Origin of the sequence: Actinotalea sp. Marseille-Q4924 (assembly GCF_916618755.1) — a bacterium.
Lineage (GTDB): Bacteria > Actinomycetota > Actinomycetes > Actinomycetales > Cellulomonadaceae > Actinotalea.
In genome coordinates, this window is sequence record NZ_CAKAKB010000003.1 from 854,665 (window position 1) to 1,082,779 (window position 228,115).

The following is a 228,115-nucleotide window of genomic DNA, read 5'->3' on the forward strand; positions in this document are numbered from 1 at the left end:
TCGAGGACCTCCTCGTGCGCGCCGCGCTGCCGGGGGAGTGCGACGTCCTGGGTCCGCTGCCGGTCGCGCCGCCGCTGGAGGGGGAGTCCGCGACCGTGCTCCTCGAGCTGCCGACCGAGGTGGTCGTGCGCGCGCTCGTCCGGACGCCCTGGCCGCTCGCCCCCGACGTCGTCGCACGCCTGGCCGGTGCGCGGGCCGCCCGCAGCGCCCGTCGCGACCCCGGCCCGGTGCGCCTCCACGTCCAGCCGCAGGACGTCCTGTGACCTCCGACGCCTACGATCGTCGGATGCGTCTGCTGTTCGCCGGTACCCCCGAGGTGGCGCTGCCGTCCCTCGACGCACTGCTCGACTCCACCCACGAGGTGGTCGCGGTCCTCACCCGGCCTGACGCCCCCGCCGGCCGCGGACGACGCCTCACACCCAGCCCCGTGCGGGTGCGTGCCGAGGAGGCCGGCGTGCCGGTGCTCACGCCCTCGAGCCTGCGCGATCCCGAGGTGGTGGACCGGATCGCCGCCCTCGACGTGGACCTCGCGCCCGTCGTGGCCTACGGGGCGCTGCTGCCGCCCGCCGTCCTCGACGTCCCCCGGCACGGCTGGGTGAACCTCCACTTCTCGCTGCTGCCGGCGTGGCGCGGCGCCGCCCCGGTGCAGCACGCCGTCCTGCACGGCGACGAGGTGACCGGGGCCACGACCTTCCGGATCGAGGAGGGGCTGGACACCGGCCCCGTGTACGGCACGCTCACCGAGACCGTGCGCCCTCGGGACACGTCGGGCGACCTCCTGACGCGGCTCGCCGCGGCCGGCGCGACGCTGCTCCGCGCGACCGTCGACGGCATCGCCGACGGCTCGCTCCGCCCGCAGCCGCAGTCCACCGACGGCGTGAGCCACGCCCCGCGCCTCACCGTCGACGACGCCCGCGTCCGGTGGGAGCACCCGGCCCTGGCCGTCGACCGCCGGGTCCGTGGCTGCACGCCGGCCCCCGGCGCCTGGACGACGCTGCCCGACGGCGCCCGGCTCAAGCTGGGCCCGGTCCGTCCCCGCGACGACCTCGAGCCGCTCCCGCCGGGGGTGCTCCGGTCGACGCGGGCGGGCGTCGTCGTCGGCACCGGGACGCACCCGGTGGAGCTCGGGGAGGTCGCGCCCGCCGGCAAGCGGATGATGCCCGCCGCCGACTGGGCCCGCGGGGCCCGCCTGCCCGACGACGCGCGGCTCGGCGGGACGCCATGAGCGCCGGCGAGGGCGGGGACGGGCGGCCCCGCCGAGGCGCCCGCTCCGGCTCCGGCTCCGACTCGGACCGCTCGGCGTCCGGACGCGACCGCGCAGGCCGCCAGCGTGGCCCTGCGCGGTCGTCCGGACGGCCCGCACCCCGGACCGCCCAGGCACCGGCGCAGCGACGGCGCGGCGGCGACCCGGCGCGGACCGCCGCGTTCGACCTGCTGCGGCAGGTCGCGGACTCCGACGCCTACGCGAACCTCGTGCTCCCGCCGCTGCTGCGGGAGCGCCGCATCGTCGGGCGGGACGCCGCGTTCGCGACGGAGCTGACCTACGGCACGCTCCGCCTGCGGGGGCGGCACGACGCGGTCATCGCCGTCGCCGCCAGCAGGTCGCTGGAGAGCATCGACCCGCCCGTGCTGGACCTGCTGCGCCTCGGCGTCCACCAGCTGCTCGCGATGCGCGTCCCCGCGCACGCCGCGGTCTCCGAGACGGTGGGGCTCGCCCGGACCGCCGTCGGGACGGGCGCGTCGCAGTTCGTCAACGCGGTCCTGCGCAAGGTGGGCGCGTCGACGGCGGAGGAGTGGCTCGCGCGCCTCGCCGACGAGGCACCGGACGAGGTCGCCCGTCTCGCCGTCGTCCACAGCCACCCGGCGTGGGTGGTCCGTGCGATGCGCCAGGCGCTGGTCACGGACGGCCGCGACGTCGCCGAGCTCGCCGAGCTCCTCGCCGCCGACAACGCGGCGCCCGCGGTGACGCTCGTCGCGCGCCCGGGCCTGGCGGACCGCGCCGACGTGCTCGCGGGCACCCGGGACGCACGGCCCGGGCGCTGGGCCCCGACGGCGGTCGTCCTGCCCGGCGGGGACCCGGTGTCGGTCGCCGGCGTGCGCGAGGCGCGCGTGGGGGTGCAGGACGAGGGCAGCCAGCTCGTCGCGCTGGCCCTCGTCGCCGCGGAGCCCGTGCGGGACGGTGAGCGGTGGCTGGACCTGTGCGCCGGTCCGGGCGGGAAGACGGCGCTCCTCGGAGCCGTCGCGGCGCAGCACGGCGGGCACGTCGTCGCCACGGAGGTGCAGCCGCACCGCGCGGAGCTGGTGCGCCGCTCCACCTCGGCCGTCCCGCCCGGCACGGTCACCGTCCGGTCCGCGGACGGGCGCGACGTCGGCGCCGAGGAGCCGGGCGCCTACGACCGCGTCCTCGTCGACGCCCCGTGCACCGGCCTGGGGGCCCTGCGCCGGCGACCGGAGGCGCGGTGGCGCCGCAGCAGCGCGGACCTGCCGGACCTCGGACGACTGCAGCGGGAGCTGCTCGCGTCGGCGCTCGACGCCGTGCGCCCCGGTGGGCTCGTCGCCTACGTCACGTGCTCGCCGCACGTGGCCGAGACCCGCCTCGTCGTCGACGACGTCCTGCGGCGCCGGGACGACGTCGAGCAGCTGGACGCACGGGAGGCCGTGCGGGCCGTCGCCGGCGACATCCCCCTCGGCGAGGGACCGGCGGTCCAGCTGTGGCCCCACGTCCACGGGACGGATGCGATGCACCTCGCCCTGCTGCGCCGTCGGGCCTGACCGCGCGCCGGGACCGGCTCAGCCGTCCCGACCGGTGCCGCGTCCGGGCGCGGACATGTCCCCGGTCCCCGGCGTGCCCTCCGCCAGGCCGTAGCGCAGGAGGACCGCGCCCTTCGGACCGGCGACGGGTGGTTCCAGCAGCGTGAGGCTCGTGGGCACCTCGCCGCCGTCGAAGACCTTCTTCCCGACGCCGAGCACGATGGGGTGCACCCACAGGTCGAGGCGGTCGAAGAGCCGCTCGTGCAGCAGCGTCTGCACGAGGTTGAGGCTGCCGACGACCTTCACCTGCTCGTGCCGGTCGCGCAGCTCGCGCACCGCGGCCGGCAGGTCCGGGCCGAGCTGCGACGACCCCGCCCACGACAGGTCCGGCCGGCCCCGGGACGCCACGTACTTGGGCACGCGGTTGAAGAGGGTCGCGATCGAGGTGTCCTCGCCGCCCTCCTGGTGCGGCCAGTAGGCCGCGAAGATCTCGTACGTCCGCCGGCCGAGGAGGAGCGCGTCGGTGCCCTCGTACGCGGCGGCGACCTGCTCGCCGCTGACGTCGTCCAGCAGCGGCGCCTGCCACCCGCCGAACGGGAAGCGCACCGGGTCCTCGTCCGGGCCCCCGGGCGCCTGCCCGACGAGGTCGAGGGTGGTGAACAGCTCGATGTGGATCTGGCCCATGGTCGTCTCCCGTCGTGGTCGTCCCGTCACGAGGTAGACCGGTGGGGCCCCGTGAACTCATCGCTGCGTCAGACTGCTGCCATGGACGTCGCGATCTCCCCGAGCATCCTCTCCGCCGACTTCACGAACCTCGAGGCCGAGCTGCACCGCATCGCGGACGCGGACTTCGCCCACGTGGACGTCATGGACAACCACTTCGTGCCGAACCTCACGCTCGGCCTCCCGGTGGTCGAGCGGATCGTCCAGGTCTCCCCGGTGCCGATCGACGTCCACCTCATGATCGAGGACCCGGACCGCTGGGCACCCGGCTACGCCGAGGCGGGTGCCGCGTCGGTGACGTTCCACGCCGAGGCCGCCCGGGCTCCGGTCCGGCTGGCGCGCGAGCTGCGGCGCCTCGGCGCACGCGCCGGCGTCGCACTGCGGCCGGCCACGCCCGTCGAGCCGTACCTCGACCTGCTCGCCGAGGTCGACATGGTCCTGATCATGACGGTCGAGCCGGGGTTCGGCGGGCAGGCGTTCATCGACGGCACCCTGCCGAAGATCCGCCGGACCCGTGCCGCGATCGCCGCCTCCGGCCTGGACGTGTGGGTGCAGGTCGACGGTGGCGTCTCCACGGAGACGGTGGAGCGGGCCGCCGATGCGGGCGCCAACGTCTTCGTCGCCGGGTCGGCGGTGTACGGCAGCGACGACGCCGCCGCTCGCATCGCCGAGCTGCGCCGCCTGGCGTCCGCCGCCCACGGCCACTGAGGCGCGACCCGTCCGCCGTCGGCGGACACGCGGCCGGACGGCGTCGGGCCGTGGCAGAATTCGGCTCGAACACGTACGTGCTCCGGGGTCGGTGCAATTCCGAACCGGCGGTGACAGTCCGCGACCCGGCCCGTGCAGTCGCCCCAGGGTGACGGCGGGACGGTTGACCTGGTGGAACTCCAGGACCGACGGTGACAGTCCGGATGGGAGGAAGCACGTGGTGGTCGTGCACGGTCCTGGTGCGCCTCCTCGGGGGCGTCCGACCGGCCCTCCGCGGCCGGGCGCGGCAGTGCACGACCGCTGACGCGTCCTGCCGCGTCGTACCCCGGAGCACCTGAGGCTCGGGAGGTGCACGGTGGAGGACGCGGGCACGCGCGCCGCACTCGACGCCGCCATGCTGCGCGCGCTCGAGCTGGCGGGTCGCGGACCCGCCCACGGGCCGAACCCGCGCGTCGGGTGCGTGCTCCTGGACCGCCGGGGGACCGCCCTCGGTGAGGGCTGGCACGCCGGTGCCGGGAGCCCGCACGCGGAGGTCGCCGCACTGGAGGCGGCCCGCCGAGCCGGCGCGGACGTCCGCGGCGCCACGGCCGTCGTCACCCTCGAGCCGTGCAACCACACCGGACGCACCGGCCCGTGCACGGAGGCGCTCCTCGCCGCGGGCGTGACCACGGTCGTCCACGCGGTGGACGACCCCGACCCGGATGCCGCCGGGGGCGCCGACCGGCTCCGCGAGGCGGGCGTCGACGTCGTCGGCGGCCTGCGCCGCGGCGAGGGGGAGGAGCTCCTGCGGGTCTGGCTGCACGCCGTCCGCAGCGGCCGGCCGTGGGTCACCCTCAAGCTCGCCGCGACGCTCGACGGGCGCGTCGCCGCGGCGGACGGCACGAGCCGGTGGATCACCTCCGCCGCGTCACGGCGCCACGCCCACGCCCACCGCGCCCTCGTCGACGCGATCGCCGTGGGCACCGGGACGGCCCTCGCCGACGACCCGGCCCTCACGGTCCGCCCCGAGGAGGGCGAGCCGCCGGCCCACCAGCCGCTGCGCGTCGTCGTCGGCCGCAGGGACGTGCCCGAGGGCGCGCGCCTGCGGGAACCGGGCGGCGCCCTCGTCCAGGCCAGGTCGCACGACGTCGGGGAGGTCCTGGCCGTGCTCGCGGAGCGGCGCGTCCGTCACCTGCTCGTCGAGGGCGGCCCCACCCTGGCGGCCGCGTTCCTGCGCGCCGGCGCGGTCGACGAGCTCCACGCGTACGTCGCCCCCGTCCTCCTCGGCGCCGGCCCGACCGCCGTCGCGGACCTCGGCATCGCGTCCATCGGCGGGGCGTCCCGCTGGCGCACCGTCGAGACGGTCCGGCTCGACGACGACGTCCTCGTCGTCGCCCGCCCGTCGGGACCACGCGCCGGAACCACCACCAGCAGCACGACCAGCAGTCCGAGCACGGAGGAGACCTGATGTTCACCGGCATCGTGGAGGAGGTCGGCGAGGTGCTGGCCGTCGAGCACACCGGCGAGGACGCGCGGCTCCGGCTGCGTGGTCCCGTCGTCACCGCGGGTGTCCGCCCGGGCGACTCGATCGCGGTCTCCGGCGTCTGCCTGACGGTCACCGCGCTCGGGGACGACGGGACCTTCGCGGCCGACGTCATGCCGGAGACCTTGCGCCGCAGCACCCTGGGCGGCCTCGCGCCGGGGGACCGGGTGAACCTGGAGCGGGCGGTGCGCGCGGACGGCCGCCTCGACGGTCACCTGGTGCAGGGACACGTCGACGGTGTCGGCGAGCTCGTCAGCCGCACCCCGGGGCCGCGCTGGGACGACCTCGTCCTGCGGCTCCCCGCGGCGCTCGCCCGGTACGTCGCGGAGAAGGGGTCGATCGCCGTGTCGGGCGTCTCCCTCACGGTGACGCACGTCGGGGACGACACGTTCGGCGTCTCCCTCATCCCGACGACGCTCGCCGCCACCACCCTGGGCGGACTGCGCCCCGGTGACCGGGTCAACCTCGAGGTCGACGTGGTCGCGAAGTACGTGGAACGGCTGCTCGGCGCCCGGCCGGGCGCCTCGCCCCACGACGAGGAGGCATCGGCATGACGGCAGCAGCGATCCGGCTGGGCACGGTCGAGGAGGCGGTCGAGGCGCTGCGCGCCGGGCGGCCGGTGCTCGTGGCCGACAGCCCCGACCGCGAGAACGAGGCCGACGTCGTGCTCGCGGCCCAGTCCGCGACCACCGAGTGGGTCGCGTGGACCATCCGGCACTCCTCGGGCTACCTGTGCGCCCCGATGCCCGGCACGCGGGCGGACGCCCTGGACCTGCCGCTCATGGTGCCGTCGAGCCAGGATCCCCGCCGCACCGCGTACACGGTCACCGTGGACGCGGCGGCGGGCGTCACGACCGGCATCTCCGCCGCGGACCGCGCCCACACGCTGCGGGTCCTGGCGGACCCCGCGTCGGGACCGTCCAGCGTCATCCGGCCCGGCCACGTCCTGCCGCTGCGCGCGGTGCCGGGCGGCGTGCTGCACCGGGCCGGGCACACGGAGGCGGCCGTCGACCTCTGCCGGCTCGCGGGTCTGGAGCCGGTCGCGGGGATCGCGGAGCTCGTCCGCGACGACGGGGCGATGATGCGCCTCGACCAGGCCGCGGTGCTCGCGCAGGACGAGGGCCTCGTGCTCCTCACCATCGCCGACCTCGTCGACTGGCGCCGGCGTACCGGTGACCTCCCCACGGAGGAGGCGCCTGCCCCCGAGGCACGGGTGCAGCGCACGGGCAGCGCCCGACTGCCGACCCGCCACGGCGACTTCGCGGTGCACGGCTACCGCGACCTGCGCACGGGTGCCGGGCACGTCGCGCTCGTGCCCGAGGACGTCGAGCACCCCGCCGCGGTCCCGGTCGTCCGCGTCCACTCCGAGTGCCTGACGGGCGACGCGTTCGGCTCGCTGCGCTGCGACTGCGGGCCCCAGCTGGACGCGGCCCTGGAGCGCGCCGCCAAGGAGGGCGGCGCCGTCGTCTACCTGCGCGGGCACGAGGGGCGGGGCATCGGTCTGCTGGCCAAGATCGACGCGTACGCGCTGCAGGACGCCGGACGGGACACCGTCGAGGCGAACCTCGAGCTCGGCCACCCGGCCGACCGCCGCGAGTACGGCGCCGCGGCCGCGATGCTCACCGACCTGGGGCTGAGCAGGATCCGTCTGCTCACCAACAACCCCGCGAAGGTCACCGGGCTGGCCGCGTCGGGCGTGGACGTCGTCGAGGTGGTCCCGCACGAGGTCGGGCGGACCACCGAGAACGCCGCGTACCTGCACACCAAGGCGGTGGCGATGGGCCACCTGCTGACCCTGGAGGAGGACACCCCATGAGCGGAGCCGGAGCTCCCACCCTCGAGCTCGACGGCCGCGGGCTGCGCGTCGTCGTCGTCGCCGCGAGCTGGCACGACGTCGTCATGGACGGCCTCGTGGCCGGCGCGCAGCGCGCGCTCGAGCGCGCTCAGGTCACCGACGTCGCCCTGGTGCGGGTACCGGGCTCGTTCGAGCTGCCCGTGGCGGCGCTGCACGCCGCTCGGACGGGCGCGGACGCCGTCGTCGCCCTCGGCGTGGTGATCCGCGGCGGGACGCCGCACTTCGACTACGTGTGCCAGGCGGCGACCCAGGGGCTGACCGACGTCGCCCTGCAGACGGGCACGCCGGTCGGCTTCGGCGTCCTCACCTGCGACGATGAGGCCCAGGCGCTGGACCGCGCGGGCCTCGAGGGCTCCCGCGAGGACAAGGGTGCCGAGGCGGCGGAGGCCGCCGTCGCGACCGTCCTGGCGCTGCGCGGGCTCTGAGTGGGACCCCTCGAGTGGCTCTTCGGCGCGGAGCTGACGATCGCCGGCGCCCCGATCCTGTGGCGCGAGATCGTCGGCAACGCGTTCGGCCTGGCGTCGGCCGTCGGCGGCATGCGGCGGCGCCTGTGGGCGTGGCCTGTCGGCATCGTCGGCAACGTCCTGCTCTTCACGGTCTTCCTCGGCGGGGTCTTCGACACGCCCCAGGCCAAGGACCTGTACGGCCAGGCCGGGCGGCAGGTGTTCTTCGTCGCCGTCGCTGTGTACGGCTGGGTCCGGTGGCGCGAGACACAGCGGTCCGGCGGGCCCGGTGCTGCCGCCGTCGTGCCGCGCTGGGCGGGGGCGGCGGGCTGGCTGCAGCTGGGCGTGGGCGCCGTCGTCGGCACGGTCGTGTTCGCGCTGGTGTTCCAGGCGCTCGGCTCGTGGGGGCCGTGGGCGGACGCGTGGATCTTCACCGGCTCGCTGCTCGCGACGTACGGGATGGCGCGGGGCTGGACGGAGTTCTGGCTCGTCTGGATCGCCGTGGACGTCGTCGGCGTGCCGCTGCTGCTGCGGGCCGGCTACTACCCCTCGGCGGTCCTCTACGCCGTCTACGGCGTGGTCGTCGCCTACGGCTTCACGGTCTGGCTGCGTGCGCAGCGCCAGGAGGGCGTCCCGGCACCGGAGCGGGCCGCGGTGGCCGGCACCGGGACCGCCGTCCTGGTCGAGTGACGCCGCGGTGCGGCGGGCCGGTCTCCCGGGTGGGCTGCCCGTGCGCGGGACGCCGCTGCCCGGCTCCGCCACGGGGAACTAGGCTCTGACGACGTGAAGACCTTCGACACCCTGTTCGCCGAGCTGTCCGAGAAGGCCCGCACGCGACCCGAGGGATCCGGGACCGTCGCCCAGCTCGACGCCGGCGTCCACGCGATCGGCAAGAAGGTCGTCGAGGAGGCTGCCGAGGTGTGGATGGCCGCCGAGCACGAGGGCGACGACCGGACCGCGGAGGAGATCTCGCAGCTGCTCTACCACCTGCAGGTCCTCATGCTCGCCCGCGGCCTCACCCTCGAGGACGTCTACTCCCACCTGTGACCCGTCGGCGGCGCAGCCCCTCGGGCGACCGCCGCACCCGGTCCTGCTGCACCCTGAGCCGGACCACCCCGACCGACCGACCGCCTCGAACAGACCAGGACACCCGTGCTGCGCATCGCCGTCCCCAACAAGGGCTCGCTGTCCGAGCCGGCCTCCGCCATGCTGCGCGAGGCCGGGTACAAGCAGCGACGTGACACCCGCGAGCTCGTGCTCGCCGACCCGGCGAACGACGTCGAGTTCTTCTTCCTCAGGCCACGCGACATCGCCGTGTACGTCGGGGCAGGCACGGTCCACGCCGGGATCACCGGTCGCGACCTCCTGCTCGACTCCGGGTCCTCCGCCGTGGAGCACCTGCCGCTCGGCTTCGCGCGATCGACGTTCCGGTTCGCCGCACCGCCGGCCGAGGGCCTCACGGGCGTGGGGGACCTCGACGGGCGACGGATCGCCACGTCGTACCCGATCCTCGTGGCCCAGCACCTCGCCGACCACGGTGTCGGCACGCCGCCCATCGTGCGCCTCGACGGGGCGGTCGAGACGGCCATCCAGCTCGGCGTCGCGGACGTCATCGCCGACGTCGTGGAGACCGGCTCGACCCTCCGGGCAGCGGGCCTGGAGGTCTTCGGCGACCCGATCCTCCGCTCCGAGGCGGTCCTCGTGCGGGCGGACGGCACCAAGGCGCCGCCGCCGGGGCTCGACGTCCTGACGCGCCGTCTGCAGGGCGTGCTCGTCGCCCAGCAGTACGTGCTCATGGACTACGACGTGCCGATCGCACTGGTCGAGCAGGCGGTCGCGATCACGCCAGGGCTGGAGTCCCCGACGGTGTCCCCGCTGCACAACAGCGAGTGGTCCGCCGTGCGCGCCATGGTCCGCCAGGACGAGACGAACCGCGTCATGGACGCGCTGTACGACGTGGGCGCCCGCGCGATCCTCGTCACGCAGATCCACGCCTGCCGCCTGTAGCGATGAGCACGCACGGCGACCGCCACGGCGGCGACCCGTACCGGCCGTTCCGACCCCGCGCGGCGCGGTGGGTGTCCACGGTGGTCGCCGTCGTCTTCGCGGTGGTCATCATCGGGCTGTCGTTCGTCGTGCCGTCCTACGCCACGGTGACGGTCGCGTGGCTCGACCGGCTCGGCTTCGCGCTGGTCGCGGCCGGCGGCGCGTTGCTGCTGCTGCGGCACGCCGCGGTGCGCGCGGACCCGAGCCCTGAGGGGCTCAGGGTCAGGAACCTGACCAGCACGCGCACGGTCACGTGGGCGGAGATCGTCTCGGTCCGGTTCGGGCACGGGCACCCGTGGGTGCAGCTCGACCTCGCCGACGGCGAGACGCTCGCCGTCATGGGCATCCAGCGGGCCGACGGCGCTCGGGCCGTCGCGGAGGCGAAGCGGCTCGCGACGCTCGTGGCGCGGCACTCGGAGACGAGCCGGGACGACTGACCCGAGCCTCGAGCAGCCGACGCCGGGATCCTTCGTCGGGCGCACCCGCACCGGACACGTGCACCTGCAGGGCCCGGATCGCCGGCCGGGCGTCCCGTCGCCCGACGACGAGCCCCCCTGACGAGGCGGTCTCCACGAGCACGTGGTGGTAGCTCAGTCCGACCGAGCCGCACGCAGCTGCTCGGCGTGGACACCGGCCACCGCGGCGGCGAGGAACGACTCGGGGTCGGAGTCCAGGCCGCGGCCCATCGTGGACAGCCGCACCGGCGTCTCCTCGAGCGCGGCCATGAGCCCGCGCTCCGCGGGCACCTCGACCAGCCGGTGCCGCCCCCGGGGGGCGCAGAGCTCCACCGCCTGACGGTGCACCTGCTCCAGGACCGCGCTCCGCAGGCCCGGGACCGACTCGTGGGAGGGGACCGGCACCGGCACGTCGGCAGGGTGCAGGGCGACACGCCCGTAGGCCGTGCGCGAGTGGTGGGAGACACCCAGGTGGCGCTCCCGCGGGTCCGCGCCGGAGACGCGCAGACCGGCCACCGCTCGCCCACCGAGGGCGCCGATCGCGTTGACAGCCTCCCCGGCTGCGACGCCGGAGAAGCCCCATCGGGTGCCCGTCCCGAGGTTGCCGGGCCCCTGCGCCAGGACCACGAGATCCACGTCGAGGACGTGCCGGGCGGCGAGCAGCCCGGTGTGCACGGTCACCGCCTCGAGGTCCCCACCGAAGGCCTGGCCCACGGTCACGCACGCGTCCACCCAGCCGGCGTCGCGCAGGCCGGCGACGCTGCGCGAGAACCAGGCGGGCAGCGCACCGCCGTCGGTCATGAGGTAGGCGACCCGGGGGAGCGGCCGCCCGGCCGCGAGCGCGGCCCACCGGGCACCGGCGACGACGGCCGGCACGGCGGAGTGCAGGTCCGCGACGACGACGGGCAGCCCGTCGAGGTCGTCCGCGTCCTCGAGCACGGCGTGGTGCGGCGACTCCTGCTCGTCCACGCCGAGCACCATGGCCTGCAGGGCGGTGTACCGCGCCTTGACGAGGTGGCCGGGGCCCGGCGCCGGGTCGGCGGGGAGCCGGTCCGGCAGCGCGACGACGAACGCGTACCCCCCGGTCCCCAGCCCCCGCGCCTGCGCGCTGACGTTCAGCAGCACCCGGTCGCCCACGACCGGCGTCCCGACCAGCTCCGTGTACGCCAGAGCCCGGAGCTCCGGCGCGAGGGACGCCCGGTCGTGCCCGGTCGCGGGACCCGAGATGCCGGGTGCCGTGATCGCCACACGGAGCTCGACGGCCCCCGGCCACGCCGTCCCGAGGGACACCACGGTTCCCGAACGCCACGTGATCACGCGGTCACGCTACCGGCCCACTAGCGTGGACCCGATGCCCGACTCCATCCCCCAGGCGGAGCGCCTGCTCAACCTCGTCATCGCGCTGGTCAACACGACCGCCCCCATGACGAAGGAGCAGGTGCGCTCGTCCGTGGCCGGGTACGACGACGGCGCCAGCACCGAGGCGTTCGACCGGAAGTTCGAGCGCGACAAGGACATCCTGCGCGACCTCGGTGTGCCGGTCGTGACCGTCACGGCGGCGGCGCACGGCGACGAGGTCGGCTACCGGATCGACACCGACGCGTATGCACTGCCCGCGCTGCAGCTGTCCGCGGCGCAGCTCGGCGTCCTGACGCTCGCGGCGGAGTTCTGGAACGACCAGACCCTGCGCGGCGACGCGTCCCGCGCCCTGACGAAGCTGCGCGTCGTCGGGGACACGCCGGCCGAGGCCGACGCCGTCGCGGGCCTCGCGCCCCGCGTCCACCCGGCCGGGCCGGCCCTCGCGCCTCTGCTGGACGCCGCCCACGACCGCCAGGTCGTCGCCTTCACGTACCGGGCCGCGAGCACCGGGGAGGTGCTCACGCGCCACGTCGAGCCGTGGCGGCTCGTCGCGAGCCGCGGCGGCTGGTACCTCGTCGGACGGGACCGGGACAGGGACGCGCCCCGCGTCTTCCGCCTCAGCCGCATCACGGGCCGGGTCCGCGCGGTCGGTGAGCGCGATGCCTTCGCCATCCCGGCCGACGTCGACCCGCTCGCGCTCGTCACCAGCGTCCAGCGCGCCGATGCCCGGACCGCCTGGCTCGCCATCGCGCCCGACCGGGCGGGCGCCCTGCGCGCCCGGGCCGCCGCGGAACCCGACCAGGTACCGGAGGGTGTCGTCGCGCCGGAGGGCTCGGACGTCGTGGCCGTCCCGTACCAGCGCACCTCCGACCTCGCCGACGAGATCACCGGCTACACCGACGCCGTCGTCGTGCTCGCGCCCCGGACGCTGCGGGACGCGGTGGTGACGCGCCTGCGCGCCGCCGTCGTCATGGGCGACCGCGTCGGCGTCGGCGCGCCCGAGGCCGACCATGGCTGACCGGACACCGGAACGGCTCGTCCGGCTCCTCGGGATGGTGGCCTACCTCGACCACACGGACGGTGCGACCGTCGAGCAGCTCGCCGCCCGGTTCGGCGTGAGCGCGCGGCAGGTGCTCGACGACGTCGACCTCCTGTGGATGACCGGGACCCCGGGCTACTTCCCCGACGACCTCATCGACTTCGACGCGGCGTCGCTGGACTCCGGGCTCGTCCGGCTCACGCAGTCCCGCGGGATGGGACGGGCACTGCGCCTCGGGACCCGCGAGGCGGTCGTGCTCGTCGCGGCACTGCGCGCGCTGCGCGAGTCCGTCGGGCAGGCCCTCGACGAGGACGAGCGCGAGGTCCTCGCGAGCACCCTGGAGATCCTCTCGGACGCGACGGGTGAGGCCGCGTCGACGGTCGACGTCCACATCGCGCTCGAGGCCGACCCCGCCGTGCTGGCACATGCCCGTGCGGCCGTCCGCGGTGGCCGCCGGGCGCACCTGCGCTACGTCGACGCCGCGGACCGCACGAGCGAGCGCGACGTCGACCCGTGGCAGCTGGTGACCGGCGACGAACGGTCCTACCTCCAGGCGTGGTGCCACAGCGCGGGTGGCGAGCGCCTCTTCCGGCTCGACCGCATCCTCGCCCTGGAGGTGCTCGACGCGCCCGTCACGCACCGGCCCGAGCGGCCGCACGCACCCGCGACCTTCGAGGCCGAGGCGGGGCACGAACGCGTCACCGTGGAGCTCTCCGGTCGGGCACGGTGGGTCGCGGAGCAGCTGCCCGTGGAGGGCGTGACCGACCTCCCCGACGGCGGCTTCCGCGTCACCCTGCCGATCGCCTCCCGGGCCTGGTTGCGCCGCCTGCTCCTGCGCCTCGCCGACGACGTCCGCGTGGTCGAGCCCGCTGGTCCGGCCACCGAGGCCGCCGCCGCGGCCGGCCGTGCACTGGCCCGGTACGGCGATGTCGGCAGCGACGGCGACGGGCGGGCGGACCGCGGTGCCGACGGCGACCGCGACGTTACGCTGCCCGGGTGATGTGGTTCACGGTCTGGACGCTGCTCGTCCTCGGCACCCTCGCCGGTGCCTTCTTCCTCGGTCGCGACCTCTACCGCAAGGGCCGCCGGCTGCTCGCCGAGCTCGACCGGGCGTCGCAGGTGTTCGGCGAGGCGGCGCAGCGCGGTGAGAGCCGCGCCGACGAGCTCGTCCTCACGGCACCGGCGCCGGTGGACCTGACCGACCCCGAGCCGGCCCGCGCCCGTCGGGCCCTCGCCGCAGCGGCCACCGGACGCCGCCGCGCCGCGCGGCAGGTCCGCCACGACGCGGCCTACGCCCGCTGGCGGTCGTTCACCCACTGACGACCGTCGCGTGACCCTGTCGTCAGGTTGCGCGGCTACCATCGGAGGAGCCGACCCCCGTGGGGCCGTGGTGCCGTCGCCGAGAGGACCAGCATGAGACCGACCACCGTGCAGATCATCGTCCTGGTGCTGATCATCCTGCTGCTGTTCGGCGCCCGCCGCCTCCCCGAGCTGGCCCGCAGCGTCGGCCAGTCGCTGAAGATCTTCAAGAGCGAGGTCAAGGACCTCAACGACGACAACGACAAGCCGCGCGCCGTCGAGGGCCGACGGGACGACACCACGACGCAGGCCCCGACGGCCGACGGCGCGACCCCGGCCGTGAGCGAGTACCCCGCCCGGAACAGGTCGGGCGAGCAGCGCGCCGCCGACGGCGACCGCGGCCCGACCGCCTGACCTGTGGCCGCCCAACGCCGTCGGAGCAACCCCGACGGTCGGATGCCGCTGCGCGAGCACCTGCTCGAGCTGCGCCGCCGCGTGGTGCTCGCGACGATCGGCCTGCTCGTCGGCGCCGTCGTCGGCTGGTTCCTCTACGACCCCGTGATCGCCGTTCTGCAGGAACCCGTCCTGCGGCTGGAGCGTGAGGGCCTGGTCGCGCTGAACTTCGCCGGTGTGGCGACGTCGTTCGACCTCAAGGTCAAGGTGTCGCTGTTCCTCGGGGTCCTGCTGTCCAGCCCCTGGTGGATCCTCCAGCTCTGGTTGTTCGTCACGCCCGGCCTGACCCGCAGGGAGCGGCGGTCGGCCGTGGCGTTCCTCGCCGGCTCCGTCCCGCTCTTCCTCGCGGGCGCGTGGCTCGCGTGGCGGGTCCTGCCGAACGCGGTCCGTCTGCTGACCGAGTTCACGCCGGACGAGGCCACCAACCTCATCGACGCCCAGCTGTACCTGAGCTTCGTCATGCGGGTCGTCCTGGCGTTCGGGATCGCGTTCCTGCTGCCGGTCGTCATGGTGGGGCTGAACCTCGCCGGCCTCGTGCGCGGCTCCACCTGGCTCCACGGCTGGCGCTGGGCGGTCGTCCTGGTGATGACCTTCGCGGCCTTCGCGACGCCGACGCCCGACGTGGTCACGATGTTCGTCGTGGCGCTCCCGATGCTCGCCCTGTACCTCGTGGCCGTCGGGGTCTGCGTGCTGCACGACCGGCGCGACGACGCCCGCCGAGGCGCCCTGACGGCCGAGGCGGACACCACGCCGATCGACCGGTGAGCGCCCCGCTCCGGCTCGGCGTCGTCGTGAACCCCACCGCCGGCCTGGGCCGCGGCGGGCGGCGGGGTGCCGCCTTCCTCGAGGTCGCGCGACGGCGCGGTCACACCGTGCTGGACCTCTCGGGCCCGGACGCACCCACCGCGGTCCGCCGGGCACGCCAGGCGGTGGTGGACGGGCTCGACGCGCTCGTCGTCGTCGGCGGGGACGGGATGGTCCACCTCGGAGCGGGTGTCGTCGCCGGGACGGACCTTCCGCTGGGCGTCGTCCCGGCCGGCAGCGGCAACGACATCGCACGGGTCAACGGGTTGCCCACGCACGACCCCGCGGCGGCGCTCTCCGTCATGGAACGGGCCCTGGGTGACGGGGCTGACGGCGTGCGGGCCCTCGACGCCGTCTCGGTGGGCCCTCCAGGGTATGCCCAGCGCGACTGGTACCTCGGGGTCCTGTCCTGCGGGGTCGACGCGGCGGTGAACGCGCGGGCCAACACCCTGACCTGGCCCCGTGGCACGGCCCGGTACGTGCGTGCGCTCCTGACCGAGCTGCGGACGTTCCGGCCGTACGGCTACCGTCTGACGCTCGACGACGGCACGACGTGGGAGTCGACCGGCACGCTCGTCGCCGTCGCGAACGCGCCGCACTTCGGCGGGGGGATGCGGATCGCCCCGGACGCCCGGATGGACGACGGCCTCCTCGACGTGCTCGTCGCCGGCCCCCTGAGCCGCACCCAGCTCCTCACGGTCTTCCCGCGCGTCTTCTCCGGCGGGCACGTGGACCACCCCGCCTGCACCGTCCTGCGGAGCCGCAGCGTGCTCGTCGAGCCGAGCGCGCTGGGCCCCACCCCGCCGGTGGCGTACGCCGACGGCGAGCGGCTGGGTCCGCTGCCCCTGCTCGCCGAGGTGGTCCCTGGCGCCGTCCGCCTGCTCGTGTGAGGCGGCCGCCCGCGCGGACGCGCCTGCGCGCGAGCCACGGACGGGCACGTCTGCCTAGGCTGACGCCATGTCCAGCCCCGCCGAGCGGTACGCCGCCTCCCGCCAGCGGGCGGCGCAGCAGCGCACCCAGCTCGCCGCGTTCACGCGGCTCCTCGAGTTCGAGCTCGACGACTTCCAGCGCTCGGCGTGCCAGGCGCTCGAGGGCGGCCGCGGCGTGCTCGTCGCCGCCCCGACCGGCGCGGGCAAGACGGTCGTCGGCGAGTTCGCGGTGCACCTCGCCCTGGAGCAGGGCCGCAAGGCGTTCTACACGACACCCATCAAGGCGCTGAGCAACCAGAAGTACGGCGACCTCGTGCGTCGACACGGCGCCGAGAACGTCGGGCTGCTCACCGGGGACACGAGCGTCAACGGTGACGCGCCCGTCGTCGTCATGACCACCGAGGTCCTGCGGAACATGCTCTACGCCGGGTCGCCGGCGCTGGACGGGCTCGCCTTCGTCGTCATGGACGAGGTGCACTACCTCGCCGACCGGTTCCGCGGTCCCGTGTGGGAAGAGGTGATCATCCACCTGCCCGACGACGTCCAGCTGGTGTCCCTGTCCGCGACCGTCTCCAACGCCGAGGAGTTCGGCGACTGGCTCACGATGGTGCGGGGCGACACCGCCGTCGTCGTCAGCGAGGTCCGGCCCGTGCCGCTGTGGCAGCACGTCATGACGCGCGACGGCCTGTTCGACCTCTACGCGGGCCACGTCGACCCGACCGCGCCGGGGGTGGACCCGCCGATCAACCCCGACCTCGCCCAGGCCCTGCGGCGCCTGGAGCGCGCTGAGGGTCCGTACCGGGGGAGCGGCGCGGGCAACGGCGGTCCCCGGGGCCGCGGCGGACGACGGGGCCTCGTCACGGGTTCGCGGCGGCCGGCCCCGCGGTTCGCCGTCGTCGACGTCCTGGACCGGGAGGCGCTGCTGCCGGCGATCTTCTTCGTGTTCTCCCGTGCCGGGTGCGACGCCGCGGTCGAGCAGTGCCTGCGCTCGGGCCTGCGACTGACGACGGCGGAGCAGGAGGCCACGATCCGGGGCATCGTCGAGCAGCGGTGCGCCGCCGTGCCCGCCCAGGACCTGGCCGTCCTGGGCTACTGGGAGTGGAGCCAGGCGCTCGAGCGGGGCATCGCCTCCCACCACGCCGGGCTCCTGCCCCTGTTCAAGGAGACCGTCGAGGAGCTGTTCTCACGAGGACTGGTCAAGGTGGTCTTCGCGACGGAGACCCTCGCACTCGGCATCAACATGCCGGCACGGTCGGTCGTCCTCGACAAGCTCACGAAGTGGGACGGGTCGGCGCACCTCGACATCACGCCGGGGGAGTACACGCAGCTCACCGGTCGGGCGGGGCGACGCGGGATCGACGTGGAGGGGCACGCCGTCGTCGTCGACCACGGCGCGCTCGACCCGGTCGCGCTCGCCGGGCTGGCCTCGCGGCGCACGTACCCCCTCCGCTCCAGCTTCCGGCCCACGTACAACATGGCGGTCAACCTCGTCGCGCAGGTGGGTCGCGAGCGGGCCCGGGAGGTGCTGGAGACGTCGTTCGCCCAGTTCCAGGCCGACCGCGCCGTCGTCGGGCTGGCGCGGCAGGCCCAGGCGCACGCTGAGGCGCTCGACGGGTACGCCAAGGCGATGGAGTGCCACCTCGGCGACTTCGCCGAGTACTCCCGCATCCGGCGTCAGCTGACCGACCGCGAGGGGGACCTGTCCCGGGAGGCCGCCCGCGCGCGGCGCGCCGAGGCACGCGCGAGCCTGGAGCAGCTGCGCGTCGGGGACGTCGTGGAGATCCCCGGCGGGCGGCGCGCCGGCTACGCGGTGGTGCTCGACCCGGGCCGCGACGCCGGGCTGGACGGGCCCCGGCCCACGGTGCTCACCGCCGAGCGGCAGGTGCGGACGCTGACCGCGGCCGACCTCGACCGCGGCGTCCGGACGGTGAGCTCCGTGCGGGTGCCGAAGCAGTTCTCGCCCCGCAACGCCGCCCACAAGCGCGACCTCGCCTCCGCGCTGCGCAGCGCCCTGGCGGACCCGGCCCGGCTCGTGCGGCCGGACCGCTCCGCCGCCGGCGCCCGCGGGGACCGGTCGCCCGCCGCCGACGACGCCACGGTCGCGGGCCTGCGCCGTCGACTGCGCGCCCACCCGTGCCACGGCTGCTCCGAGCGCGAGGACCACGCCCGGTGGGCGGAGCGCTACCACCGGCTCAAGCGCGAGCACGACGCACTCGTGCGTCGCATCGACGGGCGTACGAGCTCGATCGCCCGCGTCTTCGACCGCATCTGCGACGTCCTCTCCGAGACCGGCTACCTGGAGGACGCCGACGACGACGGGCGGACGCGCCTGCGCGTCACCTCCTCGGGCCAGTGGCTCCGGCGCCTGTACGCGGAGAGCGACCTCCTCGTCGCCGAGTGCCTGCGGCGCGGCGTCTGGGACGGGCTGGACGCCCCGAGCCTCGCCGCCGTCGTCTCGACGGTCGTCTTCGAGGCGCGTCGCGAGGAGCGCGAGCACGTGCCGCAGGTCCCCGGCGGGCCGCAGGGCCGGCTCGGGCAGGCGCTCGACGAGACGGTGCGCGTCTGGTCGAGGCTGGAGGACCTGGAGCTCGCGCACCGCCTGCAGACGACGCGTCCCCTGGACACCGGCCTGGTGGAGCCCATCCACCGCTGGGCCTCAGGACGCAGCCTCGGCACCGTCCTGCAGTCGACGGAGCTGGCGGCCGGGGACTTCGTGCGCTGGTGCAAGCAGGTCATCGACCTGCTCGACCAGATCGGTCAGGCGGCACCGTCCTCGGCGACGCGCACCACGGCCCGCCGTGCCGTCGACCAGCTGCGTCGGGGCGTCGTGGCGTACAGCTCCGTCTGAGCGGCCGCCCGGGGGAGCAGGGGCGCGGGTGCGTTAGCGTCCCACGGTGACCTCCTCCAGCCCCCGCTCCGTGCTGTACCGCGGCGGCGTCGTCCACTCGGCCGCGGCCCCCTTCGCGGAGGCCGTGCTCGTCGCCGACGGTCGGGTCGCCTGGCTGGGCGGCGACGACAGCGCCCACACCGTGCAGGACGGGGCGGACGAGGTGGTCGACCTCGACGGCGCGCTGGTCGCCCCGGCGTTCGTCGACGCGCACGTCCACGTCCTGGAGACGGCACTCGCCCTCACCGGGGTGGACCTGTCCGTCGGGGCGGGCGTCGCGACGCTCGACGCGGCCCTCGACCGGGTGGCAGCGGCCGCACGAGCGCTCCCCGCGGGGGCCACGCTGCTCGGGCACGGGTGGGACGAGACGGCCTGGCCCGAGGGCCGACCCCCGACGCGTGCGGAGGTCGACCGCGCCACCGGCGGCCGGCCGGCGTACCTCGCACGCACGGACGTGCACTCCGCCGTGGTCGGCGGGGCGCTGTCCGAGCCGCTCACCACCCTCCGTGGCTGGCGCGAGGACGGCTGGGTGACCGACGACGCCCACCGCGCCGCCCGGGCCGCGACCCGGCGGCCGGGGGAGACCACCCGGGCCGCGCTGTACCGCACGGCGCTGCGCGCCGCGGCGGCGCAGGGCGTCGTCAGCGTGCACGAGCACAGCGCGCCGTCCTTCGACACCCGCGAGGGCCTCGCCGCCCTGCTGGCGATGACGGCCGACGCGGCGTCCGGACTGCCGCTCGTCGTCGGCTACCGCGCGGAGCTCCTGCGGGAGGTGGAGGCGGCCCGTGACCTGCTCGCGTCCGTCCCCGGCCTCACCGGCATCGGCGGGGACCTCACCGTGGACGGGTCGCTCGGCTCGTGGACCGCGGCGCTCCGCACGCCGTACGCCGACCGCCCGGCGACGAGCGGCGTCCTCGAGCTGGACGCCGACGACGTCGCCGCCCACCTCGTCGCCGCCTCGCTCGCCCGCGTGCAGGTGGCGTTCCACGCCATCGGCGACCGCGCCCTCGACGCCGTGCTCGACGGCGTGCGCGTCGCGCTCGCCGGACCCGACGCGCGCGACGTCCGCGGCTCGGGCGCCCGCGTCGAGCACGCCGAGATGGCCGACGACGACGCGGTGGCCGCCCTGGCCGCTCTCGGGCTGTCCGCGAGCGTGCAGCCGCTCTTCGACGCCCGGTGGGGCGGGACGGAGGGCATGTACGCCCAGCGCCTCGGAGCGGACCGCGCCGGCCGGCTCAACCGCTTCGCCGACCTCGCGGCGGCCGGTGTGCCCCTGGCACTGGGCTCGGACAGCCCGGTGACGCCGGTGGACCCCTGGGCGGCGGTCAGCGCCGCGGTGCACCACCGGACGTCCGGTCAGCGGATCACCGCCCGGGCCGCGTTCCGGGCGCACACGCGCGGCGGCTGGCGCCTGGCCCGCCTCGAGCACCTGGGCGCCGGCGAGATCCGGCTCGGCGCGCCGGCGCACCTCGCGATCTGGGACGCCCCGGCGCTCACGGTGCAGGCGCCCGACCCCGGCCGGGCGGCCTGGAGCACGGATGTCCGGGCGGGCAGCCCGCTGCTGCCGGAGCTGCCCGACCCGGCGCAGCTGGCTGCCGGTGAGGGCCGGCCCCGCTGCCTGCGCACCCTGCGCGACGGTGTCGTGCTGCACGACGTGCTGGACGCGCGCTGACCCCCGCGCGGGCCGACGCGGGCCGACGCGAGGCCGACGCGGGCCGACCCACAGCGCCGCGCGACACGCCGGAGGACACGCCGAGAGGCCGGTCGAGGACGGGCCGGACCGGACCCACCTGACCTGCCCGGACGGCGCTGACCTGGACGTTCGGCCCCTTGACGCGACGCGTGGAGCGGCTATGTTCGCGGGTGTTGTCCCATGGCGGAGCCGGTCCCAGAGACGGGCCCGAGGGGCATCGCGGACCCCGGCTGGGCCCGCGTGTTCAGTAGACAACGGACGGCGTGCGGGGGCGTGGAGACACCGCCCGTGCGCCGTCCGGTCCGAAGGACACGCGGGCCAGTCGGCCGGTCGCCGGACAGCGCGGTCCGGCCCGGCCCGACCGTCCCCGTCCCGCCCCCCGCCCGGACGGCCGCGTCCCTGGGCCGTCGCACCCCTTCCGCTTGGTTAGGCTCGACGCCGTGCCCATCCCCGAGCCGCGTCGCCTGACGTCCGTGGTCCTGGCGGCCCTGGGCGGGCTCGCGACGGACGCCGCGTTCCCCGGCCTGGGCTGGTGGCCCCTGGCCCTCGTGGGTGTCGCCCTGCTCTTCCTGGCGCTCGGCCGGGACAGCGCGCGCTGGAACACCCTGGTCGGCACGGTCTACGGGCTGTGCTTCTTCCTCCCGCACATCCTGTGGGCCGAGTACGCCGTCGGCGCAGTGCCCTGGGTCGCCCTCTCGGTCCTGGAGGCCGGTTTCGTCGGGCTCCTCGGCGCGGGGTGGTCGTGGGCACGGCGCGGCGCCGCGATCTGGTGGCGCGCCCGGTGGCAGGTCCCGGCGTTCGCGGTGCTGTGGGTCGGCATGGAGGAGCTGCGGTCGGTCTGGCCCTTCGGCGGCTTCCCCTGGGGACGGCTCGCGTTCTCCCAGGCGGACTCGCCGCTGGCCCGCTGGGCGTGGGCGGGCGGTGTGCCGCTCCTGTCGCTGCTCGTCGTCGGGGGCGGTGTCCTCGTGGCGCTCGCCGTCCTCGCCCTGCGCCGGCTGGACCTCGGCGCCGCCAGTGGTGCGCTCCTCCTCGTGGCCGTCGTCGTGGGGTCCGGCCTGCTCGTGCCGCTGGACACCCGCGACGAGGTCGGGCGGCTCGCGGTCGGTGCGGTGCAGGGCAACGTGCCCAACCGCGGGCTGGACTCCTTCTCCCAGCAGCGCGAGGTCCTGGAGAACCACGTGGCGGGGACGTACGCGCTGGCGCAGCAGGAGGGCGCGGGGGCGCTCGACGTGGTCCTCTGGCCGGAGAACGGCTCGGACATCGACCCCCGCGTCGACGCCGACGCCGCCGAGCTCGTGACCGGTGCCGCGCGCGCCGTCGGGGCACCGGTGCTCGTGGGCACCCTGGAGTACCCCGCCGACGGCGGCCGGTACAACGTCACGCTCCTGTGGGACCCCGAGACCGGCCCCGGACCCGTCTACGCCAAGCAGCGCCCGGCGCCGTTCGCCGAGTACATCCCCTTCCGCGACGTAGCGCGTCGGTTCTCGGACGCGGTCGACCGGGTCCGGACCGACATGCTGCCCGGCACCGAGCCCGCGGTCCTCGACGTGCCCGTCGAGCGGCTGGGTCGGGACGTGCGGCTCGGCGTCGGGATCTGCTTCGAGGTCGCCTACGACCGGATCATCCGCGAGTCGGTCCAGCGCGGGGCGGAGCTGCTGGTCATCCCGACGAACAACGCCACGTTCGGCCTCACCGACGAGTCCACCCAGCAGCTGGCGATGTCGCGGATCCGGGCCATCGAGCACGGCCGTGCGACGGTGCAGATCTCCACCGTCGGCGTGAGCGCCCTCATCACCCCCAACGGCCGCGTGCTGGACGAGACGGAGCTCTTCACCGCCGCCACGCTCACCGACGACCTCGCCCTGCGGACGACCCTGACGCCCGCGACGCGGTACGGGGACGTCCTCACGTGGACGCTGCGGGTCCTCGCCGTCGTCGTCGTCGCCTCGGGCGCAGCGGGGGCGATGCGGACGCGGCGCGAGCACGGTCGCACGCCGGATCGGCCGGCCCGGCCCGCGGCCCGGCGCGCCTCAGCGGCCCGGAGCGGAGCCCGGTGAGGCCGCGACGTGGTGCGATCCGTGGCGCGGCCCCCGTCCGCACGATCGCGGGCATGATCGCGCGGTGAGCGACCACACCCCCCCGGCGGCGGAGGTGCGCGGAGGCGTCCTCGTCGTCGTGCCCACCTACGACGAGGCCACGACGCTGCCGACGACGCTCGCCCGTCTGCGCGCCGCCGTGCCCGACGCGCACGTGCTCGTCGTCGACGACGGCAGTCCCGACGGCACCGGTGACGTGGCGGACCGTCTGGCGCACGGCGACGCCGCCGTGGACGTCCTCCACCGGCCCGGCAAGCAGGGACTGGGGTCTGCGTACGTGGCCGGCTTCCGGTGGGCGCTGGACCGCGGGGCCGCCGTGGTGGTGGAGATGGACGCGGACGGCTCGCACCAGCCGGAGGAGCTGCCGCGGCTGCTGGCGGCGCTCCACGGACCTGCCGGGCCGGGCCTGGTCATCGGCTCGCGCTGGGTCCCGGGCGGGCGCGTCGTCAACTGGCCGCGCCACCGGGAGGTGCTGTCCCGGGCGGGGAACACCTACACGCGGCTCGCCCTCGGCATGCCGGTGCGGGACGCGACGGCGGGCTTCCGGGCGTTCCGCGCCGACGTCCTCGCCGCTCTGCCGCTCGGCGAGGTGGCGTCGGAGGGCTACTGCTTCCAGGTGGACCTGGCCTGGCGCGTCGTCCGGGGCGGGGGAGTGGTCCAGGAGGTGCCGATCACCTTCGTCGAGCGCGCGGAGGGCCGCAGCAAGATGAGTCGCGCGATCGTGCGCGAGGCGCTCGTCCGCGTGACGCTGTGGGGCATCGAGCGGCACCTCCGTGCCGCCGCCCGAGCGGTGGTGGGCGCCGCCGGGGCCGTGGGTCACAGGGTCGGGCGGCGGACATGACGACGGCCGCCACCGTGACGGTGGCGGCCGGTCGACCGGGGTGGTGCCGGGCGTCAGGCGGAGCGGCGCAGCTTGCCGGCGCGCAGGAGCTCCAGACGCTCGGCGAGCAGGTCCTCGAGCTCGCCGACGGTGCGGCGCTCGAGCAACATGTCCCAGTGTGTGCGCTGCGGCTTGCCGGCCTTCGGCTCGGGCTTGCTCGCGTCGCGGAGCAGGGCCTCCTCGCCGCACCGGCACTCCCACACGACGGGGACGTCCGCCTCGGTGGAGAACGGCAGGACGATCTGGTGCCCGTTCGGGCAGTCGTAGTACGCCTGGAGGCGAGGAGCGAACTCGACGCCGTCCTCCGACTCCATGCTGTTCGCGCCGATGCGCATACCCCGCAGGGATCGGTCAGCCATGTGAGGCCTCCGTTCTGGCGGCTGAGACGGCGACGAGGGGGTCGCCGAGAAAGTGGGTGTCCTTCTGGCCCAACGCCCCGTCCGGGTGTTCTGTTCCGCCGCCCCGTGAACGTCTGGTGAACGCTCGCGGTGCGGGCGGACGACGCCGGGCGGGTCGCCTGCCCCGGGCCACGCGGCCCGCGGCAGGCTGGAGAGCCGTGCCGGGACCACGGTCCCGTGTCGGGGGGTCGGGCGCAACCGCTCGCCGCCCGGGCACGGCGCTGACGGCTCGGCGGGCTCTCAGGACCACGCCACCTCGCACCCGGCAGCCGGCGACCCGTCAGGAGTACCGGGGGAGGACGACGCCGTCCGTGAACATCACGCCGTCGGCGAACCGCGCCTCCACGCTGCCGCCGCCGAACTGCTCCGCGTGCAGGCGGGCGTACAGCCCCCCGTGCGCGACCAGCTCGTCGTGCGTGCCGCGCTCGACGACGCGGCCGTCGTCCACGACGAGGATGACGTCGGCGTGCCGGATGGTCGAGAGGCGGTGCGCGATGGCGATCGTCGTACGGCCGGCCATCACGGTGGTGAGCGCCTGCTGGACGAGCCGCTCGGACGCGGTGTCCAGCGCGGACGTCGCCTCGTCCAGGACGAGGACGCGGGGGTTCTTGAGCAGCACGCGGGCGATGGCGAGACGCTGCTTCTCCCCGCCCGAGAGGCGGTACCCGCGCTCGCCCACCGTCGTGGCGTACCCGTCGGCGAAGGCCATGACGCGGTCGTGGATGTTCGCGGCCCGCGCGGCCCGTTCCAGGTCCTCGTCGCTCGCGTCCGGACGCGCGTAGCGCAGGTTCTCGGCGATGCTCGCGTGGAACAGGTACGGGTCCTGCGTGACGACACCGACGACGTCCGCGAGGGAGCCCAGCGTGAGGTCGCGGACGTCCGTGCCGTCCACGCGGACGACGCCCCGGTCGACGTCGTACAGCCGTGGCACCAGATGCGTCAGGGTCGTCTTCCCCGCCCCCGACGGGCCGACGAGCGCGGCCACCTGGCCGGGCTCGATACGGAACGAGACCCCGCGCACGACCCACGGACCGCGCGGCGCAGGGCCGTCGTCGGCCGGTGCCTCGTCGGCCGGCCGCGGCCCTGCGACCGGGGCAGGGAGGGGGGCTGCTGCGCCCCGTCCACCGAGGGGAGCGGCTCCGTAGGCCATCAGGGCGCCGTGCCCACCCATGCCTCCGCCCATGCCCCCGCCCATTCCTCCGCCCATGCGGGACCCGCTCCCGCCCCGTGCCGGCACCGGGTCCGGCGTCGTCAGCCGCGGGGGCGCGGGGTAGGCGAACCAGACCTCGTCGAGCTCGACGCTGCCGCGCACCTCCTCCGGGTCGAGCACCGTGGCCCCCGGCCGGTCCTGGATCGCGGGGACGAGGTCCAGGTACTCGAAGATCCGGCGGAACAGCGCCAGCGACGTCTGGACCTCCAGCGCGACGCGCATGAGCGCGATGACCGGCATGAGAAGGCGGGCCTGGAGCGTGGAGAAGGCCACGAGCGTCCCCGCGGAGACCGGCGAGCCGCCGGAGATCATGAACCCCGCCGCGAGGTAGACGAGGGCCGGGGTGACGGCCAGGAACGCCGTGACGACACCGAAGAAGCCCTGCCCGGCCATCGCGAGGCGCACCTGGAGGTCGACCTGCCGCTCGTTCTCCTCGCGGTAGCGCGCGACCTCCGCGTCCGACCGGTTGAACACCTTGGCGAGCAGCACGCCGGAGACGCTCAACGCCTCCTCTGTGATGCTCGTCATGTCCGAGAGGGACTCCTGGGCACGGCGCGCCAGGACCTGCCGACGGGCGCCGACGCGCCGCTGCAGCGCGACGAACACCGGCAGGAGCGCCACCGCGACGAGGGTGAGCTGCCAGGACAGCAGCAGCATCGCGACCAGCGACGCGATGACCGTGACGGCGTTGGACAGGATCCCGGCGGCGGTCGTCGTGAGGACGGAGCGCACGCCGCCGACGTCGTTGGCCAGCCGGGACTGGATGGAGCCCGTCCGGGTGGCCGTGAAGAAGGCCAGCTCCATGCGCTCGAGGTGCTCGAACAGCCGGCCTCGGAGGTCGGCCATGGCGCGGTTGCCGATGGTCGTCGTCAGCCAGGTCTGGAGCACGCCCACGCCGGAGCTGAGCAGCGGCGCGAGCACCATGGCGCCGACGAGGAGCCCGAGGAGGCGCAGGTCGACCCCCGAGCCGTCGAGGGGGAAGAGGGCGCGGTCGAAGACGGCCTGCGTCAGGAACGGGATCGTGATGCCGAGCGCCGCACCGACGAGGATCGTCACCGCGACGAGCACGAGGCGGCTGCGGTGCGGGGCGAGGAGCGCGCCGATGCGACGCAGCAGCTCACCGTCCGTGGGCACGGTGGTCACCGGGCGCGTCATCGGGCTCCTCGGGTGGGGGACGGGCTCGTCCAGGGTGCCTCAGTCGTCGCGGCGGCGGGGCGGCGTCCGCTCAGGGCGTGACAGCGGGGCCCGACCGCGGCGCCGTCACGGCGTGGGGTGGAGGGCGTCGTACCGCCGGAAGCCCGGCTGCAGCACGGCGAAGAGGGCGACGCCGACGGCGCACGCGATCCCGCCGATGATCGCGGCGCGGGCCTCGTCGGTGAGCTCGGCGAGCGTGCCGAGCACGACGTCCCCGAGCCGTGGCCCGCCCGCCACGACGACGATGAAGATGCCCTGGAGGCGGCCCCGGAGGGCGTCGGGCGTGGCCGCCTGGAGGATCGTCGAGCGGAAGACGGCACTGATGGTGTCCGCAGTCCCCGCGAGCACCATGCACGCCGCCGCCGGCCACAGCGCCACGGTGGCGCCGCCGCCGGCCGTCGGGACGGGGGAGAGGGCCACCACCACGCCGAAGGCCACCACGGACGCCGCCCAGCCGAGCACCGCGACGACGACGGCGAGCCCCTGGCGCCGCACCCGGCCGAGCGGCCCCGACAGCACCCCGGCGAGGATCGAGCCGACGGCGATGCCGGCCGTCAGGACCCCGACCGTCCGCGCGCCGCCACCGATGAGCACCGCGCCGATCGCGGGGAACAGCACCCGCGGCATCGCGAGCACCATGGCGGCCAGGTCGACGACGAACGTGCCGCGCACGGTCGGGCGACCGCGCAGGAACCGCAGCCCCTCCAGGACGGACCGCAGGCCCGCCCGGCGGACGTCCCCCTCGGGCAGCAGCGGCGGCAGGGCACGCAGGCTGAGCAGTGCGACCCCGAGCAGGACGACCTCGACGACGTAGGCCCAGCCGTAGCCCGCCCAGCCGACGAGCACGCCTGCGAGCAGCGGACCGATCGTCATCGCCACGCCGAACGACAGGCTGGACAGCGCGTTCGCCGCCGGCAGGAGGTGCAGCCCCACGAGCCGCGGGACGACGGCGGTCCGCGCGGGGGAGTTGATCGCGAAGAGCCCGTTCTGCACCGCCACGAGCGCATAGAGGACGCGGACGTCCTGCAGGTCCGCGAACGCCTGCGCGGTGAGGGCGACGCCCACGAGGGTGAGGCCGCCCGCGGTGAGGAGGATGACGCGGCGCCGGTCGTACGCGTCGACGACGGCGCCGCCGTACAGGCCGAGCAGCACGAGCGGGACGAGGCCGAAGAGGCCGACCAGACCCACGCTCGCCGTCGAGCCGGTGATGTCGTACACCTGCAGACCGACGACGACGGTCGTCAGCGCGGTGCCGATGCCGGACAGCGAGGTGCCGAGCCACATCCGCCGGTAGGGGAGGCTCACCCGCAGCGGGGTGAGGTCCATGAGGAGCGCCGGCACGGGGACCATTGTGCGGTCCCGGCGGGGGCGTGCCCGCCGGGAGACGGTGGACGGGCACGTCGCCGGCTCGCGAGGATGCCTGCATGTCATCGACGACGACAGCCCACCCCGCCGACAGCCACGACCTCATCCGGGTCCACGGTGCCCGGGAGAACAACCTCAAGGACGTCGACGTCGAGATCCCCAAGCGACGGCTCACGGTCTTCACCGGCGTGTCCGGGTCGGGGAAGAGCTCCCTGGTCTTCGACACGATCGCGGCCGAGTCGCAGCGGATGATCAACGAGACGTACAGCGCCTTCCTCCAGGGCTTCATGCCGAACCTCGCCCGGCCCGACGTCGACGTCCTCGACGGCCTGACCACGGCGATCGTCGTCGACCAGGAGCGCATGGGCGCGAACGCGCGGTCGACCGTGGGCACCGCGACGGACGTCAACGCGCTCCTGCGCATCCTGTTCAGCCGCCTCGGCCGGCCGCACATCGGCGGCCCGCAGGCCTTCTCCTTCAACGTGGCGTCGATGACGGCGGTCGGCCAGGTCAAGGTCGACAAGGGCGACGCGACGACGCCCGAGAAGCGCGAGTTCTCCGTCACGGGCGGCATGTGCCCGCGGTGCGAGGGCATGGGCTCGGTCAGCGACATCGACCTCGCGCAGCTGTACGACCCGGCACGATCGCTCGCGGACGGTGCGATCACCGTCCCGGGGTACAGCGCCGACGGGTGGTACGGGCGGATCTTCGGCGCCGTCGTGCCGGCCGACGTGCCAATCGAGCAGTTCTCGAAGCGGCAGCTCCAGGAGTTCCTCCACGGCGCGCCGCGCAGGATCAAGGTCGAGGGCATCAACCTCACGTACGAGGGCCTCGTGCCGAAGATCCAGAAGTCGATGCTGTCCAAGGACGTCGACTCGCTCCAGCCGCACGTCCGGGCGTTCGTGGAGCGGGCCGTGACGTTCACGGCGTGCCCCGAGTGCGACGGCACGCGCCTCAGCGCGGCGGCGCGGTCCTCGACGATCGACGGCGTGAGCATCGCCGACGCGTGCGCCATGCAGATCACGGACCTCGCCGCCTGGGTGCGCGGCCTCGACGAGCCGTCCGTCGCCCCGCTGCTCGGCGGGCTGCGGCACCACCTCGACTCGTTCGTGGAGATCGGGCTCGGCTACCTGTCGCTGGACCGGCCCTCCGGGACCCTCTCCGGCGGCGAGGCGCAGCGCACCAAGATGATCCGCCACCTCGGCTCGGCCCTCACGGACGTCACCTACGTGTTCGACGAGCCGACCATCGGCCTGCACCCGCACGACATCCAGCGGATGAACGACCTGCTGCGGCGGCTGCGCGACAAGGGCAACACCGTGCTCGTCGTCGAGCACAAGCCCGAGGTCATCGCCGTCGCGGACCACGTCGTCGACCTCGGGCCGGGTGCCGGGACGGCCGGGGGAGAGGTGGTGTTCGAGGGCACCGTCGAGCGGCTGCGGGCCAGCGGCACGCTCACGGGCCGGCACCTGGACGACCGCGCCACCCTGAAGCCGGCGGTGCGGACGCCGTCGGGCCGGCTCGAGGTGCGGGGCGCGAGCGCGAACAACCTGCGGGACGTCGACGTCGACATCCCGCTCGGAGTGCTCGTCGCGGTGACGGGCGTGGCCGGGTCCGGGAAGAGCTCGCTCATCCACGGGTCGGTCTCGGGTCGCGACGGCGTGGTCACGGTCGACCAGGCGGCGATCCGGGGGTCGCGGCGGAGCAACCCCGCGACCTACACCGGGCTGCTCGAGCCCGTCCGCAAGGCGTTCGCGAAGGCCAACGGTGTGAAGCCGGCGCTGTTCAGCGCCAACTCCGAGGGTGCCTGCCCGGTGTGCAACGGCGCCGGGGTCATCTACACGGACCTCGGTGTCATGGCGACGGTCGCGACGACCTGCGAGGAGTGCGAGGGGCGCCGGTTCAGCGCGTCCGTCCTGGAGTACCGCCTGGGTGGCCGGGACATCAGCGAGGTGCTCGCGATGCCGGTGACCGAGGCCGAGACGTTCTTCGCCGACGGCGAGGCGCGCACCCCGGCCGCGCACGCGGTGCTCAGGCGCCTCGCCGACGTCGGCCTGGGGTACCTCACGCTCGGGCAGCCGCTGACGACGCTGTCCGGCGGTGAGCGCCAGCGGCTGAAGCTCGCGACCCACATGGCGGCCAAGGGTGGGGTGTACGTCCTCGACGAGCCGACGACCGGCCTGCACCTGGCGGACGTCGAGCAGCTGCTGGGCCTGCTGGACCGGCTCGTGGACTCGGGCACCAGCGTCGTCGTCATCGAGCACCACCAGGCGGTCATGGCGCACGCGGACTGGATCATCGACCTCGGACCGGGCGCCGGGCACGACGGCGGGCGCGTCGTCTTCGAGGGCACGCCGACGGACCTCGTGGCAGCGCGGTCGACGCTGACAGGGGAGCACCTCGCCGCCTACGTCGGCGCGTGAGAGGACTGTCGAACAGATGTTGCCCTGACGCTTGCGACGGATACGGCCGATGAGTCGAGCACCTTGGTGCATGCCCGCGCAGTGTCGGTGCGGTGGCACGGCGCGTCCGGGGTCAGCTGAGCAGCGCGACGCAGAGGTAGCCGAGCGGTACTGCGGTGGGAGCGAGCAGCACCGACACGCTCACGCCCAGCAGTCTTGTCGGTACGGGGCGGCGGGGCGTCGTATCAGTCGCAAGCGTTAGGGCGAACAGATGTTCGATTCTCGTCCGGGGCCCACCGACCTGGACGTGGTGGAAGCGCACGACGACGACGCTAGCCGTCACGGTTGGTGAGAGGGGTCAAGCCCAGAGCCCCGGTTCCGAACAGGCGCGATCGCGCACATCCCGGCCGCCGATAAGTGACATTATGTCAGGCCACTTTGGCGCTCAGGCCTCCGGCGACTCCCCGGCCCACCGCACGTCCACGCCTGTCGCGGCGTGTGGCGAGGGCACCCGTTCCCCCGTCGGACGGAGGCCGCACCGCGCGAGGAACGCCGCGACCCCGGCGTCGTCCGGAGCCCACGCCGTCACGCGGGACGCGCCGCACGCGGCGGCTCCTTCGGCGGCGGCCGCGACCAGGGCACGGCCTGCGCCGCGACGCCGGGCCTCGGGCGCCACCCAGAGCCCGGCCAGGTGCCGCTCCCCCGCCGGTGCGCCCGGCTCCTCGATCATGGACAGGAGCCCCACGTCCGCGCCGTCGTCAGCGACGACCGCCCACCACGTCGCCCCGCGGAGCCGGAGGCGCCAGTGGCTCTCGAGAAACCCGCCCTCCCGCGCGAGGGCCCAGCCGAAGACGTCCGGCTGCTCGACGACGCAGCGCAGGCGCAAGGACTGCAGCCGGCGCCAGTCGCCCTCGGTCAGCTCGTCCACGCGCATGCGACACAGCCTGCCAGGGGCCGGGTCCGGCGTGCGGGAGCCGCGGTCTGCCACGCTGGGCGCATGAGCGAACGCGACGACCTGTCCCCTGACGACCGCCGCACTCCGCACACCGACGCCTCGACGTCCGACGCCACCGAGACGGGTCCCGGCGAGGGCACGACCCCGGTGCACGAGCGCTGGTGGTGGACGGGCGCGTTCCGCGCCGTCCTCGGCGGCGTCGTCGTCGCGTACCAGTGGCCCATCCTGACCTCCGGCGAGGCCATCGTCTGGAACTGGGTGCTCGCCGGGGTCGGGGCCGCGATCGTCGTCTGGGGCGGCTGGCTGGTGCTCACGGCGTACCGCAGCCGCACCTGACGCGCGTCAGGAGACGACGAGCACCAGGTCGCCGCCCTCGAGCTGCTGCACCGCCCCGATCGCGAGCCGCTGGACGGTCCCGGCGACCGGCGTCGTGATGGAGGCCTCCATCTTCATCGCCTCGATCGTCGCGACGACCTGGCCGGCCTCGACGCGCTGACCCTCCTGCACCACCGGGCTCACCGCGCCGGCGAACGGCGCCGCGACGTGGCCGGGGACACCGGGATCGGCCTTCTCCGCCGTCTCCTGGTCGACCTCGACGGACCGGTCCCGCACCTGCATGGGCCGCAGCTGGCCGTTGAGCGTGAACATGACCGTCCGCATGCCCCGCTCGTCAGGCTCACCGACGGCCTCCATGCCCACGAGCAGCCGCACGCCGCGGTCCAGGGCGACCTCGACCTCGGTGGCCGACTCCATCCCGTAGAGGTAGCGGTGGGTGTCGAGCACGCTGACGTCGCCGTACGTCGCCCGCACCTGCTCGAAGTCCTTGGTGGGGCCGGGGAACAGCAGGTGGTTCAGCCGGTCCCGACGGGTCTTCGGGTCCGCGGCGAGGTCGGCACGGTCCTGGTCCGTGAGCCGCACCATCTCGCGTCGCGCGTTGCGACCCGCCAGCGCGCGGGACCGGAAGGGCTCCGGCCACCCGCCGGGCGGGTCGCCGAGCTCGCCGCGCAGGAACCCGACGACGGAGTCGGGGATGTCGTACTCCTGGGGCGCCTCGGCGAAGTGCGACGCGTCCGCGCCGCGGGCCACGAGGTGCAGTGCCAGGTCCCCGACCACCTTGCTCGACGGCGTGACCTTCACCAGCCGGCCGAGCAGGCGGTCTGCCGCGGCGTACATCTCCTCGATGCCCTCGAACCGGTCACCCAGCCCCAGGGCGATCGCCTGCTGGCGCAGGTTCGACAGCTGACCCCCGGGGATCTCGTGGTCGTACACGCGTCCGGTGGGGCCGGGCAGACCGGACTCGAACGGCGCGTAGAGCCGACGCACGGCCTCCCAGTAGGGCTCCAGGTCGCACACGGCGCGCAGGCTCAGGCCGGTGTCCCGATCGGTGTGCTCGAGGGCTGCGACGAGGGCCGAGAGGGGTGGCTGCGACGTCGTGCCCGCCATGGCGGCGCTCGCCGCGTCGACGGCGTCGACGCCCGCGTCGACCGCGGCGAGCAGCGTTGCGAGCTGACCCCCGGCCGTGTCGTGGGAGTGGAGGTGGACGGGAAGGTCGAACCGCTCGCGGAGGGCGGAGACCAGCGTCCGGGCGGCGGCGGGCCGCAGGAGGCCCGCCATGTCCTTGATGGCCAGGACGTGCGCGCCCGCCTCGACGATCCGGTCGGCGAGCCGCAGGTAGTAGTCGAGGGTGTAGAGGTCCTCCGCCGGGTCGGTGAGGTTCCCGGTGTAGCAGAGCGCCACCTCCGCCAGGCCGGTGCCGGTCTCCCGCACCGCCTGGATGGCCGGCGCCATCTGCGAGACGTCGTTGAGCGCGTCGAAGATGCGGAACACGTCGATGCCCGTGCTCGCCGCCTCCGCGACGAACGCCTGGGTCACCTCGGTCGGGTACGGGGTGTAGCCCACGGTGTTGCGCCCGCGCAGGAGCATCTGCAGGGCGACGTTGGGCAGCGCCTCCCGGAGCGCGGCGAGGCGCTCCCACGGGTCCTCACCGAGGAACCGCAGGGCGACGTCGTACGTCGCACCGCCCCACGCCTCGACGCTGAGCAGGCCGCTCGTCATCCGCGCGACGTGCGGCGCGACCGCGACGAGGTCGTACGTCCGGACGCGGGTGGCGAGCAGCGACTGGTGCGCGTCGCGGAACGTCGTGTCGGTGACGGCCACCGCGGTCTGCTCCCGCAGGGCGCGGGCGAAGCCCTCCGGCCCGAGCTCGAGGAGGCGCTGGCGGCTGCCGTCCGGCGGCGGCGACGCCAGGTCGATCCGCGGCAGCTTGGCGCTCGGGTCGAGTGCCGTGGGCGCCACCCCGTGCGGACGGTTCACGGTGACGTCGCCGAGGAAGGCGAGGAGCTTCGTGCCGCGGTCCGCGCTCGCCTTGGCGTCCAGCAGCTCCGGCCGCTCCTCGATGAACGACGTCGCGATGTTCCCTGCGAGGAACTCGGCGTCATCCAGCACCGCGCGGAGGAACGGGATGTTCGTCCGGACACCCCGGATCCGGAACTCGGCCAGCGCTCGACGCGCCCGCCGGACCGCCGTCGGGAAGTCCCGGCCGCGGCACGTGAGCTTGACCAGCATCGAGTCGAAGTGGCCGGAGATCTCGGCGCCGGCGGCGGCGCTCGCGCCGTCCAGGCGCACTCCCGCGCCGCCCGGCGACCGGTAGGCGATGATCCGGCCGGTGTCCGGCCGGAACCCGTTGGCCGGGTCCTCGGTCGTGATCCGGCTCTGCAGCGCGAACCCGTTGACGCGGATGGACTCCTGCGCGAGTCCCAGGTCGGCGAGCGTCTCCCCCGAGGCGATCCGCATCTGCGCCTGGACCAGGTCGACGTCGGTGACCTCCTCGGTCACCGTGTGCTCGACCTGGATGCGCGGGTTCATCTCGATGAAGACGTGCTGGCCCGCCCGCTCCCCCGCCGTGTCGACGAGGAACTCCACCGTCCCGGCGTTGACATAACCGATGCTGCGCGCGAACGCGACGGCGTCACGGCACAGCGCGTCGCGGATCGCCGGGTCGAGGTTGGGTGCCGGCGCGATCTCGATGACCTTCTGGTGACGGCGCTGCAGGGAGCAGTCACGCTCGAAGAGGTGGACGACCTCCCCCGTGGCGTCCGCCAGCACCTGGACCTCGATGTGCCGGGGACGCAGGACGGCCTGCTCGATGAAGACCGTCGGGTCGCCGAAGGCGCTCTCCGCCTCGCGCATCGCCGCCCGCAGCGAGTCCTCCAGCTGGGCGGGCTGGTCCACGCGCCGCATGCCGCGGCCGCCGCCACCGGCGACGGCCTTGACGAATACCGGGAACCCGATCGCGTCCGCCGCCGCGACGAGCTCGTCGACGTCTGCGGACGGCTCCGTCGAGGCCAGGACGGGGATGCCGGCCTCACGCGCCGCCTTGAGCGCTCGGACCTTGTTGCCCGCCAGCTCGAGCACGTCCGCCGGCGGACCGATGAAGGTGATCCCGGCCGCCTGGCACGCGCGCGCCAGGTCCGGGTTCTCCGAGAGGAAGCCGTAGCCGGGGTAGACGGCGTCGGCACCGGACTCCTGGGCGACCCGGACGATCTCCTGCACGTCCAGGTAGGCGCGGACAGGGTGACCCGGCTCGCCGATCGAGTACGCCTCGTCGGCCTTCAGCCGGTGCTCCGAGTTGCGGTCCTCGTACGGGAAGACGGCCACGGTCCGGGCACCGAGCTCGAACGCGGCACGGAAGCCCCGTACGGCGATCTCGGCACGGTTGGCCACGAGAACCTTCGAGAACACAGCTCACCTCACGTCCGTTACGGGGGTGGGAGCACCGTATCGGCTCCGCGACGTGAGACGCCCGACGTCCGCGGGGCGGACGTCGGGCGGGTGGTGGGTGCGGTCGGGGCTCAGCCCGCGGTGCGCGCCTGGCGTCGCAGCGCGAGCTCGTCCACTCCCGCGCCGGCCGGGGAGTCGTCGTCTGCCCGCTCGGTGGGCAGTGCGGCGAGGGAGCCCTCGACCTCGCGCCACACCCGGCCGACGGCGATGCCGAACACGCCCTGACCGCCCTGGACGAGGTCGATGACCTCGTCGGCGGAGGTGCACTCGTAGACGCTGGCGCCGTCGCTCATGAGCGTGATCTGGGCCAGGTCGTCGACGCCCCGCTCCCGCAGGTGCGCGACGGCGGTCCGGATCTGCTGCAGGGAGACCCCGGTGTCGAGCAGCCGCTTGACGACCTTGAGCACGAGGATGTCGCGGAAGCTGTAGAGCCGCTGGGTGCCGGAGCCGGAGGCGGGACGGATGCTCGGCTCCACGAGCCCGGTCCGGGCCCAGTAGTCGAGCTGGCGGTAGGTGATCCCGGCCGCGCGGCACGCCGTCGGGCCGCGGTACCCGGTGGTGGTGTCCAGGTCGGGAAGCTCGTCGCCGAAGAGCAGGCCCTGGGCACGCTGCGGGATGCCCGGCGACGAGCTCCCGATCGACTCTCCGGTGCCGCTCACGGCCACTCCCCTTCGTCATTCCCTGCGCGCTCCGCTCGCCCGGAGGGGCCGGAGTGATGTCCTCACGCTAGGACCGCGGAGGAGGGAGGTCAACGACCGACAGGGCCGGTCGACGATCGGCGTGTCGCGTGTGCGTGTCTCAGCCTGAGGTTGAACCTCAGACCCGGCGTCCCGGACGACGTCCGGCCTCAGGAAGGGCCTGGCGGGCCACCCTCCTCACCGCTGACGAAGTCGTCGGGACTCACGGTGTCCAGGAAGGCCCGGAACTCCTCGACCTCCTCCTCCTCCCCCCGCTCCTCGACCGGCAGGCCGGACTCCTCCAGGACCGCGGGTGCACAGAGCACCGGGCTGCCCGTCCGGACCGCGACGGCGATGGCGTCCGAGGCCCGGGCGTCGACCCGGCTCCCGTTGTCCAGCACGAGCGCCGCGTGGAACACCCCGTCCACGAGGGCGACCACCTCCGAGCGCACCAGGCCGACGCCGGCGGCATCCAGGGTCGCGGCGAGGAGGTCGTGGGTCATCGGACGCGGCGGAACCGCGCCGCTCTGGGCGGCGGCGATCGCGGTCCCCTCCGTGAGCCCGACGACGATGGGCAGGAGCCGCCGCCCCTCGATGTCGAGCAGCAGCACCACCACCTGGTCCAGGGGCGCCTGCCGGCGCACACCCAGGACCTCGAGCTCCACCAGGTCGTCGTCGCTCACGGCTCCACGCTACGTCCGATGGCCCGACGGCGGCACCCGCTCCGACGGGCCCTGCGCCGTCGACCGCTCCGTCCACGCGGACGGGGTCCGGGCCGGAGGCGTCAGGGCGCGAGGTCCGCCACGCCCGCGCGCACCATGGCGGTGTGCAGCCGGCCGCACAGCTCCCCGACCTCCGCGGCCACCGACGCGGCCCTCGCCGGGCCGCCCGTCCGCTGCGCACGCAGGGGCGCCACGATCTGGTCCACGACGGACACCTGCCGGTCGGCCGCCGCGCGGAAGGACCGCAGGTGCCGCACGTCCACGCCGTGCTCCTGCAGGGCGGCCGCAGCGAGGACGACGTCGCGCGCCCACGCGGGCAGGTGACCCGACGGTGCCACGTGGACCACGCCGGCCTCGACGAGCGCGGTCACGAGCGCGGGGTCGACGCCCGTCTCCTCGGCGAGGGCGTCGACGGTGAAGCGGACCCGGCCGCCCTGCCCCGTCCGCTCGCCGTCCCGGGTCGCCAGGCGGGGCACCACGGGCTCCGCGGACTCCCCCGCGTCGAGCGCGGCGAGCTGGTCCCCGATGACCTTGAGCGGCAGGTACCGGTCCCGCTGCTGACGCAGCACGTAGCGCAGGCGCTCGACGTCGGCCGGGCTGTACTGGCGATACCCGCCCGCGGTGCGCCTCGGCTCCACGAGCCCCTGCTCCTCGAGGAAGCGCAGCTTGGACGGCGTCACCGTGGGGAAGTCCGGCCGGAGGTCCGCCAGGACGTCCGAGATCCGCATCGACGGCTCGCGGGACAGGCCGGGCGGCCACGCCCGTTCGACCTGCTGCCCGTCACCGCCGAGCGGGGCGGGAGCGTGGGCCGTCCCCCCCGGCCGCGCGCTCTCCGCGTCGCGCTCCTGCCGGCCGACCCGGTGCGCCGCGGCGGCGCCCGAGCCGGACGTCACGACCGGGCGCCCTGGTCGCCGGACGCGCGCGCCGGGCTCGGGTGGAAGGTCATGCGGAACTTGCCAATCTGCACCTCGTCACCGGCCCGCAGCACCGCCTGCTCGATCCGCGTGCGGTTGACGTAGGTGCCGTTGAGCGAACCGACGTCGCGCACGACGAACCCGGCACCCTCCCGGACGAACTCCACGTGCTTGCGCGAGACGGTGACGTCGTCGAGGAAGATGTCGGCGTCCGGGCTGCGACCCGCGACGGTGCGGTCGGCGTCCAGGAGGAAGCGCGCCCCGGCGCTCGGGCCCCGCTGCATGACGAGGAGGGCGGACGTCGGCGGCAGGGCGGCCACGGCCGCCTTCTCCTCGCCGGACAGCCCCGCCGGCGAGACGTCCTGCTCGACCGGGACGATCACGCCCGGACCGAACGACATGGTCGTGTCCGCCGAGGCCCAGCGCGGGTCCTCCGGCTCACGTCCGCGCGGGTCCTGCGCGTCACCCTCGGTCATGGCTCCTCCTCGGCGTAGCGGTCGTGACCACTGCGACGGATGGTCCGCTCACCCGAGCGGACCGCTGACGGGACGCCCGGAGGACGACCGCGCACGCGCGACCTGCCTCCAGGGCCCGCCGGGGGCCGTCCGACGCGGGTCACGCCCACGTCCGGCGCGGTCCCGCGACGGTGCAGCCACAGCCTATGCGCAGGCCAGGCGACTCGGCAGCCCCGGGTCGCCCCGACCGACGGCGTCGCGGCACCGGATCACCCCTCCGGCGGCACGGGGGTCGCGAACCGCGGCGCGACGGGCTCACGCGTGGCCGACACCTCGACCTCGTCCATCTCCGTGACGGTCGTCGTGCCGCCGACCCCGCGCACCTGCGCCATGGCGCCGCCCGGGATCTGCAGGGCGCTCGCCATCGTGGACGGGTCGCCGATCGCGCGCCACCGGTACGGGGGCTCGATCGTCTGACCGTCCGCGAGCATGACGCCCTCCGGACCCTCGACGAAGTAGCTCGACGCGGTGAGCCGCACGTCGTTGACCTGGACGGCCTCGGCGCCGGCGTTGCGCAGCTCCTCCAGGACGTTGTACAGCGTCAGCGGAGGGATCTGACGCTCCGTGACCCCCAGCGTGATCTGCACACCCGGGCCTACCGCCGGGAGGCGACCGGCCAGGATCCCCTGCACGCGGGCACGCTCCTGGGCTGCCTCCCGGGCGGCCAGCTCCGTGTCGGTGCCCGTCACGAGCTCCGCGCGCTGGGACCGCAGCGCCGCCACCTCGCTCTGGAGCTCCTCGCCCCTCTGGGTGACCTCGTCCAGGATCCGCACGAGCTCGTCCTGGCGCAGCGAGGCGAGCCCGTCGTCCCGGTTCTGCTGGACCTGCACGACGAGCGCGAACCCGACGAGCGCCGCCAGGAGCGCGACCGCCGCCTGCGCCTTGGTGGCGCGGGGCGCCAGCGCCCGGCCCAGGGTGCGCCAGGACCCGCTCACGGTCGGCGCGACGTCGTCCGCGGGCGGGGGCACGGCGTGGTCCCGGGAGCTCTGCTCCCGGTCCGGGGGCGTCTGCCCCTGGTCCCTGCGGGGGTCGTCGGCGGTCATGCCCGGAACAGGTGCCGCCGGATGGCGGCGGCGTTGGAGAAGATCCGGATCCCGAGGACGACGACCACCGCCGTCGACAGCTGGGTGCCGACGCCGAGCTGGTCGCCGAGGAAGACGATGACGGCCGCGACGACGACGTTCGACAGGAAGGAGACGATGAAGACCCGGTCGTCGAAGGTGCCGTCCAGGAGCGCCCGGAGGCCACCGAAGAGCGCGTCGAGGGCGGCGACGACCGCGATCGGCAGGTAGGGCTGCAGCACGGCCGGGACCTCCGGCTCGAGCACCAGGCCCACGAGGGCACCCACGAGCAGCCCGAGGATCGCGATCATGAAGCCCCCTCCTGCGCCGGCGTCTCCGTCGACGATGTCACATCGACCGTGGTGGTCGCGTACCGCAGCCCGCGCGCGGAGCCCGCCGGCAGATCGAGCTCCTCGGCGGTGCTCACGGTGGCGGTGATGCCGTAGGTGCTCTCCAGCGACACGAGCGTCGCCGCCGCGGAGGACCGGGCGAACCGGGTCTGCATCGTCGCCGGGTCCCCCACCGCCTCCACGCGGTACGGCGCGGTCAGCGGGACGAAGTTCACCCAGATCGTCTCCCCCGCCGTCCGGACCGTCGTCAGGGACGTGAGCCGCTCGCCGTTGACGGCCATCGCCTCGGCACCTGCGGCCCAGAGCGCGTTGACGACCATCTTGAGGTCCACGTCCTGCACGCGGCTCTCCGGGTCCGCCGCGCCCTGCTCCAGCACGGCGCCGTCGTCCAGCTCGACGACCAGCCCCGGCCCGCCGACGGGGACGGCCCCCGCGAGCAGCTCCAGACGGCGCAGCTCGGCGACGAGCGTCGGGTCGGAGACACGGAGCAGCCGCTCCTGCAGCTCCGCGATCTCGTCGCTCAGCTGCCTGCTCGTCGTCTCCAGGTCGTCGCGCTCGGCCGTCCGGTCGGTGATCTCCTCGACCAGGAGCGCGCGCCCCTCGTCGACCGCGGCCGCGGGCGCCCGCAGCGACAGGATCGCCGTGACGGTCAGGAGGCCCAGGAGCCCGCTGAGCACCGCGGTCACCATCCGACGCCGGCCACCGTCCTTGTCGGAGCCGCCCCCTCCGGACGAGGGCCGCGACGGGCCGAGTCGCACCGGCCGGTACATGACGTCGTTGAGCAGGCCCATGGAGGCGTCGACCGCCCGGGCGGGCGGGACGCCGTCACCCCGCCCGGTGGCCCGTGACGGCCGGGGCTCACGGTGGCTCATGCGGTGACCGGTCCGCGCCGCAGCTCGCCCACCGCCTGCCGGACGTAGACGGCCCCGGCGAGCCAGTACAGGCCCATGCCCCACCACGCGAAGGCCCAGCCGACGACGCCAGCGGCGAGCCCGATGCCGTTGTCCCACCGGGCGAGCAGGAGGAGGGGGAACGCGTACAGGAGCGCGAACGTGCCGGCCTTCCCCACGAAGTGGACCGGCAGCGGGCCGACGTGGCGCGCCATGAGGATCGCGAGCACGACCGCGAGGATGAGGTCGCGACCGACGACCGCGACGAGCAGGCCCGGCGGGACGACGTCCCGTGCCGTGAGCGCCACGAGCGTCACGACGATGAAGAGCCGGTCCGCCGCGGGGTCCAGCAGCTCACCGAGGCGCGACTGCTGGCCGAGCCGTCGCGCCAGCATGCCGTCCAGCCAGTCCGACGCGCCGGAGATCGCCAGGACGGCGAGCGCCCAGCCGTCCTGCTCCTGCGCGAGGAGGACCGCGAACACGGGGACCAGCGCGAGCCGCAGGGCGCTGATGACGTTCGGCACGGTGAGGACCCTCGACCCGGCCGACGGCGTCTCCGCGCCGCCGGGTGCACCGAGGTCGGTCACCGTCGCCCCACCGTCCTGTCCGGACCCGCCCCCCGACCTGCACCGGCCGAGGCGCGGGTCGCCCACCGCCCGTTCCTGCAAGACCGTGCGCCGTGCGCCCGACCTGCGACGATCCTACGGGTGCGGTGGTGCGTGCCCGGGACCTTCGACGCCCGGCTCGCCGCGGGGAGTCGGGTCCCGCGCCGCACCGCCTGCCATGCTGGGGGGATGCTCGAGGTGCTCACGGCGACCGGTCTGGCGACCGCCGCAGGGCTCAACGCCGGGCTCCCGCTCCTGCTGCTGGGTGCCGCCGCCCGGTGGACACCGCTCGTCGACCTCCCCGTCGGCTGGACCTGGCTCTCCCAGGAGTGGGTGCTGGCAGTCCTGGCCGTGCTCGTCGTCCTCGACGTCGTCGCCGACAAGGTGCCGGGGCTGGACCACGTCAACGACCTCGTGCAGACCGTGGTGCGCCCCACCGCCGGCGGTCTGGCGTTCGGTGCCGGCGTGGGCTCGACCACCGTGGCCGTCGAGGACCCCACCGCGCTGTCCGATGCCGGGGTCTGGGTGCCGGTCGCCCTCGGGGTCGTCCTGGCCCTGGCCGTGCACGTGACCAAGTCGCTGTCACGGCCCCTCGTCAACGCCGCGACGCTGGGGGTCGGCGGCCCGGTCGTCAGCGCCGTGGAGGACGCGACCAGCCTCTCCCTCAGCCTCGCGGCGCTCCTCGTCCCCGTGCTCGTGGTGGTGCTCGTCGCCGTCGTCGTCGCCGTGGTGGTGCGCGTGACGCGCCGCCGCCGCCGACCCCCGCCGCGGGCTCGCGCGGCCCTCGACGAGCCCGCCCGCTGACGCGGCCGCCTTCCCGCCGACCCGACCGGGGCCGGCGTCCCGCACATGACGGAGGACTCGACGATGCGTCTCGGACACCACCTCGGCTACTGGTCGGCCGGGCCGCCGGCCGGCGCGGCGGACCTCGTGCTGGAGGCCGACCGGCTGGGTGTCGACTCGGTGTGGACCGCCGAGGCGTACGGCTCGGACGCCCTCACCCCGCTCGCCTGGTGGGGCAGCCGGACCGAGCGGGTGCGCCTGGGCACCGCCATCGCGCAGATGTCCGCGCGGACCCCGACGGCGACCGCCATGGCCGCCCTGACGCTGGACCACCTCAGCGGCGGTCGTTTCACCCTCGGGCTCGGCGTCTCCGGTCCGCAGGTCGTCGAGGGCTGGTACGGCCAGCCGTACGACAAGCCCCTGGCGCGCACCCGGGAGTACGTCGGCATCGTCCGTGACGTCCTGCGCCGCGAGCGCCCCGTCGCGGCCGACGGCGCGTTCTACCGCCTGCCGTACGACGGCGGCACCGGGTTGGGACGGCCGCTGCGCTCCACGGTGCACCCGCTGCGGCCGGGCCTCCCCATCCACCTCGCGGCCGAGGGGCCGAAGAACGTGGCGCTCGCCGCCGAGATCGCCGACGGCTGGCTGCCCCTGTTCTACGCGCCGAGCGTCGACGGGTTCTACCGGGCGGCGCTGGCCGAGGGCTTCGCGCGGCGGTCCGCGGACCTGAGCCCGGCGGACCGCTTCGAGGTGAGCGCGACCGTCCCCGTCGTGGTGGACGACGACGTCGAGCGCGCGGCCGACGCGGTCCGCCCCTTCGCAGCCCTCTACATCGGCGGCATGGGCGCCCGGACGGCGAACTTCCACCGGGACATGGTGGAGCGGCTCGGGTACGTGAAGGAGTGCGAGACGGTGGCTGCGCTGTACGCCGACGGGCGACGGGGCGAGGCCGCGGCGGCTGTCCCGACGTCCCTCGTGCAGGACATCGCGCTCGTCGGTCCCCCGGCGGCGATCCGCGACCGGCTCGCCGCCTGGCGCGGGACGGTCGTGACGTCGCTCCTCGTCCAGGGTGACGTGACCGCCCTGCGGACGCTGGCCGAGCTGCTCGCCTGACGCGGGTCAGACGAGGCGGCGCGTGGCCGAGCCGGTGAGCCGGAGCCAGCGGTAGCCGTACCCCTCGAGCGGGACCTCGGCCGAGCCGTCGGACGCGACCGCGACCTCGCCGTCGGCGAGGAGGTCGACGAGTCGGTGCCCCTCGCCCGTGTGGTCCGGAAGCCGCAGGGGCACGGCCACGGGGTCCGAGGAGAGGTTGTGCACCGTCACGACCGTCGCCTCGTCGACGGAGCTGCACAGGGCCAGGACGGACGGGTGCGGCTGCTCGAGGACGTGGAGGGGGGCCCAGCCCATCTCCGGGCACTCCCTGTACCGCCTGACCAGGAGGGACAGGAAGGAGAGCAGGGAGTCGGGGTCGCGCCGCTGCAGGCTCACGTTGACGAACTGCGGGCCGAAGCCGCCGTCGGGCGGCTGCGTCGGGAGCTTGCGCGCCGGCGCCGAGGAGAACCCGCCGTTCGGCGCGTCGGACCACTGCATGGGCGTGCGGACGGCGAGCCGCCCCGGCACGTCGAGGTTCTCCCCCATCCCGATCTCCTCGCCGTAGAAGAGCGTCGGTGTCCCGGGCAGGGCGAACATGAGCGAGTACACCAGCCGGATGCGGCGCGGGTCACCGCCCAGCATCGGGGGCAGCCGGCGCCGCAGGCCGCGTCCGAAGAGCTGCATGTCCTCCTCGGGCGCGAAGGCGGCGAACACCTCCTGCCGGTGCTCCTCGGACAGCTTGTCCAGCGTCAGCTCGTCGTGGTTGCGGACGAAGTTGGCCCACTGGCAGTCGCGAGGGATCTGCGGCCGGGAGCCCAGCGTCTCGGCGAGCGGCCTGGCGTCCTGGCGCGCCAGGGCCAGGTACATCGCCTGGTTGCCCACGAAGTCGAAGAGCATGGTCAGCTCCGTGCCGTGGCCGTCGCCGAAGAAGCGCACCGCGTCCTCGTACGGCAGGTTCACCTCCCCGAGGAGGATCGAGCTCCCGGAGCGCCGGCTGATGAACTGCCGCAGGGACGCGAGGTACGTGTGCGGGTCGCCGTAGCGGGACTCCTCGCCCTCGTCCATGCCGATGGTCTCGATGAGGAACGGCACCGCGTCCACGCGGAAGCCCGAGATGCCGAGCTCGAGCCAGAACCCGATCATCTTGGCGATCTCGTCGCGGACCCTCGGGTTCGCGACGTTGAGGTCGGGCTGGTGCCGGTAGAAGCGGTGCAGGTACCACTCACCGGTCTTCTCGTCGAGCTCCCAGATGCTGTCCTCCTGGTCCGGGAACACGACCTCGGCGGACGTGTCCGGCGGCTCGTCGGAACGCCACACGTAGAAGTCCCGGTACGGGTTGTCGGTGCTCTTGCGTGCCTCGACGAACCACGGGTGCCGGTCGGACGTGTGGTTGACGACGAGGTCCACGATGACACGCATGCCCCGGTCCTGGGCCGTCCGCACGAGCTCGACGACGTCACCCAGGGTCCCGAGCCGCCGGTCCACGCCGTAGTGGTCGGAGATGTCGTAGCCGTCGTCGAGGTTCGCCGTCGGGTAGAACGGCATGAGCCACAGGCACGTCACCCCCAGCTCGGCGAGGTGGTCGATGCGCTGGCTGAGGCCCTGGAAGTCGCCGATGCCGTCGCCGTCCCAGTCCATGAACTTCTCGACGTCCACGCAGTAGACGACGGCGTTCTTCCACCACAGGTCCGAGGTGTCGGTGATCTTCACGGGGCGCTCACCTCGTTCACCGGGCTGCGGCGGTCGCCCACGGCGTCCCGCAGCTGCGGGAGGACGTGCTCGCCGAAGGTGTCGATGAACGCGTCCTGCTCCGTCCCCACGTGGTGGAGGTAGACCTCGTCGAACCCGACCTCCGCCAGCTCGGTGAGCCAGTCGACGTGCTGCGAGAGGTCGGCGGAGATCTTGACCCCCTGGTGCACGTCCTGCGGGCGGACATGGGCCGCGGCCTGCTCGAACGCCTCGGGCGTGTCCAGGTCCCAGGGCAGCGGCGGGGAGAAGAGGTTGGTCCGCCACTGCTGGAAGGCGACGCGCTCGGCCTCCGCGGGGTCGGGGTCCCAGGAGAGGTGCACCTGCAGGACGACCGGGCCCCGGCCGCCGGCGTCGCGGTAGGCCGCCACCATCTCGCGCAGCGTGTCCAGGGGCTGGTTGATCGTCACGAGGCCGTCCGACCACGCGGCCATGCGGCGAGCGGTCGCCACCGTCACGGCCGGCGCGATGAGCGCGGGCACCGGGTCCGGGAGCGTCCACAGCCGGGCGCGGTCGACCGTGACGAGCCCGTCGTGGGTGACCGTCTCGCCGGCCAGCAGGCGCCGGATGACGTCGATGGACTCCTCGAGCCGCGCGTCGCGGAGCTCCTTGCGCGGCCAGGGCTCGCCGGTGATGTGCTCGTTCATGTTCTCGCCCGACCCCAGCGCGGCCCAGAACCGGCCCGGGAACATGGCGCCGAGGGTCCCGATCGCCTGGGCGATGATCGCCGGGTGGTACCGCTGCCCGGGGGCGTTCACGACCCCGAACCGCAGGCTCGTCGTCGCCAGCGCGGCGCCCAGCCAGGACCACGCGAAGCCCGAGTGCCCCTGGTCGGTGTTCCAGGGCGCGAAGTGGTCCGAGCACATGGCCGCGTCGAAGCCCGCCGCCTCGGCGCGCTGCACGGCCCGCAGCAAGGTGCCGGGGTGGATCTGCTCGTGGGAGGCGTGGAAGCCGAAGAGAGTCACCTGATCTTCCTACCGCTGACGCGTCGGCGGCGCCTGTCGAGCGCGGTGCGGCGCCGGGTGGGAGACTGCAGCGCTGTGGACACCCCTGACGAAGGCCGGCACCCCAGCACGCCCCCCGCTCGAGCGGGTTCCGCGCACCCCACGAGTCGCCCGCACTGGGCGGCACGGCTGGAGGACGCGGCGCTGAGCAGGCTCAACGCGGTGCTCCGACGGCGTGGCTGGGTGCCACGCGCGGAGCCCTACACCGGCTACGGCGCGACCGGCTGGGTCCGCGTCCTCGGCCGCGCCGTGCTGGCGGCCCCGGACACCACGGGCCGTGAGGTCTCCGAGCGTGACGCGGAGTCGGCGGGGCGTGCCGTGCGCGGCTGGCGCAGCTTCGTCAGTGCCCAGCTCGGCGGCGCCGTCGTGCGTGTCGAGGTCGGCGGGCGCACGCACGAGGTGACGGCCGACCGCGGCGGTTACCTGGACTCCGTCGTCGAGGCGGACCTGCCGCCCGGCTGGCACCAGGTGCGGCTGGAGCTCGGCGGGCAGTCGGTGGAAGCCCCCGTGCTCGTCGTCGACCCGGCCGCCGAGGTCGGGATGGTCAGCGACATCGACGACACGGTCATGGTCACGGCGCTCCCCCGGCCGCTCCTCGCGGCGTGGAACGCGTTCGTGCTGCACGAGAACGCCCGCGGCGTCGTCCCCGGCATGGCGGGCCTCTACCGCCGCTGGACGGCACGCCACCCGCAGGCGCCGGTGTTCTACCTGTCGACCGGTGCGTGGAACGTGGCCCCCGCGCTGCGCCGCTTCCTCCAGCGCCACGGCTATCCGGCCGGGCCGCTGCTGCTCACCGACTGGGGCCCGACGAACACCGGCTGGTTCCGCAGCGGCCAGGCGCACAAGGACGCGGCGCTGCGTCGCCTGCGCGAGGAGTTCCCCCACATGCAGTGGTTCCTCGTCGGCGACGACGGCCAGCACGACCCGGAGATCTACGGCCAGTTCGCGGCGGAGCACCCCGACGCCGTGGCCGCGGTCGCGATCCGGCAGCTCACCCCGACCGAGCAGGTGCTGGCCCACGGGACGACCGAGCCGCTGGACCGGGTCCGGCGCATGACGAGCGCCGCGACGACCGTGACCGGCCCGGACGGCAACGCCCTCGCCCTCGCGATGATCGACACCGGGCTGCTCGAGACCTGAGCCCGGCACCGGACCGCGGGGTCAGGACCGCTCGAGCTCCTCCCGCAGCGCCGCGACGAACGCGTCGACGTCGGCCTCGGTCGTGTCGAAGGCGCACATCCAGCGCACCTCACCGGTGGCGACGTCCCAGTCGTAGAAGCGGAACCGGGTGCGCAGGCGGTCCGCGACGCCGTCGGGCAGCACGGCGAACACGGCGTTCGCCTCCACCGGGCGCACCACGCGCACCCCAGGCAGTCCGGCGACCCCGTCACGCAGGCGCCGCGCCATCCCGTTGGCGTGCCGGGCGGACCGCAGCCACAGGTCGCCCTCCAGCAGCGTGACGAGCTGGGCGGAGATGAAGCGCATCTTCGAGGCGAGCTGCATGTTCATCTTGCGCAGGTACGGCAGGCCCGTGGCCGCGGCGGGGTCGAGGACGACCACCGCCTCCGCACCCATCAGCCCGTTCTTCGTCCCGCCGAAGGACACGACGTCGACGCCGGCGTCGGACGTGAACGCGCGCAGCGGCACGTCGAGGCTCGCGGCGGCGTTCGAGATGCGCGCACCGTCGAGGTGCAGGCGCATGCCGCGCGCGTGCGCGTGGTCCGCCAGCGCACGGACCTCCTCCGGCGTGTAGCAGGTGCCGAGCTCGGTGGTCTGCGTGATCGACACGACGAGCGGCTGCGCCCGGTGCTCGTCGCCCCAGCCCCACGCCTGCCGGTCGACCAGCTCGGGCGTCAGCCTGCCGTCCGGCGTCGCCACCGGCAGGAGCTTGATCCCGGCCACCCGCTCGGGTGCGCCGTTCTCGTCGGTGTGGATGTGTGCGGTCTCGGCGCAGACGACGGCCCCCCACGGCGGCAGGAGCGCCTGGAGGCTGAGCACGTTCGCCCCGGTGCCGTTGAACACCGGGAAGACCTCGACGTCGCCCCCGAAGTGGTGGGACATGACCTCGTGCAGTCGTGCCGTCCAGCGGTCCTCGCCGTAGGCGATCTCGTGCCCGACGTTCGCCCGCGCCAGCGCCTCGATCACCTCGGGGTGGACGCCGGCGTAGTTGTCCGAGGCGAAGCTGACGCGCCCGGCGGTGGGCGCGTCGTCGTCGCGCGCCGGGTCCTCGGCGGGTGCGGCGGGGCTGGGCGTCGAGCTCTCGTTCAGCGCTGTCACGGGCGGAATCCTCTCACCACGTGACAGGTCCCGACGCCCGGTGCGGGTCGGGCACGGGCGACGGCCGGCTCACGCGTCGGAGCCGGTGATCCCTGCCGTGGACGCGACGACGTCACCGATCCGCCGGGTGAGGGCCTCGTAGAACATCGAGAGCGGGAACTCGTCGGGCAGGACCGCGTCCGTCATCTCCTTGAGGGGACCGGTCAGGGGCAGCGCGTCGGTACCCTTCGCCCAGGTGGAGGCCGGGTGCGGGGTGACCGTGGACGACACGAGCTCGTAGGCAGCCAGCCAGTGCGCGATCTTCGGCCGGTCGATGGAGCGCCAGTACAGGTCCTCGATCAGTCGGCCGAGCTCGAGCACGACCTCCGGCACGCCGGACCAGTCGATCGAGAGGCGGTTGTCCGTCCAGTGCAGCACGTGGTGCTGGTGCAGCCACGCGAACAGCAGCTGCCCGCCCAGGCCGTCGTAGTTGCGCACGCGCGACCCGGTGATCGGGAAACGGAAGATCCGGTCGAAGAGCACCGCGTACTGCACGAGCCGCCCGTGCTGCAGTCCCTGGGCCTCCAGCGCGACGGCCTCGCGGAACGCCGTGAGGTCGCAGCGCAGCTCCTCCAGCGCGTAGAGGAAGTACGGCATCCGCTGCTTGATCATGAAGGGGTCGAAGGGCAGGTCCCCGCGCATGTGGGTCCGGTCGTGGATGAGGTCCCACATGACGAAGGTCTCCTCGCACAGCGCCTGGTCCGTCAGGAGACGGGCGGCGTCCGGCGGCAGCGCGAGGCCGGTCGTCTCGGCGGCGGCGCGCACGACCCGGCGGAAGCGGGCGGCCTCCCGGTCCGCGAAGATCCCGCCCCACGTGAAGGCGGGGACCTCGCGCATCGCGACGGTCTCCGGGAACAGCACCGCGGAGTTCGTGTCGTACCCGGCGGTGAAGTCGAGGAAGCGGATCGGCACGAACAGCGCGTTGGAGTAGTCGCCCGCCTCCAGCTCCGCGACGAAGTCGGGCCAGCGGACCTCGAGCAGCACGGCCTCGAGGTGCCGGTCGGGGCTGCCGTTCTGGGTGTACATCGGGAACACGACGAGGTGCTGGATCCCGTCGACGCGCTGCGCCGCCGGCTGGAACGCCACGAGGGAGTCGAGGAAGTCGGGGACGCCCATCCCGTCGTCCGCCCACCGGCGCAGGTCGACCTGGACCGCGGCGAGGTACGCGGCGTCGTGCGAGAACCGGGGGGCGAGCTCGCGCACCGCGTCCGCCACCTCGCGCGCCAGGTCGGCGGCACGCGCACGGTCCGCCGCCTCGGGCACCGACCCGTCCTTGGCCTGCAACGGCTGGAGGGCCGCGACGGCGGCCTTCAGCCGGTGCCACGCAGGGTGCGTCACCGTCTCCACCCCGCGCTCCGCGGCGGGGGCGACGGCAGCGGCCTGGGGCGCGACCCAGGTGACGAGGTTGTGCAGCAGCTCCTTGGCCCACGGGGCGTCGGGCAGGTCCGCGGCCACGACGGCGACGCGTCCCGGACCGCCGTCGGCGACGGCCCCGACGACGACGCCGCGCGCCGAGCGCAGCAGCGGCGCGGCGGCGGCGGAGAGCTCGAGCGTGGCCGCCACCGTCCCCTCGGCCTCGTCGACGCGAGCCAGGAGGTCCTCGGCCGTCGCCGCCAGGAGCCCGGCGCGGTCGCCGACGACGCCCGTCGGCTCCGGCTCGCACGGCCGGGGCCGGATGCCGATCCGGTCGAGACGAGCCACCACGCCGGCGTCCCACCCGGCCGCCCCGCCCACGACCACCAGCCCGGCGCCCTCGTCCAGCCGGAGCTGGTCCTCCGGGGTGAGCACGTCGTCCGCGGAGCGCACGAGCACGTCGGTGCGGGTGGCGAGCATCAGGGGTGGTCCTCTCGTCCGGCGGCCGACGTCGTCGTCGCCCGCTTCTCTGGGCTACTGCACGGTACGGCTCTGTCCAGATCGTGGTCAACGTCGTCGGAGTCGGGGTCCGTCAGCGCCGGTCCACAAGCAGAAGGCATTGTGCGCTGCGCAACAAGGGTCCGCGCGTCCGGCCGTGCCGGGTGATCGACGTCACCGGGCCTCGGGCGTCAGGCCCTACGCGGACGACCATGGGCGCCGTAGACTGGTTCGGCTCGCGTCGTGTGCCCGGCGCTCCGCCCCACGACCGAAACGGGACGCCCCATGCCCTCCCCCCACTCCCCCGACGCCCCCGAGCCGACCGCCGACGAGCGGTTGCCCGACCTCGTCGAGCTGGGCCTCCCGGAGGCCCTCCTCCAGGCCGTCCTCGACCTCGGCTTCGTGCGCCCGACCCCCATCCAGGCGGCGACGATCCCCGTCCTGCTGGCGGGCCGCGACGTCACCGGCGTCGCCCAGACGGGGACCGGGAAGACCGCCGCCTTCGGGCTGCCGCTGCTCGCGGCCGTCGAGCCGGCCACCCGCGCCGTCCAGGCACTGGTGCTCACCCCCACGCGCGAGCTCGCGCAGCAGGTCGCCGAGGCGATCACCACGTTCGCCCGCCGGACCCCCGGCGTGCGCGTCGTCGCCGTCTACGGCGGCGCCCCCTTCCTCCCGCAGCAGCGCGCGCTGGCAGCGGGCGCCCAGGTCGTCGTCGGCACCCCCGGGCGCGTCATGGACCACCTGGACCGCGGGACGCTCTCGCTGGACGCCATCCGGATGCTCGTCCTGGACGAGGCCGACGAGATGCTGCGGATGGGGTTCGCCGAGGACGTCGAGCGGATCTTCGGCGCGGCCCCGCAGCGCCGGCAGGTCGCCCTGTTCTCGGCCACCATGCCTCCCGGGATCGTCGCGGTGGCGTCGCAGCACCTCGTCGACCCCGTCCGCGTCGCGGTCGACCGGGAGTCCTCGACCGTGACGGCCGTCAAGCAGAGCTACGCGGTCGTGCCGTACCGCCACAAGATCGGCGCTCTGGCGAGGGTCCTCGCGACCGCGGACGCGGGTGCGGCGATCGTGTTCACCCGCACGCGCAGCGCCGCGGAGGAGGTCGGGCTCGCGCTCGTCGCCCGCGGGCTCTCCGCCGCCACCATCTCCGGGGACGTGGCGCAGAAGGACCGCGAGAAGATCATCGACCGTCTGCGCACCGGGGCCCTCGACACGCTCGTCGCCACCGACGTCGCGGCGCGTGGCCTCGACGTCGAACGCGTCGGGCTGGTCGTGAACTTCGACGTCCCGGGCGAGCCGGAGGCCTACGTGCACCGCATCGGTCGCACCGGGCGGGCCGGCCGGGAGGGTCGCGCCCTGACGTTCGTCACGCCCAAGGAGCGCCACAAGCTCCGCGCGATCGAGCGAACCACGCGGCAGCGGCTCGAGGAGGTCCCGCTCCCCACGCCCGCCGACGTCTCACGGCACCGCATCGTGAACCTCCTCGCCCGCACCCCGGAGCGGCACGAGGCGGGGCGCACGGAGCTCTACCGCAGCGCGCTGCAGGAGCACGTCGAGACCTCCGGCATGGACCTGCTGGACGTCGCGGCCGCCCTGGCGGCACTCGCCGTCGGTGACGACCGGTCCACGGTCGAGGAGGAGCCGGAGGTCATCGAGGAGGCGTTCGCGCCCGACGGCGGCACGCGGTACCGCCTCGCCGTCGGACACCGGCACGGCGTCCGGCCGGAGGCCGTCGTCGGCGCGCTGACCGGCGAGGGAGGCCTGACGGGACGGGACATCGGGAAGATCGACATCTTCTCCGGGTTCACGCTCGTCGAGATCACCGCGTCCCTGGGCGAGGAGACGCTCCGGCGCATCGCCGCAGCGCGCGTCGCGGGCCAGCCGCTGCGGATCCGCGTCGACGAGGGCCGACCCGGCCGGTCGGCGGCGGCCGCCACGTCGCACCCGGGCACCCACCACCACGAGCCGCGCACGCCGCGGCGCACCGGGGAGCGCAAGCACGTCGGACGCGGGGCGCCGAGCCGTGGGACCGAGCGCCCGGGCCGCGCACCGGACCGCGTGGGGCGACCGGACGAGCGTCCGCGCAAGCCACGCCACCGCGGCGTCTGAGCGGACGGCCACCGGCTCCCACCGCGATTCCGGCGTCGGCGGACGTCCGGGGTGCCCCGTCGTCAGACGCCCGACGGCGCCCCGCCGCGCTCGGCGAGCATCTCCTCCAGCAGGACCATCTCGGCCTCCTGGGCCGTGACGATCGAGGACGCCAGCCGGCGCACCGCCGGGGTCGACGCCTCCGTCGCCGCGTACTCGGCCATCTCCACGCCGCCCTGGTGGTGCGGGATCATCAGGGCCAGGAACAGCCTCTCCGCCTCCCGCCCCTCGGCCGCCTCGAGGAGCGCGAGCTGCTCGGCGCTCACGAGCCCTGGCATCTTCTCGGGCGGCCCACTGCCGTCCGGTCCGCTGCCGTGCCCGTCGTGCTCGCTCATCCACTGCATCGGTGGGCCCGCGGCCGTCTGCGCGAGGCCCCAGACCTGCAGCCACCCGGCCATCTGGCCCTGCTGGTTCTGCTGGGTCAGCAGGATGTCGAGCGCGAGCGACCGCACGGCCGGGTCGTCGGTCCGCTCCCGCACCAGGACGGACATCTGCACGGCCTGCCCGTGGTGGACCTGCATCTCGCGGGCGAAGCCGGCGTCGACGGAGGTCGCGGCGGGGGTGTCCGGGCGCAGGAGCACGCCGGCCACGAGGGCCCCGACGAGGAGCCCGACCACGCCTGCGAGGACCGCCGCGGCGGCGACGGGCAGGCGGCGACCCCCGGGTCGGTCGCCCGCCGGCACGGTGCCGCCGGTGTCGTCACGCCCAGGCCGGTCGGCCTCCGTCACGCCCCGACCCCGCCGAAGCAGGACGCTCCCGGCTCCGGGGTCTGCGGGCCCTGCAGGTACTTGACCAGGAACGGCTCGAGCCGCTCGTCGTCGACCGAGTCGACCTCGAGCTGCACGCCCCAGGCGCTCAGCGTCAGGGGGCTCGCCAGGTCCTCGAACGGGCTGACGAGGAGATAGGGGTTGGACGCGCTGAGCTCCCGCAGACGCTCCACCTGGGCCGGCTCCAGCGCGGGGTCGTAGGCGATCCACACGGCACCGTGCTCGAGCGAGTGCACGGCGTGCTCCTCGACCACCGGCGCGTCGTAGAAGCCGCAGTTCTGCCAGATCGGGTGATGGTCCCCACCCACGGGCGGCAGGAGCTCGTACTCGACGGCCTCCTCCGTGTGCAGGGTCGAGGCGATCTCGATCTCCTCCACGCCGTCGATGTCGGCCTGCGCGGCCGCGCGCACCTCGTTCTGGGCGCTCAGCTCCTGGAAGAAGAAGATCCCCACGGGGACGGCGAGCGCCAGGACGACCGCAGACACGACCCCGACGACGAGGAAGGTCCGGCGACGCTCGGCCCGCTGCTGCTCCGCCTGGACCTGCGCCAGTCGCTCGCGGCGCTCGTCCGCCGCCTCCCGCTTGCCTGCACCCACCGGGGCCTCCTCGTCCTGTCGTCGTCGGGAACCACACGTCGAAGCCCGCCCCTGCTCCACGGCGGAGGCAGGATACGTGGCGGGCGGACGCGGCGGCGCGGGCGTCCGAGCCCGTCGTCACCGCCGCCGGGTCCAACGCCGGAGGGCGTCCTGGCGTTCCCCCGCCCAGGCGCCGTCAGTCGTGGCTCGCCGGCTCCTCGGCGTCGCCCGCCGCGTGCCGCGCGACCACGAAGAGCAGGTCGGAGAGCCGGTTCAGGTAGCGCAGGACGAGGGGGCTCACCGCGTGGCCGGCCTCGTGCGCCCGGACGACGTTGCGCTCGGCGCGCCGCACGACCGTGCGGGCGTGGTCGATCGCGGCCGACGACGGCGTCGCGCCCGGGACGATGAACACCGGGCGCAGGGGACGCTCGGTCACGAGCGTGTCGATGAGGCCCTCGACCCGCTCGACCATCTCCTCCGTCACGCACGAGACGCCGGGCTTGAGCCGGTCCCGGTGAGCGGGGTTGGTCGCCAGGTCCGCAGCCGCCACGAACAGCTCGCGCTGCAGCTCCAGGAGGGCCGAGGAGAGCCGCTGGTCCTCGCACAGCGACCGGGCGACACCCATGACCGCCACCGCCTCGTCCACGTCGCCGTACGCGTCGACGAGCACGTCGGACTTCGGCACCCGGCTGCCCAGGAACAGCCCCGTGCTGCCGTCGTCGCCCGCCTTGGTGTAGATGCGCACCGCTGACCTCCTTCGGCGTCGTCCCGGTGACGACGCGCCGGGCGCATCCTCGCAGGCTCCCGGGGCGGTAGCGTGGGCGCGCCGGCCACTGGGCCGGCGCTCCATGCCCGCGAGCAGGGGAAGCCGGTCCGATGCCGGCGCTGACCCGCAACCGTAGGTCGGGACCCGTCCCGACGAGCCGGAACACCTGCCGCAGGCGAGAGGCTCCTACCGTCGAGGCATACGGGACGGAGCCCGGGTCGTCGCCGCGACCCCGGCCACCGTCGCGTGGCCCGGGCGGGCGCCGGTGCCGGGTCCGTCACGGACCGCTCAGAAAGAGGCACCCGTGCTCCCCACGTCACCCGCATCCCCGCTCGCCGCGCCGCCGGGCGGTCCCGTCCCCGCCCGTGGGCGCGTCGCCGCCCGTCGCCTCGGCGCGGTGGCGCTCGCCGCCGTCCTCGTGGCTCCCGGGGCGGCGCTCGTCGCCGTCCCCGCGGCGGCGGCAGCCGCCGCCCCTGAGGGCGCCTGCACCGACGCCCAGGGCGTCACCGTCGTCGTCGACTCGACGGACCTCGGCGGCGGGATCGAGGTCGGCTGCGCCCCGGAGGGCGGCGTCACCGGCACCGAGGCCCTGGTCGCGGCGGGGTTCAGCGAGTCCCGCGACCCGAGCGGGTTCATCTGCGCCGTGGACGGCCTGCCGGACCCCTGCCCCACGGAGTTCACCGGCGACTACTGGTCCTACTGGTTCGCGGAGCCGGGCTCGGGCTCCTGGGAGTCGTACCAGGAGGGCTCCGACACCGCGGTGACGGCTCCGGGCGCCGTCGAGGGCTGGCGGTACGGGGACGGCGGCGCGGGTCCCGACGTCGCCCTGCCGATCGCGGCGCCGGCGCCCGACGCGGAGTCGGACGCGGCTGCGGACGGCACCGAGGAGAGCGAGGACGCCGCGGCCGGAAGCGCCGACGGCACAGAGGAGGCGTCGGCGGACGCCGCCGGCCCCGCGCTGCCGCTCGTCGTGGGCCTCGGGCTGCTCGCCGCGCTGGCCGTCGCCGCCGTCGTCGTCGCGCGCCGCCGCTCGGCGCCCGCCGCGGTCGCGGGCGCCTCCGACGACGACGCCGACCTCACCACCGCGCGCCCGTCCTGACGGCGGCGACGATGCACCCCCTGGCGTGGTGGGCGTGGGCCCTCGGGCTCGTGGTCGCCGTCACGCGCACCACGAACCCCGTCGTCGTCGGCCTGCTCATGGCCGCCGCGACGCTCGTGGTGGTGGCGCGGCGGGAGGACGCCCCATGGGGGCGCGCCTTCCGCTGGTACCTCCTGCTGGGGGTGTGCATCGTCGTCGTCCGGGTGCTGTTCTACGTCGTCGTCGGCATCAAGACGCCCGGCGTGGTCCTGCTCGACCTGCCTCGCGTCCCGCTGCCCGAGTGGGCGGTCGCGGTGGAGCTCCTGGGGCCGGTCACCCTGACCGGGCTGCTGGTCGCCGTGTACGGGGGGCTGCGTCTCGCGGCGCTCGTCGTGTGCTTCGGCGCGGCCAACGCCCTCGCCAACCCGCGGCGGGCGCTGCGCAGCCTCCCGGCGGCCCTGCACCAGCTGAGCACCGCGGTGGTCATCGCGATGAGCGTCACGCCGCAGCTCGTGACCTCGGCCGCCCAGGTGCGCCGCGCGCAGCGTCTGCGCGGGAGCGCACCGCGGGGGCTGCGGTCGCTGCCCGCCGTCGCCCTGCCCGTCCTCACCGACGCCCTCGACCGGTCCGTGGCGCTGGCCGCGTCGATGGACTCCCGCGGCTACGCACGCGCCCTGCCCGGCACGTCGGACCGCCGCGTCGCCGCGCTGCTGCTCGGGGCGCTCGTCGCCGCGGTCCTCGGCACCTACGGACTGCTGGACGGGACGTCGCCGGCGTGGCTCGGGGTGCCGGTGCTGCTCGCCGGCGCGGCCGCCGCGGTGACCGGCGGTGCGCTGGCCGGGCGTCGCGTCCGCCGCACGCGCTACCGCCCCGACCGGTGGGACGCGCGCGCGTGGACCGTGGCGGGGTGCGGGGTCGTCGCCGGCGGGCTCCTCGTGGCCGTGACCGCCACGGACCCGGCCGCCCTCGACCCGTCGCTGAGCCCCCTCGGCTGGCCCGCCCTGCCGCCCGTCGCCCTCCTGGCCGTCCTGCTCGCCGCCGCGCCCGCGGTGCTGGCACCGGCACCGGCACGCCACGACGTCAGGCCTCCGGCTCCGTCCGGCGGCGCGCGCGTGGCCCGGGCGCCCGGCACCGGTCACGAGGTGGCCCGATGATCCGCTTCTCCGACGTCACGGTGACCTACCCCGGTGCGCGCGCTGCCGCCCTGCGCGACGTGGACCTGCACGTCGGCGAGGGCGAGCTGTGCCTCGTCGTCGGGCCCACCGGCTCGGGCAAGTCCACGCTGCTCAAGGCGGCGTGCGGCCTGGTCCCGCACTTCACCGGCGGCCTGCTCGCCGGGGCCGTGGCGGTGGCGGGGCGCGACACCCGGACCCACCCGCCCCGGGACCTCGCGGACGTGGTCGGGGTCGTCCTGCAGAACCCCGCGGACGGCTTCGTCACGGACAGCGTCGAGGAGGAGCTGGCCTACGGGATGGAGCAGCTCGGCCTGGCACCGACCGTCATGCGCAAGCGGGTCGAGGAGGTCGTGGACCTCATGGGCCTGGCGTCCCTGCGGCACCGACCCCTCGGCGACCTGTCCGGCGGGGAGCAGCAGCGCGTCGCGATCGGCGCGGTCCTGGCCGCGCACCCGCGCGTGCTGGTCCTCGACGAGCCGACGTCCGCGCTGGACCCGGCCGCGGCCGAGGAGGTGCTCTCCGCGCTGACCCGGCTCGTGCACGACCTCGGCCTGACGGTCCTGCTCGCCGAGCACCGCCTGGAGCGGGTCGTGCAGTACGCCGACCGGGTCGTGCTGCTCGGCCCCGACGGGACGGTGAGGGACGGGGAGCCGGCGCACCTGCTGCGGGACAGCCCCGTCGCCCCCCCGATCGTCGAGCTCGGTCGGCTGGCGGGGTGGTCCCCCCTGCCGCTGAGCGTGCGGGACGCCCGACGGCGCGCCGCACCCCTGCGGGACCGGCTCTCGGGGAGCCGCCACGCCCCGGCCGCCGGCCGGCACGCCGCCGCGACCGCCGCCGGCCCGGCGACTCCGGCACCGCTCCTCCTCGCCGCCGGCGTCCACGTGCGCCACGGCCGGGTGCACGCCGTGCGGGACGTCGACCTGCGCGTGCTTCCCGGCCAGACGCTCGCGCTCATGGGACGCAACGGGGCCGGGAAGTCCTCGCTGCTGTGGGCGTTGCACGGTGCCGGGCCCCGGAGCGGGGGGCGTGTGCTCGTCGGCGCCGACGGGCCGCGCGCCACCGACGGGTCGTCCACGCGGCACGCCGCCGACCCGGCGCGGCTGTCGCCCCGTGAGCTGCGCCATCGCATCGCGCTGGTCCCGCAGGACCCGCAGACGCTCCTCTACCTCCCGACGGTCGCCGCCGAGTGCGCCGCCGGTGACCGCCAGGCCGACGCCCCGGCAGGCACGACGGTCGCCCTGCTGGAGAGCCTCACCGGCCCCGTCCCGCCGGACACGCACCCCCGCGACCTCTCCGAGGGCCAGCGCCTCGGCCTCGTGCTGGCGGTGCAGCTGGCGGCGCGCCCCGCCGTGCTGCTCCTCGACGAGCCGACGCGGGGGCTGGACTACGCGGCCAAGCGACAGCTGCGCGACGCGCTCGCCGCCCACACCGCCGCCGGCGGTGCCGTCGTCCTGTCCAGCCACGACGTGGAGTTCGTCGCCGAGTGCGCGGACCGCGTCGCGGTGCTCGCCGACGGCGAGCTCGTGGCCGAGGGCTCCGCCCGCGAGGTGCTCGTGGCGTCGCCCACGTTCGCGCCGCAGGTGGCCCGCATCCTGCACCCGGCCGAGCTCCTCACCGTGCGGGACGTCGCCGCGGCGCTGGCGGCGACGGCGTGACCGGCCCCGACCGGCGCCCCGGGCGGCCGGCGGCGGCCCCGGCGACGACGCGGCGCGCCGCGCCGCCCCCGGAACGGAGGGTCCGCGCCGCCGGACCGGCCGACCCCCGCGTCGTCCCGGTCCCGGCCCGCACGGCCGCGGCCCTGGTGGCGGCCTCGGCCGCGGGCCTCCTGGCCTTCGCGTGGCCGTTGCTCGTGACCCCGGGGGCTCGCCTCGCCGACGGGACGCAGGCACCGCTCGTGCTGGCCCTCGTGGTCGTCGCCGTGCTCGCGGTCGTGCTCACGGCTCTCGCCGACGGCGGCCTGGACGCGAAGGGCGTCGCCGTCCTCGGGCTGCTCTCCGCCGTCGGGGCGGTCGTGCGGCCGTTGTCCGCCGGCACGGCCGGCGTCGAGCTCGTGTTCGTCGTCGTCGTGCTGGGCGCGCGCGTCCTGGGTCCGGGGTTCGGGTTCGCGCTGGGGTCGACGACGATCCTCACCTCCGCGCTGCTCACCGGCGGGGTCGGACCGTGGCTGCCCTTCCAGATGCTGGCGGCCTCGTGGGTCGGCCTGGGTGCGGGCCTGCTGCCGCGCGCGCTGCGCGGCCGGCTCGAGGTGCTCGTCGTCGCCGCGTACGGCGCCGTCGCGGCGCTCGCCTTCGGCCTCCTCATGAACCTGGCGTTCTGGCCGTTCCAGCTCGGTGGCGCGACCGCGCTGTCCTTCGTCGCGGGTGCGCCGGTCGCCGACAACCTGCAGCGCTTCCTGCTGTACACCGCCGCCACGTCCCTGGGGTGGGACGTGGGCCGGGCCGTCACCACGGTCGTCGGCGTCACGCTGCTGGGCCGTCCCCTGCTCGCCGCGCTGCGGCGGACGGCGGTGCGGGCGGCGTTCGCCGGCCCTCCCCCGCCCTGACGCTCCCGGCGGACACCTTGCGGGGGCACCCGGCCACACCGACACGCCGCCCGCGCGCGACACGCCGGACGAGTTTCCGGACCGTCCACCGCGTCGTGCACATGGGCCGTCGTCCGTCCACAGTCCCGACCTGCGGCGACACGCGGACCTGTGGACAACCACCACCACCTCTGGGGGTGAAAGGGAATGTCGGCACTACATCTTGTGGTTGCACCGGTGTAAGTTGCTGCTCACGCGAGGAGCTCACGCCACCGCCCACGAGGCCCGCCGTCCGGACACCACCCGCGTCCGCGGCCAGGACCCGTGGAGCAGCGACGGTCGGCACGCGGCAGCAGTCGGACAACGGATCAGCACCAGACCACGGTCGTCATACGACCTGGCTCCCGGGAGGAACACATGACAGAGACGTCGGAGAGCGCGGGCAGGTCCGCCGGGCGTGCCGCCAAGGGCCGCAAGCGGGGCCTGACCGTCGAGCGGGTCTTCACCACACCTGGTGCCCACCCCTACGACGAGGTCACCTGGGAGCGTCGGGACGTCGTCCAGACGAACTGGAGGTCGGGCGAGACGATCTTCGAGCAGAAGGGCGTCGAGTTCCCCGACTCGTGGACGATGAACGCCACGACGATCGTCACGACGAAGTACTTCCGTGGGGCTGCCGGCACGCCGCAGCGCGAGTGGAGCCTCAAGCAGCTCATCGACCGCGTCGTGCTCACCTACACGAAGGCCGGGCGCGACCACGGCTACTTCGCCACCGACGAGGACGCCACGGTCTTCGAGCACGAGCTCACGTGGATGCTCCTGCACCAGGTCTTCTCGTTCAACAGCCCCGTGTGGTTCAACGTCGGCACGCCGTCGCCGCAGCAGGTGAGCGCCTGCTTCATCCTGGCCGTCGACGACACCATGGAGTCGATCCTCAACTGGTACCGCGAGGAGGGGATGATCTTCAAGGGCGGCTCGGGCGCCGGCCTGAACCTCTCGCGCATCCGCTCCTCCAAGGAGCTGCTGTCCTCCGGCGGCACCGCGAGCGGGCCCATCTCGTTCATGCGCGGCGCCGACGCGTCGGCCGGCACCATCAAGTCCGGCGGCGCCACGCGCCGCGCGGCCAAGATGGTCGTCCTCGACGTGGACCACCCGGACATCGAGGAGTTCGTCGAGACGAAGGCGCGCGAGGAGGACAAGATCCGCGCGCTCCGCGACGCCGGCTTCGACATGGACCTCGGCGGCCGCGACATCGTCTCCGTGCAGTACCAGAACGCCAACAACTCCGTCCGCGTGAGCGACGAGTTCATGCAGGCCGTCGAGAACGGCACGTCATTCGGTCTGCGCGCCCGCGCGGACGGCTCGGTCATCGAGACGGTCGACGCCAAGCGCCTCTTCCGCAAGATCGCCGAGGCGGCCTGGGAGTGCGCGGACCCCGGTCTGCAGTACGACGGGACGATCAACGACTGGCACACGAGCCCGGAGTCGGGGCGCATCAACGCCTCCAACCCCTGCTCGGAGTACATGCACCTCGACAACTCCTCCTGCAACCTCGCGTCCCTGAACCTCCTGAAGTTCCTGCGCGAGGACGACACGTTCGACGTCGAGCGGTTCGAGAAGGCCGTCGAGCTCGTCATCACGGCGATGGACATCTCGATCTGCTTCGCCGACTTCCCGACGCAGGCGATCGGGGAGACGACGCGGGCGTTCCGCCAGCTCGGCATCGGCTACGCGAACCTCGGCGCCCTCCTCATGGCGACCGGGCACGGGTACGACTCCGACGGCGGCCGCGCGCTCGCCGCGTCGATCACCTCGCTCATGACGGGCACCGCCTACAAGCGGTCGGCCGAGCTCGCGGGCATCGTCGGGCCCTACGACGGCTACGCCCGCAACGCCGAGGCGCACCAGCGCGTCATGCGCAAGCACGCCGCGGCCAACGACGACGTCCGCGCCCTGCACAGCATGGACGCCGGCATCCACGCCGCGGCCACGCGCGTGTGGGCGGAGGGCAACCGCATCGGCACGACGAACGGCTGGCGCAACGCCCAGGCGTCCGTCCTGGCCCCCACGGGAACCATCGGCTTCATGATGGACTGCGACACGACGGGCGTGGAGCCGGACTTCTCGCTGGTGAAGTTCAAGAAGCTCGTCGGTGGTGGCTCGATGCAGATCGTCAACCAGACGATCCCGCGCGCGCTGCGTCGCATGGGCTACACCGAGGAGACCGTCGAGGCGATCGTCGAGTACATCGCCGAGCACGGGCACGTCGTCGACGCGCCCGGCCTCAAGCCCGAGCACTACGAGGTGTTCGACTGCGCGATGGGTGAGCGGGCGATCTCGCCCATGGGCCACGTCCGCATGATGGCCGCCGTGCAGCCCTTCATCTCCGGCGCCATCTCCAAGACGGTCAACCTGCCGGAGACGGCCACCGTCGACGAGATCGAGGAGATCCACTTCCAGGCCTGGAAGATGGGCATCAAGGCGCTCGCCATCTACCGCGACAACTGCAAGGTCGGCCAGCCGCTGTCCGACGCCAAGGCCAAGAAGGCCGACGCGCCGGTCCAGCAGGCCCCGGCGGTCGAGAGCGCGGCACCGGCGCGGGCGACGCGCAAGCGCCTCCCCCGCCAGCGGACGTCCGTCACCACCTCCTTCACGGTGGGCGGGGCCGACGGGTACCTCACCGCCGGTTCCTACCCCGGCGACGGCCTCGGTGAGCTCTTCCTCAAGCTCGGCAAGCAGGGCTCCACGCTGGCGGGCGTCATGGACGCGTTCTCCATCGCGGTGTCCGTGGCGCTGCAGTACGGCGTGCCGCTCGAGACCTACGTCCAGAAGTTCACCAACATGCGGTTCGAGCCGGCCGGCATGACGGACGACCCGGACGTCCGCATGGCGCAGTCGATCATCGACTACGTCTTCCGCCGTCTGGCGCTGGACTACCTGCCGTTCGAGACGCGGTCGTCCCTGGGCATCCACACCACCCAGGAGCGGGCGCGCCAGCTCGAGACCGGCGTGTACGAGCCGGTCGAGGGTGACGACGAGCTGGGCGACGCCCAGCTCGCTCCGACGCCGCAGGCCGCCCCCGCACCGGCGGCTCCGGTGACGCCTGCCGTCGCCTCGGACCCGGCGGTGGCCGCCGCCCCGGCGGCGCGACCGGCGGACGCCTCGGTGCACTCGTCGGCGGAGCTCTTCGAGCTCCAGCAGGGCCGCACGGCCGACGCGCCGCTGTGCATGAACTGCGGGATCAAGATGCGCCCCGCCGGCTCGTGCTACGTCTGCGAGGGCTGCGGCAGCACCAGCGGCTGCAGCTGAGCCGCCCGCCGGCGGTGCCGGCGAGCGCAGGAGGAAGGCCCGAGGGGCCCCGGTCGACGACCGGGGCCCCTCGGCGCGTGCGCCCGTCGGTGTCCTGTGGACATCTCGGGGGCGGCCGCGGCTCAGGTCACGAAAGGGTCACTTCTTGCCCTGACCAGCGATGACAGCGCCGTGACAAACGGCTCGCAGTGGCGCGCGCCACACCGCGCACCGGCTGAACCACTGCTGACACACCGCTGGCGCGCTTGATGTGTGGGAGTTGTGGATGCGGCTCACAGTTCCGTTCAGGTTCGGGTGAGGGTGACCGACAGGTAGACGAGGGCACCCCAGGTCGACCGCCCCGGTCCGGTCCCCCACCGGTCCGCCCCCGCCCGGACGACGCAAGGACACGACGTATGACCCAGCAGGACGGAGCGCTGCTCACGCGGCGCGCCCTCCGGATGCAGGCCGCCGACGCCGCGGTCCCCGAGCAGACGACGCTCACGCACCGGACCACCGACCCCGCGGCGACGGCTCCCCGCCCGACCCTCAGCCGCCGCGACCTCCGCCTCGCCGCCACCACGGCTCTGCGGACCGACGCGGTCGGCCCCTCGGTCTCTCTCGCGCCCCCCGCGGATGTCGCCACCACGCCGAGCGTGGCGGCCCGCCGCGCCGCGAGCGACGACGCCGGTGCCGTCACCGCGCAGGGCGTGGCGACGCGCCGTCCGTCGGACGACACGGTGGACGCCCCCGCTGCGTCGCTCACCCCGGCCCCCGCCGGCACCCCGCTGACACGCCGGGAGATCCGTCTTCGTGAGCGCGACCGCGCGCTGGAGGCGGAGCAGCCTGCCGGGCCCGACGCGGCCGAGGTGGCCGCCGCCTGCCGTCCCCCGTTCACCGCCTCCCTCGTCCTGGCGGTGGGCACGACCGACGGTGACGCCGGACCGCGGACCGCGCCGGCCGGCGCCGTAACCGCACCGACCGCACCGACCGCACCGACCGCACCGACCGCATCGACGGTGGACCGCCGCACCAGCTCGGCGTCCCGGCACCCGGCGCCGCCCGCCCAGCGCCCCGCAGGCCGACCGGCCCGCTCCACCGACACGCGCCGGCTCCTCGCGCACGTCGGCCGGCGCCCGGTCGCCGTCGTGGCCCTCTCGGCCGGCCTGCTCACCGCGGGCGTCACCCAGGTCCACGCCGAGCAGGGCGTCGTCGCCCAGGCGCAGGCCGCCCTGGAGCGCGCCGCCGTCGTCGCGGAGGTCGAGCGGCAGCAGCGCGTGGAGAGCGCGACGAGCGACCGCCTCACGGCGCAGGCCGCCACGTACGCCGCGGCGCAGCGCACGCAGGCGCTCACCGCCGCCGAGCAGGTCGTCGCCGCCGCGCACGGCGCCAAGGAGGTCGCCGCCCCGGTCGTGGAGGCCGAGAAGGTCGCCGCGCTGGAGGCCGCTGCCGCTGAGCTCGCCGCGATGGTCGAGGCCGCGCCGGTGCCGGCCCTCGAGGGCCTCGCCGCGCGGTCGCCGGAGGCCACGGATGCTGCGGCCGAGGGGGCGGACCCCGCGGCCGACGCCGCTGCCGACGCGCGGACCGACCAGACGTCGCGCTCCGTCGCGCCCGAGGGACGCCCTCCGTTGCCCGAGCAGGCCGACGCCGCCGCACCGGAGGCCGTCCCGGCTCCCGAGGCGGCCCCGGCCGCCGAGACTCCCGTCGGCGACGCCGCGGCGCCCGCCGCCGAGGCCGCGCCGACGGACGCAGCCCCCGCCGACCTCGCCGAGGCGCTGCCCGACCTCGACATCGAGGTCACCCGGCGCATCCGCGAGCAGGCCGAGCAGGTCGCCGCGCTGACCGCCGAGGTCCAGGGTCTCGCGGACACGAGGATCGCCGAGGCAGCCGCCGCGGCCGCCGCGGCCGAGGCCCAGCGGCTCGCGGCGGAGGCGGCCGCACAGGCCGCCGCCGCGGAGCTCGCCCGGAAGGTCGCGATCGCCGAGGACTCGCCCAACGGTGACATCCCGACGAGCGTCCTGTGCGGCGTCGACTTCTCCGCCGGCGTCCTCCTGCGGTGCGACGCCGCCGCGGCGCTGGAGGACCTCAACGCCGCCTACCGCGCGGAGTTCGGTCGCGACCTGGACGTGGTGAGCTCCTACCGCAGCTACTCGGCGCAGGTGGCCGTGAAGCGCACCCGCGGGGGCCTCGCGGCGCAGCCGGGCACGTCGAACCACGGCCGCGCCGTCGCCGTGGACTTCAGCGGATTCGGCGGCCTGGGCAACTTCAGCACCGCCAACTACCGCTGGATGCGCGCCAACGCCGAGGACTTCGGGTGGTTCCACCCGCGGATCATGCAGCCGGGGGGCGGCGGACCGCAGGAGCCGTGGCACTGGGAGTTCGGCGCCGACGACTGACGCTCAGCATTCCCGGAGGTCCCACCGGAACAGGCGGGCGGCCAGGACGCCGGCGACGACGCCCCACAGCAGCAGCACGGCCAGGTGGCCCCAGCCGACGGCGGGCTGCGGCGCCCAGGCCAGCTCGAGCGCGTCCTGCAGGTGCTTGAGCGGGAAGATCGCTCCGACGTCGCCCATCCACGCCGGGCCGCCGACGATGAACACGTCGGAGAAGAAGGCGAGCGGCAGCAGGACGACGAGCGCGACCGCGCCGACGGCCTTGGCCCCGGGGACGACCGCGGCCAGGAGGAAGCCGCACGCTCCCAGCACGAGCGTGCCGAGCAGGACCACGCCGGTCCCGATCAGCAGCCCGCCGGCCGAGGGTCGCAGGTCGTACGCCGCGGCACCGAGGACGAGCACCAGCGCCTCCACGAGCAGGACGACGCCGAGCGTGGCCACGGTCCGGCCGGCGAGGTGGTGCCACGGCTCGAGCGGCGCGGCGCGGAGCCGGGCCAGCACACCGGCGTCGCGCGCGACCGCGACCGCCTCGGGCAGGTTCATGAACGCCGCGACCGCGGCGCCCCACGCCACCATGCTGGCCGCCATGACCACGGTCGTGGGGAGCCCGCCGGGACCGTCCTGGCCGCCCGAGAGGGCGACGACGAACGCGTAGAGGCCGACGGGCATGACGACGGCGAAGAAGAGGGCGCCCGGGTCGCGCCACGTCGCGCGGGCGCCCGCAGCGGCCTGGTCCAGCACGAGGCGCGCACGGCGGGGGCGTCCGGGCGTGAGCACGTCGGCGACCACCGTGCTCCGCGGGCTGCGGGCGACCGGGTCGCGGCGGGTCGCCGCGGCGGACGGCACGGGGACGCGAGGACGGCGATCCGCCGTGCCCCGGTTGGTGCTGCGCCGCGTCCCAGCGCGACGGCCGGGCTCGTGCCTGAGCCCGGCCACGGCGGCCACCACGGCCAGGGCCGTCCAACCGACGACCACGGCGACGCCCGCCACGTCCCACCCGAGCTCGGGGTGGTAGGGGTTCATCTGGTCCTGCAACGCCGCCGTGAAGGGCTTGAGCGGCAGGAGGTCACCGAGCGTCTCGAGCCAGCCCGGCCAGGATCCCCCGAAGGTGAACAGGCCCGAGACGAACGTCAGCGCCACGGCGCTGCCGATGGAGGCGGCCTGCGCCGTCGCGACCGTCGGCGCCCACGCGGCGACGGCCATGCCCACCGCGGCGAAGCAGGCCATCCCGAGGACGAGCGTGAGCGCCGTCGCTGCGATGGTGGAGCCGACGACCTGCACGTCGTAGAGGACGACGCCGACGGCGAGCATGACGGCGACCGACACGACCGCGAAGACGACCGCCGCGCCGACCCGTGCCGCCAGGTACGCGGCCGGCGGCAGCGGGGTGGACCTCCAGCGGTGCAGGACCCGGGTGTGGCGGGCCTCCGCCACCGAGATCGCCACGGTCGGGAAGGACGCGTAGAGGACCCCCATCGCGGCGGCGGACGGCGTCACGAACTGCATGACGCGCACGCCGCCACCCTCGAGCACCGCGTTGCCCGCCAGGAAGCCCATGACGACGAGCCAGACCAGCGGGACGACGACGATGAACAGAGCGACGACCTTCTGCCGCCAGAGGTCGACCACCGCGTGGCGGAGGTGGTCGCCGACCATCCGGCGCACCGGGACGGGCCCGCCCCGGCTGACGGGCCGGTCCAGGGCCACGGCGGAGCTCACCGTGACCTCCGGGCACCGATGCGTGCGCGGACCCCCCGACGTGCCTCGTGCGGCCCGTCGGCGCCGTCGGCAGGGTGCGCCGGCCCGGCCGGCTCGGCCGGCGGGACCTCGGGCGCGCCCTCGAGCGGCTCGGCGCCGGCGGCGCCCACGAGTCCCAGGTACACGTCCTCGAGGGTCGGCCGGCGCACCGCCAGGGCGGGGATCTCCAGGCCGCGCTCGGCCGCCCAGCCGGTCAGCGCGTGCAGGGCCGACGTCGGGCGCATCGTCGTGAGCTGCCAGTCCAGCCCGTCCGGGACCAGCACACCGTCCAGCGCGGGCAGGGACGTGAGGTCCGCGGCCTCCGGCAGGCGGAAGCTGACGACGGCGTCCTGCCGTCGCGCGCCGAGCTCCGCCGGGCTGCCCAGGGCGACCAGGCGACCCCGCACGACGACGGCGACGCGGTCCGCCAGGTGCTCGGCCTCGTCCAGGTAGTGGGTGGTGAGCAGGACCGTCGTCCCCTGCTCCCGCAGGCCTTCCACGAGCTCCCAGGCGCGACGCCGGGCGGTGGGGTCGAAGCCGGTCGTCGGCTCGTCGAGGAACAGCAGCTCCGGGGCTCCGACCAGCCCCAGGGCCAGGTCCAGGCGTCGGCGCTGGCCGCCGCTGAGGGTCCGGACCCGCGCGTCGCGCTTGTCCGTCAGGCCCACCTGCTCCACGACGGCGTCGGTCGTGAGCCGTCGCGGGTACATGCGGCCGTGCAGCTCCACGAGCTCGGCGACGGTGAACTCCTCCTCGAACCCCGCCTCCTGGAGCACGACGCCCGTGCGCTCGCGCATGTCCCGCGCGCCGTCGGCCGGGTCGTGCCCGAGGACGCGCACCGTGCCGGAGCTCCGCCGGCGCGCGCCCTCGAGGATCTCCACGGTGGTCGTCTTCCCGGCACCGTTCGGGCCGAGGAGGGCGAACACCTCCCCCGCCTCCAGCGAGAAGGACACGTCGTCGACCGCCGTGAGCTCCTCGTAGCGCTTCGTCAGGTGCTCGACCTCGACGACGGACATGTCGACCCCCTCGCGCAGACCGACCGTCCGCACCGGGCGGCCTGGCGGCCCGGGGCCTCGGCGCAGCTCCACACCCGTGCGCCAGGCCGTACCGGGTCCGTCCCTTCGGACGCTAGGCAGCACCACGGGGTGCCGCGAGGGACGTACGGCCCGGACTCCTGCGGAGGAGGCGGCACGAGGTGCACAGTGTCGCCATGGCCATCGACTTCCGACCTCCCGTCGCGCCGCGCGTCCCGGCGACCGTCCCTTCCCTGCGGGTCGCCGTCGTCGGCACGGGCGGGTGGGGCGAGCAGCACGCCCGGGTCTTCGCCGACCGGACCGACACCGTGCTGTGCGCCGTCGTGGGCCGCGACGCGGGGCGCACGCGGGCACGGGCCGACGCCTACGGCACGACGCCGTACACGGACCTGGACACGATGCTCGAGGCGGAGCGCCCCGACCTGGTGACCGTGTGCCTGCCCAACGAGGAGCACTTCGGTCCCACGCTGCAGCTCGTCCGGCACGGTGTGCCGCTCCTCGTCGAGAAACCGCTCGTCTTCGACCTCGGCCAGGCGGACACCCTGCTGGCCGAGGCGGACCGCAGCGGGGCGTTCTTCGCGATCGACCTCAACCACCGCTACGCGGAACCGGTGCTGCGCGCCAAGCGCCTCCTCGACGCGGGCGACCTGGGCGACGTCGTGTTCGCCACCTGGCGGTTCGGGGGCGAACCGAACTTCGGCACGTCGCCCCACGCGAACCTCGTGGAGACCCAGGTGCACGGCTTCGACATGCTGGAGCACCTGTGCGGCCCCGTCGTGTCCGTCATGGCCCAGACGTACGACGGCGCCCGCGCCGGGGTGTTCACCACGATCGCGGTCGCCCTGGAGCTCGCGTCCGGCGCCGTCGGGACGTTCCTGGGCACGTACGACTCGTCCTACGCCTACCCGGACGCGCAGCGCGTGGAGATCAACGGCACGGCGGGCCGGCTCGTCATCGAGGACACGGTCCGCCGCCTCGTGCTCTCCCGCCCCGGCGACGAGACCGCCCAGGTGTGGCAGGCCGGCTACTTCGACGACGAGGCGCGCAGCTTCCACAACACCTTCGACCGGCACGTCGACGCCGTGCTCGCCGCCCTGCGCGCGGGCGAGGAGCCCCCGGTCCACGCACGGGCCGGACGGCGCGCGCTCGAGCTCGCCCACGCCGTGGTGCGCTCCGCGGAGCAGGGCGTCCGGGTCCGGACCGAGCCGCGGGAGCCCGTCGGCTGACGGACCGCTCAGCCGGGCATCTCGCCACGGCGGCGACCCGGGCGCACGATCAGCGCGCCGCCGCGCGCTGGTACTGGCGCACGGTCAGGGGGACGAACACCACCAGCAGCGCGATGCCCCACAGCAGCGTGTAGAGCACGGGGTTCTGCAACGGCCACGTCGTGGGGTCCGGCGTGCCCGGCAGCACGTTGCCGAACAGCTCCCGCGCCGCCTGGGTGACGCTCGACACCGGGTTCCACTCGGCGAACGTGCGCAGGACGCCGGGCAGGTTCTGCGACGGCACGAAGGTGTTCGCGATGAAGGTCAGGGGGAAGATGACGATGAACACCGCGTTGTTGAACACCTCGGGTGTCCGCACGAGCAGCCCGACGTACGCCATGAGCCAGCTGATGCAGTACGCGAAGAACAGCAGGAGCACGTAGCCGAGCAGCGCCTCCCCGAGGGAGGAGTTGATGCGCCAGCCGACCACGAGCCCCGTCAGCGACATGATCACGACCGTGAGGACGTTGTTGACGACGTCGGCCCCGGTCCGCCCGACGAGCACCGCGGACGGCGCCATGGGCAGCGAGCGGAACCGGTCGATGATCCCCTTCTTGAGGTCCTGCGCCATGCCGGAGCCGGTGATCGTGGCCCCGAAGATGACGGTCTGCGCGAAGATCCCGGCGATGAGGAACTCGCGGTAGAGCGCCGGGTCGAGCTCCGAGGCGCCCGGGAGGGCGATCGAGCCGCCGAACACGTAGGCGAACAGCAGCACGAACATGATCGGCGAGATGATCGAGCCGACGAGCAGGTCCGGGACCCGCTTGATCGTGATGAGGTTGCGGCGCGTGACGGTCCAGCCGTCGGAGAGCGCCTGGACGAGCGGGCTCATGCGCCGGCCTCCTGCGGTGCGGACTCGGCCTCGTGGCCGGTCAGGGTGAGGAACACGTCGTCGAGGGTCGGCCGGCGGATCCCGGCGTCGAGGACCTCCACCCCGGCGTCGCCGAGGGCGCGCAGCACGGCCACGAGGGCACCCGTCCCTCCGGTGACCGGCGCGGTCAGCGTGCGGGTGTGCTCCTCGACGGCGATCTCGCCGGAGACGAGCGGGGACAGCACCGCGCGGGCCGCGGGCACCTCGTCGGTGCGGCTCACGGTCACGGCCACCCGCTCCCCACCGACCTGCGACTTGAGCTCGTCGGCCGTCCCCTGCGCGATGACCTTCCCGTGGTCGATGACCGCGATCCGGTCGGCGAGCTGGTCCGCCTCCTCGAGGTACTGCGTCGTGAGGAGCAGCGTCGTGCCCGACCGGACGAGCTGGCCGATCACGTCCCACATCCCGAGCCGGCTGCGTGGGTCCAGGCCGGTGGTGGGCTCGTCCAGGAACAGGACCTCCGGCTCGGCGACGAGGGCACCGGCGAGGTCGAGCCGTCGCCGCATGCCGCCGGAGTAGCCGCGGACGGGCCGTCGGGCGGCGTCCGTGAGGCCGAAGCGCTCGAGCAGCTCGTCCGCGCGGGTCCGGGCGCGCCGGGCGCCGAGGTGGTAGAGCCGCCCCACCATCTCGAGGTTCTCGAACCCCGTGAGGTTCTCGTCGACGGCGGCGTACTGCCCGGACACACCGATGCGTCGCCGGAGCTCCCGCGCGTCGCGCACGACGTCGAGGCCCAGCACCGTGGCGCCGCCCTCGTCCGGCCGGAGGAGCGTCGTGAGGATCCGCACCGTCGTGGTCTTGCCGGCGCCGTTGGGACCCAGCAGCCCGAGCACCGTCCCGCGCTCGACGGTCAGGTCGATGCCGTCGACGGCGTGCACGGCGCCGTACCGCTTGCGGAGGCCCTGGGCCATGATCGTGGACACGCGCGCCAGTCTGACGGTGACCACCGACACGGTCCAAGGGTTTCGGCCCTCGGCGGACAGGCGCCGGTGGCGGTCCCGGGGCGCCGTGGGGCCGGTGCGACCATGGGGGATGACGACGGGACCGACGGACTGGGTCAGCGGCGAGCGGGTCTTCGCCCCGCCGAGCGGGACGGTGGACACCGACTGGCTCGTCCCCGCCGTCCTCGAGGCCGCCCCGGACGCCGCCCCCGACGCCGCCCGTGCGGCGCTCGCCCGGGCATGGGCCGACCACCGTGCCGGCGTCCGGGGCGGATCCACGGCGACCGTCGACGTCGTCGCACGGGACGTGGTCGCGGCCGCGGCCCGTCAGTTCCGGGCCTGACGCCCGGCCCGGCCCGGTCGCCCCGGAGCGCACCCCCGGCACCGAGCGCACCGGGCACGACGACGGCGGCGGCCCGAGGGACCGCCGCCGTCGTGGGACCTCAGGACGCGACGAGCGACCGGAGCACGTACTGCAGGATGCCGCCGTTGCGGTAGTAGTCCGCCTCGCCGGGGGTGTCGATCCGGACGACCGCGTCGAACTCGACGGTGCCGCCGTCGGCCTTCTCGGCCCGCACCGCCACGGTGCGCGGCGTCGTCCCCTCGTTGAGGGCGGTGACGCCGCTGATCTCGAACGTCTCGGTGCCGTCGAGGCCGAGGGAGTCGGCGTTCTCGCCCTCGGGGAACTGGAGCGGCAGGACGCCCATCCCGATGAGGTTGGACCGGTGGATGCGCTCGAAGCTCTCCGCGACCACGGCGCGCACGCCGAGCAGGCGCGTGCCCTTCGCCGCCCAGTCGCGCGACGAGCCCGAGCCGTACTCCTTGCCGCCGAGGACGACGAGCGGGACACCGGCCTCCGCGTACGCGACCGCCGCGTCGTAGATCGACGTCTGCTCGCCCGTGAGGTGGTTGACCGTGATGCCGCCCTCGACGCCGGGCACGAGCTGGTTGCGCAGCCGGATGTTGGCGAACGTGCCGCGGATCATGACCTCGTGGTTCCCGCGGCGGGAGCCGTAGGAGTTGAAGTCGCGACGCTCGACACCGTGCTCGGCGAGGTAGCGCCCCGCCGGGCTGTCGGCCTTGATGGAGCCGGCCGGGCTGATGTGGTCCGTCGTGACCGAGTCGCCGAGCCTGGCCAGCACCCGTGCGCCGGCGATGTCCGTCACCGGGTCCGGCGTCATGCCCATGCCGTCGAAGTACGGGGGCTTGCGCACGTAGGTGGAGTCCGCGTCCCAGGCGAAGATGTCGCCGGACGGCGTCGGCAGCGTCGTCCAGCGCTCGTCACCGGCGAACACGTCCGCGTAGTCCTTGGTGAACATCGCCGAGTCGATCGAGGAGTCGATCGTCGACTGGACCTCCTGCGCGGACGGCCACAGGTCCCGCAGGAAGACCGGCGCACCGGACTCGTCGTGGCCGAGCGGCTCGTTCTCGAAGTCGAAGTCCATCGTCCCCGCGAGGGCGTACGCGATGACGAGCGGCGGCGACGCGAGGTAGTTCATCTTCACGTCGGGGTTGATGCGGCCCTCGAAGTTGCGGTTGCCCGAGAGCACCGAGACGACGGCGAGGTCGTGGTCGTTGACGACCGCCGACACCTCCTCGGGCAGCGGGCCGGAGTTGCCGATGCACGTCGCGCAGCCGTACCCGACGAGGTGGAAGCCGAGCTTCTCCAGGTACGGCCACAGGCCGGCCTTCTCGTAGTAGTCCGTCACGACCTTGGACCCCGGGGCCATGGACGTCTTCACCCAGGGCTTGGCCGTGAGGCCACGGGCCACCGCGTTCTTCGCGAGGAGCGCGGCCGCGAGCATCACCGACGGGTTCGACGTGTTCGTGCACGAGGTGATCGAGGCGATGACGACGGAGCCGTGGTCCAGCTCCGTCTGCGTGCCGTCCGTGAGCGTCACCGGGACGCGCTTGTGGGGACGGCGGGCCGCGTCGGCGTGCCCGGGGGTCGCCGGTGCGTCGGAGTCGTCCTCGTGCTCGCCGGCCGCGATCGGGTCGGAGGCGGGGAACGTCTCCTCGACCGACTCGTCCAGCCCGTGCCGCGCCGCGCGGACGACGGCGGCCGTCTCGTCGTCGACGTAGTCGAGGATCGACGACGCGAACGCCTCCTTGGCGTCCGTGAGCTCGATCCGGTCCTGGGGCCGCTTCGGACCGGCGATCGAGGGCACCACGGTCGACAGGTCGAGCTCGAGGTACTCGGAGAAGGTCGGCTCGACGTAGGCCGACGACGTCGGGTCGTGCCAGAGGCCCTGCTCCTTGGCGTAGGCCTCGACGAGCGCGACCTGGTCCGCGGGGCGGCCCGTGAGCCGCAGGTAGTCGAGCGTCACGTCGTCGACGGGGAAGATCGCGCAGGTCGAGCCGAACTCCGGGCTCATGTTCCCGATCGTCGCGCGGTTGGCCAGGGGGACCTCCGCGACGCCAGCCCCGTAGAACTCGACGAACTTCCCGACGACGCCGTGGCGGCGCAGCTGCTCGGTGATCGTGAGCACGACGTCGGTGGCGGTGACGCCGGCCGGGATCGACCCCGTCAGCTTGAAGCCCACGACGCGCGGGATGAGCATCGACACGGGCTGGCCGAGCATCGCCGCCTCCGCCTCGATGCCGCCCACGCCCCAGCCGAGCACACCGAGGCCGTTGACCATCGTCGTGTGCGAGTCGGTGCCGACGCACGTGTCGGGGTACGCCCGCAGGACACCCTCGACCTCACGCGTCATGACGCCCCGCGCGAGGTACTCCAGGTTGACCTGGTGCACGATGCCGGTCCCGGGCGGCACGACCTTGAAGTCGTCGAAGGCCGTCTGGCCCCACCGCAGGAACTGGTAGCGCTCCCGGTTCCGCTGGTACTCGAGCTCGACGTTGCGCTCGAACGCGTCGTGGCGGCCGGCGACGTCGATCTGGACGGAGTGGTCGATGACCAGCTCCGCGGGTGCCAGCGGGTTGATGCGCGCCGGGTCCCCGCCGAGCTCGGCGACCGCCTCGCGCATCGTGGCCAGGTCGACCACGCACGGCACACCGGTGAAGTCCTGCATGATCACGCGCGCCGGCGTGAACTGGATCTCGATGCTCGGCTCGGCCGTCGGGTCCCACTCGGCGAAGGCCCGCACGTGGTCGGCGGTGACGTTCGCGCCGTCCTCGGTGCGGAGCAGGTTCTCGGCCAGCACCTTGAGGCTGTAGGGCAGGCGCTCCAGCCCCGGGACGGCGGAGAGCCGGTAGATCTCGTACGAGGCGTCCCCCACCTCGAGGTGGCCCTGGGACCGGAACGTGTCGACGCTGCTCACGGTGACTCCTCACGTGTCGTGCACGGTCGTGTGCACGAGAGCTCGTGCACGGTTCGTCTGCGGGGTGCCAGGGCGGCGCCGCACGGGGCGGTCGGCCCGGGCGCCGTCGTCGTCCGCGGTGCGTCCGCGGGGCTGCCGACGCCCCCACGCCGGGACACCCGAAGATATCTCGACGTCAAGATACATCGTAGCGGAACGGCCCTGCGGACCGCTCCCCGGGCCCACGCGCGTGTCCGCCGGCGTGGCCCGGGCTCAGGGCTGCGACCGCTTCACCACTGGACGGCGACGTACTTGGACTCGGTGTACTCCAGCATGCCCTCGTGCCCGCCCTCGCGCCCCAGGCCGGACTGCTTCACGCCGCCGAACGGCGCGGCGGGGTCGGAGACGACGCCGCGGTTCAGGCCGACCATGCCGGACTCCAGCGCCTCGCTCATGCGCAGCCCGCGCGCGAGGTCCCGCGTGAAGACGTACGACACGAGTCCGTACTCCGTGCGGTTCGCCAGCTCGACCGCCTCCTCGTCGGTGTCGAAGACGACCACGGGCGCCACCGGCCCGAAGATCTCCTCCGAGAGGATCCGGGAGTCGGGCGCCACCCCCGACAGCACGGTGGGCGCGTAGAAGTAGCCCTCGCGGTCGGGCCGGGAGCCGCCGGTCGCCACGTGGGCGCCCTGCGCCACCGCGTCCTCGACCAGCTCCGCGACCTTGTCCAGCGACGACTGGTTGACGAGCGGTCCGACGGCGACGTCCTCCAGCCCGGGGCCGACGGTCAGCGCGCCCATCTGCTCGGCGAGCCGCCGCGTGAACTCCTCGGCGACGGGCCGTTGCACGTACATCCGGTTCGCCGCGGTGCACGCCTCGCCGCCGTTGCGCATCTTGGCGAGCAGGGCGCCCTCCACGGCCACGTCGAGGTCCGCGTCGTCGAGCACGACGAGCGGCGCGTTGCCGCCGAGCTCCATGGAGCAGGAGATGACCCGGTCGGCCGCCAGCTTGAGCAGTCCGCGTCCGACCTCCGTGGACCCCGTGAAGGAGAGCTTGCGCACCCGCGGGTCCGTGAGCACCGTCTCGGCGACGGCACCCGAGCGCCGCGACGGCAGGACATTCACCACGCCGTCGGGCACGCCGGCCTCCGCGAGGATCGCGGCGACGGCCAGCGCGCTGAGCGGGGTCTCCGACGCCGGCTTGAGGATCACGGTGCAGCCGGCGGCGAGGGCCGGACCGATCTTGCGCGTCGCCATGGCCGCGGGGAAGTTCCACGGCGTGATGAGCAGGGCGATCCCGATAGGCTGACGGATGACCATGATCTGGTTCGCGCCCGACGGCGCCGTCCGCACCTCCCCGGTCAGGCGCACCGCCTCCTCCGCGAACCAGCGGAAGAACTCCGCCGCGTAGCGGATCTCCCCGAGCGCGTCCCGCCGGGCCTTGCCGTTCTCGCGCACCATGAGCTCGGCGAGGACGTCCTCCCGCTCGATCATCAGCTCGAAGGCGCGACGGAGGATCTCACCGCGCTGTCGCGGCGGGGTGGCTGCCCAGCCGGTCGCCGCCTTCTCGGCGGCGTCCACGCACGCCCGGGCGTCGGCGACCGTGCCGTTCGCCACCTGGGCGATCGTGCGGGTGGTGGCCGGGTCGATGACGTCGAAGCGTCCACCGTCCTCGGCGTCCCGCCACCGCCCCCCGATGAAGAGGTCGGTCGGGACCGTCAGACCTGCGACCAGGTCGTCGAGCATGGGAGTCCTCCTGTCGGTCGCGGCCTCGTCGCCGCGTGAGAGCAGTATGGGAGGCGCGGGGCACCGGTCACCAGCGCCGGTCGCGGTCCGGGGCGCCGCCCGCGGCTCAGGACCGGCGCAGGAGGGCCACGGCCTCCACGTGGTGCGTCATGGGGAACAGGTCGAAGGCGCGCAGCCGCTCCAGGGCGTAGCCGGCACCCGCGAGGAGCGCGACGTCCCGCGCCAGGGACGCCGGGTCGCAGGCGACGAGGACGACGCGCTCGGCCCCGAGGGAGACCAACCCGTCGACGACGGCGCGCCCGGCGCCCACGCGCGGCGGGTCCAGCACGACGACGTCGGCCGGCCCCGTCGCGCCGCTGCTGAGCACCTCGGCGACGTCACCCCGGTGGAGGCGCACCTGCGGCAGGTCGTGGACGTTCCGGCGCAGGTCGCGCGCGGCCCGCGCGTCCCCCTCGACGGCCACGACCGAGCCCCGCTCCCCCACCGCACGGGCCAGCGGCACGGTGAGGAGACCGGCACCGGCGTACAGGTCCACGACCCGGGCGCCGGCGAGACCGTCCTCGGCGAGCGCGTCCGCGACCGCACCGACGAGCACGCCCGGCGCCTCGCGGTGCACCTGCCAGAAGCCGCTCCCGGCGACGCGCCAGGTCAGGTCGCGACCGCCGACGGCGAGCGCCTCACGGACCGACGACCGCGCCGTCGGACGATGGTCGGGCCGGCCGTTCACCAGCGGGACCCCGTCGGCGAGCAGCAGCGGGCGGTCGCCGGCCGCAGGCGCGACGATCGTGAGGCGTGCGCCGGGCGACCAGCGCCGCCCGAGGACGGCGGGCACGTCGACCGCCTCCGTCGCCAGGGGCATGTCGTGGATCGCGACGACGTCGTGGGAGCGGTGGCGGTGCATCCCCGCCCGGCCGTCGGCGTCCGCGACGAGCTCGACGCGCGTGCGCCAGCGCAGGCCGCCCCGGTCGTCGTCGCCCGGTGCCGCCTCGACGACGACGCCCCGCTCGTCGTGGGCGCGGCGCAGCTGCTCCTCGACGACCGCCGCCTTCCACGCCCGCTGGGCGGGCAGGGCGACGTGCGCCAGCTCGCCTCCCCCGACGCCGCCGGGCCCCGCCTCGGGCCACGCCGAGGGCACGCGGTCCGGCGACGCGTCGACGACCTCGACCGCGTCCGCACGCCAGAAGCGCGCGTCCGGCGCCGCATCGGTGAGCCGGGCCAGCACCCGCTCGCCCGGCAGCGCGTGGCGCACGAAGACCACCCGGCCCTCGTGCCGCGCGACGCAGTGGCCTCCGTGCGCGACGGGGCCTACCTCCAGGGCCACGGGCGGGGCGTCCTCCGTGCTCACCGGTGCCCTCCGTCCTCGGCGACCCGGGAGCCGGGTGCGCCCGGTGTCGACGGCGCGGGCGGGGTGGTGTCGTCGAACGTCTCGACGGGGTCCACGCCAGCAGCGGCGCCCGGCGTGCGGGGTGCCTGGGCCACCGGGTCGGTCGCCGTCCCGAGCGGGCCGCCCACCAGCTCGGCGGAGCGCAGCTGCCACGGCACGGAGGCGATGACGACCCCGGGCGTCAGGAGCAGGCGGTTCTTCAGGCGCATGGCGCTCTGGTTGTGCAGGAGCTGCTCCCACCAGTGCCCGACGACGTACTCCGGGACGTAGACGACGACGAGGTCGCGGGGGCTGCGGCGGCGGATCGACCGCACGTACCCCACCACGGGGCGGGTCAGGTCGCGGTACGGGGAGTCGAGGACCCGCAGCGGCACCGGCAGGTCGAGGGCGTCCCACTGCCGGTGCAGCTCGGCGGTCTCGTCCGCGTCGACCGAGACGGTGAGCGCCTCGAGCGACGACGGCCGGGTCGCCCGGGCGTACGCCAGCGCGCGCATGGTGGGCTTGTGCAGCCGGGAGATGAGCACGATCGCGTGCACGCGGCTGGGCAGCGCCCGCGCGGCTGCCGGGTCATCGCCCAGGGCGAGCTCCACCCGCACGGCCTCGTAGTGCCGGCGCACACCCCGCATGAGGGCGAAGAAGATCCCCATCGCCAGCAGCGCGATCCACGCGCCGCGGGAGAACTTCGTCACGAGGACCACCCCGAGCACCGTGCTCGTGAGCGCGAGCCCGGTCGAGTTGATCGTGCGGGACCGGAGCATCGAGCGCCGGCGGGTCGGCTCGGGTTCGGTGCGCAGCTCCCGGTTCCAGTGCCGGACCATGCCGAGCTGGCTGAGGGTGAAGGAGACGAAGACGCCGACGATGTACAGGTGGATGAGGCGGGTGACCTGCGCGTCGAAGGCGGCGACGAGGACGCCCGCGCCGAGCGCCAGGAAGATGATGCCGTTGGAGAACACCAGCCGGTCGCCCCGGGTGTGCAGCTGGCGCGGCAGGAAGCCGTCCCGCGCCAGGATCGACCCCAGGACCGGGAAGCCGTTGAACGCGGTGTTGGCGGCCAGCACGAGGATGAGCCCCGTGGCCACGGCGACGACGTAGAAGGCGACCGGGACGCCGTCGAACACCGCCTGCGCGAGCTGTCCGAGCACCGGGTCCTGGACGTAGTCCTCGCCGACGGGGACGCCGTCGCGCAGGAGCTGCCGGGCCGGGTCCTCGACGTAGTGCACCCCGGTGGCGCGGGCGAGCAGCAGGATGGACATGATGAAGGTGATGGAGAGGGTGCCGAGCAGCAGGAGCGTCGTGGCGGCGTTGCGGCTCTTCGGCGGCCGGAACGCCGGGACGCCGTTGCTGATCGCCTCGACACCGGTGAGCGCCGCGGCGCCCGAGGCGAACGCGCGCATGACGAGGAAGGCCCCGGCCAGCCCCAGGAGCCCCTGCTCGTAGCCGGGCAGCGGCTGGATCTCCAGCGCGGCGCTCTCGGCCTGCGGGAGCGTCCCGGTGGCCCACCGCAGGGCCCCGACGACCGCCGTGAGGCCGACCGCGGCCATGAACAGGTACGTCGGTACGGCGAAGAACCGTCCCGACTCCTTCACGCCGCGCAGGTTGAGCACCATGAGGAGCGTCACCAGGGCCAGGGCGACCTGGACCTCGTACCCCCGCACCGCCGGGACGGCGGACGCCAGGTACTGGGCGCCGGCGCTGATCGACACCGCCACCGTCAGGACGTAGTCGACGAGCAGCGCGCTCGCGACGCCCAGACCGGCTCGCGGGCCCAGGTTGACCGTCGCGATCTCGTAGTCGCCCCCGCCGGACGGGTAGGCGCGGACGTTCTGCCGGTACGAGGCGATGACGACCGCCATGACGACGCCGACGGCCACGCCCACCCACGGCGAGACGGCCGTCGCGGCGAGCCCCGCGAACGCGAGCGTGAGCAGGACCTCGTCCGGGGCGTAGGCCACCGACGACAAGGCGTCCGAGGCGAACACCGGCAGGGCGATGCGCTTCGGCAGGAGCGTGTGCCTCAGGCGCTCGCTGTGGACCGGCCGGCCCAGCAGCAGACGCTTCGCGGCATCAGCGACGTCTGACACGGTGACCCACTCTAGGCCTGGGGTCGCGCCACGGCGGGACCACCGTCCCGGCCGCTCCCGCGGCGCGTCGACCGGCCCGGGGCCGTGCGGCGGGCGCAGGCCCCGCAGCGGAGTAGCGTGACGCATCGTGCACTTCGTCATCATGGGCTGCGGGCGCGTCGGCGCCACCCTCGCGCAGTCGCTGGAGTCCCGCGGCCACTCCGTCGCAGTGATCGACCAGAACCCCGACGCCTTCCGTCGGCTCGACGCCGGCTTCGGCGGCAACCGGGTGACCGGCCTGGGGTTCGACCGGGAGACGCTCCTGCAGGCGGGGGTGGAGGACGCCTTCGCCTTCGCCGCGGTCTCCGACGGCGACAACTCCAACATCCTCGCCGCTCGCGTCGCCCGGGAGACGTTCGGCGTCGACAACGTGGTGGCGCGGATCTACGACCCGCACCGGGCCGAGATCTACCAGCGCCTCGGCATCCCGACCGTCGCGACGGTCCGGTGGACGGCCGACCAGGTGCTGCGGCGGATGCTCCCGATGGGGGCCACGCACGAGTACCGGGACGCGTCCGGGCGGGTGGTCATCGCCCAGATCGACGTGCACCCGGCCTGGATCGGCACCCCGATCCCCCGCATCGAGGACCTCGTCGGTGCCCGCGTCGCCTTCCTGACCCGCTTCGGCGACGGGATGCTGCCGTCGGCGGAGACGGTCCTGCAGGAGCACGACCTCGTGCACGTCCTCGCGGCCGTCGAGGACGTGCCGCGCATCGAGCGGCTGCTCACCCACGCCCCCCGGCACAAGGAGGACTGATGCGCGTCGTCATCGCAGGCGCCGGGTCGGTCGGCCGATCCATCGCGCGGGAGCTCCTCGCCGCCGACCACGACGTGACGCTGGTGGACAAGCAGCCCTCGGCGATGCGCGTCGCCTCCGTCGCGGACGCGGAGTGGCTGCTCGCCGACGCGTGCGAGCTGTCGGCGCTGACGCAGGCACGGGTGGACGAGTGCGACGTCATCGTCGCCGCGACAGGGGACGACAAGGTGAACCTCGTCGTGTCCCTGCTCGCCAAGACGGAGTACGGCGTGCCGCGGACGGTCGCGCGGGTCAACAACCCCAAGAACGAGTGGATGTTCGACGAGGCCTGGGGCGTGGACGTCGCGGTGTCGACGCCGCGGATCATGACGGCGATGGTGGAGGAGGCCGTCGCCATCGGCGACCTGGTCAAGATCTTCACCTTCCACCAGTCCGGCGCCGACATCCTCGAGCTCACGCTGCCCGCGGAGTCGCCGCTCGAGGGCACCCGGGTGGGTCAGGTGGCGTGGCCCGCGGACACGGTCCTCGCCGCGCTGGTGCGCGACGGGCGGCCCCTCGCGCCGAGCGTGGACGACACGCTGGAAGCGGGCGACGAGCTGCTCATCGTGGCGGGGTCGGAGGCGGACCGGGACGCGCTGCAGCGCCTGCTCGTGGTCCGACCAGCAACCACGTGACCCACAGCACGAGCGCGAACAGCGGGACGCCCATGGCGAGCCGCGCCGTGCCCAGCCACCCGACGGCGTCCTCGCCCTGCAGGTAGAGCGGCAGCTGGACCGCGAGCCGGGCGGCGAACATGCCCGCCCAGAGCCACGTCGCGCCCAGGTACCGACGTCGGAGCACGGCTCGGCGGGGGTCCGTCCGCCAGGACATGTCCTCGCCGCGCAGCAGGCTGACCACGACGCCGACGACGGGCCAGCCGACCAGCGCCGAGACGGCCGTGCCGGTCAGCCAGGCGCCGTTGACCCACAGCCCCCAGGCGAAGAAGTCCTGGGCCTCGCCCGTGCGCGAGGCCCACAGCATGCCCACCACCACGCCGACGACGCCCGAGAACGCCTGGGTCGCCGGCGTGCGCTGCAGCAGCCGGACGACGACGGCCACGGCGGCGACCGCACCGGAGGCGACGAGCGAGGGCACGAGCTCCCGCGTGGCGAGGTACACGACGACGAAGACGAGCCCCGGCAGCACGGACTCCACCAGCCCGCGCACGCCGCCGATCGCCTCGACGAGGGAGAACTGCTCGCCCGCGAGCACCCGCACGCCCCGTCCGGCGCCCGGGACGGCGTCCGCCGGGGACGCGGGCTCGCCGCCGGGCACCTCGGGACGGTCGTCGGCTGCCACGGGACTCCTCGGTTCGTCGGGTGGGCGGTGCGGTCCGGGTCGTCCGACGCCGGGTGGGGCGTCACTGCTCGGCGTCGGCGACCAGCTCGTACCGCGGGTTGTACACCGTGGGCGAGCCGCCCTCCTCGCAGACCGTCCCCGTGACCCGCAGACGACGACCGGGACGCACGCCGGGGATCTCCCGCCGACCGAGCCACACGACGCGCAGGGACCCCGTCCCGTCGTAGAGCTCGGCCTCCAGGGCGGGCACCGTCTCCCGTGACCGGAGGGTCACGCTGCGCAGGACCCCCGCGACCGTCGTCCGGCGGCGGTCCTCGACCTGGGCGACCGGGCAGCACCCGGCGCGCTGGGCCCGGCGCCGCTCCTGCGACGCCTCGAACTCCGCGCGTGTGGCGGTCAGGCCCCGCAGCGCGCCCTGCACCCGACCCGGCATCAGCGTGTCTCCGTGATCTCCGGACCGCGGGTCAGGACGTCGGACCCGGCCTCCGGCACCTCGGGGACCTCGGCCGTGGAGCGGCCCGGCAGGACCAGCGGCAGCAGGTCCCGCGGCGCCCTCGCCTCGGACCCCCGCACGACGACGACATCCGCGAACACGCCCTCGAGCTCGGCTGCCGCCTCCTCGTCGGCCGCCGCGCGCCCGGTCAGGACACCGCGCAGGAACCATCGCGGGCCGTCGACGCCGATGAACCGGGCGGGCCGGTGCCCCGTCCGCCCTTCCTGGGTGCGGACGGGCACGCGGGCCAGGAGCTCCCGGCCGAACGGCCCGACGATGTCCTCGGCGGACCCGCCCTGCTTCGTCACGGACTCGGCGATCTCGCTGCGGATGTCGTCCCAGATGCCCTCGGTGCGGGGCGCGGCGAACACCTGCAGCTGCAGCGCGGAGCCGTGCAGGGAGATGGCGGCGGCGGTGACGAGCCGGGACGTCTTCTCGACCTCCATGCGCAGCTCCATGCCCTCGCGCCCCGGCAGCCAGAGCGGACCCAGGTCGACCCGCTTGCCGCGCTCCGGGACCTGGTCCACGTCCCAGGGGCCCCGTCCCTGGGACGCGCCGTCGTCGGGCTGCTCGTCCTGCAGGTCCGACGGCTCGCCGACGGCTGCCGCGCCCTCGTCCGGGACGGCATCCGTCTGCTTGTCTCGACGGAACAACCCCACGCGTCCAGCCTCTCGCCTCAGGGGACCACCTCGTGCGGCCCGTTCCCGACCCTAGACGCCCCGCGGGCGGGAGTCCCACCCGGCGGCGCACCACCTCACCCGGTCGGCGTGGCCCAGCCCCCGCTCGAGCCGTGGCCGTCCTCCCCCCGGTGGGACCCGGGGAGCCGTTCCGCCACGACGAAGCGCGCGCGTGCCACGGGCTGCACGACGAGCTGCGCCACACGGTCGCCGCGCCGCAGGCGGACGGGGGCGGACCGGTCCGTGTTGAGCAGCGTGACCATGATCTCCCCCCGGTAGCCCGCGTCCACCGTGCCCGGGGCGTTGAGCACGGTGACGCCGTGCCGAGCGGCGAGCCCGGAACGTGGGTGCACGAACGCCGCGTACCCGTCCGGCAGGGCGATCCGGACGCCGGTCGGCACGGTCCGACGCTCACCGGCCGCCAGCTCCACGTCCACCCGGGTGACCAGGTCGGCGCCGGCGTCGCCCGGGTGCGCGTACGCGGGGACCGGCAGGTCGTCCTCGACGAGGGTCAGGAGCACGTCGACGGGACGCGGGTCGTGCGGCACGCGACGACTCTAGTGCGCCCGGTGCGACACTGGTCCCATGACGACCGAGCACCCCCGCGCCGACGTCTCCTCCGGTCGCACCGTGTACGCCGAGCGGCTGCTGCCGGGCCCCCTCGGCTGGTCGTTCGTCCTCGGCTTCGCGGTGTTCGTCCTCGTCGCGCTCGTGCCGGTCGACCTCGTCGTCGCCCTCGTCGTGGCGTCCGCGACGCTCGTCGTCGGGATCGTCGTCGTGGCGGCCACCAGCCCCGTCGTCGCGGTGCGCGACGGCCGGCTGCACGCCGGGCGCGCCCGGATCCCGGTGAGCCTGCTCGGGCCCGGTCGGACGCTGGACCGCGACGAGGCGCGGGCGGCGCTCGGACCCGGTTCCGACGCGCGCCTCTTCGCCTGCTACCGGTCGTGGCTGCCCGGCGCCGTCCTGCTGCCCGTCGAGGACCCGCAGGACCCGACCCCGGCCTGGCTCGTCAGCTCCAGGTCAGCGCGCCGGCTGCTCGCGGCGATCGACGCCGCGCGCGGCAGCACTCAGGCGGCGCACTCGGAGCAGATCGGCTGACCGTTCCGCTCCCCGGCGAGCTGGCTGCGGTGGTGCACCAGGAAGCAGCTGGAGCACGTGAACTCGTCGGCCTGACGCGGCAGCACCCGGACCGACAGCTCCTCGCCGGACAGGTCGGCGCCCGGAAGCTCGAAGCCCTCGGCCGCCTCGGTCTCGTCCTCGTCGACGACCCCCGAGTTCTTGTCGGACCGGCGCGCCTGCAGCTCCTGGAGCGAGTCCTCGCTGAGGTCCTCGTCGGTCTTGCGCGGTGCGTCGTAGTCGGTTGCCATCAGGAGCTTCACTCTCCGGGGGTCGTGGGGCGTCGACGCGGGCGCCGACGTCGGTACATGCTCAATGCACGACGTCCGCCTCTTGTTCCCGCGTCCCTCGGCGTGGGGATTGTGCCCTATCCGTCCCGTGAGCGCACGCGCCGTGTCACCACGACGGCGCAGGGCGACGGGGCGGTCAGCCGTCGGAGTCCGCCTCGAGCTGCTCGAGCAGCTCGACGAGCACCTGTGCCGTCCCGGCCGGTCCCGCGACCGTCATCGCGGTGCCGGCCGGCTGTCCGCGCAGGCCCGTGACGAGGGCACCGGCCTCCTCGGCGACGACCTGGGCGGCGGCCAGGTCCCAGGGGTTCAGGCCGCGCTCGAAGTACACGTCCAGCTCGCCGGAGGCCACGAGGCACAGGTCCATCGCCGCGGACCCGATGCGGCGGATGTCACGCACCCGCGGGAGGACCTCGACCAGCACCCGGGCCTGGGCCGCCCGGCGGTCCGCGCGGTACCCGAACCCGGTGCCGCACAGGCTCTCGGCGAGCGGTCGCGCGTCGTTGACGCGAGCCGGACGGCCGTCGAGGTGCGCGCCGTGCCCGCGCGCCGCCGTCCAGGTGCGCCCGTCCGCCACCGCGTGCACGCAGCCGGCCAGCAGCGTCCACGCACCGGGCTCGGGGGTTCCCGCGACCGCCGCGACGGAGACCGCGTAGGCGGGGATCCCGTACAGGTAGTTGACGGTGCCGTCGATGGGGTCGAGCACCCAGGTGATGCCGCTCGTCCCCGCCTCCAGGCCGCCCTCCTCACCCAGGACGCCGTCGTCCGGCCGGGCCTCGGCGAGGAGGCGTCGCAGCTCGCGCTCCGCCGCGAGGTCCATCTGCGTCACGACGTCCACCGCGCTCGACTTCGTCGACTCCACCTGCACCGTCTCCGGACGGCCGTCGCGGATCAGCGCGCCGACGGCGCGCGCGGCCCGCTCGGCGAGGTCGCGCAGCGCCGCCGGGTCCACCGTGCCGCCTGCGCCGCCTGCGCCGCCGGGGGGCCCGCTCGGGTCGCTGGCGGGGACCGGCGAGGACGGGACGTCGGGGCGCTGGGGGTCCATCGGGCCATCCTGCCCGACCGCGGCACACCGGGCCGCCTCCCGGCGCCCCGCTGTCGGCAGTGGCAGGCTCTACCCGTGGGAGGAGGTGCCATGGGAGAGCTCACGCTCGTCGGGCTGCACGAGGACGGGGAGCACGTGCTCCTCGAGTCCCCGGACGGCCGACGCTTCCGACTGCCCATCGACGACGCCCTGCGCGCCGCGGTGCGGCGGGACCGGGCCCAGCTCGAGCAGGCCCGTGCCGAGCTGTCGGGGTCGCTGCCCCCGCGCGAGATCCAGGCGCGCATCCGCGCCGGGGCACGCGCGGAGGACGTGGCCGCCGACGCGGGCATGCCGGTCGAGCTCGTGCGCCGCTACGAGGGTCCGGTCCTCGCGGAGCGCGAGTTCGTCGTGGGCCAGGCACGAGCGACCCGGATCGGCCACGACCCCGGCGCGCCGGTGCTCGGCGACCTCGTCACCGACCGTCTGGCGACCCGCGGCGTCGGTGCGGCCGACCTCGCGTGGGACGCGTTCCGCCCGAGCAACGGCCGCTGGACGGTGGAGGTGTCGTTCTCCGTGGGCGGCTCGCCGCGCTCGGCGTGCTGGACCTTCGACGGGTCGGCGCGGACCGTGCGTGCCGAGGACGACGAGGCGCGGTGGCTGTCCGAGACGGACCTCGGCGACGCGCCGATCCCGCGGCGACACCTGGCGGCGGTCCGGGCCTCCGGCGAGGTCGACGTCGACGCGGCGCTGCGCCCGCTGCTCGCCTCGGTCGACCTCTCGCCGGCAGCCCCGGAGCCCGAGCCGGAGGACCCGATGCACGCCACCGCGGCCCTGCTGGACGACCTCACGGACCGCCGCGGGGTGCGGCAGCAGGTGGAGGTCACCGACGACGAGGACGACGACGAGGCCTTCGAGGGCTTCGGGCCCCAGCACGCCTTCGACTTCGACAACCCGGACCTCACCGTGCCCGCCGCGCACCCGCCCCACTCACGACCGGACCTGGCCGTGGACGCCCGTGTCCTCCCCATGCCCACCGGCTCCCGACCCGCCGGTGACGGCCCCGGCGGGTCGACGGGGGAAGACGCCACGGACGAGCCGGCGACGCCCGACGCGGAGGAGACCTCGGACGTCCCGCCCGGTCGGGGGGACCGGGCCACCGCGACGTCCAGCGAGGCGGGCGGGGACCGCGGCCCGGCGCCGCGCGCGCCCGGCGCCGCTCGGCCGCGGTCCAAGCGCGGACGGGCCAGCGTGCCGAGCTGGGACGAGATCGTCTTCGGAGCCAAGTCGGACTGACCGCGGTGGCCGGCGAGGCCGGCGCATCAGCCCGGCCGTGCGCCGTCCAGGGTGAAGGGCAGCGTCTCCGGCGCGGTGCTCGTCGCCCGGGCCGAGGCGACGGTCATCCGTCGCATGTGGTGGCGGCGGCACAGCACCTCGTAGCCGATCTCCGTCTGCGCGTCGGTGTCGCCGACGACGACCTGCTCGCCCTCCACCACCATGACACCGCGCACCGTGCGCGCGTTGTGCGTCGCGCGCGCGCCGCACCAGCACAGCGACATGACCTGGAGCACCTCGACGCGGTCCGCGAGCTCGATGAGCCGGGCCGAGCCGGGGAACAGCCGGGTGCGGAAGTCGGCCGTGATGCCGAAGGCGAAGACGTCGACGCCGAGCTCGTCGACGAGCGCGGCCAGCTGCTCCACCTGCTTCGGGGTGTAGAACTGCGCCTCGTCGCAGACGAGGTAGTCGACGCGCTCGCCGCGGCCGCGTCGGGAGACCACCTCGTCCCAGAAGTCCGTGGCGTCCGTGACCTCGACCGCGGGGTGCCGCAGGCCCAGGCGCGAGGACAGCATGTCCGCACCGGCACGGTCGTTGCGCGTGAAGATCACCCCACCGCGTCCGCGCGCGGCGTGGTTGTGGTCCAGCTGCAGGGCCAGCGTGGACTTGCCGCAGTCCATCGTCCCGCTGAAGAACACCAGCTCCGCCACCTGTCCGCCTCCCTCACGCCACCACGAGCAGGGGGATCTCCATCTCCCCCGCCGTCAACGACCCGTGCATCCCCCGCAGCAGCAGCGAGTGCGGCGTCTGCGTGCGCGAGTCGGCGATGCCACCGGTGCCGGTCGCGGCCACGACCACGTCCCCGAGCACGGGCTCCACGTGCGCGTCGACCTCGCCGAACAGACCCGCCGCGACCGCCTCCGACCGCTCCAGGACCACCGCGGCGTCCCCGAGCCGCTCGCGCCAGCGGTCCGCGACCGCGCCGGCCGCGCCGGGCACGGTGTGCACGTGCACCGCACGCGGCTCGCCGGCGACGACCTCGACGTCCCTGCGGAGCGCGGGCTCCGCGGCGACGTCGAGGAGACGAGCCGGGTCGACGTCGACCATGCCGTGGTCGGCGGTGATCATCAGGACGGTCCCGCCCGGCACCGAGCGGGCCAGCCGGCCCAGCTCCGCGTCCGCGGCAGCCAGCTCGTCGCCCCACTGGGCCGAGCGCCACCCCTGCTGGTGACCGACCTTGTCGACCTGGCCCCAGTAGAGGTAGACGAGCCCCGGCCCGGTGCGCAGCACGCGCAGCGTGGCGTCGACGCGCGCCTCCAGCGACTCGGCACCCAGGTACCGCGCGCCGTGCAGGGCGGCCTCGGTGAGGCCTGACCCGGCGAACGCAGCAGGACCGACGGAGTGCACCACGACGCCCTGCTCGGCGGCGTGGGCGAGCAGCGACGGACGGCGCTGCCAGCTGCGCGGCTCCCCGGCGCCCTGCCACGCGACGAGGTTCGCCAGCGCGCCGTCGACCGGGTTCCGCACGGTGTACCCCGCCAGACCCGTGCGGCCGGTGCCGTGGCCGGTGCCGAACAGCCCCATGGACGACGCCGTCGTCGAGGGGAAGCCGCACGTGAGGACACGCGCGTGCGGCAGGAGGCGCCGCAGGAACGGCGCGTGGCCCGCCCGCTCGGCGAGCATCCGGTGGCCCAGGCCGTCGACGAGCACGACGACGACCCGGTCCGCCGTCGGCACCCCCAGTCGCCGTCGTGCCTCCTCGGCGTCGCCGACCTCGGCGGGCGTCGGGGCGCCGAGGGCGCCCAGGGCGGCCGGGAGCACGCGGTCCAGGCACAGGCCCCCGTAGTCCGGCAGGACGAGGCCCGCCGCGTCCAGGACGTCGGCGGGCGCCCTCACGGGCGCCCCCGCACCGCCGCGGTCGCGGTCGAGAGCGCCCGGGCGAAGGCGACCGCCGCCCGCACGGCGTCCTTGCCCTCCGCGCGCGCCGAGATGCGGACGACGACGTCGTCCGGGGTGCTCGAGCCCGACAGCCCGTGGTCGGCGTCGCAGTCCGGGTCCCCGCAGGTGGCGGGCTCCAGGTCGATGCGCCGGACGCCGCCCCAGCCCAGCGCGAGGGTGAGCTCCGCCGGCGTCGCCCCGGCCCGGTGACGCTCGGGGACCGGCACCACATGGGTGAGGCCGACGGTCTGGACCTGCTCGAGCGGCACGGACTCGGTGGTCGCGGACGCGGACGCCGACGGGTGCACCGAGTCCGCCGGGTGGTCGTCGACGTGCGCGAGCACGAGCCGCGTCGGGGTCAGGACCAGGACGGTGACGTGCCGGCGGACCTCGGCGGCGTCGAACGTCGTCTCGGGGTGGACGAGGTGCGCGACGACGTCCTCCCCGCCGAGCGCGACGTCGAGCACGTCGGCGACCAGCTCCGGGTAGTAGCCGGCGATGTCCAGGGCGCTGCGGAGATCCTTCGTCGTGGGCACCGGCACATCCTCCCACCACGACGCGACCCCGCGGCCCGCGCGGCGACGTGTGTGGACGAGGGGCGGTCGGCGGCTGCCGCGCGACGTCCGGCCCCCGGCGCTCAGGTCGGCAGGACCCGGCGCCCGCTGTCCACGCGGTCCGTGCCGGCCAGCTGGACCTGCGCGCCCAGGACCGCGGCCCCCCGCTCCCCCACGACGACGGGATGCAGCTCCAGCTGGTGCACCTCGGGAAGGTCGTCCGCCAGCACGCTCACCCGCGCGAGGACGTCCTCCAGCGCCGCGACGTCGACCGGCGGCAGGCCGCGGTACCCGAACAGCCGCGGGCCGGCCCGCACGGCACGGATCATCTCCCGCACGTCGACGTCGGTGAGCGGGGCGATCCCGTGGCTCATGTCGCCCAGGAGGTCCACGGCGTCGCCGGCGAGCCCGAAGGACACGACGGGCCCGAAGCGCGGGTCCTCTCCCGAGCGGATCACGCACGCGGCGCCGGGGGCCGACATCCGCTGGACCTCGAAGGGACGGTCCGCCTCGCCGAACCCGCGCAGGTGCGTGCGCATCTGGTCCGTCGCCGCGACGAGCGACGCGGGGTCGGTGAGGTCCAGCCGCACGCCACCGAGGTCGATGCGGTGCCGCAGGTGACCGGCGGTGCTCTTGAGCGCCACCGGCCATCCCAGGCGGTCGGCCGCGGCGACCGCCTCGTCCGCGTCGCGCACGACGACCGTGGGCCACAGCTCGATCCCGTAGCAGCGCAGCAGCGCCGCGGCCTCCGGCTGCTCGAGCGTGAGGACACCGGGACCGGCGTCGCGCATGCGCTCCGCCACGAGGCGGCGCGCTCCGGCCGTGTCCACGCCCTCCAGCCGCAGCGGCCGACCGCGGTCCGCCGAGCGCCAGGCGCTGTAGCGGACGGCGGCGGCCAGCGCCAGGACGGCGTCCTCCGGTGCGGCGTACGCGGGGACGGTCCGCGGCACGCCGTCGGCGTCCTGCGCGGTGAGCTCCGGCGTGATGCCCCGCAGCCCGAGGATGCAGGCGACGGTCGCCGTGCCCGACGCCGCTGCCGCACGCGCGACCGCACGCGGGACGGCCGGGTCGGTCGCACCCACGGTGGGCACGTGCACGACGACGACGGCGTCGTGCGCGTCGTGGTCCGTGGCCAGCGCGGTGAGCTGTGCCTCGACCGCGGCGGGGTCGTCGCCGGGGACTGTCCAGCGGCCGCTGACCGTCAGACCGGCGGATGCGGCCGCCTCGGCCGCCAGCGCGGCGAGCGGTTCGGAGTCGGCGACGACGGCGACGCGGCGGCCCGCGGGCAGGGGCTGGTGCACGAGGAGCTGGGCGACGTCGAGGAGCTGGTGTTGGCTGTCCACCCGGATGACGCCGGACTGCCGCAGGAGCTCCTCCAGCGCCTGCCGGGGCACGCGTGTGAGCCGCACGGCGTGCCCGGCCGGGAGGACGTGGCCGGAGCGTCCGGCCGTCAGCACGACGACCGGCTTGGTCGCGGCCAGGCGCCGCGCCACCCGGGAGAACTTGCGCGGGTTGCCGATCGACTCGAGGTACAGGCCCACGACGTCCGTGGCGGGGTCGTCCGTCCAGAACTGCATGGCGTCGTTCCCGGAGACGTCCGCGCGGTTGCCCGAGGACAGGAACGTCGACACCCCGATGCGTCGCCGCCGTGCGGACTCCAGCAGCCCGACGGCGAGCGGCGCCGACTGGCACAGCAGCGCGAGACGCCCCGGCTCCGGCAGGTCCTGCGCGAGGGAGGCGTTGACCGTCCGGAAGGACCCGTCCTCGCCCGTGCCCTGCCGCACGAAGCCGAAGCTGGCCGGTCCGACCACGCGCATCCCGGCCGCGTGGGCGCTGCGCAGGAGGTCCCGCTGGAGGGCCAGGCCGTGCGGCCCGACCTCCGCGAACCCTCCGGACAGGACGACGACGCCGCGGGGCCGCAGCCTCGCGCAGCGCCGCACGACGTCCGCCGACGTGGCCGCGGGGACGGCGAGGACGAGGAGGTCGACCGCCGACGGCACCTCCTCCACCGTGGCGTACCTGTGGAGGTCGCCGGTGGCGTCCGCGATGTCGTCGTCCGGGACCGCCGGGTCGACCACGTGCACGACGGGACGTCGCCCGGGAGACCCGGAACCGACCAGGTGCCGGACGACCGCCGAGGCCAGTCGGCGCTCCCGGTCGCTGTCGTCCTCCCCCGCCACGACGACCAGGACGGAGGCGGGGTCCAGCAGCCCCCGCATGCTGCGGGCCTCGGCGCGGTGCTCGCGGTCCGCCATGACCTCGCGGGACCGCTCGGTGGGGTCGAGGTCGAAGGAGACGGTGAGGATGCCGTCGTCGAGGCGCTGGCTGACGGCGTAGCCCGCCTCGCGGAAGACCGCGATCATCTGCGCGTTCTGCGGCAGCACCTCGGCGGTGAACCGCGCGAGGCCGCGCTCACGCGCCGCCACGGCGAGGTGCTCGAGCAGCACCGAGCCGAGGCCGCGGCCGTGGTGGTCGTCCGCCACGTTGAACGCGACCTCGGCGCTGCGCGTGTCCACGCGGTCGTACCGGGCGACGGCGATGATGCGCTCCGCGTCCGCCTCGCCGGCGATCGCCACGAGCGCGACCCGGTCGCGGTGGTCGACCTGCGTGAACCGCCGCAGGTCGGACTCAGGGAGGCGCTCCAGCGGCGCGAAGAACCGGAAGTACGTGGACCGCTCCGACTGCCGGACGTGGAACTGCTGGAGCGCCGCGGCGTCGGACGGCACGATCGGGCGCACGTGGGCGGTCCCGCCGTCGCGCAGGACGACGTCCGCCTCCCAGTGCTGCGGGTAGGCCACCACCCCGTCGACCGTCACCCGACCAGGCTAGATGTTCCGCCCGGTGCCCCGGTCGCCGACGGGCACCGCGTGCGGACGTCCGCCACGGGCACGGCACGGCCGTCGGTCGCAGCGCGCCTGCACGGCGCGCGACGCCGGAGCGGCGACAATGGGGGCGCACGCCGCGAGACCCGTCCCACCCGAGGAGCACCCGCACCGATGGCCCGCCGCACGACCGGCCCGACGCAGCCCGTCGAACCCGTCGAGGAGCGCATCGTCGACATCGACGTCGCCGCCGAGATGGAGGGCTCGTTCCTCGAGTACGCCTACTCGGTCATCTACTCGCGCGCCCTCCCGGACGCCCGGGACGGCCTCAAGCCGGTGCAGCGGCGGATCCTCTTCCAGATGGCCGACATGGGCCTGCGCCCTGACCGCGGCCACGTGAAGTCGGCGCGCGTCGTCGGCGAGGTCATGGGCAAGCTCCACCCGCACGGTGACGCCGCGATCTACGACGCGCTCGTGCGCATGGCGCAGCCGTTCTCGCTCCGGCTGCCGCTCGTCGACGGCCACGGCAACTTCGGCTCCCTCGACGACGGCCCGGCCGCGGCCCGCTACACCGAGGCCCGTCTGGCGCCCGCCGCCATGGCCATGGTCACGGACCTCGACGAGGACACCGTCGACTTCGTCCCCAACTACGACAACAAGCTCACCCAGCCCGCCGTCCTCCCCGCCTCGATCCCGAACCTCCTGGTGAACGGCGCGTCCGGGATCGCCGTCGGCATGGCGACGAACATGCCGCCGCACAACCTCGTCGAGGTCGTCGCGGCGGCGCGGCACCTCGTCGACCACCCCGACGCGACGGTGGACGACCTCATGCGGTTCGTGCCGGGGCCGGACCTGCCCAGCGGCGGGAAGATCGTCGGGCTGGACGGCGTCCGTGACGCGTACCGCACGGGCCGCGGGTCCTTCCGCACGCGCGCGACCGCGCGGTTCGAGAACGTCACCGCTCGCCGCAAGGGGATCGTCGTCACCGAGCTGCCGTACACGGTCGGCCCGGAGAAGGTCATCGAGAAGATCAAGGAGGGCGTCCAGGCCAAGAAGCTCTCCGGGATCTCCGACGTCATCGACCTCACGGACCGCGAGAACGGCCTCCGCCTCGTCATCGAGGTCAAGACGGGTTTCAACCCCGACGCGGTGCTCGAGCAGCTCTACCGCTACACGCCGATGGAGGACTCCTTCGGCATCAACAACGTCGCGCTCGTCGACGGTCAGCCGCGCACCCTCGGCCTGCGGGAGCTGCTCGTCGTGTGGGTGGACCACCGGCTGGAGGTCGTGCGGCGCCGCTCGGCCCACCGCCTCCGCCGGCGGCAGGAGCGACTGCACCTCGTCGAGGGCCTCCTGGTGGCGATCGTCGACATCGACGAGGTCATCCAGGTCATCCGCACGTCGGACACGGCCGAGGTCGCCCGCGGCCGGCTCATGGGCGTGTTCGACCTGTCGGAGCCGCAGGCCGAGTACATCCTCGAGCTGCGCCTCCGCCGCCTGACGAAGTTCTCCCGCCTCGAGCTGGAGAAGGAGGCCGACGAGCTGCGCGCGGAGATCGCGGCGCTGGAGGAGATCCTCGGTGACGACCGCCGGCTCCGAGGCGTCGTGAGCGCCGAGATGGCCGCCGTCGCGCAGACGTTCGGCACCCCGCGCCGGACGATCCTCCTGGAGTCGGCCGGCGGGACGGCGACGACGTCCTCCGCCGCGGCCCCGCTGGAGGTGCTCGACGAGCCGTGCTGGGCGCTGCTGTCCGGGACCGGCCTGCTGGCGCGCACCTCCGGGGAGGGCACGCCGGCGCGGACCGGCCGCCGGTCGCAGCACGACGTCGTCGTCTCGCGCGTGCGCACCACCGCCCGGGCCGACGTCGGGGCGGTCACCAGCCGCGGGCGCGTGGTCCGGATGAGCATGCTCGACCTGCCCGCCGTGCCCCCGACCGACGGCCCGCCGTCGCTGTCCGGCGGGGTCCCCGTCTCGGAGGTCGTGGACCTGCCGTCCGGCGAGCGCGTGCTCGCCCTCGTGGCCCTCGACGCCGACGCCCCGACGCTCGCACTCGGCACGGCCGCGGGCACCGTCAAGCGGGTCGCTGCCGAGGCGGCACCCGGCAGGGACGCCTGGGACGTCATCGGGCTGCGCGACGGGGACGAGGTCGTCGGTGCGTGCACGGTCGACGACGACGACGAGCTCGTGCTCATGACGACCGACGCGCAGCTCCTGCACTTCCCCGCCTCGGCGGTCCGACCGCAGGGCCGTCCCGCGGGCGGCATGGCCGGGGTCAAGGTGGCGCCCGGGCAGCGGGTCGTCTTCTTCGGCGCGGTGCCCACAGCCGACGGCGCCGACCCCGCCGATGGCCTCGACCCCGCGGTGGTGGTCACCGTCGCCGGTGCGTCGGACGCCCTGCCCGGCACGCAGGCGGGGACTGCGAAGGTGACGCCGTTCGCCCTCTACCCCGCCAAGGGCCGCGCGACCGGCGGCGTCCGGGCGCACCGGTTCCTGCGCGGTGAGGACGCGCTCCTGCACGCCTGGGTCGGACCCGGCCCCGCGCGCGCCACGGGCTCGGCAGGGCAGGCGGTGGACCTGCCGGCGCCGGTCGACCGCCGCGACGGCTCGGGCACACCGCTGGCCGCGCCGGTCCACGCCCTCGGCTGAGGACCGTCGCGGCTCAGATCTCGACGCTGTAGAGCACCTCGCCGGACACGCGCTCGTAGCCGAGCCGCTCGTAGAGCGTGTGGGCGCCGCTGGGGTTCGCCGTGTCGACGCTCAGCGCCGCGTACTGCATCCCGTCCTCGCGGTACGCGCGCATGGCGGCGGCGAGGAGGGTGACGGCGATGCCGCGACCCCGGTAGGCGGGCCGGACGCCGAGGAGGTCCGTGTAGCCGCAGCTGTACCCGAGCACGGGCCAGTCCTGCTCGTACCGGCCGGACAGGAGGTAGGCCGCGACCGTGGGCGGGGTCGACGACGACGCGTCGTCGCCGCCGGACGGGTCGAGGACGACGAAGCTCCACGACGGCACGAAGCCGCTCTGGTGGTTCCGCCAGGTCTCCGGCGTCTGCGGCTCCGTGCCCCAGTGGTCGAGGAACGCCTCGTTGTGCGCCAGCCGGACCGCGTCGTCCAGCTCCTCCGTCCACGGCACGACCTGCAGGCCGGCGGGTGCCGGAGCGGGCGGGACCGGGTCAGCGAGGTCACGCCGCATCTGCGTGTACCAGCGGATGGGGCTGAAGCCGGCGGCCGCGTACAGGCGCCGCTGGTCCCGCTGGTGCTCGTCGACGTAGACAGCCAGCCGCCCCGGGACGTCCTTGCCGCTCGCGGCGAGCATCTGCCGACCGCGGCCCTCCATCCAGGCGAGGATCGCCGGGCCGACGCCCCGGCTGCGCCACGCAGGGTGCACGCCGCCGCGCAGGAACGCGCGCACGGTGCGCTCGTCGCCGGGACGCACCTCGACCATCGCGTACGCGCGCAGTGCGCCGTCGGCGTCGACGCCCGCGAGGGTGTCCGTCGAGAGGTCCTTCCATGCGCCCTCGAGCATCTCCCGGGCACCGGCGGCCGAGGTGCGCGAGATGTTGTCGTCGGCGTCCTCGATGGTCGCCAGCAGGACGTGCAGCGCGTCGGCGTCGGCGAGCGTCAGGGGGCGCCACACCAGCTCCAGGTGACCGGGCGGGAGCTCCACGACGGCGGGGGCGTCCGCGCGGACGGCCAGCCCGCCGGGCCCGGGACGGGCTCCGCCGGCCTCTGCGGGGTACGGGTCGTTCACGGCACCACCGTAGAGGTCCGGGGGCACGCGGCCGACCCGGAGGCCGTGCGAGCGGCGCGGCCGGGCACGGTGGGGAGACCTTGCGGCGCGCGGACGGCGGACCTGGCCCCGGCCGACGCCGGGCTCGGCGGGCGACGAGCCGTCAGGCGTCGATCCGCGCTCGGTCGAGCTGGGCGGCACCCGCCACGATGAAGTCGCGTCGCGGTGCGACCTCCGACCCCATGAGCAGCTCGAAGACGCGCTCGGCCGACGCGGCGTCCTGTGCCGTGACCCGCCGCAGCGTGCGGTGGCGCGGGTCCATGGTCGTCTCCGCGAGCTGGTCGGCGTCCATCTCGCCGAGGCCCTTGTAGCGCTGGATGTCGTCCTTGTAGCGCCGACCGGCCTTCTGCAGCCGCTTGAGCGTGGTGGCCAGCTCCGCCTCGGAGTACGTGTACACGTACTCGTTCTTGCGTGCGCCGGCGCCGACCACCTCGACCCGGTGCAGCGGCGGCACCGCGGCGTAGACGCGGCCGGCGTCCACCAACGGGCGCATGTACCGGAAGAAGAGCGTGAGCAGCAGCGTGCGGATGTGCGCGCCGTCGACGTCCGCGTCGGTCATCAGCACGATCTTCCCGTAGCGCGCGGCGTCGAGGTCGAAGCTGCGCCCCGACCCGGCGCCGATCACCTGGATGATGGCGGCGCACTCCGCGTTGCGGAGCATGTCGCTGATCGAGGCCTTCTGGACGTTGAGGATCTTGCCGCGGATCGGCAGGAGCGCCTGGAAGTCGGAGTTGCGGGCCAGCTTCGCCGTCCCGAGCGCGCTGTCGCCCTCGACGATGAACAGCTCGCTGCGATCGACGTCGTCGCTGCGGCAGTCCGCGAGCTTGGCCGGCAGGGCCGACGTCTCCAGCGCGTTCTTGCGCCGGGAGATCTCCTTCTGCTTGCGGGCCGACAGCCGGGCGCGCATCTCGGCGACGATCTTGTCGAGCAGGAGCGAGGACTGCGCCTTGTGGTCGCGCTTGCTCGAGGTGAGCAGCGCCGTGAGCTCCTTCTCGACCACCTTCGCGACGATGCCGCGCACCGGTCCCGTGCCGAGCACCTCCTTGGTCTGGCCCTCGAACTGCGGCTCGGACAGGCGCACGGTGAGGACGGCGGTGAGCCCCGCCATGACGTCGTCCTTCTCCAGGCGTTCGCTCGAGTCCTTCGAGGAGACCTTGAGGCGGCGGGAGTTCAGCTCGACGGCCTTGCGGAGGGTCTTGAGCAGGCTCTGCTCGAAGCCGGCGAGGTGGGTGCCGCCCTTGGGGGTGGAGATGATGTTGACGAACGTGCGCAGCTCGGTCTCGTACCCGGTCCCCCAGCGCAGCGCGACGTCGACCTCGCACTCGCGCTCGACCTCCTGGGACATGAGGTGGCCACGGTCGTCGAGCACGGGCACGGTCTCGACGAAGGTGCCGGAACCCGTCAGCCGCCACGTGTCGGTCACCGCCGGGTCGGGCGCCAGGAAGTCGACGAAGTCCACGGCACCGCCGTGGTGCACGAACGTCTCCTCGTGCGGCCCGTCGGCGCCGGGCGTGCCGGGCAGACCTCGCTCGTCGCGGACCGTGACGGTGAGCCCGGGCACGAGGAACGTCGTCTGCCGGGCACGCGAGACGAGCTCGTCGTAGGAGAAGACCGCCGACTTCGGGAAGACCTGACGGTCCGCCCAGTAGCGCACCCGCGTGCCCGTGCGGGCTCGGGGCACCTTGCCGGTCACGGTCAGCTCGGAGGCGTCGACGAAAGGAGTGAAGGCAGCGTCGGGATCCGGGCGCCCGCGGTCGGCGTACAGGCCGGGCTCGCCGCGGTGGAACGTCATGCGGTGCGTCCGGCCGTTGCGGTCCACCTCGACGTCCAGCCGCGCGCTCAGCGCGTTGACGACGCTCGCGCCCACCCCGTGCAGACCGCCGGACGCGGCGTACGAGCCGCCGCCGAACTTGCCCCCGGCGTGGAGCTTGGTGAACACGACCTCGACGCCGGAGAGCCCCGTCTTCGGCTCCACGTCCACGGGGATGCCGCGGCCGTCGTCACGGACCTCGACCGAGCTGTCGGCGTGCAGCACGACGTCGATCCGGTCGCAGTGCCCGCCCAGGGCCTCGTCGACGGAGTTGTCGATGATCTCCCACAGGCAGTGCATGAGCCCGCGCGAGTCGGTCGTCCCGATGTACATGCCCGGGCGCTTGCGCACCGCCTCCAGGCCCTCGAGGACCGACAGGTGGCGTGCGGTGTAGCTCGACTCCGACAGCGTGCTCGTCACGTCCCCGAGGGTAGACGGTCCCTCCGACACCGCCGCCGCGACGTGCCGCCCGTCCGACGAGCGGCTGCGCGCTCCCGCCGGGACGGCCACCCGGACGCCCCTCTCCGGCTGCTGAGCGAGGGAGCCGCGGGCTACGCGGTCAGCGAACCCCGCCCTCCCCGTGAGGCCGGGGGGCGCAACGGATGCTTTCATGTTCACGTGACGACGACGACGAGATCCCCGCTGACAGCGGCCGACCGCTGCGACCGCTGCGGTGCGCAGGCCTACGTCCGTGTGGTGCTGCCCACGGGCGAGCTGCTCTTCTGCGCCCACCACGCGCGCCGGCACGCCTCGGCCTTCGCCGAGGTTGCCGTCGACATCCAGGACGAGACCGACCGCCTCCTCGAGGAGCACGGCGCTCCGGCTCGCTGAGCCACCACGATCCCCGCAGGGCCCGACCGGCACCGTCCGGTCGGGCCCTGCGCCGTGTCCGGTGAGGCCGCCCAGCACGAGGAGGCGCGACGTGCAAGAGTTCGTCAGCCCACCGCAACCGCGGCGCCCGCGACCGAGAGCTCGCTGACGCCTGGACCGAGGAGTGCCCATGGATCTCGTCGAGGGGCTCGTCGCGCTCGGCGTGCTGGTCGGGCTCGTCGGGATCGTCGTCCCCGTCCTGCCGGGATCCATCATCATCGCGGTGTCCGTGCTGCTGTGGGCCCTCGACCGTGGCACCCCGGGCGCCTGGGGCGTGCTGGCCGCCGTCGTCGTGCTGCTGGCGGCGGGCAACCTGGCGACCTACGTCATCACCGGTCGGCGGGTCGCCGCGTCGGGCGTGCCCCGACGGACGCTCGTCCTCGCCGGCCTGGCCGGCATCGTCGGGTTCTTCGTCATCCCGGTGATCGGGCTGTTCCTCTTCTTCGCCGGCGGACTGTTCCTCGCCGAGTACGCACGCCTGCGCGACGCGGAGGCGGCTCGCAGCTCCGCGTTCCTGGCGCTGCGCGCGACGGCGCTCGGCCTGCTCGTCGAGCTGGCGCTGGCGCTGACCGCAGCCGCCACGTGGCTCGTGGCGGTGCTCGCCGGGGTCGGCGGCTGATCCGACGGTCCGCAGGAGGGCGCGCCGGGACGGCGGGCCCTGCGTCAGCCGTGCGTCAGCCGTCGAGCCGACCGCGGGGACCGGCCCATCGGTCCGACCGGCGACCGCCGGACGCGCCGCCGAGCTCCGCCGCCCGTCGTGCGAGGGCACGCCGGTCTAGCACCACCGTCGTCACGCCACCCGCGACACCGAGCACGGTGAGGGCCACGAGCCAGCCGTCTACGCCGCCGTCGCGGACGCCGAGGGCGGCCACCAGCGCGGCGCCCGCGAGGGCCAGACCGAGCAGGGTCCAGCCGGTGGAGCGACGGGACACGACGCTCAGTCGAGGTAGTCGCGGAGGACCTGCGAGCGGCTCGGGTGCCGCAGCTTCGACATCGTCTTGGACTCGATCTGGCGGATCCGCTCACGCGTGACCCCGTAGACCTTCCCGATCTCGTCGAGCGTCTTGGGCTGGCCGTCCGTCAGGCCGAAGCGCATGGAGACGACGCCGGCCTCGCGCTCGGAGAGCGTGTCGAGCACCTGGTGCAGCTGCTCCTGCAGGAGCGTGAAGCTCACCGCGTCGGCCGGCACGATCGCCTCGGAGTCCTCGATGAGGTCACCGAACTCGCTGTCGCCGTCCTCACCGAGCGGCGTGTGCAGGGAGATGGGCTCGCGGCCGTACTTCTGGACCTCGACGACCTTCTCCGGGGTCATGTCGAGCTCCTTGGCGAGCTCCTCCGGCGTGGGCTCCCGCCCGAGGTCCTGGAGCATCTGCCGCTGCACCCGGGCGAGCTTGTTGATCACCTCGACCATGTGCACGGGGATGCGGATCGTCCGCGCCTGGTCCGCCATGGCGCGCGTGATGGCCTGACGGATCCACCAGGTCGCGTAGGTCGAGAACTTGTAGCCCTTGGTGTAGTCGAACTTCTCGACCGCACGGATGAGGCCGAGGTTGCCCTCCTGGATGAGGTCCAGGAACAGCATCCCGCGACCGGTGTAGCGCTTGGCGAGGGACACGACGAGCCGCAGGTTCGCCTCGAGCAGGTGGTTCTTCGCCCGACGGCCGTCCTGCGCGATCCACTCGAGCTCGCGGCGGAGCTTGGGCTCGAGGTTGGTGGCCGCCGCGAGCTTCTCCTCCGCGAACAGGCCGGCCTCGATGCGCTTGGCGAGCTCGACCTCCTGCTCGGCGTTGAGGAGCGCGACCTTGCCGATCTGCTTGAGGTAGTCCTTCACCGGGTCCGCGGTCGCACCGGCGGTGACGACCTGCTGCGCGGGCGCGTCGTCGTCGTCGGCGTCGGAGTACGTGAACCCGGTGTCCTCGTCCTCCGGCTTCGCCGGCGCCGCGGCAGCGGGCTGCACCTCGGCGTCGTCCTCGGTCGCCGTCTCGTCCTCCTCGACGACGACCGGCGTGTCGGCGTCCGCGTCGACCTCCTCCGCACCCGCGACCTCGGCGATGTCGGGCTCGACGTCGTCCAGGTCGGCGTCCTCCTCCGTCTCCGCGGGCTCGGCGGCGTCCTTCGCCTGGGCCTTGCCCTGCGCGGCTCCGGCCTTCGCCGCGGCGCGGGGCGCGCTCGTCGCGCCTGCCGTCTTGGCGGCGGCTGCCGTGCCCGCCGCCTTGGGGCGCCTCGTGGCCTTCTTGACGGTGACCTCCTCGCCCTCGGGCGCCTTCACCGTCGTGGCACTCGCGCGCCGGGTCGCCGCAGCGGCGACGGCCGGCCGCGCCGTCGGCTCGCCGACCGCGATGCCGGCGTCCTGCAACCCGCGCAGCACCGCCTTCAGCCGCGCGGGAGCCACCTGTGCGGACTCGCACGCCACGCGCAGCGACTCCGCGTCGACGGAGCCGTGCGTACGGCCGAGACGGACGAGGTCCTGCAGGGCAGGGCTCTCGAACTCGCGCGGGAGGGCAGGACGGGAAGTCTGGGAGGGCAAGAGAGAACCTTTCGGCGCACCAGGGCTCGGAGGGAAGGTCCGGGGTCGAGGAACCATTGTAACGTCCGGGTCCCTCACGGGCGTGCGTGCGACGAGCCGTACCAGGGCGGGCGTGGCCGGTTCACCCGCGCCGCGGGTCAGGGGGTGCTCGGCTTGACGGCGAGCACCGGGCACGGGGCGTCGAGCAGGATGCGCTGCGCGTTGGAGCCCAGGATGAGCTTGCCGACGGGGCTGCGCCGGCGCAGCCCGATGACGATGAGCTCGGCCGACTGGTCGACGGCGGCACCGATGATGTCGTCGGCCACGTCGCGGCCCCGCGCCGTCTGGCGCACGTCGAACGGCACCCCCGAACGGGTGAGGCGTTCGCGGACCTCCTCGACGTGCTGCTCGAGGTCCGTGGGCTCGGAGCCGAAGCGCTGCCCGCGCTCGCTCAGGACGACCACGAGGTCGACCCCCCGGCGCTGGGCCTCCGTCAGTGCCGCCTCGAGGGCGGCGTTGCCCTCCGGCGTGGCGACGTAACCGACCACGACGCTCATCGGTCCTCCTCGTACGGCGGCTGCAGCGACGTGGCGACGCTACCGGATCGCTCAGCCCCCCGGTCCACCGATGGTCCTGCTCGTTCAGTGCCGGGGTGCGGCCAGCCACCCCGGCGGCATCCCGTGGCCGAGCGCCTCCTCGACGAGCAGGGCCAGGCGGTACGACGGGTCGTCCTGGAGGGCCCGCTCGAGCAGGACCCCGGCGCGGGCGCCGTCCCCCTTCCACCACGCGAGGACCGCCAGGAGGGTCGGCGCCCCCGGATGGCCGGGCCGGTGCGCCCGTACGGCCCGCAGGAGCCGCTCCGCCGCACCGACGGTCGCCTCCTGCGGGGGCACGCCGCAGGACGGGTCGACGACGCGCTGCAGCGCCGCGCCGACCTCCTCGCCGGCGTCCCCGGCCACGAGCCGGTCGGGCAGGCGCCCGGTGCCGGGGACGAGGAGGAGGAGGACGGCGTCCCGCACCAGGACGTCCTCCAGCCCTGCCGCGAGCCGCCCGAGCACCGGCGGCGCCGGCAGGGCCACGCCGTCGTCCCGCCCGTCCGGGTCCTGCCCGCCGTCGTCGGCGGACAGCTCCTCCAGCACGGCGCGCCACAGGTCCAACGACGCCTGGCGCCAGCGGTGCAGCGCGTCGGGCTCCGTGCAGGCGGACCGCCGGTCGGTCCACCGGACCGCCGCCCGCCGGGCGGAGCGCCGGTCCCGGCTCACGGCGGCGCCGACCTCACCGAGGTCATCCCGACGCTGCGCGACCGACGCCCCGCGCAGCACCATCTCCGCGCTGACGGCAGCCGCCTCGAGCTCCTCGAGGGAGCGCCCACCGGGCGGGCAGCACGCCTGGTCCTCGCAGCCCAGGCCGTACCAGCCCTGCGGACCGACCACCCACACCGACGGCTCGCCGAGGAGGTGCTCCGACGCCTCCGTGAGGTGGGCGCGCGCGGCTCTGCCGATCGCCGCGTCCGCGCCCCGGAGGTCCAGCCCGCTGTAGACGACCAGCACGACGCCTGCCGCGCCGTCGCCCACCAGGTGGCGCACGAGGGAGCGCGCCAGGACGGGCCCGTGCTCGGGCTGGGTGAGCGCGTCCAGGTCGACGCGGGCCACGAGCCCCACGCGCGACCGGTGGGCGCGGATGCTCACGACGACGGCGCTCTCGCGCGGGTGGAAGCCCAGCCGGAACGGGATGAGTGCGAGGAGCTCACGCGGTTCACGGGTGCGGATCGTGGTGGTCATGACCCGATACGACTACGGCGCTCCCCCGCGCGGCCGGGCCGCCCCAGCAGCCTGTGGACGCGCGTCGCGCCCCCGCGCTGTGGACGGGGCGGCACGACACCCCCCTCGTCGACGCGCGCCCGGCGCGACGTGCGGTTTCACCCGGGTGACGCCCTCGGACCGGGGCCTCCCCCACCGCTACCGTGGACGCATGGCCGGCACGGGTCGCGGCGACGCGCAGCAGCGGTGGCACGCTACGTGCCCGGCTCGCGGGCGGGCACGGTCGGCGTTGGCCGTCGTCCTGCTCGCCTCCGTCGTGACCGGTTGCGGCACGGCGGGGACCGGCACCTCCGTCGAGGGACGCCCGGCAGAGACGACGGGTGCCGGCGCCGACGCCGGGGACGTCCTCAGCGCGCCGGACGGCGCCGGCGCGCGGTCGGGCGCCGGGTCCGCCGGCGCCGCGGCGGACGCCGTGGAGCCCGGCATCGGGCCCTCCCGCGTCGGCGAGCTCGTCGAGGACTTCCCCGTGGACCTCCTGCCCGTCCCCGACGACGCCGTCCTGCTCGTCACCTCCGCGGTCCCCGTCGGCGGCTCCGCCGCGCGAGAGGTGTCGCTCAACCTGCGCACCCAGATGTCCGTCGGCGCGGTGGTGCGCCTCTACCGCGGCGCGCTGACGGACGCGGGCTTCGTCGAGGTGACACCGCCGACGGACGCCTCCGGCCCGACCGCCGACGCCACCTTCACGCGGTCCGGCGGCGACGAGGTGGTGACGATCGGGGTGCTCGACGTCGACGGCGCACGCACGCTCACGCTCGGTGGCCGCGTGCGCGCGGGCGGGGACGGCTGAGACCCCCGCACCGTCGCCCCCGGACGACGGTCGGCTGAGGGAGGCGGCGTCCTAGGGTGGAGGACGTGACCGCCGCCTCCTCCGCACCGACCGATCTCGAGGACGTCCGCTCGGACGTGGCCGCTGCCCTCGCCGAGCACCTCGACGACCTCGCCGCGGAGCTGGAGTCGTACGGCACGGCCGCTGCGGACCTGGTGGCAGCGATGGGGGCGATGCTCGAGGGCGGGAAGCGTCTGCGCCCGGCCTTCTGCTACTGGTCGTGGCGAGCCCACGGCGGCGCGGACGCGGCGGCGCGCGGGACCGGGGCCGACCGTCGTGCGGTGCTCCGGGTGGGAGCCGCGCTGGAGCTGTTCCAGGCCGCGGCGCTGTTCCACGACGACGTCATGGACGGCTCGGACACGCGCCGGGGGCGGCCCTCCGCGCACCGGCACTTCGAGACCGCCCACCGGGACGCCGGCTGGTCCGGCCCCGCCGCTGCCTTCGGGGAGGCCGCCGCGATCCTGCTGGGCGACCTCGCTCTCGTGGCGAGCGAACGGGAGCTGGCGGCTGCCCTCGCCGCCACCCCGGCCGGCGTCGCCGGGACGGCACGTGCCGTCTTCGACCGGATGCGCACCGAGGTCACCGTCGGGCAGTACCTCGACGTGCTGGGCCAGGCGCTGCCGTGGGGCGACGGCCACGAGGAGGAGGCGCGTGCGCGGGCCGTGGCCCGGGCGAAGAGCGCCCGCTACAGCGTCGAGCACCCGCTGGTCCTGGGCGCCGTGCTGGCGGGCGCAGCCCATGACGCGGTCGAGCGCTGCCGTCGCGTGGGGCTGGCGCTGGGCGAGGCCTTCCAGCTCCGCGACGACGTGCTGGGCGTCTTCGGGGACCCCGCGGCGACCGGCAAGCCGGCCGGCGACGACCTGCGGGAGGGCAAGCGGACGGTCCTGGTCGCCCGCGCCGTGCAGCTCGCCGCGGCGGAGGACCGCGCGCTGCTGACCGCGCACCTCGGCCGCCGCGACCTCACCCCGGACGACGTCGAGCGGCTGCGGGACGTCCTGCGCCGCAGCGGTGGGCTGGACGCCGTCGAGGCGATGATCGACGGCCTGGCGGGGCCGGCCCTGCAGTCGCTCGCGGACGCGCCACTCGAGGAACCCGGCCGGGCGATGCTCGTCCGCCTGGGCGAGGCGGCGGTGGACCGGCGCGCCTGACCGGCGACCCGCCTCTGCGGCGGAGGCCGGTCCGTCAGAGAGCCTCGGCCTGCGCCCGACGCCGCACCTCGGTCTTGTGGCCGGCGGCGAGCGCCTCGACCGGCGTCGACGGGCGTACCGGACCCGTGCCCAGCCCCCGGAGGGACTCGTCCGGCGTGAAGAGCCACCGGATGGCCGCCTCGTCGGAGAACCCCGCGTCGGCGAGGAGCGTCAGCGTGCCGGGCAGGGCAGGCACGACGTGCCAGCCGGCGTCCGGCGACGGCGCCAGGAAACCGGCGGGGACGCTGACCACGCCGCGCTCGCCCCGGCGCAGCGCGAGGAGGGAACGGTCCTCCACCAGCCGGCGCACGGCGCCCACGTCACGGCCGATCCTCTCGGCGACGTCGGGAAGGGTCAGCCACTCGCCCACCAGGGCGTCCAGGTCGCTCACGCTGTCAGCGTACGCACGCCCGGCACCGAACGCGGACCGCGGGGCATCGCCCGAGGGCACGCCCGCCGGGACCTCGGCGACGGGGACGACGAGGCACAGCAGGCGCACGCGGGTGAAGGACGCCGCATGCCCTTTCCCACGCTCGTGGTGTCGGCTACGGTCCTCTACTGTCACATCAGTCACACGAGCACCATCAGTCACAGCTCTTACAGGACGGACCCATGCGACCCACCGCCACGCGCGTCACCAGCCCGACCGTCCGACGCCGTACCGCCGGGACCGGGGGTCTGGGCCTCGCGCTCGCCGTGGCCAGCGTCGCGCAGGGCGCCTCGCCGGCCGCCGCCGAGGAGTACACCGTCCGTCCCGGTGACACGGTGAGCCACATCGCGCTGCGTACGAGCACGACGGTGCGCGACATCGTCGCCGCCAACGGACTGGACGCCCGGGCCGCCGTGCGCGCCGGTCAGCGCCTCGTCATCCCCTCCACCGCGCCGACGGCGCCCGCCCCGTCAGCCACGCCCGCAGCGACAGGCGGTACGCACCGCGTCGCCACCGGCGAGACGGTCTCGGGGATCGCCGCGCGGTACGGCACCAGCGTGGCCGCGATCGTCTCCGCGAACGCGCTGGACTCCCGGGCCTTCATCCGCGCCGGCCAGACCCTCACCATCCCCGGCGCCGCCGGCGCGCCTGCCCCCGCCGCCGTACCTGCTTCGGTGGTCGCGACGACGGCGTCGCACCGCGTCGCCTCGGGAGAGACCGTGTCCGGCATCGCCGCGCGCTACGGCACGACCGTGGCCGCGATCGCGTCCGCCAACGGCCTCGACGCGCGCGCCTTCATCCGCGCCGGTCAGACCCTGACCATCCCCGGCGCCGCCGGACCCGCACCCGTCGCGGCGCCCGCCGCGGCACCCGCGCCCGCAGTCACGGCGTCGCACCGTGTCGCCTCCGGCGAGACCGTCTCGGGGATCGCCGTCCGGTACGGCACCACCGTCGCCGCCCTCGTCGCGGCGAACGGGCTGGACGCCCGCGCGACGATCCGCGCAGGGCAGACGCTCGCCGTCCCGTCGTCGGTCGCGCCCGCCGCCCCGGCGACGCTCGTGGGCAACACCTTCGCCGGACGCACGTACCCCGAGGCCACGGTCGCGTCCGCGAACCAGAACAAGGCGTCGCTGCTCGCCGCCGGCGTCCCGAGCAAGGCCGAGATGCAGTCCCTCGTCGTCGCGACGGCACGCCAGATGGGAGTCGACCCGGCGCTGGCGCAGGCGATCGCCTACCAGGAGTCCGGCTTCAACCAGTCGGCGGTCTCGCCGGCCAACGCCATCGGCACCATGCAGGTCATCCCGTCCTCCGGCGAGTGGGCCTCGCAGATGGTGGGACGCCCGCTGAACCTCCTGCACCCCCAGGACAACGTCGTCGCAGGCGTGGCGATCCTGCGCCAGCTCGTCCGGACGGCACCGGACCTGCCCACCGCCATCGCCGGCTACTACCAGGGCCTGGCCGGCGTGCAGCGGAACGGCATGTACCCGGACACCCGCCGGTACGTGGCGAGCATCCAGACGCTCATGACACGGTTCGGCTGAGCGCCCGCCTCCCCGGGGCGGCCGGGGCGCGCACGTACACTGCGGCCGTGGCAGCGACTCTCACGGACCCGCTCATCGGCCAGGTGGTCGACGGGCGCTACGAGGTGCTGTCACGCGTCGCGCGAGGTGGCATGGCCACCGTCTACCGGGCGCTGGACCGGCGGCTGGAGCGCGAGGTCGCGCTCAAGATCATGCACCCGCACCTCGCCGACGGGGCGTCGGGCTCGGACTTCGTGGCCCGCTTCCGTCGCGAGGCCCGCGCGGCGGCACGGCTCACGCATCCCGGCGTCGTGGGGGTCTACGACCAGGGCGTGGACGGCGAGACGAGCTACCTGACCATGGAGTTCGTCGACGGCACCAGTCTGCGCCGGCGGCTGACCGAGACAGGGCCGCTCGGCGTCGGCGAGGCGCTCGCGACCGCGGAGGCCGTCCTCGACGCCCTCGCCGTGGCACACCGCTCCGGCGTCGTCCACCGTGACGTGAAGCCGGAGAACGTGCTGCTCGCCACGGACGGACGTGTCAAGGTCGTGGACTTCGGGCTCGCCCGGGCCCTCACCGACGCGAGCCACACCAGCACCGGCACCGTGCTCGGAACCGTCGCGTACCTGGCCCCGGAGCTGGTGACGCAGGGCACCAGCGACGCCCGCACGGACGTCTACGCGATGGGCATCCTCCTCTTCGAGATGCTCACCGGCCGCCAGCCGTTCACCGGCACCACCCCCATCCAGGTGGCCTACCAGCACGTCAACAGCGACGTGCCGCCACCCTCGGACCTCGTGGACTGGCTGCCGGCAGAGGTCGACGAGCTCGTGCAGTGCCTCGCGGCGCGGCCGGCCGACGAACGCCCCGCGGAGGCCGGCGCCGCCCTCGCACTCGTCCGCCGCTGCCGGGCGGCGCTGGACGAGGGCACCCTCGCCCGCCGCGCCGATGCCCCCGCCGGCGTCGTCGTCCGGGCCGACCGCACCGACGGCGGCGACCGTGCGGACGTCACGGACGGGGACCCCGACGAGACCACGGTGCTCCGCGCAGACCCGCGAGGTCGTGCCTCGCAGGGGCAGGGAGGCACCGTCGCCCTACCCGTGGCGGCGGTGCGCGCCGCGGCCCTCCCCCAGCAGGCCGGTGCACCGGACGACGCCTCGAGCCGTTCCGACGACCCCGCGCTGCGCCGGTGGCGGCACCGGGTCGCCGCCGTCCTCGCTCTCATCGCCGTCGGTGCGGTCCTCGGTCTGGCGGGGATCTGGTACGCCACAGCAGGGCCGGGCGCCTACACGTCCGTGCCCGGCGGGCTCGTGGGGGCCGACCGGACGGCCGCCGAGGAGGTGCTCTCCGCAGCAGGCCTCGGCGTGTCCGAGGTGACCGAGGTGTTCGACCCGCAGGCGCCCGCGCAGAGCGTGGTCGCCGTGGAGCCTGGCGAGGGGGCACGGATCCCCAAGGCCGGCGACGTGGCGCTGACCGTCTCCAAGGGACCGGACCTGCGGGTCGTGCCCGAGGGCCTCGTCGGGGCGTCCGTCGAGGACGCCGTCGCGGCGCTCGAGGGCGTGGGCCTGGTCGGCGTGGAGACCGAGCGTGCGTACGACGACGCGGCGCCGGTCGGGACCGTGCTGACCGCCGCCGCCGAGCCCGGCGCCACCCTGGCGGTCGGGTCGGAGGTCGGCCTCCTGGTCTCGGACGGGCCGGAGCCGGTGACGATCCTCTCCGTGGTCGGCGTCGAGGCCGGCGCCGCCCGTCAGCAGCTCGAGGCGGACGGCCTCGTCGTCGCGGAGAGCACCGGGTTCAGCGAGCAGCACGCCGCAGGCGTCGTCATGGCTCAGGACCCCGCTCCCGGGACGGCCGCGGTCCGGACCGACACGGTGACCATCACGGTGTCCCAGGGTCCGCCGCTCGTGGAGGTGCCGGATCTCGTGGGCCAGCAGTTCGCCGACGCCCGGGCGGCGCTCGAGCGCCTCGGCTTCGCGGTCGTCCGCGAGGACGTGCTCGGCGGCTTCTTCGGCACCGTCCGCAGCCAGGACGCCGCTCCCGGCTCCACGTTGCCCAAGGGCTCGACGATCACCCTCGCCGTCGTCTGACCCTCGTCCGGGGCCGGCGGCGAGGTGGGTCACCCACCCCGCCGCCGGCGTGCCTCAGGAGCCGCGGATCATCTCGGCGACGAGGAAGGCCATCTCGAGCGACTGCTGGTGGTTCAGGCGCGGGTCGACGAGCGTCTCGTAGCGCCGGGCGAGCCCGTCGTCGTCGATCGCCTCGCTGCCGCCCAGCACCTCGGTGACGTCGTCACCGGTGAGCTCGACGTGCAGGCCGCCGGGCACGGAGCCGACCGACCGGTGCGCCTCGAAGAAGCCACGGACCTCGTCGAGGACGTCGTCGAAGCGGCGGGTCTTGAAACCGCTCGCGGACGTGATCGTGTTGCCGTGCATGGGGTCGCTCACCCAGGTGACCGGGCGCCCGGACGCGGTGACCTTCTCCAGGAGGGGCGGCAGCGTGTCGCGGATCCGGCTCGCCCCCATGCGGGTGATGAAGGTGAGCCGGCCCGGGACGTCGTTCGGGTTGAGCCGGTCCATGAGGGCCAGTGCGTCGTCCGCGGTCGTCGTCGGGCCCAGCTTCACCCCGACCGGGTTGCGCACCCGCGACAGGAAGTCGACGTGGGCGCCGTCGATCTGGCGCGTCCGCTCGCCGATCCACAGGAAGTGGGCCGAGCAGTCGTACGGCGTCCCCGTCCGTGAGTCGATCCGGGTGAGGGGGCGCTCGTAGTCCAGGAGCAGCGCCTCGTGACTGGCGAAGAACTCGACCGTGCGCAGGGCGTCGAAGTCGGCCCCGCAGGCCGCCATGAAGCGCATCGCGCGGTCGATGTCCCCCGCGACCTCCTCGTAGCGGGCGTACGCCGGGTTGGCCGTGAACCCGCGGTTCCACTCGTGCACCCTGCGCAGGTCCGCGAAGCCACCCGTGGTGAACGCGCGGATGAGGTTCAACGTGGCCGCCGAGCGGTGGTACGCCTCGACGAGCCGACGGGGGTCCGGCACCCGCTCCGCGGGCGTGAAGGCGTACGCGTTGACGGCGTCGCCCCGGTAGGCGGGCAGCGTGACCCCGTCACGTGTCTCGTCGTCGCTGCTGCGCGGCTTGGCGTACTGCCCCGCCATCCGGCCCATCTTGATGACCGGCAGGCTGCCGCCGTACGTGAGCACGACCGCCATCTGCAGGATCGTCTTGATCTTGTTGCGGATGTTGTCCGCCGTCGCCTCGGCGAAGGTCTCGGCGCAGTCCCCGCCCTGGAGGAGGAACGCCTCGCCTCGACCCGCTGCACCGAGGTGGGCCGTGAGGACGTCGGCCTCTCCGGCGAACACCAGGGGCGGCAGGGAGGCCAGCTCGCCGGACACGCGCCCGACGGCGTCCGCGTCCGGCCAGGTGGGCTGGTGCCGCCGCGGCAGCTCCCGCCAGGCGTCCAGCCCGGCCACGACGGCGGCGTCGGCGACCGCGCTCACGGCGTGCCCGCCGGCACGAGCGGCTGGCCCAGACCCTCCAGCAGCGCGACGAACCACGGCTGGCTGACGTCGAACGCCTTGCCGCCGGCGATGCGGGGGAAGGCGATCGCCTTGAGCCGGTCGTCGTCCTCCTCGTCGTGGCCGATGACCCCGGACTCGGCCCGCAGCGCGCACTCGACGGCGAGGTCCGTCATGGTCTTGATGAGGCGGAGGTCCTCGGCGTTCGGCGCCGCGGCGCGCGAGTAGTACCCCGACTTCTGGACCATGACCTTCTCCGCGCCCAGCTTGTCCGCGAACTGCTGCGCGAACCACTGCCCGGGGTTGATGGTGTCCAGCTTGACGTGGCCGAACGGGTCGCGCTCGACGGTCTCGCCCGCGGCCTCGAGCTGCGCCACGATCTCGTGCATGCCCGCGCCCTCGGAGAGGAAGATGTTGACGTTGCCCTGCTCATCCATGATCGTGCGCAGGCGGGCGGCCTCCGCGTCGATGTCGAGCGCCAGCTCGGGCACGAAGACGGCGTGCACGTCCCAGCGCTCGCGCGTCAGCCCGATCGAGGGCACCCACTCCTGACGGTCGAGCCACTTCCGGTACTCCGCGGCCGCAGCGGCCGTGAGCCAGCCGCAGTGCCGACCCATGACCTCGTGGACGATGAGCATCCGCGGCCCGGAACGGTGCTCGCCGATGACGTTCACCGCGAAGCCCGCGGCCTCCTCGGCGGCGGTCCAGGCACCCAGCGACTGCTTGATCGGCACCACGTCGTTGTCGATCGTCTTGGGCAGCCCGACGACCGTCAGCTCGTAGCCGTTCTCGTGGAGGTAGGCCGCGAGGTCCGCCGCGGTGGTGTTCGTGTCGTCACCACCGATGGTGTGGAGCACGTCCACGCCGTCCGCCTTGAGCTGCTCCGCGGCGACGTGGAGCGGGTCCTGGCCCTCCTGGACCAGGCCGCGCTTGACGCAGTCCTTGGCGTTGGTGAGCTTGACCCGGGAGTTGCCGATCGGGCTGCCGCCGAAGCGGTGCAGGACGCCGGCCTTCGCACGCGCCTCGTCGTCCACGACGACCTTGTCGCCGCGCAGGAGCCCGTGGTACCCGTGCTGATAGGCGATGATCTCAATCTCGGGCGCGATCTCCGTGTACCGCTCGATCAGGCCACCCACGGCGGACGACAGGCAGGGGGCGAAGCCTCCGGCGGTCAGCAGGGCGACACGACGAACCGACATGGGGAAGCACCTTCCGTTGATGCTGCTGATCAGCACACCGAGGCCGGACGAGGCCGGGACGCCGGGACCAGGACGGTCGGTCCAGGCCGGCTGCGGCACGGGCGGCGCACGCCCACCCGAGACGCTCGACCGGCACGGCCGCCCGCACGCCGTCGTCCGATGTGGCAGGTCACCTGGCGGTGACGCTCGTCATCCTACTGACGGTGCATCGGGACCCGGCGGGGGGCCCGGAACCTGGACGTCGGGCGCGCGGCGCCCGCCCGGGGCGGAGGGACCGCCCGAGCCCGGCCCGACCTCGTCGGGACGGTGCCCCGCCGCGATCCGGGCCTTGGCGGTCGCTGCGTACATGTCGACGTACTCCTGCCCGGACAGGCTCATGAGCGCGTACATGATCTCGTCCGTGACCGACCGCAGGATGAACCGGTCGTTCTCCATGCCCTTGTACCGGCTGAAGTCCAGCGGCTCCCCGATGACGACGCCGATCTGCATCGGGCTCGGGATGACCTGGCCGATCGGCTGCGCGACGTCGGTGCCGATCATGGCGACGGGGATCACGGGGACGCCCGCCTCGAGGGCGAGGCGGGCGACGCCGGTCTTGCCGCGGTACAGGCGGCCGTCCGGGCTGCGCGTGCCCTCGGGGTAGATGCCGAAGAGGTTGCCCGACCGCAGGACCTCCAGCCCCGTACGCAGCGCCGCCTCGCTCGCCTTGCCGCCGCCCCGGTCGACCGGGATCGTCCCGACGCCGCGGAAGAAGCCGGCCTTGAGGCGGCCCTTGACCCCCGTGCCGGTGAAGTACTCGGACTTGCCGATGAACCGGATCTTGCGGGAGAGGACGAGCGGGAGCACGAAGGAGTCGATGACCGCGAGGTGGTTGCTCGCCAGGATCGCCCCGCCCTCGGCGGGGACGTTCGACGCCCCGCGCACCCAGGGACGGAACATCCCGCGCAGCAGCGGGCCGGCGAGGACCCGCTTCATCACCCAGTAGAACAACGCGCCGTCCCCTCCGCTGCGTCGATGCGGTCGAGGTCCGCCCGACGTCGTGTCGACTCTAGAGTGCTGTGCATGGCCGTTCGTCCGCACGACCCCGACGGCGAGCCCGACGACGGCGCGCACGACGAGGAGCAGGGTACGGCCCGGGACGCCGACGTGGACCGTGAGTGGCTCGAGATCGTGGCCCGCCTGCGGAGCGACGCGGACACACCCCCGTCGGCGCCCCGCGCGGCCGCACCGGACCGGGCCGCCGGGCCGGAGGACGAGGGCCCGGCGACGTCCGGGCCCGGGTCCCCCGGGCAGGTGTCGCCGCGACCCCCTGCCGCCGGCGGGTCGGCGACCCCGCCGCCTCCCGCCGCGGGCGGGTCGGCGGTCAGGCCCCCCGGCGCGGCGTCGCCCACGGACCCGCGCGCGTGGTCCCTCGACCCGGAGGTCGAGGAGCGGGAGACCCATTTCCAGCCCCCGGACCCGGGCCCTGTGCTCGGGGGCGACCCGCTCCTGACGATGGCGTGGGGCGCCGTCGTCGGCGCGCCGCTGCTCTTCCTGCTGTCGGTGACCTTCTGGCGGTCGGCGCCGACCGTGCTTCTCCAGGTGGCCGCGGTGCTGTTCGTGGCCGGGCTCGGCGTGCTGCTGTGGCGCATGCCGCACCGTCGCGACGACGACGACGGCCCCGGGGCCGTCGTCTGAGGCGCACGTCCCCAGACCGGGGACGCTGACTCCGGGAGGACGACGTCAGAGGCGCGCGAGGTCCGCGGCTCCCACGATCCCCGCCTCGTTCCCCATCGACGCGAGCTCGATCCGCGCCTCCGGGTGGTAGCCCCGGGCGGACAGGTGCGTCGCGAAGGCGTCCCGCGCCGGGGCGACGAGGAGGTCCCCCGCCTCCCCCACGCCGCCGCCGATGACGACGAGCGCGGGGTCCAGGAGGGCGGCGACGCTCGCCGACCCGGCACCGATCCATCTGCCGAGGTCCGCGAGCAGCGCGATCGCCAGGGGGTCGCCCTCCTGGGCGGCGAGCGTCACGGACGGCCCGCTCACCCGCGCCGGGTCGCCACCGGCGAGCTGGAGGAGGCGGGCGGCGCGCTCCGGCTGCGTCGCCGCGACCGCCCTGGCCTCGCGCACGAGGGCGGAGCCGGACGCGTACTGCTCCCAGCAGCCGCGTTGACCGCAGCCGCACAGGTGGCCCTCCGGCACCACGCGCACGTGGCCGACCTCGGCGGCCACGCCCCACGCCCCTCGGACGAGCCGGCCGTCGACGACCACGGCGCCGCCGAGGCCCGTGCCGACGGTCAGCATGAGCATGTCATCCACGTCCCGGCCCACCCCGAACCGGAACTCGGCCCAGCCGGCCGCGTTGGCGTCGTTCTCCACCACGATCTTCAGCTCGGGGCGGTCGAGGATGGCCGCGACCCGCTCGCGCAGGGGGTACGCGCGCCAGGCGACGTTGGGCCCGAACAGCGCCGTGCGGCGGTCCGAGCTCATGAAGCCGGCGGCCGCGATGCCGAGGGCGCCCACCGGGTGCTGCCCGGACAGCTCCAGGAACAGGTCCGCGACCGCGCGGTCGATCTCCGCCGGATCCCCGGCCACGGTGTCGCGCTTGGCCTGCGCGAGGATCACGCCGTCCTCGTCGACCACGCCCGCGGCGATCTTCGTCCCGCCGATGTCCACACCGATCGTGTCCATGCCCGTCCTCGTACCCGGTCTCCTGGCGAGTGCTTCGCCGCACGAGGAGGCTACCGACCGGCGGGGGCGCGCACGCAGGACGACCGGTGCGTGGCGCCCGACCGGACGCCCCGCGCACGACGGGCGCCCCCGAGCGGCTCTGACGTGGGAAGGTGTCCTCAGAGCGAGCCCCGGGCCCTCCTGCGTCCCGACCTCGCCAGTCGGTAGGGTTCGCCCCACCATCCACCTGCCACTGGAGTCAGCATGGACGAGTTCCGTACACCCCTCCTCGTCGAGGTCGACCCCGCCGAGAACCTCAACACCCTCCTCGCCGCGCGCGTCGCCGGCCAGGGCGACGGGCCGATGATGGAACGCAAGGGCGGTCTGGGCGCGGTGTGGACACCCGTCAGCGCACGGGAGTTCGACCGCGAGGTCGTCGCCGTGGCGAAGGGCCTCGTGGCCAAGGGCATCGAGCCCGGGCAGTCCGTCGGCATCATGAGCCGGACCCGGTACGAGTGGACCCTCCTGGACTTCGCGATCTGGGCGGCCGGCGGCGTCACGGTCCCGATCTACGAGACCTCCTCAGCCGAGCAGGTCCAGTGGATCGTCACCGACGCGAGCGTCCGTCTGCTCGTCGTCGAGTCGGCCGCGCACGCCGCGGTCGTCGACGACGCTCGGCCCAGCGCACCGGACCTCGGGGAGGTCCTCGTCCTCGACCACGACGGCGTCCAGCAGCTGGTGGAGGCAGGGCGCGCGGTCCCGGACGAGGAGATCGCGCGCCGACGCGCCCTGGCGAACCTCGACGACCTCGCCACGATCATCTACACCTCCGGGACGACGGGTCGGCCGAAGGGCGTGGAGCTCACCCACGGCAACTTCGTCATCCTCACGAAGAACGCGGTGGCCAAGCTCGGCAAGGAGGTCTGCCCGCCCGGCTCCCGCACGCTGCTGTTCATGCCGCTCGCGCACGTCTTCGCGCGGTTCATCGAGGTGCTCGTCGTCGCGGCCGGCGCCACGCTGGGGCACAGCCCCGACACCAAGACCCTCGTGGCGGACCTCGGCGAGTTCCGACCGACCTTCATCCTCTCGGTGCCGCGCGTCTTCGAGAAGGTCTACAACTCCTCCGAGCAGAAGGCTGCGGCCGGCGGCAAGCGGGCCATCTTCCAGCGTGCCGCGAAGACGGCGATCGTCTATTCGCGGGCCCTGGACGAGCCGAAGGGCCCCAGCCCGTGGCTGCGGCTGCAGCACAAGGTCGCGGACGTGCTGGTGCTGTCGAAGATCCGCAAGGCGCTCGGCGGAGAGGCCGAGTGGGCGATCTCCGGAGGAGCCCCGCTCGGCGAGCGTCTCGGCCACTTCTACCGCGGCGTCGGCCTCAAGGTCCTCGAGGGCTACGGCCTCACCGAGACGACGGCGCCCACCACGGTGAACCTGCCCGACGCGACCAAGATCGGGTCGGTCGGTCCCCCGCTCCCCGGTGCGGCGGTACGCGTGGCGGACGACGGCGAGATCCTCATGACCGGTCCGCACGTCTTCGGGCGCTACCACAACAACGCCGACGCGACGGTGGAGGCCTTCGACGGTGAGTGGTTCCGCAGCGGCGACCTCGGGTCGCTCGACACGGACGGCTTCCTGCGGATCACGGGCCGCAAGAAGGAGATCATCGTCACCGCGGCGGGCAAGAACGTCGCGCCCGCCGTGCTCGAGGACCGGCTCCGCGGTCACCCGCTCGTGAGCCAGGTCGTCGTCGTCGGGGACCAGAAGCCGTTCATCGGCGCGCTGATCACGCTGGACGCCGAGGCCCTGCCCGGGTGGCTGTCGACGCACGACCTGCCCGAGATGGACGTCGTTGCAGCGGGACGGCACCCCCAGGTCCGCGCCGCGCTGGACCGTGCCGTGGAGCGCACCAACCAGGCGGTGTCGCGTGCGGAGTCGATCCGCAAGTACGCGGTGCTCGACACCGACTTCACGATCGAGAACGACTACCTCACGCCGTCGATGAAGGTGAAGCGCTCGCTCGTCCTCAAGGACTTCGCGGGCGAGGTGGAGGCGCTGTACACGGGCAACGGGTCGGAGTCCCGCGACTGAGCACGTCCGGCGCGCGCGGCCCCGACCGATGGGGCCGCGCGCGTCGCGCTGTGCCCGGAGCAGGGGCGCCGAGCCTCACAGACCGGTCGCGAGCCGCAGCGGGGGGACGAGCCCCGAGCCGGCCAGCACGGCGATCGCGCCCTGCTCCGCCAGGTCGAGCTCGACGGCCACGCTGGGGCGGACGGGGATCGTCAGGAAGGTGACGACGCAGTCGCTGCAGGCGTCACCGCGGGCAGTGCAGGAGTCACAGTCGATCATCATGACCCGCACGCTAGGTCCGACCACCGACACGAGCGTGTCCGCCGTCCGGTGTCGGTGGCGCGTCCTACCGTCTGCGCCATGGCGACAGCAGCACCGGTGCAGCCGACCTTCGACACCTTCGACGCAGGGGTCACCCCGCTGCGTGAGGTGACCTTCGTCGTCGTCGACCTGGAGACGACCGGGGGCAGCCCGCAGACGTGCGGCATCACGGAGATCGGCGCCGTGCGCGTCCGAGGTGGCGAGGTGCTCGGCGAGCTGCAGACGCTCGTGGACCCCGGCACGCCGGTGCCCGCCACCATCGCCGCGCTCACCGGCATCACGACGTCCATGGTCCGCGGGGCACCGACGATCGCGGAGGTCCTGCCGTCGTTCCTCGAGTTCGCCCGCGGCGCGGTGCTCGTCGCGCACAACGCGCCGTTCGACATGGGGTTCCTGCGCGCCGCGGCCGCTGCGCACGGGCACGCGTGGCCCGACGCCCGGGTCGTCGACACGGTGGCCCTCGCCCGCCGGGCGCTCACCCGCGACGAGGTCCCCAACAACAAGCTGTCGACGCTCGCCGCGTACTTCCGCGCCGCCGTCACGCCCGTCCACCGCGCGCTGGACGACGCGCGCGCCACGGTGGACGTCCTGCACGGGCTCCTGGACCGGCTCGGGGCGCTCGGCGTCACCACGCTCGAGGACCTGGCCACCGCAGCGGACCCGGTGCCGGCCGCTCGTCGGCAGCGGCGGCACCTGGCCGACGGGCTGCCCGACGCGCCCGGCGTCTACCAGTTCGTCGACGGACGGGGCGAGGTGCTCTACGTCGGGACCTCGACCAGCATCCGCACCCGCGTCCGGTCGTACTTCACGGCAGCGGAGTCGCGTCGCCGCATGACCGAGATGGTCATGCTGGCGGAGCGGGTCGACCCCGTGGTGTGCGGCACGGTCCTGGAGGCGCGCGTGCGGGAGCTGCGGCTCATCGCCGAGCACAGCCCGAGGTACAACCGACGCTCCCGCTTCCCGGAACGGCAGCCGTGGGTGCGCCTGACCGTCGAGCCGTTCCCCCGCCTGTCGGTGGTCCGGGACCTCGGCGGCCCGGACCGCACCGAGGGTGCCACGCACATCGGCCCCTTCGGCTCCCGCGCCGTGGCGCAGCTCGCGGTGGACGCGCTGCACGCCGCGTTCGCCTTGCGTCAGTGCACCGGCAGGCTGCCTGCCACGCCGTCGCCGCGAGCCTCCGCGTGCGCGCTGGCGGGCATGGGGCGCTGCGGCGCGCCGTGCACCGGCGCGCAGGGCACAGCCGGCTACGCCCTCGTCGCCGACAGCGTCCGGACGGCCATGGTCGCGGACCCGGAGCAGGTGGTCGACGCCCACGCCCGCCGGATCGCCGTCCTTGCCCTGGAGGAGCGGTTCGAGGAGGCCGCGGCGGTCCGGGACCGCCTGGAGGCGTTCCTGCGCGGCGCCGCGCGTGCGCAGCGCTCGCGTCGCCTCGCCGCGGTCCCCCAGCTGGTGGCGGCACGCCGGACCGACGCCGGGGGCTGGGAGGTCGTCGTCGTGCGGCACGGTCGCCTGTGCGCGACGGCGACGACGCCGCCACGCACGGACCCGCGCGCGACCATCGACGCGCTCGTCGCGACGGCCGAGGAGGTGGAGCCGCCGGTCCTGCCGGCAGGCCGCGGCCACCCGGAGGAGGTGGACCTCGTGCTCGCCTGGCTCGAGCAGGACGGTGTCCGGCTCGTCGAGGTCGGTGAGGGCTGGGCGTGCCCTGTCCGCGGGGCGGAGGCCTACCGCGTCCCGGGCACCTCGCCGGCCGTCGTGGCGGTCACCGTGGGGAGGTCGTCGGACGCCGCGGTGCCCGTCACGGCATGATGAGTGCCACGACCACCAGGAGGAACGTCATGATCACCGCCATCGTCCTCATCGACACCGACCCGGCGCGCATCCCCGAGATCGCCGCCCAGGTCGCCGAGATCGCGGGCGTCAGCGAGGTCTACTCCGTGACGGGCGAGGTGGACCTCGTCGCCATGGTGCGCGTCCGCGAGCACGAGAAGCTCGCCGACGTCATCGCGGACAGCATCAGCAAGGTCGACGGCGTCCTGCGCACCCAGACGTACATCGCGTTCCGTGCCTACTCCGAGCACGACCTGGAGGAGGCGTTCGACCTGGGTCTGGGCGACTGAGGGGACACCCGGCCCAGGGCAGGGCGCGGCTCAGGCGTTCGAGGCCGAGACCCACCGCTCCAGCACCGCTGCCGCTCCCCCGTCGTCGACGGCGGCCGCGGCCGTGGCCAGGCCCGCCCGGAGGCGCTCGACGAGGCCGCCCTCGCCGGCTCCCGGCGTCGAGCCCTCCGCGACGAGCGCCGCGGCGGCGTTGAGGAGCACCGTCTCGCGCACCGGCCCCGGCTCCCCCTCGAGGAGCCGCCGGACCACGTCCGCGTTGTGCTCCGGGGACCCTCCGCGCAGGTCCTCCACCGCGATGGCCGTGAGACCGAGGTCGGCGGCCGGGTCGAGCACGTGCTCCTCGACCTGCCCGTCACGGACCCACCACACGTGCGCGGGTCCCGTGGCGGCGAGCTCGTCGAGCCCGCCGTGCCCCCGGAAGACCAGCGCCGAGGTGCCGCGCTCCGCCAGCACGCCGGCCATGAGCACCGCCATCCGGGCGTCCGGCACGCCCAGCGCCGCCGCAGCCGGCTGAGCGGGGTTCGTCAGGGGGCCGAGGATGTTGAACGCCGTCGGGACGCCGAGCTCGCGTCGCGTCGGCGCGGCGTGGCGCATCGCCGGGTGGAAGACCTGGGCGAAGCAGAAGGTGATGCCCACCTCGCTCGCCAGCTCCGCGACGCGCTGCGGCGGGTGGTCGAGCCGCAGACCCAGCGCCTCGAGGACGTCGGCCGTGCCGCTCGACGACGAGGCCGCGCGACCTCCGTGCTTGACGACACGCACGCCGGCCCCCGCGACGACCAGGGCGGCCATCGTGGAGATGTTGACCGTGTGGTGCATGTCGCCGCCCGTGCCGACGATGTCGACCGCCCGGCCCGGCACCTCGATGCGGTGCGCGTGCGCCAGCATCTCGTCGACGAGGCCGCTGACCTCGTCCACCGTCTCCCCCTTGGCCCGGAGCGCCACCAGGAACGCGGCGAGCTGCACCGGCGACGCCTCGCCGGCCATCACCTGCCCCATGGCCCACGCGGCGTCCTCGGCAGCGAGGTCCTCACGGGCGAGGAGCCGCGCGAGCAGGCCGCTCCACGACCGGTCCGCGCCGGACATCACACCGCGTGCGAGCCGCGCAGGACCCCTGCGACCGCGTCCTGCACGACGATCGGGTCCAGCGGCCGCGAGACGACCGCGTCCGCGCCCGTCCACGAGGCGAGCCAGGCGTCCTGCGGGCGGCCGATGAGCAGCAGCACGGGCGGGCAGCGGAAGATCTCGTCCTTGAGCTGGCGGCACAGGCCCATGCCGCCGTTCTTCGCGGCCTCCCCGTCGAGAATCAGCAGGTCCAGGCCGCCGGCGTCGACCGTGGAGATGGCGACCTCGGCCGTCGCCACCTCGACCCACTCGATCGGCGGCAGGTCACGGGCGACCCGGCGACCGACGGCCAGGCGGACGGCCTCCCGGGTGCCGGCGTGGGAGCTGTAGAGCAGCACACGCAGGGCCGCCGGAGCCGTGCCGGCGTCCTGGTCCCACTCGTCGTGCACGTCCGTCGTGGCCATCCTCGCCTCACTCGTTCTCGACCGATGCGGTGGGCCGCCCCACCAGCGCCTCATCTTGGCACGGACGGGGACCGCAGGACCGCAGGGGGCGACCGCCCCGGGGCAGGCGGCGGCGCCCGTCCGCGAACCGCTCCGGCGCCGTGCGACCTGCGGTCCGGACGCCGGCAGCCGCGACGTGGCGGGGCGCGCCGGGAGGCCCTGAGCCGGTACTGAGACCGCCGGGACGCGCGGTCGGGCCCTTGGTCCCACTCGGCACGCTCGTCCGCCATAATGACGGGGTGTCAACTACGACGGCTGCGATCTCCGCCCCACCGCACCTGAGCGTCAACCGGCCCAACCCGGTGTCGGTCGGCACCATCGTGTGGCTCGCGAGCGAGCTGATGTTCTTCGCGGGCCTGTTCGCGATGTACTTCACGCTCCGCTCGACGGTGCCCGAGGTGTGGGCCGCCGAGACCCCCGAGCTCAACCTGACGTTCGCCGCGATCAACACCACCGTCCTGGTGCTGAGCTCGATCACGTGCCAGATGGGCGTGTGGGCCGCGGAGCGCTTCCAGCCGTACCGGACCGGGAAGGTGCTCGAGGTCAACCGCTGGGGCATGACCGAGTGGATGACCCTGACCTTCATCATGGGGTCGGTCTTCATCGCGGGTCAGGTCTTCGAGTACGCCGAGCTCGTCGAGCACGGGCTGACCATCTCCTCGAGCCCGTACGGCTCCGTCTTCTACCTGACGACCGGCTTCCACGGCCTCCACGTCGTCGGTGGGCTGATCGCCTTCCTCTTCGTGCTCGGCCGGGCGTTCTCCGCCCGTCGGTTCGGGCACCACGAGGCGACGACGGCCATCGTCACGTCGTACTACTGGCACTTCGTCGACGTGGTGTGGATCGCGCTCTTCTTCGCGATCTACATCATCCGCTGACGCGATCATGATCGTGCGTCAGCGGGAAGGCACCGTCGCACCAGACCGCCGCGGTGGGCACCCGCCGCGCAGGACCGACCGTCCCGGCAGGCAGGACGGCAGGAACGAGATGAGGACCGCTTCGTGAAGGCCATCGCCGCCCGCAGGCACCACCGGTTCGCCCCGGCCGTGCTCCTCGCGCTGGCGCTCGTCCTGACCGGAGGGCTGTACGCGGCCCTCGCTCCGAGCGCAGAGGGCGCCGCGGCGCCGACCACCGACGACGTCGAGGCGGGTCGCGCGCTGTTCGTCGCCAACTGCGCCACGTGCCACGGGGTCAACGCCGAGGGGCGCGACGGCAACCCGACGCTCATCGGTGTCGGAGCCGCCTCCGTCGACTTCCAGGTCAGCACGGGTCGGATGCCGATGCAGGTCGAGGGACCCCAGGCGGCTGCCAAGCCGCCGCAGTTCGACCGGGAGGAGATCAACCAGCTCGCCGCCTACGTGGCGAGCCTGGGTCCCGGCCCCGCCATCCCGAGCGCCGAGCAGGTCGACCCCGACCTCGGTGACGCGTCGAACGGCATGGCGATCTTCCGGACCAACTGCGCGATGTGCCACGGCGCGATCGGCGCCGGTGGCGCGCTGTCCGAGGGCAAGTACGCCCCGGCGCTCGCCGGTTCGACCCCGACGGAGATCTACGAGGCCATGCTCACCGGGCCCCAGTCGATGCCCGTCTTCAACGACGCCAACATCACCCCGGAGGAGAAGCGCGACGTGATCGCCTTCCTCGAGGAGCAGAAGAACGGCTCCCCCGGCGGCACCACGCTCGGCTCGATCGGGCCGGTCGGTGAGGGCATCTGGATCTGGGTGGTCGGCATGGGCCTGCTGATCGCCTCCGCCGTGTGGATCGGAGCGAAGTCGTCATGAGCCACGAGCACACCCCGCAGATCGGCGGGGCCACCGCCGGCGGGCAGGACCTCGCCCGGCCCGACGGCGCCGTGCCCGCGCGGTTCGACGACCCCGGTCTGCCGGAGCACAGGCTGCGCCAGGCCGACATCGACCCCGCGGCCGACAAGCGCGCCGAGCGGCAGGTCGTCGCGATGTTCGCGCTGTCCGTCATCGGCACGATCGGCTTCCTCGTCGCGTACTTCGCGTTGCCGCCCGGCGAGACGGTCGCCAGCATGCGCGTGTCCAACATCGCGCTCGGACTCAGCCTGTTCCTCGCGATGTTCGGCATCGGCGCCGCCGCCGTCCACTGGGCGAAGACGCTGATGTCCGACCACGAGCGCCAGGAGGCGCGCCACCCGCAGCGCAGCGACGCCGCGGTGCGCGCGGGCGCGATCAGCGCGCTGCGCGACGGCACCGAGGAGTCCGGGATCGGCCGACGGGGCGTGCTCAAGGGCGCCGTCGTGTCCGCCGTGGCGCTCGCACCGCTCACGGTCGCCGTCCCGCTCATCGGGGAGGTCGGCGGAGACTGGAACGTCAGCAAGTTCCGCCACACGCTCTGGGAGCGCGGCAAGCGCCTGGCTCGGGACCCGTCCGGGGAGCCGATCCGCGCCGCGGACGTCACGATCGGCTCGGTCTTCCACGTCATCCCGGAGAACCTCCGCGAGGCGGACCACTGGATCGAGGAGAAGGCCAAGGCCGTCGTCCTCATGGTGCGCATGGACCCGCGCGACCTCACCGAGCCTCCGGAGCGCGAGGGCTGGTCCTACGACGGCATCGTCGCCTACTCCAAGATCTGCACGCACGTGGGCTGCCCCGTCGCCCTCTACGAGCAGCAGACGCACCACCTCCTGTGCCCCTGCCACCAGTCGACCTTCGACATGTCGGACGGCGCAAGGGTCGTCTTCGGCCCCGCCAGCCGGCCGCTGCCGCAGCTGCCGATCACGGTCGACGACGAGGGCTACCTCATCGCGCAGGACGACTTCGACGAACCGATCGGTCCGAGCTACTGGGAGCGGCTGAGATGAGCACTGTGAACCGCGCCGCGGGCGGTACGGCTGACTACCTCGACCAGCGGACCGGCATCGGCCTGGCGGTCAAGAGCTTCGCCCGGAAGATCTTCCCCGACCACTGGTCCTTCCTCCTCGGCGAGATCGCCCTCTACTCCTTCGTCGTGCTGCTCATCAGCGGCGTGTTCCTCACGATGTTCTTCGTGCCGAGCATGGAGCTGGTCACCTACGAAGGCCCGTTCGCCCCCATGAACGGCGTGGAGATGTCCGAGGCCTTCGCCTCGACGCTCGTGCTGTCGTTCGAGGTGACCGGCGGCCTGCTCATGCGGCAGATCCACCACTGGGCCGCGCTGCTCTTCATGGCGTCGATCGTCACGCACATGATGCGGGTGTTCTTCACCGGGGCCTTCCGCAAGCCGCGCGAGATCAACTGGCTCGTCGGCTTCGTGCTCATGATTCTCGGCCTCGCCGCCGGCTTCAGCGGCTACTCCCTGCCCGACGACGTCCTGTCGGGCAACGGTCTCCGGATCACCGACGGCGTCGTGAAGTCGATCCCTGTGATCGGCAGCTACATGTCGTACATGATCTTCGGTGGGGAGTTCCCCGGCGAGCACATCATCCCGCGGCTCTTCACCCTCCACATCCTCGTCATCCCGGGCCTGATCCTCGCCCTCATCGGGCTCCACCTGCTCATGGTCGTGCTGCACAAGCACACCCAGTACCCCGGGCCGGGACGCACCGACCGCAACGTCGTCGGCTACCCGCTCTTCCCGGTGTACGTCGCCAAGGCCGGCGGCTTCTTCTTCATCGTCTTCGGTGTCATCGCCCTCATGTCGGGCACGATGACGATCAACCCCGTCTGGAACTACGGCCCGTACGACCCGTCACCGGTCGGCGCCGGGGCCCAGCCCGACTGGTACATGCTCTTCCTCGAGGGAGCCCTGCGCATGATGCCCGGCGCGGGCACGGAGTGGGTGATCGCCGGGTACACCCTGTCGCTCAACGTCCTCATCCCCGCCGTGGTCGTCCCGGGTCTGCTGTTCACAGCGCTCGCGCTGTACCCGTTCATCGAGGCCTGGGCCTCGGGCGACAAGCGCGAGCACCACGTCCTGGACCGGCCGCGGAACGCCCCGGTGCGCACGGCGAGCGGCGTGGCGATCCTCACCGCCTTCTTCGTGCTGCTGGTGGCGGGCGCGAACGACCTCATCGCCACGCACTTCGCCCTGTCCCTCAACGACCTGACGCGAGTGTTCCGGGTCCTGATCTTCGTCGCCCCGGTGATCGCCTTCGTCGTGACGAAGCGGATCTGCCTGGGGCTGCAGCGCAAGGACCGGGAGCTCGTCCTCCACGGCCACGAGACGGGTCGGATCGTCCGCTTCGCCAACGGCGAGTACGTCGAGGTGCACAAGCCGCTCGACCCGTACGAGCGCTGGCTCCGCGTCAACTACGACGCGCGCAGGCCGCTCGAGCTGCTGCCGGCGGAGGACGAGCGGGGCGTGCGCCGCAAGGGCTACCGCCGCGACGCGCTGCGGGCACGGGTCTCGCGCTTCTTCTACGAGGACCGGGTCGAGCCGGTCACGCCCGCGGAGCTCACTGCCGCGCAGTCCCATGGCGAGCACGACGCCCTGGGTGGTGCGGAGCACGGTGACTCGACGCTGCTCGAAGCCGCCGCGAACATCAAGCCGGAGCACGGCGGGGCGACCGCCGGTGAGGTCGTCGCGGGTTCCCGGACTCCGCGGCACTGATCGTCTTTCCGTGCTGGAATAGCAGGCGGGGCCACCCCTGAGGTGGCCGGGGCCGGAGGGCGTCTCGCCCTCCGGCCCTTTCCGCAGGACCGAGACGCCGCCCGCACGGGCACGACCGGAGGAGCACCAGATGGCTGACTACACCCTTCCCGACCTTCCCTACGACTACGCGGCCCTTGAGCCCCACATCTCCGGGCGCATCATGGAGCTCCACCACGACAAGCATCACGCCGCCTACGTGGCGGGGGCGAACACGGCGCTGGAGAAGCTCGCCGAGGCGCGCGAGTCCGGCGCCTTCGACGCCATCAACCTCTACGAGAAGAACCTCGCGTTCAACCTCGGCGGCCACGTCAACCACAGCGCCTTCTGGGAGAACCTCTCCCCCGACGGCGGTGACGGCCCGACCGGCGAGCTCGCGGCGGCGATCGACGAGTTCTTCGGGTCGTTCGAGGGCTTCCAGAAGCACTTCGCAGCGACGGCGCTCGGGATCCAGGGCTCCGGGTGGGCGATCCTGGCCTGGGACTCGGTCGGTCAGAAGCTCGGCGTGTTCCAGCTCTACGACCAGCAGGGCAATTTCCCCCTGGGGATCGTCCCGGTCGTCCTCCTGGACATGTGGGAGCACGCCTTCTACCTCGACTACGTCAACGTCAAGGCGGACTACGTCAAGGCGTGGTGGAACATCGTCAACTGGGCCGACGCGGCGCAGCGCTTCGAGCGCGCGCGCACCCAGACCGCCGGGCTCATCGTACCCGGACGCTGAGCGGCTGACCGCTGCCGGCTGCCGGCCGGACACGGATCCGCCGCACCACCGACGGCGTCGCCCCCGCAGCGGGGCGGCGCCGTCGGCGCGTCACGCCCTCGTCGCGGCTCGGCGTCGCGGCGTAGACGTGCGTGGGCGTCGCCGTCGCCGGTCTGGCCCACGGCGCGCTGCAGACGGGTACGACGAAGGGGCCGGGAAGTGCGCCCCGGCCCCTCTGTCGTGCTCTGCCCGCCGAGGCGGCCGCACCGGCGGCTCGCCCCTCCGGTGCGTCAGTGCGCGTGCTGCCCGCGGGAGAACTCGAAGACCCAGCCGATCAGGGCGATGACGGCCACCGCGGCGCCGATGAAGAACAGCCACCAGCCGACAGCCAGGGCCGCGAAGCAGATGGCCGCCGAGAGCCCCACCACGAAGGGCCACCAGCTCCAGGGCGAGTAGACGCCCTGCTCCCCCGCTCCCTGCTCGACCTCGGCGTACGGGTCGTCCTCCGGCCGTGCGTCGATCCGCCGGGCGACGAGCGCGAGGTAGAAGCCGATCATCGCTGTGAGCCCGGCCGTGAGGAGCAGCGCGGCGGTGCCGACCGGCTCCCAGCCGCTCCAGAAGCCGTAGACGAGCCAGATGAAGACGAAGAACGGCGTCAGGATGACGAAGAGCCTCGTCTCGGTCCTCATCGCTGGCCCTCCTCGTCGTCACGTGCCGGACGGTCCTCCGGGCGAGGCCCGTCGTCGATGATGGTCGCCGACGACTGCTCGGGGTGGGCGTCGCCCGTCGCGAGCCGCTCCCGGCCCAGGGCGGTCTGACCGCGGCGGTCGGCCTCCCAGTCGAACGGGCCGTCGGAGTCCGGCTCGACGTGGTCCATCGCCGCCACCTCCGGGTGGTGCAGGTCGAACGCGGGACGCTCAGAACGGATGCGCGGCAACGACGTGAAGTTGTGCCGCGGCGGCGGGCAGGACGTCGCCCACTCCAGGGAGTTCCCGTACCCCCACGGGTCGTCCACGACCACGCGGGGCGCGGTGCGCCACGTGACGTAGACGTTCCACAGGAAGGGCAGGGTCGAGGCCGCGAGGATGAACGAGCCGACCGTGGAGAGCTGGTTCATCCAGGTGAAGCCGTCCTCGGGCATGTAGTCCGGGTAACGCCGCGGCATGCCCACGACGCCCAGCCAGTGCTGCACGAGGAACGTCGCGTGGAAGCCGAAGAACAGCAGCCAGAAGTGGATCTTGCCGAGGCGCTCGTCGAGCATCCGACCGGTGAACTTCGGCCACCAGAAGTAGAAGCCGGCGAACATCGCGAAGACGACGGTGCCGAAGACGACGTAGTGGAAGTGGGCCACGACGAAGTAGGTGTCGGTGACGTGGAAGTCGAGCGGCGGCGAGGCCAGGATGACGCCGGTCAGACCGCCGAAGAGGAACGTCACCAGGAAGCCGATCGACCAGAGCATGGGCGTCTCGAACGTCAGCTTGCCGCGCCACATGGTCCCGATCCAGTTGAAGAACTTCACACCGGTGGGGACGGCGATGAGCATCGTCATGAGCGCGAAGAACGGCAGGAGGACCGCACCCGTCGCGTACATGTGGTGCGCCCATACCGTGACGGAGAGGGCGGCGATGGCGATCGTCGCGTAGACGAGGCCCTTGTAGCCGAACAGCGGCTTGCGGCTGAAGACCGGGAAGACCTCGGAGACGATGCCGAAGAACGGGATGGCGATGATGTAGACCTCGGGGTGCCCGAAGAACCAGAACAGGTGCTGCCAGAGCATGGCGCCCCCGTTCTCGGGGTTGAACACCTGCGCGCCCAGCCGACGGTCCGCTCCGAGGGCGAACAGCGCCGCGGCCAGCGGGGGGAACGCCATGATCACGAGCAGGCTCGTGACGAGGATGTTCCAGGTGAAGATCGGCATCCGGAACATCGTCATGCCGGGGGCACGCATCGTGATGATCGTGGTGATGAAGTTGACGGCACCGAGGATCGTGCCGAAGCCACCGAGCGCCAGGCCGAAGACCCAGAGGTCACCACCCAGGCCCGGGGAGAACGTCGTGCTCGACAGCGGCGCGTAGGCGAACCACCCGAAGGACGCCGCGCCCTGCGGCGTGAAGAACCCCGAGACGGCGATGAGGCCGCCCCAGAAGTACATCCAGTAGGCGAGCATGTTGAGCCGCGGGAACGCGACGTCGGGGGCACCGATCTGCAGGGGCATGATGACGTTCGCGAAGCCCGCGAACAGCGGTGTCGCGAACAGCAGCAGCATGATCGTGCCGTGCATCGTGAAGAGCTGGTTGTACTGCTCCTTGCTCTGCAGCACCTGCATCCCCGGCACGAACAGCTCGGCGCGGATGATCAGCGCCATGAGACCGCCGACGGCGAAGAAGAAGAAGGAGGAGATGAGGTAGAGGTAGCCGATGGTCTTGTGGTCGGTGGAGGTGAGCCACTTCACCACCGTCCGTCCCCTCGTCTGACGCCGGGGCGCCAGCCCGGGGACCCGTTCGATCTGCGCGACCATCAGCCCTCAGTTCCTTCCACGGCGCCGCCCTCACCGGACGGGATCGCGTTGTCGTCGCCACCGTTCTGGTCACGGTCGAGCTCGGGCCCGAGACGGCCGGTCTGGCCCGCCTCGCGGAGCGACTCGATGTGCTGCGCGTACTCCTCCTGGGAGACGACGGCGACGTTGAACAGCATGCCGGAGTGGTGCTCGCCGCAGAACTCGGCGCACTTGCCCGCGTAGACGCCCTCGGCCGTCGGGACCACCTGGAACACCCGGACGTCCTGCGGGAACATGTCCTTCTTGTACAGGAACGCCGGCACCCAGAACGAGTGGATGACGTCGCGTGATCGCAGGTGGAACTCCACCCGCTGGTCCACCGGCAGGTACAGCGTCGGCAGGGTCTCGGGGTTGCCCGGTGCACCGACGTCCGCGACATGGACCCCCGTGTCCCAGACCTCCTCGTCGAGGTAGTTGAAGTCCCAGCTCCACTGCTTGCCGTAGACCTCGACCGTGAGGTCCGGCTCCGCGCTGGTGTCCTCGAGGGCGCTCATGTCCCTGGCGGTGTACGCGAACAGCACGCCGATCATGAGGACGGGGATGACCGTGTACATGATCTCCAGCGGCACGTGGTACCGGAACTGGACCGGCAGGACGTCGTCGTCCTTGCGCTTCCGGTACACGGCGACGCACCAGAGGATGAGACCCCAGACGATGATGCCGACCGCGAGGGCAGCGATCCAGGAGCCGACCCAGAGGTTGGTCACCCGCTCCGTCTGGTTGGTCACCTGCGTGCCGTCGTCGGTGCCGGGCAGCCAGCCGCGCTGGGCCTCGGTGGAGCAGCCGGTCACCGCGATCGCCACGACGGCGGTCAGGACCGCGGTCCTGGTGGCGCCCCAGCGACGGCGTCGGGGGTGTTGCACGTCCACACGCGCCTCTCTGTCACTCGTCCCCGGCACGGGCGCCCAGGGCCGCCGCAACGTCGCGCTGCGGCGGGCCGCCGGGCCACCGGTCGGCAGCGCCGCACCCGGGACCTTGGTCCTCGTCGAGCGCAGCCTATCGCGGGACCACGGGCCCTCCCTCCCCCGGTCCGGACCTGGCGCGTCGCACCGGCTGACCCGTCTCAGGCGCACCACAGCACGGCCGGGTCGACGCGACGCCGGAGGCTCCGCGGGCACCTATCGTGGCGGCGTGGAGCACGCTCGCGTCTACCTCGACGCCGCCGGTCGGGCGCCCCTGCACGCGGCGGCCGTGGAGGCCTGGCGGGCGGCCGAGGCGGAGGGGTGGGCCGACCCTCGCGGGCTGCACGCCGAGGGCCGCCGGGCACGGCTGCTCCTGGAGGGGGCCAGGGAGTCGCTCGCTGCGTCGCTCGGGTGCCGCACCGAGGAGGTCCACCTCCTCGCCTCCCACACCGCGGCACTGCACGGCGGGGTCCTCTCGGTGACACGCGCGCGGCGACGGACCGGGACGCGGGTCGTGGCCTCTGCGGTCGAGCGGGCCGCGGTCCACGCCGCCGCGCGCTTCCTCGACGCCGACGGGCCGGCGGCCGTGCCCGTGGACGCGACCGGCCGCGTCGACCTCGATGCCTGGCGCGATGCCGTCTCGGCACCGGGCGTCGCCCTGGCGGCGCTCCAGCACGCGAACGGCGAGGTCGGCACGGTACAGCCCCTCACGGAGGCGCTCGCCGCCACCCGGCAGCACGGCGTGCCCCTCCTGGTCGACGCCGGCGCGAGCGTCGGGCACCTGCCCGTGCCCCCCGAGTGGGACGTGATCACCGCTGACCCGGCCGCGTGGGGCGGCCCGGCCGGCGTGGGTGTGCTGGCCGTGCGGTCCAGGACCCGGACGGTCCCTGCCTGGCCCGAGGACGAGGACACGTGGTCACCGGGAGGCGTGAGCGTCCCGGCGGCGTTCGCGGCCGCCGTGTCGCTGGCGGCGGTCCTGCGCGACCGGGAGGAGGAGGAGCGCCGTCGGCGGGCCCTGGTCGACCGGCTGCGTGGACGGGTCTCGCGCGAGGTGCCCGACGTCGAGGTCGTGGGCGACCCGGCCGAGCGCCTGCCGCACGTCGTGACGTTCTCCTGCCTCTACGTCGACGGCGAGGCGCTGCTCGGCGAGCTGGACCGCCACGGGTTCGCGGTCGGGTCGGGATCGGCGTGCACCTCCTCGGCGCAGGAGCCGAGCCACGTGCTCGCCGCGATGGGCGCGCTCACCCACGGGAACGTCCGGATCGGGCTGCACCGGACGACGACCGCGGAGGACGTGGACAGGTTCTGCGACGTGCTGCCCGGCGCCGTCGCCCACGTCCGCGGCCTGACGGGGGCGACGGGTCTGTGAGCGTCGTCGTCGACGCCCGCGGCCTCCTGTGCCCGCTGCCGGTGATCCGCCTCGCCGCCGCCGCGCGGGACCTGCCCGACGGCACCCGCGTCACCGTCCTGTGGACGGACCGCGCCGCCGAGCACGACATCCCCGCGTGGGCCCGCCTGCGCGGCCACCGCGTCGTCACGGACACCGACGACGACGGCGACGGTCCTGCGACGCACGCGCCGGTCGGCCGCACGACGGTCCTGCTCGGGACGCACGACGGGCCGGCACCCGCAGGTACCGGCCCGTCGTGATGCCCGTCGCTCAGGCGAAGGAGCCGCCGCACGCGCAGGACGAGCCTGCGTTGGGGTTGTCGATCGTGAAGCCCTGCTTCTCGATCGTGTCGGCGAAGTCGATCGTCGCGCCCTCGAGGTAGGGGACGCTCATCCGGTCGACGACGACCTCGACGCCGTCGTAGTCCTTGACGGCGTCGCCGTCGAGCACGCGCTCGTCGAAGTACAGCTGGTAGATCAGGCCGGAGCACCCGCCGGGCTGCACCGCCACGCGCAGGCGAAGGTCGTCGCGGCCCTCCTGCTCGAGCAGCGTGCGCACCTTCCCGGCGGCGACGTCGGTCAGGATCACGCCGTGGGTCGACGTCTGGGTGGTCTCGCTCATCGTGTCTCCGCAGCATCTCGGGGGCTGTCGTCGGTGCCAACGCATCGCCGGCCCGCCCGTGTTCCCGTCCAGGGTACGACCCCGGAGGTGGGACCTCAGCGCGACCAGGTGCGCGCCACCCGTTCGACCCGTGCCCGGAGAGCGCGCGCGACCTCGCCGCCGTCCCGGGACAGCACCTCCCCGGGCCGTTCCGCCACCGCGTAGACCCCCGAGACGCCGGCCGCGCCCCACTCGCGACGACCGACGTGCACCTCGCCGGCCACCGCCACCACGGGGACCGCCCGCCGCAGGGCCGCGGCGGCCACGGTCGCGACCACGCCGTCGTGGAGCGAGTGGCCGTCGAGCGCGCGCTCGCCGGTCAGGACGAGGTCCGCGTCGTCGAGGCGCCCGTGCAGGCCTGCGGTCTCCGCACCGACGTGGGCACCCGGCCGCAGGACGCCGCCGAGCGCGGCCACGACGAACCCGAGCCCGCCACCGGCACCGGCGCCGGGCAGCTGCGCGAGCCGCCGGGTGTGCTCGCGGCCGTCACCGGCCGGCACGAGCAGGTCGCGGCGGAACGCGTCCCCCGCGACGACCTCGCCGACGAGGTGGGCGAGGGCGCTCAGGGCGCGCTCCAGGTCCTGGCCCTCGTCCTGCTTCACCCGCCGCGCCGACGCGAGCGCGGCACTGGTGCCGTGCAGGCCGAGGAGCTGGACGTCGGAGTCGACCGCCCCGACCAGGTGCACGGACGCCAGCTCGCGGCGCAGCTCCGCGAGGCCGTCGAGGTCGGCGGCCGACAGGCCCGACAGCGCGGCCCCGCCGCGGCGCAGCGCCGGTGCGGCCAGGCCGAGCCCGGCGAGCACCCCCGCGCCGCCGTCGTGCGTGGCGACCCCGCCGACGGCCACGACGACGCGGCGGATCCCGTGGTCGAGCACGGCACGCAGCGCCTGCCCGAGACCGTACGAGCTCGTCACCGACGGGTCCTCGACGCCGGCGAGCAGGTGCGGCCCCAGGACGAGGGCCGCCTCGAGGTAGGCCGTGGGGCCGTCGGCGTCGTCGTGGACGAGCACGGGGACCGGCACGTCGGCACCGTCGGGACCGGCGACCGTGACGGGCAGGACCTCGCCGCCGCGGACGGCGCGCACGGCCTCGGTGAAGCCCGGCCCGCCGTCGGACAGGGGCAGCCGCACCAGCGCGTCGTCCGGCGCCGCGGCTGCCCAGCCGGCGGCCATGACCTCGGCCGCCTGGGCCGCGGAGAGGGCGTCGGCGAACCGGTCGGGGGCCACGAGGATGCGCACCGGGTCATCGTGCCCCACCACCCCCTTCGGTCCGCGACCGCCCTGTGGGAGACTGCCGCGCGTGAGCACCGCCACCAGCGACGCCGGCGCCGGGACGACCGCCGGCTTCGTCGAGCCGACACCGTCCGCGCTCCTGCTGCTGGGCCAGGGCAGGGACCTGGCGTCCGAGCGTGGCGTCGAGTGCCCGGGGGCCCTGCCGTCCCCGAGCGACCCCGACCTCGTCGAGCGGGCGCGCGCGGCGCGTGCGGCCCTGGGCGACAGCCTCTTCGTCCTCGGTCACCACTACCAGCGCGACGAGGTCATCCAGTTCGCGGACGTCACCGGAGACTCGTTCCGGCTCGCCCGGGAGGCCGCCGCACGCCCCCAGGCCGAGCACATCGTCTTCTGCGGCGTGCACTTCATGGCCGAGTCCGCCGACATCCTGACGGCGCCGGACCAGAAGGTCCTCCTGCCCGACCTCGCCGCCGGCTGCTCCATGGCCGACATGGCAGCCATCGAGCAGGTCGAGGAGGCCTGGGAGGTCCTCGCCGACGCCGGTGTGGCCGACAGCACCGTCCCCGTCACCTACATGAACTCCTCCGCGGCGATCAAGGCCTTCACCGGCCGGCACGGCGGGACCGTGTGCACGTCCTCCAACGCCCAGGTCGCCCTGCGGTGGGCCTTCGACCAGGTCGGCGGGGCGGAGGGGCAGGGGACGGTGCTCTTCATGCCGGACCAGCACCTGGGCCGCAACACCGCGGTGCTCCAGCTGGGCCTGCGCCCCGAGGACTGCGTGGTGTTCGACCCGCGCCGGCCCGGCGGTGGGCTCACCGCGCAGCAGCTCCGGGACGCCCGCATGGTCCTGTGGCGCGGGCACTGCTCGGTGCACGGCCGGTTCTCGGCGCGCAACGTCAGCGAGGTCCGGGAGCGCGTGCCCGGCGTGACGGTGCTGGTGCACCCGGAGTGCACCCACGAGGTCGTCACCGCCGCGGACATGGTGGGCTCGACCGAGTACATCGTCCGGGCGCTGGGCGCGGCGGAGCCGGGCTCGTCGTGGGCGATCGGCACCGAGCTGAACCTCGTGCGCCGTCTCGCCCGCCAGCACCCGGAGCTGGACGTGCACTACCTCGACTCGACGGTGTGCTTCTGCTCGACGATGAACCGCATCGACCTGCCGCACCTGGTCTGGACCCTGGAGTCGCTGGTCCAGGGCCGGACCGTGAACCGCGTCGTCGTGGACGCCGACGACGCGCACTGGGCACGCGTGGCGCTGGACCAGATGCTCGCTCTGCCCGGGCTGTAGGCCCTTGCGCCGGACCGGGACGCCGGCCGGCACGTCAGGAGGACGACGGAGGTGGTCGTGTGGCGACCGGAGACCCGCTGCGGGTCGGCATCCTGGTCTTCGACGGCGCCGAGGAGCTCGACGTGGCCGGGCCCTACGAGGTGCTCGCCACGTGGGCGGAGCACTCTGCGCTGCGCCCCTCGGTGGTGACCTTCTCCCCCGACGGGAACGGCGTGCGGTGCGCGAAGGGGTTGCGGCTCGTGCCCGACCACGGGGCCGAGGACGTGGGGCCGCTGCACGTGCTCGTCCATCCCGGCGGAGAGGGGACGCGGGCGCTGGCGACCGACCCCGAGCACCTCGCGTGGCTGCGCCGGACCCGCGCGACGACGCCGCTGGTCACCAGCGTCTGCACCGGGGCGCGCGTCCTCGCGGCCGCGGGGCTGCTGGCAGGGCGACCCGCGACGACGTCCTGGGACGCGTTCGACGACATCGCCAGGATCGACCCGAGCGTGCTGCTGGACACGGAGGCCCGCTTCGTCGACGACGGCGACGTCGTCACGGCTGCGGGCGTCAGCGCCGGGATCGACATGGCCCTCCACCTGGTGGCACGGCTGGAGTCGCCGGAGGTCGCGCGTCAGGTCCGGCGGGCGATCCAGTACGACCCGCGACCACCGGTCTGACGCGGACGGTAACGTCGCCGCGGTGAGCCGACAGATCCAGCTGACCCTCGCCTCCACGTTCCCGCGGCGTGCCGTACCCGGCCGGACGATCCTCGACCCCTCGGTGACGCGGACCCGCGTGCGCCCGGGCGACCTGGACTTCTACCTGCACGTCAACAACGGCGTCTACCTGCAGATGATGGACGTCGCACGCAGCAACCTCCTCGCCGACCTCGGTGCCTTCCCGCTGCTGCGACGGCACGGCTGGTACCCGGTCGTCGCCTCCTCCGCGATGACGTACCGGCGCTCGCTGCAGCTCGGGGACCCCGTGGAGATCACGACCCGCGTCGTGGGCTGGGACCCCCGCGTCGTGTACCTCGAGCAGGTCTTCCGCCGTCGTGGGGACCTGTGCGCGCGCGGGCTGGTGGCCGGACGGTTCCTGTCCCGCTCCGGCGCCCGCGTCCCCGCGCCCGACGTGGCGGTGCTGCTCGGCGCCGACCCGACGAGCCCCGGCCTGCCCGAGGACGTCGTCGCGTGGGCGACGGCGCTCGACGTCGCCCACCGCAGCGGGGCGGAGGGCGACGTCGTGCGGTAGGCGTCAGTCCGCCGGACCTGCGGCACCCAGGCGGGACAGCAGCAGCGCCTCGGCGAGGACGACCTTCTCCAGCTCCCCCAGGTGCACGGACTCGTCGGCGCCGTGCGCCCGGCTGTCCGGGTCCTCCACGCCGGTCACGAGGATCGCAGCGTCGGGGAACACCTCGAGCAGGTCCGCGATGAACGGGATGGAGCCACCGACACCGATGTCGACGGGCTCGGTGCCCCACGCGTCGGCGAAGGCCTGCCGCGCCGTCCGCATCGCCGCGGAGTCCACCGGCGAGCGGAACGCCTTGCCGAGCTCGCCGTCGACGACGGTGACGCGGGCGCCGAAGGGCGCGTGGCCCTCGAGGTGCGCGCGCAGCGCAGCCGCCGCCTCGACGGGGTCCTGGCCGGGCGGGATCCGCAGCGACAGCTTCGCGCGGGCACGCGGCGCGATCGTGTTGGACGCCTGTGCCACCGAGGTCGCGTCGATCCCGATGACCGACAGCGCCGGCTTCGTCCACATGCGGCCGGTGAGCGTGCCGGACCCGGCCAGGCGGACGCCGTCCAGGACCGACGCATCGGTGCGGAACGCCTCCTCCGGCAGGTCCACCGCCGGCTCGTCGGCGCTCGTCAGGCCGGCCACGGCGACCGCGCCGTCGTCGTCGTGGAGCGTGGCGATGAGACGGGCCAGGAGGGTCGGCGCGTCGAGCACCGGCCCGCCGTACATCCCCGAGTGGACGGCGTGCTCGAGCACCGCGACCTCGACCTCGCAGTCGACGAGACCGCGCAGGCTGGTCGTGAGGGCCGGGACGCCGACCTTCCAGTTGGTGGAGTCGGCGACGACGATGACGTCGGCCTGGAGCAGGTCGCGGTGCTGGGTGAGGAAGTCGACGAAGGTCGGGGACCCGATCTCCTCCTCGCCCTCGACGAAGACGGTCACGCCGACCGGCAGGTCCTCCCCGAGCACCCGCAGCGCACCGAGGTGCGCGACGACCCCCGCCTTGTCGTCGGCGGCGCCGCGGCCGTAGAGGCGGCCGTCGCGCTCGGTCGGCTCGAAGGGTGCCGACCGCCAGTCCTCGTCGCGGCCGGGCGGCTGGACGTCGTGGTGCGCGTAGAGCAGGACGGTCGGGGCCCCGGCCGGCGCGGGGCGACGGGCGACGACCGCCGGGCGGCTGACGACGCCGTCGGCCCGGGTCGCCGTGAGCAGCCGGACGTCCGGCATCCCGGCGGCGCCGAGCAGGTCGGCGACGGCGGCGGCACTGGCTGCGACGTGCGCCTGGTCGAACGCGGGCGCGGAGACGCTCGGGATGCGCACGAGCGCCTCGAGGTCGGCACGCAGGGCGGGGAAGGCGGCGGACACCCGGTCACGGAGGTCGTCCGTGGCGGTGGCGCGCGACGTCGGGTCGAGGTTCTCGAGGCTCTCGTGGGTCACCCGCCGAACGCTACCCGTGCGCTCGACTACCCTCAGCCTGTGCCTTTCCGTGACCGCAAGAAGGACTCCCCCGTCGACGCCGTGACGGCCGCCCCCGCCGACCCGTCGGCCGCGCCGCCGCTCGGAGGGAAGGGTCGCCCCACGCCCCGGCGCCGCGAGGCCGAGGCTGCCCGCCGGCGACCCCTGGTGCCCGAGGACCGCAAGGCCGCGGCCAAGAGCCAGCGCGCCGCCCTGCGCCAGCAGCGCGACCGCGAGTACCAGGCCATGCTCAGCGGCGACGAGGCGAACCTGCCCGCGCGGGACCGTGGCAAGGTGCGCCGCTACGTGCGCGACTACGTCGACGCGCGCTGGAACCTCGGCGAGTTCTTCCTGCCGTTCTCGCTGGTGATGGTGTTCGCGATCCTCGTCACGGGCAACGACCCGGCGGCCGGCCTCATCACGCTCGCGGTGCTGTACCTCGTCGTCCTCATCACCGTCGTCGACGGGTTCATCCTGTCGCGCATCCTCAAGCGGCGCATCGCTGCGAGGTTCGGCGAGGTGCCCCGCGGCACGATGATGTACGGCGTGGTCCGCGCCTTCCAGATCCGGCGCAGCCGCCTCCCCCGGCCCCAGGTCAAGCGGGGGCAGTACCCGGCCTGACGACCTCGTCCGGCTCCACCGCCGAGACGGGGCCGGTGGGCACGGTGAACCGGGGAAGCAGCACGTGGACGAGCGGACCGATGCCCAGCGCGTAGGCCGCGGTCGCCACGCCCAGGGTGCCGCCGAGGGCCCAGCCGGTCACGACGACCGTGACCTCGATGGTGGAGCGGACGAGGCCGACCGACCGGCCGGTGCGCGTCACCAGGCCGGTCATGAGCCCGTCGCGAGGGCCCGGCCCGAGGCGCGCCCCGATGTAGCAGGCGGTCGCGACGCCGTTGAGCAGGATCCCGCCTGCGCTGAGCCCGACGGCGGCGGGCAGCGGCAACGGGTCCGGGAGCCGCTCGAGGACCGCGAGGAACGGGTCGACGAGGAGCCCGATGACGAGCACGTTCGCCACGGTGCCGACGCCGGGCCGCTGCCGCAGCGGCACCCAGCACAGGAGCACCACGACGCTCAGCGCGAGGGTCGCGGTGCCGAGGGAGATCCCGAGCCGCAGGCTGACGCCCTGACCCAGCACGTCCCACGGCATGTTCCCCAGGCCGGCCCGCACCAGTGCCGCGATCGAGGCGGCGTACAGCACGAGCCCGACGGCGAGCTGCAGCCCTCGTCGGGTCGTGGTGAGGCGGGCGGGCACGACGGCGTTCAGCCCTTGCGCAGCGGGACGGCGGGCGCCACGACGGCGCCCTGGTGCAGCAGGCGCGCCGACGCGACACCCTCGCCCGCGAGGGACCGCCACTGCTCCCCCAGCCATGCCTCCGCGTCGAACCGGCTCGTGAAGGCCGGGCTCACGGGCCGGTCGACCGCCTGCTCGTCGACGGCGAGGAACTGCCAGGTCCACTGCGGCCCGCTCATCGCCCCTCCTGCCGGGCCAGCGCCCGGTTGATCCGTGCGGCCCACGTCGGGCCCTCGTAGATGAAGCCCGTGTACCCCTGCACCAGGTCGGCCCCGGCCTCACGGTACGCCCGGGCGTCGTCGGCCGTCGTGACACCGCCCACGCCGACGACGACGACGTCCGGGCCGAGGCGGTCCCGCAGGCGGCGGACCACCTCCAGGCCGCGGGGCAGGACCGGGGGCCCGGACAGCCCGCCCTCGCCGAGGTCGTGGGCGATGGTGGTGTTGACCGCGACGACACCCTCGAGGCCGAGCTCGAGGACGAGGTCGGCGACGGCGTCGACGTCCTCGTCCGCCAGGTCGGGCGCGATCTTGACCAGGACCGGGACCCGGTGGCGCGGACCGGTGGCGTCGTCGGCGGCGGCGCGCACCGCCTCCAGGATCGGCCGGAGGCTCTCGACGGACTGCAGCGCCCGCAGCCCGGGCGTGTTCGGGGACGACACGTTGACGACGAGGTAGTCGGCGAAGGGCGCCAGCCGGTGGGCGCTCGCGGCGTAGTCGTCCGGCGCGTCGGCCTCGGGGGTCGCCTTCGTCTTGCCGATGTTCACGCCGACGACGGCGGCGCGGCCCCAGGGCGTGTCCCGCACCCGGCGCAGGCGCTGCGCGACGGCGTCGGCACCCTCGTTGTTGAAGCCCATGCGGTTGCGCACCGCCCGGCGGTCGAGGACGCGCCACAGCCGCGGCCGCTCGTTCCCGGGCTGCCCGAGCGCCGTGACGGTGCCCACCTCGACGAACGCGAAGCCCAGCATGCCGAGCCCGCGCACCCCGACGGCGTCCTTGTCGAACCCTGCCGCGAGGCCGAAGCGCCCGGGCAGGTCCCGCCCGAGCACGTGGACCGGCGCAGCGCCGGGGGCCGCGGGTCGCAGCGCCCGGGCCACGGCCGCGCGCAGCGGCGGGACGGCGGCGACGGCGCGGACCAGCCCGAAGCCGAGCTCGTGGGCCCGCTCGGGGTCCAGCCGGCGCAGCACGTGGTGGAAGAGGAAGGCGTACGGCGAGGACACAGACGCCGAACCTACCGGGCGGGCCGGTCCTGCGGTGCGGGACGGCGATCCGTGGTCCTGCTCAGCCACCACAGGCCGAGGGCCGGCAGCACGAGCGGGACGAAGCCGTACCCCGCGCCGAAGGCGGACCACACGGTCGCGTCCGGGAAGAGCTCCGGCCGCACGAGCGAGAGGGTCCCCACGGTGAGCACCCCGACCGCCTCGATGGTCACGGCGGCCCAGGCCACCCGGCGCGCGACCGGACCACCGCGGGCCAGGGCGATCGTCGCCACGACGTACACGACGGCTGCGAAGGCCGACAGGGCGTACGCGACCGGTGCGGCGTCGAAGTCACGCAGGACCTGCACGCCGGACCGGAAGGTCGCCGCGACCGCGAGGACGCCGTAGACGGCGACGAGCGCGCGCCCGGGCCCGGAGGCCGTGCTCGCAGACCCGCGGGCGGCGGAGGAGGCCGCCGGCACCCGCCCACCGTCGGGGCCGCTCACGCGCCGGTCCAGACCTGGACGACGCGGTACTGCAGGAACACCACGGTCAGCGCGGCGACGAGCAGCACCACGGAGCTCCAGCGGGTCCGCTCGGCGAACGCCCAGGCGGCGGCTACCGGCAGGACGAACAACGTCGTGACGAGGTAGCCCCAGAAGGTCGCCCCGTCGGCCGGGCCGCTGCCCCGCGCGACGGCGACCACGGCGACGACGACCTGCACGAGCAGAAGGGCCTCGACGACGCCGGACGCGACGAGCTGCCGCAGGACCACAGGCCGGTCGCGCACCGTGCGCCAGGCGGCCCAGGCCGACACGAGACCGGCGCCGAGGGCCGTGACCAGCACCAGGGGTGTCCACACGGGCACGAGGATACGGCGGGCGGGGACGCCGTCCGCCGCTGCGCTCAGCCTCCTCGCGGGCTCGCGAGCCGGCCGCCGGGCGCGGCTACGATCGGGCGCGTGCCTGCACTGACGCTCACCGCCACGGACCTTGCCCGCCTCGACACCGACGTCCTCGTCGTCGGTGCCGCACCGGACGCCGACGGCGGCGTGCGCCTCGTCGGTGCCGCGGGTCTGCCCGACGCCCTGCGGGGCGAGCTGACCGGGTCGGCGCGCGCGCTCGGCATCACCGGCGAGGCCGACAGCCTGCACCGGCTGCCCGCGGGGGCCGACCTCGCGGCGAGCGTGCTGGCCGTCGTCGGCCTCGGGACGCTCCCCGCCGACGGTGTCCCGACGCACGAGGCGCTGCGGCGTGCCGCCGGCGCCGCCACGCGACAGCTCACCGGCGTGCGCTCGGTCACCCTGGCCCTGCCCGCGGAGGACCTGGCGCAGCTCGCCGCCGTCGCGGAGGGCGCGCTGCTGGGCGCCTACGCGTTCGACCGGTACCGCAAGGACGCGCCGGCTCCCGCGGAGCAGGTCACCGTCGTGACGCCGCGGGCGAAGGACGCAGCGGCCAAGAAGGTGACGGCCCGCGCGGCCGCCGTTGCCGCCGCCGTCCACGGGACGAGGGACCTGGTCAACGCCGCGCCGGTCGACCTGTTCCCCGCGGCGTTCGCGGACGCCGCGCGGGCGGCGGCGAAGGGCACCAAGGTCAAGGTCTCCGTCCTCGACGAGAAGGCGCTCGCCGCGGGCGGGTACGGGGGTCTGCTCGCGGTGGGCCAGGGTTCGGCGCGCCCGCCGCGGCTGGTCAAGGTCTCCTACTCCCCCCTGCGCGCCCAGCGCAGCGTCGCGCTCGTCGGCAAGGGCATCACCTTCGACTCCGGGGGCCTGTCGATCAAGCCCGCGAAGGGCATGGAGGCGATGAAGTCGGACATGGCCGGAGCGGCCGCCGTCCTGCACACCGTCGTGGCCGCCGCCGCGCTCGAGCTGCCGGTCAAGGTGACCGGCTGGCTGTGCCTCGCGGAGAACATGCCCTCGGGCACCGCGCAGCGACCGTCCGACGTCATCACCCAGTACGGCGGGAAGACCGTGGAGGTGCTCAACACGGACGCCGAGGGGCGGCTCGTCCTCGCCGACGGGCTCGTCGCGGCGTCCGAGGAGAAGCCGGACGTCGTCGTCGACGTGGCGACGCTCACGGGCGCGCAGGTCGTGGCGCTCGGCACGCGGGTGTCCGCGGTCATGGGGACCGACGACGCGCGCGCGGCCGTCGTCGACGCCGCCGGTCGCGCCGGCGAGCAGTTCTGGCCCATGCCACTGCCGGAGGAGCTGCGCGCCTCGCTCAAGTCGTCGGTGGCCGACATGGCGAACATCGGCGACCGCTTCGGCGGGATGCTCGTGGCCGGGCTGTTCCTGCGGGAGTTCGTCGGGTCCACGCCGTGGGCGCATCTGGACATCGCCGGCCCGGCGTTCAACGAGGGCGGTGCGCACGGCTACACGCCGGTCGGCGGCACGGGCGTCGCGGTGCGGACGCTGCTGGAGCTGCTCGAGACCCGCTGAGCCCCGCCGGGCCTCAGCGCCCCCGCGCCCGGGCCCGCTGGCGCGAGTTCCAGTCGCGCATGCGCTGCGGGTAGCCGGTGAGCTGGACGTCGTACACGGGGATCGCCAGCTCCTTCGCCAGCTCCCGGGCCGCGCGGGCGTCCGGCACCCGTCGGCGCGTCCACTCCCCCGTGGTCGCGATGAGCAGGACGGTCGTCTGCTGGAACCGCGTCTCCGGCTCGAGGTAGGCCTCGACGCCGACCCGGGTGCGCACGAACTCCGTCAGGTGCGCCCTCGTCGCCCGTCGCGCGTCGGCGTCCGGCGGGGCGGCAGGGCTGTCCGCGGGGGCGCCTCGCGCGGCGCGCCGTCGTCGGAACAAGGGCATACCGCCAGCGTACGGCGGGGACACTCATAGGATGACTCGTGGGGCCCTCGGCCCTGCTGCGGTCCTCTCAGGTTCACGCTCGTCTCCGAGTGATGACAGGATGACCGGAGCGTCCCACCCGCCGTCTCCCGGAGGAGCATCGCATCGTGGCAGAACACCCCGTCTTCGACATCGTGGTCCTGGGCGGAGGGAGCGGCGGCTACGCCACCGCTCTGCGCGCGTCCGAGCTGGGCATGACCGTCGCGCTCATCGAGGCCGAGAAGCTCGGCGGCACCTGCCTGCACTGGGGGTGCATCCCCACCAAGGCGCTGCTGCACGCGGCCGAGCTCGCCGACGGCGCCCGCGAGAGCGAGAAGTACGGCGTGCGCTCGACGTTCGAGGGCATCGACATCGAGAAGGTGAACGCGTACAAGGACGGTGTCGTCGGCCGCCTCTACAAGGGCCTCCAGGGCCTCGTGAAGGCCCACGGCGTCACCTACGTCGAGGGCTACGGCAAGCTCGTCGGCGCGGACGTCGTCGAGGTCGACGGCCAGCCGTACCAGGGCAAGCACATCGTCCTGGCGACCGGCTCCTACTCCCGCTCGCTGCCCGGGCTGGAGATCGAGGGCCGGGTCATGACCTCGGACCAGGCGCTGACGCTCGACCGGGTCCCGAAGTCCGTCGTCATCCTGGGCGGCGGCGTCATCGGCTCGGAGTTCGCGAGCGTCTGGAAGTCCTTCGGCGCCGACGTCACGATCATCGAGGCGTTGCCGAACCTCGTGCCCAACGAGGACCCCGCCATCAGCAAGGCGTTCGAGCGGGCGTTCCGCAAGCGCGGCATCCAGTTCTCCACGGGCGTCCGCTTCCAGGGCGTGACCCAGGACGACGACGGGGTCCACGTCACCCTCGAGGACGGCAAGACGTTCGACGCCGAGATCATGCTCGTCGCCGTGGGCCGCGGCCCGCGCACGGACGGCCTCGGCTACGGCGAGCAGGGCGTGACGCTCGACCGCGGCTTCGTCATCACGAACGAGCGGCTGCACACCGGTGTCGGGAACATCTACGCCGTCGGCGACATCGTCCCCGGCCTGCAGCTCGCGCACCGCGGGTTCCAGCAGGGCATCTTCGTGGCGGAGGAGATCGCAGGCCTCGCGCCCGCGCCGATCGTCGAGTCGGGCATCCCGCGCGTCACCTACTCCGAGCCCGAGGTCGCCTCGGTCGGTCTCACCGAGGCCAAGGCCAAGGAGACCTACGGCGACGACGCCGTGCAGACGCTCGAGTACAACCTCGGTGGCAACGGCAAGAGCCAGATCCTCGGGACCACGGGCTTCGTCAAGCTCGTGCGGCAGAAGGATGGCCCGGTGGTCGGCGTGCACATGATCGGCGCGCGCGTCGGTGAGCTCATCGCCGAGGGCCAGCTCGTCGTCAACTGGGAGGCGTACCCGGAGGACGTCGCCTCGCTGATCCACGCGCACCCGACGCAGAACGAAGCGCTGGGCGAGGCCTTCCTGGCCCTGGCCGGCAAGCCCCTCCACGCCCACAACTGACCCCACCGAAGGAGACGCGAGGTCATGTCTGACTCCGTGCTGATGCCGGCGCTCGGCGAGAGCGTGACCGAAGGCACCGTCACCCGCTGGCTCAAGCAGGTCGGGGACACCGTCGAGGTCGACGAGCCGCTGCTCGAGGTCTCGACCGACAAGGTCGACACCGAGATCCCGTCCCCCTTCGCCGGGACCCTGCTCGAGATCCTCGTCCAGGAGGACGACACCGTGGAGGTCGGGGCTGCGCTCGCCGTCATCGGCGAGGGTGGCGAGTCCTCCGGTGCGGGCGACGGCGGGGCCGGGGCGTCCGACGGCGCGGCGAGCGGCGACGAGCAGCAGGCCGCCCAGGTCCCCGACGAGGTCACCGGTGGTCCCGTCGAGGAGCCGGACGCCGCAGGCGGCCAGGGCGAGCCGACGCAGCAGGCCGCTGCGCCCCAGGAGGAGCCGAAGGTCGCCGGCGGCGGCCAGGAGGCCGGCGGTGGTGACGGCGCGTCCGCCGACGAGGGTGCGTCCGACGAGGGTGCGTCCCACCAGGGCACGTCCGACCAGGGCGCGTCCGACCAGGGCGCGGCGGCCCAGGGCGGCGGCGCGCAGGGGGGCGGCGACACGCAGGACGTCGCGCTCCCGGCGCTCGGCGAGAGCGTCACCGAGGGCACCGTGACCCGCTGGCTCAAGCAGGTCGGCGACAGCGTGGAGGTCGACGAGGCGCTCCTGGAGATCTCGACCGACAAGGTGGACACGGAGATCCCGTCGCCGTTCGCCGGCACGGTGACCGAGATTCTCGTGCAGGAGGACGAGACCGTCGAGGTCGGTACCGTCCTCGCGCGCGTCGGGTCCGCCGGCTCCGCACCGGCGCAGCAGGAGCAGGGGACGCAGGAGGCTCCCCAGCAGCCGGCTGCCGAGGAGGAGCCGTCCCGGGACGCGGTGCAGCAGAGCGCGCAGGACCAGCAGGGTGGCGACTACGGCGGCCCGGGCCCCGAGACGGAGGCGGCCCCGGCCGACGACGTGCAGGCACCGCAGCCGTCCGCGGCCGCGCAGGAGAAGCCCGAGCAGACGCTGGCACCCGGGCAGGCCGCGGACCGTGAGCAGACGCCGACGTCGACGGCCCCGGCCGCGCCGTCGAGCAGCACGCCGACCTCGGGCGGCTACCTCACGCCGCTGGTCCGCAAGCTCGCGGCGGAGAAGGGTGTCGACCTGTCGACGCTGTCCGGCACCGGCGTCGGCGGGCGGATCCGCAAGGAGGACGTGCTCGAGGCAGCGGCGCGCGCCGAGGCGGAGCGCGCCGAGCGGGAGAGGGCGGCCGCGGCGCCGCAGGCCGCACCCGCCGCCGCGTCCGCACCCGCGCGGGCGGCCGCCGAGCCCGCCGCCGTGTCGCCGCTGCGCGGCACGACCGAGAAGGCGAGCCGGCTGCGCCAGATCATCGCCGAGCGCATGGTCGACGCGCTGCACTCGATGGCCCAGCTCACGACGGTGGTCGAGGTCGACGTGACGCGCGTGGCCCAGCTGCGCGCCCGGGCCAAGGACGACTTCAAGGCACGTGAGGGCGTCAACCTCACCTACCTGCCGTTCTTCGTCCTGGCGGCGACCGAGGCGCTCAAGGCCCACCCGAAGGTCAACGGCGTCCTCGCCGGCAACCAGATCACCTACCACGGCCACGAGAACGTCGGCATCGCGGTGGACACCGAGCGCGGGCTCGTGGTCCCGGTCATCCGCGACGCGGGCGACCTCAACCTGGCCGGCATCGCACGGAAGATCAACGACCTCGCGACCCGGACGCGCGACAACAAGGCGACCCCCGACGAGCTGAGCGGCGCGACCTTCACGGTCACGAACACAGGCTCGGGGGGCGCGCTCTTCGACACGCCGATCGTGCCGGGCGGCACGTCCGCGATCCTGGGCACGGGGGCCATCGTCAAGCGCCCCGTGGTCGCCACGGACGAGTTCGGCACCGAGTTCGTCGCGATCCGGTCGATGTGCTACCTCGCGCTGTCCTACGACCACCGGCTGGTGGACGGCGCGGACGCGTCGCGCTACCTGCAGACGGTCAAGAAGCGCATCGAGGACGGCGCCTTCGAGTCCGAGGTCGGGCTCTGACACCGGCCTGAGCCCCGCAGGAGGGGCCGTACCGGGAACCGCGGTGCGGCCCCTTCGCTGTGAGGCGGCTGACCGGCCGCGGGCGGGCCCCCTGCGCACGGCCACGGCCGGCCGCGCGGATCTCCTAGGGTGCACCCATGCGCGTCGTCGTCGCCGGTTCCCACGGACTCATCGGCTCCGCCCTGGTGGACCACCTCCGGGACGGCGGTCACGACGTCCGGCGGCTCGTGCGGCGACCGGCCCGCGGCCCGCAGGAGATCTCCTGGGACCCGGACGCCGACCGGCTCGACCCGGCGGACCTCGCCGGTGCCGACGCGGTCGTGAACCTCGGCGGTGCGGGCGTCGGTGACCACCGGTGGACCGCTGCGTACCGGCGCACCATCCTGCAGTCCCGCACCCGCCCCACCGCGCTGCTCGCCCGGACCCTCGCCGACTCCGCCGAGGGTCCGCGTGTGCTCCTGCAGGGGTCGGCGGTGGGCTTCTACGGCGATCGCGGCCAGGAGGTGCTCACCGAGGCCTCCGACGGCGGCACGGGGTTCCTCGCCGACGTGGTGCGGGCGTGGGAGGCCTCGACGGCCCCCGCCGAGGAGGCGGGCGTCCGCGTGGCACACCTGCGCACCGGGATCGTCATGTCGCGGTCGGGCGGCTCGTTCGGCCGTCTCCTGCCCCTCCTGCGGCTGGGTGTCGGGGGCCCGCTGGGCAACGGGCGGAACCACTGGCCGTGGATCACCCTGGTCGACCAGGTCCGGGCGGTCGAGCACCTGCTCACCGCCGCGGTGTCCGGCGCCGTCAACGTCGTCGGCCCCCACCCCGTGCCGCAGGCCGAGGTGGTGCGCGCCGTGGCCCGCGAGCTCCACCGGCCCGCCGTCGTGCCGGTCCCGCGGTTCGCCCTGCGCCTGGCGGTCGGCGAGTTCGCCGACGACATCCTCGCGTCCCAGCGCGTGCTGCCGACCGTGCTGCTCGACTCGGGCTTCACGTTCCGGCACGCGGACGTCGCCTCGGCGGCGCGGTGGGTGACGAGCGCCGGGGACTGACGCCCCGCTCCCCTGCACCCACCGGGGACGACGCCGCCGGTCACCCCTCCCCGGTGCCCTGGGCGGGGGCCACGTCCCGGACCCGCCACACCCCGGACTCCGCGGACAGGGTGAGGACGACCCCGCGTGCCGTGGTCTCCTGCCCGCGGGTCCCCACGGCCGCGACGAGCCGCACCCGGCTGGAGTCCTCGTCCGACGCGAGGACCGCGAGCTCCTCCACCCGCACCTCCACCGGCACCTGCCCCGAGGGCCGCCCCGCGGCCGCGGTGCCCGACGGCGACCCGTGCCGACCCGTGAAGAGCGCGAGGTCCGCGGCGGCAGCGGGTGACCCCGGCTCGGTGACGCGCAGGAGGGGCAGCAGTCGTCCGTGCGTCAGGGCCGCGGCGCGGGCGTGCGTGAGGAGCAGCACCTCGCTCTCCAGCCGTGCGCCGAGCGCGGCCGTCCGGTACGGCGCGGCCCGGTCGGGCACGACGTCGTCGGCCCCTCCTGGTGCCAGTACGCCGAGCGCCGCCAGGCCGACGACCAGCGCCGCGGCTCCCGCGACCACCGGGACCCGGGCGCCGCGGGCGGGTCCGTGGCGGCGATGGCGTGCCCCGGGCGGTCCCGCGGCCTCACCGGCGCTGCGCACCAGCGCCGCCCGCGCGAGGACGGCGGGATCGGCCCGGCGCACGGGCGCCGGGTCCGCGACGGCGAGGGCCTGCTCCACGAGCAGCGCGACGGTGGGAGCTCGCCGCGTCCCGTCCGCCGCGAGGAGCAGGACGTGGCGCAGGCGCTCGCGCGGCACGTCGTCGAACGCGCATGTCGGCACGGTCGGTACCGTCAGCTCGACCGCCTCGGGACCGGGCTGCCTCGCGGCCGACCACGCGGGCTCATCGCTGATCGACCAGGCCGGCCCACGGTCTCCCGGTCCGGGCCCGCCGGTGGGGTCCACCGCTACGACGTCCGCCGGGACGTCCGCGCACTCGCCGGGGAGCCGGCCGAGCAGCCCGAGCGCAGCTCCTGCCAGCGCCCGCACGTCGTCGTCCGCCGTGGCGGCGACGCACCGTGTCGGTCGCAGGGTCACCCGGCCCGAGACGTCGCGCTCCCAGGGCACCGGCTCCGCCAGCCCGCCGTGCGCCTCCCCCCGGGCGTGGAGCGCGGCGAGGGGCGCGCCCAGCTCGGACAGCAGCCGCACGACCTCGCCGGCGGCCCACCCGCTCGTCTCCCCCCGCACAGGCCCATGTCAGCACGGCGACGCGGGCCGTGGTCGTCGTCCACAGGGTGGCGTGCACCTCAGCCCAGGGTGACGACCTCGCCGCTGGACGCGCTGCGGCGGGCGGCGTCGAGCACCCAGGCGGTGGCGACGGCGTCACGAGGGTCGACGGGCACCGGACCGCCGGCCCCGAGCCACCGGCCGACGAGCCGGTAGTAGTCCTCGTGGCCCCCGGCGGCGCGCGGCACGGGCCGCATCTCGTCGCCGTGGACGAGCCAGCCCTCGTGGTCCGGCCCCGGGTCCATCCCTGCGAACGGTGTGGCCTCCCCCTCGAACCGCGTGACGAGGAAGGCTGCACGGTCACCGAGGACCCTCGTGCGCGGCCCGGGTGCTCCCACGATGCCGCCGGCCCACAGGTGGCTCGTCGTGCCGGCCTCGTGCCGCAGGGCCAGGAAGACGTCGTCCTCCGTGGGCGTCGTGATCGCCCTCAGCTCCGCGTAGACGGTCCTCACCGGGCCGAAGAGCTGGACGGCCGAGTCGACCAGGTGGGCGCCGAGGTCGAGCAGGAGCCCCCCACCCTCGCCGACGGCGTTCTCCTTCCACCGGTCCTTCGGCACGGGGCGCCACCGCTCCCATCGCCGCTCGAACCGGTGCACGGTGCCCAGGGCGCCGTCGGCGAGCAGGCCGGCGAGGGTCAGCTGCTCGGCGTCCCACCGCCTGTTCTGGAAGACCGTGAGCGGCACGCCCGCGGCCTCCGCGGCGTCGGCGACGCGGCGCGCATCCTGCTCGTCCAGGGCGAGGGGCTTGTCGACGACGACGGGGACGCCCGCATCGACCGCCGCCAGGGCGTGCTCGACGTGGCGGCCCGTCGGGGACGCCACCACGACGACGTCGAGGTCCCCCGCGTCGCCCAGGAGCCCCTCGACGTCCCCGTGGACGCGCACCCCGGGCCAGTCCGACCCGGCCAGCGCGGCGCGCTCGTCCGATCGCGTGACGACGGCCGTCACCACGTGACCCGCCACCCTGAGGAGCCGCGCGTGGATGCCACGTCCCGCGTCCCCGTAGCCGACGACGCCCACCCGCAGGCGGGGGACGTCGTCGGTGGCCGGTGACGTCACCTGCTCGCCACCGGCTCCTCGCGTCGCTGAGGGATCTCCGTGAGGGTGTCGTCCGCCGGGACTCGTCGCTGCCACGGCCACCAGGATGCCCGACCGATGTCGTGGATGAGGCCCGGCACGAGCAGGCTCCGCACGACGAGCGTGTCGATGAGCACACCGAGCGCGACGAGGAAGGCGAGCTGCACGAGGAACAGGAGCGGCAGCACGGCCAGCGCCCCGAAGGTCGCGGCCAGCACGACGCCCGCGCTCGTGATCACGCCGCCCGTCACCGTCAGGCCGCGACGCGTCCCCTCCCGCGTGCCGTGCCGCAGCGACTCCTCCCGGACACGGGTCATGAGGAAGATCGAGTAGTCGATGCCGAGCGCGACGAGGAAGACGAACGCGTAGAGCGGGACGACGGGATCGGCGCCGGGGAACCCGAGGACGTCGTTGAAGACCACCGCCGCGATGCCGAGCGTCGCGCCGAGGCTGAGCAGGTTGGCGCCGAGCAGCAGCACCGGCGCGACGATCGAGCGCAGCAGGCCGATGAGCACGACCAGGATCACGACGAGGACCGTCGGGACGATGACCTTGAGGTCCCGGACGCTGGTCTCCTGGGTGTCCAGGCGCTGCGCGGCCGCCCCGCCGACGACGGTCTCCGGCGACACCTCGCTGACGGCGGCTCGGACGTCGGAGACGACCTCGACGGCGTCTTGCGTCTCGGAGCCGGCGGACGTCACGGCCTGGATCTGGACGACGCCGTCGACGACGCGGGGCGGGGCGTCGGGCGCGGGCGGCGCCCCGGGCGGGCCGGACGCCTCGGCCACGGGCGCTGCGGAGTCCACGCCGTCGGTCGCGAGGACCGCCTCGAGCACGACGTCGAGGTCGGCCTCGGGCGCGAACACCGTGACCGGCTGCACCTGGCCGGCCGGGAAGTGCCGGGCGACGACGTCCTGCCCCGCGACCGACTCGACCTCGGTGAGGAAGACGTCCGTCTCGCTCGTCCCGCTGGCCCGCAGCTGCGGCACGAACGCCGTGGCGGCGAGGAGGACGACGGCGGTGCTCACCCACACGAGGCGAGGGCGGCGGCCGATGAGCCGCGACACGCGACCCCAGACCCCGTTGCGCGCCTCGACCTCCGCGAGGCTCTCGACGTGGTCGGCGTCCGCGTCGGCCGACGACGGCCGAGGCACGCGCGGCCAGAAGATGAGCCTCGCGAAGCGGTGCCCCCCGAGGAGCAGGAGGGCCGGCAGCAGCGTGAGGGAGGCGACGAAGGCCGCGACGATCCCGATCGCCGCGACCGGGCCGAGGCTGGAGTTCGACGTGAGGTCGGACAGGAGGAGCGTCAGCAGACCGGCGATGACGGTTCCCGCGCTCGCGGCGATCGGCTCGATCGAGGCGCGCAGGGCGCGCCGCATCGCCGAGTACGGGGACGCCACGCGCGTCAGCTCCTCGCGGTACCGCGCGACGATGAGCAGCGAGTAGTCCGTCGCGGCACCCACGACGAGGATGAAGAGGATGCCCTGGCTCTGGCCGTTGAGGACGAGCACCCCGGCCGCCGCCAGCTGGTAGACGCCCAGCCCGGCCGCCGCGAGGGCGAACACCGACGTGAACAGCACGGTGAACGGCAGGCTGGGCGACCGGTAGACGAGCACGAGGATGACGAACACGACCACGAGGGCCACGAGCAGCAGGATGCCGTCGATGCCCCCGAACGCCTCGACCAGGTCGGCGACCGCCCCGGCGGGGCCCGTCACCCACGCCTCGAGCCCGGCGTCGTCCAGGTCGGCGGCCGCCTCCCGCAGTGCGGTGACGACCTCGTTGAGGACGCGCTCCTCGCCCACGGTCTCCTGGACGGCCGCGCCGTCGAGCGTCAGGGCCAGCAGCACCGCCTCGCCGTCCTCGGACGGCACCGGGACGACCGGGGCCAGCAGCACGTCCTCCACCGTCCGGCCGTCGCCGATCTCGAGTGCAGGCACGGCTGCCGCGAGCTCCTCCACGGCGACCAGCTGCTCGGGGGTGAGCTGCCCGTCGCCCTCGACGACGACGATCGCCGGCAGCACGTCCTGGTCGGAGAAGCCCTTCGCGAGCTCGGCAGCCCTGGTCGACTCGGCGCTGCGGGGCAGGAACGCCGCGGCGTCGTTCTCCTGCACCTCGGACAGCTTGCCGATGGACTGGCCGCCGACCCCCGCGAGGGTCAGCCACACCAGCAGGACACCCAGGACGGCCGACCCGCGCAGGAACCCGCGCCGTCGGCCCCTCGAATCGCTCAGCATGCTGAGTATCATGGCGCGCACTAGCCTCGAGGGACAAACCAGCCTCCCTGTGCTGGTTCTCAGGAAGCACTCGGGGCACGCGGAGGTGACGTGGAGCGCACGGGGCACTGGCCGACCGGCCGCCTGCTGTCCGCGGTCGCGCGACGCATCGAACGGGAGTGGAACGCGCACCTCGACGCGTGGGACCTCAACCACGCGAGCCTGCCGGTGCTCTTCCACCTCGCCCGGGGCCCGCACTCCCAGCGCGACCTGGCGCGCGCCAACGGCGTGACGGAGCAGACGATGAGCCGGATCCTCGCGCGGATGGAGCGCTCGGGGTACATCGCACGCGAGCAGCACCCGACGGACCGTCGGCGCCACGAGGTCGCGCTGACGCCGGCGGGCCGGGCGGTCATGGTCGAGGCGGGCGACCCGCGCCCGGCCGAGGAGATGAGCGTCCGCGGCCTGGAGCCGCACCAGGTGGAGCAGCTGCGGGAGCTCCTGGCCCTCATGCTGGCGGCGCACCCCCACGACGAGGGCTGGGACGACCCGACCCCCCACGGACCGGCCACGGACGGCCACGCCTTCCGCCCACCGGCCCGCGAGAGCGTCCCGAGCCGGCCTGGTGCACCGCGGGACGGCCGCCGGGCGCCTGAGAACCCGCGCGCTGACGTACCGTGACGGTGTGCCCGACCTCGCCCCCGTGACCCCCCACCTGGCTCCCCCGCCGCTGGACGGAGACACGCTCGAGGTCGACGGTCTGCTGACCGTCGACCTGGGTCTCGGCGTCCGTCACCTGCCCTACGAGCCGACCTGGGCCCTGCAGCGGGCCGTCCACGCTGACGTGGTGGACGGCTCGCGTCCGGACACGGTCCTCCTGCTGGAGCACGAGAGCGTCTACACCGCCGGGAAGCGGACGGCGTCATGGGACCGCCCGGTCGACGGCACGCCCGTGGTCGACGTCGACCGGGGCGGGAAGATCACGTGGCACGGCCCCGGGCAGCTCGTCGCCTACCCGTTGGTGCGGCTGCGCCAGCCCGTCGACGTCGTCGCCTACGTGCGGGCGCTGGAGGCCGCCGTCATGGCCGTGTGCGCCCGCCTCGGGGTGACCGCCGGCCGCGTCGAGGGCCGCAGCGGCGTGTGGGTCGCCGCCGACGACCCGCAGGACGTCGCCGACGGCATGGTTCCGCGGCGCGACCGCAAGGTCTGCGCCATCGGCGTGCGGGTCGCCAAGGGCGTCACGATGCACGGCCTCGCGCTCAACTGCGACCCGGACCTCGGGGCGTTCGGGCGCATCGTGCCGTGCGGCATCGACGACGCGGACGTGACGTCCCTCTCGGCCGAGCTGGGTCGCGACGTCACGGTGCTCGAGGTGCTCCCGCTGCTGCGGGAGGAGCTCGCTGCCGCGCTGCGGCCGCTGCGCGCGGTCACCGACGCCGCGGCACCGTCGGCCGCCGTCTGAGCGCCTCCTGCGAGCGGTGCGGCGGGCCGGGAGGTCGTCCGACGACTGACGTAGAGTGGTCGGCGTGACGATCGCACCCGAGGGCCGCCGCATGCTCCGCGTCGAGGCGCGCAACGCCGCGACACCGATCGAGAAGAAGCCCGAGTGGATCCGCACCCGGGCGACGATGGGTCCGGAGTACACCGAGCTGAAGAAGCTGGTCCAGGGCGAGAAGCTGCACACGGTCTGCGAGGAGGCGGGCTGCCCCAACATCTTCGAGTGCTGGGAGGACCGCGAGGCCACGTTCCTCATCGGCGGCGACCAGTGCACCCGACGGTGCGACTTCTGCCAGATCGACACCGGCAAGCCCGCCGACGAGGACCGTGACGAGCCGCGGCGCGTGGCCGAGTCCGTCCGGGCGATGGGCTTGCGGTACTCCACGATCACCGGCGTGGCCCGCGACGACCTGCCCGACGGCGGCGCCTGGCTCTACGCCGAGACCGTGCGGCAGATCCACACGGTGAGCCCCGGGACCGGCGTCGAGCTGCTCATCCCCGACTTCAACGCCCGCCCGGAGCAGCTGGCGGAGGTCTTCTCCTCCCGGCCGGAGGTGCTCGCGCACAACGTCGAGACGGTGCCGCGGATCTTCAAGACCATCCGACCGGCCTTCCGCTACGACCGGTCGCTGTCGGTCATCCGGTCGGCCCGGGACGACGGCTTCGTCACGAAGTCGAACCTCATCCTCGGCATGGGTGAGACGTACGACGAGGTCGTCGCGGCGCTGCAGGACCTGCACGACGCCGGCTGTGACCTGCTCACGATCACGCAGTACCTGCGGCCCTCGGTCCGCCACCACCCGGTCGAGCGGTGGGTCAAGCCGGAGGAGTTCGTGGCCCTGTCCGAGGAGGCCGAGCGGATCGGCTTCCTCGGCGTCATGTCGGGGCCGCTGGTGCGGTCGTCCTACCGCGCCGGCCGCCTGTGGGCGCAGGCGATGACGCGCCGCGGGGAGACGATCCCCGAGGCGCTCTCCCACCTCGCGACGCCGGGCAGCGCCCGGCAGGAGGCCTCCAGCCTGCTCAGCCGTCGCTGAACGGCCAGTAGACTCGTGGCCCATGGCCCGCTCTCGATCCACCACGCCCTCGTCCGCCGCTGACGCGGCCGGAGGCACGCCGAAGAAGGTCAAGAAGGTCCGGTGGTACCACCGGGTCTGGGAGGCCTTCCAGATGACGCGGCGGGTCGACCCCGCCGTGACGTGGTGGGTGCTCCTGGCGTTCGTGGGCGTGCTCGCCGCGGGCATCGGCATCGGGCTGGCGTTCGGTCGCCCCGTCTACGCGACGATCGTCACGCTGCCCTTCGCCTTCCTGGCGGCGCTGTTCCTCCTGGCCCGGCGCGCCGAGTCGGCCGCGTACCGGCAGATCGAGGGCCAGCCGGGCGCGTCCCTCTCCGCGCTGCGGACCATCCGGCGCGGCTGGGAGTTCCCGGAGGAGCCGGTGGCGGTGGACCCGCGCGGGCAGGAGATCGTCTTCCGCGGTCTCGGCCGACCGGGCATCGTGCTGGTGGCCGAGGGCAACCCCCACCGGGCGCAGCGGCTGCTCGAGGCGGAGCGGAAGAAGGTGGCCCGCGTGCTGCCCAACGTGCCGATCACCCTGCTGCAGTCCGGCAACGGGGAGGGCCAGGTGCCCTTGCGCAAGCTGCCCGGTGCCGTGAAGAAGCTCAAGCCGACGCTGACGAAGCAGGAGGTCGCAGAGGTCGGGAAGCGCCTGCGGGCCCTCGGTGGGGCACGCCTCCCCGTGCCCAAGGGCATCGACCCGTTCAAGGCACGGCCGGACCGCAAGGGCATGCGCGGACGCTGACCGTCGCCGGGCCCTCGGCCCGGACCGTCAGCGACGGACGATGACGGTGCCCGCGGCGACGTCGTGCAGCCCGCGGCCCGAGCCGTCCCACACGACCGCCGGGATGACGAGGCACAGGAGCACCGTCCGCACGAGGCCCAGCACGGGTCCGGGCGGAGGCAGGGTTCCCGGGAGGCCGGCCGACGGCGTCGCCGACGCCGGGCCGCGACGTACGGACCGCTCCCCCAGGGCGCTCGTCACGTCGACGAGCCGGGCCACCTGGATCCCGGCGACCCGGTGGCCGATCGTCGTGCCGAGCGTCGACACGAGCACCGCGGTGGAGACACCGAAGATCGCGAGCGTGGCCCACTCGTCGCGGCCGAAGAAGGCCGCGCTGATGAGCGACGCGAGCCCCCAGTCCACGACGATCCCGACCACACGGCGACCGAGTGCCGCCATCGAGCCCGGGCCCGTGGCGGGCAGGCCGAGGTCGCGCCGAGCGGTCGTGTCCTCGGCCCGGCCGCCCTCGGAGGCCCCACCGCCGGGCGCGCCCTCGAGCCACGAGCCGATGTCACCACGTCGCGCTGCCACGACAGCAGGGTATCGGCGGCCCCTGTGGCGGTTCTGTGGTGCGCGCACGGCCGCTCGGCGCCGCGGGGTCCCCTCGGTAACGCGACGGAAACATGAGGTACACCGCCGGGAAACCGCGCCCGCCTAGGTTCGTCACCGTCGCCCATCCCCCCGCATGCCTGCGCCTGCGCGAGCACCGAATCGAGGAGAGCACTGCATGTTCAGTTCCGCAGACGAGCTCATGGCTTTCATCCAGGAGGAGGGCGTGCAGTTCGTCGACGTCCGCTTCTGCGACCTGCCCGGCGTGATGCAGCACTTCAACGTGCCGGCGTCCACCGTGGACACGAGCTTCTTCACCGAGGGCCAGATGTTCGACGGCTCCTCGATCCGTGGCTTCCAGGCCATCCACGAGTCCGACATGAAGCTGCTGGCGGACATCTCGACGGCGTACCTCGACCCGTTCCGGGACCGCAAGACGCTCATCATCAACATGTCGATCGTCGACCCGTACACGGACGAGCCGTACAGCCGTGACCCGCGTCAGATCGCCGCGAAGGCGGAGGCCTACCTCAAGTCCACCGGCATCGCGGACACCGCCTTCTTCGCCCCCGAGGCGGAGTTCTACATCTTCGACGACATCCGGTTCCACACGAGCCAGTCGGAGAGCTACTACCACATCGACTCCATCGAGGCCGCGTGGAACACCGGCCGCAAGGAGGACGGCGGCAACCTCGGGCACAAGACCCCGTACAAGGGCGGCTACTTCCCCGTGCCCCCGGTCGACCACTTCGCCGACCTGCGGGACGAGATCTGCGAGGAGCTCGACAAGGCGGGCCTGCAGGTCGAGCGCTCCCACCACGAGGTCGGCACCGCCGGCCAGGCGGAGATCAACTACCGCTTCGACACGCTGGCCAAGTCCGCGGACAAGGTCATGCAGTTCAAGTACATCGTCAAGAACGTCGTGCACCGCAACGGCCGGACGGTGACGTTCATGCCCAAGCCGCTCTTCGGTGACAACGGCTCGGGCATGCACTGCCACCAGTCGCTGTGGAAGGACGGCGACCCCCTCTTCTACGACGAGAAGGGCTACGGCGGCCTGTCGGACATGGCCCGCTGGTACATCGGCGGCCTGCTCAAGCACGCACCGTCCCTGCTCGCGTTCACCAACCCGACGGTGAACAGCTACCACCGCCTGGTGCCCGGCTACGAGGCCCCGGTCAACCTGGTCTACTCGGCGCGCAACCGCTCCGCGTGCGTGCGCATCCCCGTGACGGGCTCGAGCCCCAAGGCCAAGCGGATCGAGTTCCGCGTCCCGGACGCGTCCTCGAACCCGTACCTGGCGTTCGCCGCGATGCTCATGGCGGGCCTCGACGGCATCAAGAACAAGATCGAGCCGCCGGAGCCCGTCGACAAGGACCTGTACGAGCTGCCCCCCGAGGAGCACGCCTCCATCCAGCAGGTCCCGGCGTCGCTGACCGAGGCGCTCGACGCCCTCGAGGCCGACCACGACTACCTCACCGAGGGCGGCGTCTTCACGCCCGACCTCATCGAGACGTGGATCGACTTCAAGCGGACCCACGAGATCGACCCGATCCGCCTGCGCCCGCACCCGCACGAGTTCGAGCTCTACTTCGACTGCTGAGCCTCGGAGGGCGTCTGACGTGCAGTAACGCTGCGTTCAGGCCTTCCCAGGCCGCAGAGAGTCCGCACGGGCCGTCAGGACGACATCGACGGCGGCCCGTGTGGACTCTTCTGTGTCCGGCCACAGGTGCGCGTAGGTGTTGAGCGTCGTCGTCGCCGAGGCGTGCCGGAGGCGCGCCTGCCACGGCCCCACCTGACCCCCCAGCGGTCGGCGAGGTATCAGGCGTCGAACCCCGTGGTGCGGATGAGCCGTGCCGGTACACCGGCGACGATCGCGTTGGCCGGTACGTCCTTGGTGACGACCGCGCCGGCGCCGACGATGGCCCCGTCGCCGATCGTCACCCCGGGCACGACCGTGACAGCGGCGCCGAGCCATCAGTCGCGTCAGCAGGACGCGCACCTCGGCCGGTGCGCGATAACCGGTGTTCAGCTCAGCGACGGCCTGCATCGCGTCCTGGGCGACACGGATCATGAACAGGTGCTGCTCCGAGCTGCCCTCAGCAGCAGAGACATTCCGGCTCTGCCGACGAGCGGGGTGGTGCGAGGCGCTGGATTCAACCTGCGTCGAGGGGTTGTCGGCGCGGCCTCAGGCATGCTGGTGTTGCGCTCGACCCCCGGCTCTGGGCGGCTGGTGCCGCTCACCCAGGAGCAGAGCCCGCGTCTCGCTCGAACGATGCCTTGAGCGCGTCGACCGTGATGGTGCGTTCTCTGACGGCCATACGCCGCCAGATCGGCGCGCCCAGACGCCACAGGCCGTACGACACCAGCTGGCCGCGATGGCGGACCAGCGTCTCGCTCTCGCCGGACGGCTGCAGGTGGTAGCTGGGCCAGCCCTCGAACTTCAGCCGGCCCGACGCCGAACTGTCCCACCAGTGGTACACGAGCGTGTGCGGGGCTTCCATCTCGACGATCTCACCGGGCACGGTGCCCTGGCTCGTCTCGTCGACGAACGTCGTACCGACCCCGGGCTTCCCAGGGGAGGTCTGGCGGGTGTGCTTGAGCATGCTCCCCGTGTCGGCCATCCAGTCGTTGTGCCCGTCGATGTCGACGAGCCGTGCGAACACCTGGTCGATCGGTGCCCTGATCGTGCGCTCGAGCTCGAACTCGATGGGCCTCATACGAGCCAGGGTCCTCGAACGGTGGAGACACGACAAGGCCATCAGCTGCCTCGAGGCCCATGACGCCCGGGAGCGCACGGCCATCCGCTCATGCCGCGCTGAGGGCGGCTACGCTCGCCCGGATCTGCCGCGATGCGCTCCGGAATCTCGCCGAGGTGGCAATCCTGTCCTCGGCCACCTCGGTGGTGTCGGAGGCCAGGGCCCGCCCTACGGCGGCCCGGACCCACCGACCTGCGCGGCACCAGCTCTGCGTCGATTGGCCCTCGAGGCACCACCCGACCTCCTCGCCCGCGGGCGTGGGTGGTGCGGTGAGTTCGTCCGGATTTGCGACAGCGAGGCGCCGCGTGCCTGGTCACCCGGGTGAAAACCTGTGAGTAAAGTCACCCGCACCCCCGTCACTCCGCGGGGTCTGGACCTCACAAGGGGAAGCACCACATGGCATCACGCACCACGAGGAGCCGGGGCGCAACGGCGCGTCGTCGGCTCGGTGCCGGCATCGGGACGATGGCCGTCCTGGTCGCCGGCGCGACAGCACCCATGGCAGCGGCGACCGAGTCGCCGGAGCGCGACCTCGGCACGGCCGCCGACTACGGCGTGGACGTACCCACCGCCGGCGGGCTGGAGGACGCGACGGTGACGTCGCCCACCGGCCGCTGGTTCGTCGAGCTGGCCGCAGCTCCGACCACGCAGGGCGGCAGCAAGGCCGCCCTGGACCGCGCAGAGCGCTCGTTCAAGGCCGAGGCCGCAGGCAAGGGTGTCAGCGTCGAGGTCCGGCAGTCGTTCCGGTCGGTCTGGAACGGCGTCTCGGCGGAGATCGCCGACGAGGACGTGGTCACGGTCGAGGGCCTGCCCTCCGTCCGGGCGGTCTACCCCGTCCTGCGGATCCAGGCGCCCGAGCCCCAGGCCGCCACGTCGCCGGACCTGGCGACGGCGCTCGCGATGTCCGGTGCCGACGCCGCGCAGAGCGAGCTCGGGTTCACCGGCGAGGGCGTCAAGGTGGGCATCATCGACACCGGCGTCGACCTCGACCACCCCGACCTGGGTGGCTCCGGCACGGACGACACGACCGCGTTCCCGAGCGACGTGATCGTCGCGGGCTACGACTTCGTCGGTGACTCGTACAACGCCGACCCCAGCTCCGACGCCTACCAGCCGGTCCCCCAGCCGGACGGCAACCCGGACGACTGCCAGGGTCACGGCACGCACGTCGCGGGCATCGTGGGCGCACGTCCCGCGGCGGAGGGTGGCGCCCTCGGCGTGGCCCCGGACGTCCAGCTCGGCGCCTACCGCGTCTTCGGCTGCGACGGCTCGACCGAGTCCGACATCATGGTCGCCGCCATGGAGCGCGCGCTCGCGGACGGCATGGACGTCGTCAACCAGTCCATCGGTGCGGCCTTCCAGACCTGGCCCGGCTACCCGACCGCCGTCGCCAGCGACAACCTGGTCGACGCCGGCGTGGTGATGGTGGCCTCGATCGGCAACAGCGGTGCCTCCGGCACCTGGTCGGCCGGCGCCCCGGGTGTCGGCGAGGACGTCATCGGCGTGGCCTCGTTCGACAACACCCACGTCAAGGCGCAGATGCTCGAGGTGGACGGGGTCGAGTTCCCGTTCATGCCGGCGAGCAGCGCCCCTGAGCCGCCGACGACCGGCACCGAGGACCTCGTGTCCGCCGGGGCCCCGAGCAGCGCACAGGCGCAGTCGTGCAACGCCAACCCGGTCGCCTCCTCCGTGGCCGCCGGCAAGGCCGTCCTGATCCAGCGCGGCGCCTGCACCTTCTACGAGAAGGCGCTCAACGCCCAGAAGGCCGGCGCCACAGCGGTCGTGCTCTACAACAACGTGCCGGGGCTCTTCTCCGCCACCGTGGCCGGCGCCGAGCCGATCACGATCCCGGTCGTCGGCGTGAGCCGGGACCACGGCGTTCAGATGGTCAACGCGACCGCCGACGGCGCCACGCTCGCCTGGACCGACCGTGTCGGCACGGCGGTCAACCCGACGGGCGGCCTGATCTCGAGCTTCAGCTCCTACGGCATGACCGCGGACCTGCAGCTCAAGCCCGACCTGGGTGCCCCGGGCGGGAACATCTGGTCGACGTACCCGCTGGAGAAGGGTGCGTACTCCACGCTCTCCGGCACCTCGATGTCCGCCCCGCACGTCGCGGGCGCCGTCGCCCTCCTCCTGGAGGCGCGCCCGGGTACCGAGGCGCACACGGTGCGTGACCTGCTGCAGAACCACTCCGACCCGGCCGCGTGGTCGCTCAACTCGGGCATCGGCCTCGCCGACTCGGTCCACCGTCAGGGCGCGGGCATGATCGACATCGACGACACCATCCTGTCGACCACGTCGGTCCTGCCGGGCAAGCTCTCGCTCGGCGAGAGCCAGGGCGGCCCGGTCGAGCGCACGCTGACGCTCACCAACGCTGCCGAGACGGACGTCACCTACGCGACGTCCTTCGACGACGGCATCTCCACGCACCGCAACCCGGACGCACCCTCGTACGCCTGGGCCGAGAGCGTCGTGGACATGCCCGCGTCGGTCACCGTCCCGGCCGGGGGCTCCGTCGACGTGACGGTGTCCATCGCACCGGGCTCGGGCCTGAACCTGGCCCAGTACGGCGGCTGGCTGTTCTTCACCCCGGAGGAGGGTGCGGCGCTGAGCGTGCCGTTCGCGGGCTTCGCGGGTGACTACCAGGCGCTCGAGCTCTTCGGCGACCTGGGCGACCTGCCGCTCCCGGCCATGGGCGTCCTGCTGGGGTGCGACCGGTTCATCGGAGCGGACTGCGTCGCCGGGGGCGAGTACGACCTCGCCCCGACGGGTCACTCCTACACGATGGCCGACGGCGACATCCCCCAGGTGATCCTGCACATGGAGCACCCGGCACAGCGTCTGACCATCGAGGTCATCGAGACCGTGCAGGGCAAGAAGGGCGCGGTCGAGAAGGTCGCGACCCTCGTGCACGACGAGCCGTACGTCGGCCGTGACTCTGCCGGCATCAGCGTCCGGGTCTGGGACGGGCGAGTGCCCACGACGAACGGCAAGTCCACCCGCGCGGTGGGTGACGGCGTCTACCAGCTCCGCGTCACGGCGCTGAGCCCGATGGGTGACCCCGCGAACCCCGACCACGTCGAGGTCTGGACGAGCCCGGAGTTCCGGGTCGACCGCACCGACTGACACGTCGGCCGGCGGAAGAGCAGTGACCGGCGGGCCCGGGTCGTCCACGTGACGGCCCGGGCCCGCGCTGTCGTCGGCGCGGGATGACACCGCGGGTCACCCGAAGGAGGGGTGCTGCACGTGCGCGCGTTCATCCCTTCCGGGGCGTTTCGAGATGCAGAGACGGCGATCGTGGCCTATGTCACATCCGCTGCGTAGAGTGCAGCAATCACGGGCAACGGCGCCCGTGGGACCGAAGGGGACACGATGCTCCGCAGACTTCTCGTGACGACAGCAGGGGCCGCACTGGTCCTCGCGCCCGTCACAGCGTTAGCAGCGCCGCCACAGCAGGCGTCGAGCAGCACCGGCTACGCGATCGTGACGTTCACCGACGCTCCGCTCGCGACCTACACCGGGGGGACCAAGGGCCTCGAGCGCACCAAGCCGCTCAAGGGCCGCCTCGACCCGGCGAGCCCGGCCTACCAGGCCTACGAGCGCTTCCTCGCGAACGAGCGCGCGAGCTACAAGGCGTTCCTCGCGAAGCAGGTCCCCGGCGTCGCCGTGGTCGCTGAGTACGACACCGTGCTCAACGGCGTCGCCGTCCAGCTGAACGGCGCCGGCCTTGCGGCTCTGAAGAGCCCCAAGGTGGCCGACGTCCAGGAGAGCTGGACCTACCGCCCGACGATGAACCTCAGCCCGGACATCATCAACGCGCCCGCCGTCTGGCAGGGCCAGGTGGGCGCCGCGACGGACGGCACCGGCGTCGACGTCGGCATCATCGACAGCGGAATCCGTGAGGACCACGCGTTCTTCGCGTGCAAGGACGACATCCCGCACAAGGTCTACGCCTCCGGCGTGGCCGGATTCGGTGAGGACATCGTCTTCAACCACGGCACGCACGTCGCCGGCACGGTCGCCGGCTGCGAGACGGACCTCTCCGTCGTCGACCCCGACGGCGCCGTCGAGGGCATGATCAGCGGGGTCGCGCCCGGCGCGGACCTGTACGACTACAACGTCTTCCCGGGCTTCGGCGCCGGGTTCGTCGCCTATGGCGGGTCGGCGTTCAGCCACGACATCGCGCGAGCGGTCGAGGACGCCGTCGACGACGGCATGGACGTGGTCAACATGAGCCTGGGCGGGACGATCCAGGGTCCGCACGACTACCTGGCGGAGGCCGTCGACGCGGCAACAGCGGCTGGTCTCGTCGTCGCCGTGTCCGCCGGCAACGAGGGCCCAGGGCCGAGCACCATCGGCTCGCCGGGCAACGCCGTCGGCGCCCTCACGTCGGGCGCCACGACCAACCGTCACTACGTCGGCGTCCTGGTCGACAGCTCGGCAGGCGACTTCGGCGGCGCCGTGGGCGACTTCGACCCGTTCGCCGAGCACCCGGTCTCGGGCGTCCCGCTCGTGGCCTGGCCCGGCGACGCGACGGCCTGCACCCCGACGAGCCAGGACCTCACGGGGAAGGTCGTGCTCATCCAGCGCGGGGCCTGCACCTTCGAGACGAAGGTGGCCTCCGCTGCGGCCGCCGGCGCGCTCGGGGTCCTCGTCTACAACAACACCGGCGGCGACCCGATCGCCATGGGCGGCACGGGGACCATCCCGGCCCTGATGGTGAGTCAGCAGGACGGCGCGGCGCTGAAGGCAGCCGTCGCCGCTGGGCCCGTCACCGTGAGCATCGACGGCAGCAACCCGGTCGAGGTCGTGACGGACAACGCGGACATCGTGGCGGGTTTCAGCTCCCGCGGCTTCGCGCGCTTCACCGAGAACCTCAAGCCCGACGTCGTCGCCCCTGGGGTCAACATCTACTCCTCGGCCTTCGACGAGGCGACCGGTCAGCTGGGCTGGGCCATGATGCAGGGCACGAGCATGGCGAGCCCGCACACGGCAGGCTCCGCAGCGCTCCTGCTGGCCCAGCGCCCGGCGCTCAGCCCGGCCGACGTCAAGTCGCTGCTCGGCAACAACGCCGAGCGGAAGGTGTGGAGCGACGTCGTCGGCGGGAAGCTCGCCGGTGTCATGGAGCGTGGTGGCGGCCGGATCGACCTGGCACGTGCCGCCGGGGCGACGGTCACCTTCGACCCGATGTCGCTGAGCTTCGGCACCAGCAAGGGCAACCGGGCGGTGACGAAGACCCTCACGGTCACCGTCTCCAACCTCGGTGAGGCGGCGCGCACGCTGACGCTCGCGGAGGACGATGATCAACTGACCCTGAGTGCGACCACCCTGGCGCTGCCGGCGAACGGCACGGCGACCTTCACGGTCACGATGAGCGCTCGTGGTGCCGCCACCGCGGAGGGCGACGTGACGATCACCAGCGGGGACGACACGTTCCTCGTCCCGTTCTGGTACGCCACCGGCGCCTGACGCCCGACGTCGGAGGGCGGCGCTGCGGGGGCTCCCCGCAGCGCCGCCCTTCGCATGTCCCGGCGACCGGACGGAGCGCTCAGCGCCGCGCCGGGTCCGGCGGGACATTCCGGCGGGACATGCACCGGTGTCACCCACGTGGTGGCCGGGATGTCGCTCGTCAGGGCGGCCGGCGGCCCCCAGGTATTGACCACGGCACCGACCGGGACAAAGGTGGTCGACGGGACACATGCCCCGCCCGAACCCTGACAGGGGACGGGTGCCGGCGCGGCTCAACGAGGAGCCGCACCACCACGGAGGACTTCGATGACCCGAACCGCCCCATCCGGCCTGCGCCGGCTCCTCACCGCGGCACTGGCCGTGGCGACCGCCGGCGTGATGCTGGCACCCGCCGCGACCGCGTCGCGCCCACCGGACCCGATCGAGTTGCAGATCCTCAGCGTCTCCGACTGGCACGCCCAGCTCGACCCCATCTCCAGCGGCGGCCAGCAGGTCGGCGGCGCGGCCGTCCTGTCGACCTACTTCCAGCAGGAGCGCGCCGCGAATCCGCGCACCCTCACGCTCACGGCCGGTGACGCCTTCGGGGCGAGCCCGCCGCTGTCGGCGTTCTTCGAGGAGGAGCCGGCCGTCCGCGCCATGAACCTCATGGGGTTCGACGCGGACACCCTGGGGAACCACAACTTCGACCGGGGCGTCGACCACCTCCAGCGCATGGTGGACCTCGCCGACTTCCAGTACGTCTCGGCCAACCTCCTGAACCTTGACGACAACCTGCAGGGGGTCGAGGACTTCACGATCTTCGACCTCGACGGGGTGAAGGTCGCCGTCATCGGGATCACGAACCCCGAGGCTCCCACGCTCGTCTTCCCGGGCAGCTTCGGCACCATCGAGGTGACCGACCCGGTCGTCGCAGCGAACAAGGCTCGCGCCGCCGCGCAGCGCGCGGGGGCGAAGGTCTTCGTCGCCATCACGCACATGGGGATCACCGGGTTCGACCCGGCGACCGGCGATGCGTTCGGCCCGCTCGTCGACTTCGCCGACTCCGTCGGCGGCTACGACCTCATCGTCGGCGACCACACCGACTTCCAGTACGAGGGTGTGCACGGCAGGGCGCTCGTGGTCGAGAACCGCAGCAAGGGCGCCACCTACGCCCGGACGACCCTGTCGGTGAACCCGCGCAGCGGCCGGGTCGCCTCCTCCTCGGTGGAGTTCGTCACGCCGACCGTCGCGGGCGTCACGCCGGACCCGGCCGTCGTGGCGATGCTGGACGAGTACCGGGCGGAGCTCGGTCCGATCTTCAACACGAAGCTCGGGGACTCCGACCGTGCGATCCCCCGCAGCGACAGCTGTGGACGTGGGGACGGACGGCTCTGCGAGTCGCTCGTGGGCAACGTCGTCACGGACGCCTTGCGCGCCCGCTACGGGACCGACGTCGCGATCACCAACGCCGGGGGCCTGCGCGCCAACCTCACGTGCCCGACTACGGACAACCCGGCGGACTTCTGCGCACCGTTCACCCCCCCGCCGTACCCGATCACCCGGGGACAGGTGCTCAGTGTCCTGCCGTTCGGGAACATCGCGGTCACCGGCACGGTCACCGGCGCCCAGCTCAAGCAGATGCTGGAGAACGGCGTCTCGGCGATGCCCGGCGCCAACGGTCGCTTCGCGCAGGTCTCCGGTCTGTGCTTCACCTACGACGTCGCGGCGCCCGCCGGCTCCCGTGTCGTCGGTGCGGTGCGGCAGGCCGCGGACGGCTCGTGCACCGGCGCTCCGATGGACCTGACGGCAGCCTCCACCTACTCACTGGCTCAGAACGACTTCATGGCCAGCGGCGGTGACGGCTACCCGAACCTCATCGGCAACTTCACCAGCCGGGAGATCCTCGACCAGGTCCTCGCGGACCACGTCACGGCCGCAGGGGTCCTGACCCCTCGGATCCAGGGCCGCATCACCTGCACCAGCAGCGGCAGCGCCGTCTGCCCCACGGTGGTGGCACCCTGAGCGATCACCGCTCCTCCGGCGGGGCGTCCCGGGTCTCCCGGGGCGCCCCGCTGGGCCTCCTCGTCCTCGTCCTCCTCGTCCTCGGCCCGGCGCCGGCGGCGCTCGCCCACGACGGGGAGGTGACGGTCGACGTCGTGCCCGCCGAGGCGGTCGCGGGTGAGTCCGTCGAGGTCCTCGGTGACGGCTTCGCGCCGAACGGGACGGTCCGGGTCGTGCTCCGGACCGGCGACGGCGACCGACCGGTCGCGGAGGCGGTCGCCGACGACGACGGTCATGTCGCGGTGGCCGCCGTGCTGCCCGACGACCTGGGCACGCGCTACTACGAGGTCCGGGCGGACGGGGCCGACGGCGCCACGGCGTCCGGCTCCGTGTCCGTGACGGCCGCCGAGGACGGTGAGCCGTGGCTGGTGCCCGTCCTGGCCGCCGGGGTCACCGCCCTCGCCGTCGCCCTGGTGCTCGGTGTGGCCCGACGACGCCCGGCCGGACGGTCGACGGTCGACCGGCGGTGACGTTCGTCCGTTGTGGACGGATCGCGCCGGGGGAAGGTTCGGGGTGACGAAGGAGCCCCGATGCATGCCGCGCACGACGCCCCCATCCTCGCCCCCGCCGCGCCGTACCGGTACGCGAGGACGATCGACCTCAAGGCCGACCGCCGGGCGGCGGTCGGCGTCAACGTGGCCTTCGCCGTGGTCGCGGCCGGATTCGTCGGGGCGGCGCTGCTGCTGGACGTCCCGGTCCGTGGCACGTGGCCGCCGGCGCTCGTCGTGGCCGTCACCCTCGTGGCCTGCCTGGCGTACATGTGGGCGCACGAAGCCACCCATGGAGTCCTGCTGACCGTCTTCTCCGGAGCACCGTCACGGTACGCGCTCCGGCCGCCGTACCTGACCTGTGGCAACGACGCGTTCGTCGGCCGAGGTGCGTTCCTCGCGGTCGCCCTCGGCCCCCTCGTGCTATGGGGTGCCGTCCTGGCGTTCCTCAGCGCGGTGGCTCCCCCGGACCTCGCACTGACCGTGTACGTCCTGACCGCGCTCAACCTGGCGGGTTCCGCTGGAGACCTCTACCAGGCACGCGTCGCGCTCGCGCTTCCTGTGCACGCCCTCCTCCGGGACGACGGCACGGTGACGACGATCCTGGTGGCCGACGACCACCCGGCGTAGCCGGACGGCGGGACCGAGCACGTCGTCGGACGGCGGTCAGCGGCGGCCTGTGCGCTCCGGACGTCGCTCCACACGGTCCCAGCCGGGTCGCGACGCCCGCGACCCGAGACGGTCCGGGCGGGAGCGGTAGACGACGTACGGGCGCCACAGGTACCCCAGGGGCACGCTGAACACGTGGACGAGCCGCGTGAACGGCCACAGCGCGAAGAGGAAGAACGCCGCCAGCGCATGGAGCTGGAAGCCGATCGGGGCGTCCGCCATGAGCTCGGGGCGGATGTCGAACCGGAAGATGCCGCGGAACCACACCGAGACGCCGTCGCGGTAGTCGTAGTGGCCGCCGAGGTTGAGGATCGAGCCGGCGATGGTGTTCCACATCCCCAGGAAGATGACGGTCGCGAGGACGAGGTACATGAACTTGTCCATGCGCGTGGTCGCGCTGAACACCGGTCCGACCGTCCGACGCCGGTAGATGAGCAGCACCATGCCGAGGACGGTGCACACGCCGGCGACGACGCCGATGGTGATGGCGAGGAAGTGGTAGATCTCGTCGCTCATCCCGACGGCACGCGTCCAGGCCTTCGGGATGCCCAGGCCCATGACGTGGCCGAGGAAGACCGCGAGGATCCCGAAGTGGAACATCGGGCTCGCCCAGCGCAGGAGCTTGCTCTCGTACAGCTGTGAGGACCGCGTCGTCCAGCCGAACTTGTCGTAGCGGTACCGCCACACGTGCCCGAGGACGAACACGGCGAGGCAGACGTAGGGGAAGACGACCCACAGGAGGATGTCGGCGGTCGTGGTCATCGGCGGGCTCCCGTCAGGGGCATCTCGGGTGAGGGGGCGAACGGCTCGAGGCCGACGTCCTCGTCGGGTGGGCCTTCGGCCGCGAGCCGGGCGACGGCCTCGCGGTCCTCGCCGGCCAGCGGCGGCAGCGTCGCGCTGACGGCGACGAGCACGTCCGCCCACGGCGATCCGGCGTCCAGCAGCGCGAGGCGCAGCAGCTCCAGACCGGCGCGGTGGGCGAGGAGGAGCGCGATGCCCGCCGCACGGCCCTCGTCGTCGGTGGTGGCGGCGAACTCCAGCACGACGGCGAGGTGGTCCGGCAGCTCCGCCTCGGCGAGCTCGAAGCCCGCCCGGCGGTAGGCCTGCTTGAACTCCACGAGGGCGACGCCACGCTTGCGGGTGTCCCCGTACGCGAAGTAGGTGAGGAACAGGCTGCACCGGCGCTTGAGGTCGAACGTCGCGACGTACTCGCTCTCCAGGCTCTCGAGCGGGCTGCCCGCGAGGTGGTCCACCGCCCGCCGCAGCGGGGCGGCGAGCTCCGGACGCACCTCGTCCAGGGCGGCGCGCACCGTGGGGAGGAGCTCGAGCAGGTCGGCGCTCGGGTAGTCGAGCAGCAGCGCAGCGGCCCGGTGGACGACGGCGTGCTCGCGTGTCGAGCACCGACGCGCGACCGCCAGACGCTCGACGCGGTTCACGAGGTCCCGCCCGTCGGTCCGGGCGGGCCACCCGCCGTCGAGCCGCCCGACGCGCCACCGCCCCGTGCCGGACCGTCGTCGGCGCGCGGCTCCGTGCCGGTGCCGGCCGGGCCGGGCACGCTCCCGCCTGCCGGGAGCGGCTGCACGATCTCGGCGCCGGTGGACGAGCCGTCCCGCAGCTGGGGACCGCCCGAAGGGTCACCGTCCTCGTCACGCGGCGGGAACATCCCCGACGGACGGCCCTTGCCGTCCCAGTTGAGGAGGTTCACCCGCGCCTTGCGCGTCGACGGGTCGGCCACCGTGTCCGACGTCTGCCGCTGCTGGAGCATGTGGAAGTTCTCCACCGCGATCGGCTCCGCGAAGCCGGGACCGGAGCCCTCGCCGAACGGGCCGGACCCGCCCATGCCGGGGCCGCCCTCGTAGTCCAGCGAGCACTCGGTCGCGAGCTCCTCGAGGCTGTGCGCCTGCTCCGCGTGCGCGCTCGGGATGACGTACCGCTCGTCGTACTTGGCGATGGCCAGCAGCCGGTACATCTCCTGCATCGCGGACTCGGTCATGCCCACGGCCGCCGGGATGGCGGGGTCGGGCTCGCGGCCGAGGTTGATGTCCCTCATGTAGGAGCGCATCGCCGCGAGCCGCTGGAGGACCGCCGTCACCGGGGCCGTGTCGCCCGCCGTGAAGAGCTCGGCGAGGTACTCCACCGGGATCCGGAGCGTGTCGATGGCGGCGAAGAGGTTCCGTGCCGCCTCCGAGTCCTCCCCGGTCTCCGCGATCGCGTCCACCACCGGCGACAGCGGCGGGATGTACCAGACCATCGGCATGGTGCGGTACTCCGGGTGCAGCGGCAGCGCCACCTCGTAGTCGTGGATGAGGCGCCAGATCGGTGACCGCTGAGCCGCGTCCAGCCAGTCCCGCGGGATGCCTGCGCGCTCGGCCTCCCGGACGACCTGCGGGTCGTGCGGGTCGAGGAGCACGCTGCGCTGGGCGGCGAGGAGCTTGTGCTCGTCCGGCTCGGAGGCCGCCTCGAGCACCCGGTCCGCGTCGTAGAGGACCAGGCCGATGTACCGCAGGCGCCCGACGCACGTCTCGGAGCACACCGTCGGCAGTCCGACCTCGATCCGCGGGAAGCAGAAGGTGCACTTCTCGGCCTTGCCGGTGCGGTGGTTGAAGTAGACCTTCTTGTACGGGCACCCGGTGACGCACTTGCGCCAGCCGCGGCAGCGGTCCTGGTCGACGAGCACGATGCCGTCCTCGGCCCGCTTGTAGATCGCGCCCGAGGGGCAGGACGCGGCGCACGACGGGTTGAGGCAGTGCTCGCAGATCCGCGGCAGGTAGAACATGAACGTCTGCTCGAACTCGAGCTTGATCTTGTCGGACACGCGCTGGAGCACGGGGTCCTGAGCGGTGACCGCGGGTCCGCCACCGAGGTTGTCGTCCCAGTTCGCCGACCACGAGACGCTCATGTTCTCGCCGGTCAGCAGCGACTTCGGCCGCGCCACAGGGGTGTGCTCCTGCAGCGGCGCGTTGGTGAGGTTCTCGTAGTCGTACGTCCACGGCTCGTAGTACTGGTCGATCGACGGCTGCTTGGGGCTCGCGAAGATCGTGAGGAGGTTCTTGAGCCGGCCGCCGGCCTTGAGCTGGAGGCGCCCGCGCTTGGACAGCGTCCAGCCGCCCTGCCACACCTCCTGGTCCTCGTAGGTCCGGGGGTAGCCCTGACCGGGCCGCGTCTCGACGTTGTTGAACCAGACGTACTCCGTGCCGGCGCGGTTCGTCCACGCCTGCTTGCACGTGACGGAGCAGGTGTGGCACCCGATGCACTTGTCCAGGTTCATCACCATGGCCATCTGGGCCATCACCCTCATCGGGACACCGTCCTCTCGGCCGTGCGGGCTGCTGCGGGCAGTGCTGTGATCAGCGGGACCAGCGGGTCCGGGGCGGGGACGGCGGGCATCAGTACTGCACCTCCTGGCTGCGACGACGGATCACGGTGACCTCGTCGCGCTGGTTCCCGGTCGGGCCGAGGTAGTTGAACGCGTAGGACAGCTGGGCGTACCCGCCGATGAGGTGGCTGGGCTTGACCAGCAGCCGGGTCAGCGAGTTGTGGATGCCGCCACGCTTGCCCGTCGTCTCCGACAGCGGCACGTCGATGAGGCGGTCCTGGGCGTGGTGCATGTACACCGTGCCCTCGGGCATCCGGTGCGACACGATCGCGCGGGCCACGACGACGCCGTTGCGGTTGACCGCCTCGATCCAGTCGTTGTCCGCGACCCCGACCTTCGCGGCGTCCTTGTCGCTCATCCAGATCGTGGGGCCGCCGCGCGACAGCGACAGCATGAAGAGGTTGTCCTGGTACTCCGAGTGGATGGACCACTTGTTGTGCGGCGTCAGGTACCGGACCGTCACCCCGGACGCGCCGGCCGGGCCGGACCCGTCGAGGTCCGGCTCCCCGAACAGCGCCCCCATGTCGAGCGGTGGTCGGAAGACGGGGAGGTTCTCCCCCAGCTCGGTCATCCAGTCGTGGTCGAGGAAGAAGTGCTGGCGTCCGCTGAGGGTGTGCCACGGCCGCAGGCGCTCGACGTTGATCGTGAACGGGGAGTACCTCCGACCTCCGTGCTCGGAACCGGACCACTCGGGCGACGTGATGACCGGCACGGGCGCCGCCTGGGTGTCCGTGAAGGTGATCTGCTTGCCCTCGTGCTCGGCGGCCATGTCCGCCATCGGGCGACCGGTCCGCTTCTCGAGCGTGTGGAAGCCTTGCACGGCGAGCCGGCCGTTCGTCGTCCCGGACAGCGCCAGGATCGCCTCGCACGCGTGGATGTCGCGGGTCAGGGCCGGCCGGCCGTCCGCGACGCCACCGGGGGTGTTCCGCACGACGCCGTTCTTGCGGGCGAGGTAGTCCACCTCCTTGTCCACCTGGTACGTGATGCCCTTCGTCGTCGTGCCGAGCTTCTCCAGCAACGGCCCGAGCGCGCCGAGCTTCGCCGCCACGGCGCCGTAGTCGCGCTCGAGGACCACGAGCTTGGGCATCGTGCGCCCGGGGACGGGTTCGCACTCCCCCGTCTTCCAGTCCTTGACGCGACCGTGCGGCGTGGCCAGCTCGTCCGGGGTGTCGTGCATGAGGGGCACGGCCACGACGTCCTTGCGGACCCCCAGGTGCTGGGCCCCGAGCTCGCTGAACCGGCGCGCGAGGGTGTGGAAGATGTCGAAGTCGGTGCGCGTCTGCCACGGCGGTGCGATGGCAGGGCTGAACGAGTTCACGAACGGGTGCATGTCCGTGGTGTTGAGGTCGTGCTTCTCGTACCAGGTGGCCGCCGGCAGGACGACGTCGGAGTACACCGTCGTGCTGGTCATGCGGAAGTCCAGGGACAGCAGCATGTCGAGCTTCCCGGTGGGTGCCTCGTCCCGCCAGACGACGTCGCGGGGCCGCGCGGCCGGGGGCGCCTCGGTCGCCCGCATGTTCGAGTCCGTCCCGAGCAGGTGGTGCAGGAAGTACTCGTTGCCCTTGCCGGAGCTGCCGAGGAGGTTGGCGCGCCAGACGGTCAGCACGCGGGGGAAGTTCTCCGGCGCGTCCGGGTCCTCGGCCGCGAACCGCAGCTCGCCGGCCTTGAGGCGGGCCGGGACGTACTGGTCGACCGGCACACCGGCCCGGTCGGCGTCGTCGGCGAGGTCGAGGGGGTTGCGGTCGAACGTCGGGTAGGACGGCATCCAGCCCAGGCGGGCGGACATCGCGATGACGTCGGCCGTCGTCATGCCGGACAGGCGGCTGCGCGCCGGGTCCGTCGTCGCGGACGACAGGGCGTCGGCGCCGAACGGGTCGTACCGGAACTGGTCCGTGTTGAGGTACCAGTACGCGGTCTGGATCATCGTGCGACCCGGTCGCGCCCAGTCCAGGGCGAAGGCGTAGTGACCGTGCCCGGTGACGGGACGGCACTTCTCCTGCCCGACGTAGTGCGCCCAGCCGCCTCCGTTGACGCCCTGGCACCCCGTGAGGGTGGTCAGGGCGAGGAACGCCCGGTAGATGGTGTCCGAGTGGAACCAGTGGTTCGTCCCGGCACCCATGAGGATCATGGAGCGCCCGCGGGAGTCCTCCGCGTTCTGGGCGAACTCACGCCCGATCCGCTCCGCCTTGACGGCCGGGACGCCGGTGAACCGCTCCTGCCAGGCGGGCGTGCACGGCTCGCTCGCGTCGTCGTAGCCGGTCGGCCAGCGACCCGGCAGCCCCGGACGCCCCACGCCGTACTGCGCGAGGACCAGGTCGAAGACGGTGGTGACGAGGTGCCCACCGACACGCCGGACGGGCACGCCGCGGGTGACGGTCCGCGCGTCGCCGTCGAGGGTGTCGAAGCGCGGCAGGTGCACCTCGACGGCACCCTCCGTCTCGGCGTCGTCGGCCATCGTCAGGAGCGGGTCGACGTCCCCGAGGTCGAGGTTCCAGCGGCCCGCGCCCGCCTCGCCGTAGTGGAACCCGAGCGAGCCACCGGGGACGACCGGCTTGCCCGTGACCCGGTCCACCAGGACGGTCTTGAACTGCGCGTTCTCGCTGTCCGCCTCGGCGCCTGGCAGGTCCGACGCGGTGAGGAACTTGCCGGGCACGAAGGCGCCGTCGGCCTCGTCCAGGCGGATGAGGAAGGGCAGGTCCGTGTACCTCTTGACGTACTCGGTGAAGTACGGGACCTGACGCTCGACGAAGAACTCACGCAGCGTCACGTGGCCCATCGCCATGGCCAGCGCGCCGTCGGTGCCCGGGGCGGCAGCGAGCCACTCGTCGGCGAACTTGACGTTGTCCGCGTAGTCGGGAGCGACCACGACCACCTTCTGGCCGCGGTACCGCGCCTCGGTCATCCAGTGCGCGTCCGGTGTGCGGGTCACGGGGACGTTCGAGCCCCACATGATCAGATAGCCGGCGTCCCACCAGTCGCCGGACTCCGGCACGTCCGTCTGGTCGCCGAAGACCTGCGGGGAGGCGACCGGCAGGTCGGCGTACCAGTCGTAGAAGGACAGCATCGGTGCCCCGAGCAGCGCGTGGTACCGCGCCCCCACCCCGTGGGAGACCATCGACATCGCGGGGATCGGGGAGAAGCCGGCGACCCGGTCGGGGCCGTAGGCGCCGATCGTGTAGACCTGCGCCGCGGCGGCGATCTCCGTCGCCTCGTCCCAGGTCGCGCGGACCAGCCCGCCCTTGCCGCGGGCCGCCTTGTAGCGGCGTGCCTTCTCCGGGTCCTCCACGATGCTGGCCCACGCCGCCACCGGGTCGCCCGTCGCGGCCTTCGCCTCGCGGTACATCTGCAGCAGCAGGCCACGCACGTACGGGTACCGGATCCGCGTGGGCGAGTACGTGTACCAGCTGAAGGCGGCGCCACGGGGACACCCGCGCGGCTCGTACTCCGGCCGGTCCGGGCCCACCGACGGGTAGTCCGTCTGCTGCGACTCCCAGGTGATGATCCCGTCCTTGACGTAGACCTTCCACGAGCAGGAGCCCGTGCAGTTCACGCCGTGGGTCGACCGCACCACCATGTCGTGGCTCCACCGGTCCCGGTAGAACCCGTCGGCGTCCCGACCACCGATCTGGTGCAGCGTGCGCAGGTCGTGCGAGACCTCGCCCTTGCGCAGGTACCTGCCCAGCCGCAGGAGGACGTCCGACGCCGGGCCGTCGAGCCCCGCCTGTCCGGTCCCCTCGGTCGGCGTGACGGTCCGGTTCATCGGTGCTCCCTCGCGTGGTCGTGCGTCGTGCGGGCGGTTCGTCGTGCGTCGGTCAGCCGGGCTTGGGGGCTCCCGGCCGGGCGTAGTACACCCAGGCGAGGACGGTGCAGACGGCGAAGTAGACGGCGGCACCGAGGAAGAAGGTCCGCGGCGGCATCGCCGCGAGGGCCATGCCGACGAGGAACGGCCCGAACGCCGCGATCGACGCGGTCCAGCCGATGACGCCGCCGGCCTGACGCTTGGAGAAGATCATCGGCATCTGCTTGAAGGTACCCGCGTTACCGACGCCCGCGAAGAAGAAGAGCGAGAGCATCCCGACGAGGAACCAGGTGAACTGGCCGCGGTCCGTCGGCGACAGGAAGAAGGCCGCGAACACCGTGCTGATCGTCATCCCGACGCCCGCGACGAACGTCCACAGCGCGCCGCCGAAGCGGTCGCACAGCGGGCCCATGAGCGCCCGGACGAGCGAGCCCACGAGCGGGCCGAGGAAGGCGAACTTCAGCGGGTCCGGGGCGTCCGCGAAGCTGCCGTACTCGCTGCGGATGATGAGGGCGAGCTGGGCGGCGAACCCGCTGAACGCGCCGAAGGTCATGACGTAGATCGCCGTCATGATCCAGGTGTGCTTGTCGCTGAAGATGTCCAGCTGCTCGCGGAAGTTCGCCGTGACCGGCACCCGCTTGAGGAACAGCGCCGACAGGATGACGCCCAGGATTACCCACGGGATGAGCACCAGGGCGGCGTTGTGCAGCCAGACCTGCCCGCCGTCGACGGTCTGCTGCGGGGCGAAGAGCGACGACGTGCCGAGCAGGGCGAACCCGATGACCCACGGCGTGAGGAACTGGATGAGGCTGACGCCGAAGTTGCCGAGGCCCGCCTGCAGACCGAGTGCCGTCCCGGCGAGCCGCTTGGGGAAGAAGTAGCTCGTGGAGGGCATGAAGCCGGAGAAGGCGCCACCGCCGATCCCGACGGCCGCGGCGAGCACCATGAGCACCCAGTACGGCGTCGTGGGGTCCTGCAGGGCGAGCATCCAGCCGACCATGGGGATGACCATGAGAGTGGCGGTGCCGCCGACCAGCGTCTTCGTCCCCAGCATGGCCGGCAGGAACATGTAGACGATCCGCAGGAGCCCACCGGCGAGCCCCGGGATGGCGACGAGCCAGTAGAGCTGGGAGTCGGTGAGGCCGAAGCCGATGAGGTTGAGACGTGGCGCGATCGCGCTGACGAGGAACCACAGCGCGAAGCACAGCGTCAGGTTGAACGTCGTGATCCACAGCGTGCGCCACGCGAACCCGCTGTCCCACGCCTCCGGGTGCTCCGGGTCCCACTGCGAGAGGTCCGCGCGGGTCCTCTTCGTCGTCCGGGGCATCACCATGGCTCCTCCTCGATGCGGGGACCGCCGACCGGTCCTGTCGCCGAGTGTGGGCGTGTCGAGCGCGTCGCACCTACCACCGAGCGCCGTGTCAAAGGTCTCTCCCCCCGAGGAGCCGAAGATCGTCTGTGATCCGCATCACGACGCTATCGCGGACCTGCACCGATGCAAGCCTTTCCCGCCGACGACGCCGCGCGTCGCCCGGGGACGGGCACCACGAGGTGCCCTGGGGTCACACGCGGTCGGCTGTCAGCGGCTGAGGTGCAGCACGCAGTGCCCGGGCCCGACGAAGGGCTCCAGGCGCTCGGCACGCACAGGCCCCTCCTCGCACGCGAGCACACCCCGTGCGACGCCGAGGTGGACGCTGCAGACCATCTCGGTGCGCTCCTGCGCGAGGGGGAGGAACGGGCAGTCGCGCAGGTGCACGCGACGTCCGTCGGCGTCCAGGTCGGGCGCCAGACCGAGGTCCTCCAGGTGCGTCTCCAGGAGCGCGAGCTGACGCCGCGCGGCCGCGTCCTCGGCGTCAGGGCCCGGAGGGCTCGCCTGGACGTCGTGCGCCGCGGGCGGCACGGGAGCCCGACGGCGCTCCGCGTGCTCGCGGGCCCACGCCTCGCCCGCGCGCTCCGCGGCCGCCGTCGAGGCGCCGACCTCCCCGCCGTACCCCTGCAGGACCGCGGCGAGGAGGTGCTCCCGGAACCGCTCGTCGAGCGTCGCCGCGGCCGGTCGGTCGACCGCCAGCCACAGGATGCGCGGGCGCCCGCGCGTCCCGCGCCGCTCGACGGTGCGGTCGACGAAGCCGGCGACGCGGAGCCGCTCGAGGTGCTCGCGGGCCGTGTTGACGTGGACCTGGGCCGCGGCGGCGAGGTCGTCGACGCCGAGGGGCGCGCCCGAGCGCTGGAGGGCGTGCAGGATCGCGAGCCTGCTGGGCGAGGCCAGCGCCCGGGCGGCCGACGTCGTGCGCTGCACCATGCTGATGATTTTTGACGGTCGGGGCCGGGGCATCCCGGGACCTAGGGCCGGGGTCGGGTGGGTACCGTGGCGCGCGTGGACGAGGACACGACGGCACGCCACGCGGCCATGCGTGGGATCACGGTCGCCGTCGTGGTGGCCTCCGACCGGTGCGCGCGCGGCGAGGCCGAGGACCGGTCCGGGCCTCGCGCGGCCGGGCTGCTGCGGGCGGCGGGCCACGACGTCCGGGAGGTGGTCGTCGTCCCTGACGGCGCCGCCAGCGTCCGCGACGCCGTCGTCGCCGCGGCGCGGACGGCCGACGTCGTGCTGACGAGCGGCGGCACGGGCGTGGCGCCGCGTGACGAGACGCCGGAGGGGACGCGCCCCCTGCTGGCCCGGGAGCTGCCGGGCCTGGCCGAGGCCCTGCGGCGGCACGGCGAGGCGCACGTGGCGACGGCGGTCCTGTCCCGCGGCCTCGCGGGCGTCACCGCGGACGGGGTGCTCGTCGTGAACCTCCCCGGCAGCACCCGGGGCGTCGAGCAGGGGCTCGAGGTGCTCCTGCCGCTCCTGGGCCACGTCGTGGACCAGGTGCGCGGCGGCGACCACTAGGACCCCGTTCAGCCTCCGGCGAAGGGCGGCAGCACGTCGACCGTGGTGCCATCGGGCAGGGGCGTGGCGCCGTCGTCGGCGCGCCTGCCCGCCACGAGGAACGAGCACCGGTCCAGGACCCGGTCCAGGTCGGCCCCGTGGCGGCCGACGACGTCCCGGCGCAGGTCGGCCAGCGTCCCCGCGACGACCTCCTCGGTGTCCCGCCCCGCGGCCTCGGCCGCCGCCGCGAAGTACCGGACGGTGATCACGAGTGGCCCTCGCCGCCGCCCCACCCGGCGACCAGCGCGGTCACCTGCTGCGTCACGCTCTCGAGCGCGGCGCGGTCGGCCCCGCGGACGGCGACGGCGTAGCCGGAGAGGAACGCGGTGATGGGCACGGCGGGGCGACCGACCCCGTGCGCCGTGTCCCGCGCGAGGTCCAGCAGCACGTCGATGTCCACCGCGTCGGGGTCCACGTCGAGCTCCTCGACGACGTGGGCGACCCAGCGGTGCAGCTCGTCACCGCCGCTGGGCGGGGTCGCGGGTGGGGTCGTGGCGGGCACATCGGTCACGTCGGTCCTCCGGCGGAGCGTCCTGGCCAGGTCCGCCACAGCCTGCCACGTGTCCACGTCGGCCGCCTCGCCCCCGGGCAGGTCGACAGTCACCGCCGTCATCCCGGCGACGAGGCGCCGCATGGAGCAGTCCCGCACGCCACCCTCGCCGTGACGGCGCGCCAGCGCGGCGAGCAGCCGGTCCCGGCGGTAGAGCGCGAGCAGCGGCTGACCACGGCCGTCGCCGTCGACCGCCCAGGCGACGTCGGCGTCGGGTGCCCCCGCGGCCGCGGCCAGGAGAGCCGGGACGACCTCGACGGCGAGAGGCACGTCGCAGGCGAGCACGAGCACGTGGCCGGGCCGGGGCGCCGTCCCGTCGTCGAGCGCCCGCAGGCCGGCGTCGATGCCCGCCACCGGACCACCGTCGGGCGGGTCCTCGAGCGCGATGACCACCCCCGCACGCGCCAGCTCGGGCGGGCCGACGACGACGACGCGGTCCGCCGCCGCGGTGCCCTCCAGGACCCGGTCCAGCAGCGACCGCCCGGCCACGCGGACGTCCGGCTTGCTCACGGCGCCCAGCCGCCGTCCACGGCCGCCGGCGAGCACGACGGCGTCGTGGGCGACGGCGGAGGTCACGTGGGGCCCAGGAGGCCGTCGGCGGCGTCGCGGTCGTCGGACCTCCAGTCCCCGGACCTGCCGCCGGACTTCGCGACGACCCGGACACCGTCGATCCGCGCGGTGCGGTCGATGCCCTTGACCATGTCCACGACGGCGAGGGCGGCGACGCACACGGCCGTCAGCGCCTCCATCTCGACACCCGTGCGGTCGGCGGTCCGGACGGTCGCGGAGACCTCCACGCCCTCGTCGGTCACCTCGAGGTCGACCACGACCCCGTGGACCCCGATGACGTGGGCGAGGGGCAGCAGCTCCGGGGTCCGCTTCGCCGCCGCGATGCCCGCGACCCGCGCGACCGCCAGGACGTCGCCCTTGGGGACCGTGCCGGACCGCAGCGCCGCCACCACCTCGGGCGCGCAACCGACGCGGCCGCGCGCGGTCGCGCTGCGCACGGTCGGCTGCTTCGCCGTGACGTCGACCATCCGCGCACGCCCGGCCGGGTCCAGGTGGGTGAACGGGTGGGCGTCCTCCGGTGGCGTCATGGTCCCCTCGTCGTTCAGCAGCAGGTGTCGCGGCTGACCAGGACGCGCCAGACGTCCGGTCCCTGCGCAAGGTACTGCCACCCGAGGTGCCCGAGGTCCTGCTCCTCGAGCTGGCGGCGCAGCCCGACCGGGTCGTGGTCGTTCGCGAGGACCACGCCCTCACCGGGCAGCAGGCCGCCGACGACGGCGAACACCCGCGCGTGCCGCTCCGGCCGCGGGAGCGATCGCAGGTCCAGGTCACCCGGCTCGACCAGCGCGTCGCTCGTCCCGAGCGCGTCGGCGACGGTGCCCGTCGCCGCCGTCGTGCCGCGGTCCGGGCCGGCGACGATCTGCAGGCCCTCCTGGCGCTCGCCCCGGGTCCCCGAGCCGGCGTCCTGGGCGGCCCCGCCGCAGCCGCACCCGCCGCAGCCGCACCCGCCGGCCTCGCTCGACCCGGTCTCCTCCGGGGCGCCGGTCACCTGCTGGGTCGTGTCCGTCATCACAGCTCCTCACGATCTCGCGGCGCCGCACCGGCCGCCGGGCCGTCGTCGGCCGCTTGCTTTCTACACCTCTTCCGAGGGAAAATCCACCGTGCCCATCCCCCGCTCCGAACCGGCCCTGCGCCTGCCCCCCGGGGCACGCCGAGCGGCCCTGCTGGCGGCCCTCGAACGCGCCGTGGAGCCGACGACGGCGGCGGAGCTCGCCCAGGCCGCGGGCCTGCACCCGAACACCGTGCGCGCGCACCTGGAGGTCCTCGTGCGGGAGGGCCGCGCCACCCGCCGGACCGAGCGCCGGGGCACCCGCGGCCGCCCGCGGGAGCTGTACGAGGCGACCGGCGCGCCGGACCCCGCGCAGGCGTACGCGGCGCTGGCGCTCCTCCTCGCCGAGCAGCTCGCGACCGCGACGAGCGACCCGGGCGCCGAGGGCGAGCGGATGGGACGGCGATGGGCGACGCGGGGCGACGACGCGCAGGAGGCGACCCGCGACGGGCGACCCCCGGGCCCCGAGGTCGTGGACAGGGACGGGGTCGCGGAGGTCATGACCGTGCTCCGCCGCGCGGGCTTCGCACCGGAGCTGACCACGGACGGAACGCAGGTGCTCCTGCACAGCTGCCCGGTGCGGGACGTCGCCCACGCGCAGCCCACGGTCGTCTGCCAGGCACACCTCGGGCTCATCCGCGCCACGCTGGAGGCGGCCGGCTCCGACGTCGTGGCGACCCGCATCGAGCCGTTCGTGGCCCCCGACCTCTGCGTCGCCTCGTTCGACCGGCCGGCCGACGCCGCGCCCGGCCCGGTGCCCGCCGCCGCGTCAGCGCTCGGCGACCCCGGCGACGTCGCTCAGTAGCGGGCCTGGCTCGGGTCCACCTGGTCCACCCACGCCAGCACGCCGCCCTCGAGGTGCGCCACGTCGGACCACCCCGCGGCGAGCAGTGCCCGCGCCGCCTGCTCGGAGCGCACACCGCTGCGGCAGTGGAGGACCACGGGCACGTCGCGGCGCACGAGCCCCCGCCCGCTGCCGTCCAGGATCCCCGCCAGCGGGACGGCGTCGGCACCGGGGATCGCCACGATCGCCCGCTCGCCCGGCTGGCGCACGTCCACGAGCTGCAGCCCCGGCCCGCCGTCGTCCCGCGCGGTCAGCCGGTCCGCCAGCTCGCGGGCGGTGACCACGGGCACCACAGGCTCGGGTGCCGCTCGCTCGGGAGGTGCGCCGGCGTGGGCCGGCGTACCGGGCGGGCGCGCTGCCGCGACGAGCGGGACCTCCGTCCATCGTGCCGCCAGGGCGTCCATGACCAGGACGCGGCCCAGCAGCGGCCTCCCCACGCCTGTGAGCAGCTTGACCGCCTCGGTCGCCATGACGGAGCCGACCTGCCCGCACATGGCGCCGAGGACGCCGCCCTCGGCGCAGGACGGCACGCTCCCGGGCGGCGGCGGCGAGGGGAACAGGTCGCGCAGCTGCACCGGGGTCACGCCGCTCCCCGCCGGCGGGCTCCCCCAGAACACGGCGACCTGGGCATCGAAGCGGAAGACCGAGCCCCACACCTCCGGTACGCCGAGGCGGACGCAGGCGTCGTTGACGAGGTACCGGGTGGGGAAGTTGTCCGTCCCGTCCACGACAAGGTCGTAGTCGGCGAGCAGGTCGACGGTGCCGGCCTCGAGGCGCAGCCGGTGCGTCACCACCTCAACGTCGGGGTCCAGGGCACGGACGGCGTCGGCGGCGGAGTCCACCTTGGGCCGGCCCACGTCGGCGACGCCGTGGAGCACCTGCCGCTGGAGGTTCGAGGCCTCGACCACGTCGTCGTCGACGACGCCGAGGCGACCCACCCCGGCCGCCGCGAGGTAGAGCAGGACCGGGGCGCCCAGACCACCGGCGCCGACCACGCAGACGCGCGCGTTGCGCAGGCGCCGTTGCGCGGACTCGCCGAGCTGGGGCAGCAGCAGGTGTCGCGACCAGCGCTCCCGCTGCGCGGCGGTGAGCGGCGGGCCCGGCTCGACGAGCGCGGGGACGCTCGGCGCGGAGGCGGAGCCCGGTGACGTCACGGTGCCAGGGTAGGCGTCACGGCCCGACCCGCAGCAGGCCGGAGGCGCCGCGCTCGGCGTCCACCATCCGGTGGGAGACGAAGGGGTAGGTGCCCGCCTCGGGCAGCACGAGCTCGACGAAGCCCCCCTGTGCGGGCTCGAGCGCCAGCACCTGAGCACCGCCGGTCGGGTCACCCCCGACGGCGGACGGCCCGCCCAGCAGGTACGCACCCTCGCTGTAGACGGTGTCGAACTGCCCGCCCACGACGTGGAAGGCGGAGGACCGGTTCGGCCCGGCGTCCAGCACCCAGAACCGCACGCGCTCCCCCACCCGCGCCTCGAGCGGGCGGTGCCGGTACTGCGACGCGTGCCCGTTGAAGACGACGCCGTCGGGCTGCTCCAGCAGGAGCTTCTCCGTGTCGGTGAGCAGGCCGGCGATCCCGTCGGTCCGGCCGTCGGTCGTCGCGTCGTCCGGACCGGGGTCCGCGGTGACGTAGAGCTCGGACTGCACGACGAGGTACTCGCGGTCCACCGGGGGCAGTCCCGGCGGGTCGATGACGACCGCCCCGAACATCCCGTTGGCGATGTGCAGCGACATGGGCATGGTCGAGCAGTGGTACATCCACACCCCGGAGCGGTTCGCCGTGAAGGTGTAGGTGAGGCTCTCCCCGGGTTCGATCGTGCGCATCGGCCGGTCCGGCGCCAGGGCACCGGCGTGGAAGTCGATGGAGTGGCCGAGCGAGCCGTCGTTGACGAGCGTGATCTCGAACGTGTCCCCGACCGTGCCGCGCAGCGTCGGTCCGGGGAACGTGCCGCCGAAGGTCCAGACCGTCCGACGGACGCCGGGCGCGACCTCCTGCTCCTGCTCCGTCACCGCGAGCGTGACCCGGTGGACGGTGCCCGACCGCGCGGGCGGCAGGGCGGCGTCCCGGATCGCGACTCCCGGGCCGGGCGGCGCCAGGAGGTCCATGGGTACGCGGGCACCGGAGGACCCGACGGCGTGGTCGGCGCCCGCTGCGGGGTCGGTCGTCCCCGCTGCCGTGGCCGCCGCCGGTCCCCCGGTGACGACGACGTCGAAGGTCATGCCCATCTGCCGGTGACCGGCCACGGAGCACCACCCGGCGAGCGGGCGACCGACGACGCCGACGTCGACGCGCGTCGTGGCACCGGCGGCCAGGCGCCCGCTCGCCGCTCCGGAGTCGAGCACGAGGTCGTGCACCGTGGAGTCGACGTTCGTCACCACCAGGACGAGGCGGTCGCCCGCGGCGACCTCGACCGAGGCCGGCTCGAACCGCATGTCCTGCGCCTCGACCTCCACCTCGACGACGCGACCGCTGGCCGTGACGCCGCCCGAGGCGGCGGCGCCGAGACCGACCGCGGCCGGGTCGGCGGCCACCCCGGCGGCCACGACGAGCACGAGGGCGACCCCCGCCGCGAGGGCCGGGCCCCCGGAGGCCCGGCGGGTCGCGAGCACCTCCGCCGGGGTGATCGTCACGGGCGCCGCTCCCGCCGCGCGCACCGGCGCGGTCCGGCGCACCCGCCGGGACACGACGGCGGCACGGACGAGCAACACGGGCGTGACGACGAGGCCGGCGAGGGCCAGGGCGGACGCCCCGACCCGGACCAGGCTCGGTGCGGGCAGCGCGAAGAGGACCAGCCCACCGTTGACGAGGACGAGGCGCGCCCCGGCCCCGCGCTCCATGACGGCCCGTGCGGTGCGGACGGCAGCCGGACCGCCGCCGAGGATCATCGGTCCCAGGTGCGAGAGCGCGCCCAGGAGCACCTGGGCCGCGAAGCCGGCCGCGAGGAGGGGCAGCGCGAGACGCAGGCCGGCCTGCACCCCCGGCCAGTCCGGTGCCGCGACGACGGCCACCACGGCCGCGGTCACCGCGACCCCGTACCAGAGCACCGCGGCGGCGACGGACCACGGCGCGAAGCCCTCGGGGCGGCGCCGGCGGGCCTGCTCGATCCAGGGGCCCACGGCGACGGCGAGCCCGGACAGGTACAGCAGGAGCCCGGCGGCAGCCACGGCGCGCGAGCCGGCGAGGGCTCCGGCGACCGTCACGGCGACACCGCCCACGAGAGGGCCCAGCGCGCGGCGGGCGGCGGGGAGCGCACCGTCGGCCACGGTCACGCGCAGCATCGTCGGCCAGAGCGTGACGAGGGTCCCCAGGACCGTGACGCCCACCCAGCCGAGCAGCATGACGACGACATGGGCGACGTACGCCCGCGCAGCCAGGGCTCCGGTCGTCTCCGGCCGGGCCATGAACGCCCCGAGAGCCGCCCCCACGGGCAGGCACGCGGCGGCCGCCACGAAGTACCAGCTGGTCCAGCCGAGCCGCACGCCGAGGCCGCGGCGGCTGACCTCCACGAGGACGACGGCGTGCCACACCGCCCCCGCCGCCACGGCGAGCGCGCCGGAAGCGACCACCGACCACGTGCCGGACAGCAGTCCCGACACGACGGCCAGCGCGCCGGCGGTGTGCAGTCCGAGGCGTTTCGCCTGCCCCCGGTGACCACCGCGCAGCGGCCGACGACGCACCGCCTCCGCGAAGTGCGCCGACCAGATGAGGATCGCCGTGCTCACCGCGCCGAGCAGCAGCAGGTGGACCATGAGCCATCCGGCGGCCGGGAACCACCGGTGCCCGCCGGCCACGACGGCGGCGGCGGCCAGCCACGCGACGACGAGCAGGTTGACGCGGACGTGCCAGCGCGCCCTCATCGGGAGACCTCCAGGGACGTGGTCGCCCCCGACGGGGCGTCGGGGGCCGGTGGGGCGGACGTGGGGACGTCGGGTGGCGCCGGGGTCGACGGCCCGGAGGTGCTGTCGGGGTCGCGGCCGGCGCCGGCACGCGGAGTCCTCCGCCGGACGCGCGTGGCGACGACGAGGACGACCGGGAGGAGCAGGACGGCGGCGACGCCGAGAGCGCCGCCGGTCCGCAGCGCCCAGAACTGACCGTGGGCGTCGCCGCCCACGAGCCGCAGCACGAGGGACGCCTGGAGGAGCGCCACGGGTGCGTAGAGGGCGCGGTGGTACGGCACGGGGCGGCGGAGCACGGCAGGGAGGATGACCGGGGCGTGGGCCATGATCATCGTGATGACGAAGCCCACGAAGACCGCGTGGACGACGGCGTCGTAGGCCGGTCCCTCGGTCGCGGCACCGCCGACGAGCCAAGCGGCACCGGCGACGGCCAGCCACCCGTAGCCGCAGAGCAGGCACACGGCCACGTACCGGGGCAGGCCGGTCGACCTCACGGTGCGCCGGGCGACGTCGACGGCGAGGAGCCGGGCGACCAGCGCCAGCAGCGCGAGGCCGAGCAGCGCATGGCCGGCGCCGGGCCACAGCGTCGCCGCGCCCAGACCGGCGAGCACGGCCACCGCGAGGAGCACCGCGGCCGACCCGTCCGCACCGCCGCCGAGCCGGCCGCCGATCCTGCCCAGCTCCTCACGCTCCGCCGCGATGACGAGCACGAGGAAGACCGCCAGCCACGGCACGAGTGCGGGGACGGGGACACCCGCCCACCAGAGGACGGCGGCGCCGAGCCCCACCGTGGCCCCGAGGACCTCGACCGCCATGGCGGCGCAGGGCCGTCGCTGCCACAGGCGCACCTCGACGACGAGTGCGGCGGCGCACCCGGCGGCCAGGACGGCCTGGCCCACCGACAGCGGGACGGCCCCGGCGAGGAGGACCAGCCCGCCCGTCCCGAGCAGGGCCGGTGCCACGACGGCGCGCCGCCGTCGCAGCGCCACGGCGCGTTCCAGGGCGACGAGCGTGCCGACGAAGCCGAGCACGAGGAGCGGCCCGTGCACCTGCAGGAGCCTGGCCGTGGTCACCGGTGCCGGCAGGCCGAGGAGCAGCAGACCCCCGTCCAGCCCCGCGAGCAGGGCCACGCCGCCGCCGGCGAGCAGCGCCACACGCGTCCGCAGGCCCGGCACCGCCCTGTTTTTCACACCGTCAACGTTAGGAAATGGAGCATCGGCGGCACAGGACCTAGGTCCCTTGACGCTCAGGCGCGCGAGCCGATGTGGGCCGGCGACTCGGTACCCGCCTCCCGAGCCGGCGGCTCGGTACCCGCCTCCCGAACCGGCGGCTCGATGCTCCCGCTCAGCTCCGGCGACCGCACCTGCAGCATCCGGTGGATCGTCAGGTGCATCCAGATGGCGCTGACGAGCGTGAGCACGAAGAGCACGAAGAACGTCGACTGCGGCATGCCGGTCCACGCCTGGAGGTAGGCGAACATCGGCGGCAGGAAGAACCCGCCGAGCGCGCCGAGGGTGCCGACGAGCCCGCCGACAGCGCCGACGTCGTTCGGGAAGTACTCCGGGATGTGCTTGAACACCGCGGCCTTGCCCACGCCCATCGCGACACCCACCAGGAACACCAGAGCCGTGAAGGTCACGACGTTGAGCTCGTACGGCAGCACCTCGCGTGCGCCGCCCGGCTCCACGCTCTCCGAGACACGGATGACGATGTAGCCGTACGGCATCATGAGGATCCCGGAGGCGACGAGCATGACGCCGAACGTGCCGTACATGACGACCCGCGCCCCGAAGCGGTCGGCGAGGTGGCCGCCGAGGGGTCGCAGGAGGCTGGCCGGGAAGATGAAGAGCGCCGTGAGCAGCGCGGCCGTCGCGAGGGGCACGTCGAACACGTCCACGTAGTACTTGGGCAGCCAGGCCGACAGCGCGACGTAGGCCCCGAAGACGACGACGTAGTAGAGGCTGAAGCGCCAGACGCGCACCTCCCGCAGGGGCCGGAGCATCTCCCGCAGCGGACGTCCCCGTCCGGGGGTGCGGTCCTGACGCGGGGTGAGCAGCCACACGGCGGCGGCCATCGTGACGAGCAGCACCGTGTAGACGAGCGGCACGAAGCGCCACCCGCCGAAGGACAGCCCGGCGATGGTCAGCGACGGCACCGCGACGATGAGCGCCGGGCCGATGAGCTTGGTGACCGACGCGCCCACGTTACCCGCGCCGAACACGCCGAGCGCGAAGCCCTGGCGCTCGCGCGGGAACCACGCCGAGTTCCAGGCGATGCCCACGCTGAACGCGTTCCCGGCGAACCCGGCCAGGAAGGCGAGGACGAGGAGGAGCGCGAAGCTGTCCGCCTGCGAGACGAGGAACGTCGGGACGGCCGTGGCGAGGAGCATCGTGATGAAGACCTTGCGGCCGCCGAACCGGTCGGCCAGCAGACCGGCCGGCAGCCGCCACAGCGCACCGTTGAGGATCGCCGTCGCCGTGAGCCACGAGAGCTCGACGTCGCTGAGGCCGAACTCCTCCCGGATGGGGATGCCGAGCACGCCGAACATCAGCCAGACCGCGAACATGAGGGTGAAGCCCACGGTGGACAGGACGAGGACGCGGCGCCGGGCGCGATCGGTGCCGACCTCGGTCGGTGCGGTGACGGACTCCATGGCTCCCCTCCGGGTTTTCCCCGGGCGCTCCCGGCTCAAACCCGAACGGTAGGGCCCCGCGCCGGCTCGAACGGGGACCAAGGGCCTGGGGCGGTGCCCTGACGCGCCGCTTACGACAGGCCGACGACGACGCCGTCGCCGAGCAGGACCGGGCGGCCCGCGACCTCACCCAGCGCGACGTGCGGGAAGTCGTGGCGGCGCTCGCTCAACGGCGCGATCCCCGGCGCGGGCGTCTCCCACCGGACGGCACCGGAGTCCAGGTCGACGGCGACCAGCTGGGCGCGACCACGGGCCTCTGCGACGACGACCGCGGCGACCCCGTCCGTCACCGCGCCGCTGCCCGCCACGAGACCCGGTACCGACACCGACCACCGGACGGCACCGGTCCACAGGTCCAGCGCCCGCACCTCCTCCCCCGTGGCCAGGACGGCTTCGCCGGCTCGGCGCACGAGCAGGTGCGCGCCGCGCGCGGGGGTGCGCCACAGCTCTCGCCCGCCGGAGAGGTCGGTGGCCACGAGCTCGCCGGTGTCCGACCGCGCCGTCAGACGGACGTCCGGTGCCGACCCGTCGGACACGGGAGGCTCGACGAGGACGCCGTCGAGCATCCCGACCGGCTGCCCCGAGCGGTCGAACCACGTCCCGGTCTGCCCTCGGGCGCCCGAGGCGGCCTGGCTCCAGGCGCCGAAGCCGTCCGGCGCTGTCCGCACGTCCGCGCCGTCGAGCCCCGGCACCGAGCCCACGGCCGTGTAGCCGCCGGGGTACCAGGTGCCCAGGACCGTCCCGTCGTCGGCGTCGAGCACCGCGGTCGTGCTGCCGCCCAGGACGACGAAGCCGTTCTCCACCCGCAGGACGCCGGCGCCGGCGCCGGCCTGCCGGCCGCCGTCGAGCGGCACCCGCGTCGCCCAGACCGTCGACCGGTCCACCGCCCGCGAGCGGACCACCACCAGGCTGCCGTCCTCGCCCATCTCCGCGGAGACGACGTCGCGCCCGACGACCACCTGGCCGTGCGAGGCGAGGTGCGCGGGGTACTGGCGCAGCACCGTGCCGTCGGCGGCGTCGAGGACGACCCGGCTCACGGTCCCCGGGGGCCCGCCGTCGGAGCGACCGCGGGCGCACACGACGACCGGGGCACGCCGCGCCTCCCGGTCCGCCAGGCACCGCTGGACGGGCGCCGCACCGCCGCGGTCGAGGGTCCAGACCTCGCGGCCGTCCCCGGGGTCGACGGCCCGCACGGCGGAGCCCTCGCCGTCGCCGACGAGGACCAGGTGACCGGCCCGCCACACCTGGTCCGCGCGCATCGACCACGCCTCGCCGAGCGGCCGGTCCAGGGACGGCACCGTGCCGGCGAGGTCGGCGAACGCGGCGACGCGCTCCGCGAGGCGCCGCTGCTCGACGGCGTTGACCGAGACGACGACCGCGAGCGACGCGAGGACCGCCACGAGGACGAACGACGGTCGCCGGCGCGCCGGGGCGCTCGGGCGCCGCGGGTGGGGGTCGTCGACAGGCCCCGGGTCGTCGGTCTCCAGCTGGACGTCGACGAGCCGCTCGGGTGCGCGGTCGCGCCCGCCGAGCCCACGCCGACGCCGGGGGGCCTGCACAGCGCGAGGGTAACCCCGCCTCCGCGCGCCACCCCGGCCGTGCGGTCAGCCGGCGCTCAGCCGTGCCGACCCGTCCATGCGAGCAGCCGTTCGACCGGCCAGGTCGTCACCACGCGGTCCGGGTCGACGCCGTGCGCGGCCAGGCGGTCGCACCCGTCGACGAGCCAGTCGAGCTGCCCGGGCGCGTGCGCGTCGGAGTCCACGGTGAACAGGCACCCCGCCTCGACCGCGAGCGCGAGGAGCGCGTCGGGCGGGTCCTGCCGGTCCGGGCGGCTGTTGACCTCGACCGCGACCTGCGCCTCGGCGCACGCCGTGAAGACGGCGTGCGGGTCGAAGTCGCTCGGCGGGCGGGGCCGGCCGACCACCCGCTGCCCGGTGCAGTGGCCGAGCACGTCGGTCCAGGGCTGCCGCACCGCGGCCACCATGCGTCGGGTCATCGCGTCCCGCTCCATGCGGAGCTTGGAGTGCACCGAGGCGACGACGACGTCCAGACGCCGCAGGAGCTCCGGCTCCTGGTCCAGCTCGCCGTCGTCGAGCACGTCGACCTCGATGCCCGACAGCACCCGGAACGGCCGGGGCGCGACGTCCGCGAGCGAGGCGTTGAGCTGGTCGATCCGCGTCAGCTGCGCCCTCAAGCGCGCCGGGGACAGCCCGTTGGCGACGGTCAGCCGCGGTGAGTGGTCGGTGATCGCCTGGTACTCGTGACCGATCTCGACGGCCGCGAGCGCCATGTCCGCCAGGGGCGCCCCACCGTCGCTGGCGTCCGTGTGCGCGTGCAGGTCACCGCGCAGCAGGTCCCGCAGGGCCTGCCCGGCGGGCGTCGCCGCGCGGTTCCGCTCCGCGAGCTCCCCCTCGAGCTGGGTGAGGACGCGGGGCTGGTCCCCCGCCAGCACCGTCGTGATGACTCCTGCCGTGCGGTCGCCGATCCCGGGCAGCTCCTGCCACCGGCCGTCCCGCACGTGGCCACGCCAGGCGTCGTCGTCGAGCCCCCGCAGCGTGTCCCCGGCAGCGCGGTAGGCGCGCGAGCGGTAGGTCGACTCCTGCTTGCGCTCCATGAGGAACGCGACCCGGTGCAGGACGGCGACGACGTCGTCCCGGTCCGGCCCCGCCACTCAGGACGCCCGGCGCCGGGTCGTCCTGCGCGCGGTCTGCGCAGGGGCGTCGTCGCCCTTCGCCGCACCCTTCCGCGCCGACGCGGATCCCGCGGCCTCGCCCGTCGTCCCGGTGGCGGCCTTGGTGGTGCTGGTCTTCGCGGTGCCCGTCTTCGCGGTGCCCGTCTTCGCCGTGCCAGTCTTCGCCGTGCCAGTCTTCGCCGTCCCGGTCTTCGCCGCGCTCGCCTTCGCCGTGCTCGCCTTGGTCGTGCTCGCCTTGGTTCCGGTCCTCGTGCCGCGCGGCGACGGCGTCTCCGCGACGTCGTCGTCGGCCGACGCCTCGCGCGCCGGCTCGTCGTCGGTCGCCGGCTTGCGGCGGCTCGACCGCCGCGGGGCGGGTGCCTCCGCCTCCTCGGGCGCCGGTGCGTCCCCCCGCCGGCCACGCGCCCGCTCGACGCTGCGCTGCAGGGCCGACAGCAGGTCCACGACCTCCCCGCCCGTGTCCTCGTCCCGCTCCGGCTGCTTCACGGAGACCGTCCGGCCCGTCGTCACCTTGGCCTCGATGACGGCCTCGAGCGCCTCGCGGTACGCGTCGGAGAAGTCCGACGGGTCGAAGTCACCGGCGAGAGACTCGACGAGGGACGCGGCCATCTGCAGCTCCTGCGGGCGCACCTGGACGTCCGCCTCCAGGATCGGGAAGTCCGCCGCCCGGATCTCGTCCGGCCACAGGAGCGTCTGCAGGCAGATGACGTCGTCCCGCACGCGCAGGACCGCCATCGTCTCCTTCTGCCGCAGCGCGACCTTGACCACCGCCATCCGGTCGGTCGTCTTGAGGGCCTCGCGCAGCAGCGCGTACGGCTTGGCCGCCGTGCGTTCGGGCTCGAGGTAGTAGGTCTTGCCGAGCATGATCGGGTCGACCTGCTCGGCGGGGACGAACTCCTCGACGGCGATCTCCCGCTCCGTCGCGATCGGCAGCTCGTCGAGGTCCTCGTCCGTGAGCACCACCATGCGGCCGTCGTCGGTCTCGTAGCCCTTGGCGATCTGGTCGTACGGGATCTCCTCGCCGTCGACGCTGCACACCTTGCGGTAGCGGATCCGCCCGCCGTCCTCGGCGTGCACCTGGTGCAGGGGGACGGAGCGCTCCCCCGTGGCGGCGTAGAGCTTGACGGGCACGTTCACCAGGCCGAAGGCGACGGCGCCCTTCCAGATCGCGCGCATGGGTCCTCCTCGGTCCGGGCCGCCGTCCGTGGTGCTCGACGGGCGTGCGGCAGTGCAGGTGCTCGTGATCACCGTCGTGTGCAGGATGGACCCGTGCAGCCCATGCTCGCCACCCGAGCCGCCCCTGGCGCGGCCCCCGGCACCCCGCTGCCCCGGGGGGCGGACTGGGTGTACGAGGTGAAGTGGGACGGCGTCCGCGTCCTCGCGGACACGACGGGCGACCGGCTGCGGCTGTGGGCGCGGTCCGGCCGGGAGGTGACCGCCGCCTACCCCGAGCTGGCGGGCCTGGCCGCCGTGCAGGGCGCGGTCCTCGACGGCGAGGTGGTGGTCATGGCGGGCGGCGTGCCGTCCTTCGAGGCCCTCGCCGAACGGATGCACGTGCGCGACCCCGCCCGCGCGCAGCGGCTCGCGGCCCGGCTGCCGGCCACCTACATGGTGTTCGACGTCATGGTGCTGTACGGCGTGGACCTGACGCGCAGCCCGTGGCAGGAGCGGCGGGGCACGCTGGAACGGCTCGCGCTCCCGGACCGCGCCCAGCTGTCGCCGGTGTACGACGACGCCGACGCGCTGTGGGAGGTGACGCTCGAGCACGGTCTCGAGGGGGTCGTGGCGAAGCGCCGCACGTCGACCTACCAACCGGGCCGACGTTCACCCGACTGGGTCAAGGCGCCGCACCGCGCGTCGCGCGCCGCTGCCGTCGTGGGGTGGCGGCCCGAGACCGGCGCCTCGGGCGTCCCCGCCGCGGGCCGCGGCCGGACGACGGCGCCCGGGGCGCGCCTCGGGGCGGTGCTGCTCGCCGCGCCGCAGGAGGACGGGACGTGGCGGTACCTCGGCAAGGCGGGCAGCGGGCTCGCAGGCCGCCGCGGGGAGGACCTCGCCCGCGTCCTGCGCCCCCTCACCCGCTCGGAGCCCGTCCTCGAGCCCGACGACGTGCCAGCGGCCGACGCCCGCGGGGCGGTCTGGTGCGACCCTGCGGTCGTGGTGGACGTCGCGTACCTGCACCGCACCCGGACCGGCCGGCTGCGCCACCCGGTGGTGCGCGGACGACGCACGGACGTCGTCGTCGACCCCTGGGAGGCGCCGTGAGCCCGCGCGGGCGCGACGACGCCCAGTACGTCGAGGTCGCCGGTCGCCGGGTCCGGCTGACCAACCTGGACCGCGTGCTCTACCCGGGCACAGGCTTCACCAAGGCCGAGATGATCCAGTACTACAGCCAGGTCGCGGACGTGATCCTGCCCCAGCTGAAGGACCGCCCGGTCACCCGGATCCGGTTCCCGGACACGGTCGAGGACGAGCGGTTCTTCGAGAAGAACGTGCCCGCCGGCGCGCCCGACTGGCTGCGGCACCGCGTGCTCCACGCGAACCCCGACGACGAGGACGCGACCGAGGTCGACTTCCCGTTCCTCGACGACCTCGCCGGCCTGGTGTGGGCGGCCAACGCCGGGGCGGTCGAGCTGCACACGCCGCAGTGGCGGGTCGGCCCACGCGGCAAGGTCCACCACCCCGACCGGCTCGTCATCGACCTGGACCCCGGGCCGCCCGCGGGGCTGGACGAGTGCGCCCGGGTGGCGCACCTCGTCGCGGACCGGCTCGAGGAGGACGGCCTCGTCGACACCTACCCGGTGACGAGCGGGAGCAAGGGCATGCAGCTCTACGCGCCGCTGGACGGGAAGCGCACCGCGACGCAGGTCCGCGAGTACGCCCGGGAGGTCGCGGGGGCCCTGGCCGCCGCGCACCCGAAGCTCGTCCTCGCGAACATGAAGCGGGACCTGCGCCCCGGGAAGGTGCTGCTCGACTGGAGCCAGAACCATGCGGCGAAGACCACCGTCACGCCGTACTCGCTGCGCGGCCGGGCGCTGCCGATGGTCGCCGCACCGCGGGACTGGGAGGAGATCGAGCCGGGCCTGCGCCAGCTGGGGCCGGACGAGGTCGTCCGCCGGCTCGAGGACGACGGTGACCTGCTCGCCGACCTCCGCCGGACCTAGGTCGCCGTCGTCCGCGTCTCCATGCTCAGCTCGAGCCCGCCGTCGACCTCTCGGGTGGTCAGGGACGTGGTGACGTCCGAGAGCTCCGCGACGTCGCGGACATGGGTACCGCCGCATGGGATGTCGGTGAGGCCGGTCGGGAGCTCGCAGACCCAGGTGCGCCGCGCAGACAGCGCGTCGTCGGCTCGTTCGATCCTCACCGGACCGCCGACGGCGACCCACCGGGCCAGCTGAGCGTTGACGCGCTCTGCGACCGCCGCCGGGTCGTCCAGGGCGCTGGTCGTGAACCCCTTGCGGCGCAGGGACCTGCCGATGCGGTAGGTGTCGGTGGACCGAAGGGGGTGGATGCGCGAGCGCTGGATGGCCAGTGCGTCGAAGGCCGGGTTGCCGAGCGCGTCGGTGGGTGCGGCCTTGCTCCACGCCGCCGACAGTGCCGCGTCGAGCGCGAGGGCGGCGAGGTGGCAGGCGGTGTGGGCGGCGGAGAGCGCCGCCCGGTAGCCCCGGTCGACGTCGACCTGCACGTGGTCACCCACCGCGGGCGGTGGACCGTCGATGACGTGGGCGACGACGAAGGTCCACCCGTCGGCTCCCGTGCGGACGGGGAGGGCCGCGCCGAGGTGCAGCACGCCGTCGTGGATGCCGCCCGTGACGGCGTCCAGGATGAGCTGTGGGCCCTGGTCGGTGGTGAGGGTGCCTCGGTCGGCGGGCTGGTCGGGCCACGCGGTGTCGACGGGGTGACATGCCGTCGTGTCGAGGAGGACCGCCGACCGCTCGTCGGCGAGGGGTTCGACGTGCAGGACCGTTCCGGTGGACGTGGTCGCGCCGTCGGGGTACGTGACGACGGTGTCCGTCGTGGGGAGGGTCATGCAGCCGTCCCTTCGTCGGGCTGAGGGCAGACGTCGGTGCGACGCAGGCGCGTCAGTCGCGCACCCACTCCTGCTCGAGGATCGCCATGGTGTGCGCGTCGGCCCAGGCGCCGTCAAGACGGAACGCCTCCCGGCGGGTTCCTTCGAGCACGAAGCCGAGCTGCTCGTAGACGTGGCGTGCTCGGGGGTTGAAGTCGAGCACCTCGAGCTCGACCCGGTGCAACCCGACCGTGCGGAACGCATGGTCGAGCACCAGACGGAGCGCTTCCGTCCCCAGCCCGCGCCCTCGGCCAGCAGGTCCGACGAGGATCCGTACGTTGCTGCTCCGGTTCTCGGGCTGGAGCTCGTTGAGCACGACCTCACCCACGACCACCCCGCTCGACCGGTCGACGACGGCGAGGTCGAGGCGGTCCGTCTGCTCCGCCCGCGTGCCGTACCACTGCACCAGGACGTCGGGGTCCTCGACCTCGTCGGTGTCCGAGCGGTGCGTGCTGCCGGTGAGGACGAGGACGTCGCGGTCGGAGAGGACCTGGAGCATCGCATCGGCGTCGGCGACCGTGAACGGTCGCAGCAGCACGCGGTCCCCGTGGAGGGTCGGCTGCGGGAGCGTGAACATCGGCCCTCCGAGACGTGCGGCACGCCGGGCGCCGGATCCCGGGCCGGCGTCCGACCGCTCCATCGTACGAGGCGCCGCACGACGCCGGGCCCGCGGCCGTGCCACGACGCCCTGACAGGTCGGGCACGTGCGAGGCGCGGCCCTTACGCTCGCCCCATGGCTTCCCACCGCAAGCCGCTCGAGGACCTCCGTGCGACTGTGGAGCGCCTCGGCGAGCAGATCCCGCGGTCGGGACTGCGCGGCGTGGACGACCTCTTCGCCGGCCGCCCCGGCCCGGCTCGGCCGCTCTCGGCGGTGCAGGCGGAGCTCGACGGGCTCGTCGGGCTGGGCACCGTGAAGGAGCAGGTGCAGGCACTCGTCGCCTTCCTGCAGGTGCAGGCGCGCCGCAAGGCGCACGGCCTGCCCGAGGTGGCGACGTCCCAGCACCTCGTGTTCCTGGGGAACCCGGGCACGGGCAAGACGACGGTGGCGCGGCTCCTGGCCGAGATGTACCGGGCGGTCGGCCTGCTGCAGAAGGGCCACCTCGTCGAGGTCGACCGGGCGGCCCTGGTCGGGCAGTACGTCGGTGCGACCGCGCTCAAGACCGACCGGGTGATCCGCCGGGCGCTCGACGGGGTCCTCTTCATCGACGAGGCGTACTCGCTGGCTCCGGAGGGCGACGGCCGCCCGGACTTCGGACCCGAGGCGATCGAGATCCTGCTCAAGCGCATGGAGGACCACCGTCATCGCCTCGTGGTGATCGTGGCCGGCTATCCGCGGCTGATGGAGTCGTTCCTGCTCTCGAACCCCGGGCTGCGCTCCCGGTTCGCTCGTGAGCTGAGCTTCCCCGACTACTCGACGGACGAGCTGGAGGCGATCTTCGCGACCATCCTGGTCCAGCACGAGTACGCGCTGGAGCCCGGCGCCGAGGCGACGCTCCGCCGCATCCTCGAGAGCCTGCGCCACGGTGAGACCTCCGGCAACGCGCGGTTCGCCCGGACGCTGTTCGAGCAGGCGCTCAACCGCCAGGCCCTGCGGCTGATGCGGGGCGAGGAGCGGAGCGTGGACACGCTCGACCGTGCCGCCGTCACGACCCTCACCGCCGACGACCTCGCCGAGGCCGCCCGGGCGCTGGGCGAGGGGTCGGCGCCGGAGACGCAGCTGTCCCGATGGCGACGCTGGCTCGGGTGACCTGCGCAGCGCCGGCACGGCGGCGAACCCCCGCCGCACCGCGGCTCACAGCGGGAGGTCGTCGTCGTCCTCCCCGTCGCCTGCCCAGCCCTCGCTGAGGCGGACCCCCGCCGCTCCGGTCTCCTCCACGAGCGTGGCGAGCAGCTCGGCGGCGGTCCTCGACCTCAGCAGCGCGTACTGGTCCAGGGAGCCGAGCGGTGCGATGCCGGCGACCTGCCAGATGCGCTCCGCCGGGTCGGTGGACAGCTCGACGTCGGCCGACCAGGGCAGCTCGACGAACTCGCTGGCCCGCGCGATCGTCGTGCGCACCAGCGCCTCGGCCGCGCCCAGAGCACCGACGGCCTCGGCGTCGAGCTCCAACGGGCCCAGCTCGCGGACCTCCGCCCGCGGGAAGGGGTCCTCCTCGAGCCACCGCACGACCTCGAACCGTCCTGCTCCGGTCGCGACCAGGACGATCAGCCCCTCGGAGATCTCCACCGACGCGATCCGCGCCACGGTGCCGACCTCGAACCGGACGTCGCCACCGCCGACCTCCCAGCCACGCTCGATGAGCACCACGCCGAACTCCCGGTCGGCCTCGCCCAGCACCGACGCCAGCATCGCGACGTAGCGCGGCTCGAAGACGCGCAGCGGCAGCGGCATGCCGGGCAGGAGCACCGAGCCGAGCGGGAACATCGGGAGCACACGCGTCGCGGCGGACATGCCTGCGATCCTCGCGCGCCGCGGTCCGGGCCCGCGACCACCGGGCGGTGCCCGTTCCTCAGCCGAGACCGCGGGCGCGCCCCTCGATCGCGGGGCACCGGTCGACGACGACGAGGAGGCCGGCCTGCCGGGCGCGGACCTCGGCGGCCGGGTCCCGCACGCCGAGCTGGAGCCAGACGGCACGCGCCCCGACGGCGATCGCCTCGTCGACGACCTGCCCCGCCCGGGCGGAGTTGACGAAGACGTCCACCACGTCGACAGGACCCGGGACGTCCGCCAGCCGGGCGTACCCCGTCGCGCCGTGCACCGTCTCGGCGCGCGGGTGGACCGGGACGATCTCGTGGCCCAGCTGCTGCACGTAGGCGGCGACCCCGTGCGCCGGCCGGGCGCGGTTCGTCGAGAGCCCGACGACGGCCCACCGCCCGGGCGTGGTCAGCACCGCGCTGATCTGCTCGTCGGTGGTGCCGTCGCCGTCCGTCCCCATGATCCCCACACAAGCACACGGTCCCGTCGGTCCGCCCGCCGGAGGTCCCGCCCTGCCGCGCCGGCTCAGCCGTAGAAGACGCGCTCGACGACGGCGCGGGCCCGCCGTCCGGACCGCAGGTACTGCTCCTCCAGCTCGCCGCCCGAGCCGGGCGGCATCCCGAGCAGCCGCGCCAGCCCGGCCAGCGCGTGACGGTCGTGCGGGAGCACGTCCCCCGACGGTCCACCGGCGCGCCCCGTCCACAGGACGAGGACGTCACGCAGCTGCGAGCACAGCGTCCACGCGTCCCGCAGCGTCAGCGCGTCGTCCGTCTCGAGGAGGCCGGCGTCCTCCGCGGCGCCCAGCGCGTCGAGCGTCGAGGTCGTGCGCAGGCCCGGGACCTCGTGGCCGTGGCGGAGCTGGAGGAGCTGTGCGGTCCACTCCACGTCGCTGAGGCCGCCGCGACCGAGCTTGAGGTGGCGGGCGGGGTCCACGCCGCGCGGCAGCCGCTCCGCCTCCATCCGCGCCTTGAGCCGGCGGACCTCGCGCAGGACGCCCGGACCCGCCCCACCGGCCGGGTACCGCACCGGCTCCACCATCGTGGTGAAGCGCTCGCCGAGGTCACCGTCCCCGGCGACGGCCCGGGCACGCAGGAGCGCCTGGCTCTCCCACGGCGAGGACCACCGCTCGTAGTACTCGCCGTACGCCGCGAGGGTGCGCACGAGGGGACCGTTGCGGCCCTCGGGGCGCAGGTCGGCGTCGACCTCCAGGGCCGGCTCCGGTCCCAGCTCGCCGAGCAGCGTGCGGACCCGCATGGCGATCGACACCGCCTGCGCCTGGGCGGCAGCCGGGTCCGCGTCCGGCAGCGGGTCGTGGACGAAGAGGACGTCGGCGTCCGAGCCGTACCCCAGCTCGCGGCCCCCGAGCCGGCCCATCGCGATGACGGCGAACCGGGTGAGCATGCCGTCCGGCCCGCTGCGCGCCTCGTGCTCGGCGATGCGCAGCGCACCCGCCAGGACGACGTCGGCCGCGGCGGTCAGCGCCTCCTGCGACGCGCGCGACGTCGTGCGCCGCAGGACCTGGGCCACGGCCGTGCGGGCCATCTCCCGGCGGCGCAGCGCGCGCAGCAGGGTCGCGGCGGCCTTCGCGTCCGAGGCGCGCGTCAGCAGGGCGTCGACCTCGGCGCCGAGCCGTTCGACACCGCGCGGCTCCAGGTCCGCGTCGGAGTCCAGCCACGTGACCGACTCCGGGGACCGGGCCAGCGCGTCGGCGGCGTACCTCGAGGTGGACAGGACGCACGCGAGCCGGTTCGCCGCGACGCCGGAGTCGCGCAGCAGCTTGAGGTACCAGTGGGTGGTGCCGAGCTCGTCCGAGACCCGCCGGAACGCGAGCAGGCCGGCGTCCGGGTCGCTGCCCTCCGCGAACCAGCCGAGCAGGACCGGCAGGAGCTGCCGCTGGATGGCGGCCCGGCGCGAGACCCCCTCCGTCAGCGCGGCGATGTGCCGCATCGCGCCCGCGGGGTCGCGGTAGCCGATCGCCGCCAGCCGGGCGCGCGCGGCGTCGGGGGCGAGGCTGGCCTCCTCCCGCGTGAGGTGTGCCGTCGCCGGCAGCAGCGGGCGGTAGAAGAGCTCCTCGTGCAGGTCGCGCACCTCCCGCCGGACCGACCGCCAGCGCTCGACGAGCGCCTCGTGCCCGGCCGGCTCGAGGCGCATCGCGCGCGCCAGCCGTCGCAGCTCCGGCTCGGTGGACGGCATGAGGTGGGTGCGCCGCAGGCGGTGCAGCTGGATGCGGTGCTCCATCGCGCGCAGGAGCCGGTAGCACACGGCCAGGCGGGCGGCGTCCTCGCGGCCGACGTAGCCCCCGGCGGAGAGGGCCGCGACAGCCCGCAGCGTGTTGGGGCTGCGGATCGTCTCGTCCGCACGGCCGTGCACGAGCTGGAGGAGCTGCACAGTGAACTCGACGTCCCGCAGCCCGCCGACCCCGAGCTTGAGCTGACGGTCGGCCTCGGCCGCCGGGACGTTCTCCTCGACGCGCCGACGCATCGCCTGGGAGTCCTCGACGAAGTTCTCCCGCTCGACCGCCGACCACACCATCGGCCCCATCGCGGCGACGTACTGCTGAGCGACGTCCGCGTCGCCGGCGACGTGCCGTGCCTTGAGGAGCGCCTGGAACTCCCACGTCTTCGCCCAGCGCTCGTAGTACGCGCGGTGGCTCGCGACGGTGCGCACCAGCGGGCCCTGCCTGCCCTCCGGGCGCAGCGCCGCGTCGACCGGCCACAGGGCGGGCTCGGTGGAGGCGACGGAGCACGCGCGGGCGAGCGCGGTGGCCAGGCGCGCCCCCACCGCGACAGCCTCCGCCTCGTCGTGCCCGGGGGCGGGCTCGACCACGTAGACGACGTCGACGTCGCTGACGTAGTTGAGCTCGCGCCCGCCCGTCTTGCCCATGCCCAGGACGGCCAGCCGCGCCGCCCGGTGGTCCGGGTGCTCGGCGCGCGCGAGGGCGAGCGCCGCCTCGAGGGCGGCCGCGGCGAGGTCAGCGAGGGCGGCGGCGACACCGGGGAGCAGCGACAGCGGCTCCGCCCCGACGAGGTCGGCACCGGCGATCATCATCAGCCGGCGCCGGTACGCCCGGCGCATCGCGTCGATGCCTGCCGTGCCCGCCAGCCCGGCGACCGGGGCGCCGTCGTCGTCCCGGGCGCCGACCGCGTGCAGGAGCTCCGCGACGACGACGTCCTCGGGAGCGCCCAGCGGGTCGTCCTCCGCGAGGGCGGCCACGTCCTCGGGGTGCCGCGCGAGGTGGTCGCCCAGCGCGGTCGAGCCGCCGACGACGGCGAGCAGCCGGTCGCGCAGGGGCCCCGGCGCGGTGAGCGCCTCCCGGACGCGGCCCTCGTGCTCCGTCCCGCGGGCCGCCGTCGCCAGCCGCGTCAGCGCGAGCAGCGCGTCGTCCGGGGAGGCGACGTGGGTGAGGCCGTCGAGGAGGTGGTCCACGGGGCCGTCCGACGGCCCGTCCGCCGCCAGCACCGCGAGCAGGTCGGCCTCCCCGAGCAGCGTCGTCGCGCGACCCGGTTCCACGAACCCCACGCGCACGAGGCGCGCGAGCGGGCTGACCCTCACAGGACCGGGAGGTACCGCCGGAGCTCGTACGGGGTCACCTGCGCACGGTACGCCGCCCAGTCCTCCCGCTTGTTCCGCAGCACGAAGTCGAACACGTGCTCGCCCAGGGTCTCGGCGACGAGCTCGGACTTCTCCATGATCGCCAGCGCGCGGCTCAGCGACTCGGGCAGCGGCTGGATGCCCAGCGCCCGGCGCTCCGCGTCGGTGAGCTCCCAGACGTCGTCCTCGGCGCCCTCCGGCAGCTCGTAGTCCTCCTCGATGCCCTTGAGCCCGGCGGCGAGCAGCAGCGCGTACGCCAGGTACGGGTTCGTGGCGGAGTCGACGCCGCGGTACTCCACGCGCGTCGAGTTGCCCTTGCCGGGCTTGTACATCGGGATGCGCACCAGGGCGGAGCGGTTGTTGTGGCCCCAGCAGATGTAGCTGGGCGCCTCGGCGCCACCCCACATGCGCTTGTACGAGTTGACGTACTGGTTGGTCACCGCCGTGATCTCCGCCGCGTGGTGCAGCAGGCCCGCGATGAACTTCCGCCCGATGGCCGACAGCCCCAGAGCCGCGCCCGGCTCGTGGAACGCGTTGCGGTCGCCCTCGAACAGCGACAGGTGGGTGTGCATGCCGGAGCCGGGGTGGTTCGCGAGGGGCTTGGGCATGAACGTCGCGTAGAGGTTCTGCTCCAGCGCGACCTCCTTGATGACGCCCCGGAACGTCATGATGTTGTCCGCGGTGGTGAGGGCGTCCGCGTAGCGCAGGTCGATCTCGTTCTGCCCCGGGCCGGCCTCGTGGTGGGAGAACTCCACCGAGATGCCCATGGACTCCAGGATGGTGATCGCGGCGCGGCGGAAGTCGTTCGCGGTGCCGCGGGGCACGTGGTCGAAGTACCCGCCCTGGTCGACGGGCACGAGCGGCTTGTCGGGGTCCGCGGGGTTCTCGAAGAGGTAGAACTCGACCTCGGGGTGCGTGTAGAAGGTAAAGCCCTTCTCGCTGGCCTTGGCGAGGGTGCGCTTGAGGACGTGCCGGGAGTCCGCGAGGGAGGGCTCGCCGTCGGGCGTGTGGATGTCGCAGAACATCCGGGCCGTCCCGTGCCGCTCGCCGCGCCACGGCAGGACCTGGAACGTCGAGGGGTCGGGCTTGGCGAGCATGTCCGCCTCGTACACGCGCGTCAGGCCCTCGATCGCGCTCCCGTCGAAGCCGATGCCCTCCGCGAAGGCCGACTCCAGCTCGGCCGGCGCGACGGCGAGGGACTTGAGCGACCCCAGCACGTCGGTGAACCAGAGCCGGATGAACCGGATGTCCCGCTCCTCGACGGTGCGGAGCACGAACTCCTGCTGCTTGTCCATGGCGACATCCTGCCGCACCCGCATGTCGATCAGGTGAACCCTCCCGTGGCGCGGACACCCGGCGTCGTTAGGGTGACAGCCATGGCGCCGCTGACCTTCGCCCTGGCCCAGATCGACACCCGAGTGGGGGACGTGGCCGGCAACGCCGACCGGGTCGTGGAGTGGAGCCGCACCGCCGCGGACGCTGGTGCGCGCCTCGTCCTCTTCCCGGAGATGACCCTGACGGGCTACCCCGTCGAGGACCTCGCGCTGCGCGACTCGTTCGCCCGGGCGGCCGACCGTGCCCTGCAGGACGTGCTGCGCCGGCTCGTCGACGAGGGGCTGGGCGACCTCACCGTCGTCCTCGGCACGCTCGGCCGTACCGGGCAGGGCCGGGCGACCAACCAGGCCGTCGTCGTGCGCGGCGGGGAGGTGCTGGCCCGGTACGACAAGCACCACCTGCCGAACTACGGCGTCTTCGACGAGTACCGGATCTTCGCCGCGGGGTCGCAGCCGTGCGTCGTCGAGGTCGAGGGCCGTCGCGTGGGCGTCGTCATCTGCGAGGACATCTGGCAGGACGGCGGACCGGTCGCGCAGCTCGCCGACGAGGGCATCGACCTGCTCGCCGTGCTCAACGGCTCGCCGTACGAGGAGGGCAAGGTCCACCTGCGCGGCGAGCTCGCGCGCCGCCGGGCGCCCGAGGTCGACGCCCCGGTCGCCTACGTGAACATGGTCGGCGCCCAGGACGACCTCGTCTTCGACGGCGGCTCGTTCGTCGTCGCGTCCGACGGCACCCCCGTCGCCGGGTCCCCCCAGTTCGTCGAGCACCTGCTCCTGTGCGACCTGCCCGACGACGGCGACCCTCGGCCCGGCGTGCTCGCGCCGCCGCTGCACCCCGACGAGGAGGTGTACTCCGCGCTCGTCACCGGCCTGCGCGGGTACGTGCGGAAGAACGGCTTCTCCTCGGTCGTGCTGGGCCTGTCCGGGGGGATCGACTCCGCGCTCGTGGCCGCCATCGCCGCCGACGCGATCGGCGGCGCGAACGTGGTGGGCATCGGGATGCCGTCGCGGCACTCGTCCGAGCACTCCAAGGACGACGCCGCGGACCTCGCCCGCCGCATCGGTGCCGACTACCGCGTCCAGCCCATCGCGCCGATGGTCGACGCCTTCGAGAGCCAGATGGACCTGCCGGGTGTCGCCGGGGAGAACCTCCAGGCACGTGTGCGTGGCGTGATCCTCATGGGCATCTCCAACGTCGAGGGCCACCTCGTCCTCGCGACCGGCAACAAGTCCGAGCTCGCGGTCGGCTACTCGACGATCTACGGCGACGCCGTCGGGGGGTTCGCCCCCATCAAGGACGTCGACAAGTCGCGGGTGTGGCAGCTGGCCCGCTGGCGCAACGACGCGGCCACCGACGCCGGCCAGGTCCCGCCGATACCGGAGAGCTCGATCACGAAGCCGCCGTCGGCGGAGCTGTCCCCCGGCCAGGTCGACTCCGACTCGCTGCCGCCGTACGACCTGCTCGACGAGGTGCTGGACGCGTACGTCGAGCACGCGGAGGGCCGGGAGGAGCTCCTGGCCCGCGGTTTCGACGAGGCGGTCGTCGACAAGGTCCTGGCGCTCGTGGACCGCGCCGAGTGGAAGCGGCGCCAGTACCCGCCGGGTACCAAGGTCACGGCCCTGGCGTTCGGACGGGACCGTAGGCTTCCCGTGACCAGCGCCTGGCGTGAGCCGAAGGGAACCGATCGATGAGCGAGTCGTCCGGCACGCCGCTGCGGCGTGTGCGGGTCCATCACCTGCGCCAGGCGAAGGAGCGCGGGGAGCGGATCACCATGCTCACCGCGTACGACGCCCCGACCGCCCGGATCCTCGACGAGGCCGGCACGGACGTGCTGCTCGTCGGCGACTCCGTCGGGGACAACATGCTCGGCCACACGACCACCGTCCCTGTCACCGTGGAGGACATGGTCCACCACACCCGCGCCGTGGCCGGTGCGGTGCGGCGCGCGCTCGTCGTCGCCGACCTCCCCTTCGGCTCCTACGAGGCCTCGCCGCAGCAGGCGCACGCGACGTCCGTCCGCCTCATGAAGGAGGCCGGCGCCCACGCCGTGAAGTTCGAGGGCGGCCGACGGGTGGCCGAGCACGTCCACCTGCTCACCTCCACCGGCATCCCCGTGATGGGGCACGTCGGGTTCACGCCCCAGTCGGAGAACGTGCTCGGCGGCAAGCGGGTCCAGGGCCGCGGCGACGAGGCCGCCCAGCGGCTCACCGAGGACGCGGTCGCCCTGCAGGAGGCCGGCGCCTTCGCGGTCGTGCTCGAGATGGTGCCGGCGCCCGTCGCCGCCCGGGTCACCGAGGTGCTGGCCATCCCCACGATCGGCATCGGCGCGGGTCCGGAGTGCGACGGCCAGGTGCTCGTGTGGACCGACATGGCGGGCCTGTCGGACTGGTCGCCGCGGTTCGCCAAGCGGTACGCCGAGATCGGCGCGACCCTCGGCGCCGCCGCGCGCGCCTACAACGAGGAGGTCCGCGGTCGGGCGTTCCCGACCGAGGCCCACAGCTTCGCGGAGTGAGCTCGTCGTGAGCCCGTCGTGAGCCCCGTAGGCCGGACTCTGGGCATGCCCGGGCGTCAGTCGCGCCACTCCTTCCAGCGGCGGTCCGCCTCGTCCCACGACTCCGTGCGCCGCTGCGCCTCCTGCAGCGCGGCGACGGCCTCCTCGCGGGTCGCGTAGGGGCCCATCCGGTCGGTCCAGGGGCTCTGCATCCCCTCCTCGACCTCACCCGTGGTCGGGTTGAACCAGAAGCGCCGGGCGGCGGTGTCCTCGTCCTGCTCCATGGCGTCCGTCTCCTCTGCGTCGACCGGGCGGCGAGCGCCGCCTTTCGTAGACTGCCAGCCATGTCGATCGCGCACGCGCCGACGGGCACGCTGGTGCCCGGGACGGTCAGCCCCCTCCGAGAGGTCCCGCCGCACATCGAGCGGCCCGAGTACGTGGGCAAGGACCGCGAGCTGCGGTTCACCGGCTCGGAGGTCAAGGACGCCGAGACGCTGGAGCGCATCCGCCTCGCGTCGCGCATCGCGGCGCAGGCGCTCGTCGAGGTGGGCAAGCACGTCGAGCCCGGCGTGACGACGGACGAGCTGGACCGCATCGGTCACGAGTTCCTCTGCGACCACGACGCCTACCCGTCGACGCTGCGCTACCAACCGCACCCGCGGCAGGTGCCGTTCCTCAAGTCCCTGTGCACCTCGGTGAACGAGGTGATCTGCCACGGGGTGCCGGACTCGACCGTGCTCCAGGACGGCGACATCGTCAACGTGGACATCACCGCCTACAAGGACGGTGTCCACGGCGACACCGACGCCACCTTCCTCGTGGGTGAGGTCGACGAGGAGTCGCGCCTGCTCGTCGAGCGGACCCACGAGGCGATGATGCGTGGCATCAAGGCGGTCGCACCCGGCCGCGAGCTCAACGTCATCGGACGGGTCATCGAGACCTATGCGCGCCGCTTCGGGTACGGGGTGGTCCGGGACTTCACCGGCCACGGCGTGGGCGAGGCGTTCCACTCCGGCCTCGTGGTCCCGCACTACGACGCGGCCCCGCACTACGACACCGTCATGGAGACCGGCATGGTGTTCACGATCGAGCCGATGCTCAACCTGGGGACGCCGGACTGGGAGATGTGGGACGACGGCTGGACGATCGTCACCAAGGACCGGCGGCGCAGCGCCCAGTTCGAGCACACGCTCGTCGTGACCGACACCGGCGCCGAGATCCTCACGCTGCCATGACCGCCCGGACCCCCGCGCCGCTCACCGGCACCGCCTTCGGCATCGACATCGGCGGCAGCGGCATCAAGGGCGCACCCGTCGACCTGGCGAAGGGCGACTTCAGCGCCCCGCGCGTCCGGATCCCGACGCCGCAGCCGGCGACGCCCGCCGCGGTGGCCGCCACGGTCGCGGAGGTCGTCGACTCCTTCCACCTGCCGGCGGACCTCCCCATCGGGGTGACCTTCCCCGCCGTCATCCAGCACGGCGTCGCGCGGTCCGCGGCGAACGTCGACGACTCATGGATCGGCACCGACGTCACGGCGGTCGTCGCGGCCGCGACCGGTCGGCGCGCCCTCGCGGTCAACGACGCCGACGCCGCCGGGTACGCCGAGACGCTCTACGGCGCGGCCAAGGACCGACCCGGCGTCGTGCTCGTCGTCACGCTGGGGACCGGCATCGGCTCCTGCCTCGTCGTGGACGGGACGCTCGTGCCCAACACCGAGCTGGGCCACCTCGAGATCGACGGCCACGACGCGGAGTCGCGCGCCGCGGACAGCGCCCGCGAGCGGGACGGTCTGGACTGGGCGCAGTGGGCGGCACGGCTGCAGCGGTACTTCCGCGTGGTGGAGGACCTGTTCTGGCCCGACCTCATCGTCGTCGGCGGCGGCGTGAGCAAGAAGCACCAGAGCTTCCTCCCGCTGCTGGACCTGCGGACCCCGATCGTGCCGGCCGAGCTGCGCAACGCCGCCGGGATCGTCGGGGCGGCGGCGCTGGCCGCACGCGGGGGCGAGATCGACTGATGACGCCCGGCACCGCCGCGGGCGCACCGACGGCGACGCCGCGCCGGCTCGTCGAGGTGGCGCCCGGGGTGCACGTCGCCACGGCGGTGCGGTACACGACGACGTCGACGGTCCTCGTGGCGGCCGACGGCTCGTGCGTCGTCGTCGACCCCGCCGTGACGCCCGGGGAGGTCTCGGGCCTGGCCGCGGCGGTGCAGAGCGCCGGCCGGCGAGTCCACGGGGGCTTCGCCACCCACCCGCACTGGGACCACGTGCTGTGGGCCGACGCGCTCGGGGGCTCGCCGCGCTGGGCGACGCCCGCCTGCGCCGCGGTCGCAGCGCGCGAGCGGGACGCCCTGGTCCGCGCGGCGGTCGACGACGGCGAGCACGGCGAGCGGCCCGCTCTGCGGACCGTCGGACGGCTGACACCCCTGGCCGGTGGGGTGCTGCCCTGGTCGCGGGAGGTCGTCGTCGTCCCGTACCGCGCGCACGCGCCGGGCTCCGCCGCGCTCGTGGTCGCCGACGCGCGGACGCTCGTGGCCGGGGACGTCCTGTCGGACCTGGAGGTGCCGCTCCTGGACCTCGACGCCGCCGACCCGATCGGCGACCACCTGGTCGCGCTCGACGCCCTCGAGGGCGCGGCGGCCGTGCACGGGGTGCGCGTCGTCCTCCCCGGGCACGGGCACGTCACGGACGCGGCGGGTATGCGGCGGCGCCTCGCCGCCGACCGGGACTACCTGGAGGCCCTGGCGGCCGGCCGGGCGCCCGACGACGCGCGCCTCGCCGACCCCTGGGTGCGCGGCGAGCACGACCGGCAGACGGCGGCCCTGCGCGACCGCTGAGGGGCCGCCCGGACCTCAGATGCTCACGGCCGGCGCCGGACCGCCGAACATCTCCGTGAGACCGAGGATCTCGATGACCTCGCTCACCACGGGGGGCGGGTCCTGCAGCGTCACGGTCAGACCCTCCTCGCGGCCGATCGTGCAGAGCTGGATGAGGAACGCGATGCCCGCGGAGTCGATGAACTCCACGCGGCCGGTGTCGAGCACGATCGGCAGGTTCCGGTCCAGCGCCCGCGCGAGCACGGTCCCGGCCTGCTGACGCAACGCGTCGTCGATCTCCCCCCACAGATGGGCCACGGTCGCCTCAGGCGTCTCCGTGACCGTGATCCCTCCGACAGACCCGCTCCTGGTCCAGCCAGCCATCGCACAGCCTCCCTGACGTGGGCGCAGGACGGTCGGTGGCGACCGTCGTCCTTGACGCCGCGTGGCCCTCACCGGCGTGGTCCGGGCGGGAGAGGGCCGGATCACGGTAACTCCCGCAGGTCGAAGATCGCATCCGGCCGCGCGCGTCGTCCGGATGCGGACCGCCAGGGCCGGTGGGACCGTGGGCGCATGACCGACAAGCTGCCCGACTCCTTCGACAACGCGCAGCCGGACCTTCCGACGCTCGCCGTGGACCCCGATCCCGAGGTCACCGAGGACGGTCAGGTCGGCAGCAAGTACCCCGCCGACCTGACCGAGGACGGCACGGACGAGGACGGCGCCGCGGCGCCGGGTGAGGACGCGTGATGCAGATCGACAAGGCTCAGATCCTGGAGTTCCTGAAGTCGCAGGGCCAGGGCGACAAGGCCGAGCAGGCCGACAAGGAGCTGCCCGGCACCGTCGACACGGACCGCGACCGCGGCCTCCTGGACAAGCTCGGCATCGACGTGCAGAGCCTGCTCGGCTCGCTCGGCGGCAACCTCGGCGGCCTGGGCGGCAAGCTAGGGCTGTGACGGACGCCCCGATGCGTCGCCCTCGTGGCACCGCACCGGGAGGACGAGGCGACGCCGACCCGCTCACCCGACCGGGTCGGCGTCGTCATGCCGGGCGTGCCGCGCCGCTGCGCCGCGCCCGGTAGGCCGCGACGTTGGTCCGGTTCCCGCACGTGGGGCCGCAGAAGCGCCGCGAGCGGTTCCGGGACAGGTCGACGTGGACGTCCTCGCAGTCGTCCGCAGCGCACACCCGCAGCCGGCCGAGCTCGTCGCTGCGGACGACGTCGACGAGCGCCATCGCCGCCTCCACCGCCATGCGCGTCGCCAGCGGCCGGTCGGGGGTGGTCGCGTGCAGGTGCCAGCCCCAGCCGTCGTGCCTGACGAGCTGCGGCAGCGCGGCCGCCGACGCGAGCAGGTGGTTGGCCCCCTCGGCCACGACGTCCACGTCGGCGCACGTCCACAGGCGCAGCAGCTCGTGCCGCAGCTCGCGCACCGCCTGCAGCTCCGCCTCGTCGTGCGTGCGGCTGCCGGTGAAGTCCCACGTGCGGACGAAGTCGTCGACGTCGTCCACGCTCGTCAGCCGGTCCGTGCTGTCGTGCACGCCGAGCGTGTTCACCAGGGCGGCGGCGCTTGCCAGGGCCACCTCGGTGTCATGGGCGAAGACCATCTTGACTCCTGACGCACGGGCTCCTAGTGTCACGACCGTTCCCTAGTTTACCCGTGACACCGACGCCTCGGTGTCCGCCGCCCGCACCCGCAGGAGCCTCATGACCGCAGCGACCGGGCGTCGACCGGGCAGCAGCCCGGCCGCACGGGCCGGCGGACGTCCGGGTGTCACGGCCCTCGGGCCCGGGCTCGTCCTCGCCCTCGTGTCGGCCGCCACGTTCGGCAGCTCCGGGCCCTTCGCGAAGGCGCTGCTGGACAGCGGCTGGTCCCCGGGGGCCGCGGTGACGGCGCGCATCGGCGGCGCGGCGCTCCTCCTCCTCGTGCCGTCGGTGCTGCTCCTGCGCGGCCGGTGGCACGTGCTGCGCCGGCACGCGGCCCTCATGGTCGTGTACGGGGTGGTCGCCATGGCCGCCGTGCAGCTGGCGTTCTTCAACGCCGTGACGACGCTGTCCGTCGGGGTGGCGCTGCTGCTGGAGTACCTCGGCGTCGTGCTCGTCGTTGTGTGGCTGTGGGTGCGGCACGGCCAGCGGCCGCGACGATGGACGCTCGCCGGCGTCGTCCTGTCCGTCGCGGGGCTCGTCCTCGTGCTCGACCTCGGCGGGGCGGCGAGCGTCGACCTCGGTGGCGTCCTGTGGGGCCTGGGCGCCGCCGTCGGCCTCGCCGCGTACTTCGTCCTCTCGGCGCGCGAGGCCGCCGGGCTGCCGCCCCTCGTCATGGCCTGCGGCGGCATGGTCGCCGCAACCGTGGCGCTCGTGCTGGCCGGCGCGCTCGGCGTGATGCCCATGACGGCCGGGACGCAGGACGTCGTCCTCGCCGGCGCCGTCCTGCCGTGGTGGCTCGCCGTCCTGGAGCTCGTCGTCGTCGCCGCCGTCCTCGCGTACGCCACCGGCATCGCGGCCACGAGGCGCCTGGGCTCGAAGGTGGCCGGCTTCGTCGGGCTCACGGAGGTCATGTTCAGCCTCGTCTTCGCCTGGGTGCTGCTGGGCGAGCTCCCGCTGCCGGTGCAGCTCGCGGGTGGGGCGCTCATCGTCGCGGGTGTCCTCGCGGTGCGGTACGACGAGCTCCGTGGCGCCGTCCAGCCCGTCGTCCCGCCCGCCCCGCCGTCCGCCGCGACGCCGGACGCCCCCGCCGCAGCGACGCCCTCCGTCACACCCTGACGCGCCCGCTCAGCGCGCGCTCCCGGCGTGCGGCGCCTACCGTCGGAGTCCACCACACGGAGGAGGCACCACCATGGGGATGCTGTCCGGGCTGCTCAAGGGCGCCCTGCTGTCCAAGCTGATCGGCCGCTTCACCGGCTCACGCCGCCGCGGCTACTGAGATCGTCGTGGGCCGAGCGCCCACCACCGACGCCGCCTCCGCCGTCAGGCCGGGGCGGCGTCGTCGTGCGCGGGCGGCTTGTGCTGCCCGAGGCGGGCGGCGACCTCGGGGAACCAGGGGTCCTCCCCCGCCTCGAGCTGACGGCGCGTCAGCCGCTCGGCCGCGACGTCCCGGACCACGCGTGACGGCGTGCCGCGGATGCCGACGTACCGCTCGCTGACGACGTCCCCCTCACGGGTGTAGACGACCGCCATGCCCTCGCCCACCTCGACCGTCCGCGTGTCCTCCGCGGCACGGCGGTCGCGCCGACGGCCGCCCAGCGCGTCCGTGAGCCACATGCGCGCCCTCCGTGGTCCTGCGCGCCGGCTGATCGGCCGGCCGGACGTGCCCCACGGCCGTGGGGCACCCTGCGGGTGGATGAGCCGGCCTGTACGCCGGGTACAGCGCGAACCCCTCCTGACCAGCAACGATACGCGCTGGGGGGCTGCACGGGGGCTCAGGAAGTCGGGGACTGTCCCTGGGTGTCGAGGAAACGCAGCCACACTGGGTCGACGTCCTGCGCCTTCGTCACGAAGAGGATGACGTCTGCCTTCAGCTCGTTGCCGCGGACCAGCGCCCTCGCCACGCTCTGCAGGCCCCGCCCGGCGACGCGCTCGATGAGCGGCTGGAGGTTCGCCGTCTGGGTCGGCGACAGCAGCCCGACCCGCTGACCGTCGAGCCGAACCTCGACAACCGAGACCGTCGACCGTGGGCGCTGCTCCGTCACCGCATGCAGGGTGACCGCTACGGGAACGTCGCGGCCGCGGGCATAGGCCGTGAGCACGTCCATGTGGCGGTCCTCCTGCGTGACCTGGATCTGACCGCCCCGGGGCAACACCACGTACGGCTCCGTCGGCAGCGAGTTCACGGGCCAGACGCCGTCCCGCGGCGGCATGTAGAGGGTGACACGTGCGTGCACCCTGTCCCCGGCATCCCGTGCCCAGGCGCGGGCGTCGACCACCATGCTCTGGTTCCGGCCCGCAAGGTCACTGACGACCGGATGCCAGGTGCGCGCCTTGTCGCGGTCCAGGTACCCGACGTGCTGCTCCTTGACCCAGACCGCGACAGCGTTGCCGTCGTGCGGGTTCGCGGAGTCGTCCGACAGCACAGCGGGGACGTACTCCTCCGCGCCGCCGTCGCTGTTGAAAGCTGCGCCAGAGAAGATCCGCCGGAAGGCGTCCGGTCGGTACGCCTCACCGACGACCTCGACGCTCGTGTAGCCGGGCAACCAGGGCTCCATGAACTGGCCCCGAGGCGGCGCGGGAGCGTACGACGACCGGTGGTCTCGGGAAGCAGCCGACCCTGCGGGCTGCCTAGCTCCTGGATTGGATCGCGCGGCCGCGGCCCTCGGCGCCTCGGTTCCGTTCGCCTGGGGTCGGACGGACTTCCACAGCCAGATCGCGCCGGCGACGGCGGCGACGGCGAGCAGGGGCCCCGCGTCACCGGCCGAGAGTAGAGCGATCGCAACCCCAGCGACGACAAGCCAGTAGATGGCCCCCAGACATCCCATCGAGGCAACGTAGCGCGGTCGGTACCGGCAGCTCGGACCGCCGAGGCGATCGCACCCGATCGGCGCAGCGTGTGCGTCAGCCCAGTGGCAGCCGCACGACCCCGTCGGTGGCGTCCCGCATCCGCTCGTCGTCGTCCGGCCACAGGTGCCCGTACGTCCGCAGCGTCTCCGTGGCGTCCTTGTGACCGAGCCGGTGTGCAACCGCCACCGGGGACAGACCCTGGGAGATGAGCAGGGACGCGTGGAAGTGGCGCAGCTCGTGCCAGCCGGAGCGCACGCTGAGGCCCATGGGGCGGGCGGCGTGCCGCCACGCCTCCGACGCCCGCTCACGGTTCACCGCGCCACCGCGGGCGCCGCGGACCACGAGCCCCTCCCCCGGTTCTCCGAGGTCGTCGACGGTGGCCTTGCCGATGCTGATGACCCGCCGTGACGACGTTGTCTTGAGCGGCCCCCACGCGGGCGCGGCGGCGGATCCGCCGACGAGCTGCCGGTCCACGCGAACCTGGGCGGAAGCCCCGTCCGGGGCGATCGCGACCCGGTCCCAGGTGAGGCCGCGCAGCTCCCCCGATCGCATGCCGGTCGCGGCCGCGAGGACGGCCATCCGCCGGTACGGGGTCCAGAGGCGGTCGACGAGCTCCTGCACCTGGGCGACGGTCAGCGGGATGACCGGCTCGCGGTCGACGGGCGGCAGGTTGATGCGCCGGCACGGGCTCGCGACGATGCGCCGCTCCTCCACGGCGAGGGAGAAGACACCGGCGAGGTAGACGTAGGCGACGCGGACAGTGGTCGGCGCCAAGTCGCGCGACCATGCGGTGACCGCGCGCTGCACGACGCCGCGGTCGACGTCGGCGAGGGCGTACCCGCCGAGGGTCGGGAGGATCGTGTTCGTCAGGCGTCGGCGGGCGACGTCCAGGCTCGTGGCGCGCTGGTGGACCTGCTCGGCGAGCCACCGGTCGGCCATCTCGGCGACGGTGATGCGGCCGCGGTCCGGGGGCACGTAGGTCCCCGACCGCTGGGACACCCCGACGTGCTCCAGGTGCGCCTGGGCGGCGTCCTTCGTCGTGAACGACCGCCGCCGGCGCGTGCCGTCGGGTTCGTGCCAGACGGCCTGCCAGCGCATCCCGGTGCCGTACCGGTCGGTGCGGACCCGTCGCCCGGACGGGCCGGGGGTGGTCCAGCGGTCAGCGACGTGCGCCATCGCTCATCCGATCTTGTTCCAGACGCCGCACTTGTTCTCGAAGTCCTGGCCGGGCGACAGCGTCACTGTCGGGAAGCCGCCCTCGGGTCCGTCGTTGTCGACGATGTCGCTGCCGTTCGTGCCCGATCGGAGGATCGCCCAGTAGCAGTACCCCGTGAGTTCGTTCGCGACCCGGTACGTCCCCGGCTCGATGTGGTCGCCAACCGTCCAGTACCCGTTCCGGATCTGTGTGGCCGCGACCCTCTTCTCCTCCGCGCCGACAGCGGCTTCGCGCGCCTCCAGATCGGCCTGGATAGCGTCGAGCTCCGCATCGCGGTTGATCGCTGCGATCTCGCGCTCGGCGACCTCCGCCAGTGCCTGTCGGGCGGTCTCACGGGTGTCGCGCACTTCGTCCTCGGCGGCCGCGACCTTGCTGAGCGCCTCGTCGCGCTCGGCCTCGACCGCCGCATACTGAGAGGACTGCGTCGGGTCGGCGGAGAACGCTGCGGCGCCGATGCCGAGGCCGACTGCTACACCCACCACCCCAGCTACCGCCGCTGGTACCAACCATCGGGGACGGCTGCGGCGCGAGGGTGCTGCGTCGGGTGCGCTCACCGTGGGCTCAGCGGACATCGTTGGCTCCCCTGCTGTCATGTAAGCCGCCAAGGCGGCGGACTGTCGCCGGGGCGTAGGCCGCCGCGGCGGGCTGATCCAACAACGCTGCCACGCGCTGGTAGTGCCGAACCGGGGTCACGCCGAAGGTCACCCGGATGGCGGCCTCCTTCGTGCCGGCGTACCGCCAGTGCTGTCCTTCGAAGTCCAGGACGGCGCGGTCGGCGTCGGTCAGCATGTGTGCTCCAGCTCCTCGTTGAGGGCCACGATGCGGGCCCGCTCGACGTCGGTGAGCCCGTCCAGGCGGGCCAGGAGGGTCGGTTCGTCCACCCACAGGCACTCGGCGACCTCCTGGAGCTCGTCCGCCCACCTCAGGGCGTCCAGGAGGTCCTCGATGTGCACCAGCCACCGAGCGGCCATGAGTGTCGCCTGGCGCTCCTCGCTGCTCGAGCACCCGTCGACGTGTCCCATCTCCACGTGCGCCAGCTCGTGAGCGAGGGTGCACCGCCGTTGCACCTGCGACAGGGACGGGCGGAGGACGATGACCTCGGCGCCGTCCGTCGCGCCGGAGCGGGCCCCGCGGAGCTGCCGCCAGAAGACCTCGAGGTCGGGTCGCGCTCTCAGGCGCCCCCAGGGATGGAACATGCCGGGACCGTACGAGCCAGCACCGACACGCCTCACCCGGTCACCGCCGGGCAGACCGCTACGCAGATGTGCAACTATGAACCAAGCGGCCCCGTGAGGAGCCTGCCAGGATGACCCGCGTTGCTGCCAGCGCTGCCCGCGAGGGATCGGTCCCTGGAGGCCCCTGACGGGGCCGCTCTCCTAGTACCGGCTAGTGCACGTTGCACATGGCCACCACGGCATCCCCTTCGCCCAAGCGCTGTCCGGACGCGCCTGGAGTCCAAGCGTGACGACGCACTCCTCCGAGCGCCTGATCTGATGCCAGGTGCTGACGAGGTGCGCACCGTCGACATCGCCCCACTTGCTTGGCCAGAAGGCCGCCTTGAGGAAGCCCGCATACACGTCCGCGACCTGGCTCATCTCGTACCGCTGTGCGTCGATCCAGCGAAGGTCTGTCATGAGATCAAAGGGCGTACCAGGAGCGTCTTGGCTCCTCTTGATCTGGAAGTACCGGTGCGTGTCAGTGTGATCATGATGCTGCACGTGTCCAAAGTTGACCTGCACCTGCCGCGCCCCTCCCCGCCAGTGACGAGCCGCCCACAGGATCCGCTGCAAGGTGGCGTACGCCACCACGTTGTAGAAGCGCGTGACGTCGTCGCGGTAGGACCCGTCGTACAGCTGGTTCTTGTTCGCCACCACGTGCACGACCTGTAGGCCCGGGACTGCCCGTAGCACAGAGGCGGCCCGGAGGCGCCGGTCCTGGTTGGTCTTGATGTCTTCCTTCCACGAGAGCGGCCGCGAAGGAGGCGTGCCGAAGTCTGCGCGTAGGAGCTCGAGCGCTGCACGCGCTTCCTTCTCAGCGTTGTCGTCAACCAGGACCGCTGACATGCCGAAGATCGGGCTCGCTGACTCGCCGTTTCCACGGTCCCCGGTCTCGTCCACATAGGCCCTCAGAAGTGGCAGCTTGAGGGCCCAATCCACCTTCGGGAACTCGACGAGGGGAATCTGCGACGACAGGCGCCGATCGATGAGGCCACCGAAGAGGGCCTCGGGAGACACGGGACTTACTCCCCCGGCTCGTCCGGCCGTGCTGCTGCGGGCCGGGTGCCGGCGGCGATGTCGTCGGCGATGCCGGCGCGGCGCCGGTGCGCGAGTGCGCGCGCCTTGTCGAGGCGCTCGTGGATCCTCGTACGGCCCACAGAGGTCGCGCATACGGAGACGTAGCGCTCGAGCACGCTGATCTCCGCGTCGTGATCGCCGAGCTTGCGGTCGATGATCGCGGCCTGCTCGGTGTACCAGGGCGCCGGCTCCCGGCCGTCCCGGTCTCGCTCGGCTGGGCTGATGCACTCTTCAAGGAGCCGGAGCGCCTCTTCGTAGCGCTCTTCACGCTTGAGCTCGCGCACGGTGTCCGGCCACTCGGTGTAGTGCTTCCCGCGCACGAGACCGCGTCTCTCACGGTCGGCCTCTTCCCCGCCAGCGGCCAACCTGTCCAGCCGCAGCCGCTCCTTCCGTGCAGCGTTCTCCGCTCTGCGCTGCTCGCTTTGGGTCGCGTAGCCGGCGTCGCCTGGTCGGACTACCTCCGCCTGCGGCGTCCCGTCACGAGCACGGAGCAACCGGCGGAGGAAGCTCACGAGTCCTCCCCCTCCGTCGCATCCGACGTATCGCGCCGGGCGGCGCTTGGGACCTCATCGGCCGCGATCTGGTCGGCCTTGAGGCTTCGGCGCCGGTGCGCGAGCTCGTCCGCAACGTCAACACCTGGGCCTGCGGGTGCGGTGACCTCAGCGGCGTGACGCTCGGTCATGGGGGCGGACTGGTGTCCATCACGGCTCCTCTGGCCATGCAGGCGTGAGCGGAGCAGCTCTAGGAGCTCCTCGTCCGTCAGGTCCTGCGGGTCGTTGATGAGGACCTTGGCCTTGGCCTCCTCTGGGGTGAGGAAGCCGGCCGCGACGAACGCCTCGAGCACCGGTCGGCCGTAGGCGCGGGCGAACCGCGCTGCCGGGCCGGGGTCGACGCCCTGCTTGCCGCTGCGCCAGCGGGAGACCGTCGGTCCGGAGACACCGGCCGCCTGGGCGATGTCGCCCTGAGCCGCTCCGGAGCTGACGCGCTCCACGTACTGCCACCAGGTCATGGCCATGACGCTCCCACCTCTGACGGGCCCGTTCCCCCGTTCGATCCATCTTGCGTTGCCGCAACGCACAAGGCCGTCAAGTTACACGGCGTGTCTTTCCGCAGGTCAACAGTGCTTGCGTTCACCCAAGTGGTGGTCCGTTACCGAACTGTGACCCTCCTGCATTGCGTTGTCGTACTTACGTGTGGCAACCTAACTACGTCGCCGCAAGACAGCAGGTCAGCCGCTCCAACGCACAGGAAGGAGGACGGATGGTCGCCACGCTCCGACTCCGAACCGAGCAGCTCGGGAAGTACCGCACACTCGCCGGGCTCACCACGGACGCGTCCCTGGCAGAGCGCATGCAGGTCGACCCCGCCACCGTCTCCCGCGTCCTGCGCGGCCACCAGGCCCCCGGGCCCCGCTTCATCGCCGCGCTCGTCGACGCGTTCCCCGGCATGGACCTCGACGACCTGTTCGAGGTCGTCCCCAGCGAGAAGGTCCCGGCCTGATGGGCGACCTCACCGTCCACGAGGTCGCCGCCCAGCTCGGCGAGCACCCCGAGACCGTCCGCACCCTCATCCGCCGCGGGGACCTGGTCGCCCGCAAGGCCGGGCTCGGTGGGCGCACGTCGCCGTACCGGATCCGGCAGGCCGCCGTCGACGAGTTCGTCGCCCGACGCGAGGCCCTCACCCGGTCCGGCCGCACCGCCTGACCCACCCCCACGCACAGCGAAGGCCGGCCCCGCGCCAACGAGAACCGGCCTCCGCCAGAACTGACAGGAGCAGCATCCCATGAACAACCCCACCACCCGGCGACCCCGACCGTCCGTCGCAGCCCGGCCCGCCGCCTTCGGCCTCCTCGAGCTCGAAGCCGCGCTCCACCTGCACGACTGCCCCGACGCGGTCTACTGCCAGCATGTCGGCGGCACCCGCCGCGCACACCTCGCCGACCCGTGGGCCACCCCCGCCGGCATGAACCCCGCACTCCTCGACTCCTACGCCTGGGCGCGCGCCATGCCCCCGGCGATCCTCGAGTACTGGTGCATGAGCACCGGTGAGCGCGAGGAGCTTGGCCGCGGCCACGAGGTCCTCGCGCAGCGGCACGTCGTGCTCGGCGACGACGCCCCCGTCGGTGAGGTCCCCGCTCTGGACGGGCGGGCCGCGTGATGGGCGCCCTCGAGCAGGCGCGCGCCGCCGTCGCAGGCGCCAACACCTGCGCGGACGGCGGTACGGCCAACGGCGTCACCGTCGCGGACCTCGCGCACGCCGAGGCGATGCTCGCCGTCGCCGAGGAGCAGCGCACCGGGAACCTGTTGGCGTACCTCGCATCCGGCCAGACCCTCGCGAGCGAGCTCCGGCCCCTGGTACTGCAGATCCGGGAGCGGCTCGGGATCGGCGGTGAGTTCCGTGGCTGAGCTCTCCCCCGCCGCCCGCCTGACCCTGACCCGCCGCCCGCCCGAGGGCGCGGACTGGTCGGACTACGAGCCGCCGTCGCAGCCGACGGGGCCGCGCACCGCCGAGCAGGACGCGGCCCTGGACCGGCTCCTCGCCGCTGACCCGTGGGCGGAGCCGCCGGCCGGGGACTGCAGCTGCACGCCCGACGAGCCGTGCCGCGCCATCGACTGCGAGCACTGCAACCGCCGCCACGACTGCCCGGGGAGGGACGCAGCATGACCGCCACGACCAAGACCTGGGTCGACGAGGTCGCCGCGATCGCCACCATGGCCGACGTCGACGTCACCGAGTCGGACGTCTGGTTCGTCTGCCTGTGCACCGACCACCGGCACGGCATCGAGGACCGGGCCAGCGACCCCACCCCTCACCGGTCGATCGCCGAGCACGCCCGGCTCTACGTCGGCGGCTCCCACATCGTCCACGCCCGCCGGGTCGTGCTCGACGAGGTCACGGCGGTGCCGTCGTGAACGCCCGCCTGCAGCACCTGCGCGCCGGGGACCTCGACGCCCGCCACATCGGCCAGCGCCTCACCGTCACCACCGAACAGGGCATCGTCACCGGCGGCCTGTCCGACGTCCAGCAGCACCCCCGCGACCACCGCACACGCCTGTGGATCGGCGGCCGCCACGGCGACGTCCCCAGCGCCGCCACCGTCACCACCGGCGACCTCGACCTCCCCGGCGGTGCGCCGTGACCGGCCTCCTCATCTGCCTCCTGCTCGCCGCCGGCATCGCCTGGGCGTGCGACACGTACCGGAAGGGACACCGCCCGTGACCACCACCGACCACACCGACGACGTCGTCGACGACGCTCGCACCGACGAGCAGATCGAGCTCGAGGCCCTCGCCCTGGAGGACGTCAAGCTCGCCGACGAGGCCGAGGCGATCGCCGAGCGCCGCGAGCAGATCCGCGCCCGCCTCCTCGCCCTGCACCCCGGCACCGGCTCCATCCCCGCCGGGCCCTACAAGGTGACCGTCCGCACCGGTGCCCGCCGCCTGGACCCGGCGAAGGTCGCCGAGGCGTACCCGGTCGTCGAGCACCCCGAGCTGTACAAGCCCGCGATCGATACGGCAGCGGTCAAGCACCACCTGGCGCCGGCCGAGCTCGAGCGGTACCAGACCGTCGGTAAGCCCACGGTCGTGATCGCGTGAAGACGTGCACCGTGGCCGACTGCGGCCGGGACACCACCAAGGGCACCGGCGGCCTGTGCGGGATGCACACCCAGCGCATGAAGCGCACCGGCACCCTCGGCCCCGCCGGGTACCTCCGCGACCCGGCGCGTTCGATGGAGCAGCGCGTCTTCGCCCAGCTCGTCGAGCAGGCCGACACCGGCTGCTGGCTCTGGCAGGGCGCCCTGCGCAACGGCTACGGCGCCATCGGCGAGGGCCAGGCGGTCGTCTACGTGCACCGGTGGGTCTACGAGCACCTCGTCGCGGATATCCCCGACGGCCTCGTCATCGACCACCTGTGCCTCAACCGGCCGTGTGCGAACCCCGAGCACCTCGAGCCGGTCACCCGCGACGTGAACAACGCCCGCGGCGGGCACGAGCACGGCGCCCGGAAGGCAGCGACGGCATGACGCTCATGACCGACCTCGGCCCGTCGGCCAGCTACGTCGGCGGCCACGCGACCGACGCGCTGCGGGACATCCGCGCGCTGATCGAGCACGCCATCACCAACCACCCCCGGTCGCTGCAGAGGCGCATCGGCCCGTCGGAGATCGGCAACCCGTGCGATCACTGCCTGGCGGCGAAGTTGGCGGGCTGGCAGCAGGTCGACGAACGGTCGGTGCCGTGGCTGCCGACGGTCGGCACCGCGGTGCACGCGTGGCTCGAGGAGCAGGTGATCCGCCACGAGGTCGACCGGATCGGCAACCTCTCCGACCCGGGCCGGCGGTACCTGTGCGAGCAGGCCGTCATGGTCGGCACGATCGCCGGACAGGACATCTGGGGCTCCACCGACCTCGTCGACGTCCACACCGGAACGATCATCGACTACAAGATCGTCGGTCTCACCACCCTCAAGAAGGCCAAGGCCGGGCCCTCCCCGGAGTACCGCGCCCAGGCACACCTGTACGCGAAGGGGTGGAACGACGCCGGCGTCCGCGTCGACCACGTCGCCATCGCTTACCTGCCCCGCAACGCCATGTCCCTCGACGACGGGCTCTGGTGGCACGAACCCCACGACCGCTCGATCGCCGAGGCCGCGCTCGAGCGCGCGAACCGGCTCGCCACCAACCTCACCGCCCTCACCGCGCTCGGCCCCGACGCCGTCGCCGCATGGATCCGGCAGCTCGCCCGCCACGACGGCTGCTGGGACTGCTCCCGCTACCCCGACGGCGCCGGCATCACCCGGCCCGGTCACAGACCCCCGGCGGACACCCTCGCCGGGCTCATCCCCCCGACCGCTCCCGCGGCCGGGACCACCACCGCCGCGTGAGCGGCACGACGCAGGAGACGACGAGATGACCACGCAGACCCCCAACGCCAACGACGTCCTCATGGGCGGCGGCGGCGCCCCGTCCTGGAAGTTCACCGAGCCCGGCACCACCCGCACCGGCGTCATCAAGGCCCCGCCGCAGGCCCACCAGGAGAAGGACTACGACCCGAACAACCCCGGCGGCGGGAAGCCCAAGTTCTACCCCTCCGGCGACCCGATCATGGGCATCACCGTCGAGGTCCAGACCGACGACCGCGACCCCGGCATCGAGGACGACGACGGCGCCCGCACCTTCTGGATCGAGGGCCGCTACCTCAAGGACGCCGTCCGCGCCGCCGTCCGCGCCGCCGGCGCCAACGGCCTGCAGGTCGGCGGGCGCATCACCGTGACGTTCACGCACCGCGAGGACCCCATGGACAAGCGGTCCCGCAAGTACTGGGACGTCCAGTACGTCCCCGCGGGGAACGCCGCCCTCATGACCGGCGACGCCACCCCCGCGCCCGCACCGGCCCCGGCCGCACCGGCAGCGCAGGCGCCCGCGGCGGCGGCACCGGTCCCGGCTCCGCCCGGGGACACCCCCGCGGACAAGGCCCGCGCGCTCATCGCCGTCGGCCTCGACGACACCACCATCGGCGCCGCCGTCGGCTTGGACGCCTCGGTCGTCGCGATCATCCGCAGCTCCGCCGCCTGACCGCGGCAGCCCTGCCCCGGGTGCGAGCCCGGGGCAGGGCACCACCACTGGACCCCAGCCGACCCCAGGAGGACCCGTGCCGCGACCAACAAGAAAGAGCCACGCCGAGGAACCGGCGGCGTGGGACCCGAGGCGCTCTAGCCGACCTTGGAGCTCGCCACGCTCCGCGGCAACGGGGCGGTCGCCTTCTCCCGCGCGCCCGCTACGGAGGTCCATGTGAACTCGACCACCCGACGCTCTTCCACCCAGGTGACGCCCGACCATTCCTGCGGTGTGCGGTCCACCACCACGTACACGACTTGGCCCACGGGCAACTGCAGCCAGTGCTGCGGCTGCCCGCCGTCACCCAGGCGGCGACCGGGACCGTGACACCGCCCGCCTACACCGGGGCCGCGACCTCCACGCTGCCCCCGCTGGTGCAGGGGGCAACCGGCGACACGACGCGCCCCACCGTCGCCGGGGACGCCACGACGGTCCTGCCGCTCCCCACCCAGATAGCCGCCGGGTCCGCGATCGACGCCTCCGCGTACCGCGACATCACCGTCACCTTCGGCGAGCTCACCGGGCACCCGCTTCAGGTGACCGACCTGCGCGGGCACCCGCTGCGAGTCACGAACCTGGAAGCACACCCGCTGACCGTCACGAACCTCAGGAGCTGACCCATGGCCGGATCAGTCACCATCCCCCGCGGCGGCCGCGAGTACGTCACCGCCGACGTCGCCGGAGTCCCCGACGACGCGCCCCTTGAGGTGACCGTCGACCGGGCCACCTGGCTGGCCGCCGAGCGGCTCCCCGGCAAGCTCCGGTTCCTGGCCGCCGCGCCCGACGTCACCGGCAACCCCGCGAACACCGTCGTCGTCCCCCTCGGCCGCTCCGCCGTCCACGCCCGCCTGGCCGACAACCCCGAGATCGTCATCCGCGACGTCGGCTACATCGACCTGAAGTGACCGAACACCTGGACGTGGCGCACGGGCGGGCCGCAAGACGTCGACGCGCCGGGCCGAGGTCGCACGGAGCCCGGTAGCACTCCGAGCGGAGTCCCGCCGCACGCCACCAGCCCCCGCCCGGCCCTCTTCGGCGGGTCGGGCGGGGCCTTCTTCGTGTCGGAGTCCCGGGATCCCTCGTCCGCGATCGCGGCCCACGTTGACGGTGGGTGAACGTTGTGCGGCGAGATGCCTTTCACCCTTGCCGCTGACTCAGTCCCGCCCTAGCGTCGGCGGTGCTCGCACGGCAGCTGATCTCGCTGACCGGCTGCCGGTGGGAAGTCGCTCGGCCCACCGGGCGCTTATCGCCCCCGTCCGATCCCAGGATCGGACGGGGGCCTTTCTTCGTCCGCGCCGACGCACTACGTTGGAAGGCCCTCGTGGTGGAGGCCCTAGGCCTCTGTGCTGCCACGGGATAGGACCCCCGCCGGGCGTGTTTACCTCGCGTTCGGCGGGGGTCGCTCAGAGGGTCTTCGTGGCTGGAAGCTGGTCCCTGCATGGAGCGGGCGTCCGGACCGCTCCTGGCCGCGGAGAACCTGATCACGCTAGGCTCGCGGCAGCCCGTGGAGAGGCAACTCATCGGCCTCACCTGCTGCCACGGGTCAGGCCCCCGTCGGACCCCTTGCCTACGCCGGCGGGGGCCACCTCACGTCGCCCCTGTTCCGCTTGAGGCGTCGCCCTGAACCCCTGACAGACCGGCGTTCCTCTGGTGCGGCCAAGGAAGCCCTCAGGCGTTCACCGGTTCGTCGTCGAAGAGATTGACGCGGACAGCCACCGGCACGAGTCGTGCCGCCAGTGCGTTGAGAGACGCCGGGTCGAGGTCTGCTGGAAGGTTCAACTCCACCCGAAGCCAGCCGAGCGGGCCTGGGCTTGCCGCTCTCACCAGCCCGCCCAGTGCAGCGAGCACAGCCGTGTCATCGCCGTTCAACGGAAGGATCTGCAGGGACAGCGGGGGCATCGTTGGCCTTTCGGTCTGGGTGCAACTCCTCTTCGGCCCTGTCGGCTCGGGGATGAGTGCTCACGGCCTCGGTTCACCCGACCGTGCCGTGCGTTAGCCAGTACCGGTCGCCCTGTCTGGCCCCGAGAACCCCAACCAGACGAGCGTCCTATTCGGTTGATTCAACGCACTAACCACATCTCGGGCAGTTGAACCGTCTAGTTTAGCCCTCGGCGGCGTCCACCGGCTGGGCGGCGGTGTCCCAATTTGCGCCATTGCTGCCCCGTCGTCACAGGCGCAATTCCGGACAGTTCGTCACCTGTACGCATTTTCACCCGTTAGAGACTCGCGGAATGCGCTATTGGCGGCAACGATCGGCTTGTCAAAGGTCACTTGACTGGCTGGCGAGGGAGTTCACCGTGACAACCGATAGGCCCGACGGTGTTGCCGCGCTTGGACAGCCCACGCCAACGCTGCCACCTGGCGTAGCGCGGCTGAGCCACTCGGTCCGAGCCATGCGTCGGGTGCCGACCTGGCGCTGGACAGTGATGATCGCGTCACTTCTCGCACTGATCTGGCTCCTCGTCGCAGCGACAGGAGGAACGCGTACAGCGCTTCCGCACCTCTTCTACCTACCGATCCTCCTAGCCGTCGGCGCCTGCGGGGCGCGCGGCGGCCTGGCGGCCGCCGCTGTGTCCGCCCTGCTCGCCGGTCCATTCATGCCAGGTGACCCTCAGGTGCTCGTGTTTTGGATGATCCGAGGCGGCATGTTCGCGCTGGTCGCCCTCGCGATGGCGGCAGCCCTGACAGCGCAGGAAGCGCATCTTCGTGACCAGGTGCGAAAGGACCTCACACGCGCCCTGGACCTCGAGCCCCGTCCAGCTGACCCCGAGGATGCCGAGCTGACCGAGCAGGTGCCCAAGGCGCTGCAGCGTCGCGAGTACGACATCGTGTTCCAGCCGATCTACTCACTGCAGGACGGACAGATCGACGCCATCGAGGCGCTCACCCGGTTCCGGCTGCAGCCGTACCGGTCGCCGGACAGGTGGTTCTCCGCTGCAGACGCCGTCGGCCTGGGTACCGAGCTCCAGCTTGCGGTACTGGAGTCTGCCCTCACGGCCGCACGGGCCGCCCCGAGCAACGTCGCGGTGGCTCTGAACGTCTCAGCAGCCACGCTTGCGGACCCCGGCTTGCCGGCCGTCCTCGCGGGACACGCGCGTCAGGTGATCCTCGAGCTCACCGAGCACGACGTGATCGGCAACTACGCCTTCCTGCAGGAACGCCTCAAGCCGCTACGCGAGAGCGGGGTGCAGATCGCCGTGGACGATGCCGGCGCCGGCGCGGCGAGCTTCCGGCACATCGTCCAGCTCCGACCCGACATGATCAAACTCGACGCCTCCCTCACGCAAGGGGTCCGCGACAGCCAGGTTCTGCAGACACTCGGCCGGTCGTTCGTCTCCTTCGCGCACGACACCGGCTCGCTGCTAGTCGTGGAAGGCATTGAGAACCACGACGACCTCACCCAGTGGGCGACACTTGGCGCGGACTGCGCCCAGGGTTACCTCCTCGCGCGCCCAGCGTCGATCGGGTCCCTGCGGTTGGCCGGCACAACCGGCACCACGGCGACGGGGATCCCCACCCAGCGTCGACGCTGATCGCCGGCGGCCAACCCCCGGGTGTCAGCGATGTCCGCGCCCGGGTGCACCATGGCCCCATGCAGCTCGCGCCCGCCCCCGCCTACGCCGGCTGGGTCGTCAACCACGGCGACCCCGACGGCAAGGTCCGCATGCTCGAGCAGCCCCGGCGGGCCGTCGTCGACGCCCACACCTACGGCGGGCACCAGGTGCGCCTGCAGCTGTTCGTCATCGCCACCGCGCCAGGGTGGGTGTGCGTCGAGCAGGACCTCGCCGAGCGGGCGCCGTGGCGGGCGTGGGTGCCGTCCAGGACGGCGACGCCGGTGTGAGCCCCCGGGCGCAGAACCGTCGCCGGCTCGCGATTCTCTCAGTGACGTCGAGGGATGAGTGATCGTCGTGGCGCGATGGATCGACGCTTCTTGGCGGCGTAGAGCTTCGCGTCAGCGCGCGCGATGACGTCTTGCAGGGCCTCGCCGTGCCACTGCGCCACCCCGTAGGTCCACGGCGCGTCGCTCAGCGTGCGGAGACGGTCGAACACGGTGTGTGCCCGGCGTTCGTCGAGACCGGGAAGGAGGAGCGCGAACTCGTCGCCGCCGAGGCGCCCGACCGCGTCCTCAGCCCTCAGAGCACCGCGAACGGCGGTCACCAGGTCGACCAGCACCTCGTCGCCGGCCGCGTGGCCGCCTTCATCGTTGACGCGCTTGAAGTCGTCGAGGTCCATCAGCCCGATCACCAGTGGCGACCCGGACCTCCGCGACCGCGCAATCTCGGTAGCGGCGACTTCCAGGAACCGGCGTCTTGACAGAGCGCCCGTGAGGGGGTCCTCGGCGGCGTCAGCGCGCAGGGTGTCTACGTTCTCGTTCAGGACCCAGGCGACGCCGAAGACGGTGGCCATGACGAAGACCATCGACTGGACCGGGGACATCGCTGCGGCCTCCCACAGTCCCAGTGCCAGTGCACCGCCGATGGCCGTCAGGTGCGCCAGCATCACTCGTCTGCTGTGGAAGACGGCGCTGTAGGCGGCGACCCATGCGAACGCAACGGTCGTCACACCGGTGCCGGTCGGTGTGGTGGAGGCGCCCACGGCGGTACCGATCAGCGTGGTCGCAAGGAGCAGCACCAGGTGCGGCACGACCACGGGGCAACGTCGACGAACCCTCCACAACGACACCCCGAGCACGGCCCCCGCCACCCCCATGGCGCCAGTCAGTACCCGTGGAGCGGTGCTGCTGAACGGCACGGCCACCAAGAAGGCACAGACGAGCGCGGTCGCGAGACAGGCCTTCGCCAGCGTCGCGACCTCGCTCGCGTGCGCGTGGTGTCTCAGGGCCGTGGTCATGGTGATCAAATCATCGGCCCTGGGACCGCCCCGTTGAGCGATCGACGCGCCTACCCCTCGGGGGCTCCTCGGGGGCTCCGCGCAACCGCCAGTGACTGTAAGTGCTGGTCAGCGGTTCGACCCCGGCGGCCCCCGAAAGACCCTCTGGGGGCCTCTCCGGAGGTAAGTCTGCAGGTCAGAGTCCCCGAAGGGTGGATGAGTCGGCCTGTACGCCGGGTTCTGTCCCCGCGCGCGGTCTCCCCCGCGCGGGTGGCGGCCATCCCTCTAGGACGTACGTTGCCGCACGCCTCCAGCGGTCTACCCGGGAGCTCGGGCGAGCAGCCCTCGGACGCTCCCTGTCTGACCTTGCTCCAGGTGGGGTTTACCGAGCCGTGCCGGTCACCCGGCACGCTGGTGGTCTCTTACACCACCGTTTCACCCTTACCCCGTCGCCCGGCCGAGGCCGGACGTCGAGGCGGTCTGCTTTCTGTGGCACTGTCCCGCGGGTCACCCCGGGTGGGCGTTACCCACCACCTCGCTCTGCGGAGCCCGGACGTTCCTCGGCGAGGTCTCCCTCGACGCGACCGCCCGGCCGACTCATCCGTGCCCAGCCTACCGCGGCCCACCGCACCGACCGCGGCCCGGACCGCGTCCGACGACGGCGCCGCGGCGGCTTACCCTTCCCCGGTGCTCGTGCTCCTGCCGCCCTCCGAGGGAAAGACCGCGCCTGCCGAGGGCGAGCCGGTCGAGCTCGCCGCCCTGACGGACGCCGCCGCGCTCACGACCACCCGTCGCGCCGTCCTGCGCGCGCTCGTCCGTGCCTCGAGGCGTCGGGACGCTGTCGAGGCGCTGGGTGTGGGGGCGTCACTGGCCGACGAGGTCGTCCGCAACACCACCCTCGCCGCAGCGCCGGCCGCGCCGGCGCGGACGGTCTACACCGGGGTCCTGTACGGCGCCGCGCGTCTGGACGACCTCGACGACGGCGCCCTGGCCCGTGCCCAGCGCTCCGTGCGGACCGTCTCCGCACTCTGGGGAGCGGTGTCGCCGGAGGACCGCATCCCCGCCTACCGCCTCTCGATGGGCACGGACCTCGTCGGCGTCGGTCCGCTCGCCGCGGCGTGGCGTCGGCCCCTCAGCCGGGCGCTGGACCGGGCGGCGCGCGAGCGGCTCGTCGTGGACTGCCGTTCCGCGGCCTACGCCGCGGCGTGGACGGCACCGTCGGACGGGCCGGGCGTGGTCGAGGTGCGCGTCCTGCGCGAGGCCGACGGCCGGCGCACCGTGGTGTCGCACTGGGCCAAGCACACCCGTGGCGTCCTCACCCGGCACCTCGTGCGCCGCGAGGCTCCGGAGCCGACCACGCCCGCGGAGCTGCTGGACGCGGCCGGCGAGATGGTCGGCCGGGAGCTGCTCGACGCCGAGCTGGCCCCCGGCCCGCGCGGCCGGCACGTGCTGTCCCTCGTCGTCGCCGGGCTGCCGCCGACCTGAGAAGCCTCAGAGGTCGGTGGGCAGGCCGATCACGACGGCCTCGCGCATGCCGTCGGGCCACCACCGGACCACGCTGACGGAGGCGGCCACGACGCGCAGCCACGGCCAGGCCCGGGCCGGCAGCCCGAGCGACACCCCGACGGCGGCCCGGATCGCCATCGCGTGGCTGACCACCACGACCGTCCGGCCCGTGCCCTCGCGCAGGAGCACCTCCAGGCCCGCCTCGACCCGGACCCCGACGGCGGTCAGCGACTCGCCTCCGGGCGCCGCGACGCTCGGGTTTTCGTACCAGCGGCGCAGCTCGCCCGGCCACCGCTCGTCGACCTCGTCAGTGCTGAGGCCCTCCCAGTCACCGAAGTCCACCTCGGCGAACGCCGGATCGGTGTGGACGTGCTGCCCGATCCGCCGGCCGATGGCCCCAGCGGTCTCCTCGGTGCGGACCATGGGCGACGCCAGGACGCGGCTCGGGTAGCGCAGGTCCGGCCAGACGGCCCGGCCCACGCGGTGGACGAGGTCCGCGGCCCTGGCGGCCTGGATGCGGCCCGAGCGCGCCAGCGCCGGACCCGGCACCGACGAGCCCGACAGGGCGCGGGTCAGGGTGAGCTCCGTCTCGCCGTGCCGGACGAGGACGACGGTCAACGGCTCGACGTCGTCGAACCGCATCGCCGCGCCGGACGGCCGGGGCGCCGGGCCGCGGCCCGTGACGTGCGCGGCCGCCCCGGTGCCGAGGTCCTCGGTGCCGGGTCGGCCGTCCTCGGGGACGTCCGCCTGGCGGGCGCCTGCGGCGCCCTCGTCCGGGTGGTCGCGGCGCACCTCCTCACGCAGGTCCATCGCCTCGTTCGCGAGGGCGTCTGCCGCGCCGTTCTGCGCACGGGGCACCCAGGTGTACGTGACCTGCGCCGCGGGGAGCACCTCGCGCGCCCGCGCCGCGAGCCGCTGCATGTCCGCGTGCTTGATCTGCCACCGTCCGGACATCTGCTCGACGACGAGCCGCGAGTCCATGCGCACCTCGACGCGGGCGTCGGGGTCGACCTCGCGCGCCGCCTCCAGCCCGGCCACGAGCGCCGTGTACTCGGCGACGTTGTTGGTCGTCACGCCGAGGGGTCCTGCTCGCTCGGCCAGGAGCGCCCCGGTGACCGGGTCTCGCACGAGGGCGCCGTACCCGGCGGGGCCGGGGTTCCCGCGCGACCCGCCGTCGGCCTCGACGAGGAGCCGGCGGACCGTCATCGGTCGGCGTCCGCCTTCCGCACGAGGATCCGCCCGCACTCCTCGCAGCGGACGACCTGGTCCGCCGGGGCGGCGGTGATCCGTGCGACGTCCGAGGGGTTGAGCTCCAGGCGACAGCCCTCGCAGGTCCGTCCCCGCAGCAGGGCGACCGCGAGGCCTCCGAGCTGGCCGCGAAGGCGGTCGTAGAGGGTCACCAGGGCGGCGTCGATGCCGTCCGCCCGCTGCGCCCGCTCCTCCTGGACCGCGCGGGCCTGGGCGTCGATCGCGGCGAGCTCGCGCTCGAGGTCGGCCGCCAGACGGTCCCGCTGGGCGGCGAGCTCGTCGCGCGCCCGGGTCAGCTCGGCCAGCGCCGTCTCGTGCGCCTCGAGCCGCTCCATCACCTCCAGCTCGACCTCCTCCAGCGCCTCCTGGCGACGGGCGAGGTTCTCCAGCTCGCTGCTGAGCGCCTGCACGTCCTTGACGCTCGCGCTGCCGGACTCCATGCGGGTGCGGTCGCGCGTCGCCCGGGTGCGCACCTGCTCGACGTCCTGCTCGGCCTTGGCCAGCTCCCGCTTGAGGTCCCCCAGCGCGGTGCGCGACGTGACGTGCGCGTTCTCGACGTCGTCCAGGCGCGCCTGCAGCTCCGTGGCCTGGGCGTGGAGCGGGTGGTGGGTGCGCTGGTGGGCGAGCTGGGCCAGGCGCGTGTCGAGCGCCTGCACCTCCAGCAGCCGCTGCTGGTCGGCGACAGGGGCAGTGGTCACGGGCGAGCTCCTCGGCAGGTCAGCGATGGTCGGGCGACGCGATCCGAGCGGTCCACGGGTCCGTCCGCAGGGTGCTCACCCGGGTCTCCACCGTAGTGCCCGCCGCAGCGGCGTCCGCCTCGAGCCGGGCGGCCGCCCGCCGCAGCCACGGCCACTCGCTGGCGAAGTGGGCGACGTCGACGAGGAACGGCCGGCTCGGCGCGCCGTCGCCCCGCCGTCCCGCCTCGAACACGGCCCGCTCGCGCAGCTCGGAGGCGGGGTGGTGCCGCAGGTCCGCGGTGAGGTAGGCGTCGGCGCCGCTGCCGCGCACGGCGTCGAAGAGCGAGTCACCCGAGCCGCCGACGACGGCGACCCGGCGCACCACGGCGTCGAGGTCGCCGGCGAGGCGCACACCCTGCTCCGTCGCAGGCAGCGCGGCGGCGACGCGCTCGCCGAAGGCCCGCAGGGTGAGGTCGCCCGGCAGCGTGCCGACGCGCCCGATGCCCGTGCTGCCGGGCAGCCCCGCGAGCTCGAGCACGTCGAACGCCGGCTCCTCGTAGGGGTGCGCCGAGCGCAGGGCGGCGAGCACGCCGGCGCGCAGCCGACGCGGCGCCACCATCTCGACGCGGGTCTCGTCCACCCGCTCGACCTGCCCCGCCGCGCCGATGGCAGGCCGGGCTGCCTCGCCCGGCACGAACGTGCCGGTCCCGGTCGTGGTCCACGCGCAGCGGGAGTACTCCCCCAGCGCGCCCGCTCCCGCGCCGGCGAGGGCGTCGACCAGGAGGTCCGCGTCGGTCGTGGGGACGAAGACGACGACCTTGTCCAGGTCCTCGGCGGGAACCGGGGTGAGCGGCTCCAGGTCGACCAGGCCCACCGCCTCCGCCAGCGCGTCGGCGACCCCCCCGCGGGCCGCGTCGGCGTTGGTGTGGGCGACGTGCAGCGCGCACCCCGCCCGCACGAGCCGGTGCACGACGGCGCCCTTGATGGTCGTGGCGGCGACCGAGTGCACCGCGCGGAGCAGGAGCGGGTGGTGGGTCACGAGCAGGTCGGCACCCCAGGCGACCGCCTCGTCGACGACGTCGAGGGTCGGGTCCACCGCGAGGAGCACCCGGCGGACCGCCTGGTCCGGGTCTCCGCACACCGTGCCGACGGCGTCCCACGGCTCGGCGGTGCCCGGCGGGTACCGCCGGTCCAGCAGCCCGATCACGGTGGAGAGGTCCGGGGCGGAGGGCGGAGCGGTCACGTCGGGAACGTTACGCGGCCGGTGGGCGGGCCGGCTGCGCCGGGGCCGGGACGCGCACTGCTGCCGAGGACCGCCGCGGGCCACCTCACATGTAGCGGAGCATGAACTCGGTCTCGGTGTCGCGGCCCGCCTCCGGATCGCGGGCGGGGGTGACCTCCTGGCCGGCGACCGTGTCCTCGAGCCGCACGGGCTCGGGCAGGACGGTGAACGGACCCGGCGGGTCATCGCGAGAGGTGTCCGCGTCGTCGTCGTTCATCCCGCACCTCCTGGGGCAGGGCCTCATCCTCACAGGCGGGCGAGCCCCGGCGCTACCGTCCGAGGCATCCGCAGGCCAGGTGATCCCCCGTCGCCCGGATGTGTGAGACGGGGCTATTGACACGGTTTGCGCCGTGAGAGTTGGCTGCGTTCACCAGTGGTGCCCGGCGGCGGGCCACAGCGGCGTGCGCCCGCAGCGGCGTCCCTTCCCTGGGTGGACGCACAGAACCTCTACTTCAACCCCGTGACCGGCATCTACGCCGGCACCGAGGTCCTGCTCGCGACGACACGTGACATGTCCACCACACCGTGCCCGGGTCACGACGACGGCGTCTGGCACAACCTCGGCTTCGCCTGGGCCTGTCACCAACCGGCCGGCGGCCGATGAGCGGCAGCGTCCGTCACACGACGACGCCCTGCTGCTGATCGCATGACGACGGAAGGCCCCCACGCGGTCTCCGGACCGGGTGGGGGCCTTCCGTGGCTCCCCTCGGGTGGGC

217 protein-coding genes, 1 tRNA gene, 1 other RNA gene, 3 pseudogenes and 2 riboswitches (2 of these 224 running past the window's edge) are annotated in these 228,115 nt (G+C 74.1%); of the genes and pseudogenes, 107 read left to right on the plus strand and 115 right to left on the minus strand.

Translation table 11 applies throughout. The features are described 5' to 3' along the window. The 3 genes in view from LG379_RS10645 to LG379_RS10655 are tightly spaced (at most 23 nt apart) and all read left to right on the plus strand, a layout consistent with a single transcriptional unit that may run on beyond the window. Positions 1–263 carry the end of a primosomal protein N' gene (locus LG379_RS10645; protein ID WP_225754511.1) on the plus strand. The gene continues 1,966 nt to the left of window position 1, outside the view, so 263 of the gene's 2,229 nt are visible here — the last part of the coding sequence; the start codon falls outside the window, past its left edge; its stop codon occupies positions 261–263. Between the two features lie 23 nt (positions 264–286). After that, positions 287–1,225: a methionyl-tRNA formyltransferase gene (gene fmt / locus LG379_RS10650; protein ID WP_225754512.1), complete on the plus strand. Its 939-nt coding sequence runs from the start codon at positions 287–289 to the stop codon at positions 1,223–1,225. Next, the gene (locus LG379_RS10655; protein ID WP_225754513.1) at positions 1,222–2,772 is read left to right on the plus strand and encodes an RsmB/NOP family class I SAM-dependent RNA methyltransferase; all 1,551 of its coding nucleotides are present in this window, start codon (positions 1,222–1,224) and stop codon (positions 2,770–2,772) included. Before fmt ends, LG379_RS10655 begins: the two co-directional genes overlap by 4 nt. An 18-nt stretch (positions 2,773–2,790) precedes the next feature. Here the strand turns inward: LG379_RS10655 and LG379_RS10660 are convergent, their stop codons facing one another. Beyond that, the gene (locus tag LG379_RS10660) at positions 2,791–3,435 is read right to left on the minus strand and encodes a dihydrofolate reductase family protein (RefSeq protein ID WP_225754514.1); all 645 of its coding nucleotides are present in this window, start codon (positions 3,433–3,435) and stop codon (positions 2,791–2,793) included. An 81-nt stretch (positions 3,436–3,516) separates the two neighbouring features. Here LG379_RS10660 and rpe point away from each other — a divergent pair, with 81 nt between their 5' ends. The 9 genes from rpe (at position 3,517) to LG379_RS10705 (ending at position 10,485) form a co-directional block, all read left to right on the plus strand. Beyond that, positions 3,517–4,182: a ribulose-phosphate 3-epimerase gene (gene rpe / locus LG379_RS10665; RefSeq protein ID WP_225754515.1), complete on the plus strand. Its 666-nt coding sequence runs from the start codon at positions 3,517–3,519 to the stop codon at positions 4,180–4,182. Between the two features lie 73 nt (positions 4,183–4,255). Beyond that, positions 4,256–4,403, plus strand: a riboswitch (FMN riboswitch). Positions 4,404–4,576: 173 nt separating this feature from the next. Continuing rightward, positions 4,577–5,629 (plus strand): bifunctional diaminohydroxyphosphoribosylaminopyrimidine deaminase/5-amino-6-(5-phosphoribosylamino)uracil reductase RibD, encoded by a 1,053-nt coding sequence (ribD, locus tag LG379_RS10670; protein ID WP_225754943.1) that lies wholly within the window; start codon positions 4,577–4,579, stop codon positions 5,627–5,629. Continuing rightward, positions 5,629–6,258, plus strand: coding sequence for a riboflavin synthase (locus tag LG379_RS10675; protein WP_225754516.1), 630 nt, complete (start codon positions 5,629–5,631; stop codon positions 6,256–6,258). Before ribD ends, LG379_RS10675 begins: the two co-directional genes overlap by 1 nt. After that, positions 6,255–7,520: a GTP cyclohydrolase II gene (gene ribA / locus LG379_RS10680; RefSeq protein ID WP_225754517.1), complete on the plus strand. Its 1,266-nt coding sequence runs from the start codon at positions 6,255–6,257 to the stop codon at positions 7,518–7,520. Before LG379_RS10675 ends, ribA begins: the two co-directional genes overlap by 4 nt. After that, entirely contained in the window at positions 7,517–7,984 is a 468-nt protein-coding gene (gene ribH / locus LG379_RS10685) for a 6,7-dimethyl-8-ribityllumazine synthase (RefSeq protein WP_225754518.1), read from the plus strand. Before ribA ends, ribH begins: the two co-directional genes overlap by 4 nt. Beyond that, entirely contained in the window at positions 7,985–8,692 is a 708-nt protein-coding gene (pnuC, locus tag LG379_RS10690) for a nicotinamide riboside transporter PnuC (protein ID WP_225754519.1), read from the plus strand. It abuts the gene before it with no gap. A 93-nt stretch (positions 8,693–8,785) separates the two neighbouring features. Continuing rightward, a complete protein-coding gene (locus LG379_RS10695) occupies positions 8,786–9,049 on the plus strand; it encodes a phosphoribosyl-ATP diphosphatase (protein WP_225754520.1) in 264 nt (87 codons plus the stop codon). A gap of 105 nt (positions 9,050–9,154) precedes the next feature. Next, positions 9,155–10,009, plus strand: coding sequence for an ATP phosphoribosyltransferase (hisG, locus tag LG379_RS10700; RefSeq protein WP_225754521.1), 855 nt, complete (start codon positions 9,155–9,157; stop codon positions 10,007–10,009). 2 nt (positions 10,010–10,011) lie between these two features. After that, complete coding sequence (locus LG379_RS10705) at positions 10,012–10,485, plus strand: PH domain-containing protein (protein WP_225754522.1); 474 nt, start codon at positions 10,012–10,014, stop codon at positions 10,483–10,485. Between the two features lie 153 nt (positions 10,486–10,638). On the opposite strand, the gene LG379_RS10710 is transcribed toward LG379_RS10705, so the two are convergent. Next, entirely contained in the window at positions 10,639–11,820 is a 1,182-nt protein-coding gene (locus tag LG379_RS10710; protein WP_225754523.1) for a DUF3866 family protein, read from the minus strand. A 34-nt stretch (positions 11,821–11,854) separates the two neighbouring features. Here LG379_RS10710 and LG379_RS10715 point away from each other — a divergent pair, with 34 nt between their 5' ends. From LG379_RS10715 to LG379_RS10760, 10 genes are all read left to right on the plus strand, one after another. Then, the gene (locus LG379_RS10715) at positions 11,855–12,880 is read left to right on the plus strand and encodes a YafY family protein (RefSeq protein ID WP_225754524.1); all 1,026 of its coding nucleotides are present in this window, start codon (positions 11,855–11,857) and stop codon (positions 12,878–12,880) included. Next, the gene (locus tag LG379_RS10720; protein ID WP_225754525.1) at positions 12,873–13,901 is read left to right on the plus strand and encodes a YafY family protein; all 1,029 of its coding nucleotides are present in this window, start codon (positions 12,873–12,875) and stop codon (positions 13,899–13,901) included. The genes LG379_RS10715 and LG379_RS10720 overlap by 8 nt, the downstream gene beginning before the upstream one ends. Next, on the plus strand, positions 13,898–14,221 hold the full coding sequence (locus tag LG379_RS10725; RefSeq protein ID WP_225754526.1) for a hypothetical protein: 324 nt from the start codon (positions 13,898–13,900) through the stop codon (positions 14,219–14,221). The genes LG379_RS10720 and LG379_RS10725 overlap by 4 nt, the downstream gene beginning before the upstream one ends. 93 nt (positions 14,222–14,314) lie before the next feature. Next, positions 14,315–14,614, plus strand: coding sequence for a twin-arginine translocase TatA/TatE family subunit (gene tatA, locus LG379_RS10730; protein WP_225754527.1), 300 nt, complete (start codon positions 14,315–14,317; stop codon positions 14,612–14,614). Positions 14,615–14,656: 42 nt separating this feature from the next. Further along, the gene (gene tatC, locus LG379_RS10735; RefSeq protein WP_225754528.1) at positions 14,657–15,418 is read left to right on the plus strand and encodes a twin-arginine translocase subunit TatC; all 762 of its coding nucleotides are present in this window, start codon (positions 14,657–14,659) and stop codon (positions 15,416–15,418) included. Then, complete coding sequence (locus LG379_RS10740) at positions 15,415–16,347, plus strand: diacylglycerol kinase family protein (protein ID WP_225754529.1); 933 nt, start codon at positions 15,415–15,417, stop codon at positions 16,345–16,347. Before tatC ends, LG379_RS10740 begins: the two co-directional genes overlap by 4 nt. A 67-nt stretch (positions 16,348–16,414) precedes the next feature. Beyond that, positions 16,415–19,234, plus strand: a complete 2,820-nt coding sequence (locus LG379_RS10745; protein ID WP_225754530.1) for an RNA helicase — start codon at positions 16,415–16,417, stop codon at positions 19,232–19,234. 46 nt (positions 19,235–19,280) lie between these two features. Next, positions 19,281–20,945: an amidohydrolase gene (locus tag LG379_RS10750; protein ID WP_225754531.1), complete on the plus strand. Its 1,665-nt coding sequence runs from the start codon at positions 19,281–19,283 to the stop codon at positions 20,943–20,945. A 461-nt stretch (positions 20,946–21,406) separates the two neighbouring features. Then, positions 21,407–23,023 (plus strand): apolipoprotein N-acyltransferase, encoded by a 1,617-nt coding sequence (gene lnt, locus LG379_RS10755; protein WP_225754532.1) that lies wholly within the window; start codon positions 21,407–21,409, stop codon positions 23,021–23,023. A gap of 64 nt (positions 23,024–23,087) precedes the next feature. Continuing rightward, entirely contained in the window at positions 23,088–23,903 is an 816-nt protein-coding gene (locus tag LG379_RS10760) for a polyprenol monophosphomannose synthase (protein ID WP_225754533.1), read from the plus strand. 53 nt (positions 23,904–23,956) lie between these two features. Here LG379_RS10760 and LG379_RS10765 read toward each other — a convergent pair whose 3' ends face one another. From LG379_RS10765 to LG379_RS10775, 3 genes are all read right to left on the minus strand, one after another. Then, on the minus strand, positions 23,957–24,301 hold the full coding sequence (locus LG379_RS10765; protein WP_225754534.1) for an RNA polymerase-binding protein RbpA: 345 nt from the start codon (positions 24,299–24,301) through the stop codon (positions 23,957–23,959). A 319-nt stretch (positions 24,302–24,620) separates the two neighbouring features. After that, on the minus strand, positions 24,621–26,705 hold the full coding sequence (locus tag LG379_RS10770; RefSeq protein ID WP_304522436.1) for an ABC transporter ATP-binding protein: 2,085 nt from the start codon (positions 26,703–26,705) through the stop codon (positions 24,621–24,623). A 105-nt stretch (positions 26,706–26,810) separates the two neighbouring features. Continuing rightward, positions 26,811–28,085, minus strand: a complete 1,275-nt coding sequence (locus LG379_RS10775; protein ID WP_225754535.1) for an MFS transporter — start codon at positions 28,083–28,085, stop codon at positions 26,811–26,813. An 83-nt stretch (positions 28,086–28,168) separates the two neighbouring features. Here LG379_RS10775 and LG379_RS10780 point away from each other — a divergent pair, with 83 nt between their 5' ends. Then, positions 28,169–30,532: an excinuclease ABC subunit UvrA gene (locus LG379_RS10780; protein WP_225754536.1), complete on the plus strand. Its 2,364-nt coding sequence runs from the start codon at positions 28,169–28,171 to the stop codon at positions 30,530–30,532. A gap of 424 nt (positions 30,533–30,956) precedes the next feature. Here the strand turns inward: LG379_RS10780 and LG379_RS10785 are convergent, their stop codons facing one another. Further along, positions 30,957–31,445 (minus strand): GNAT family N-acetyltransferase, encoded by a 489-nt coding sequence (locus tag LG379_RS10785; protein ID WP_225754537.1) that lies wholly within the window; start codon positions 31,443–31,445, stop codon positions 30,957–30,959. Positions 31,446–31,508: 63 nt separating this feature from the next. Between LG379_RS10785 and LG379_RS10790 the strand changes: the two genes are divergently transcribed. Further along, positions 31,509–31,802, plus strand: a complete 294-nt coding sequence (locus tag LG379_RS10790; protein WP_225754538.1) for a hypothetical protein — start codon at positions 31,509–31,511, stop codon at positions 31,800–31,802. A gap of 6 nt (positions 31,803–31,808) precedes the next feature. Here LG379_RS10790 and LG379_RS10795 read toward each other — a convergent pair whose 3' ends face one another. From LG379_RS10795 to LG379_RS10835, 9 genes are all read right to left on the minus strand, one after another. Continuing rightward, positions 31,809–35,207, minus strand: a complete 3,399-nt coding sequence (locus LG379_RS10795) for a pyruvate carboxylase (RefSeq protein WP_225754539.1) — start codon at positions 35,205–35,207, stop codon at positions 31,809–31,811. A 110-nt stretch (positions 35,208–35,317) separates the two neighbouring features. Then, positions 35,318–35,905 (minus strand): MerR family transcriptional regulator, encoded by a 588-nt coding sequence (locus LG379_RS10800; RefSeq protein WP_304522437.1) that lies wholly within the window; start codon positions 35,903–35,905, stop codon positions 35,318–35,320. A gap of 188 nt (positions 35,906–36,093) precedes the next feature. Then, a complete protein-coding gene (locus tag LG379_RS10805; protein ID WP_225754540.1) occupies positions 36,094–36,606 on the minus strand; it encodes a bifunctional nuclease family protein in 513 nt (170 codons plus the stop codon). Positions 36,607–36,707: 101 nt separating this feature from the next. Then, entirely contained in the window at positions 36,708–37,538 is an 831-nt protein-coding gene (locus tag LG379_RS10810; RefSeq protein WP_225754541.1) for a MerR family transcriptional regulator, read from the minus strand. Continuing rightward, on the minus strand, positions 37,535–37,960 hold the full coding sequence (locus LG379_RS10815; RefSeq protein WP_225754945.1) for an FHA domain-containing protein: 426 nt from the start codon (positions 37,958–37,960) through the stop codon (positions 37,535–37,537). The genes LG379_RS10810 and LG379_RS10815 overlap by 4 nt, the downstream gene beginning before the upstream one ends. Before the next feature lie 323 nt (positions 37,961–38,283). Continuing rightward, the gene (locus LG379_RS10820) at positions 38,284–39,117 is read right to left on the minus strand and encodes a DUF881 domain-containing protein (RefSeq protein ID WP_225754542.1); all 834 of its coding nucleotides are present in this window, start codon (positions 39,115–39,117) and stop codon (positions 38,284–38,286) included. Further along, a complete protein-coding gene (locus tag LG379_RS10825; protein WP_225754543.1) occupies positions 39,114–39,446 on the minus strand; it encodes a small basic family protein in 333 nt (110 codons plus the stop codon). Before LG379_RS10825 ends, LG379_RS10820 begins: the two co-directional genes overlap by 4 nt. Continuing rightward, a complete protein-coding gene (locus tag LG379_RS10830) occupies positions 39,443–40,357 on the minus strand; it encodes a DUF881 domain-containing protein (protein WP_225754544.1) in 915 nt (304 codons plus the stop codon). The genes LG379_RS10825 and LG379_RS10830 overlap by 4 nt, the downstream gene beginning before the upstream one ends. Beyond that, positions 40,354–40,962, minus strand: a complete 609-nt coding sequence (locus tag LG379_RS10835) for a CDP-alcohol phosphatidyltransferase family protein (protein WP_225754545.1) — start codon at positions 40,960–40,962, stop codon at positions 40,354–40,356. Before LG379_RS10835 ends, LG379_RS10830 begins: the two co-directional genes overlap by 4 nt. Positions 40,963–41,169: 207 nt before the next feature. On the opposite strand from LG379_RS10835, the gene LG379_RS10840 reads away from it, so the two are divergent. Both LG379_RS10840 and LG379_RS10845 read left to right on the plus strand, forming a co-directional pair. Further along, positions 41,170–41,784 carry a DUF4126 domain-containing protein gene (locus LG379_RS10840; RefSeq protein WP_225754546.1) on the plus strand — a complete coding sequence of 205 codons (615 nt, stop codon included), beginning with the start codon at positions 41,170–41,172 and terminating at the stop codon, positions 41,782–41,784. 63 nt (positions 41,785–41,847) lie between these two features. After that, on the plus strand, positions 41,848–42,876 hold the full coding sequence (locus LG379_RS10845; RefSeq protein ID WP_225754547.1) for an LLM class F420-dependent oxidoreductase: 1,029 nt from the start codon (positions 41,848–41,850) through the stop codon (positions 42,874–42,876). 6 nt (positions 42,877–42,882) lie between these two features. Here the strand turns inward: LG379_RS10845 and LG379_RS10850 are convergent, their stop codons facing one another. Both LG379_RS10850 and LG379_RS10855 read right to left on the minus strand, forming a co-directional pair. Beyond that, entirely contained in the window at positions 42,883–44,565 is a 1,683-nt protein-coding gene (locus tag LG379_RS10850) for an alpha-amylase family protein (protein WP_225754548.1), read from the minus strand. Next, positions 44,562–45,566, minus strand: a complete 1,005-nt coding sequence (locus tag LG379_RS10855; protein ID WP_225754549.1) for a TIGR03885 family FMN-dependent LLM class oxidoreductase — start codon at positions 45,564–45,566, stop codon at positions 44,562–44,564. The genes LG379_RS10850 and LG379_RS10855 overlap by 4 nt, the downstream gene beginning before the upstream one ends. Positions 45,567–45,767: 201 nt before the next feature. Here LG379_RS10855 and LG379_RS10860 point away from each other — a divergent pair, with 201 nt between their 5' ends. Continuing rightward, the gene (locus LG379_RS10860; protein ID WP_370634497.1) at positions 45,768–46,745 is read left to right on the plus strand and encodes an App1 family protein; all 978 of its coding nucleotides are present in this window, start codon (positions 45,768–45,770) and stop codon (positions 46,743–46,745) included. A 21-nt stretch (positions 46,746–46,766) separates the two neighbouring features. On the opposite strand, the gene LG379_RS10865 is transcribed toward LG379_RS10860, so the two are convergent. Next, on the minus strand, positions 46,767–47,882 hold the full coding sequence (locus tag LG379_RS10865) for a low specificity L-threonine aldolase (protein WP_225754550.1): 1,116 nt from the start codon (positions 47,880–47,882) through the stop codon (positions 46,767–46,769). A 69-nt stretch (positions 47,883–47,951) separates the two neighbouring features. Beyond that, positions 47,952–49,268 carry a DUF6421 family protein gene (locus tag LG379_RS10870; protein ID WP_225754947.1) on the minus strand — a complete coding sequence of 439 codons (1,317 nt, stop codon included), beginning with the start codon at positions 49,266–49,268 and terminating at the stop codon, positions 47,952–47,954. Positions 49,269–50,057: 789 nt separating this feature from the next. Between LG379_RS10870 and LG379_RS10875 the strand changes: the two genes are divergently transcribed. Next, a complete protein-coding gene (locus LG379_RS10875; RefSeq protein ID WP_225754551.1) occupies positions 50,058–51,884 on the plus strand; it encodes a DEAD/DEAH box helicase in 1,827 nt (608 codons plus the stop codon). A 62-nt stretch (positions 51,885–51,946) separates the two neighbouring features. On the opposite strand, the gene LG379_RS10880 is transcribed toward LG379_RS10875, so the two are convergent. From LG379_RS10880 to LG379_RS10890, 3 genes are all read right to left on the minus strand, one after another. Then, positions 51,947–52,651 (minus strand): DUF305 domain-containing protein, encoded by a 705-nt coding sequence (locus tag LG379_RS10880; protein ID WP_225754552.1) that lies wholly within the window; start codon positions 52,649–52,651, stop codon positions 51,947–51,949. Further along, positions 52,648–53,286, minus strand: coding sequence for a DUF3105 domain-containing protein (locus LG379_RS10885; protein WP_225754553.1), 639 nt, complete (start codon positions 53,284–53,286; stop codon positions 52,648–52,650). Before LG379_RS10885 ends, LG379_RS10880 begins: the two co-directional genes overlap by 4 nt. Positions 53,287–53,461: 175 nt before the next feature. Next, positions 53,462–54,010, minus strand: a complete 549-nt coding sequence (locus LG379_RS10890) for a cob(I)yrinic acid a,c-diamide adenosyltransferase (RefSeq protein ID WP_225754554.1) — start codon at positions 54,008–54,010, stop codon at positions 53,462–53,464. Between the two features lie 117 nt (positions 54,011–54,127). Further along, positions 54,128–54,198, plus strand: a riboswitch (cobalamin riboswitch). Positions 54,199–54,335: 137 nt separating this feature from the next. On the opposite strand from LG379_RS10890, the gene LG379_RS10895 reads away from it, so the two are divergent. The 6 genes from LG379_RS10895 (at position 54,336) to LG379_RS10920 (ending at position 64,489) form a co-directional block, all read left to right on the plus strand. Beyond that, positions 54,336–55,130, plus strand: a complete 795-nt coding sequence (locus LG379_RS10895) for a hypothetical protein (RefSeq protein ID WP_225754555.1) — start codon at positions 54,336–54,338, stop codon at positions 55,128–55,130. Between the two features lie 11 nt (positions 55,131–55,141). Further along, positions 55,142–56,263, plus strand: a complete 1,122-nt coding sequence (locus LG379_RS10900) for an energy-coupling factor transporter transmembrane component T (RefSeq protein ID WP_225754556.1) — start codon at positions 55,142–55,144, stop codon at positions 56,261–56,263. After that, a complete protein-coding gene (locus LG379_RS10905; protein WP_225754557.1) occupies positions 56,260–57,939 on the plus strand; it encodes an ABC transporter ATP-binding protein in 1,680 nt (559 codons plus the stop codon). Before LG379_RS10900 ends, LG379_RS10905 begins: the two co-directional genes overlap by 4 nt. Beyond that, entirely contained in the window at positions 57,936–58,826 is an 891-nt protein-coding gene (locus LG379_RS10910; protein WP_225754558.1) for an ECF transporter S component, read from the plus strand. The genes LG379_RS10905 and LG379_RS10910 overlap by 4 nt, the downstream gene beginning before the upstream one ends. Positions 58,827–59,222: 396 nt before the next feature. Next, complete coding sequence (locus tag LG379_RS10915; protein WP_225754559.1) at positions 59,223–62,114, plus strand: vitamin B12-dependent ribonucleotide reductase; 2,892 nt, start codon at positions 59,223–59,225, stop codon at positions 62,112–62,114. A gap of 395 nt (positions 62,115–62,509) precedes the next feature. Then, complete coding sequence (locus LG379_RS10920; RefSeq protein WP_225754560.1) at positions 62,510–64,489, plus strand: D-alanyl-D-alanine carboxypeptidase family protein; 1,980 nt, start codon at positions 62,510–62,512, stop codon at positions 64,487–64,489. 3 nt (positions 64,490–64,492) lie between these two features. Here LG379_RS10920 and LG379_RS10925 read toward each other — a convergent pair whose 3' ends face one another. Both LG379_RS10925 and LG379_RS10930 read right to left on the minus strand, forming a co-directional pair. Next, a complete protein-coding gene (locus tag LG379_RS10925) occupies positions 64,493–66,205 on the minus strand; it encodes an ABC transporter permease (protein WP_225754561.1) in 1,713 nt (570 codons plus the stop codon). Beyond that, positions 66,202–67,236, minus strand: a complete 1,035-nt coding sequence (locus LG379_RS10930; protein ID WP_225754562.1) for an ABC transporter ATP-binding protein — start codon at positions 67,234–67,236, stop codon at positions 66,202–66,204. Before LG379_RS10930 ends, LG379_RS10925 begins: the two co-directional genes overlap by 4 nt. 194 nt (positions 67,237–67,430) lie before the next feature. On the opposite strand from LG379_RS10930, the gene LG379_RS10935 reads away from it, so the two are divergent. After that, on the plus strand, positions 67,431–68,480 hold the full coding sequence (locus LG379_RS10935; RefSeq protein ID WP_225754563.1) for a Gfo/Idh/MocA family protein: 1,050 nt from the start codon (positions 67,431–67,433) through the stop codon (positions 68,478–68,480). 49 nt (positions 68,481–68,529) lie between these two features. Here LG379_RS10935 and LG379_RS10940 read toward each other — a convergent pair whose 3' ends face one another. Next, entirely contained in the window at positions 68,530–69,351 is an 822-nt protein-coding gene (locus tag LG379_RS10940; RefSeq protein WP_225754564.1) for an ABC transporter permease, read from the minus strand. Next, complete coding sequence (locus tag LG379_RS10945) at positions 69,348–70,310, minus strand: ATP-binding cassette domain-containing protein (protein WP_225754565.1); 963 nt, start codon at positions 70,308–70,310, stop codon at positions 69,348–69,350. The genes LG379_RS10940 and LG379_RS10945 overlap by 4 nt, the downstream gene beginning before the upstream one ends. 109 nt (positions 70,311–70,419) lie before the next feature. Between LG379_RS10945 and LG379_RS10950 the strand changes: the two genes are divergently transcribed. Next, positions 70,420–70,671, plus strand: coding sequence for a hypothetical protein (locus tag LG379_RS10950; protein WP_225754566.1), 252 nt, complete (start codon positions 70,420–70,422; stop codon positions 70,669–70,671). Positions 70,672–70,771: 100 nt separating this feature from the next. On the opposite strand, the gene LG379_RS10955 is transcribed toward LG379_RS10950, so the two are convergent. The 4 genes from LG379_RS10955 to LG379_RS10970 all read right to left on the minus strand — a co-directional run bounded on the left by LG379_RS10955 (position 70,772) and on the right by LG379_RS10970 (position 78,795). Further along, positions 70,772–73,606: an aconitate hydratase gene (locus tag LG379_RS10955; protein ID WP_225754567.1), complete on the minus strand. Its 2,835-nt coding sequence runs from the start codon at positions 73,604–73,606 to the stop codon at positions 70,772–70,774. Positions 73,607–73,875: 269 nt separating this feature from the next. After that, a complete protein-coding gene (locus LG379_RS10960; protein WP_225754568.1) occupies positions 73,876–75,330 on the minus strand; it encodes an NAD-dependent succinate-semialdehyde dehydrogenase in 1,455 nt (484 codons plus the stop codon). Positions 75,331–75,436: 106 nt separating this feature from the next. Then, the gene (locus LG379_RS10965; protein ID WP_225754569.1) at positions 75,437–76,675 is read right to left on the minus strand and encodes a class I SAM-dependent RNA methyltransferase; all 1,239 of its coding nucleotides are present in this window, start codon (positions 76,673–76,675) and stop codon (positions 75,437–75,439) included. Beyond that, positions 76,672–78,795 carry an APC family permease gene (locus LG379_RS10970; RefSeq protein ID WP_225754570.1) on the minus strand — a complete coding sequence of 708 codons (2,124 nt, stop codon included), beginning with the start codon at positions 78,793–78,795 and terminating at the stop codon, positions 76,672–76,674. The genes LG379_RS10965 and LG379_RS10970 overlap by 4 nt, the downstream gene beginning before the upstream one ends. 142 nt (positions 78,796–78,937) lie before the next feature. Here LG379_RS10970 and LG379_RS10975 point away from each other — a divergent pair, with 142 nt between their 5' ends. Both LG379_RS10975 and LG379_RS10980 read left to right on the plus strand, forming a co-directional pair. Further along, a complete protein-coding gene (locus LG379_RS10975) occupies positions 78,938–79,591 on the plus strand; it encodes a TrkA family potassium uptake protein (RefSeq protein ID WP_225754948.1) in 654 nt (217 codons plus the stop codon). Next, positions 79,591–80,265, plus strand: a complete 675-nt coding sequence (locus LG379_RS10980; protein WP_225754571.1) for a TrkA family potassium uptake protein — start codon at positions 79,591–79,593, stop codon at positions 80,263–80,265. The genes LG379_RS10975 and LG379_RS10980 overlap by 1 nt, the downstream gene beginning before the upstream one ends. On the opposite strand, the gene LG379_RS10985 is transcribed toward LG379_RS10980, so the two are convergent. From LG379_RS10985 to dut, 4 genes are all read right to left on the minus strand, one after another. Next, positions 80,192–80,929, minus strand: a complete 738-nt coding sequence (locus LG379_RS10985; protein ID WP_225754572.1) for a DUF3159 domain-containing protein — start codon at positions 80,927–80,929, stop codon at positions 80,192–80,194. The genes LG379_RS10980 and LG379_RS10985 overlap by 74 nt on opposite strands. 61 nt (positions 80,930–80,990) lie before the next feature. Next, the gene (locus LG379_RS10990) at positions 80,991–81,362 is read right to left on the minus strand and encodes an OB-fold nucleic acid binding domain-containing protein (protein ID WP_225754573.1); all 372 of its coding nucleotides are present in this window, start codon (positions 81,360–81,362) and stop codon (positions 80,991–80,993) included. Further along, entirely contained in the window at positions 81,362–82,081 is a 720-nt protein-coding gene (locus tag LG379_RS10995) for a DUF3710 domain-containing protein (protein WP_225754574.1), read from the minus strand. Before LG379_RS10995 ends, LG379_RS10990 begins: the two co-directional genes overlap by 1 nt. A gap of 95 nt (positions 82,082–82,176) precedes the next feature. Beyond that, on the minus strand, positions 82,177–82,647 hold the full coding sequence (dut, locus tag LG379_RS11000) for a dUTP diphosphatase (protein ID WP_225754575.1): 471 nt from the start codon (positions 82,645–82,647) through the stop codon (positions 82,177–82,179). A 37-nt stretch (positions 82,648–82,684) separates the two neighbouring features. Between dut and LG379_RS11005 the strand changes: the two genes are divergently transcribed. Beyond that, positions 82,685–83,197, plus strand: coding sequence for a DUF3093 domain-containing protein (locus LG379_RS11005; RefSeq protein ID WP_225754576.1), 513 nt, complete (start codon positions 82,685–82,687; stop codon positions 83,195–83,197). Here LG379_RS11005 and LG379_RS11010 read toward each other — a convergent pair. Together LG379_RS11010 and LG379_RS11015 are read right to left on the minus strand one after the other, a co-directional pair. Continuing rightward, on the minus strand, positions 83,167–83,466 hold the full coding sequence (locus LG379_RS11010; protein ID WP_034225127.1) for a DUF4193 domain-containing protein: 300 nt from the start codon (positions 83,464–83,466) through the stop codon (positions 83,167–83,169). The genes LG379_RS11005 and LG379_RS11010 overlap by 31 nt on opposite strands. Positions 83,467–83,641: 175 nt before the next feature. Continuing rightward, positions 83,642–84,547 carry an inositol monophosphatase family protein gene (locus LG379_RS11015; protein WP_225754577.1) on the minus strand — a complete coding sequence of 302 codons (906 nt, stop codon included), beginning with the start codon at positions 84,545–84,547 and terminating at the stop codon, positions 83,642–83,644. Between the two features lie 90 nt (positions 84,548–84,637). Here LG379_RS11015 and sepH point away from each other — a divergent pair, with 90 nt between their 5' ends. Then, on the plus strand, positions 84,638–85,819 hold the full coding sequence (gene sepH, locus LG379_RS11020) for a septation protein SepH (RefSeq protein ID WP_225754578.1): 1,182 nt from the start codon (positions 84,638–84,640) through the stop codon (positions 85,817–85,819). 26 nt (positions 85,820–85,845) lie between these two features. Here the strand turns inward: sepH and LG379_RS11025 are convergent, their stop codons facing one another. The 4 genes from LG379_RS11025 to LG379_RS11040 form a co-directional block, all read right to left on the minus strand. Beyond that, complete coding sequence (locus tag LG379_RS11025; RefSeq protein ID WP_225754579.1) at positions 85,846–86,508, minus strand: thymidine kinase; 663 nt, start codon at positions 86,506–86,508, stop codon at positions 85,846–85,848. Positions 86,509–86,521: 13 nt separating this feature from the next. Further along, positions 86,522–87,694, minus strand: a complete 1,173-nt coding sequence (locus tag LG379_RS11030; protein WP_225754580.1) for an alkaline phosphatase family protein — start codon at positions 87,692–87,694, stop codon at positions 86,522–86,524. Continuing rightward, on the minus strand, positions 87,691–88,272 hold the full coding sequence (locus LG379_RS11035; RefSeq protein WP_225754581.1) for a DUF5998 family protein: 582 nt from the start codon (positions 88,270–88,272) through the stop codon (positions 87,691–87,693). Before LG379_RS11035 ends, LG379_RS11030 begins: the two co-directional genes overlap by 4 nt. Positions 88,273–88,373: 101 nt before the next feature. Further along, on the minus strand, positions 88,374–91,106 hold the full coding sequence (locus LG379_RS11040; protein ID WP_225754582.1) for a GNAT family N-acetyltransferase: 2,733 nt from the start codon (positions 91,104–91,106) through the stop codon (positions 88,374–88,376). 180 nt (positions 91,107–91,286) lie between these two features. On the opposite strand from LG379_RS11040, the gene LG379_RS11045 reads away from it, so the two are divergent. Next, positions 91,287–93,758, plus strand: coding sequence for a DNA topoisomerase (ATP-hydrolyzing) subunit A (locus LG379_RS11045; RefSeq protein ID WP_225754583.1), 2,472 nt, complete (start codon positions 91,287–91,289; stop codon positions 93,756–93,758). A gap of 13 nt (positions 93,759–93,771) precedes the next feature. Here LG379_RS11045 and LG379_RS11050 read toward each other — a convergent pair whose 3' ends face one another. Then, positions 93,772–94,860, minus strand: coding sequence for a GNAT family N-acetyltransferase (locus LG379_RS11050; RefSeq protein WP_225754584.1), 1,089 nt, complete (start codon positions 94,858–94,860; stop codon positions 93,772–93,774). 142 nt (positions 94,861–95,002) lie between these two features. Next, complete coding sequence (locus tag LG379_RS11055) at positions 95,003–97,129, minus strand: type IIA DNA topoisomerase subunit B (protein WP_225754585.1); 2,127 nt, start codon at positions 97,127–97,129, stop codon at positions 95,003–95,005. Positions 97,130–97,327: 198 nt separating this feature from the next. Here LG379_RS11055 and LG379_RS11060 point away from each other — a divergent pair, with 198 nt between their 5' ends. Next, positions 97,328–97,540, plus strand: a complete 213-nt coding sequence (locus LG379_RS11060; protein ID WP_225754586.1) for a hypothetical protein — start codon at positions 97,328–97,330, stop codon at positions 97,538–97,540. Positions 97,541–97,709: 169 nt separating this feature from the next. Next, positions 97,710–98,198 (plus strand): DUF456 domain-containing protein, encoded by a 489-nt coding sequence (locus LG379_RS11065; RefSeq protein WP_225754587.1) that lies wholly within the window; start codon positions 97,710–97,712, stop codon positions 98,196–98,198. A 55-nt stretch (positions 98,199–98,253) separates the two neighbouring features. Here LG379_RS11065 and LG379_RS11070 read toward each other — a convergent pair whose 3' ends face one another. From LG379_RS11070 to LG379_RS11085, 4 genes are all read right to left on the minus strand, one after another. After that, on the minus strand, positions 98,254–98,511 hold the full coding sequence (locus LG379_RS11070) for a hypothetical protein (RefSeq protein ID WP_225754588.1): 258 nt from the start codon (positions 98,509–98,511) through the stop codon (positions 98,254–98,256). Positions 98,512–98,516: 5 nt separating this feature from the next. Further along, positions 98,517–100,106 carry an RNA polymerase sigma factor gene (locus LG379_RS11075; RefSeq protein WP_225754589.1) on the minus strand — a complete coding sequence of 530 codons (1,590 nt, stop codon included), beginning with the start codon at positions 100,104–100,106 and terminating at the stop codon, positions 98,517–98,519. Between the two features lie 137 nt (positions 100,107–100,243). Continuing rightward, positions 100,244–100,642 (minus strand): universal stress protein, encoded by a 399-nt coding sequence (locus tag LG379_RS11080; protein ID WP_225754590.1) that lies wholly within the window; start codon positions 100,640–100,642, stop codon positions 100,244–100,246. Between the two features lie 84 nt (positions 100,643–100,726). After that, a complete protein-coding gene (locus tag LG379_RS11085; RefSeq protein ID WP_225754591.1) occupies positions 100,727–101,866 on the minus strand; it encodes a DUF4192 domain-containing protein in 1,140 nt (379 codons plus the stop codon). 190 nt (positions 101,867–102,056) lie between these two features. On the opposite strand from LG379_RS11085, the gene LG379_RS11090 reads away from it, so the two are divergent. Next, the gene (locus LG379_RS11090) at positions 102,057–102,692 is read left to right on the plus strand and encodes a hypothetical protein (RefSeq protein WP_225754592.1); all 636 of its coding nucleotides are present in this window, start codon (positions 102,057–102,059) and stop codon (positions 102,690–102,692) included. Between the two features lie 65 nt (positions 102,693–102,757). After that, complete coding sequence (locus LG379_RS11095; RefSeq protein WP_225754593.1) at positions 102,758–103,879, plus strand: polyprenyl synthetase family protein; 1,122 nt, start codon at positions 102,758–102,760, stop codon at positions 103,877–103,879. 34 nt (positions 103,880–103,913) lie between these two features. Here the strand turns inward: LG379_RS11095 and LG379_RS11100 are convergent, their stop codons facing one another. Beyond that, positions 103,914–104,309 carry an Rv2175c family DNA-binding protein gene (locus LG379_RS11100; RefSeq protein ID WP_225754594.1) on the minus strand — a complete coding sequence of 132 codons (396 nt, stop codon included), beginning with the start codon at positions 104,307–104,309 and terminating at the stop codon, positions 103,914–103,916. A 221-nt stretch (positions 104,310–104,530) separates the two neighbouring features. Between LG379_RS11100 and LG379_RS11105 the strand changes: the two genes are divergently transcribed. Then, positions 104,531–105,889 (plus strand): LysM peptidoglycan-binding domain-containing protein, encoded by a 1,359-nt coding sequence (locus LG379_RS11105; protein ID WP_225754595.1) that lies wholly within the window; start codon positions 104,531–104,533, stop codon positions 105,887–105,889. 47 nt (positions 105,890–105,936) lie between these two features. Further along, positions 105,937–107,955: a Stk1 family PASTA domain-containing Ser/Thr kinase gene (pknB, locus tag LG379_RS11110; protein WP_225754596.1), complete on the plus strand. Its 2,019-nt coding sequence runs from the start codon at positions 105,937–105,939 to the stop codon at positions 107,953–107,955. Between the two features lie 54 nt (positions 107,956–108,009). Here pknB and LG379_RS11115 read toward each other — a convergent pair whose 3' ends face one another. The 3 genes from LG379_RS11115 to LG379_RS11125 form a co-directional block, all read right to left on the minus strand. After that, on the minus strand, positions 108,010–109,362 hold the full coding sequence (locus LG379_RS11115) for a class II 3-deoxy-7-phosphoheptulonate synthase (protein ID WP_225754597.1): 1,353 nt from the start codon (positions 109,360–109,362) through the stop codon (positions 108,010–108,012). After that, complete coding sequence (locus LG379_RS11120; RefSeq protein WP_225754598.1) at positions 109,359–110,579, minus strand: pyrophosphate--fructose-6-phosphate 1-phosphotransferase; 1,221 nt, start codon at positions 110,577–110,579, stop codon at positions 109,359–109,361. The genes LG379_RS11115 and LG379_RS11120 overlap by 4 nt, the downstream gene beginning before the upstream one ends. Before the next feature lie 189 nt (positions 110,580–110,768). Further along, on the minus strand, positions 110,769–111,569 hold the full coding sequence (locus LG379_RS11125; RefSeq protein ID WP_225754599.1) for a 1-acyl-sn-glycerol-3-phosphate acyltransferase: 801 nt from the start codon (positions 111,567–111,569) through the stop codon (positions 110,769–110,771). A 72-nt stretch (positions 111,570–111,641) separates the two neighbouring features. Between LG379_RS11125 and LG379_RS11130 the strand changes: the two genes are divergently transcribed. Further along, on the plus strand, positions 111,642–112,256 hold the full coding sequence (locus LG379_RS11130; protein ID WP_225754600.1) for a hypothetical protein: 615 nt from the start codon (positions 111,642–111,644) through the stop codon (positions 112,254–112,256). A gap of 45 nt (positions 112,257–112,301) precedes the next feature. Here the strand turns inward: LG379_RS11130 and LG379_RS11135 are convergent, their stop codons facing one another. Beyond that, on the minus strand, positions 112,302–113,249 hold the full coding sequence (locus tag LG379_RS11135) for an ROK family glucokinase (RefSeq protein ID WP_225754601.1): 948 nt from the start codon (positions 113,247–113,249) through the stop codon (positions 112,302–112,304). A gap of 243 nt (positions 113,250–113,492) precedes the next feature. On the opposite strand from LG379_RS11135, the gene LG379_RS11140 reads away from it, so the two are divergent. Continuing rightward, positions 113,493–115,313: a long-chain fatty acid--CoA ligase gene (locus LG379_RS11140; protein WP_225754602.1), complete on the plus strand. Its 1,821-nt coding sequence runs from the start codon at positions 113,493–113,495 to the stop codon at positions 115,311–115,313. Positions 115,314–115,388: 75 nt separating this feature from the next. Here LG379_RS11140 and LG379_RS11145 read toward each other — a convergent pair whose 3' ends face one another. Then, complete coding sequence (locus LG379_RS11145) at positions 115,389–115,574, minus strand: hypothetical protein (protein WP_225754603.1); 186 nt, start codon at positions 115,572–115,574, stop codon at positions 115,389–115,391. Positions 115,575–115,652: 78 nt separating this feature from the next. Here LG379_RS11145 and LG379_RS11150 point away from each other — a divergent pair, with 78 nt between their 5' ends. After that, entirely contained in the window at positions 115,653–117,422 is a 1,770-nt protein-coding gene (locus LG379_RS11150) for a DEDD exonuclease domain-containing protein (protein WP_225754604.1), read from the plus strand. A 29-nt stretch (positions 117,423–117,451) separates the two neighbouring features. Then, positions 117,452–117,733 carry an Lrp/AsnC family transcriptional regulator gene (locus LG379_RS11155; RefSeq protein WP_225754605.1) on the plus strand — a complete coding sequence of 94 codons (282 nt, stop codon included), beginning with the start codon at positions 117,452–117,454 and terminating at the stop codon, positions 117,731–117,733. 30 nt (positions 117,734–117,763) lie between these two features. On the opposite strand, the gene trpD is transcribed toward LG379_RS11155, so the two are convergent. Further along, positions 117,764–118,816: an anthranilate phosphoribosyltransferase gene (gene trpD / locus LG379_RS11160; protein WP_225754606.1), complete on the minus strand. Its 1,053-nt coding sequence runs from the start codon at positions 118,814–118,816 to the stop codon at positions 117,764–117,766. Further along, positions 118,816–119,259, minus strand: a complete 444-nt coding sequence (locus tag LG379_RS11165; RefSeq protein ID WP_225754607.1) for a hypothetical protein — start codon at positions 119,257–119,259, stop codon at positions 118,816–118,818. The genes trpD and LG379_RS11165 overlap by 1 nt, the downstream gene beginning before the upstream one ends. 278 nt (positions 119,260–119,537) lie before the next feature. On the opposite strand from LG379_RS11165, the gene LG379_RS11170 reads away from it, so the two are divergent. The 5 genes from LG379_RS11170 (at position 119,538) to LG379_RS11190 (ending at position 124,612) form a co-directional block, all read left to right on the plus strand. After that, the gene (locus LG379_RS11170) at positions 119,538–120,176 is read left to right on the plus strand and encodes a heme-copper oxidase subunit III (protein WP_225754608.1); all 639 of its coding nucleotides are present in this window, start codon (positions 119,538–119,540) and stop codon (positions 120,174–120,176) included. A gap of 123 nt (positions 120,177–120,299) precedes the next feature. After that, a complete protein-coding gene (locus LG379_RS11175) occupies positions 120,300–121,079 on the plus strand; it encodes a c-type cytochrome (RefSeq protein WP_225754609.1) in 780 nt (259 codons plus the stop codon). Beyond that, positions 121,076–122,125, plus strand: coding sequence for a ubiquinol-cytochrome c reductase iron-sulfur subunit (locus tag LG379_RS11180; protein ID WP_225754610.1), 1,050 nt, complete (start codon positions 121,076–121,078; stop codon positions 122,123–122,125). Before LG379_RS11175 ends, LG379_RS11180 begins: the two co-directional genes overlap by 4 nt. Further along, positions 122,122–123,852 carry a ubiquinol-cytochrome c reductase cytochrome b subunit gene (locus LG379_RS11185; protein WP_225754611.1) on the plus strand — a complete coding sequence of 577 codons (1,731 nt, stop codon included), beginning with the start codon at positions 122,122–122,124 and terminating at the stop codon, positions 123,850–123,852. The genes LG379_RS11180 and LG379_RS11185 overlap by 4 nt, the downstream gene beginning before the upstream one ends. A 130-nt stretch (positions 123,853–123,982) precedes the next feature. Continuing rightward, positions 123,983–124,612 (plus strand): superoxide dismutase, encoded by a 630-nt coding sequence (locus LG379_RS11190; protein ID WP_225754612.1) that lies wholly within the window; start codon positions 123,983–123,985, stop codon positions 124,610–124,612. Positions 124,613–124,881: 269 nt separating this feature from the next. Here the strand turns inward: LG379_RS11190 and LG379_RS11195 are convergent, their stop codons facing one another. The 3 genes from LG379_RS11195 to coxB are packed head-to-tail and all read right to left on the minus strand — an operon-like array spanning position 124,882 to position 128,017. After that, positions 124,882–125,280, minus strand: coding sequence for a cytochrome c oxidase subunit 4 (locus LG379_RS11195; protein WP_225754613.1), 399 nt, complete (start codon positions 125,278–125,280; stop codon positions 124,882–124,884). Then, positions 125,277–127,109 carry a cytochrome c oxidase subunit I gene (ctaD, locus tag LG379_RS11200; RefSeq protein WP_225754614.1) on the minus strand — a complete coding sequence of 611 codons (1,833 nt, stop codon included), beginning with the start codon at positions 127,107–127,109 and terminating at the stop codon, positions 125,277–125,279. Before ctaD ends, LG379_RS11195 begins: the two co-directional genes overlap by 4 nt. After that, the gene (gene coxB, locus LG379_RS11205; RefSeq protein WP_225754615.1) at positions 127,109–128,017 is read right to left on the minus strand and encodes a cytochrome c oxidase subunit II; all 909 of its coding nucleotides are present in this window, start codon (positions 128,015–128,017) and stop codon (positions 127,109–127,111) included. Before coxB ends, ctaD begins: the two co-directional genes overlap by 1 nt. A gap of 262 nt (positions 128,018–128,279) precedes the next feature. Here coxB and LG379_RS11210 point away from each other — a divergent pair, with 262 nt between their 5' ends. Then, a complete protein-coding gene (locus LG379_RS11210; protein ID WP_225754616.1) occupies positions 128,280–129,419 on the plus strand; it encodes a cysteine desulfurase family protein in 1,140 nt (379 codons plus the stop codon). Beyond that, complete coding sequence (locus LG379_RS11215; protein ID WP_225754617.1) at positions 129,416–129,700, plus strand: sulfurtransferase TusA family protein; 285 nt, start codon at positions 129,416–129,418, stop codon at positions 129,698–129,700. The genes LG379_RS11210 and LG379_RS11215 overlap by 4 nt, the downstream gene beginning before the upstream one ends. A gap of 10 nt (positions 129,701–129,710) precedes the next feature. On the opposite strand, the gene erpA is transcribed toward LG379_RS11215, so the two are convergent. Both erpA and LG379_RS11225 read right to left on the minus strand, forming a co-directional pair. Continuing rightward, complete coding sequence (gene erpA, locus LG379_RS11220) at positions 129,711–130,061, minus strand: iron-sulfur cluster insertion protein ErpA (protein WP_225754618.1); 351 nt, start codon at positions 130,059–130,061, stop codon at positions 129,711–129,713. A 95-nt stretch (positions 130,062–130,156) separates the two neighbouring features. Continuing rightward, the gene (locus LG379_RS11225; protein WP_225754619.1) at positions 130,157–131,338 is read right to left on the minus strand and encodes a glycerate kinase; all 1,182 of its coding nucleotides are present in this window, start codon (positions 131,336–131,338) and stop codon (positions 130,157–130,159) included. A gap of 61 nt (positions 131,339–131,399) precedes the next feature. Between LG379_RS11225 and nadA the strand changes: the two genes are divergently transcribed. The 3 genes from nadA to LG379_RS11240 are packed head-to-tail and all read left to right on the plus strand — an operon-like array spanning position 131,400 to position 133,853. Then, positions 131,400–132,620 carry a quinolinate synthase NadA gene (gene nadA / locus LG379_RS11230; RefSeq protein ID WP_225754620.1) on the plus strand — a complete coding sequence of 407 codons (1,221 nt, stop codon included), beginning with the start codon at positions 131,400–131,402 and terminating at the stop codon, positions 132,618–132,620. 59 nt (positions 132,621–132,679) lie between these two features. Then, positions 132,680–133,279 (plus strand): DJ-1/PfpI family protein, encoded by a 600-nt coding sequence (locus LG379_RS11235; RefSeq protein WP_225754621.1) that lies wholly within the window; start codon positions 132,680–132,682, stop codon positions 133,277–133,279. A gap of 22 nt (positions 133,280–133,301) precedes the next feature. After that, positions 133,302–133,853, plus strand: a complete 552-nt coding sequence (locus LG379_RS11240) for a thioesterase family protein (RefSeq protein WP_225754622.1) — start codon at positions 133,302–133,304, stop codon at positions 133,851–133,853. A gap of 3 nt (positions 133,854–133,856) precedes the next feature. Here the strand turns inward: LG379_RS11240 and LG379_RS11245 are convergent, their stop codons facing one another. Further along, positions 133,857–135,269 carry a dipeptidase gene (locus LG379_RS11245; RefSeq protein ID WP_225754623.1) on the minus strand — a complete coding sequence of 471 codons (1,413 nt, stop codon included), beginning with the start codon at positions 135,267–135,269 and terminating at the stop codon, positions 133,857–133,859. Between the two features lie 39 nt (positions 135,270–135,308). Here LG379_RS11245 and LG379_RS11250 point away from each other — a divergent pair, with 39 nt between their 5' ends. Continuing rightward, the gene (locus LG379_RS11250) at positions 135,309–135,908 is read left to right on the plus strand and encodes a DUF3043 domain-containing protein (RefSeq protein WP_225754624.1); all 600 of its coding nucleotides are present in this window, start codon (positions 135,309–135,311) and stop codon (positions 135,906–135,908) included. Here the strand turns inward: LG379_RS11250 and LG379_RS11255 are convergent. The 5 genes from LG379_RS11255 to LG379_RS11275 are packed head-to-tail and all read right to left on the minus strand — an operon-like array spanning position 135,883 to position 138,641. Continuing rightward, positions 135,883–136,542 (minus strand): YitT family protein, encoded by a 660-nt coding sequence (locus LG379_RS11255; RefSeq protein ID WP_225754625.1) that lies wholly within the window; start codon positions 136,540–136,542, stop codon positions 135,883–135,885. The genes LG379_RS11250 and LG379_RS11255 overlap by 26 nt on opposite strands. Before the next feature lie 8 nt (positions 136,543–136,550). Next, positions 136,551–136,760 (minus strand): hypothetical protein, encoded by a 210-nt coding sequence (locus LG379_RS11260; RefSeq protein WP_225754626.1) that lies wholly within the window; start codon positions 136,758–136,760, stop codon positions 136,551–136,553. Continuing rightward, positions 136,757–137,800, minus strand: coding sequence for a quinone-dependent dihydroorotate dehydrogenase (locus LG379_RS11265; protein ID WP_225754627.1), 1,044 nt, complete (start codon positions 137,798–137,800; stop codon positions 136,757–136,759). Before LG379_RS11265 ends, LG379_RS11260 begins: the two co-directional genes overlap by 4 nt. Before the next feature lie 11 nt (positions 137,801–137,811). Next, positions 137,812–138,285: a hypothetical protein gene (locus LG379_RS11270; RefSeq protein ID WP_370634499.1), complete on the minus strand. Its 474-nt coding sequence runs from the start codon at positions 138,283–138,285 to the stop codon at positions 137,812–137,814. Continuing rightward, a complete protein-coding gene (locus LG379_RS11275; RefSeq protein WP_225754628.1) occupies positions 138,282–138,641 on the minus strand; it encodes a hypothetical protein in 360 nt (119 codons plus the stop codon). The genes LG379_RS11270 and LG379_RS11275 overlap by 4 nt, the downstream gene beginning before the upstream one ends. A 99-nt stretch (positions 138,642–138,740) precedes the next feature. On the opposite strand from LG379_RS11275, the gene LG379_RS11280 reads away from it, so the two are divergent. Further along, positions 138,741–140,216 carry a leucyl aminopeptidase gene (locus tag LG379_RS11280; RefSeq protein ID WP_225754629.1) on the plus strand — a complete coding sequence of 492 codons (1,476 nt, stop codon included), beginning with the start codon at positions 138,741–138,743 and terminating at the stop codon, positions 140,214–140,216. 13 nt (positions 140,217–140,229) lie between these two features. On the opposite strand, the gene LG379_RS11285 is transcribed toward LG379_RS11280, so the two are convergent. Next, positions 140,230–140,580: an oxidoreductase gene (locus LG379_RS11285; RefSeq protein WP_225754630.1), complete on the minus strand. Its 351-nt coding sequence runs from the start codon at positions 140,578–140,580 to the stop codon at positions 140,230–140,232. A 146-nt stretch (positions 140,581–140,726) separates the two neighbouring features. Between LG379_RS11285 and lpdA the strand changes: the two genes are divergently transcribed. From lpdA to LG379_RS11300, 3 genes are all read left to right on the plus strand, one after another. Next, positions 140,727–142,106, plus strand: coding sequence for a dihydrolipoyl dehydrogenase (gene lpdA / locus LG379_RS11290; protein WP_225754631.1), 1,380 nt, complete (start codon positions 140,727–140,729; stop codon positions 142,104–142,106). Between the two features lie 24 nt (positions 142,107–142,130). Then, positions 142,131–144,194, plus strand: a complete 2,064-nt coding sequence (sucB, locus tag LG379_RS11295; RefSeq protein WP_225754632.1) for a 2-oxoglutarate dehydrogenase, E2 component, dihydrolipoamide succinyltransferase — start codon at positions 142,131–142,133, stop codon at positions 144,192–144,194. A 137-nt stretch (positions 144,195–144,331) separates the two neighbouring features. Continuing rightward, a complete protein-coding gene (locus tag LG379_RS11300) occupies positions 144,332–145,228 on the plus strand; it encodes a TIGR01777 family oxidoreductase (protein ID WP_225754633.1) in 897 nt (298 codons plus the stop codon). 40 nt (positions 145,229–145,268) lie between these two features. On the opposite strand, the gene LG379_RS11305 is transcribed toward LG379_RS11300, so the two are convergent. Genes LG379_RS11305 through LG379_RS11315 form a run of 3 tightly spaced genes read right to left on the minus strand, consistent with a single transcriptional unit; the run spans position 145,269 to position 149,793 of the window. Then, the gene (locus tag LG379_RS11305; RefSeq protein ID WP_225754634.1) at positions 145,269–146,441 is read right to left on the minus strand and encodes a hypothetical protein; all 1,173 of its coding nucleotides are present in this window, start codon (positions 146,439–146,441) and stop codon (positions 145,269–145,271) included. Positions 146,442–146,500: 59 nt separating this feature from the next. Next, positions 146,501–147,538 (minus strand): Gfo/Idh/MocA family protein, encoded by a 1,038-nt coding sequence (locus LG379_RS11310; protein ID WP_225754635.1) that lies wholly within the window; start codon positions 147,536–147,538, stop codon positions 146,501–146,503. Continuing rightward, complete coding sequence (locus LG379_RS11315) at positions 147,535–149,793, minus strand: MMPL family transporter (protein ID WP_225754636.1); 2,259 nt, start codon at positions 149,791–149,793, stop codon at positions 147,535–147,537. Before LG379_RS11315 ends, LG379_RS11310 begins: the two co-directional genes overlap by 4 nt. Before the next feature lie 90 nt (positions 149,794–149,883). Here LG379_RS11315 and LG379_RS11320 point away from each other — a divergent pair, with 90 nt between their 5' ends. From LG379_RS11320 to LG379_RS11335, 4 genes are all read left to right on the plus strand, one after another. After that, positions 149,884–150,453 (plus strand): MarR family winged helix-turn-helix transcriptional regulator, encoded by a 570-nt coding sequence (locus LG379_RS11320; RefSeq protein ID WP_225754637.1) that lies wholly within the window; start codon positions 149,884–149,886, stop codon positions 150,451–150,453. A gap of 79 nt (positions 150,454–150,532) precedes the next feature. Then, entirely contained in the window at positions 150,533–151,234 is a 702-nt protein-coding gene (gene lipB / locus LG379_RS11325; RefSeq protein WP_225754950.1) for a lipoyl(octanoyl) transferase LipB, read from the plus strand. Positions 151,235–151,298: 64 nt separating this feature from the next. Continuing rightward, positions 151,299–152,303: a lipoyl synthase gene (gene lipA, locus LG379_RS11330; protein ID WP_225754638.1), complete on the plus strand. Its 1,005-nt coding sequence runs from the start codon at positions 151,299–151,301 to the stop codon at positions 152,301–152,303. A 22-nt stretch (positions 152,304–152,325) separates the two neighbouring features. Then, positions 152,326–153,066 carry a DUF4191 domain-containing protein gene (locus LG379_RS11335; RefSeq protein WP_225754639.1) on the plus strand — a complete coding sequence of 247 codons (741 nt, stop codon included), beginning with the start codon at positions 152,326–152,328 and terminating at the stop codon, positions 153,064–153,066. A 27-nt stretch (positions 153,067–153,093) separates the two neighbouring features. Here the strand turns inward: LG379_RS11335 and LG379_RS11340 are convergent, their stop codons facing one another. After that, the gene (locus LG379_RS11340; protein ID WP_225754640.1) at positions 153,094–153,636 is read right to left on the minus strand and encodes an RDD family protein; all 543 of its coding nucleotides are present in this window, start codon (positions 153,634–153,636) and stop codon (positions 153,094–153,096) included. 196 nt (positions 153,637–153,832) lie between these two features. Between LG379_RS11340 and glnA (LG379_RS11345) the strand changes: the two genes are divergently transcribed. Further along, entirely contained in the window at positions 153,833–155,257 is a 1,425-nt protein-coding gene (gene glnA / locus LG379_RS11345; RefSeq protein WP_225754641.1) for a type I glutamate--ammonia ligase, read from the plus strand. A 218-nt stretch (positions 155,258–155,475) separates the two neighbouring features. Here the strand turns inward: glnA (LG379_RS11345) and LG379_RS11350 are convergent. After that, positions 155,476–155,631, minus strand: a pseudogene (locus LG379_RS11350) (sugar O-acetyltransferase); the annotation flags it as partial. Positions 155,632–155,894: 263 nt separating this feature from the next. Beyond that, the gene (locus LG379_RS11355) at positions 155,895–156,374 is read right to left on the minus strand and encodes an SRPBCC family protein (protein WP_225754642.1); all 480 of its coding nucleotides are present in this window, start codon (positions 156,372–156,374) and stop codon (positions 155,895–155,897) included. A gap of 435 nt (positions 156,375–156,809) precedes the next feature. Between LG379_RS11355 and LG379_RS17005 the strand changes: the two genes are divergently transcribed. From LG379_RS17005 to LG379_RS11390, 5 genes are all read left to right on the plus strand, one after another. Beyond that, the gene (locus LG379_RS17005) at positions 156,810–159,542 is read left to right on the plus strand and encodes a S8 family serine peptidase (protein ID WP_304522439.1); all 2,733 of its coding nucleotides are present in this window, start codon (positions 156,810–156,812) and stop codon (positions 159,540–159,542) included. Between the two features lie 246 nt (positions 159,543–159,788). Continuing rightward, positions 159,789–161,885 carry a S8 family serine peptidase gene (locus tag LG379_RS11370; RefSeq protein ID WP_304522440.1) on the plus strand — a complete coding sequence of 699 codons (2,097 nt, stop codon included), beginning with the start codon at positions 159,789–159,791 and terminating at the stop codon, positions 161,883–161,885. A gap of 306 nt (positions 161,886–162,191) precedes the next feature. Continuing rightward, positions 162,192–163,886, plus strand: coding sequence for a bifunctional UDP-sugar hydrolase/5'-nucleotidase (locus LG379_RS11380; RefSeq protein ID WP_225754643.1), 1,695 nt, complete (start codon positions 162,192–162,194; stop codon positions 163,884–163,886). A 119-nt stretch (positions 163,887–164,005) separates the two neighbouring features. Next, the gene (locus tag LG379_RS11385) at positions 164,006–164,395 is read left to right on the plus strand and encodes a hypothetical protein (protein ID WP_225754644.1); all 390 of its coding nucleotides are present in this window, start codon (positions 164,006–164,008) and stop codon (positions 164,393–164,395) included. A gap of 60 nt (positions 164,396–164,455) precedes the next feature. Further along, entirely contained in the window at positions 164,456–165,043 is a 588-nt protein-coding gene (locus LG379_RS11390) for a DUF3267 domain-containing protein (protein ID WP_225754645.1), read from the plus strand. A 36-nt stretch (positions 165,044–165,079) separates the two neighbouring features. Here LG379_RS11390 and narI read toward each other — a convergent pair whose 3' ends face one another. The 6 genes from narI to LG379_RS11420 all read right to left on the minus strand — a co-directional run bounded on the left by narI (position 165,080) and on the right by LG379_RS11420 (position 174,556). Next, on the minus strand, positions 165,080–165,844 hold the full coding sequence (narI, locus tag LG379_RS11395) for a respiratory nitrate reductase subunit gamma (RefSeq protein ID WP_225754646.1): 765 nt from the start codon (positions 165,842–165,844) through the stop codon (positions 165,080–165,082). Next, on the minus strand, positions 165,841–166,518 hold the full coding sequence (gene narJ / locus LG379_RS11400; RefSeq protein WP_225754647.1) for a nitrate reductase molybdenum cofactor assembly chaperone: 678 nt from the start codon (positions 166,516–166,518) through the stop codon (positions 165,841–165,843). The genes narI and narJ overlap by 4 nt, the downstream gene beginning before the upstream one ends. Further along, positions 166,515–168,380: a nitrate reductase subunit beta gene (gene narH, locus LG379_RS11405; protein ID WP_225754648.1), complete on the minus strand. Its 1,866-nt coding sequence runs from the start codon at positions 168,378–168,380 to the stop codon at positions 166,515–166,517. The genes narJ and narH overlap by 4 nt, the downstream gene beginning before the upstream one ends. A gap of 88 nt (positions 168,381–168,468) precedes the next feature. Continuing rightward, on the minus strand, positions 168,469–172,218 hold the full coding sequence (locus LG379_RS11410) for a nitrate reductase subunit alpha (RefSeq protein ID WP_225754649.1): 3,750 nt from the start codon (positions 172,216–172,218) through the stop codon (positions 168,469–168,471). A 52-nt stretch (positions 172,219–172,270) separates the two neighbouring features. Beyond that, on the minus strand, positions 172,271–173,590 hold the full coding sequence (locus LG379_RS11415; RefSeq protein WP_225754650.1) for an MFS transporter: 1,320 nt from the start codon (positions 173,588–173,590) through the stop codon (positions 172,271–172,273). 246 nt (positions 173,591–173,836) lie between these two features. Next, complete coding sequence (locus tag LG379_RS11420) at positions 173,837–174,556, minus strand: metalloregulator ArsR/SmtB family transcription factor (protein ID WP_225754651.1); 720 nt, start codon at positions 174,554–174,556, stop codon at positions 173,837–173,839. A gap of 108 nt (positions 174,557–174,664) precedes the next feature. Between LG379_RS11420 and LG379_RS11425 the strand changes: the two genes are divergently transcribed. After that, entirely contained in the window at positions 174,665–175,144 is a 480-nt protein-coding gene (locus tag LG379_RS11425) for a molybdenum cofactor biosynthesis protein B (protein WP_225754952.1), read from the plus strand. An 8-nt stretch (positions 175,145–175,152) separates the two neighbouring features. Here LG379_RS11425 and LG379_RS11430 read toward each other — a convergent pair whose 3' ends face one another. From LG379_RS11430 to LG379_RS11445, 4 genes are read right to left on the minus strand one after another with little or no spacing between them, the layout of a single operon-like run. Continuing rightward, on the minus strand, positions 175,153–175,392 hold the full coding sequence (locus tag LG379_RS11430) for a MoaD/ThiS family protein (protein ID WP_225754652.1): 240 nt from the start codon (positions 175,390–175,392) through the stop codon (positions 175,153–175,155). Beyond that, positions 175,389–176,309 (minus strand): NTP transferase domain-containing protein, encoded by a 921-nt coding sequence (locus LG379_RS11435; RefSeq protein ID WP_225754653.1) that lies wholly within the window; start codon positions 176,307–176,309, stop codon positions 175,389–175,391. The genes LG379_RS11430 and LG379_RS11435 overlap by 4 nt, the downstream gene beginning before the upstream one ends. Then, positions 176,306–176,830, minus strand: a complete 525-nt coding sequence (moaC, locus tag LG379_RS11440; protein ID WP_225754654.1) for a cyclic pyranopterin monophosphate synthase MoaC — start codon at positions 176,828–176,830, stop codon at positions 176,306–176,308. Before moaC ends, LG379_RS11435 begins: the two co-directional genes overlap by 4 nt. A gap of 14 nt (positions 176,831–176,844) precedes the next feature. Further along, entirely contained in the window at positions 176,845–177,309 is a 465-nt protein-coding gene (locus tag LG379_RS11445) for a DUF2249 domain-containing protein (protein WP_225754655.1), read from the minus strand. 91 nt (positions 177,310–177,400) lie between these two features. On the opposite strand from LG379_RS11445, the gene LG379_RS11450 reads away from it, so the two are divergent. Beyond that, positions 177,401–178,153: a helix-turn-helix domain-containing protein gene (locus LG379_RS11450; protein WP_225754656.1), complete on the plus strand. Its 753-nt coding sequence runs from the start codon at positions 177,401–177,403 to the stop codon at positions 178,151–178,153. On the opposite strand, the gene LG379_RS11455 is transcribed toward LG379_RS11450, so the two are convergent. The 6 genes from LG379_RS11455 to LG379_RS11480 form a co-directional block, all read right to left on the minus strand. Then, entirely contained in the window at positions 178,147–179,346 is a 1,200-nt protein-coding gene (locus tag LG379_RS11455) for a ThiF family adenylyltransferase (protein WP_225754657.1), read from the minus strand. The two genes, LG379_RS11450 and LG379_RS11455, sit on opposite strands and share 7 nt — an antisense overlap. Before the next feature lie 16 nt (positions 179,347–179,362). Then, positions 179,363–182,047, minus strand: a complete 2,685-nt coding sequence (locus LG379_RS11460) for a multicopper oxidase domain-containing protein (RefSeq protein WP_225754658.1) — start codon at positions 182,045–182,047, stop codon at positions 179,363–179,365. Further along, a complete protein-coding gene (locus tag LG379_RS11465; RefSeq protein WP_225754659.1) occupies positions 182,044–183,276 on the minus strand; it encodes a hypothetical protein in 1,233 nt (410 codons plus the stop codon). The genes LG379_RS11460 and LG379_RS11465 overlap by 4 nt, the downstream gene beginning before the upstream one ends. Before the next feature lie 56 nt (positions 183,277–183,332). Then, positions 183,333–184,739 carry a nitrate/nitrite transporter gene (locus LG379_RS11470; protein WP_225754660.1) on the minus strand — a complete coding sequence of 469 codons (1,407 nt, stop codon included), beginning with the start codon at positions 184,737–184,739 and terminating at the stop codon, positions 183,333–183,335. Between the two features lie 110 nt (positions 184,740–184,849). Continuing rightward, positions 184,850–186,337 carry a PQQ-binding-like beta-propeller repeat protein gene (locus LG379_RS11475; RefSeq protein ID WP_225754661.1) on the minus strand — a complete coding sequence of 496 codons (1,488 nt, stop codon included), beginning with the start codon at positions 186,335–186,337 and terminating at the stop codon, positions 184,850–184,852. A gap of 56 nt (positions 186,338–186,393) precedes the next feature. Further along, positions 186,394–187,449, minus strand: a complete 1,056-nt coding sequence (locus LG379_RS11480; RefSeq protein ID WP_225754662.1) for a PHP domain-containing protein — start codon at positions 187,447–187,449, stop codon at positions 186,394–186,396. Between LG379_RS11480 and LG379_RS17085 the strand changes: the two are divergent. Continuing rightward, a pseudogene (locus LG379_RS17085) lies at positions 187,408–187,641 on the plus strand (hypothetical protein); the annotation flags it as partial. The gene LG379_RS11480 and the pseudogene LG379_RS17085 sit on opposite strands and share 42 nt — an antisense overlap. 243 nt (positions 187,642–187,884) lie before the next feature. Here LG379_RS17085 and LG379_RS17090 read toward each other — a convergent pair. Continuing rightward, a pseudogene (locus tag LG379_RS17090) lies at positions 187,885–188,646 on the minus strand (Ku protein); the annotation flags it as partial. A gap of 102 nt (positions 188,647–188,748) precedes the next feature. Between LG379_RS17090 and LG379_RS11495 the strand changes: the two are divergent. Next, positions 188,749–189,732: a DNA ligase gene (locus tag LG379_RS11495; protein ID WP_370634516.1), complete on the plus strand. Its 984-nt coding sequence runs from the start codon at positions 188,749–188,751 to the stop codon at positions 189,730–189,732. Further along, a complete protein-coding gene (ligD, locus tag LG379_RS11500) occupies positions 189,729–190,631 on the plus strand; it encodes a non-homologous end-joining DNA ligase (protein WP_225754663.1) in 903 nt (300 codons plus the stop codon). Before LG379_RS11495 ends, ligD begins: the two co-directional genes overlap by 4 nt. Here ligD and LG379_RS11505 read toward each other — a convergent pair. Both LG379_RS11505 and LG379_RS11510 read right to left on the minus strand, forming a co-directional pair. Continuing rightward, on the minus strand, positions 190,628–191,497 hold the full coding sequence (locus tag LG379_RS11505; protein ID WP_225754664.1) for a metal-dependent hydrolase: 870 nt from the start codon (positions 191,495–191,497) through the stop codon (positions 190,628–190,630). The genes ligD and LG379_RS11505 overlap by 4 nt on opposite strands. Positions 191,498–191,549: 52 nt before the next feature. After that, positions 191,550–192,113 carry a GNAT family N-acetyltransferase gene (locus LG379_RS11510; RefSeq protein WP_225754665.1) on the minus strand — a complete coding sequence of 188 codons (564 nt, stop codon included), beginning with the start codon at positions 192,111–192,113 and terminating at the stop codon, positions 191,550–191,552. A 156-nt stretch (positions 192,114–192,269) separates the two neighbouring features. On the opposite strand from LG379_RS11510, the gene LG379_RS11515 reads away from it, so the two are divergent. Then, on the plus strand, positions 192,270–193,283 hold the full coding sequence (locus tag LG379_RS11515) for an AAA family ATPase (RefSeq protein ID WP_225754666.1): 1,014 nt from the start codon (positions 192,270–192,272) through the stop codon (positions 193,281–193,283). 45 nt (positions 193,284–193,328) lie between these two features. Here the strand turns inward: LG379_RS11515 and LG379_RS11520 are convergent, their stop codons facing one another. From LG379_RS11520 to glnA (LG379_RS11535), 4 genes are all read right to left on the minus strand, one after another. Beyond that, positions 193,329–193,985: an LON peptidase substrate-binding domain-containing protein gene (locus tag LG379_RS11520; RefSeq protein WP_225754667.1), complete on the minus strand. Its 657-nt coding sequence runs from the start codon at positions 193,983–193,985 to the stop codon at positions 193,329–193,331. Positions 193,986–194,043: 58 nt separating this feature from the next. Next, positions 194,044–194,469 (minus strand): CoA-binding protein, encoded by a 426-nt coding sequence (locus tag LG379_RS11525; protein ID WP_225754668.1) that lies wholly within the window; start codon positions 194,467–194,469, stop codon positions 194,044–194,046. A gap of 65 nt (positions 194,470–194,534) precedes the next feature. Beyond that, complete coding sequence (locus LG379_RS11530) at positions 194,535–197,561, minus strand: bifunctional [glutamine synthetase] adenylyltransferase/[glutamine synthetase]-adenylyl-L-tyrosine phosphorylase (RefSeq protein ID WP_225754669.1); 3,027 nt, start codon at positions 197,559–197,561, stop codon at positions 194,535–194,537. Beyond that, positions 197,558–198,895, minus strand: a complete 1,338-nt coding sequence (glnA, locus tag LG379_RS11535) for a type I glutamate--ammonia ligase (RefSeq protein WP_225754670.1) — start codon at positions 198,893–198,895, stop codon at positions 197,558–197,560. The genes LG379_RS11530 and glnA (LG379_RS11535) overlap by 4 nt, the downstream gene beginning before the upstream one ends. An 81-nt stretch (positions 198,896–198,976) precedes the next feature. Here glnA (LG379_RS11535) and LG379_RS11540 point away from each other — a divergent pair, with 81 nt between their 5' ends. Beyond that, on the plus strand, positions 198,977–200,626 hold the full coding sequence (locus LG379_RS11540) for an NAD+ synthase (protein WP_225754671.1): 1,650 nt from the start codon (positions 198,977–198,979) through the stop codon (positions 200,624–200,626). Beyond that, on the plus strand, positions 200,623–201,447 hold the full coding sequence (gene panB / locus LG379_RS11545; protein WP_225754672.1) for a 3-methyl-2-oxobutanoate hydroxymethyltransferase: 825 nt from the start codon (positions 200,623–200,625) through the stop codon (positions 201,445–201,447). Before LG379_RS11540 ends, panB begins: the two co-directional genes overlap by 4 nt. A 56-nt stretch (positions 201,448–201,503) precedes the next feature. Here panB and LG379_RS11550 read toward each other — a convergent pair whose 3' ends face one another. Continuing rightward, positions 201,504–201,710: an SPOR domain-containing protein gene (locus LG379_RS11550; protein ID WP_225754673.1), complete on the minus strand. Its 207-nt coding sequence runs from the start codon at positions 201,708–201,710 to the stop codon at positions 201,504–201,506. 60 nt (positions 201,711–201,770) lie between these two features. Between LG379_RS11550 and map the strand changes: the two genes are divergently transcribed. Genes map through LG379_RS11565 form a run of 3 tightly spaced genes read left to right on the plus strand, consistent with a single transcriptional unit; the run spans position 201,771 to position 204,261 of the window. Beyond that, on the plus strand, positions 201,771–202,661 hold the full coding sequence (gene map, locus LG379_RS11555; RefSeq protein WP_370634501.1) for a type I methionyl aminopeptidase: 891 nt from the start codon (positions 201,771–201,773) through the stop codon (positions 202,659–202,661). After that, a complete protein-coding gene (gene ppgK, locus LG379_RS11560) occupies positions 202,658–203,440 on the plus strand; it encodes a polyphosphate--glucose phosphotransferase (RefSeq protein ID WP_225754674.1) in 783 nt (260 codons plus the stop codon). The genes map and ppgK overlap by 4 nt, the downstream gene beginning before the upstream one ends. Next, positions 203,440–204,261 (plus strand): MBL fold metallo-hydrolase, encoded by an 822-nt coding sequence (locus LG379_RS11565; protein WP_225754675.1) that lies wholly within the window; start codon positions 203,440–203,442, stop codon positions 204,259–204,261. The genes ppgK and LG379_RS11565 overlap by 1 nt, the downstream gene beginning before the upstream one ends. Positions 204,262–204,276: 15 nt before the next feature. Here the strand turns inward: LG379_RS11565 and LG379_RS11570 are convergent, their stop codons facing one another. Continuing rightward, on the minus strand, positions 204,277–204,624 hold the full coding sequence (locus LG379_RS11570) for an STAS domain-containing protein (RefSeq protein ID WP_225754676.1): 348 nt from the start codon (positions 204,622–204,624) through the stop codon (positions 204,277–204,279). Positions 204,625–204,813: 189 nt separating this feature from the next. Between LG379_RS11570 and LG379_RS11575 the strand changes: the two genes are divergently transcribed. After that, on the plus strand, positions 204,814–204,990 hold the full coding sequence (locus tag LG379_RS11575) for a chromosome partitioning protein (protein WP_225754677.1): 177 nt from the start codon (positions 204,814–204,816) through the stop codon (positions 204,988–204,990). Further along, positions 204,990–205,196 carry a hypothetical protein gene (locus tag LG379_RS11580; protein WP_225754678.1) on the plus strand — a complete coding sequence of 69 codons (207 nt, stop codon included), beginning with the start codon at positions 204,990–204,992 and terminating at the stop codon, positions 205,194–205,196. The genes LG379_RS11575 and LG379_RS11580 overlap by 1 nt, the downstream gene beginning before the upstream one ends. Positions 205,197–205,281: 85 nt before the next feature. Here LG379_RS11580 and LG379_RS11585 read toward each other — a convergent pair whose 3' ends face one another. After that, complete coding sequence (locus LG379_RS11585) at positions 205,282–205,842, minus strand: CGNR zinc finger domain-containing protein (protein ID WP_225754679.1); 561 nt, start codon at positions 205,840–205,842, stop codon at positions 205,282–205,284. 100 nt (positions 205,843–205,942) lie between these two features. Between LG379_RS11585 and LG379_RS11590 the strand changes: the two genes are divergently transcribed. After that, on the plus strand, positions 205,943–206,998 hold the full coding sequence (locus tag LG379_RS11590) for a DMT family transporter (protein WP_225754680.1): 1,056 nt from the start codon (positions 205,943–205,945) through the stop codon (positions 206,996–206,998). 204 nt (positions 206,999–207,202) lie between these two features. On the opposite strand, the gene LG379_RS11595 is transcribed toward LG379_RS11590, so the two are convergent. The 9 genes from LG379_RS11595 to LG379_RS11635 form a co-directional block, all read right to left on the minus strand. Next, entirely contained in the window at positions 207,203–207,496 is a 294-nt protein-coding gene (locus tag LG379_RS11595) for a hypothetical protein (RefSeq protein ID WP_225754681.1), read from the minus strand. Positions 207,497–207,654: 158 nt separating this feature from the next. Continuing rightward, positions 207,655–208,425: an HIRAN domain-containing protein gene (locus LG379_RS11600; RefSeq protein WP_225754682.1), complete on the minus strand. Its 771-nt coding sequence runs from the start codon at positions 208,423–208,425 to the stop codon at positions 207,655–207,657. A gap of 358 nt (positions 208,426–208,783) precedes the next feature. Then, entirely contained in the window at positions 208,784–209,905 is a 1,122-nt protein-coding gene (locus LG379_RS11605; protein ID WP_225754683.1) for a site-specific integrase, read from the minus strand. 3 nt (positions 209,906–209,908) lie between these two features. Then, positions 209,909–210,424, minus strand: a complete 516-nt coding sequence (locus tag LG379_RS11610; RefSeq protein ID WP_225754684.1) for a hypothetical protein — start codon at positions 210,422–210,424, stop codon at positions 209,909–209,911. A gap of 82 nt (positions 210,425–210,506) precedes the next feature. Then, on the minus strand, positions 210,507–210,734 hold the full coding sequence (locus LG379_RS11615; RefSeq protein WP_225754685.1) for a DUF3263 domain-containing protein: 228 nt from the start codon (positions 210,732–210,734) through the stop codon (positions 210,507–210,509). After that, on the minus strand, positions 210,728–211,141 hold the full coding sequence (locus LG379_RS11620) for an ImmA/IrrE family metallo-endopeptidase (protein ID WP_225754686.1): 414 nt from the start codon (positions 211,139–211,141) through the stop codon (positions 210,728–210,730). Before LG379_RS11620 ends, LG379_RS11615 begins: the two co-directional genes overlap by 7 nt. Positions 211,142–211,321: 180 nt before the next feature. Further along, positions 211,322–212,179: a DUF3800 domain-containing protein gene (locus LG379_RS11625; RefSeq protein ID WP_225754687.1), complete on the minus strand. Its 858-nt coding sequence runs from the start codon at positions 212,177–212,179 to the stop codon at positions 211,322–211,324. Between the two features lie 5 nt (positions 212,180–212,184). After that, positions 212,185–212,751, minus strand: a complete 567-nt coding sequence (locus LG379_RS11630; RefSeq protein WP_225754688.1) for a hypothetical protein — start codon at positions 212,749–212,751, stop codon at positions 212,185–212,187. Next, entirely contained in the window at positions 212,748–213,254 is a 507-nt protein-coding gene (locus tag LG379_RS11635) for a helix-turn-helix transcriptional regulator (protein ID WP_225754689.1), read from the minus strand. Before LG379_RS11635 ends, LG379_RS11630 begins: the two co-directional genes overlap by 4 nt. A gap of 245 nt (positions 213,255–213,499) precedes the next feature. On the opposite strand from LG379_RS11635, the gene LG379_RS11640 reads away from it, so the two are divergent. From LG379_RS11640 to LG379_RS11700, 13 genes are all read left to right on the plus strand, one after another. Beyond that, a complete protein-coding gene (locus tag LG379_RS11640; protein ID WP_225754690.1) occupies positions 213,500–213,739 on the plus strand; it encodes a helix-turn-helix domain-containing protein in 240 nt (79 codons plus the stop codon). Then, entirely contained in the window at positions 213,739–213,942 is a 204-nt protein-coding gene (locus LG379_RS11645; RefSeq protein ID WP_225754691.1) for a helix-turn-helix domain-containing protein, read from the plus strand. The genes LG379_RS11640 and LG379_RS11645 overlap by 1 nt, the downstream gene beginning before the upstream one ends. A 79-nt stretch (positions 213,943–214,021) precedes the next feature. After that, on the plus strand, positions 214,022–214,396 hold the full coding sequence (locus tag LG379_RS11650; protein WP_225754692.1) for a hypothetical protein: 375 nt from the start codon (positions 214,022–214,024) through the stop codon (positions 214,394–214,396). Further along, positions 214,396–214,644, plus strand: coding sequence for a hypothetical protein (locus LG379_RS11655; protein WP_225754693.1), 249 nt, complete (start codon positions 214,396–214,398; stop codon positions 214,642–214,644). The genes LG379_RS11650 and LG379_RS11655 overlap by 1 nt, the downstream gene beginning before the upstream one ends. Next, positions 214,637–214,903 carry a hypothetical protein gene (locus LG379_RS11660; protein WP_225754694.1) on the plus strand — a complete coding sequence of 89 codons (267 nt, stop codon included), beginning with the start codon at positions 214,637–214,639 and terminating at the stop codon, positions 214,901–214,903. The genes LG379_RS11655 and LG379_RS11660 overlap by 8 nt, the downstream gene beginning before the upstream one ends. Then, positions 214,900–215,151, plus strand: coding sequence for a hypothetical protein (locus LG379_RS11665; RefSeq protein ID WP_225754695.1), 252 nt, complete (start codon positions 214,900–214,902; stop codon positions 215,149–215,151). Before LG379_RS11660 ends, LG379_RS11665 begins: the two co-directional genes overlap by 4 nt. Further along, complete coding sequence (locus LG379_RS11670; protein ID WP_225754696.1) at positions 215,148–215,378, plus strand: hypothetical protein; 231 nt, start codon at positions 215,148–215,150, stop codon at positions 215,376–215,378. The genes LG379_RS11665 and LG379_RS11670 overlap by 4 nt, the downstream gene beginning before the upstream one ends. A gap of 76 nt (positions 215,379–215,454) precedes the next feature. After that, entirely contained in the window at positions 215,455–215,835 is a 381-nt protein-coding gene (locus tag LG379_RS11675) for a hypothetical protein (protein WP_225754697.1), read from the plus strand. Then, entirely contained in the window at positions 215,832–216,263 is a 432-nt protein-coding gene (locus tag LG379_RS11680; RefSeq protein ID WP_225754698.1) for an HNH endonuclease signature motif containing protein, read from the plus strand. The genes LG379_RS11675 and LG379_RS11680 overlap by 4 nt, the downstream gene beginning before the upstream one ends. Then, positions 216,260–217,123, plus strand: coding sequence for a hypothetical protein (locus LG379_RS11685; RefSeq protein ID WP_225754699.1), 864 nt, complete (start codon positions 216,260–216,262; stop codon positions 217,121–217,123). The genes LG379_RS11680 and LG379_RS11685 overlap by 4 nt, the downstream gene beginning before the upstream one ends. A 25-nt stretch (positions 217,124–217,148) precedes the next feature. Next, positions 217,149–217,814 carry a hypothetical protein gene (locus LG379_RS11690; protein WP_225754700.1) on the plus strand — a complete coding sequence of 222 codons (666 nt, stop codon included), beginning with the start codon at positions 217,149–217,151 and terminating at the stop codon, positions 217,812–217,814. Between the two features lie 323 nt (positions 217,815–218,137). Continuing rightward, positions 218,138–218,473 (plus strand): hypothetical protein, encoded by a 336-nt coding sequence (locus LG379_RS11695; RefSeq protein WP_225754701.1) that lies wholly within the window; start codon positions 218,138–218,140, stop codon positions 218,471–218,473. Positions 218,474–218,476: 3 nt separating this feature from the next. After that, positions 218,477–218,761, plus strand: a complete 285-nt coding sequence (locus LG379_RS11700) for a hypothetical protein (protein WP_225754702.1) — start codon at positions 218,477–218,479, stop codon at positions 218,759–218,761. Positions 218,762–219,524: 763 nt separating this feature from the next. Here LG379_RS11700 and LG379_RS11705 read toward each other — a convergent pair. Continuing rightward, a complete protein-coding gene (locus LG379_RS11705) occupies positions 219,525–219,755 on the minus strand; it encodes a hypothetical protein (RefSeq protein ID WP_225754703.1) in 231 nt (76 codons plus the stop codon). A 746-nt stretch (positions 219,756–220,501) separates the two neighbouring features. Here LG379_RS11705 and LG379_RS11710 point away from each other — a divergent pair. Both LG379_RS11710 and LG379_RS11715 read left to right on the plus strand, forming a co-directional pair. Continuing rightward, complete coding sequence (locus tag LG379_RS11710) at positions 220,502–221,389, plus strand: EAL domain-containing protein (RefSeq protein ID WP_225754704.1); 888 nt, start codon at positions 220,502–220,504, stop codon at positions 221,387–221,389. Positions 221,390–221,448: 59 nt separating this feature from the next. Further along, entirely contained in the window at positions 221,449–221,697 is a 249-nt protein-coding gene (locus LG379_RS11715; protein WP_225754705.1) for a hypothetical protein, read from the plus strand. A 38-nt stretch (positions 221,698–221,735) separates the two neighbouring features. Here the strand turns inward: LG379_RS11715 and LG379_RS11720 are convergent, their stop codons facing one another. Both LG379_RS11720 and rnpB read right to left on the minus strand, forming a co-directional pair. Beyond that, the gene (locus tag LG379_RS11720) at positions 221,736–222,707 is read right to left on the minus strand and encodes a diguanylate cyclase (protein WP_225754706.1); all 972 of its coding nucleotides are present in this window, start codon (positions 222,705–222,707) and stop codon (positions 221,736–221,738) included. A 192-nt stretch (positions 222,708–222,899) separates the two neighbouring features. Beyond that, positions 222,900–223,286, minus strand: an RNA gene (gene rnpB, locus LG379_RS11725) — RNase P RNA component class A. 87 nt (positions 223,287–223,373) lie between these two features. Here rnpB and LG379_RS11730 point away from each other — a divergent pair. Beyond that, the gene (locus tag LG379_RS11730; RefSeq protein WP_225754707.1) at positions 223,374–224,171 is read left to right on the plus strand and encodes a YaaA family protein; all 798 of its coding nucleotides are present in this window, start codon (positions 223,374–223,376) and stop codon (positions 224,169–224,171) included. Between the two features lie 6 nt (positions 224,172–224,177). Here the strand turns inward: LG379_RS11730 and LG379_RS11735 are convergent, their stop codons facing one another. From LG379_RS11735 to LG379_RS11750, 4 genes are all read right to left on the minus strand, one after another. Then, positions 224,178–225,398: a bifunctional RNase H/acid phosphatase gene (locus LG379_RS11735; RefSeq protein ID WP_225754708.1), complete on the minus strand. Its 1,221-nt coding sequence runs from the start codon at positions 225,396–225,398 to the stop codon at positions 224,178–224,180. Next, positions 225,395–226,138 carry a zinc ribbon domain-containing protein gene (locus tag LG379_RS11740; protein WP_225754709.1) on the minus strand — a complete coding sequence of 248 codons (744 nt, stop codon included), beginning with the start codon at positions 226,136–226,138 and terminating at the stop codon, positions 225,395–225,397. The genes LG379_RS11735 and LG379_RS11740 overlap by 4 nt, the downstream gene beginning before the upstream one ends. A 19-nt stretch (positions 226,139–226,157) precedes the next feature. After that, positions 226,158–227,360 (minus strand): Nif3-like dinuclear metal center hexameric protein, encoded by a 1,203-nt coding sequence (locus LG379_RS11745; RefSeq protein WP_225754710.1) that lies wholly within the window; start codon positions 227,358–227,360, stop codon positions 226,158–226,160. An 85-nt stretch (positions 227,361–227,445) separates the two neighbouring features. Then, the gene (locus tag LG379_RS11750) at positions 227,446–227,616 is read right to left on the minus strand and encodes a heme biosynthesis protein HemY (protein ID WP_225754711.1); all 171 of its coding nucleotides are present in this window, start codon (positions 227,614–227,616) and stop codon (positions 227,446–227,448) included. A gap of 213 nt (positions 227,617–227,829) precedes the next feature. Between LG379_RS11750 and LG379_RS11755 the strand changes: the two genes are divergently transcribed. Continuing rightward, complete coding sequence (locus LG379_RS11755) at positions 227,830–228,003, plus strand: hypothetical protein (RefSeq protein WP_225754712.1); 174 nt, start codon at positions 227,830–227,832, stop codon at positions 228,001–228,003. Between the two features lie 107 nt (positions 228,004–228,110). Here LG379_RS11755 and LG379_RS11760 read toward each other — a convergent pair. After that, positions 228,111–228,115, minus strand: a tRNA-Val gene (locus LG379_RS11760); it runs 69 nt beyond the window's last position.

Bases quoted from the DNA above. Each gene is read 5' to 3' on its own strand.
- LG379_RS10980 (WP_225754571.1), top strand. From the start codon at position 79,591: ATGCGCGTCGTCATCGCAGGCGCCGGGTCGGTCGGCCGATCCATCGCG.
- narI (WP_225754646.1), bottom strand. From the start codon at position 165,844: ATGACCACGACCGCCGACATCCTCCTGTGGGTCGTCTTCCCCTACGTC.
- LG379_RS10825 (WP_225754543.1), bottom strand. From the start codon at position 39,446: ATGATCGCGATCCTCGGGCTGCTCGTGGGTGCCCTCGTGGGCCTGGTG.
- LG379_RS11445 (WP_225754655.1), bottom strand. From the start codon at position 177,309: ATGACGGACACGACCCAGCAGGTGACCGGCGCCCCGGAGGAGACCGGG.
- LG379_RS10915 (WP_225754559.1), top strand. From the start codon at position 59,223: ATGACAGAGACGTCGGAGAGCGCGGGCAGGTCCGCCGGGCGTGCCGCC.
- LG379_RS11285 (WP_225754630.1), bottom strand. From the start codon at position 140,580: ATGCCCTTGTTCCGACGACGGCGCGCCGCGCGAGGCGCCCCCGCGGAC.
- LG379_RS11645 (WP_225754691.1), top strand. From the start codon at position 213,739: ATGGGCGACCTCACCGTCCACGAGGTCGCCGCCCAGCTCGGCGAGCAC.
- ribH (WP_225754518.1), top strand. From the start codon at position 7,517: ATGAGCGGAGCCGGAGCTCCCACCCTCGAGCTCGACGGCCGCGGGCTG.
- ribA (WP_225754517.1), top strand. From the start codon at position 6,255: ATGACGGCAGCAGCGATCCGGCTGGGCACGGTCGAGGAGGCGGTCGAG.
- LG379_RS11620 (WP_225754686.1), bottom strand. From the start codon at position 211,141: ATGTTCCATCCCTGGGGGCGCCTGAGAGCGCGACCCGACCTCGAGGTC.
- LG379_RS11145 (WP_225754603.1), bottom strand. From the start codon at position 115,574: ATGATGATCGACTGTGACTCCTGCACTGCCCGCGGTGACGCCTGCAGC.
- LG379_RS11650 (WP_225754692.1), top strand. From the start codon at position 214,022: ATGAACAACCCCACCACCCGGCGACCCCGACCGTCCGTCGCAGCCCGG.
- LG379_RS10905 (WP_225754557.1), top strand. From the start codon at position 56,260: ATGATCCGCTTCTCCGACGTCACGGTGACCTACCCCGGTGCGCGCGCT.
- LG379_RS10960 (WP_225754568.1), bottom strand. From the start codon at position 75,330: ATGCTCGACGACCTGGTCGCAGGTCTGACGGTCCCGACCGACCTCTTC.
- LG379_RS11460 (WP_225754658.1), bottom strand. From the start codon at position 182,047: ATGAGGGCGCGCTGGCACGTCCGCGTCAACCTGCTCGTCGTCGCGTGG.
- LG379_RS11155 (WP_225754605.1), top strand. From the start codon at position 117,452: ATGATCACCGCCATCGTCCTCATCGACACCGACCCGGCGCGCATCCCC.
- LG379_RS11655 (WP_225754693.1), top strand. From the start codon at position 214,396: ATGGGCGCCCTCGAGCAGGCGCGCGCCGCCGTCGCAGGCGCCAACACC.
- LG379_RS11515 (WP_225754666.1), top strand. From the start codon at position 192,270: ATGGCTTCCCACCGCAAGCCGCTCGAGGACCTCCGTGCGACTGTGGAG.
- LG379_RS11750 (WP_225754711.1), bottom strand. From the start codon at position 227,616: ATGAACGACGACGACGCGGACACCTCTCGCGATGACCCGCCGGGTCCG.
- LG379_RS10990 (WP_225754573.1), bottom strand. From the start codon at position 81,362: ATGCCGGGTCGGGTGCAGGGCGCGCTGCGGGGCCTGACCGCCACACGC.
- LG379_RS10920 (WP_225754560.1), top strand. From the start codon at position 62,510: ATGACCCAGCAGGACGGAGCGCTGCTCACGCGGCGCGCCCTCCGGATG.
- LG379_RS10675 (WP_225754516.1), top strand. From the start codon at position 5,629: ATGTTCACCGGCATCGTGGAGGAGGTCGGCGAGGTGCTGGCCGTCGAG.
- erpA (WP_225754618.1), bottom strand. From the start codon at position 130,061: ATGAGCGAGACCACCCAGACGTCGACCCACGGCGTGATCCTGACCGAC.
- LG379_RS10930 (WP_225754562.1), bottom strand. From the start codon at position 67,236: ATGTCCGTCGTCGAGGTCGAGCACCTGACGAAGCGCTACGAGGAGCTC.
- LG379_RS11735 (WP_225754708.1), bottom strand. From the start codon at position 225,398: ATGACGGTCCGCCGGCTCCTCGTCGAGGCCGACGGCGGGTCGCGCGGG.
- LG379_RS11550 (WP_225754673.1), bottom strand. From the start codon at position 201,710: ATGGAGCAGGACGAGGACACCGCCGCCCGGCGCTTCTGGTTCAACCCG.
- LG379_RS10785 (WP_225754537.1), bottom strand. From the start codon at position 31,445: ATGCGCGTGGACGAGCTGACCGAGGGCGACTGGCGCCGGCTGCAGTCC.
- LG379_RS11700 (WP_225754702.1), top strand. From the start codon at position 218,477: ATGGCCGGATCAGTCACCATCCCCCGCGGCGGCCGCGAGTACGTCACC.
- ribD (WP_225754943.1), top strand. From the start codon at position 4,577: ATGCTGCGCGCGCTCGAGCTGGCGGGTCGCGGACCCGCCCACGGGCCG.
- LG379_RS11380 (WP_225754643.1), top strand. From the start codon at position 162,192: ATGACCCGAACCGCCCCATCCGGCCTGCGCCGGCTCCTCACCGCGGCA.
- LG379_RS17005 (WP_304522439.1), top strand. From the start codon at position 156,810: ATGGCATCACGCACCACGAGGAGCCGGGGCGCAACGGCGCGTCGTCGG.
- LG379_RS11565 (WP_225754675.1), top strand. From the start codon at position 203,440: ATGACGCCCGGCACCGCCGCGGGCGCACCGACGGCGACGCCGCGCCGG.
- LG379_RS10900 (WP_225754556.1), top strand. From the start codon at position 55,142: ATGCACCCCCTGGCGTGGTGGGCGTGGGCCCTCGGGCTCGTGGTCGCC.
- LG379_RS11590 (WP_225754680.1), top strand. From the start codon at position 205,943: ATGACCGCAGCGACCGGGCGTCGACCGGGCAGCAGCCCGGCCGCACGG.
- LG379_RS11685 (WP_225754699.1), top strand. From the start codon at position 216,260: ATGACGCTCATGACCGACCTCGGCCCGTCGGCCAGCTACGTCGGCGGC.
- LG379_RS11010 (WP_034225127.1), bottom strand. From the start codon at position 83,466: ATGGCAACCGACTACGACGCACCGCGCAAGACCGACGAGGACCTCAGC.
- LG379_RS11585 (WP_225754679.1), bottom strand. From the start codon at position 205,842: ATGGTCTTCGCCCATGACACCGAGGTGGCCCTGGCAAGCGCCGCCGCC.
- LG379_RS11065 (WP_225754587.1), top strand. From the start codon at position 97,710: ATGGATCTCGTCGAGGGGCTCGTCGCGCTCGGCGTGCTGGTCGGGCTC.
- LG379_RS11150 (WP_225754604.1), top strand. From the start codon at position 115,653: ATGGCGACAGCAGCACCGGTGCAGCCGACCTTCGACACCTTCGACGCA.
- LG379_RS10745 (WP_225754530.1), top strand. From the start codon at position 16,415: ATGTCCAGCCCCGCCGAGCGGTACGCCGCCTCCCGCCAGCGGGCGGCG.
- LG379_RS11690 (WP_225754700.1), top strand. From the start codon at position 217,149: ATGACCACGCAGACCCCCAACGCCAACGACGTCCTCATGGGCGGCGGC.
- LG379_RS11510 (WP_225754665.1), bottom strand. From the start codon at position 192,113: ATGTTCACGCTCCCGCAGCCGACCCTCCACGGGGACCGCGTGCTGCTG.
- rpe (WP_225754515.1), top strand. From the start codon at position 3,517: ATGGACGTCGCGATCTCCCCGAGCATCCTCTCCGCCGACTTCACGAAC.
- LG379_RS11300 (WP_225754633.1), top strand. From the start codon at position 144,332: ATGCGCGTCGTCGTCGCCGGTTCCCACGGACTCATCGGCTCCGCCCTG.
- LG379_RS11715 (WP_225754705.1), top strand. From the start codon at position 221,449: ATGCAGCTCGCGCCCGCCCCCGCCTACGCCGGCTGGGTCGTCAACCAC.
- LG379_RS11415 (WP_225754650.1), bottom strand. From the start codon at position 173,590: ATGGTGATGCCCCGGACGACGAAGAGGACCCGCGCGGACCTCTCGCAG.
- LG379_RS11135 (WP_225754601.1), bottom strand. From the start codon at position 113,249: ATGGACACGATCGGTGTGGACATCGGCGGGACGAAGATCGCCGCGGGC.
- LG379_RS10715 (WP_225754524.1), top strand. From the start codon at position 11,855: ATGCCCGACTCCATCCCCCAGGCGGAGCGCCTGCTCAACCTCGTCATC.
- LG379_RS11090 (WP_225754592.1), top strand. From the start codon at position 102,057: ATGGCCGGCACGGGTCGCGGCGACGCGCAGCAGCGGTGGCACGCTACG.
- LG379_RS11595 (WP_225754681.1), bottom strand. From the start codon at position 207,496: ATGTGGCTCACGGACGCGCTGGGCGGCCGTCGGCGCGACCGCCGTGCC.
- LG379_RS11080 (WP_225754590.1), bottom strand. From the start codon at position 100,642: ATGAGCGTCGTGGTCGGTTACGTCGCCACGCCGGAGGGCAACGCCGCC.
- LG379_RS10875 (WP_225754551.1), top strand. From the start codon at position 50,058: ATGCCCTCCCCCCACTCCCCCGACGCCCCCGAGCCGACCGCCGACGAG.
- LG379_RS11045 (WP_225754583.1), top strand. From the start codon at position 91,287: ATGGCCCGCCGCACGACCGGCCCGACGCAGCCCGTCGAACCCGTCGAG.
- glnA (WP_225754670.1), bottom strand. From the start codon at position 198,895: ATGGACAAGCAGCAGGAGTTCGTGCTCCGCACCGTCGAGGAGCGGGAC.
- LG379_RS11615 (WP_225754685.1), bottom strand. From the start codon at position 210,734: ATGCTGACCGACGCCGACCGCGCCGTCCTGGACTTCGAAGGACAGCAC.
- LG379_RS11085 (WP_225754591.1), bottom strand. From the start codon at position 101,866: ATGACCACCACGATCCGCACCCGTGAACCGCGTGAGCTCCTCGCACTC.
- ppgK (WP_225754674.1), top strand. From the start codon at position 202,658: ATGACCGCCCGGACCCCCGCGCCGCTCACCGGCACCGCCTTCGGCATC.
- LG379_RS11635 (WP_225754689.1), bottom strand. From the start codon at position 213,254: ATGGCCATGACCTGGTGGCAGTACGTGGAGCGCGTCAGCTCCGGAGCG.
- LG379_RS10720 (WP_225754525.1), top strand. From the start codon at position 12,873: ATGGCTGACCGGACACCGGAACGGCTCGTCCGGCTCCTCGGGATGGTG.
- LG379_RS10950 (WP_225754566.1), top strand. From the start codon at position 70,420: ATGACGACGGGACCGACGGACTGGGTCAGCGGCGAGCGGGTCTTCGCC.
- glnA (WP_225754641.1), top strand. From the start codon at position 153,833: ATGTTCAGTTCCGCAGACGAGCTCATGGCTTTCATCCAGGAGGAGGGC.
- LG379_RS11505 (WP_225754664.1), bottom strand. From the start codon at position 191,497: ATGACCCTCCCCACGACGGACACCGTCGTCACGTACCCCGACGGCGCG.
- ctaD (WP_225754614.1), bottom strand. From the start codon at position 127,109: ATGGTCGCGCAGATCGAACGGGTCCCCGGGCTGGCGCCCCGGCGTCAG.
- LG379_RS11705 (WP_225754703.1), bottom strand. From the start codon at position 219,755: ATGCCCCCGCTGTCCCTGCAGATCCTTCCGTTGAACGGCGATGACACG.
- LG379_RS10975 (WP_225754948.1), top strand. From the start codon at position 78,938: ATGGGCTGCGGGCGCGTCGGCGCCACCCTCGCGCAGTCGCTGGAGTCC.
- LG379_RS11260 (WP_225754626.1), bottom strand. From the start codon at position 136,760: ATGAGCGGGCCGCAGTGGACCTGGCAGTTCCTCGCCGTCGACGAGCAG.
- map (WP_370634501.1), top strand. From the start codon at position 201,771: ATGTCGATCGCGCACGCGCCGACGGGCACGCTGGTGCCCGGGACGGTC.
- LG379_RS11315 (WP_225754636.1), bottom strand. From the start codon at position 149,793: ATGCTGAGCGATTCGAGGGGCCGACGGCGCGGGTTCCTGCGCGGGTCG.
- fmt (WP_225754512.1), top strand. From the start codon at position 287: ATGCGTCTGCTGTTCGCCGGTACCCCCGAGGTGGCGCTGCCGTCCCTC.
- LG379_RS11130 (WP_225754600.1), top strand. From the start codon at position 111,642: ATGGCCGTTCGTCCGCACGACCCCGACGGCGAGCCCGACGACGGCGCG.
- LG379_RS11420 (WP_225754651.1), bottom strand. From the start codon at position 174,556: ATGGTGCAGCGCACGACGTCGGCCGCCCGGGCGCTGGCCTCGCCCAGC.
- trpD (WP_225754606.1), bottom strand. From the start codon at position 118,816: ATGTCCGGCGCGGACCGGTCGTGGAGCGGCCTGCTCGCGCGGCTCCTC.
- LG379_RS11015 (WP_225754577.1), bottom strand. From the start codon at position 84,547: ATGGACCCCCAGCGCCCCGACGTCCCGTCCTCGCCGGTCCCCGCCAGC.
- LG379_RS11370 (WP_304522440.1), top strand. From the start codon at position 159,789: ATGCTCCGCAGACTTCTCGTGACGACAGCAGGGGCCGCACTGGTCCTC.
- LG379_RS11165 (WP_225754607.1), bottom strand. From the start codon at position 119,259: ATGGCCACGACGGACGTGCACGACGAGTGGGACCAGGACGCCGGCACG.
- LG379_RS11495 (WP_370634516.1), top strand. From the start codon at position 188,749: ATGCTCGCCACCCGAGCCGCCCCTGGCGCGGCCCCCGGCACCCCGCTG.
- LG379_RS11390 (WP_225754645.1), top strand. From the start codon at position 164,456: ATGCATGCCGCGCACGACGCCCCCATCCTCGCCCCCGCCGCGCCGTAC.
- LG379_RS10660 (WP_225754514.1), bottom strand. From the start codon at position 3,435: ATGGGCCAGATCCACATCGAGCTGTTCACCACCCTCGACCTCGTCGGG.
- LG379_RS11520 (WP_225754667.1), bottom strand. From the start codon at position 193,985: ATGTCCGCCGCGACGCGTGTGCTCCCGATGTTCCCGCTCGGCTCGGTG.
- LG379_RS11605 (WP_225754683.1), bottom strand. From the start codon at position 209,905: ATGGCGCACGTCGCTGACCGCTGGACCACCCCCGGCCCGTCCGGGCGA.
- tatC (WP_225754528.1), top strand. From the start codon at position 14,657: ATGCCGCTGCGCGAGCACCTGCTCGAGCTGCGCCGCCGCGTGGTGCTC.
- LG379_RS11140 (WP_225754602.1), top strand. From the start codon at position 113,493: ATGGACGAGTTCCGTACACCCCTCCTCGTCGAGGTCGACCCCGCCGAG.
- LG379_RS11525 (WP_225754668.1), bottom strand. From the start codon at position 194,469: ATGGGGACGGACGGCGACGGCACCACCGACGAGCAGATCAGCGCGGTG.
- LG379_RS10820 (WP_225754542.1), bottom strand. From the start codon at position 39,117: ATGACCGCCGACGACCCCCGCAGGGACCAGGGGCAGACGCCCCCGGAC.
- LG379_RS10935 (WP_225754563.1), top strand. From the start codon at position 67,431: ATGGCCATCGACTTCCGACCTCCCGTCGCGCCGCGCGTCCCGGCGACC.
- LG379_RS11720 (WP_225754706.1), bottom strand. From the start codon at position 222,707: ATGACCACGGCCCTGAGACACCACGCGCACGCGAGCGAGGTCGCGACG.
- LG379_RS11410 (WP_225754649.1), bottom strand. From the start codon at position 172,218: ATGAACCGGACCGTCACGCCGACCGAGGGGACCGGACAGGCGGGGCTC.
- LG379_RS11105 (WP_225754595.1), top strand. From the start codon at position 104,531: ATGCGACCCACCGCCACGCGCGTCACCAGCCCGACCGTCCGACGCCGT.
- LG379_RS10780 (WP_225754536.1), top strand. From the start codon at position 28,169: ATGTCATCGACGACGACAGCCCACCCCGCCGACAGCCACGACCTCATC.
- LG379_RS11580 (WP_225754678.1), top strand. From the start codon at position 204,990: ATGCAGATCGACAAGGCTCAGATCCTGGAGTTCCTGAAGTCGCAGGGC.
- LG379_RS11005 (WP_225754576.1), top strand. From the start codon at position 82,685: ATGACGACCGAGCACCCCCGCGCCGACGTCTCCTCCGGTCGCACCGTG.
- LG379_RS11575 (WP_225754677.1), top strand. From the start codon at position 204,814: ATGACCGACAAGCTGCCCGACTCCTTCGACAACGCGCAGCCGGACCTT.
- tatA (WP_225754527.1), top strand. From the start codon at position 14,315: ATGAGACCGACCACCGTGCAGATCATCGTCCTGGTGCTGATCATCCTG.
- LG379_RS11470 (WP_225754660.1), bottom strand. From the start codon at position 184,739: ATGGAGTCCGTCACCGCACCGACCGAGGTCGGCACCGATCGCGCCCGG.
- LG379_RS11570 (WP_225754676.1), bottom strand. From the start codon at position 204,624: ATGGCTGGCTGGACCAGGAGCGGGTCTGTCGGAGGGATCACGGTCACG.
- LG379_RS10770 (WP_304522436.1), bottom strand. From the start codon at position 26,705: ATGACGCGCCCGGTGACCACCGTGCCCACGGACGGTGAGCTGCTGCGT.
- LG379_RS11195 (WP_225754613.1), bottom strand. From the start codon at position 125,280: ATGAGGACCGAGACGAGGCTCTTCGTCATCCTGACGCCGTTCTTCGTC.
- LG379_RS11120 (WP_225754598.1), bottom strand. From the start codon at position 110,579: ATGTCGGTTCGTCGTGTCGCCCTGCTGACCGCCGGAGGCTTCGCCCCC.
- LG379_RS11180 (WP_225754610.1), top strand. From the start codon at position 121,076: ATGAGCCACGAGCACACCCCGCAGATCGGCGGGGCCACCGCCGGCGGG.
- LG379_RS11335 (WP_225754639.1), top strand. From the start codon at position 152,326: ATGGCCCGCTCTCGATCCACCACGCCCTCGTCCGCCGCTGACGCGGCC.
- LG379_RS11190 (WP_225754612.1), top strand. From the start codon at position 123,983: ATGGCTGACTACACCCTTCCCGACCTTCCCTACGACTACGCGGCCCTT.
- LG379_RS10765 (WP_225754534.1), bottom strand. From the start codon at position 24,301: ATGGCTGACCGATCCCTGCGGGGTATGCGCATCGGCGCGAACAGCATG.
- panB (WP_225754672.1), top strand. From the start codon at position 200,623: ATGAGCGAGTCGTCCGGCACGCCGCTGCGGCGTGTGCGGGTCCATCAC.
- LG379_RS10705 (WP_225754522.1), top strand. From the start codon at position 10,012: ATGAGCACGCACGGCGACCGCCACGGCGGCGACCCGTACCGGCCGTTC.
- sucB (WP_225754632.1), top strand. From the start codon at position 142,131: ATGTCTGACTCCGTGCTGATGCCGGCGCTCGGCGAGAGCGTGACCGAA.
- LG379_RS10845 (WP_225754547.1), top strand. From the start codon at position 41,848: ATGCGTCTCGGACACCACCTCGGCTACTGGTCGGCCGGGCCGCCGGCC.
- narH (WP_225754648.1), bottom strand. From the start codon at position 168,380: ATGAGGGTGATGGCCCAGATGGCCATGGTGATGAACCTGGACAAGTGC.
- LG379_RS11540 (WP_225754671.1), top strand. From the start codon at position 198,977: ATGGCGCCGCTGACCTTCGCCCTGGCCCAGATCGACACCCGAGTGGGG.
- LG379_RS10815 (WP_225754945.1), bottom strand. From the start codon at position 37,960: ATGTCGTTCGGTCCGGGCGTGATCGTCCCGGTCGAGCAGGACGTCTCG.
- LG379_RS10655 (WP_225754513.1), top strand. From the start codon at position 1,222: ATGAGCGCCGGCGAGGGCGGGGACGGGCGGCCCCGCCGAGGCGCCCGC.
- LG379_RS10840 (WP_225754546.1), top strand. From the start codon at position 41,170: ATGCTCGAGGTGCTCACGGCGACCGGTCTGGCGACCGCCGCAGGGCTC.
- LG379_RS11355 (WP_225754642.1), bottom strand. From the start codon at position 156,374: ATGAGGCCCATCGAGTTCGAGCTCGAGCGCACGATCAGGGCACCGATC.
- LG379_RS11665 (WP_225754695.1), top strand. From the start codon at position 214,900: ATGACCGCCACGACCAAGACCTGGGTCGACGAGGTCGCCGCGATCGCC.
- LG379_RS11640 (WP_225754690.1), top strand. From the start codon at position 213,500: ATGGTCGCCACGCTCCGACTCCGAACCGAGCAGCTCGGGAAGTACCGC.
- LG379_RS11710 (WP_225754704.1), top strand. From the start codon at position 220,502: ATGTTCGCGCTGGTCGCCCTCGCGATGGCGGCAGCCCTGACAGCGCAG.
- moaC (WP_225754654.1), bottom strand. From the start codon at position 176,830: ATGACGCCACCGGAGGACGCCCACCCGTTCACCCACCTGGACCCGGCC.
- LG379_RS11185 (WP_225754611.1), top strand. From the start codon at position 122,122: ATGAGCACTGTGAACCGCGCCGCGGGCGGTACGGCTGACTACCTCGAC.
- LG379_RS10830 (WP_225754544.1), bottom strand. From the start codon at position 40,357: ATGAGCCACCGTGAGCCCCGGCCGTCACGGGCCACCGGGCGGGGTGAC.
- LG379_RS10790 (WP_225754538.1), top strand. From the start codon at position 31,509: ATGAGCGAACGCGACGACCTGTCCCCTGACGACCGCCGCACTCCGCAC.
- LG379_RS10940 (WP_225754564.1), bottom strand. From the start codon at position 69,351: ATGAGCCCGCTCGTCCAGGCGCTCTCCGACGGCTGGACCGTCACGCGC.
- LG379_RS11425 (WP_225754952.1), top strand. From the start codon at position 174,665: ATGCGTGGGATCACGGTCGCCGTCGTGGTGGCCTCCGACCGGTGCGCG.
- sepH (WP_225754578.1), top strand. From the start codon at position 84,638: ATGGGAGAGCTCACGCTCGTCGGGCTGCACGAGGACGGGGAGCACGTG.